The organism is Flavobacterium panacis (assembly GCF_024649945.1).
GTDB lineage: Bacteria > Bacteroidota > Bacteroidia > Flavobacteriales > Flavobacteriaceae > Flavobacterium > Flavobacterium panacis.
Genome location: NZ_JANKMS010000008.1, coordinates 57672 through 288357 on the forward strand (window position 1 = coordinate 57672; position 230686 = coordinate 288357).

The 230686-nt window shown below is 32.9% G+C and carries 210 protein-coding genes, 3 tRNA genes and 1 pseudogene (2 of these 214 only partly in view); 110 read left to right on the top strand and 104 right to left on the bottom strand.

Annotated features, from left to right (window positions below):
• Positions 1 to 928, bottom strand: partial view of a TlpA family protein disulfide reductase gene (locus tag NQQ59_RS16920; protein WP_144216021.1) — the 5' portion only. It extends 68 nt beyond the left edge of the window; the window shows 928 of its 996 coding nt (coding positions 1-928); its start codon is at positions 926 to 928; its stop codon lies off the left edge, out of view.
• 157 nt (positions 929 to 1085) lie between these two features.
• Between NQQ59_RS16920 and aspS the strand changes: the two genes are divergently transcribed.
• The 18 genes from aspS (at position 1086) to NQQ59_RS17010 (ending at position 20830) form a co-directional block, all read left to right on the top strand.
• On the top strand, positions 1086 to 2837 hold the full coding sequence (gene aspS / locus NQQ59_RS16925; protein ID WP_144216023.1) for an aspartate--tRNA ligase: 1752 nt from the start codon (positions 1086 to 1088) through the stop codon (positions 2835 to 2837).
• Between the two features lie 307 nt (positions 2838 to 3144).
• A complete protein-coding gene (locus NQQ59_RS16930) occupies positions 3145 to 3339 on the top strand; it encodes a cold-shock protein (RefSeq protein ID WP_007137066.1) in 195 nt (64 codons plus the stop codon).
• Positions 3340 to 3581: 242 nt separating this feature from the next.
• Complete coding sequence (locus tag NQQ59_RS16935) at positions 3582 to 3947, top strand: NADH-quinone oxidoreductase subunit A (protein WP_144216025.1); 366 nt, start codon at positions 3582 to 3584, stop codon at positions 3945 to 3947.
• Positions 3948 to 4094: 147 nt separating this feature from the next.
• On the top strand, positions 4095 to 4643 hold the full coding sequence (locus tag NQQ59_RS16940; RefSeq protein WP_111378918.1) for an NADH-quinone oxidoreductase subunit B: 549 nt from the start codon (positions 4095 to 4097) through the stop codon (positions 4641 to 4643).
• A gap of 1 nt (position 4644) precedes the next feature.
• The gene (locus NQQ59_RS16945; protein ID WP_144216027.1) at positions 4645 to 5166 is read left to right on the top strand and encodes an NADH-quinone oxidoreductase subunit C; all 522 of its coding nucleotides are present in this window, start codon (positions 4645 to 4647) and stop codon (positions 5164 to 5166) included.
• A 21-nt stretch (positions 5167 to 5187) separates the two neighbouring features.
• Positions 5188 to 6426, top strand: coding sequence for an NADH-quinone oxidoreductase subunit D (locus tag NQQ59_RS16950; RefSeq protein WP_144216029.1), 1239 nt, complete (start codon positions 5188 to 5190; stop codon positions 6424 to 6426).
• Between the two features lie 190 nt (positions 6427 to 6616).
• On the top strand, positions 6617 to 7147 hold the full coding sequence (locus tag NQQ59_RS16955; protein WP_113677156.1) for a complex I 24 kDa subunit family protein: 531 nt from the start codon (positions 6617 to 6619) through the stop codon (positions 7145 to 7147).
• Between the two features lies 1 nt (position 7148).
• A complete protein-coding gene (gene nuoF, locus NQQ59_RS16960) occupies positions 7149 to 8519 on the top strand; it encodes an NADH-quinone oxidoreductase subunit NuoF (protein WP_012023323.1) in 1371 nt (456 codons plus the stop codon).
• 91 nt (positions 8520 to 8610) lie between these two features.
• Positions 8611 to 9639, top strand: a complete 1029-nt coding sequence (locus NQQ59_RS16965; protein WP_144216031.1) for a 2Fe-2S iron-sulfur cluster-binding protein — start codon at positions 8611 to 8613, stop codon at positions 9637 to 9639.
• Positions 9640 to 9645: 6 nt separating this feature from the next.
• A complete protein-coding gene (gene nuoH / locus NQQ59_RS16970; protein WP_144216033.1) occupies positions 9646 to 10698 on the top strand; it encodes an NADH-quinone oxidoreductase subunit NuoH in 1053 nt (350 codons plus the stop codon).
• A 158-nt stretch (positions 10699 to 10856) separates the two neighbouring features.
• On the top strand, positions 10857 to 11402 hold the full coding sequence (locus tag NQQ59_RS16975; RefSeq protein WP_144216035.1) for a NuoI/complex I 23 kDa subunit family protein: 546 nt from the start codon (positions 10857 to 10859) through the stop codon (positions 11400 to 11402).
• Positions 11403 to 11942, top strand: coding sequence for an NADH-quinone oxidoreductase subunit J family protein (locus NQQ59_RS16980; RefSeq protein ID WP_111286269.1), 540 nt, complete (start codon positions 11403 to 11405; stop codon positions 11940 to 11942).
• Positions 11942 to 12262, top strand: a complete 321-nt coding sequence (nuoK, locus tag NQQ59_RS16985; protein ID WP_008466103.1) for an NADH-quinone oxidoreductase subunit NuoK — start codon at positions 11942 to 11944, stop codon at positions 12260 to 12262. Before NQQ59_RS16980 ends, nuoK begins: the two co-directional genes overlap by 1 nt.
• 6 nt (positions 12263 to 12268) lie before the next feature.
• A complete protein-coding gene (gene nuoL / locus NQQ59_RS16990) occupies positions 12269 to 14152 on the top strand; it encodes an NADH-quinone oxidoreductase subunit L (RefSeq protein ID WP_144216037.1) in 1884 nt (627 codons plus the stop codon).
• Between the two features lie 10 nt (positions 14153 to 14162).
• Complete coding sequence (locus NQQ59_RS16995; protein ID WP_144216039.1) at positions 14163 to 15602, top strand: complex I subunit 4 family protein; 1440 nt, start codon at positions 14163 to 14165, stop codon at positions 15600 to 15602.
• A 63-nt stretch (positions 15603 to 15665) separates the two neighbouring features.
• Positions 15666 to 17057: an NADH-quinone oxidoreductase subunit N gene (locus tag NQQ59_RS17000; RefSeq protein WP_144216041.1), complete on the top strand. Its 1392-nt coding sequence runs from the start codon at positions 15666 to 15668 to the stop codon at positions 17055 to 17057.
• 161 nt (positions 17058 to 17218) lie between these two features.
• Positions 17219 to 17992, top strand: coding sequence for a Bax inhibitor-1/YccA family protein (locus tag NQQ59_RS17005; protein WP_144216043.1), 774 nt, complete (start codon positions 17219 to 17221; stop codon positions 17990 to 17992).
• A 363-nt stretch (positions 17993 to 18355) separates the two neighbouring features.
• Entirely contained in the window at positions 18356 to 20830 is a 2475-nt protein-coding gene (locus NQQ59_RS17010; RefSeq protein WP_144216045.1) for a pectate lyase family protein, read from the top strand.
• 38 nt (positions 20831 to 20868) lie between these two features.
• On the opposite strand, the gene NQQ59_RS17015 is transcribed toward NQQ59_RS17010, so the two are convergent.
• The 5 genes from NQQ59_RS17015 to amaB form a co-directional block, all read right to left on the bottom strand.
• Positions 20869 to 21270, bottom strand: coding sequence for a hypothetical protein (locus tag NQQ59_RS17015; protein ID WP_144216047.1), 402 nt, complete (start codon positions 21268 to 21270; stop codon positions 20869 to 20871).
• Positions 21254 to 21817 carry a LemA family protein gene (locus NQQ59_RS17020; RefSeq protein WP_144216049.1) on the bottom strand — a complete coding sequence of 188 codons (564 nt, stop codon included), beginning with the start codon at positions 21815 to 21817 and terminating at the stop codon, positions 21254 to 21256. Before NQQ59_RS17020 ends, NQQ59_RS17015 begins: the two co-directional genes overlap by 17 nt.
• Positions 21818 to 21823: 6 nt before the next feature.
• Positions 21824 to 22867, bottom strand: coding sequence for a hypothetical protein (locus NQQ59_RS17025; protein WP_144216051.1), 1044 nt, complete (start codon positions 22865 to 22867; stop codon positions 21824 to 21826).
• Positions 22868 to 22884: 17 nt separating this feature from the next.
• Positions 22885 to 23697 carry a leucine-rich repeat domain-containing protein gene (locus NQQ59_RS17030; RefSeq protein WP_144216053.1) on the bottom strand — a complete coding sequence of 271 codons (813 nt, stop codon included), beginning with the start codon at positions 23695 to 23697 and terminating at the stop codon, positions 22885 to 22887.
• A 129-nt stretch (positions 23698 to 23826) separates the two neighbouring features.
• Positions 23827 to 25380, bottom strand: a complete 1554-nt coding sequence (gene amaB / locus NQQ59_RS17035; RefSeq protein WP_144216056.1) for an L-piperidine-6-carboxylate dehydrogenase — start codon at positions 25378 to 25380, stop codon at positions 23827 to 23829.
• A 180-nt stretch (positions 25381 to 25560) separates the two neighbouring features.
• Between amaB and NQQ59_RS17040 the strand changes: the two genes are divergently transcribed.
• Positions 25561 to 26517, top strand: coding sequence for an MBL fold metallo-hydrolase (locus tag NQQ59_RS17040; protein WP_144216058.1), 957 nt, complete (start codon positions 25561 to 25563; stop codon positions 26515 to 26517).
• 55 nt (positions 26518 to 26572) lie between these two features.
• Positions 26573 to 26860, top strand: coding sequence for a type II toxin-antitoxin system RelE/ParE family toxin (locus NQQ59_RS17045; RefSeq protein WP_144216060.1), 288 nt, complete (start codon positions 26573 to 26575; stop codon positions 26858 to 26860).
• On the opposite strand, the gene NQQ59_RS17050 is transcribed toward NQQ59_RS17045, so the two are convergent.
• From NQQ59_RS17050 to NQQ59_RS17060, 3 genes are all read right to left on the bottom strand, one after another.
• Positions 26853 to 27176: a hypothetical protein gene (locus NQQ59_RS17050; RefSeq protein ID WP_257698398.1), complete on the bottom strand. Its 324-nt coding sequence runs from the start codon at positions 27174 to 27176 to the stop codon at positions 26853 to 26855. The genes NQQ59_RS17045 and NQQ59_RS17050 overlap by 8 nt on opposite strands.
• 130 nt (positions 27177 to 27306) lie before the next feature.
• Positions 27307 to 27846, bottom strand: coding sequence for a 3-hydroxyanthranilate 3,4-dioxygenase (locus tag NQQ59_RS17055; RefSeq protein ID WP_144216062.1), 540 nt, complete (start codon positions 27844 to 27846; stop codon positions 27307 to 27309).
• 170 nt (positions 27847 to 28016) lie between these two features.
• On the bottom strand, positions 28017 to 29114 hold the full coding sequence (locus tag NQQ59_RS17060) for an endonuclease/exonuclease/phosphatase family protein (RefSeq protein WP_144216064.1): 1098 nt from the start codon (positions 29112 to 29114) through the stop codon (positions 28017 to 28019).
• A 137-nt stretch (positions 29115 to 29251) separates the two neighbouring features.
• On the opposite strand from NQQ59_RS17060, the gene NQQ59_RS17065 reads away from it, so the two are divergent.
• The 5 genes from NQQ59_RS17065 (at position 29252) to NQQ59_RS17085 (ending at position 34673) form a co-directional block, all read left to right on the top strand.
• A complete protein-coding gene (locus NQQ59_RS17065; RefSeq protein WP_144216066.1) occupies positions 29252 to 30340 on the top strand; it encodes a serine hydrolase domain-containing protein in 1089 nt (362 codons plus the stop codon).
• A 149-nt stretch (positions 30341 to 30489) separates the two neighbouring features.
• On the top strand, positions 30490 to 31389 hold the full coding sequence (locus tag NQQ59_RS17070) for a S66 peptidase family protein (RefSeq protein WP_144216068.1): 900 nt from the start codon (positions 30490 to 30492) through the stop codon (positions 31387 to 31389).
• A gap of 171 nt (positions 31390 to 31560) precedes the next feature.
• Positions 31561 to 31932 carry a YraN family protein gene (locus NQQ59_RS17075; protein WP_144216070.1) on the top strand — a complete coding sequence of 124 codons (372 nt, stop codon included), beginning with the start codon at positions 31561 to 31563 and terminating at the stop codon, positions 31930 to 31932.
• A gap of 116 nt (positions 31933 to 32048) precedes the next feature.
• Positions 32049 to 32705, top strand: a complete 657-nt coding sequence (locus NQQ59_RS17080) for a hypothetical protein (protein WP_008466087.1) — start codon at positions 32049 to 32051, stop codon at positions 32703 to 32705.
• Positions 32706 to 33350: 645 nt separating this feature from the next.
• On the top strand, positions 33351 to 34673 hold the full coding sequence (locus tag NQQ59_RS17085) for a hypothetical protein (protein ID WP_144216072.1): 1323 nt from the start codon (positions 33351 to 33353) through the stop codon (positions 34671 to 34673).
• A 55-nt stretch (positions 34674 to 34728) separates the two neighbouring features.
• Here the strand turns inward: NQQ59_RS17085 and NQQ59_RS17090 are convergent, their stop codons facing one another.
• From NQQ59_RS17090 to NQQ59_RS17105, 4 genes are all read right to left on the bottom strand, one after another.
• A complete protein-coding gene (locus NQQ59_RS17090) occupies positions 34729 to 35283 on the bottom strand; it encodes a DUF5683 domain-containing protein (protein WP_144216075.1) in 555 nt (184 codons plus the stop codon).
• 103 nt (positions 35284 to 35386) lie between these two features.
• Positions 35387 to 36262 carry a hypothetical protein gene (locus tag NQQ59_RS17095; RefSeq protein WP_257698399.1) on the bottom strand — a complete coding sequence of 292 codons (876 nt, stop codon included), beginning with the start codon at positions 36260 to 36262 and terminating at the stop codon, positions 35387 to 35389.
• Positions 36263 to 36278: 16 nt separating this feature from the next.
• Entirely contained in the window at positions 36279 to 39644 is a 3366-nt protein-coding gene (gene mfd / locus NQQ59_RS17100) for a transcription-repair coupling factor (RefSeq protein ID WP_144216079.1), read from the bottom strand.
• Complete coding sequence (locus tag NQQ59_RS17105; protein ID WP_144216081.1) at positions 39637 to 40263, bottom strand: hypothetical protein; 627 nt, start codon at positions 40261 to 40263, stop codon at positions 39637 to 39639. Before NQQ59_RS17105 ends, mfd begins: the two co-directional genes overlap by 8 nt.
• Positions 40264 to 40571: 308 nt before the next feature.
• Here NQQ59_RS17105 and NQQ59_RS17110 point away from each other — a divergent pair, with 308 nt between their 5' ends.
• A complete protein-coding gene (locus NQQ59_RS17110) occupies positions 40572 to 41510 on the top strand; it encodes an L-threonine 3-dehydrogenase (RefSeq protein ID WP_144216083.1) in 939 nt (312 codons plus the stop codon).
• A gap of 553 nt (positions 41511 to 42063) precedes the next feature.
• Here the strand turns inward: NQQ59_RS17110 and NQQ59_RS17115 are convergent.
• Complete coding sequence (locus tag NQQ59_RS17115; RefSeq protein WP_144216085.1) at positions 42064 to 43944, bottom strand: M1 family metallopeptidase; 1881 nt, start codon at positions 43942 to 43944, stop codon at positions 42064 to 42066.
• Between the two features lie 64 nt (positions 43945 to 44008).
• Complete coding sequence (locus tag NQQ59_RS17120) at positions 44009 to 45646, bottom strand: S8 family peptidase (RefSeq protein ID WP_144216087.1); 1638 nt, start codon at positions 45644 to 45646, stop codon at positions 44009 to 44011.
• A gap of 301 nt (positions 45647 to 45947) precedes the next feature.
• On the opposite strand from NQQ59_RS17120, the gene NQQ59_RS17125 reads away from it, so the two are divergent.
• The 4 genes from NQQ59_RS17125 to NQQ59_RS17140 all read left to right on the top strand — a co-directional run bounded on the left by NQQ59_RS17125 (position 45948) and on the right by NQQ59_RS17140 (position 59116).
• Positions 45948 to 50489: a T9SS type A sorting domain-containing protein gene (locus NQQ59_RS17125; RefSeq protein WP_144216089.1), complete on the top strand. Its 4542-nt coding sequence runs from the start codon at positions 45948 to 45950 to the stop codon at positions 50487 to 50489.
• Between the two features lie 2 nt (positions 50490 to 50491).
• On the top strand, positions 50492 to 51190 hold the full coding sequence (locus tag NQQ59_RS17130) for a glycoside hydrolase family 78 protein (RefSeq protein ID WP_144216091.1): 699 nt from the start codon (positions 50492 to 50494) through the stop codon (positions 51188 to 51190).
• Between the two features lie 171 nt (positions 51191 to 51361).
• Positions 51362 to 55618 (top strand): leucine-rich repeat domain-containing protein, encoded by a 4257-nt coding sequence (locus NQQ59_RS17135; protein ID WP_257698400.1) that lies wholly within the window; start codon positions 51362 to 51364, stop codon positions 55616 to 55618.
• A 444-nt stretch (positions 55619 to 56062) separates the two neighbouring features.
• A complete protein-coding gene (locus tag NQQ59_RS17140) occupies positions 56063 to 59116 on the top strand; it encodes a T9SS type A sorting domain-containing protein (RefSeq protein WP_186296597.1) in 3054 nt (1017 codons plus the stop codon).
• A gap of 82 nt (positions 59117 to 59198) precedes the next feature.
• Here the strand turns inward: NQQ59_RS17140 and NQQ59_RS17145 are convergent, their stop codons facing one another.
• Both NQQ59_RS17145 and NQQ59_RS17150 read right to left on the bottom strand, forming a co-directional pair.
• Entirely contained in the window at positions 59199 to 60056 is an 858-nt protein-coding gene (locus tag NQQ59_RS17145) for an MBL fold metallo-hydrolase (RefSeq protein WP_144216096.1), read from the bottom strand.
• A 77-nt stretch (positions 60057 to 60133) separates the two neighbouring features.
• Entirely contained in the window at positions 60134 to 61054 is a 921-nt protein-coding gene (locus NQQ59_RS17150; protein WP_144216098.1) for a hypothetical protein, read from the bottom strand.
• 334 nt (positions 61055 to 61388) lie between these two features.
• Between NQQ59_RS17150 and NQQ59_RS17155 the strand changes: the two genes are divergently transcribed.
• The 7 genes from NQQ59_RS17155 (at position 61389) to sufD (ending at position 65867) form a co-directional block, all read left to right on the top strand.
• A complete protein-coding gene (locus tag NQQ59_RS17155; protein ID WP_012023267.1) occupies positions 61389 to 61718 on the top strand; it encodes a HesB/IscA family protein in 330 nt (109 codons plus the stop codon).
• Positions 61719 to 61801: 83 nt separating this feature from the next.
• The gene (sufB, locus tag NQQ59_RS17160) at positions 61802 to 63250 is read left to right on the top strand and encodes a Fe-S cluster assembly protein SufB (RefSeq protein WP_144216100.1); all 1449 of its coding nucleotides are present in this window, start codon (positions 61802 to 61804) and stop codon (positions 63248 to 63250) included.
• Positions 63251 to 63265: 15 nt separating this feature from the next.
• Positions 63266 to 63463, top strand: a complete 198-nt coding sequence (locus NQQ59_RS17165; RefSeq protein ID WP_144216102.1) for a DUF2683 family protein — start codon at positions 63266 to 63268, stop codon at positions 63461 to 63463.
• Positions 63454 to 63576 (top strand): type II toxin-antitoxin system RelE/ParE family toxin, encoded by a 123-nt coding sequence (locus NQQ59_RS17170; protein ID WP_257698401.1) that lies wholly within the window; start codon positions 63454 to 63456, stop codon positions 63574 to 63576. The genes NQQ59_RS17165 and NQQ59_RS17170 overlap by 10 nt, the downstream gene beginning before the upstream one ends.
• 3 nt (positions 63577 to 63579) lie before the next feature.
• Positions 63580 to 63726 carry a Txe/YoeB family addiction module toxin gene (locus tag NQQ59_RS17175; RefSeq protein ID WP_257698410.1) on the top strand — a complete coding sequence of 49 codons (147 nt, stop codon included), beginning with the start codon at positions 63580 to 63582 and terminating at the stop codon, positions 63724 to 63726.
• A gap of 12 nt (positions 63727 to 63738) precedes the next feature.
• The gene (sufC, locus tag NQQ59_RS17180) at positions 63739 to 64485 is read left to right on the top strand and encodes a Fe-S cluster assembly ATPase SufC (RefSeq protein WP_057121683.1); all 747 of its coding nucleotides are present in this window, start codon (positions 63739 to 63741) and stop codon (positions 64483 to 64485) included.
• Positions 64486 to 64550: 65 nt separating this feature from the next.
• Complete coding sequence (gene sufD, locus NQQ59_RS17185) at positions 64551 to 65867, top strand: Fe-S cluster assembly protein SufD (RefSeq protein ID WP_144216103.1); 1317 nt, start codon at positions 64551 to 64553, stop codon at positions 65865 to 65867.
• Positions 65868 to 65989: 122 nt separating this feature from the next.
• Here sufD and NQQ59_RS17190 read toward each other — a convergent pair whose 3' ends face one another.
• Complete coding sequence (locus NQQ59_RS17190) at positions 65990 to 67339, bottom strand: serine hydrolase domain-containing protein (RefSeq protein ID WP_144216105.1); 1350 nt, start codon at positions 67337 to 67339, stop codon at positions 65990 to 65992.
• Between the two features lie 219 nt (positions 67340 to 67558).
• Here NQQ59_RS17190 and NQQ59_RS17195 point away from each other — a divergent pair, with 219 nt between their 5' ends.
• From NQQ59_RS17195 to NQQ59_RS17220, 6 genes are all read left to right on the top strand, one after another.
• Positions 67559 to 68773 carry an aminotransferase class V-fold PLP-dependent enzyme gene (locus NQQ59_RS17195; RefSeq protein ID WP_144216107.1) on the top strand — a complete coding sequence of 405 codons (1215 nt, stop codon included), beginning with the start codon at positions 67559 to 67561 and terminating at the stop codon, positions 68771 to 68773.
• Between the two features lie 11 nt (positions 68774 to 68784).
• Positions 68785 to 69210, top strand: coding sequence for a hypothetical protein (locus NQQ59_RS17200; protein WP_144216109.1), 426 nt, complete (start codon positions 68785 to 68787; stop codon positions 69208 to 69210).
• Positions 69211 to 69212: 2 nt separating this feature from the next.
• Positions 69213 to 69638 carry a SufE family protein gene (locus tag NQQ59_RS17205; RefSeq protein ID WP_012023259.1) on the top strand — a complete coding sequence of 142 codons (426 nt, stop codon included), beginning with the start codon at positions 69213 to 69215 and terminating at the stop codon, positions 69636 to 69638.
• 145 nt (positions 69639 to 69783) lie between these two features.
• Positions 69784 to 70107 carry an SUF system Fe-S cluster assembly protein gene (locus tag NQQ59_RS17210; protein WP_012023258.1) on the top strand — a complete coding sequence of 108 codons (324 nt, stop codon included), beginning with the start codon at positions 69784 to 69786 and terminating at the stop codon, positions 70105 to 70107.
• Between the two features lie 132 nt (positions 70108 to 70239).
• Positions 70240 to 70749, top strand: a complete 510-nt coding sequence (locus tag NQQ59_RS17215) for a DUF2480 family protein (protein ID WP_073413414.1) — start codon at positions 70240 to 70242, stop codon at positions 70747 to 70749.
• A gap of 77 nt (positions 70750 to 70826) precedes the next feature.
• Complete coding sequence (locus NQQ59_RS17220; protein WP_144216111.1) at positions 70827 to 71777, top strand: DUF3078 domain-containing protein; 951 nt, start codon at positions 70827 to 70829, stop codon at positions 71775 to 71777.
• A gap of 68 nt (positions 71778 to 71845) precedes the next feature.
• Here NQQ59_RS17220 and NQQ59_RS17225 read toward each other — a convergent pair whose 3' ends face one another.
• Positions 71846 to 72973: a hypothetical protein gene (locus tag NQQ59_RS17225; protein WP_144216113.1), complete on the bottom strand. Its 1128-nt coding sequence runs from the start codon at positions 72971 to 72973 to the stop codon at positions 71846 to 71848.
• Positions 72974 to 73110: 137 nt separating this feature from the next.
• On the opposite strand from NQQ59_RS17225, the gene NQQ59_RS17230 reads away from it, so the two are divergent.
• Entirely contained in the window at positions 73111 to 74382 is a 1272-nt protein-coding gene (locus NQQ59_RS17230; protein ID WP_144216115.1) for a hypothetical protein, read from the top strand.
• A 75-nt stretch (positions 74383 to 74457) separates the two neighbouring features.
• Here NQQ59_RS17230 and hflX read toward each other — a convergent pair whose 3' ends face one another.
• From hflX to NQQ59_RS17300, 14 genes are all read right to left on the bottom strand, one after another.
• Complete coding sequence (hflX, locus tag NQQ59_RS17235; protein WP_144216117.1) at positions 74458 to 75687, bottom strand: GTPase HflX; 1230 nt, start codon at positions 75685 to 75687, stop codon at positions 74458 to 74460.
• 168 nt (positions 75688 to 75855) lie between these two features.
• Entirely contained in the window at positions 75856 to 76713 is an 858-nt protein-coding gene (locus NQQ59_RS17240; protein ID WP_144216119.1) for a hypothetical protein, read from the bottom strand.
• Positions 76714 to 76849: 136 nt separating this feature from the next.
• Positions 76850 to 78199, bottom strand: coding sequence for a DUF5689 domain-containing protein (locus tag NQQ59_RS17245; RefSeq protein WP_144216121.1), 1350 nt, complete (start codon positions 78197 to 78199; stop codon positions 76850 to 76852).
• A 17-nt stretch (positions 78200 to 78216) separates the two neighbouring features.
• The gene (locus tag NQQ59_RS17250; RefSeq protein WP_144216123.1) at positions 78217 to 81036 is read right to left on the bottom strand and encodes a carboxypeptidase-like regulatory domain-containing protein; all 2820 of its coding nucleotides are present in this window, start codon (positions 81034 to 81036) and stop codon (positions 78217 to 78219) included.
• 203 nt (positions 81037 to 81239) lie between these two features.
• A complete protein-coding gene (locus NQQ59_RS17255; protein WP_144216125.1) occupies positions 81240 to 82460 on the bottom strand; it encodes an MFS transporter in 1221 nt (406 codons plus the stop codon).
• A gap of 303 nt (positions 82461 to 82763) precedes the next feature.
• A complete protein-coding gene (locus NQQ59_RS17260; protein WP_144216127.1) occupies positions 82764 to 83807 on the bottom strand; it encodes a Gfo/Idh/MocA family oxidoreductase in 1044 nt (347 codons plus the stop codon).
• A 104-nt stretch (positions 83808 to 83911) separates the two neighbouring features.
• Positions 83912 to 84982 carry an NADH:flavin oxidoreductase/NADH oxidase gene (locus NQQ59_RS17265; protein WP_144216129.1) on the bottom strand — a complete coding sequence of 357 codons (1071 nt, stop codon included), beginning with the start codon at positions 84980 to 84982 and terminating at the stop codon, positions 83912 to 83914.
• Between the two features lie 502 nt (positions 84983 to 85484).
• Positions 85485 to 86117 carry an ATP-binding cassette domain-containing protein gene (locus NQQ59_RS17270; RefSeq protein WP_144216131.1) on the bottom strand — a complete coding sequence of 211 codons (633 nt, stop codon included), beginning with the start codon at positions 86115 to 86117 and terminating at the stop codon, positions 85485 to 85487.
• Positions 86098 to 87012 carry a hypothetical protein gene (locus NQQ59_RS17275; protein WP_144216133.1) on the bottom strand — a complete coding sequence of 305 codons (915 nt, stop codon included), beginning with the start codon at positions 87010 to 87012 and terminating at the stop codon, positions 86098 to 86100. Before NQQ59_RS17275 ends, NQQ59_RS17270 begins: the two co-directional genes overlap by 20 nt.
• 113 nt (positions 87013 to 87125) lie before the next feature.
• Positions 87126 to 89276 carry a peptidase domain-containing ABC transporter gene (locus NQQ59_RS17280; protein ID WP_144216135.1) on the bottom strand — a complete coding sequence of 717 codons (2151 nt, stop codon included), beginning with the start codon at positions 89274 to 89276 and terminating at the stop codon, positions 87126 to 87128.
• Positions 89276 to 90295 carry an HlyD family secretion protein gene (locus NQQ59_RS17285; RefSeq protein ID WP_257698402.1) on the bottom strand — a complete coding sequence of 340 codons (1020 nt, stop codon included), beginning with the start codon at positions 90293 to 90295 and terminating at the stop codon, positions 89276 to 89278. Before NQQ59_RS17285 ends, NQQ59_RS17280 begins: the two co-directional genes overlap by 1 nt.
• A gap of 654 nt (positions 90296 to 90949) precedes the next feature.
• On the bottom strand, positions 90950 to 91081 hold the full coding sequence (locus tag NQQ59_RS17290; protein ID WP_186296598.1) for a class IIb bacteriocin, lactobin A/cerein 7B family: 132 nt from the start codon (positions 91079 to 91081) through the stop codon (positions 90950 to 90952).
• 61 nt (positions 91082 to 91142) lie between these two features.
• On the bottom strand, positions 91143 to 91283 hold the full coding sequence (locus NQQ59_RS17295; protein ID WP_144216141.1) for a class IIb bacteriocin, lactobin A/cerein 7B family: 141 nt from the start codon (positions 91281 to 91283) through the stop codon (positions 91143 to 91145).
• Positions 91284 to 91349: 66 nt separating this feature from the next.
• Complete coding sequence (locus NQQ59_RS17300) at positions 91350 to 91670, bottom strand: hypothetical protein (protein ID WP_144216143.1); 321 nt, start codon at positions 91668 to 91670, stop codon at positions 91350 to 91352.
• 318 nt (positions 91671 to 91988) lie between these two features.
• Between NQQ59_RS17300 and rseP the strand changes: the two genes are divergently transcribed.
• The 3 genes from rseP to NQQ59_RS17315 all read left to right on the top strand — a co-directional run bounded on the left by rseP (position 91989) and on the right by NQQ59_RS17315 (position 93603).
• Positions 91989 to 93332, top strand: a complete 1344-nt coding sequence (gene rseP, locus NQQ59_RS17305; RefSeq protein WP_144216145.1) for an RIP metalloprotease RseP — start codon at positions 91989 to 91991, stop codon at positions 93330 to 93332.
• Positions 93333 to 93416: 84 nt separating this feature from the next.
• Positions 93417 to 93490: transfer RNA gene (locus NQQ59_RS17310), tRNA-Asn, on the top strand.
• Between the two features lie 39 nt (positions 93491 to 93529).
• Positions 93530 to 93603, top strand: a tRNA-Asn gene (locus NQQ59_RS17315).
• Positions 93604 to 93981: 378 nt separating this feature from the next.
• Here the strand turns inward: NQQ59_RS17315 and NQQ59_RS17320 are convergent.
• Together NQQ59_RS17320 and NQQ59_RS17325 are read right to left on the bottom strand one after the other, a co-directional pair.
• Positions 93982 to 94647, bottom strand: a complete 666-nt coding sequence (locus NQQ59_RS17320; RefSeq protein ID WP_144216147.1) for a hypothetical protein — start codon at positions 94645 to 94647, stop codon at positions 93982 to 93984.
• Between the two features lie 263 nt (positions 94648 to 94910).
• Positions 94911 to 96107 carry a C1 family peptidase gene (locus NQQ59_RS17325; RefSeq protein WP_144216149.1) on the bottom strand — a complete coding sequence of 399 codons (1197 nt, stop codon included), beginning with the start codon at positions 96105 to 96107 and terminating at the stop codon, positions 94911 to 94913.
• Positions 96108 to 96339: 232 nt separating this feature from the next.
• Between NQQ59_RS17325 and NQQ59_RS17330 the strand changes: the two genes are divergently transcribed.
• Both NQQ59_RS17330 and NQQ59_RS17335 read left to right on the top strand, forming a co-directional pair.
• The gene (locus NQQ59_RS17330) at positions 96340 to 97137 is read left to right on the top strand and encodes an AraC family transcriptional regulator (RefSeq protein ID WP_144216151.1); all 798 of its coding nucleotides are present in this window, start codon (positions 96340 to 96342) and stop codon (positions 97135 to 97137) included.
• A gap of 78 nt (positions 97138 to 97215) precedes the next feature.
• Positions 97216 to 98079, top strand: coding sequence for a CPBP family intramembrane glutamic endopeptidase (locus NQQ59_RS17335; protein WP_144216153.1), 864 nt, complete (start codon positions 97216 to 97218; stop codon positions 98077 to 98079).
• A gap of 103 nt (positions 98080 to 98182) precedes the next feature.
• On the opposite strand, the gene NQQ59_RS17340 is transcribed toward NQQ59_RS17335, so the two are convergent.
• The 14 genes from NQQ59_RS17340 to NQQ59_RS17405 form a co-directional block, all read right to left on the bottom strand.
• Positions 98183 to 99334, bottom strand: a complete 1152-nt coding sequence (locus NQQ59_RS17340; RefSeq protein WP_144216155.1) for a BamA/TamA family outer membrane protein — start codon at positions 99332 to 99334, stop codon at positions 98183 to 98185.
• 50 nt (positions 99335 to 99384) lie between these two features.
• Positions 99385 to 100350: a SphA family protein gene (locus NQQ59_RS17345; protein WP_144216157.1), complete on the bottom strand. Its 966-nt coding sequence runs from the start codon at positions 100348 to 100350 to the stop codon at positions 99385 to 99387.
• Between the two features lie 75 nt (positions 100351 to 100425).
• Positions 100426 to 101601 (bottom strand): helix-turn-helix domain-containing protein, encoded by a 1176-nt coding sequence (locus NQQ59_RS17350; RefSeq protein ID WP_144216159.1) that lies wholly within the window; start codon positions 101599 to 101601, stop codon positions 100426 to 100428.
• A gap of 121 nt (positions 101602 to 101722) precedes the next feature.
• Positions 101723 to 102301 (bottom strand): DUF4136 domain-containing protein, encoded by a 579-nt coding sequence (locus tag NQQ59_RS17355; protein ID WP_144216161.1) that lies wholly within the window; start codon positions 102299 to 102301, stop codon positions 101723 to 101725.
• 365 nt (positions 102302 to 102666) lie between these two features.
• The gene (locus tag NQQ59_RS17360; protein WP_257698403.1) at positions 102667 to 104070 is read right to left on the bottom strand and encodes a DUF2252 domain-containing protein; all 1404 of its coding nucleotides are present in this window, start codon (positions 104068 to 104070) and stop codon (positions 102667 to 102669) included.
• A gap of 29 nt (positions 104071 to 104099) precedes the next feature.
• Positions 104100 to 105569 carry a DUF1254 domain-containing protein gene (locus NQQ59_RS17365; RefSeq protein WP_186296599.1) on the bottom strand — a complete coding sequence of 490 codons (1470 nt, stop codon included), beginning with the start codon at positions 105567 to 105569 and terminating at the stop codon, positions 104100 to 104102.
• A 37-nt stretch (positions 105570 to 105606) separates the two neighbouring features.
• The gene (locus NQQ59_RS17370; protein ID WP_144216165.1) at positions 105607 to 106428 is read right to left on the bottom strand and encodes a hypothetical protein; all 822 of its coding nucleotides are present in this window, start codon (positions 106426 to 106428) and stop codon (positions 105607 to 105609) included.
• Positions 106429 to 106533: 105 nt separating this feature from the next.
• Positions 106534 to 107550, bottom strand: a complete 1017-nt coding sequence (locus NQQ59_RS17375) for an HAD family hydrolase (protein ID WP_144216167.1) — start codon at positions 107548 to 107550, stop codon at positions 106534 to 106536.
• Positions 107551 to 107611: 61 nt separating this feature from the next.
• Positions 107612 to 109282: an arylsulfatase gene (locus tag NQQ59_RS17380; RefSeq protein ID WP_144216168.1), complete on the bottom strand. Its 1671-nt coding sequence runs from the start codon at positions 109280 to 109282 to the stop codon at positions 107612 to 107614.
• A gap of 603 nt (positions 109283 to 109885) precedes the next feature.
• Positions 109886 to 111319 (bottom strand): pyruvate kinase, encoded by a 1434-nt coding sequence (gene pyk / locus NQQ59_RS17385; protein ID WP_144216170.1) that lies wholly within the window; start codon positions 111317 to 111319, stop codon positions 109886 to 109888.
• Between the two features lie 5 nt (positions 111320 to 111324).
• The gene (locus tag NQQ59_RS17390) at positions 111325 to 111813 is read right to left on the bottom strand and encodes an IPExxxVDY family protein (RefSeq protein ID WP_144216172.1); all 489 of its coding nucleotides are present in this window, start codon (positions 111811 to 111813) and stop codon (positions 111325 to 111327) included.
• A 125-nt stretch (positions 111814 to 111938) separates the two neighbouring features.
• Positions 111939 to 112679, bottom strand: a complete 741-nt coding sequence (gene rnc, locus NQQ59_RS17395; RefSeq protein WP_144216174.1) for a ribonuclease III — start codon at positions 112677 to 112679, stop codon at positions 111939 to 111941.
• Positions 112680 to 112689: 10 nt separating this feature from the next.
• Entirely contained in the window at positions 112690 to 113943 is a 1254-nt protein-coding gene (gene fabF / locus NQQ59_RS17400) for a beta-ketoacyl-ACP synthase II (RefSeq protein ID WP_144216176.1), read from the bottom strand.
• A 235-nt stretch (positions 113944 to 114178) separates the two neighbouring features.
• Complete coding sequence (locus tag NQQ59_RS17405) at positions 114179 to 114415, bottom strand: acyl carrier protein (RefSeq protein ID WP_007137004.1); 237 nt, start codon at positions 114413 to 114415, stop codon at positions 114179 to 114181.
• A 175-nt stretch (positions 114416 to 114590) separates the two neighbouring features.
• On the opposite strand from NQQ59_RS17405, the gene purN reads away from it, so the two are divergent.
• Complete coding sequence (gene purN / locus NQQ59_RS17410) at positions 114591 to 115151, top strand: phosphoribosylglycinamide formyltransferase (RefSeq protein WP_144216178.1); 561 nt, start codon at positions 114591 to 114593, stop codon at positions 115149 to 115151.
• 87 nt (positions 115152 to 115238) lie between these two features.
• Positions 115239 to 115715 (top strand): ribonuclease HI, encoded by a 477-nt coding sequence (rnhA, locus tag NQQ59_RS17415; protein ID WP_144216180.1) that lies wholly within the window; start codon positions 115239 to 115241, stop codon positions 115713 to 115715.
• Positions 115716 to 115765: 50 nt separating this feature from the next.
• Here the strand turns inward: rnhA and NQQ59_RS17420 are convergent, their stop codons facing one another.
• Positions 115766 to 116119, bottom strand: coding sequence for a DUF6249 domain-containing protein (locus tag NQQ59_RS17420; RefSeq protein WP_144216182.1), 354 nt, complete (start codon positions 116117 to 116119; stop codon positions 115766 to 115768).
• 288 nt (positions 116120 to 116407) lie between these two features.
• On the opposite strand from NQQ59_RS17420, the gene NQQ59_RS17425 reads away from it, so the two are divergent.
• The 4 genes from NQQ59_RS17425 to NQQ59_RS17440 all read left to right on the top strand — a co-directional run bounded on the left by NQQ59_RS17425 (position 116408) and on the right by NQQ59_RS17440 (position 120495).
• A complete protein-coding gene (locus tag NQQ59_RS17425) occupies positions 116408 to 116995 on the top strand; it encodes an RNA polymerase sigma factor (RefSeq protein WP_144216184.1) in 588 nt (195 codons plus the stop codon).
• Positions 116979 to 117383 carry a hypothetical protein gene (locus NQQ59_RS17430; RefSeq protein ID WP_144216186.1) on the top strand — a complete coding sequence of 135 codons (405 nt, stop codon included), beginning with the start codon at positions 116979 to 116981 and terminating at the stop codon, positions 117381 to 117383. The genes NQQ59_RS17425 and NQQ59_RS17430 overlap by 17 nt, the downstream gene beginning before the upstream one ends.
• Before the next feature lie 207 nt (positions 117384 to 117590).
• Positions 117591 to 118514, top strand: coding sequence for a PfkB family carbohydrate kinase (locus NQQ59_RS17435; protein WP_144216188.1), 924 nt, complete (start codon positions 117591 to 117593; stop codon positions 118512 to 118514).
• 82 nt (positions 118515 to 118596) lie between these two features.
• Positions 118597 to 120495 carry an amidophosphoribosyltransferase gene (locus tag NQQ59_RS17440; protein WP_144216190.1) on the top strand — a complete coding sequence of 633 codons (1899 nt, stop codon included), beginning with the start codon at positions 118597 to 118599 and terminating at the stop codon, positions 120493 to 120495.
• A 1081-nt stretch (positions 120496 to 121576) separates the two neighbouring features.
• On the opposite strand, the gene NQQ59_RS17445 is transcribed toward NQQ59_RS17440, so the two are convergent.
• From NQQ59_RS17445 to NQQ59_RS17460, 4 genes are all read right to left on the bottom strand, one after another.
• A complete protein-coding gene (locus NQQ59_RS17445) occupies positions 121577 to 122188 on the bottom strand; it encodes a superoxide dismutase (RefSeq protein WP_144216192.1) in 612 nt (203 codons plus the stop codon).
• Positions 122189 to 122327: 139 nt separating this feature from the next.
• Positions 122328 to 122954 carry an aminoacyl-tRNA hydrolase gene (gene pth, locus NQQ59_RS17450; RefSeq protein WP_144216194.1) on the bottom strand — a complete coding sequence of 209 codons (627 nt, stop codon included), beginning with the start codon at positions 122952 to 122954 and terminating at the stop codon, positions 122328 to 122330.
• 214 nt (positions 122955 to 123168) lie between these two features.
• Positions 123169 to 123780, bottom strand: coding sequence for a 50S ribosomal protein L25/general stress protein Ctc (locus NQQ59_RS17455; RefSeq protein WP_144216196.1), 612 nt, complete (start codon positions 123778 to 123780; stop codon positions 123169 to 123171).
• A 123-nt stretch (positions 123781 to 123903) separates the two neighbouring features.
• Positions 123904 to 124845 carry a ribose-phosphate pyrophosphokinase gene (locus NQQ59_RS17460; protein WP_008465976.1) on the bottom strand — a complete coding sequence of 314 codons (942 nt, stop codon included), beginning with the start codon at positions 124843 to 124845 and terminating at the stop codon, positions 123904 to 123906.
• A 289-nt stretch (positions 124846 to 125134) separates the two neighbouring features.
• Between NQQ59_RS17460 and NQQ59_RS17465 the strand changes: the two genes are divergently transcribed.
• A tRNA-Leu gene (locus NQQ59_RS17465) sits at positions 125135 to 125214 on the top strand.
• A gap of 49 nt (positions 125215 to 125263) precedes the next feature.
• Here NQQ59_RS17465 and NQQ59_RS17470 read toward each other — a convergent pair.
• From NQQ59_RS17470 to NQQ59_RS17510, 9 genes are all read right to left on the bottom strand, one after another.
• Positions 125264 to 125404, bottom strand: coding sequence for a hypothetical protein (locus NQQ59_RS17470; protein WP_186296600.1), 141 nt, complete (start codon positions 125402 to 125404; stop codon positions 125264 to 125266).
• A gap of 99 nt (positions 125405 to 125503) precedes the next feature.
• Positions 125504 to 125974, bottom strand: coding sequence for an OsmC family protein (locus NQQ59_RS17475; protein WP_144216198.1), 471 nt, complete (start codon positions 125972 to 125974; stop codon positions 125504 to 125506).
• A gap of 27 nt (positions 125975 to 126001) precedes the next feature.
• The gene (locus NQQ59_RS17480; RefSeq protein WP_144216200.1) at positions 126002 to 126880 is read right to left on the bottom strand and encodes a leucine-rich repeat domain-containing protein; all 879 of its coding nucleotides are present in this window, start codon (positions 126878 to 126880) and stop codon (positions 126002 to 126004) included.
• Between the two features lie 135 nt (positions 126881 to 127015).
• Positions 127016 to 128200 carry an aldose epimerase family protein gene (locus tag NQQ59_RS17485; RefSeq protein ID WP_144216202.1) on the bottom strand — a complete coding sequence of 395 codons (1185 nt, stop codon included), beginning with the start codon at positions 128198 to 128200 and terminating at the stop codon, positions 127016 to 127018.
• A gap of 234 nt (positions 128201 to 128434) precedes the next feature.
• A complete protein-coding gene (gene araA, locus NQQ59_RS17490; protein ID WP_144216204.1) occupies positions 128435 to 129943 on the bottom strand; it encodes an L-arabinose isomerase in 1509 nt (502 codons plus the stop codon).
• Between the two features lie 137 nt (positions 129944 to 130080).
• The gene (locus NQQ59_RS17495; RefSeq protein ID WP_144216206.1) at positions 130081 to 130782 is read right to left on the bottom strand and encodes an L-ribulose-5-phosphate 4-epimerase; all 702 of its coding nucleotides are present in this window, start codon (positions 130780 to 130782) and stop codon (positions 130081 to 130083) included.
• The gene (locus NQQ59_RS17500) at positions 130766 to 132457 is read right to left on the bottom strand and encodes a ribulokinase (RefSeq protein WP_144216208.1); all 1692 of its coding nucleotides are present in this window, start codon (positions 132455 to 132457) and stop codon (positions 130766 to 130768) included. Before NQQ59_RS17500 ends, NQQ59_RS17495 begins: the two co-directional genes overlap by 17 nt.
• Positions 132458 to 132717: 260 nt before the next feature.
• Positions 132718 to 134709 (bottom strand): glycoside hydrolase family 127 protein, encoded by a 1992-nt coding sequence (locus NQQ59_RS17505; protein ID WP_222104884.1) that lies wholly within the window; start codon positions 134707 to 134709, stop codon positions 132718 to 132720.
• Positions 134710 to 134715: 6 nt separating this feature from the next.
• Positions 134716 to 136260, bottom strand: coding sequence for an alpha-N-arabinofuranosidase (locus tag NQQ59_RS17510; protein WP_144216212.1), 1545 nt, complete (start codon positions 136258 to 136260; stop codon positions 134716 to 134718).
• 506 nt (positions 136261 to 136766) lie between these two features.
• On the opposite strand from NQQ59_RS17510, the gene NQQ59_RS17515 reads away from it, so the two are divergent.
• Positions 136767 to 137456 carry an NUDIX hydrolase gene (locus tag NQQ59_RS17515; RefSeq protein ID WP_144216214.1) on the top strand — a complete coding sequence of 230 codons (690 nt, stop codon included), beginning with the start codon at positions 136767 to 136769 and terminating at the stop codon, positions 137454 to 137456.
• 64 nt (positions 137457 to 137520) lie between these two features.
• Here NQQ59_RS17515 and NQQ59_RS17520 read toward each other — a convergent pair whose 3' ends face one another.
• Positions 137521 to 138519 carry a GntR family transcriptional regulator gene (locus NQQ59_RS17520; RefSeq protein ID WP_144216216.1) on the bottom strand — a complete coding sequence of 333 codons (999 nt, stop codon included), beginning with the start codon at positions 138517 to 138519 and terminating at the stop codon, positions 137521 to 137523.
• Positions 138520 to 138621: 102 nt separating this feature from the next.
• Here NQQ59_RS17520 and NQQ59_RS17525 point away from each other — a divergent pair, with 102 nt between their 5' ends.
• The 5 genes from NQQ59_RS17525 (at position 138622) to NQQ59_RS17545 (ending at position 145089) form a co-directional block, all read left to right on the top strand.
• Positions 138622 to 139674 carry an aldose epimerase family protein gene (locus NQQ59_RS17525; protein ID WP_144216217.1) on the top strand — a complete coding sequence of 351 codons (1053 nt, stop codon included), beginning with the start codon at positions 138622 to 138624 and terminating at the stop codon, positions 139672 to 139674.
• Between the two features lie 190 nt (positions 139675 to 139864).
• The gene (gene galK, locus NQQ59_RS17530) at positions 139865 to 141025 is read left to right on the top strand and encodes a galactokinase (RefSeq protein WP_144216219.1); all 1161 of its coding nucleotides are present in this window, start codon (positions 139865 to 139867) and stop codon (positions 141023 to 141025) included.
• A gap of 18 nt (positions 141026 to 141043) precedes the next feature.
• Positions 141044 to 142102 carry a UDP-glucose--hexose-1-phosphate uridylyltransferase gene (locus NQQ59_RS17535; protein WP_144216221.1) on the top strand — a complete coding sequence of 353 codons (1059 nt, stop codon included), beginning with the start codon at positions 141044 to 141046 and terminating at the stop codon, positions 142100 to 142102.
• A 252-nt stretch (positions 142103 to 142354) separates the two neighbouring features.
• Positions 142355 to 144040 (top strand): sodium/sugar symporter, encoded by a 1686-nt coding sequence (locus NQQ59_RS17540; RefSeq protein ID WP_144216223.1) that lies wholly within the window; start codon positions 142355 to 142357, stop codon positions 144038 to 144040.
• Between the two features lie 269 nt (positions 144041 to 144309).
• Positions 144310 to 145089: an SDR family oxidoreductase gene (locus NQQ59_RS17545; protein WP_144216225.1), complete on the top strand. Its 780-nt coding sequence runs from the start codon at positions 144310 to 144312 to the stop codon at positions 145087 to 145089.
• Between the two features lie 99 nt (positions 145090 to 145188).
• On the opposite strand, the gene NQQ59_RS17550 is transcribed toward NQQ59_RS17545, so the two are convergent.
• The gene (locus NQQ59_RS17550; protein WP_144216227.1) at positions 145189 to 146058 is read right to left on the bottom strand and encodes an AraC family transcriptional regulator; all 870 of its coding nucleotides are present in this window, start codon (positions 146056 to 146058) and stop codon (positions 145189 to 145191) included.
• Between the two features lie 149 nt (positions 146059 to 146207).
• On the opposite strand from NQQ59_RS17550, the gene NQQ59_RS17555 reads away from it, so the two are divergent.
• The 5 genes from NQQ59_RS17555 to NQQ59_RS17575 all read left to right on the top strand — a co-directional run bounded on the left by NQQ59_RS17555 (position 146208) and on the right by NQQ59_RS17575 (position 150861).
• Positions 146208 to 147863 (top strand): UxaA family hydrolase, encoded by a 1656-nt coding sequence (locus NQQ59_RS17555; protein ID WP_144216229.1) that lies wholly within the window; start codon positions 146208 to 146210, stop codon positions 147861 to 147863.
• Between the two features lie 39 nt (positions 147864 to 147902).
• Entirely contained in the window at positions 147903 to 148667 is a 765-nt protein-coding gene (locus NQQ59_RS17560) for an SDR family NAD(P)-dependent oxidoreductase (RefSeq protein WP_144216231.1), read from the top strand.
• A gap of 229 nt (positions 148668 to 148896) precedes the next feature.
• Positions 148897 to 149751 (top strand): fumarylacetoacetate hydrolase family protein, encoded by an 855-nt coding sequence (locus NQQ59_RS17565; RefSeq protein WP_144216233.1) that lies wholly within the window; start codon positions 148897 to 148899, stop codon positions 149749 to 149751.
• Positions 149752 to 149761: 10 nt separating this feature from the next.
• The gene (locus NQQ59_RS17570) at positions 149762 to 150097 is read left to right on the top strand and encodes an L-rhamnose mutarotase (RefSeq protein WP_144216235.1); all 336 of its coding nucleotides are present in this window, start codon (positions 149762 to 149764) and stop codon (positions 150095 to 150097) included.
• Positions 150098 to 150258: 161 nt separating this feature from the next.
• Entirely contained in the window at positions 150259 to 150861 is a 603-nt protein-coding gene (locus NQQ59_RS17575; protein ID WP_144216237.1) for a hypothetical protein, read from the top strand.
• A gap of 17 nt (positions 150862 to 150878) precedes the next feature.
• On the opposite strand, the gene NQQ59_RS17580 is transcribed toward NQQ59_RS17575, so the two are convergent.
• Positions 150879 to 152132: an NAD(P)/FAD-dependent oxidoreductase gene (locus NQQ59_RS17580; protein WP_144216239.1), complete on the bottom strand. Its 1254-nt coding sequence runs from the start codon at positions 152130 to 152132 to the stop codon at positions 150879 to 150881.
• Positions 152133 to 152233: 101 nt separating this feature from the next.
• Here NQQ59_RS17580 and NQQ59_RS17585 point away from each other — a divergent pair, with 101 nt between their 5' ends.
• The 34 genes from NQQ59_RS17585 to dusB all read left to right on the top strand — a co-directional run bounded on the left by NQQ59_RS17585 (position 152234) and on the right by dusB (position 185467).
• Complete coding sequence (locus NQQ59_RS17585) at positions 152234 to 153754, top strand: HAL/PAL/TAL family ammonia-lyase (protein WP_144216241.1); 1521 nt, start codon at positions 152234 to 152236, stop codon at positions 153752 to 153754.
• A gap of 232 nt (positions 153755 to 153986) precedes the next feature.
• Positions 153987 to 155213 carry a WG repeat-containing protein gene (locus NQQ59_RS17590; RefSeq protein WP_144216243.1) on the top strand — a complete coding sequence of 409 codons (1227 nt, stop codon included), beginning with the start codon at positions 153987 to 153989 and terminating at the stop codon, positions 155211 to 155213.
• 9 nt (positions 155214 to 155222) lie between these two features.
• Positions 155223 to 155954 carry a 3-oxoacyl-ACP reductase FabG gene (gene fabG / locus NQQ59_RS17595; protein ID WP_144216245.1) on the top strand — a complete coding sequence of 244 codons (732 nt, stop codon included), beginning with the start codon at positions 155223 to 155225 and terminating at the stop codon, positions 155952 to 155954.
• A 214-nt stretch (positions 155955 to 156168) separates the two neighbouring features.
• Positions 156169 to 157404 carry a beta-ketoacyl-[acyl-carrier-protein] synthase family protein gene (locus tag NQQ59_RS17600; protein ID WP_144216247.1) on the top strand — a complete coding sequence of 412 codons (1236 nt, stop codon included), beginning with the start codon at positions 156169 to 156171 and terminating at the stop codon, positions 157402 to 157404.
• Entirely contained in the window at positions 157397 to 157651 is a 255-nt protein-coding gene (locus NQQ59_RS17605; RefSeq protein ID WP_095952768.1) for an acyl carrier protein, read from the top strand. The genes NQQ59_RS17600 and NQQ59_RS17605 overlap by 8 nt, the downstream gene beginning before the upstream one ends.
• Positions 157652 to 158530: an LpxL/LpxP family acyltransferase gene (locus tag NQQ59_RS17610; RefSeq protein ID WP_144216249.1), complete on the top strand. Its 879-nt coding sequence runs from the start codon at positions 157652 to 157654 to the stop codon at positions 158528 to 158530.
• A 203-nt stretch (positions 158531 to 158733) separates the two neighbouring features.
• Positions 158734 to 159636, top strand: coding sequence for an NADPH-dependent FMN reductase family protein (locus NQQ59_RS17615; protein ID WP_144216251.1), 903 nt, complete (start codon positions 158734 to 158736; stop codon positions 159634 to 159636).
• Positions 159637 to 159653: 17 nt separating this feature from the next.
• Positions 159654 to 160787 carry a beta-ketoacyl-ACP synthase III gene (locus NQQ59_RS17620; protein ID WP_144216253.1) on the top strand — a complete coding sequence of 378 codons (1134 nt, stop codon included), beginning with the start codon at positions 159654 to 159656 and terminating at the stop codon, positions 160785 to 160787.
• Positions 160787 to 161218 (top strand): hypothetical protein, encoded by a 432-nt coding sequence (locus NQQ59_RS17625; protein ID WP_144216256.1) that lies wholly within the window; start codon positions 160787 to 160789, stop codon positions 161216 to 161218. Before NQQ59_RS17620 ends, NQQ59_RS17625 begins: the two co-directional genes overlap by 1 nt.
• A 7-nt stretch (positions 161219 to 161225) precedes the next feature.
• Positions 161226 to 161690 (top strand): ABC transporter permease, encoded by a 465-nt coding sequence (locus NQQ59_RS17630; protein WP_144216258.1) that lies wholly within the window; start codon positions 161226 to 161228, stop codon positions 161688 to 161690.
• Entirely contained in the window at positions 161690 to 162007 is a 318-nt protein-coding gene (locus NQQ59_RS17635) for a hypothetical protein (RefSeq protein WP_144216260.1), read from the top strand. Before NQQ59_RS17630 ends, NQQ59_RS17635 begins: the two co-directional genes overlap by 1 nt.
• 9 nt (positions 162008 to 162016) lie before the next feature.
• Entirely contained in the window at positions 162017 to 162421 is a 405-nt protein-coding gene (locus NQQ59_RS17640; RefSeq protein ID WP_144216262.1) for a hypothetical protein, read from the top strand.
• Complete coding sequence (locus NQQ59_RS17645) at positions 162422 to 163420, top strand: BtrH N-terminal domain-containing protein (protein ID WP_144216264.1); 999 nt, start codon at positions 162422 to 162424, stop codon at positions 163418 to 163420. It begins immediately after the preceding gene.
• Between the two features lie 63 nt (positions 163421 to 163483).
• Complete coding sequence (locus NQQ59_RS17650) at positions 163484 to 164182, top strand: ABC transporter ATP-binding protein (protein WP_186296601.1); 699 nt, start codon at positions 163484 to 163486, stop codon at positions 164180 to 164182.
• The gene (locus NQQ59_RS17655) at positions 164172 to 165455 is read left to right on the top strand and encodes an ABC transporter permease (protein WP_186296602.1); all 1284 of its coding nucleotides are present in this window, start codon (positions 164172 to 164174) and stop codon (positions 165453 to 165455) included. The genes NQQ59_RS17650 and NQQ59_RS17655 overlap by 11 nt, the downstream gene beginning before the upstream one ends.
• Positions 165430 to 165879 carry an acyl-CoA thioesterase gene (locus NQQ59_RS17660; protein WP_144216268.1) on the top strand — a complete coding sequence of 150 codons (450 nt, stop codon included), beginning with the start codon at positions 165430 to 165432 and terminating at the stop codon, positions 165877 to 165879. The genes NQQ59_RS17655 and NQQ59_RS17660 overlap by 26 nt, the downstream gene beginning before the upstream one ends.
• A 267-nt stretch (positions 165880 to 166146) precedes the next feature.
• Positions 166147 to 167289: a beta-ketoacyl synthase N-terminal-like domain-containing protein gene (locus tag NQQ59_RS17665; RefSeq protein WP_144216270.1), complete on the top strand. Its 1143-nt coding sequence runs from the start codon at positions 166147 to 166149 to the stop codon at positions 167287 to 167289.
• Between the two features lie 62 nt (positions 167290 to 167351).
• On the top strand, positions 167352 to 167966 hold the full coding sequence (locus NQQ59_RS17670) for a 3-oxoacyl-ACP synthase (RefSeq protein ID WP_144216272.1): 615 nt from the start codon (positions 167352 to 167354) through the stop codon (positions 167964 to 167966).
• A 2-nt stretch (positions 167967 to 167968) separates the two neighbouring features.
• A complete protein-coding gene (locus NQQ59_RS17675; protein ID WP_068841663.1) occupies positions 167969 to 168226 on the top strand; it encodes a phosphopantetheine-binding protein in 258 nt (85 codons plus the stop codon).
• A gap of 176 nt (positions 168227 to 168402) precedes the next feature.
• Positions 168403 to 169599: a beta-ketoacyl-[acyl-carrier-protein] synthase family protein gene (locus tag NQQ59_RS17680; protein ID WP_144216274.1), complete on the top strand. Its 1197-nt coding sequence runs from the start codon at positions 168403 to 168405 to the stop codon at positions 169597 to 169599.
• Positions 169599 to 170660, top strand: a complete 1062-nt coding sequence (locus NQQ59_RS17685) for a beta-ketoacyl synthase N-terminal-like domain-containing protein (protein WP_144216276.1) — start codon at positions 169599 to 169601, stop codon at positions 170658 to 170660. The genes NQQ59_RS17680 and NQQ59_RS17685 overlap by 1 nt, the downstream gene beginning before the upstream one ends.
• A complete protein-coding gene (locus tag NQQ59_RS17690; protein WP_144216278.1) occupies positions 170657 to 171433 on the top strand; it encodes a polysaccharide deacetylase family protein in 777 nt (258 codons plus the stop codon). Before NQQ59_RS17685 ends, NQQ59_RS17690 begins: the two co-directional genes overlap by 4 nt.
• Positions 171423 to 172055, top strand: coding sequence for an outer membrane lipoprotein carrier protein LolA (locus NQQ59_RS17695; protein ID WP_144216280.1), 633 nt, complete (start codon positions 171423 to 171425; stop codon positions 172053 to 172055). Before NQQ59_RS17690 ends, NQQ59_RS17695 begins: the two co-directional genes overlap by 11 nt.
• A complete protein-coding gene (locus NQQ59_RS17700) occupies positions 172021 to 172656 on the top strand; it encodes a hypothetical protein (RefSeq protein WP_144216282.1) in 636 nt (211 codons plus the stop codon). The genes NQQ59_RS17695 and NQQ59_RS17700 overlap by 35 nt, the downstream gene beginning before the upstream one ends.
• Before the next feature lie 37 nt (positions 172657 to 172693).
• Complete coding sequence (locus NQQ59_RS17705; RefSeq protein ID WP_144216284.1) at positions 172694 to 173287, top strand: porin family protein; 594 nt, start codon at positions 172694 to 172696, stop codon at positions 173285 to 173287.
• A 6-nt stretch (positions 173288 to 173293) separates the two neighbouring features.
• The gene (locus NQQ59_RS17710; RefSeq protein ID WP_144216286.1) at positions 173294 to 173905 is read left to right on the top strand and encodes an outer membrane beta-barrel protein; all 612 of its coding nucleotides are present in this window, start codon (positions 173294 to 173296) and stop codon (positions 173903 to 173905) included.
• Positions 173906 to 173910: 5 nt separating this feature from the next.
• Positions 173911 to 174282: a 3-hydroxyacyl-ACP dehydratase gene (locus NQQ59_RS17715; protein ID WP_144216288.1), complete on the top strand. Its 372-nt coding sequence runs from the start codon at positions 173911 to 173913 to the stop codon at positions 174280 to 174282.
• Between the two features lie 2 nt (positions 174283 to 174284).
• Entirely contained in the window at positions 174285 to 174770 is a 486-nt protein-coding gene (locus NQQ59_RS17720; protein WP_144216290.1) for a hypothetical protein, read from the top strand.
• Between the two features lie 16 nt (positions 174771 to 174786).
• Complete coding sequence (locus tag NQQ59_RS17725) at positions 174787 to 175962, top strand: DUF2062 domain-containing protein (RefSeq protein ID WP_257698404.1); 1176 nt, start codon at positions 174787 to 174789, stop codon at positions 175960 to 175962.
• 212 nt (positions 175963 to 176174) lie between these two features.
• On the top strand, positions 176175 to 179849 hold the full coding sequence (locus NQQ59_RS17730) for a 1-acyl-sn-glycerol-3-phosphate acyltransferase (RefSeq protein ID WP_144216292.1): 3675 nt from the start codon (positions 176175 to 176177) through the stop codon (positions 179847 to 179849).
• Positions 179849 to 181366, top strand: a complete 1518-nt coding sequence (locus tag NQQ59_RS17735; RefSeq protein WP_144216294.1) for a phytoene desaturase family protein — start codon at positions 179849 to 179851, stop codon at positions 181364 to 181366. The genes NQQ59_RS17730 and NQQ59_RS17735 overlap by 1 nt, the downstream gene beginning before the upstream one ends.
• A gap of 7 nt (positions 181367 to 181373) precedes the next feature.
• Positions 181374 to 183038: a C45 family autoproteolytic acyltransferase/hydolase gene (locus tag NQQ59_RS17740; protein ID WP_144216296.1), complete on the top strand. Its 1665-nt coding sequence runs from the start codon at positions 181374 to 181376 to the stop codon at positions 183036 to 183038.
• Entirely contained in the window at positions 183035 to 184324 is a 1290-nt protein-coding gene (locus tag NQQ59_RS17745) for a phenylacetate--CoA ligase family protein (protein WP_144216298.1), read from the top strand. Before NQQ59_RS17740 ends, NQQ59_RS17745 begins: the two co-directional genes overlap by 4 nt.
• 150 nt (positions 184325 to 184474) lie before the next feature.
• Positions 184475 to 185467: a tRNA dihydrouridine synthase DusB gene (dusB, locus tag NQQ59_RS17750; RefSeq protein WP_144216300.1), complete on the top strand. Its 993-nt coding sequence runs from the start codon at positions 184475 to 184477 to the stop codon at positions 185465 to 185467.
• Positions 185468 to 185504: 37 nt separating this feature from the next.
• On the opposite strand, the gene NQQ59_RS17755 is transcribed toward dusB, so the two are convergent.
• The 5 genes from NQQ59_RS17755 to rbfA form a co-directional block, all read right to left on the bottom strand.
• Entirely contained in the window at positions 185505 to 185783 is a 279-nt protein-coding gene (locus NQQ59_RS17755) for a Txe/YoeB family addiction module toxin (RefSeq protein WP_144216302.1), read from the bottom strand.
• Positions 185784 to 185789: 6 nt separating this feature from the next.
• Positions 185790 to 186047, bottom strand: coding sequence for a type II toxin-antitoxin system Phd/YefM family antitoxin (locus tag NQQ59_RS17760; RefSeq protein WP_144216304.1), 258 nt, complete (start codon positions 186045 to 186047; stop codon positions 185790 to 185792).
• 117 nt (positions 186048 to 186164) lie between these two features.
• Complete coding sequence (locus NQQ59_RS17765; RefSeq protein ID WP_144216306.1) at positions 186165 to 187592, bottom strand: MATE family efflux transporter; 1428 nt, start codon at positions 187590 to 187592, stop codon at positions 186165 to 186167.
• A 164-nt stretch (positions 187593 to 187756) separates the two neighbouring features.
• Positions 187757 to 188956 carry an ABC transporter permease gene (locus NQQ59_RS17770; protein WP_144216308.1) on the bottom strand — a complete coding sequence of 400 codons (1200 nt, stop codon included), beginning with the start codon at positions 188954 to 188956 and terminating at the stop codon, positions 187757 to 187759.
• A gap of 1 nt (position 188957) precedes the next feature.
• On the bottom strand, positions 188958 to 189350 hold the full coding sequence (gene rbfA, locus NQQ59_RS17775; RefSeq protein ID WP_144216310.1) for a 30S ribosome-binding factor RbfA: 393 nt from the start codon (positions 189348 to 189350) through the stop codon (positions 188958 to 188960).
• Between the two features lie 124 nt (positions 189351 to 189474).
• Here rbfA and NQQ59_RS17780 point away from each other — a divergent pair, with 124 nt between their 5' ends.
• Positions 189475 to 189894 carry a CBS domain-containing protein gene (locus NQQ59_RS17780; protein ID WP_144216312.1) on the top strand — a complete coding sequence of 140 codons (420 nt, stop codon included), beginning with the start codon at positions 189475 to 189477 and terminating at the stop codon, positions 189892 to 189894.
• Between the two features lie 37 nt (positions 189895 to 189931).
• Here NQQ59_RS17780 and NQQ59_RS17785 read toward each other — a convergent pair whose 3' ends face one another.
• The 25 genes from NQQ59_RS17785 to NQQ59_RS17905 form a co-directional block, all read right to left on the bottom strand.
• Positions 189932 to 191185, bottom strand: a complete 1254-nt coding sequence (locus NQQ59_RS17785) for a murein hydrolase activator EnvC family protein (RefSeq protein WP_144216314.1) — start codon at positions 191183 to 191185, stop codon at positions 189932 to 189934.
• A 23-nt stretch (positions 191186 to 191208) separates the two neighbouring features.
• The gene (locus NQQ59_RS17790; protein WP_144216316.1) at positions 191209 to 191988 is read right to left on the bottom strand and encodes a DUF4292 domain-containing protein; all 780 of its coding nucleotides are present in this window, start codon (positions 191986 to 191988) and stop codon (positions 191209 to 191211) included.
• Between the two features lie 13 nt (positions 191989 to 192001).
• A complete protein-coding gene (locus NQQ59_RS17795; RefSeq protein ID WP_144216318.1) occupies positions 192002 to 193354 on the bottom strand; it encodes a tetratricopeptide repeat protein in 1353 nt (450 codons plus the stop codon).
• Positions 193355 to 193395: 41 nt separating this feature from the next.
• Positions 193396 to 194412 (bottom strand): sugar phosphate nucleotidyltransferase, encoded by a 1017-nt coding sequence (locus NQQ59_RS17800; RefSeq protein ID WP_144216320.1) that lies wholly within the window; start codon positions 194410 to 194412, stop codon positions 193396 to 193398.
• A gap of 87 nt (positions 194413 to 194499) precedes the next feature.
• Positions 194500 to 194934 carry a dUTP diphosphatase gene (dut, locus tag NQQ59_RS17805; protein ID WP_144216322.1) on the bottom strand — a complete coding sequence of 145 codons (435 nt, stop codon included), beginning with the start codon at positions 194932 to 194934 and terminating at the stop codon, positions 194500 to 194502.
• Between the two features lie 28 nt (positions 194935 to 194962).
• Positions 194963 to 196423, bottom strand: a complete 1461-nt coding sequence (locus tag NQQ59_RS17810; protein ID WP_257698411.1) for a lipopolysaccharide biosynthesis protein — start codon at positions 196421 to 196423, stop codon at positions 194963 to 194965.
• Positions 196424 to 196519: 96 nt separating this feature from the next.
• Entirely contained in the window at positions 196520 to 196966 is a 447-nt protein-coding gene (locus NQQ59_RS17815) for a GNAT family N-acetyltransferase (RefSeq protein WP_144216324.1), read from the bottom strand.
• A 571-nt stretch (positions 196967 to 197537) separates the two neighbouring features.
• On the bottom strand, positions 197538 to 199067 hold the full coding sequence (locus tag NQQ59_RS17820; RefSeq protein WP_144216326.1) for an AAA family ATPase: 1530 nt from the start codon (positions 199065 to 199067) through the stop codon (positions 197538 to 197540).
• A gap of 8 nt (positions 199068 to 199075) precedes the next feature.
• Complete coding sequence (locus NQQ59_RS17825; RefSeq protein WP_144216328.1) at positions 199076 to 199906, bottom strand: ATP-binding cassette domain-containing protein; 831 nt, start codon at positions 199904 to 199906, stop codon at positions 199076 to 199078.
• Between the two features lie 2 nt (positions 199907 to 199908).
• Positions 199909 to 200679, bottom strand: a complete 771-nt coding sequence (locus tag NQQ59_RS17830; protein ID WP_144216330.1) for an ABC transporter permease — start codon at positions 200677 to 200679, stop codon at positions 199909 to 199911.
• A 44-nt stretch (positions 200680 to 200723) separates the two neighbouring features.
• Positions 200724 to 202538, bottom strand: coding sequence for an OmpA family protein (locus NQQ59_RS17835; protein ID WP_144216333.1), 1815 nt, complete (start codon positions 202536 to 202538; stop codon positions 200724 to 200726).
• 28 nt (positions 202539 to 202566) lie between these two features.
• Entirely contained in the window at positions 202567 to 203688 is a 1122-nt protein-coding gene (locus NQQ59_RS17840) for a hypothetical protein (RefSeq protein ID WP_144216335.1), read from the bottom strand.
• Between the two features lie 3 nt (positions 203689 to 203691).
• Entirely contained in the window at positions 203692 to 204366 is a 675-nt protein-coding gene (locus tag NQQ59_RS17845) for a hypothetical protein (RefSeq protein WP_144221540.1), read from the bottom strand.
• A gap of 372 nt (positions 204367 to 204738) precedes the next feature.
• Positions 204739 to 205599, bottom strand: a complete 861-nt coding sequence (gene atpG, locus NQQ59_RS17850; RefSeq protein ID WP_144216339.1) for an ATP synthase F1 subunit gamma — start codon at positions 205597 to 205599, stop codon at positions 204739 to 204741.
• A gap of 90 nt (positions 205600 to 205689) precedes the next feature.
• Positions 205690 to 207267 carry a F0F1 ATP synthase subunit alpha gene (atpA, locus tag NQQ59_RS17855; protein WP_109191248.1) on the bottom strand — a complete coding sequence of 526 codons (1578 nt, stop codon included), beginning with the start codon at positions 207265 to 207267 and terminating at the stop codon, positions 205690 to 205692.
• A 38-nt stretch (positions 207268 to 207305) separates the two neighbouring features.
• Positions 207306 to 207839, bottom strand: coding sequence for an ATP synthase F1 subunit delta (gene atpH, locus NQQ59_RS17860; protein ID WP_144216341.1), 534 nt, complete (start codon positions 207837 to 207839; stop codon positions 207306 to 207308).
• Positions 207840 to 207843: 4 nt separating this feature from the next.
• On the bottom strand, positions 207844 to 208344 hold the full coding sequence (locus NQQ59_RS17865; RefSeq protein ID WP_144216343.1) for a F0F1 ATP synthase subunit B: 501 nt from the start codon (positions 208342 to 208344) through the stop codon (positions 207844 to 207846).
• Between the two features lie 90 nt (positions 208345 to 208434).
• The gene (gene atpE, locus NQQ59_RS17870) at positions 208435 to 208632 is read right to left on the bottom strand and encodes an ATP synthase F0 subunit C (RefSeq protein ID WP_008465835.1); all 198 of its coding nucleotides are present in this window, start codon (positions 208630 to 208632) and stop codon (positions 208435 to 208437) included.
• 32 nt (positions 208633 to 208664) lie between these two features.
• Positions 208665 to 209843 (bottom strand): F0F1 ATP synthase subunit A, encoded by a 1179-nt coding sequence (gene atpB, locus NQQ59_RS17875; RefSeq protein WP_144216345.1) that lies wholly within the window; start codon positions 209841 to 209843, stop codon positions 208665 to 208667.
• Positions 209844 to 209961: 118 nt separating this feature from the next.
• Entirely contained in the window at positions 209962 to 210354 is a 393-nt protein-coding gene (locus NQQ59_RS17880; protein ID WP_144216347.1) for a hypothetical protein, read from the bottom strand.
• A gap of 58 nt (positions 210355 to 210412) precedes the next feature.
• Positions 210413 to 210640: an AtpZ/AtpI family protein gene (locus tag NQQ59_RS17885; protein ID WP_144216349.1), complete on the bottom strand. Its 228-nt coding sequence runs from the start codon at positions 210638 to 210640 to the stop codon at positions 210413 to 210415.
• Entirely contained in the window at positions 210621 to 211019 is a 399-nt protein-coding gene (locus tag NQQ59_RS17890; protein WP_144216351.1) for a bactofilin family protein, read from the bottom strand. The genes NQQ59_RS17885 and NQQ59_RS17890 overlap by 20 nt, the downstream gene beginning before the upstream one ends.
• Before the next feature lie 2 nt (positions 211020 to 211021).
• Positions 211022 to 213640, bottom strand: coding sequence for a type IX secretion system periplasmic lipoprotein PorW/SprE (gene porW, locus NQQ59_RS17895; RefSeq protein WP_144216353.1), 2619 nt, complete (start codon positions 213638 to 213640; stop codon positions 211022 to 211024).
• Between the two features lie 87 nt (positions 213641 to 213727).
• On the bottom strand, positions 213728 to 214423 hold the full coding sequence (locus NQQ59_RS17900) for an ABC transporter ATP-binding protein (RefSeq protein ID WP_144216355.1): 696 nt from the start codon (positions 214421 to 214423) through the stop codon (positions 213728 to 213730).
• A 69-nt stretch (positions 214424 to 214492) separates the two neighbouring features.
• On the bottom strand, positions 214493 to 215962 hold the full coding sequence (locus tag NQQ59_RS17905) for a DUF5687 family protein (RefSeq protein WP_144216357.1): 1470 nt from the start codon (positions 215960 to 215962) through the stop codon (positions 214493 to 214495).
• Positions 215963 to 216090: 128 nt separating this feature from the next.
• Between NQQ59_RS17905 and NQQ59_RS17910 the strand changes: the two genes are divergently transcribed.
• The 3 genes from NQQ59_RS17910 (at position 216091) to NQQ59_RS17920 (ending at position 218160) form a co-directional block, all read left to right on the top strand.
• Positions 216091 to 217143, top strand: coding sequence for a 2Fe-2S iron-sulfur cluster-binding protein (locus tag NQQ59_RS17910; protein WP_144216360.1), 1053 nt, complete (start codon positions 216091 to 216093; stop codon positions 217141 to 217143).
• 131 nt (positions 217144 to 217274) lie between these two features.
• Positions 217275 to 217583, top strand: coding sequence for a hypothetical protein (locus NQQ59_RS17915; RefSeq protein WP_144216362.1), 309 nt, complete (start codon positions 217275 to 217277; stop codon positions 217581 to 217583).
• Positions 217584 to 217815: 232 nt separating this feature from the next.
• Positions 217816 to 218160: a hypothetical protein gene (locus NQQ59_RS17920; protein WP_257698405.1), complete on the top strand. Its 345-nt coding sequence runs from the start codon at positions 217816 to 217818 to the stop codon at positions 218158 to 218160.
• Between the two features lie 45 nt (positions 218161 to 218205).
• Here NQQ59_RS17920 and NQQ59_RS17925 read toward each other — a convergent pair whose 3' ends face one another.
• Both NQQ59_RS17925 and NQQ59_RS17930 read right to left on the bottom strand, forming a co-directional pair.
• On the bottom strand, positions 218206 to 219216 hold the full coding sequence (locus NQQ59_RS17925) for a glycosyltransferase family 9 protein (protein ID WP_144216366.1): 1011 nt from the start codon (positions 219214 to 219216) through the stop codon (positions 218206 to 218208).
• A 43-nt stretch (positions 219217 to 219259) separates the two neighbouring features.
• Positions 219260 to 219865 carry a DUF4254 domain-containing protein gene (locus tag NQQ59_RS17930; RefSeq protein WP_144216368.1) on the bottom strand — a complete coding sequence of 202 codons (606 nt, stop codon included), beginning with the start codon at positions 219863 to 219865 and terminating at the stop codon, positions 219260 to 219262.
• 111 nt (positions 219866 to 219976) lie between these two features.
• Here NQQ59_RS17930 and upp point away from each other — a divergent pair, with 111 nt between their 5' ends.
• A complete protein-coding gene (upp, locus tag NQQ59_RS17935; RefSeq protein ID WP_144216370.1) occupies positions 219977 to 220630 on the top strand; it encodes a uracil phosphoribosyltransferase in 654 nt (217 codons plus the stop codon).
• On the opposite strand, the gene NQQ59_RS17940 is transcribed toward upp, so the two are convergent.
• Entirely contained in the window at positions 220625 to 221554 is a 930-nt protein-coding gene (locus NQQ59_RS17940) for a DUF6427 family protein (RefSeq protein ID WP_144216372.1), read from the bottom strand. The two genes, upp and NQQ59_RS17940, sit on opposite strands and share 6 nt — an antisense overlap.
• Positions 221555 to 221694: 140 nt before the next feature.
• On the opposite strand from NQQ59_RS17940, the gene NQQ59_RS17945 reads away from it, so the two are divergent.
• The gene (locus NQQ59_RS17945; protein ID WP_144216374.1) at positions 221695 to 221925 is read left to right on the top strand and encodes a DUF6341 family protein; all 231 of its coding nucleotides are present in this window, start codon (positions 221695 to 221697) and stop codon (positions 221923 to 221925) included.
• Positions 221926 to 221968: 43 nt separating this feature from the next.
• Here NQQ59_RS17945 and purD read toward each other — a convergent pair whose 3' ends face one another.
• Positions 221969 to 223243 (bottom strand): phosphoribosylamine--glycine ligase, encoded by a 1275-nt coding sequence (gene purD / locus NQQ59_RS17950; RefSeq protein ID WP_144216376.1) that lies wholly within the window; start codon positions 223241 to 223243, stop codon positions 221969 to 221971.
• Positions 223244 to 223378: 135 nt separating this feature from the next.
• Here purD and NQQ59_RS17955 point away from each other — a divergent pair, with 135 nt between their 5' ends.
• Positions 223379 to 224689, top strand: a complete 1311-nt coding sequence (locus NQQ59_RS17955; RefSeq protein WP_144221543.1) for a phenylacetate--CoA ligase family protein — start codon at positions 223379 to 223381, stop codon at positions 224687 to 224689.
• A gap of 114 nt (positions 224690 to 224803) precedes the next feature.
• Positions 224804 to 225259, top strand: a pseudogene (locus tag NQQ59_RS17960) (ORF6N domain-containing protein).
• 65 nt (positions 225260 to 225324) lie between these two features.
• On the opposite strand, the gene NQQ59_RS17965 reads toward NQQ59_RS17960, so the two are convergent.
• The 3 genes from NQQ59_RS17965 to NQQ59_RS17975 form a co-directional block, all read right to left on the bottom strand.
• The gene (locus NQQ59_RS17965) at positions 225325 to 226092 is read right to left on the bottom strand and encodes a glycosyltransferase family 2 protein (protein ID WP_144216378.1); all 768 of its coding nucleotides are present in this window, start codon (positions 226090 to 226092) and stop codon (positions 225325 to 225327) included.
• Positions 226092 to 227459 (bottom strand): undecaprenyl-phosphate glucose phosphotransferase, encoded by a 1368-nt coding sequence (locus NQQ59_RS17970; RefSeq protein ID WP_144221545.1) that lies wholly within the window; start codon positions 227457 to 227459, stop codon positions 226092 to 226094. Before NQQ59_RS17970 ends, NQQ59_RS17965 begins: the two co-directional genes overlap by 1 nt.
• A 64-nt stretch (positions 227460 to 227523) precedes the next feature.
• Entirely contained in the window at positions 227524 to 228507 is a 984-nt protein-coding gene (locus tag NQQ59_RS17975) for a UDP-glucuronic acid decarboxylase family protein (protein WP_144216382.1), read from the bottom strand.
• Between the two features lie 191 nt (positions 228508 to 228698).
• On the opposite strand from NQQ59_RS17975, the gene NQQ59_RS17980 reads away from it, so the two are divergent.
• Complete coding sequence (locus NQQ59_RS17980; protein ID WP_257698406.1) at positions 228699 to 229790, top strand: glycosyltransferase; 1092 nt, start codon at positions 228699 to 228701, stop codon at positions 229788 to 229790.
• Here NQQ59_RS17980 and NQQ59_RS17985 read toward each other — a convergent pair.
• On the bottom strand, positions 229726 to 230686 hold the 3' portion of the coding sequence (locus NQQ59_RS17985; RefSeq protein ID WP_257698407.1) for an O-antigen ligase family protein. 278 nt of this gene lie beyond the right edge of the window; 961 of the gene's 1239 nt are visible here — the last part of the coding sequence; its start codon lies beyond the right edge, outside the window; its stop codon occupies positions 229726 to 229728. The genes NQQ59_RS17980 and NQQ59_RS17985 overlap by 65 nt on opposite strands.

The window sequence follows — 230686 nt, forward strand, 5'->3', positions numbered from 1 at the left end:
CAACATTTCCTTGTGGATCGATTAAGATAAATCTCGGAATTCCAGTTACACCATAATTCACTACAAATTCAGACTCCCAATCTTTATCAGCAAAAAGCTGCGTTCCGCCAAGATGTTTATCGGTTACAAATTTTTTCCATTTTTCGTTGTCTTTCATTTTATCGATAGAAATACTCACAAACTCGATGTTTTTTCCATGATACTTCTCTTCCATTTTTTGAAGATATGGAATTTCAGCTCGACAAGGTGCACACCATGTTGCCCAAAGGTCAATGTAAACATATTTCCCTTTTAAGTCAGTTAATTTTGTTTTACCACCTTTAAAGTTTTCATAATCAAAACCAGGAGAAGCTTTTCCTACCATTTTATTAGCATTTGCCGCTCTGTTATATTCCTCAGAAGCATATTGATGAAAACTTTCAAAGCTTGCTTTTAATGCTGTTTTAAATTCTGGATCAAAATCTCCTTTTTCAAGTCTTTCCGTATCTGCTTTTAATTTACCATCCAATAAAGCCGTAAATTCGCCAGCTTCTTTCTTAAAAGCATCATTTTGAAAACTTTCATCTTTTAAGGCTTGTTGTGCTAAAAAGTTACTTTCGTTTACACCTTTACCTTTATATATAATCGTTTCATCAAACTCTTTAGCATTCATAGTCAGATTAACTTCAGAATTTGGTTTTAAATACAAATTAGAAGACTCTGTTCCGTCAGAAAACATGTAAAATCCCTTTGGAGCATCAAAAGTTGTAGCAAAAACACCTTTTTTATCAATTGGAATTACCTGCTTAAAATTATTTCTTCCTTTAATGACTAAAGTATCACTGTTTCTATTTTCAATTTTAGCCGTGAACTTAACCGTATTCTTACTTTGACCTATAACATTCAAAGCGTTAAAAATTACCAGACCAGCAACAAAAAGTTTCTTCATGGGTATCAATATTTGTTTTTTAGTGAGTCAAAACTAAAGAATTAAAGCTTCGAAATTTTAGAATTAACAATTTATTTGAAATTATTCTGCATCAACTTATGACTTTACTATATTATCTTGAATTTTGTATTTACTTTTGCAATCTAAAATTTTGATTATGTATAGAAGTCATAATTGTGGCGAATTAAACGCTTCAAATATTAATACCGAAGTTACTCTTGCTGGATGGGTACAAAATTCTAATGATAAAGGATTCTTAAATTGGGTTAACTTACGAGATCGTTATGGAATTACTCAATTATTATTTGACAAAGACCGTTCGGATAAAAACATCTTTGAATTAGCGAAAACTCTTGGTCGTGAATTTGTAATTCAGGTTAAAGGAACTGTAATTGAGCGTGAAGCTAAAAACAAAAACCTTCCAACTGGCGAAATTGAAATTTTAGTTACGGAATTGAATATTTTGAATAGCGCTATAACACCTCCTTTTACTATCGAAGACAAAACGGATGGTGGAGAAGACATCAGAATGAAATACCGTTATTTGGATATCAGAAGAAATCCAGTAAAAAACAGTTTGTTATTCCGTCACAAAGTAGCGATGGAAGTTCGTAAATATTTATCTGATTTAGATTTCTGCGAAGTTGAAACTCCTTATCTAATCAAATCTACTCCAGAAGGAGCTAGAGATTTCGTTGTACCAAGTCGTATGAACGAAGGACAATTTTATGCTTTACCACAATCTCCACAAACTTTCAAACAATTATTGATGGTTGGTGGAATGGATAAATATTTCCAAATCGTAAAATGTTTCCGTGACGAAGATTTACGTGCAGACCGTCAGCCTGAGTTTACACAAATTGACTGCGAAATGGCATTTGTGGAGCAAGAAGACATTTTAAATGTTTTTGAAGGACTGACAAGACATTTATTAAAAGAAATTAAAGGTATTGAAGTAGAGAAATTCCCGAGAATTACTTACGACTATGCTATGAAAACATACGGAAACGACAAACCGGACATTCGTTTCGGAATGAAGTTTGGCGAATTAAACGAATTTGCACAACACAAAGAATTCCCTGTATTCAATGCAGCAGAATTAGTTGTCGGAATCGCAGTTCCAGGAGCTGGAAATTATACCCGTAAAGAAATCGACGGATTAATTGACTGGGTAAAACGTCCTCAAGTTGGTGCATCTGGAATGGTTTATGTAAAATGCAACGAAGATGGAACATACAAATCATCTGTAGATAAATTCTACGATCAAGATGATTTGGCAAAATGGGCAAAAGCAACAGAAGCAAATCCTGGAGATATGATTTTTGTTCTTTCTGGACCTGCTAACAAAACACGTGCACAACTTTCTGCTTTACGTATGGAATTAGCAACTCGTTTAGGATTGCGTAATCCAGAAGTATTTGCGCCACTTTGGGTTATAGATTTCCCATTATTGGAACTTGACGAAGAAAGCGGTCGTTATCATGCCATGCACCACCCATTTACTTCTCCAAAACCAGAAGATATGGCATTGTTAGAAACAGAACCAGGAAAAGTTCGTGCAAACGCATACGATATGGTTTTAAACGGAAACGAAATTGGAGGTGGATCTATTCGTATTCACGATAAAGCGACACAACAATTAATGTTCAAATATTTAGGTTTTACCGAAGAAGAAGCAAAAGCACAATTCGGATTCTTGATGGACGCTTTCCAATTTGGAGCACCACCTCATGGAGGACTTGCATTTGGTCTTGACAGACTTGTAGCGATCTTAGGAGGACAAGAAACCATTAGAGATTTTATCGCATTCCCTAAAAACAATTCAGGGCGCGATGTTATGATTGATGCTCCAGCAGCAATCGATGATGCTCAATTGAAAGAATTACACATTAAAATTGACGCTATTTAAGATATAAAACTTAAAAAAAGTATAAAAAAGCGACTGAAAAATTTCAGTCGCTTTTTTTATGTCAAAAAATGAAGAAATAATCTTAAAATATTAATTTTTCGCAATATGAAATTCCTACAAATTGACTTTTTTAATATTCTTACAATTAATGATTCTCAAATTATCGTATTTCATATGAAATTTGACGCAATAAACCACGTAAAAACACTGGAAATCAATAATTTTTACAAAAAATTAACACGTACATGTCTTTTGTATGATTTTATATGTTACATTTGCTTTATTATAAATTATTATTACAATTACAATGCGTACAGGTACAGTAAAATTTTTCAATGAATCTAAAGGTTATGGATTCATTACAGACGAAGAAACAGGAAAGGATATCTTCGTTCACGCTTCAGGAATTAACGCGGAAGAATTACGCGAAGGTGACCGTGTAAGCTATGAAGAAGAAGAAGGAAGAAAAGGGAAAGTTGCTGCTAAAGTAGCAGTAATCTAAGAAAAATATAGCAATTTATTTTTTTTGCCTCTGAATGGTCTTAAAAGACGTCTCGAAGTATCGGGACGTTTTTTTTTGCTCAAATCTTAAAAAAATATTAAAATTTTGAAATGTTATTTATAATCAATAAAAATTAGGTATAAACGCCGTTTCGCACCCTACTTAAAACCTTTTTTAGCTTGTGTTTTACAGAGTTCCAAGTTATCTTTGTGGCTCATTTTTTAAGTAAAAAATCGAAGCTTATGCAATCTGATCAATACAGTTACATTCCTATTTTAATGCAGTTTATTCTAGCTGTTGGTTTTGTGGTAGGAACAATCATTATTTCTGGAAAATTAGGACCAAGTAGATCCTCTGAAGTTAAAGATAAAAACTTCGAATGTGGTATCGAATCTGTTGGTAACGCACGTATTCCGTTTTCTGTAAAATACTTCCTTGTTGCCATTTTGTTCGTATTATTCGACGTAGAGGTTATTTTCCTTTATCCTTGGGCAGTAAACTTCAAAGACTTAGGAATCGAGGGAATGTTAAAAATGATAGTTTTCATGTCTTTGCTTTTAGTTGGTTTCTTTTACATCATCAAAAAGAAAGCATTAGAGTGGGAATAAATGATTTTAGGTTTTAGATTGTAGATTTTAGATTATCTCTTATCTCGATTTAAAATTTGAACTCAAATTAAAGTACTGATTTAAAAAATTGATTTTTCTTTTTATGATTTCAAAATCTAAAAGTTAAAATCAGAAATCTAAAATAAAATGAGCGATTCAAAAGTAAATATGGTTGCGCCGCCAGAAGGAGTTACTGGTGAAGGTTTCTTCGCTACAAAACTTAGTGATGTTGTTGGTTTAGCAAGAGCTAACTCATTATGGCCGCTTCCTTTCGCGACTTCATGCTGTGGTATCGAATTCATGGCAACAATGGCTTCTCACTACGATTTAGCTCGATTTGGTTCTGAGCGTGTGAGTTTCTCTCCAAGACAAGCCGATATGTTATTAGTAATGGGAACTATTTCTAAAAAAATGGCTCCTATTTTAAGACAAGTTTACGAGCAAATGTCAGAACCTCGCTGGGTAATTGCTGTTGGAGCTTGTGCTTCTTCAGGAGGAGTTTTTGATACGTACTCTGTTCTTCAAGGAATTGACAAAGTAATTCCAGTTGACGTTTATGTACCAGGATGCCCACCAAGACCAGAACAAATTGTTGATGGAGTTATGAGACTTCAGGACTTAGTGAAAAGCGAATCTGTGAGACGAAGAAGCTCACCAGAATACCAAGAATTATTAGCTTCATATAATATCTCATAAGATGGCCTTAGAAAATACCCAAATTCAAGACAAACTTGTAGAAACATTCAGTAACGATGTTTTTAACTTTCAACAAGAGAGAGATATTTTTTCTTTAGAAGCTTCGGCTGATAAAATCACACCGTTGATTCTTTTCCTTAAAAACGATCCAGAATTACGTTTTCATTTCTTAACAGATTTGTGCGGTATTCATTATCCAGATAACGAAACAGAACGTCAGTTTGCAGTTGTTTATCATTTACACAACTGGTACGAAAACAAAAGATTAAAAATCAAAGTTTTCTTAAATGGCGAAAAACCAGAAGTAAAATCGATTTCAAATATTTTCTTGTCTTCGAACTGGATGGAAAGAGAAACTTTTGATTTCTACGGGATTGACTTTAAAGGACATCCTCAATTGAAACGTATTTTAAATATGGACGAAATGCAGTCTCACCCAATGAGAAAAGAATTCCCAATGGAAGACAGCGGAAGAACAGATAAGGATGACCGATTCTTCGGAAGAACAACAACAAATTGCTAAAAAATAATTCAACATTATAAAATGTCAGAACTATTATTACCACCAGAGCATCGTTATGCTAAAATAATTAAGGAGAGACTAAACGACGACGGAAGCGAACTTTCTGTACTGAATTTAGGTCCGACTCACCCTGCAACGCACGGTATTTTCCAAAATATCTTGTTGATGGATGGTGAAAAAATTCTTGAGGCTGAACCAACTATTGGTTACATCCACAGAGCATTCGAAAAAATTGCCGAAAATCGTCCTTTTTATCAAATTACACCGCTTACAGACCGTATGAACTATTGTTCATCTCCTATTAATAATATGGGATGGTGGATGACGGTTGAAAAACTATTAGGTATTGAAGTTCCGAAAAGAGCTCAGTATTTAAGAGTTATCGTTATGGAGTTGGCTCGTATTACGGATCACATTATCTGTAACGGAATCTTAGGTGTAGATACTGGTGCGTATACTGGTTTCTTATACGTTTTTCAATTTAGAGAAAAAATCTACGAAATCTACGAAGAAATTTGTGGAGCTCGTTTGACTACAAATATGGGAAGAATCGGTGGTTTTGAAAGAGACTGGTCTCCAGAAGTTTTCAAAAAACTAGATAAATTCCTTGAAGAATTCCCACCAGTTTGGCAAGAATTCCAAAACTTATTCGAGAGAAACAGAATTTTCTTGGATAGAACTGTAAACGTAGGTGGTATTACTGCTGAAAAAGCAATGGCTTACGGATTTACAGGTCCAAACTTACGTGCTGCTGGCGTTGATTACGACGTACGTGTTGCACAACCTTACTCTTCTTACGAAGATTTCGATTTTATTGTTCCTGTTGGAAAATCAGGAGACACTTACGATCGTTTCTGTGTTCGTAACGCTGAAGTTTGGGAAAGTTTAAGCATTATTCGTCAGGCTTTAGAAAAAATGCCTGCAGGAAACGAATATCACGCTGAAGTTCCAGATTACTACCTTCCTCCAAAAGAAGATGTTTACACTTCTATGGAATCTTTAATTTATCACTTTAAGATCGTAATGGGAGAAGTTCCTGTACCAGTTGCAGAAATCTATCACCCAGTAGAAGGAGGAAATGGAGAACTAGGTTTTTATTTAGTAACAGACGGAAGTAGAACTCCATATAGATTACATTTCAGAAGACCATGCTTTATTTATTATCAAGCATTCCCAGAAATGATTAAAGGTGCCATGCTTTCTGATGCAATTATCATTCTTTCAAGTTTGAACGTTATTGCAGGAGAATTAGACGCCTAACAGATTTTAGAATTTAGATTTTAGATTGCTGATTGAGGATTCAGATTTTAGAATTTAGATTTAAAAATTATAATTACGAATTGAAAAATTCAGATTGAAGAATCTAAAACTTAAACAATGATTGAAGAATCATAGATTATAGATAAAGATTGAAAAATCAGAAATCTAAAATCAGAAATCTAAAATTAAAATGGAACGTAAACATTACAAACAAGAAATAAACATGACTGAGGCATTGATGAACCGCATCAATGAATTGATCAGTCATTATCCTGAGGGCAAACAAAAATCGGCTTTATTGCCTGTTTTGCACGAAGTTCAGGATGCGCATAACAACTGGCTTAGTACTGAATTGCAAGATAAAGTTGCCGAGATTCTTCAGATCAAACCAATCGAGGTTTATGAAGTGGTTACTTTCTATACAATGTTCAACCAAAAGCCAATTGGTAAGTACATGTTTGAGTTTTGTCAAACTTCTTGTTGTTGTTTAAGAGGTGCCGAAGATTTAATGGATTACACTTCTGAAAAACTAGGCATTAAAATGGGAGAAACAACTCCAGACGGAATGTTTACCATTGCTGGTGTAGAATGTTTAGGTGCTTGCGGATACGCTCCGATGATGCAGTTGGGAGATTTCTACAAAGAAAAACTGACAGAAGAGAAAATCGATCAGATTATTGCTGATTGTAGAGATGATAAAATAATATTACACGATAAATAAGATGTCACAAAAAATATTATTAGATAAAATCAATGTTCCTGGAATTAAAACCTACGAAGTGTATCGCCAAAATGGTGGTTATGCTTCTGTAGAAAAAGCTTTAAAAACTCTTACTCCAGATGAAGTTACTGAAGAAGTAAAAAAATCAGGATTACGTGGCCGTGGTGGAGCTGGTTTCCCTGCGGGAATGAAATGGAGCTTTATTGACAAAAAATCAGGAAGACCAAGACACTTAGTTTGTAACGCCGACGAATCGGAGCCTGGAACATTTAAAGATCGTTTCTTGATGGAATATATTCCTCACTTATTGATCGAAGGAATGATTACTTCAAGCTACGCTTTGGGTGCTAACCTATCGTATATCTACATTCGTGGAGAATATATGTGGGTTTTCAAAATATTAGAAAGAGCAATCGCCGAAGCAAAAGCTGCAGGTTGGTTAGGAAAAAATATATTAGGATCAGGTTATGACTTAGAACTTCACGTACACTGTGGAGCTGGAGCCTATATCTGTGGAGAAGAAACAGCATTAATCGAATCATTGGAAGGTAAAAGAGGAAATCCTCGTATTAAACCACCTTTCCCAGCGGTTTCTGGTCTTTGGGCAAATCCAACTGTGGTAAACAATGTTGAAACAATTGCGACTGTGCCTTGGATTGTAAACAATTCTGGTGATGATTATGCTAAAATTGGAATTGGACGTTCTACTGGAACTAAATTAATTTCTGCTTCAGGACACATCAAAAATCCTGGTGTCTACGAAATTGAATTAGGTTTAAGTGTAGACGAATTCATGAATTCTGACGAATATTTAGGAGGAATGTCTTCAAGCAGACCTTTGAAAGCATTTGTTCCTGGAGGTTCTTCTGTGCCAATTTTACCAGCTGAATTAATTTTCAAAACAGCAAACGGTGAGGATAGATTAATGACTTACGAATCTCTTAGTGATGGTGGTTTTGCTACTGGATCTATGTTAGGTTCTGGAGGATTTATCGTTTATAATGACACAGCTTGTGTGGTAAGAAACACTTGGAACTTTGCTCGTTTCTATCACCACGAATCTTGCGGACAATGTACTCCTTGCCGTGAAGGAACTGGATGGTTGGAAAAAATCTTATGGAGAATCGAAAACGGTCAAGGCCGTGAAGAAGATATCGAATTATTGTGGAGCATTCAAAGTAAAATTGAAGGTAATACAATCTGTCCTCTTGGTGACGCCGCTTCTTGGCCAGTAGCTGCAGCAATTCGTCACTTTAGAGATGAATTCGAATATCACGTTCGTTTCCCAGAAAAAATTAAAAATAGAGATCACTTTGTTGCCGAGCCTTTCTCACAAGTTAAGCATTTAGTTGGCGGTAAAGTAATCGTATAAAAATATATAGAGAAAGTTATAAAGTTAAAAATATTAAAAGGACAGCAACTCTTTTGAATATTCCGACTTTCAACATTCAAATCAATAAGAGATGAAAGTAACCATAGACGGTCAAAGTATAGACGTAGAACCAGGAACAACGATCCTGCAGGCTGCACGTATGATTGGTGGAGATTTAGTTCCGCCAGCCATGTGCTATTACTCAAAATTAAAAGGCAGCGGCGGTAAATGTCGTTGTTGTTTAGTTGAAGTTTCTAAAGGTAGTGAAGCTGACCCACGACCAATGCCAAAATTAATGGCATCTTGTGTAACAGGATGTATGGATGGTATGGAAGTAAACAGTAAATCGTCTGCAAGAGTAACTGAAGCTCGTAAATCTGTAACAGAATTTTTATTAATCAATCACCCACTAGACTGTCCTATTTGCGATCAGGCTGGAGAATGTGATTTACAGAATTTAAGTTTTGAGCACGGAAATCCGAAATCACGTTACATTGAAGAAAAGAGAACATTTGAACCAGAAGATATTGGTCCAAATATTCAACTTCACATGAACCGTTGTATTTTATGTCAAAGATGTGTACAAGTTGCAGATCAATTGACAGACAACAGAGTTCACGGAGTATTAGATCGTGGAGATCACGCTAATATTTCAACTGGTATTTCTAAAGCTATTGACAATGAGTTCTCTGGAAACATGATTGATGTTTGTCCTGTTGGAGCTTTGACTGATAAAACTTTCCGTTTTAAATCAAGAGTTTGGTTCAACAAACCTTATAATGCACACAGAGAGTGTACAACTCCAGGATGTTGTGGTAAAACTACAGTTTGGATGTTTGGTGGAGAAATTCAGCGTGTAACTGGTCGTAAAGATGAGTACCATGAAGTTGAAGAATTCATTTGCAACAGCTGTCGTTTTGATCACAAAGACGTGAAGGACTGGGTAATTGAAGGACCAAGAGAATTTGAAAAAGACTCTGTAATCAACCAAAATAATTACACTCAAAAATTAGAGAAAGTTACCATCGATACTGAAAAGAATATCCTTTTAGGTAGAGATATTGACCGTAAAAAAATTAGTATGGCAGCAATTCCATTACCTAATAATGATCAAAAATAGTAAGAAATGGAAAGTGCATTTATTATAGAAAAAAGTGTTGTTATTGTAGTCGTTTTTGCGGTTACGATGATTATGGCAATGTATTCTACTTGGGCAGAGCGTAAAGTTGCTGCTTTCTTGCAAGATCGTGTTGGACCAAACCGTGCTGGATGGGGAGGTTTATTACAACCACTTGCAGATGGTATGAAATTATTCTCTAAAGAAGAGTTTTTCCCAAATACACCAAATAAATTTTTATTCGTAGTTGGACCGGCAATTGCAATGAGTACTGCTTTAATGACTAGTGCTGTAATTCCGTGGGGAGATCGTTTACACCTTTTTGGTAGAGACATTATTCTTCAGGCTACAGATGTAAATATTGCTTTATTATACATTTTTGGAGTTCTTTCTGTTGGAGTTTACGGTATCATGATTGGTGGATGGGCTTCTAACAACAAGTTCTCTTTAATGGGAGCTATTCGTGCTGCTTCTCAAATGGTTTCTTACGAAGTTGCAATGGGATTATCAATAATCGCTTTATTGATGATGACTGGAACAATGAGTTTAAAAGAAATCTCATTACAGCAACAAGGAATGAACTGGAATGTTTTTTATCAGCCATTATCATTCTTAATTTTCTTAATCTGTTCATTTGCAGAAACAAACAGAACACCTTTCGATTTAGCAGAATGTGAAAACGAGTTAATTGGAGGTTACCATACAGAATATTCATCAATGAAAATGGGATTCTATTTATTTGCTGAATATGCGAGTATGTTTATCTCTTCAACTATTATTTCTGTTTTATTCTTTGGTGGATACAACTACCCAGGAATGCAATGGATGGTAGAAAATGTAGGTGTAAATGCAGCTAACTTATTAGGAATTGCAGCATTGTTTGCAAAAATATGTTTCTTCATATTCTTTTATATGTGGGTACGTTGGACGATTCCAAGATTTAGATATGACCAATTAATGCACTTAGGTTGGAGAATTTTAATTCCACTTTCGATCATTAATATCATGATTACGGGTGTTGTTATTTTAAGACACGAAATCTTAGCCGCTTTAGGATTCTAAGAAACCGTAATGCCCTAGCCCTGATAGAAGCGGCATCCTTTTGTGGTGGGGTTCACCACAAAAGATATAGCGGATAGCAGGATTAAGCTTCAAATAAAAAACAAATAGATTTTAATTTGATTGATTCAGATTGTAAATCATAAACTATAATAGTAAAAATGTCAATAGAAACTATATCATTATCGGGTAGAAAAAAGGTGGTGTCAAATAAAGACATGTCTTTTGTTGAACGATTGTATCTTGTGGCGATTGTAAAAGGTTTGGTTATTACCGTAAAACACCTTTTTAGAAAAAAAGTTACCATTCATTATCCTGAGCAGGTTCGTGAAATGAGTCCGGTTTACCGTGGTCAACACATGTTGAAACGTGATGAGCAAGGCCGTGAAAACTGTACTGCTTGTGGATTATGTGCTTTATCTTGTCCTGCAGAAGCAATCACTATGAAAGCTGCTGAACGTAAAGCTGACGAAAAACACTTATACAGAGAAGAGAAATACGCTGAAATCTACGAAATCAATATGCTTCGTTGTATTTTCTGCGGTTTATGTGAAGAAGCTTGTCCAAAAGACGCTATTTACTTAACAACTTCAAAAGTATTAGTTCCTGCTAGCTACAACAGAGAAGATTTCATTTTCGGGAAAGATAAATTAGTAATGCCTTTAGAAATGGCTATGAAAAACGCTCAACTTAATAACGCTAACTAAATGATACATATTCCTGATTTTGCACACGCAACAACTGTTCAAATTATCTTTTGCTTTTTAGCGTTTATTACCGTTATTACTGCTTTCTTGACTATTTTCAGCAGAAACCCGATTCATAGTGCCATCTATTTGGTAATTTGTTTCTTCTCAATTGCTGGTCATTATTTACTATTAAATTCTCAATTCTTAGCTGTTGTTCATATAATAGTCTACTCCGGAGCTATTATGATTTTGTTCCTGTTTACCATCATGTTAATGAACTTGAACGAACAACGAGAAGTTCACCGTCCTAGAATTACACGTTTAGGAGCTATTGTTTCTTTCTGTTTAATATTGATTGTTTTAATTACAATCTTTATCAACTCGAAACCAATTGTGGGTGAATACGATTCTACTGGAGAAGATTTCCAATCAATTAAAGTTTTAGGTAAAATTTTATTGGACGAATATATGGTTCCTTTCGAATTTGCTTCGATCTTACTTTTGGTTGCTATGATTGGAACAGTTCTATTGTCTAAAAAAGAAAAATTAAATAAATAATGGGTAATATATTAAATCAAATAGGTATTGAAAACTACATCTTTTTGAGTGTTGTACTTTTCTGTATTGGTATTTTTGGTGTATTGTACAGACGAAATGCTATTATCGTTTTCATGTCTATCGAAATTATGTTGAATGCGGTAAACCTTTTATTTGTTGCTTTTTCAACTTATCATCAAGATGCGCAAGGACAAGTTTTTGTGTTCTTCTCGATGGCGGTTGCTGCAGCCGAAGTTGCGGTAGGATTGGCCATTTTAGTTTCTATCTTTAGAAATATCGGATCAATTAGTATCGATAATTTAAAAAATTTAAAAGGATAATCAGAAATGGATACCAATTTAGCTTTAATTTTAGTTTTAACTCCTTTACTAGGATTTCTAGTAAATGTCTTTTTTGGAAAAAGCTTAGGAAAAACAGTTTCTGGTGCAATCGGAACTATTGCCGTAGCGATTTCTTTTGTAGTTTCTCTTTTACTTTTTAATCAAATAACTTCAACTGGAAAAGGAATTGAAGTTACTTTATTTGATTGGATTCAAATTAGCAACTTAAAAATCAATCTTGGATTTTTATTAGATCAATTATCTGTTCTTTGGTTACTTTTCGTAACTGGAATTGGATCTTTGATTCACTTATACTCTATCAGTTACATGCACGATGATGAGAATATGCACAAGTTTTTTGCGTATTTAAATCTATTCGTATTCTTTATGATTACGCTTGTAATTGGAAGTAACTTATTAGTTCTTTTCATTGGATGGGAAGGAGTTGGACTTTGTTCTTACCTATTAATTGGATTCTGGCATAAAAACCAAGATTACAATGATGCTGCGAAAAAAGCTTTCATCATGAACAGAATTGGAGATTTAGGTTTATTAATCGGAATGTTCATCATCGGATCGATGTTCTCTACATTAGATTATGCAACTTTAAAAACTGCAATTGCTGGAGCTTCTAACTTAAACTTACCATTACTTTCTTTAGCGGCTTTATGTTTATTTATTGGAGCTTGTGGTAAATCGGCTCAAATTCCGCTATATACTTGGTTACCTGATGCGATGGCTGGACCAACTCCTGTTTCCGCATTAATTCACGCGGCTACGATGGTAACTGCAGGTATCTTTATGGTTACAAGATTAAACTTTGTTTTTGACTTAGCTCATGATGTTCAAAATGTAATTGCAATTATTGGAGCTATCACTTCATTAGTAGCTGCTACAATTGGATTAGTGCAAACGGACATCAAAAAAGTATTGGCTTACTCTACAGTTTCACAATTAGGATTAATGTTTTTAGCATTAGGATTTGGAGCTTATGAAGTAGCTGTTTTTCACGTAATCACTCACGCTTTCTTTAAAGCTTGTTTATTCTTAGGTTCAGGATCTGTAATTCATGGATTACACGGAGAACAGGATATGCGTAACATGGGAGGTTTGCGTAAAGCAATGCCAATCACTTTCTGGACAATGTTGATTTCTTCATTGGCAATTTCTGGAGTTCCATTCTTCTCTGGATTCTTTTCTAAAGACGAAATCTTATTGACAGCTTTCCACCACAGTATTCCATTATACGTTGTTGGATCGGTTGCTTCTATCATGACAGCTTTCTATATGTTCCGTTTAATGTTCTTAACTTTCTTCAAAGAATTTAGAGGAACTGAAGAGCAAAAACATCATTTACACGAAAGTGGTTCATTAATCACTATTCCACTTATCATCTTAGCAATTTTAGCAACTTTTGGTGGATTAATTAGTTTACCTGGAAATAGCTGGTTGAATCATTACTTAGCTCCTCTTTTCACAAAAGTAGCTGGCGAAGAACACCATTTAGGTGCAACTGAATACACTTTAATGAGTGTTGCAGTTCTTGGTGGATTATTAGGAATTTTAATTGCTTACGTAAAATACTTTAAACAAGATAATGTTCCAGAATCTGATGAAAACATTACTGGTTTAAGCAAAGTGTTATACAACAAATATTATGTAGACGAAGTTTACGATGCTGTATTTGTTCAGCCAATTAATAGTTTATCTAAATTCTTTAGAGACTATATCGAGACAGGATTATCTGCGCTTGTTTTTGGATTAGGTAAGATAGCAAGCGAAATTGCTTTCCAAGGAAAAAAATTACAAACCGGAAGTATAGGATTATATCTATTTGTATTTGTTTTAGGACTTTGTGCAATTGTTTCCTATATATTTTTAGCTCAATAATATTATAACTATGAACGTTTCTACTATATTAATTATACTTTTAATTGGTGCATTTGCCACTTATTTTTCTGGTGACAAACTAGCTTCAAAAGTTGCTTTACTATTTAGTTTAGCTGCTTTAGGATGTTCAATTGTATTATTGAATAATTATAATGCTGGTGAAAATATCAGCGTAATCAGCAACTGGATTACTCAGCCTAAAATTTCTTTCGCTTTAAATGCTGACGGACTTGGGCTTGCAATGGTTTTATTAACTGCGGCTTTAACTCCGATTATTATATTTTCTTCTTTCGGAAATGAATATAACAATGCAAAAGGTTTTTATGCTTTGATCTTATTTATGGCTTTTGCCATGACAGGAACTTTCTTAGCTTCTGATGGTCTTTTGTATTACATTTTCTGGGAGTTAGCACTTATTCCAATCTACTTTATTGCGTTAATTTGGGGTAATGGCGATGCTGAAGAACGCAGAAAAGCAGTGGTTAAATTCTTTATTTACACACTTGCTGGTTCGTTATTCATGTTAACTGCTTTCATTTACTTATACCAAAAAGCAGGTTCTTTCTTAATTGAAGATTTATATAAATTAGAATTATCTGCTTGCGAGCAATTCTGGATTTTCTTGGCTTTCTTCTTAGCTTATGCTATCAAAATTCCAATTATTCCTTTCCATACTTGGCAGGCAAACGTGTACCAAAAAGCACCAACTGTCGGAACAATGCTTTTATCTGGTATCATGCTAAAAATGGGATTGTATAGTGTACTTCGTTGGCAATTGCCACTTGCACCAATCGCTGCAAAAGAATACCTATATATCTTTATTGGTTTAGGAATTGCTGGTGTTATCTACGGTTCAATTGTAGCTTTGAGACAAAAAGATTTAAAGAAATTATTAGCTTATTCTTCTCTTGCTCACGTTGGATTAATCGCTGCAGGATCTTATACTTTAACTCTTGACGGTTTAAGAGGTGCTGTTCTGCAAATGATTGCTCACGGTTTTGTTGTAGTGGGATTATTCTTTGCTGCTGAAGTAATTTTCAGAAGATTTGAAACTAGAGAAATTGAAGCCTTAGGTGGTATTCGTACACAAGCTCCAAAATTCACATCAATGTTTTTAATCTTAGTATTAGCTTCTGTTGCTTTACCAAGTACCTTTAACTTTGTTGGTGAGTTTACAGTATTATACAGTTTATCTCAAATCCATATTTGGTTTGCAATTCTTGGTGGAACAACTATCATTCTAGGAGCTTACTATATGTTAAGAATGTTCCAACATGTAATGTTAGGAGAAACTAATTCTAAAACATTTGCAGATGTTACAGTTAATGAAGGAATTTCATTTGCGGTAATTATTGCTGTTTTATTATTCTTTGGTTTCTATCCAAAACCAATTACAGATTTGATTACACCAAGCTTGGAAACTATTTTACAAGTTATCAATAAGAACTAATATTTTAAACAAAAAATAAATTAGGATTACAGTTAAATGAAATCCTAAATCAAAAAGATAAAAATGAATACATTAATAGCTATAACAGGATTGGGTATTTTCTGCCTATTGTTTGAGATTCTTAATTTAAGAAAAGCCATCGTTCCTATTACCATTTTAGGTTTAATAGGTGTTTTGGCACTTAATTACTGTGAATTTGGAACAGAACAAAGTTATTACAACAATATGATAGCAGTGAGCAAGTTTTCTACAGCTTTTTCATCACTGTTTATTGTCTTGACTATTTTCCTTGTAGCATTAAGTCACAATTTTTACCAAAATCATCCAACGAAAATTTCAGATTATGTAGCTATTAAAATCTTCTTACTAGCTGGAGCTGTAGCAATGGTTTCATTTGGAAACTTAGCCATGTTCTTTTTAGGAATTGAAATTTTATCTATTGCATTATATGTATTAGCGGCGAGCGATCGTTTGAATATAAAAAGTAACGAAGCCGGAATGAAATATTTCTTAATGGGATCTTTCGCTTCTGGAATTATCCTTTTCGGAATCTGTTTAATTTACGGTGCCATGGGAAGTTTCGATATCAGCGATATTCACGAAACAGCACTTTCTGCAGAGTTACCAATCTGGTTTCCAATCGGAATGATTTTAATGATTGTTGGAATGTTATTTAAAGTTGCTGCAGTTCCTTTCCACTTCTGGGCTCCAGACGTTTATGAAGGTTCACCAGCTTTAACAACAGCTTTAATGAGTACGTTGGCAAAAGTTGTAGCAATTGCAACTTTATTTAAATTGGTTTCAGGAATGAACTTAATTGCTTCTTTAGAAAACCAAGATCTTCTACATACTTTCGAAATTATTGTTGTAATTATTTCAATTGCTTCTATGTCTGTTGGTAATATTATGGCATTAAGACAAGTAAACGTAAAACGTATGCTTGCATTTTCTGGAATCTCTCATGCAGGTTTCATGTTAATGACATTATTAACTGTTTCTGCATCAGCTGGTGTTTTATTATACTACACTGCTGCTTATGCATTATCTGGTATTGCTGCTTTCAGTGTAATCTTATATGTATGCAGAGATCGTGATAACGAAGACATTACAAACTTCCACGGTTTAGGAAAAACAAATCCGTTATTGGCTGCTGTTCTTACAGCTTCATTATTGTCAATGGCTGGGATTCCAATTTTCTCTGGATTCTTTGCTAAGTTGTTTTTATTCAATCAAACAATTCAAGCAGGATACATTGGTTTAGTAATTGTTGCTGTAATCAACTCTATCATTAGTGTTGGATACTATTTCAAACTAATTATTGCAATGTATTCTAAAGAACCAAATCAGGAAAGAACAGGAAAACCTTTTCTTATTTACGCTACAGCTGTTGTATCAATTGCTTTAAATATTGCATTAGGTTTATTTCCATCATTAGTTTTAGACTTATTGAAATAAGATAATTTCTTAAATTAAAATAATAGAAAATCCATCAAATTTAGCTTTGATGGATTTTTTTTATAGAAATAAAGAAGAGAAATTCATGTTAAAAATTTCTTCTATACAATTGCACTTCAAAAAATCTCCATATATTTGAGTTCAATTAAATGTATTAAATTATGAACTTTAATTCAAAAAATCCATTTTTAAACAGTAAGCGTTTTTCATCTAATGCTGAACCAAGAACTGAAGTACACCAAGCTCAGATTATTGATTACAATCAAGAAATGACGGTGTCTGGAACAATTAACAAAACAGCAATCTTATTCCTAATTTTATGCGGTGCTGCTATGGTAACATGGTGGATGGCTTTTAATGGAATGAATCCAATGCTTCCTACAATTGGAGGTGCAATTATTGGTTTTATTTTGGTAATCGTTTCAGCTTTTAAACCTCAGGCTTCACCATATTTAGCACCAGGATATGCTCTTTTTGAAGGTTTATTTATAGGAGGAATTTCTGCAATATTTGAATTAAAATTTCCAGGAATTGTAATTAATGCCGTTGGAGCAACTCTTGTTACTTTCTTAGTTTGTCTTGGTTTATATAAATTTAGAATCGTTAAAGTTACAGAACAATTCAAATCTGTTGTTGTCGCTGCAACGCTAGCAATTGCAACTTATTATTTAATCTCTTGGATTGTTTCAATGTTTGCTTCAAGTTATGTTCCTGTTCATTACGGAAATTCTATGATGAGTATTGGAATCAGCGTTTTTGTGATCATCATTGCTGCTCTTAACCTTTTCTTAGATTTTGATTTAATTGAAAAAGGAGCAAGTGAAAGAATGCCAAAATTTATGGAATGGTATGGAGCAATGGGATTAATGATTACTTTAGTTTGGTTATACATCGAATTCTTAAGACTTTTATCAAAACTATATAGTAGAGACTAATTGTCCTAAATATAAAATTGAAGCCCTTTTGAGTAAAATCAAAAGGGCTTTTTTTTATGCTTTTTTTTAAATTTTCTACTAAATAATTTCTAAGAAATTATACCAAATAAATTCAATAACTGAAACAAAAAGCCCTTGGGCCTCCCTGTTTTATTGGCATGTAATAAATTACATTAAAAATGCAATTTATTACATATTCCATAATTAAATACATATATTTTTACACTATAAATTTATTTATGTTAAAAATAATGAGAATGTAAAAAATTTACATAAATTCGTGTAATCGATTACAATAAATCTTAAAAACCACAATTAGGAAACCACAAAAAACCACTTATTAACTTTCTAACTTAAACAACAATGAAAAAAAAATTACTCATTCTAAGCTTTTTTTGCATAGCCCTGCAAACATGGGCGCAACAAATTACCGAAGCCAAAGGCTGGCTTGAATCTGCTTTTGTACAATGGACACCTGTTTCTGGTGCAGATAGTTATAATGTATATTATACAGGAGGAGGGCAAACAAACAAAAAGATTGATAATGAATTAATCCGTAATTATGGATCTTACTTTCGCGCTGACGTACCTGGACTTGCATCAGGAAATTATACGATTACCATTAAACCCGTTACAGCCGGAACAGAAGCAACAGGATCTACAACCTCTAGTTTAACCGTATTGTCACATGATCGAAGCGGTTTTGCTTTTGCCAACTCCCGCATACCCGGTGCTTATAAAGCCAATGGAACTCCAAAAGATAATGCCGTTATAATCTACATTACCCAGCAAACCAAAAACACAATCTCATTAAATGTTACTGGTGCAACTTCAAATCCATGCATTGGATTACAAACTATCTTGGACGGATTTAAAAAAGGAAGTGATACCAGACCACTAATTATCCGTATGATTGGCCAGATTACTGATTTATCTTATATGTTAAATGGAGATTTAGTTATTGAAAATAAAAAAAATGCTAATGCCTACATTACACTAGAAGGAATAGGAAATGATGCTACAGCTGACGGATGGGGAATAAGAGTTAAAAATGCTTCTAATATTGAAATTAGAAACATCGGAATCATGAATTGCGACAGCGACGAAGCCGACAATATCGGATTGCAACAAGACAATGATTACGTTTGGGTTCATAATTGTGATTTCTTTTATGGAAAACCAGGGAAAGATGCTGACCAGATTAAAGGAGATGGCGCATTGGACTGTAAAAAATCAACTTACGTAACTTTTTCATACAATCATTTTTGGGATTCTGGAAAGTGTAATCTCTTGGGATTAAGCGAAGCAACAACTGAAGGTTTATACATCACCTATCATCATAATTGGTACGATCACTCCGATTCTAGACATCCTCGAGTTCGTTATTATTCTGCGCATGTTTACAACAATTATTATGATGGAAATTCAAAATATGGTGTTGGTTCAACTCTTGGATCATCTGTTTTTGTTGAAGCAAATTATTTTAGAAACTGTAAATACCCAATGCTAACTTCTATGCAAGGAACGGATATTTTTTATGGTACTGGTGGAACATTCTCAAGTGAAGACGGCGGAACAATAAAAGCTTTTAACAATGTAATAAGCGGACAAACTCGCTTTGTTGCCTATGATCCTTCAACTTATCCTGTTGAATTTGATGCCTATGTTACTACTTCCAGAGACGAAACGATTAGCAACACAATTAAATCGAAAAAAGGTGCAAAAACGTATAATAATTTTGACACAAATTCAAGCGTCATGTATGCTTATACACCAGATAGTCCTGAAATAGCAAAAACAAATGTAACGCAATATGCTGGCCGTATTTCTGGAGGCGATTTTCAATGGACATTTAATAATGCTACAGACGATACTTCAGATGCCGTAAATACAGCTCTTCAAACCAAATTATTAAGTTATCAAACAAGTTTAGTTAATGTCCAGGGCGAAACTCCAGCTACACAAAATTGGCAAACTTTAACAACCGAAACAGATAACAATCAAACAGTAAACACTGGCACCGCAATAGAACCAATGATTTTTACTTGGGGCGGAGATGCTACAAATGCTACTGTAACAGGATTACCAGCTTCAGGCATAAGCTTTGTAAAAAACACTACAGATAAAACCATCACAATATCAGGAACTCCAACCGCCAATGTATCTTTTTCAATTGCTACTAGCGGAACAAGCGGATCTGCTGCAAATGCTACTGGAACGATAACTGTAGAAGGTACGCCAACGACACCGCCAGGAGACCAAATACACAATTTTACTCTATCTGGTACAAATAGTCAATTTTATACTATTAGTGGAAATTTAGCCACCAATAAAGGAACTGTAACTTATGACGGATTAACTCTTACACAGTGTTTAAAACTTGAAACAGCAACTAACATTACCTTTACCACAACACAGACAAGTACACTAACACTTGTATTTGTTGAAGCTGCAGGAACAGCCAAAATTGATGGCACAAATTATAGTGCTACAGCAGGAATTATAACAGTAAGTCTTGCTGCAGGCTCCCATAGTATTGCTAAAAAAGACACCGCAAATCTCTTTTATATGAAAACAACGTATAGCGGAACTTTAAAAGTAGATCAACACGCTGAAGTGCAACAATTACTTCTTTATCCAAATCCAGTTGCAAATCAGATGCATATTTCTAGTGACAATGTCCAAAAAGTTGAAATCTATAATATGCTGGGAACTTTAGTAAAAACCGTTGAGAAAAATACAGAATCAATTGATATTAGTCATTTATCTTCTGGTCAATACATCGTTAAAATAAAAACAGACAACGGCAGTTTTACGAGAAAAATTATGAAAAAATAACCTCAATTCCTTTTTCTAAAAAGTACAAACACTATACTTTATCTATTCCTATTTCTAAATTCTTGTTGTTCACTCATCTTATTAAATTCTTTGAAAAAACTTTTAATCGTTTCTAGATTAAATATTACAAACAAAAGCATTCCGAGGAAAATAGCAATCCAGCTGTACACCATTTTTACTCCCGAAACCTCTGAAGCAACTACATAAAAAACAATTGTTGGAAATATCGCCACCAATAGGGTCAAACCTAATGTTAACATTAAAGGATTAATAAAAAAACTATTCACTGAATTTAAACCTATCTTTCGAAGAATTATAGCCATAATCAATAACCCAACAATTCCAAAAACTATAGTGCCAAAACCATAAATCAGCACCCGATCACTTAACGCATTAATTTCATGTTCGTAACCAAAAAAAGTATTAAAACTGAATTCCATCGTATTTCTTTTCTTCTGGTTTTACATCAAATAATGACTGCGTTTTATAACCCATCATTTTCGCTAAAATAAAATTAGGAAACTCCTCGATTCCAACATTATATAAGTTTATACTATCATTAAAAAATTCTCTTCGATCTGCGATTTTATCTTCCATTTGGGAAACTCTTTTTTGCAATTCAAGAAAATTACTATTAGATGAAAGTGTTGGATAATTTTCTGAAACTGCAAATAAGCTTTTCATTGATTTCGAAAATTCATTCGCATTCTCTATTTTTTCTTCTACCGTTTTAGCATTTAAAAAATCGGTTCTCAATTTGGTTAAATTCGTCAGCATTGCTGTTTCATGCTCCATAAATTTAGAAGCGACTTTTACTAATTCAGGAACTTCTTCTGCTCTCTGCATCAAAATAACATCAATATTTCTAAAAGCTTTTTCATAGTTATTCTTTAAGGCAACCAGCTTATTGTAAATTCTGATAAAAAAATTAAAGAATATAAAAATCAGAAGGATTCCGGCAATTAATGCAATGGTTTGAATGGTCATAATTTCTTAATTTAAAATAATATAAAGGAGTAATAGCGAAATGAAAAATAATGTTGCTAAAAACGAATTCAATAACGGTTTATATTTATTTCTGAACGAAATACTTCTTGGAATTGCAATACCAAATACATTATCAGAACTTCCTTTCTGGATAATTGTATTTCCGTTATCTGATGTTGCATTTCCTATCAAAAGCATATAATCGTTAGGTTGTAAATAGGTTTCGCTGTATCTCATTTTTCCTCCTGCTTGTTTGTCAACACGATCAAAATAAAACTCTAATCCTTCGCCATCAACTATTACAGATCCTGTTTCGTCTTTGATTTTAAACTTTCCTGTTTTACATTCTGTAAAAACGGTACTGTAAGTTGTTCTTCCATCATCATCACGAGGGCTTTCTTTTTCAATTTTATAAAAATATCCAATACACGGTTTACTGAAATAAGGCGAAACAATAGGCTCGATTTGTTCTAAATCACCTTCAATTTCAACCTGTCCCATTGCAATCGAATTTACTTTAGAAGTCGGCAAAATAGACTGCAAACGCATAAATTTGCTTTTATTACTCGGAAAAAAAATATTCTTAATTAGAATAAAACCAGGAATAAGTAAAAAAAGAAGTTTCAGGTTTTCTGTCTTAACAAGTAGAATAAATGTCCCGAAGATTCCCGCAAAAACAAAAAGTCCCATTATTTTTTGAATAAATGTCGTTTTAGGAATATTATGTTTACGATTGAATTTTTCTCTTTCTAATTTTTCCTCTTTACTACTTCTAATACCAGAAAAAATCATTCCGGTGATACCAAAGAAAAAAACAGACACAAATAGAAGCAACAGAACCAGAATTGGAAACCTGTCATCAATCACAAAACCAACACTAATTAGCAAAGGACATACAACAAAAAAGAGCCAATTGGGAAATTTTAAATTGAATAATCCGCCAAAAATTATGGTCAAAAACAAAGCAATCCCCATACTAAAAAGCATCAAAAAGATTACCATACCAACATCTGCTCTGCTTTGATCTAAAAACTCTAAAAATTCATTCATATATTAAAAATTCTTTATTAGAAAACAATTTCAATTTCTTTAGAAAGCAATCTTCTAATTCTATTTTTCTCCTGATCCGAAATTGGATTATTTCTCAAATCTATTCCAATAAGAAACTGTAATTTATTAATTTCATTCGGTATTTCACTAATCTCATTATTACTCAAAGTAAGGAACTTCAAATTTCTGAACTTTAAAATTTCTTCTGGAAAAACCTTAAGTTTAGTATCTGCCAAATCTAATTCTATTACAGATTCTGGTTTTAGTTTTGCTTTTTCCAGATCGTAAAATGTTGTTTTTTCTTTCTTCTTCTCTTCTTTATTTCGATTTAAAAGACCTATTCCTGCCAGAATAAGCCCAGCTATAAAAAAGATACACAAAAAAGCGGGCCACACTGGATCTCCTTGTTTTTCGGTTGTAAAAAGTCTCTGGTAAACATAAAAGATCATTCCAAAAAATAAGACTAAAAACAAACCTAGAAATATCAGACCTATCAAATATTTTAGAATTGTAAAAATGAATTTCTTTACACTGGTTGTGTTTTTCGCTAATAGAAAATAAGCAACTAAACCTAGCAACAAAACCCAAAAAACGATCAATCCAATTTTAGCTGTTGCATTTCCGTTTTCAATGATTGAAAAAGTAAAAAAGGTAGGAAACATCAAGACAAACCAAATTAAAAGCCCCGTAAATCCGACTGCTAAACAGCCTATTTTTTCTCCTTTTTTAGAAGATCTGAGCCACAAATAAGCCAACAAGAAAGACAAAAGAAGGACTCCTATAAATCCGTATCCAAAAGGTGTAAGTCCAGCTAAAAAAATTAAAGTCATTGGTATTTACGTATCAATTAAAGTCTTGGCAAATAGAAATTAAAAATAAAAATACTACAAATTACCGCATAAAAAAACCGCTTTTTCAGAAATTGAAAAAGCGGTTTATAGATTTTAGAACTCTAAGTTTTATAAGTCAAATTTAATTCCTTGTGCCAAAGGAAGATTCGTCGTGTAATTAATTGTGTTGGTCTGACGTCGCATATAAATTTTCCAAGCATCAGATCCTGATTCACGTCCCCCTCCGGTTTCTTTTTCTCCCCCAAAAGCACCTCCAATTTCTGCTCCTGAAGTTCCAATATTTACGTTTGCAATTCCACAATCAGAACCTGTTGCAGATAAGAATCTTTCAGCTTCACGTAAGTTATTCGTCATAATTGCAGACGACAATCCTTGGGCAACACCATTTTGAATTTCAATTGCATTTTCAACTTCACCAGAATATTTAATTAAATATAAAACTGGAGCAAAAGTTTCGTATTGTACAATTTCAAAAGAATTTTCAGCCTCGGCAATTGCTGGTTTAACATAACAACCACTTTCGTAACCTTGTCCAGAAAGCACGCCTCCTTCAACCAAAATTTTTCCGCCTTCAGCAACCACTTTATTCAAAGCTGCAGCATACATCTCAACTGCGTGAACATCAATTAGTGGTCCAACATGATTGTTTTCATCAAGCGGATTTCCGATTCGTAATTGTTTGTAAGCTGCCACTAAAGCATCTTTTACTTTATCATAAATACTTTCGTGAATGATCAGTCTTCGAGTTGAAGTACATCTTTGCCCAGCTGTTCCAACAGCTCCAAAAACAGCTCCTATAACAGTCATTTTTATATCTGCATCTGGAGTAACAATAATGGCATTGTTCCCTCCTAATTCTAATAATGATTTCCCTAATCTTCCTGCTACTTTTTGAGCTACAATTTTACCCATTCTAGTTGAACCAGTCGCTGAAATAAGCGGAATACGAGTATCTGCAGTTAATAATTCTCCTATTTTGTAATCTCCATTTAGTAGACAAGAAATTCCTTCCGGAAGATTGTTTTCTTTAATAACCTGAGCAATTATGTTCTGGCAAGCAATACCACAAAGAGGTGTTTTTTCTGAAGGTTTCCAAACACAAACATCTCCAGAAATCCATGCTAAAGCAGTGTTCCAAGACCAAACCGCAACTGGGAAATTAAATGCCGAAATAATTCCGACAATTCCAAGCGGATGATATTGCTCATACATACGATGTCCCGGTCTTTCAGAATGCATTGTCAAACCATGTAATTGTCGAGATAAACCAACGGCAAAATCACAGATATCAATCATTTCCTGAACTTCTCCGTAACCTTCCTGCAATGATTTTCCCATTTCATAAGAAACCAATTTTCCTAAAGCTTCTTTATTTTGTCTCAATTTCTCTCCAAACTGACGCACAATTTCACCACGCTGTGGTGCAGGAATCAATCTGAAAGTTTTAAAGGCTTCTGCAGCTGTTTGAATTGCTTTCTCATAATCTTCTGCAGTTGACATTTTTACCGAAGCAATTAATTTTCCATCAACTGGTGAGTAACTTTCTAGAATTTCTCCAGAAGAAAAGTTATTTACTCCTGTTGATGTTCCTTCGTTTATCGTTTTGATGCCCAATTTTTCCAGAGCTTCCTTCATTCCAAATTGTGATGCTATTGTTGTCATTGTAACTTTTTTAGTTAAAATTGTTATGTTTTTATGTAAAGATATTATTTTAGAATTAATTTCTGAATGAAGTTAATTTATAAATAGACGTAAATTTAAGTTTATTTAATGCTTTTAATGAAAATCAAACCTGATTTATTCCGTTTATTTGATGAAATTTGCATTCTCAAATAAAAAATTATGAAATTTTTCAATTCGCTTTTACTTTGTTTTCTTTTGCTTTCTTTGAATGTCTTTTCTCAAAAAGAAAAAACTTCTTTTCAGGTAGTTCCTTTAGGAGTTATGGGCGGAATTGACGAAAAAAATCTTTCAGCTTATTTAATAGCTCCATCCAATACAAATGATTTTATTTCACTTGATGCTGGAACTATAAATGCTGGAATTGAAAAGGCAATCGAAAAGAAAACTTTTAAAGTTTCTACAAACGAAGTTTTAAAAAAATACATCAAAGGATATTTGATTTCGCACGCACATTTAGATCATGTTTCCGGTTTAATAATTAATTCTCCTGCAGATTCTTCAAAAACGGTTTATGCTACTAGCAAATGCATGGAAATGATGGAAAACCATTATTTTAACGATCAGACTTGGGCAAATTTTGGGGATGAAGGTCCTGGTTTTCATATCAAAAAATACCATTTTCAAACTTTAGATTTGGCAAAAGAAACTCTTTTGACCAATGCCAAAATGACGGTTAAAGCATTTCCTTTAAGCCATGTTAATCCGTTTGAAAGTACCGCTTTCTTAATTAAAAACGATAATGATTATGCTTTATACTTAGGTGATACAGGTCCAGATGAAGTAGAAAAAAGCAATAATCTTCGTGATTTATGGACTGCAGTTGCGCCATTAGTTAAAGAAGGACAATTAAAAGTAATTTTTATTGAAGTTTCTTTTCCAAACGAACAGCCTGACAAGTTTCTATTTGGACATTTAACTCCAAATTATTTGATGAAAGAGCTTCATGTTTTGGAAGATTTGGCTGGAAAAGGTTCTTTAGAAAACTTCAAAATCATTATTACGCATTTAAAACCGCCTGCAAAAAATATTGCTAAAATTAAAGAGCAATTAAAAAATCAAAATGATTTAAAGCTGAAGATTATTTATCCTGAGCAGGGGAAGAAGATTGAATTATAATCAAATATTTGTAAGTTATTTTTTTATGTTTTAGCCAAGTAATTAAATTTAAGTAATGGGAATTATTTGGTCAAAGAGAGCTAATTATACTTTTTACAATATTCGAAATTATCTTGAACACTTTTGGTCTCCAACAGTAGCTCAAAAATTTATCAAAGATGTTTTACATATCATTGCACTTTTAGAAATAAACCCTATGCTTGGTAAATACAATTCAGATTTAATATGTCGAGAGATACTAATTTTAAAACATATCTCACTGTATTATAGAATCCAGAAAGATAAAATAGAGTTGATTACCTTCTTCAACAATCGCCAAAAGCCAATAAAAATGTTTATATAAGGTTTTTACTTTTTAATTCAGCCAACATTTGTTCATGTGTTATAAAATCTCCATTTTCTAAATCACGTTTTCCTTGCTCAATGTCAGCTTTTAATTCAAGCATAAAATTTTCTTCTGGAGAAAGGATTTTAGCAATTGAAAGAACTTCATCTGGAGTAAATGTTTGCGTTTTTAATTTACGATAGAATGTAGGACTAGGAATTCCTATTTTCTCAATGATATAGTTCTTTTTAAAAGGTGATTTATTTATCAAATCTTCAATATCATTAACTATGTTTTTATAAGCGATAATTTCTCGTATCATAATTGAAGTCATTTTATATCATTTATGATACAAATATAGATAAAAATTAAGACTAAAAGTTAAATTGAATGAAAATTCATCCAAAATAAAACCCGACAGGTTTTAAAAATCTGTCGGGTTTCAAAATATTTAAGAAGATAAACTATTTCTTAGCCACAAATCTCGGATCTGTTTTCATTACAGTCCCACATTTATCGCAAGTTCTTAGTTCTTCTGAGTTGTAAAAATGTTCGAAATGAGGAAGAAAATCTTTCTCGATATTATGAAGTTCAAAATACACTTCATACAATTTATGATTGCAGTTATCACAATGCCAAAGCAATCCATCTGTATAACCAAGTCCGGCACGTTTTCTTTCGATTACTAAACCAATTGATCCTTCTGAGCGAACAGGCGAATGCGGCACTTTAGCAGGATGAAGATACATATCTCCTGCATTTAGTTCCATTTCCTTGCGCTGACCATCTTCCTGAATCACTACTTTTATGCTTCCTTCTAACTGATAAAAAAGTTCTTCTGTTTCATTATAATGATAATCTTTTCGAGCGTTTGGTCCTGCTACAATCATTACGATATAATCTCCGGAATCAACATACAGATTTTTATTTCCAACTGGTGGTTTTAGTAATTGTCGGTTTTCTTCAATCCATTGCGTAAGATTGAAAGGTTTTGCTATAGCCATTTTTTTAATACTAAATTTTGAAAAGCTAAGTTAGTGAAAAGTTTTTAGTCTCAGTCTCAGTTTACAGTCTCAGAAAAACTGAAAACCGAGACTGAAAACCGAGACTGAAAACTGAGACTGAATACTGAGACTGAATACTGAGACTGAATACTGAGACTGCGACTGAATACTTACCTAAACTCTTTTATCAGATAAATATAAACCGGAAAGTGATCGCTGAAGCCAGCTTCCGATAATGTATTTCGTAACGGATAACCTTTGTATGCTCCAGAAGTCTGAACAAGATAAGGTTTATTAAAAATTCCAGCTTTCCAAAAACTAAAAGTAGAGAAATCAGATTTTGTTAAAGATTCAGTTATTATAATCTGATCGAAAATGCTCCAGGAATCCCGAAAAGCAATCGTTCCCATTCCTTTATTGGCTAATTCTTCAAACGGATTAAAAACACCAAATTCTGCAACTTCAGCTTTTTTCCCTTTTGTACCTAAGGCTATTTTCATACTCTTATTTAGTGGACCATCATTGAAATCTCCCATTGTCATTACTTTTGCAGCAGGATTAATCTGTTGTAACGAATCAATAATTTTTCGATTTAATTTTCCGGCCGCTTCCCGAAACGAAGTCGTTGCCTTTTCGCCTCCAGATCGAGATGGCCAGTGGTTCACAATAATATGAATTTCTTCATTTTCAAGAAAACCGGAAACCAAAAGTTGATCTCTCGTAAAAACGCGATTATTATTCTCTTTTTTAACTTCAACTTCGTCATCTAAAACTTCCAAATCTTCCTCTTTTTTCTGAGTATTCTTTTTATAAATAATTAAAGGAATATTAGAAAATGACGTTGGTCTAAAATATTTTTTCTGGTAAAGCAAAGCCACATCAATACCACGTTTATCCGGCGAATCAAAATGAATAATTCCAAAATCGAATTGCTGTAGTTTAGGTTCTTTTATCAAATCTTCTAAAACTTCTCTGTTTTCAACTTCAGCACAACCTAATAAAACTGGAGCATTAGAATTTTCAGGTGTTCCAATTTCAGAAATTACCTTTGCTAGATTTTGTAATTTTTGTTCGTATTTTTCTTTTGTCCAATGCTGCACTCCATTTGGAGTCCATTCATCATCATTTGTAAAAGAATCGTCTACGGTGTCATATAAATTCTCAAAATTGTAAAATGCAATGGTATGTATTTGGTATTTTTTTGACTGTGCATTGACCATTGTACAGCAAAAAAGAAGAAAATAAAAAAGTGAAGTTAAATGGCGCATAATTGTTTTCAATTAAAAAAAATCAATTTATAAAAAACAATTTAAACTGTAAGAATTTTCTAAATATTTATTTGTTGTTTTTGTTTTTTAAATTTATATTCTCACGTATCTTGCGACTTCAATTTCTGTTCTAAAAAATGAAAAAACTCCTATCTGTCTGCAGTTTACTTTTGATCTTTATCTCTTCTTATTCTCAACAAACCAGTCAATTTATTGATAGTATAAGAATAAAACATACTATTCCTGAAATTGCCTATGCGGTCGTTTCTTCTGATTCTGTTTTAGAAATAAATGCTTTAGGGTATAAGAAAATCAATAGTCAATTAAAGGCCGAATTATCAGACCGATTTCGTTTGGGCTCTCTCACCAAAACTATTACAAGTTATTTAGCAGCTAAAATGGTTAAAGAAGGAAAGCTAAAATGGGAAACCAAATTTTTTGATTTATATCCTGAATTAAAAGCAAAAAGTAATCCTGCTTATTACAACTTTACGCTAAGAGATTTTATAACTTTTAGAGCACCTATTCCGACTTGGTCTTATGGAAATGAAACGCCAACTCGAAAAGAAATTAAAGGAAATGATGCTGAACAACGTTACGAGTTTATCAAATGGTTTTTCAAACAAAATAATACTTTTTCTGAAAAGCAAGATGTTTACTGGTCTAATCCCAGTTATGTTGCAGCCGGACTTATGTTGGAAAAGGCAACAGGGAAAACCTATGAAATCTTAGTACAGGAATTAGGAAAAAGTTTAAATATTGAATTTGAATTTGGCCAACCCAACTTAAAAGACAAAAATCAAACTTGGGGACACGATGAAGATCTAACTCCAGAAAAACCGGCTTTAAATTATAAATTAAACTGGCTTTCATCAGCAGGAAATATCAATGTAACTTTACCTGATTATTGCAAATTTATTCAAATGCAACTTCAAGGGCTGCAGGGAAAATCAAAACTGTTTACTCAGGAAGAATTTAATTATATGCATTTTGGTCTTTCGGAATTTTCGTTTGGTTGGTATTCAAAACTTAACAAAAATAATGAGCAACAATATTCATTTCACAATGGAAATCCGGGAACATTTTTAACCAAAGTGTATATTTGTAAAGCCGTCAACAAAGCTTTTATTCTTTTTGCTAATGTTCAGTCTGAAAAAGCTGACGAAGGATTAATTTTAATTTTAAAAGAATTAGAAACTAAATATGGATGTGCTCCGTTTTATTAAAAACCGGAATTAAATAATGTATAATTTTAAGCAAAAAAGAAAAAATGAACATCAAGAGCTTTAAATACTTTCAAAAACACTTTTCTATTTATAAAGTCGCATTCCTTATTTTTGCTTTTCAATCATTCACTTGTCAATCTCAACAAAATATGATAACACCACCTTATTTACAAAAAGGAGATACTGTTGCTCTTTTGGCTACAGCCAGAAAAAATATAGACGATAATTTAAAACCAACCATAGATTTATTGCACAGCTGGGGTTTAGAAGCCGTTGTTGGATCAACAATCGGATTGGATTATCATCAATTGGCAGGAACAGACGAGCAAAGAGCTGCCGATTTTCAAAAACAAATGGACAATCCAAATATCAAAGCGATTTGGTGTGTTCGTGGAGGTTATGGAACGGTTAGAATGTTGGATTTATTAGATTTTACTAAATTCAAACAACATCCAAAATGGGTTATCGGATTTAGCGATGTAACTGTTCTCCACAATCATTTGAATACAATGGGTTATAAATCCTTACACGGAATTATGCCTGTAACAGTTCCAAGAGCAACTCCAGATGCTGTAAGTTCATTAAAAGCAAGCTTGTTTGGTGATCCTGTTTCTTATTCTATTAGTCCAACTCCTATGAATCGTTTTGGAAGTGCAACTGGAGAATTAGTTGGCGGTAATTTATCGATCTTATATAGTTTATTAGGTTCTCCGTCTGCAATTGACTGTCGTGATAAAATATTATTTATTGAAGATTTAGATGAATACCTGTATCATATTGATCGTATGATGATGAATTTGAAACGAAATGGATGCATCGAGAATCTAAAAGGAATTATCATTGGCGGCATGACAAGCATGAAAGACAATGAAGTTCCGTGGGGTAAAAATGCTTTAGAGATTATTGATGATGTTACCAAAAAATACAACATTCCAGTAATTTTCAATTTCCCAGCAGGTCATATTAGAGACAACAGAGCTTTAATTATGGGAAATACCGTTTCTATGGAAGTTACTGCAACGGGAAGCACCGTTACTTTTAAAAGATAAAACTGCTCTATTCCTTATTTAAGGAAATCCAACAATACCACATAAAAATATCGCAAGACGCGAAGTCGCAAAGTATAGTTAAAACTTTGCAACTTCGCGTCTTTTCGTGCAATAATTAATTTAAATAAAATCGAAGATTCACACTGAAAACTGTGACTGTAAACTAAAAAAATGGCAGAACATAATGACTTAGGAAAATTAGGAGAAGATCTTGCTGTGGCACATCTTGAAGAAAATGGATATTTAATTCTAGAACGCAACTTTGTTATTCAAAAGGCCGAAATAGATATAATTGCCAAAAAAGATTCCATTTTAGCAATTGTTGAAGTTAAAACGCGTTCGAGTTTAGATTTTGGTTCTCCGCAAGATTTTGTAAAACAAAAAAAGATTCAGTTACTCATTAAAGCAGTAAATGCCTACATAAACGATAGGGAAAAGGATTTTGAAGAGGATTTAGAAGTCCGTTTTGACATCATTGCGGTCCATAAAAACGGCGAATCATTTGCAATTGAACATCTTACCGATGCATTTTATCACTTTTAACATAATTTTTTATTGTTATAATTGTAACAATTTGTTTTTTTATTTATATTTGCAGAGATTTATAACATCGCAATGTTAAATTAACAACCAACCGAATACAAAAAAAAAAAAGAATTATGAAAACTGTGTCTTCTATTGTAGAAAACTACATTAAAACAAAACCATTTCTACTGAACGCCCTCTCGCTCGGAATTATTAACCTGACTTCACTTTCGCGAAATATTATGACCGAATTAGAAAGTGAGTTTGGGAAAGAAGTAAAACAAGGAGCTGTTGTAATGTCTTTGAAACGACTTACAGAAGAACTAGATTTTAAATTGAATCACAAAATCAATAAAGTAATTAAGAACATTGGTGAAATTACTGTTCGCTCTGAGCTTACAGATTACACTTTCGCAGCTTCTGAAACTGTTTTAAACAAACAAGCCGATTTAATTTCGGACATTAATGCTTTATCTGATATTTTTTATACCTCATCTCGTGGTGTAAACGAAACCAATATCGTTGTCAGCAGCAGTGTAAATCATTTAGTTGAAAAACACTTTATGAGAGAAAAATTAATCCAGAAATTGGATAATTTAGCTTCAATTACTGTAAAATTACCAAAAGAGAACATTGTTGTTCCTGGTATTTATTACTTCATTTTCCAACGTTTGGCTTGGGAAGGAATTATCATTAATGAGGTAATTTCTACTTCAAATGAATTTACAATTTTAGTTGGAGAAGATCAAGTTGATGTTGCTTTTAAAGTAATTAAAGACCTGAAAAACTAATTAAAAAATCAACATTTAAGAATCAAATTAGAGTTTTTATACCACAAAAATCCTTTTGTCTTCTAGTAAGATAAAAGGATTTTTCTTTTTAAACTCAAGCCTTAAGACCAACTTTCAGATAAGAATATTCTCAAAATTCAAATTTTAAAGTAAATTTTATTTTTCTAAAGCGTCAATATGACACTTACTTTAGAAATGGGACTTTACGGCACATTTTACGTCATTACTTTAAAACATAGCCTAAAAATCCGAATTAAGTTTTTTTATATATAATTTGTTGCGAATAATATTTTTATATATTTGCTAAAGAGTCTGATGATCAATAATACATTTTGATAATCAAGACGAGTTAATTCCAAAGTCAATTATAAAAACTCGCAAAAAAGAAAACACTTAAATTGATAGACAGTTTTTCAACTTCACTATAAAATTATCTAACCAAAACCACAATAATGCCATTAAAAATCACTCTTCGGAGTGATTTTTTTTTGACTTCTTCTTAAAAACTATTTTGGCTTAAAAAAGCTAATAACACAAAGGAAATTTTCTTTCGTTTTTTACATAAAAATAATCTGCAAATGAGGTTTCCCGTATTGATTTCATCATATAATTCCATTTTTTTGCAATCAATTTTAATCCCAAAAAATGAATAAAAAATTACTTTTACTTAGCCTTCTATTAGTTGTAGGATTATTTGTTTCCTGCTCTAGTGACGATTCAACTGAAAAGCCTGTTATTCCAGTAATTAAAGAGCCGTTGCCAATTACCATTAGCGAACTTACTTCTGATTTTTTAATAGTTGGTCAGAATTTAGAAATTAAAGGAATAAACTTAGCCAATAAAGATTATCCAACAGTAGTATTGTTAAATGATACAGAGCAAGTTATTGCTAAAGAAGTTACAGAAACCAAAATTGTACTTCCAATCACAGATGCAATAAAAGTGGGTACTAATTCGGTAAGAATTCAAATTAATAAAACACTAAGTGCTCGTGCAAATTTCTTTGTAATGAAAAAAGGGTGGAATAAATTGAATGGTTTAGGGACTTATGATGTTTTAACTTCTAATGTGTTTGACGACAGTAATTCTGTTTTCTCTTTTGCAGACAGTGACACACGTGATTTTGGTTTTTGGGGCTTTCCTGCAAAATTACAAGGAACAGCAGAAGGTTTAACCAGAACTGCTGTTAAACAAAATGGTGGTAGTTATGGTGCCTTTAAAATGGTAAATGATAACATAGGCGTTCTAACAAGTACTAATGCCGCGACTTATTCAAATAGTGGTTTTGAAAACAGCAATTCAACAACTGTCGAGCCTTCTTTTAGTCCCGCAATTAACGGATTAAATATTGGTTATGCAGATCAAAATACAAGTATTGTAACTACATTCAGAGGAGGACAAATTTATACTGCTGATCATGGAGCTACAGTTATTAAAAGCGAACCTCTAAAGTGGACAGCAAGAGGGAATTATTACAGAGCTTCAATCACAACTTTTAAAAAATCCTCAAACGGCAAATTCTATCAGTTAGGAATAATAAATGATTATGCAAAAGAAGGTTCTAATAAACATCGTAACGTAGTTTTAGAATCTGCAACAGGATACAGTGACTGGAACGTGATTGATACCATTTCTAAAGCAAACCTAAACATATCTTACATCTATAAATTCTTAAACATCAATACTATTTTGACTATAGATCCGACAAACAAAACTTTGGTCGCTTCTACTGATATGTTAAAAACTTGGAATGTAATTAAAACTGATGTTAAGAATATATTTCTAAGAACAGAAACGCAATGGTATATTGTTTCAGGTGATAAAATTTACGTAACAAAAGATTCTGGAACAACATGGGAACTTGAACTTGAGTTGCCCGCTGATTCGTCTGTAAATGAAATTTCTTTCTCAAAAACAAAAATTATTGTTTCAGGAAATAAAGGTTTGCATTATCTAAAATTGGAATAGTTTCGTACAAACTAAAAAACAAAAGGCGCATGATAACTCATGCGCCTTTTGTTTTCTAAAATGAATAATTGAGGGCAAATCCAAAATTATTACTTAGTGTAATATCATTTTTTATGACAGTCGGTTTAAACGCTAATTTATCGTCTACATTAAATTGTGATAAAGCAGCGTCAATATTAGCATCAATGATATTTAGGACATAGAAACCAACCATAAACAAGGCTGATAAATCACGGTTTCTTTGAAATCCCTTCTGAATACGAATCAACCTGTCATCATCTAATCCGGCCAAGCTTGAGTTAGCGTTTGCGTTTCCAGCAAGTCTGCTTTTATATTCGTCCCGATACAAATGATAATTTTTCTGATTGTCAATGTATAAATAAGTGCTCGTTCCGATTGCACCGTAAACCAAAGGAACTTTCCAGTATTTTTTATTGTAAACTTGCCCCAGACCTGGTACAATTGCCGAGAAAAATGATGCTTTTGCTGGTCTGAGCGGATCAATTGCTTCTGATGTCAGTGTATCTTTTAAAATAATTTTAGGTTTTTCTTGTGCGAAAATTGAAGTTAATCCAAAAAATAAAAATAGTAGAACGAGGTGATTCTGCATAAAAGTTGGCTTTGAAAATTTTGGTTCAAAGAAAACTTTTTAGTTCTAAGATTTTTCTTAAATAAAAGATAAATAAAACTTAATTATGAATACGGTCGTAAATTTAAAAGTATTCGAAGACTTTTTCGTCAGAAGTTAAAGAGTGATTTTTACCATCTTCATAAATATAACGGATCTGACTTACCGGAAAGTTTTGTGCATTATAAATTAGTTGGTCTTTTACATAAGTTAACCCGTGCATTTTTATTGCAACTAAATTATTTGGAGAGAAGTCTCTAAGCGAATTTGTTGATTCTGTATAAATTAAATAATATAGGCTTTTATTCAGCTTTTCATAACTGTAGTATAATGGATTTCTTTTATCATCATATTGATACTCTGTAACTGAATCTCCTCCACTTGTTGTTTTTATGACATTACCTCTTTCATCATAAGTAAATTCAGTAAACGGGTAAAATTCATTGCCATCACTATCAACGAAACCTTTTGTTCTTACTGCTTTCAAAATTCTTCCCGTCGCATCGGTATCAAATTCGGTAACAAGTGTTGTCGGCACATCAAAACGCTTTTCGTAATAGCTTGTAACTTTGACTTTATTTTTTCCGTATTCTAATAATGCATAGTCATTTGTGTTTACATTCGTTTGTTTTACCAAACGATTTTCTTTATCGTAGGAATAAGAATAAGTATACACTGGAGAAAATACTGTTGAATTAAATATCTGCCTTAGTAGTTTTCCGTCGGCATCGTACTCATATTGATAACGATTATATTGAAGTGGAGTCCAATTAAAAGTTGCTTCTACTAAAAATCCATTTTCGTATTTATAAGTTTCTACATAACTTTGTTTTGAAACTTTTACCGATTTCAATAAATGTTTGCTAAAATCCTGATTCTCCAAATTACTAGAATCTTCGGAACTGCAACCTAAAATAGTAGTAATTATAAGTATGTAAACTAATTTGATTTTTTCCTTCATATAAAAATAATTGCCGCTATTCCTCAAACAACTCCATCAATTCCAATGCTCGTTTTATCGACTTCACATTTTCAAAAGTCAATAATAAGCGTAATCCGTTTACGGTTTGTTTTTCTTTCATTTTGCAAAGGTTGCTGTGTTTTTGAACAAAGTTTAAAACGTTTCTGAACTTCACAGACTGATAATAATCTGATTGTTGATCTGAAACGAAATAACCAATCATTTTGCCTTGCTTCAAGACTAATTTTTCGATTCCGACTTTCGTTGCAATCCATTTAATTCTGATGCTGTTTAATAACGCAACAGCAGGTTTTGGTAGTGGTCCGAAACGGTCAACTAGTTTTTTCTCAAATTCCTGTAAACCGGCTTCGTCTTTTATCGCACCTAATTCGTTGTATAAAACCAAACGTTCTGAAACGTTATTGATATATTCATCTGGAAATAACAATTCGAAATCGGCATCGATTTGAATGTCTTTTACGTATTCTTTTGTATCGATGTCGTTTTCTTCAGGATATAAATCTTTGAATTCGTTTTCCTTCAATTCTTCAATCGCTTCATTCATGATTTTTTGGTACGTATCAAAACCAATTTCATTAATGAAACCGCTTTGTTCTCCACCTAATAAATCTCCTGCTCCACGAATCTCCAAGTCTTTCATGGCAATATTGAAACCGCTTCCCAACTCGCTGAATTGCTCCAATGCCTGAATACGTTTTCTCGCATCTTCTGTCATGGATGAATACGGTGGACAGATGAAATAACAAAATGCTTTTTTATTGCTTCGCCCAACGCGCCCACGCATTTGATGCAGATCTGATAATCCAAAATTATTGGCGTTGTTGATGAAAATCGTGTTGGCATTCGGAACGTCCAATCCGCTTTCGATGATTGTTGTGGCAACCAAAACATCAAAATCTCCGTTCATGAAACCTAACATCAATTCTTCGAGCTTCGCACCGTCCATTTGTCCGTGTCCAATTCCAACTCTTGCATTTGGAACCAAGCGCTGAATCATTCCAGCAATTTCTTTAATATTTTCAATTCGGTTATTGATAAAGAAAACCTGTCCGTTTCTTTGAATTTCATACGAAATCGCATCGCGAATAATTTCTTCATTAAAACCAACTACATTTGTTTCAATCGGATAACGATTTGGCGGAGGCGTTGTAATTACCGATAAATCTCGCGCTGCCATTAACGAAAACTGAAGCGTTCTCGGAATTGGCGTTGCTGTTAACGTCAATGTATCGACATTTGCAGCAATGGTTTTGAGTTTATCTTTTACGTTTACACCAAATTTTTGTTCCTCATCGACAATCAATAAACCAAGATCTTTAAAAACCACATTTTTGTTTACCAATTGATGCGTTCCAATTACGATATCTAGTTTCCCTTCGGCTAAATCTTTTAACGTCTGCGTTTTTTGTTTCGCAGTTCTAAATCGGTTTAAATAACCAATTGAAACCGGCATATCTTTTAAACGTTCAGAGAAAGTTCTGTAATGCTGATAGGCCAAAATTGTCGTCGGAACTAAAACTGCCACTTGTTTGCTATTATCAACCGCTTTAAAAGCTGCACGAATCGCAACTTCCGTTTTTCCGAAACCAACGTCACCACATACCAAACGATCCATTGGGCGATCGCTTTCCATATCGGCTTTTACTTCTGCCGTCGATTTCATTTGGTCTGGTGTATCTTCGTAAATAAAAGAACTTTCCAATTCGTTTTGAAGATAACTGTCTGGCGCAAACTGAAAACCTTTTTCCAAACGACGTTTCGCATACAACTGGATTAAGTTGAATGCAATATGTTTGACACGCGCTTTGGTTTTCTGTTTTAAAACCTTCCAAGCGTTTGAGCCAAGTTTATAAATTTTCGGAGGTGTTCCGTCTTTTCCGTTGTATTTTGAGATTTTATGAAGCGAGTGAATACTCACATACACAATATCATTATCGGCGTAAACCAATTTTATGGCTTCCTGCGTTTTGCCTTCCACCTGAATTTTCTGTAAGCCGCCAAACTTCCCAATTCCGTGATCTATGTGCGTTACATAATCGCCAACAGAAAGTGCAGTTAGTTCTTTTAAAGTGATATTCTGCTTTTTAGAATACCCATTTTTGATGTTGAATTTATGATAACGCTCAAAAATCTGATGATCGGTATACGCCGTTATCTGATTTTCTTCGTCAATAAAACCTTGATACAAAGGCAGTACAACAGTATTGTATTGTTTTCTAATATTCTCTGAATTAGCTTCATCCAAAGATTCAAAAATATCATGAAAACGTTTTGCCTGCGTTTCATTTGAACAGAACAAATAATTTTTATAGCCGTTAAAATGATTGTCACTCAGATTGTTCAACAACAAATCAAACTGTTTGTTGAATGATGGCTGAGGCTGAATATGAAATTCGAATTTTTTAGTTGTTTTAAAGATTGGTTTTGAAGCCAATTCTACAATCGAAAAATCCAGTGCGCGCTTGATAAACGAAGCTTGATTTAAAAACAATTGCTCTGGCTCGGCATGTTTTATTTCTTTCGAAAGTTTTTCAAAAGCCTCTTCTGCTCTCGCAAATTGTTTGTCTAACTGACTAAAAAGTCCGTCTGTATTTTGAATGAAAAGAACTGTTTTTTCGGCAATATAATCCAGAAAGCTTTCTCTGTTTTCTTGAAACAACTTGTTCTCAACATTCGGAATTATAGTAATTTTTTTGTGTGTTTCAACAGATAATTGTGTTTCGACATCAAAACTTCTGATACTGTCTACTTCATTTCCAAAAAACTCAATTCTGTATGGATGATCGTTTGAAAAAGAAAAGACATCGACAATTCCTCCACGAACTGAAAATTCTCCCGGTTCTGTAATAAAATCAACTCTTTTAAATTCGTATTCAAACAAAACTTCGTTGATAAAATCGATCGAAATTTTATCGTTTAAAGCAACTTTTAAAGTGTTTTTATCTAATTCTCTTCTCGTCACCACTTTTTCGAAAATGGCTTCGGGATAAGTTACAATTATTGCTGGTTTTTTTCGCGAATTGATTCGGTTTAAAACCTCAGCGCGAAGCAGTACATTGGCGTTGTCGGTTTCTTCAATTTGATACGGACGACGAAAAGAAGCAGGGTAAAACAAAACATCCTGTTCGCCAATCATTTGTTCCAAATCGTTTAAATAGTAAGCGGCTTCTTCTTTGTTATCTAAAATAATCAAAAAAGGCAGCTCGTTTTTTTTAAAAACAGAACGAATAATAAAGGAAACCGAAGATCCCAGTAAACCGCTAAGGTTCATTTTTATCTGATTTCCTTCCAGTAAACTTTTAGCAATCTGCTCTGCTTTTGGCAAATTGTCATAGATGGTATATAGGGCGTTTTTACTCAACTTTTGGTGCGTTTTGATCTAATGGTTGTATGGGAACCTGTGGCGCAGCCGAATTCGGAATTGCACGTGTGGTATCTAACATTCTTAAGAAATCTTCTTCTCCTTGTTCTTTTGGTATTTTGGCTTTTTCGACAATTTTATCCATTTGTCTTTCCAGTGAAATCAGTTCTTTATTGATTTCCTGAACCAGAAAAACTACTTTATCATCTGGAATTTGATTTAAATGAATAAATAAATCCAGCATTTTAATTTTAGTAATCAAAATAGAAATACGACTTCTAATTTGAGGCTGATTGAAATCTGTTGGAATATTATTGTTTAAAGCCATGGCTTTCTTAGAAATCGCAGCCGATTTTTTCTGAAATGCTCCAATAGTTTTTCTTGGTTTATCGCCAATCTCTTTTATAAACTCACGCCACTCTGTCCATGAATTTAATTGTGATTCTGATATTTCGTTGATCGGCTCGTTAAGAAACGTCCAGCCTTTGTTTATATTATTAAAAATAGCTTCTTTCTTTTTTGCTTCTTTTGCATTTTCTGCACGTCGTTTTTCATCTTCATTTTGGCAAGAAAACAATACAAATGTTAAAAGCAGAAAAAGAGATATTTTATATTTCATTTAGTAAAATGTTAGACGGCAAAGTTACAAAGTAAATTTACAATTACGAATTCTGTTTTTTGCTAAAGATTCTATAAATCATCGTTATTTTTTTATCATTTAAAAAGCCAGATAAGAGGATTTTTTTCGTTTTTATTTTCTTTAGAATACACTTCAATACTGAAAATAAAAAGGCACAAAGGCACACCCTTGCAAAAGAGAATAATCCAATAAACAAACTTTTTAATTATTGAATCTATAATTTATGATTCTAAAAAGCATTAGTAATTGCGAAAACGTTATATTTGTGTCTCTAAAAATCATTCGAAATGAATCCTAAAATATTAATCATTGGTGCCTGTGGTCAGATTGGAACAGAGCTGACACAAAAACTGCGTAAATTATACGGAACCGAAAATGTTATCGCTTCTGATATTCGAAAATTAAATACTGATGTTGTTAATTCGGGACCTTTTGAAGTCGTCAATGCTTTAGATTTTAACCAGATTGAACATTTGGTTGAAGTGCATCAAATTACAGATGTTTACTTGATGGCTGCGCTTTTATCTGCTACGGCTGAAAAGAACCCTGCTTTTGCTTGGGATTTAAATATGAATTCTCTTTTTCATGTTTTAAATTTAGCGAAAGCAAAAAAGATTCAGAAGATTTTTTGGCCATCCAGTATCGCCGTTTTCGGACCAACAACTCCTAAAGAAAACACGCCACAATATACGGTAATGGAACCTTCGACAGTTTACGGAATTAGCAAACAAGCTGGAGAAAGATGGTGCGAATATTACCATAATATTTACGGTGTTGATGTACGCAGTATCCGTTATCCAGGCTTAATCAGCTGGTCTACTCCTCCAGGCGGCGGAACTACAGATTATGCAGTTGATATTTTTTACAAAGCTATTGCTGATAAAAAATACGAGTGCTTTTTATCATCTGAAACCAAAATGCCAATGATGTACATGGATGATGCAATTGATGCCACTATCAATATTATGAAAGCTCCGGTTGAAGAAATCAAGATTCATTCTTCTTATAATTTGGCTGCAATGAGTTTTACGCCAACTGAAATTGCTGCTGAAATCAAAAAACATATTCCTGAATTTGAAATTACTTATAATCCAGATTTCCGTCAGAAAATTGCGGACAGCTGGCCGGCAAGTATTGATGACAGCGCTGCAAGAGAAGACTGGAACTGGAATCATAAATTTGATTTGGAAACTATGACAAAAGATATGATTGAGCATTTGAGTTAAATTCTTTTCTGCACAATCTAATTATCATATTTGAATTGCCTCCAGCTTTAGCTGGAGGTTTTTTTTGTGATAAATGATAGGGCTTTAGCCTAACTGTGAAAGTTAGGCTAAAGCCCTTTTTTTGTCATTTCGACCGAAGGGAGAAATCACACACGGAATTCTACAAAGACTGGAGATTTGCGTTGTGGAGTTTCTTGTGCGATTTCTCCCTTCGGTCGAAATGACAAAACTGGCGCGAGAAGTTCTAAATCTCAATCTCTAAAAGAAGCCAATTGTTTGTATCTAGCCCCGATGGAGGCGGTATCCTTGCTGGCCCGACGTCGGGCAACAGCGAGATATAGCCGAGAGCGGGAAACCTTGTTTACTAAAATGCCTTTTGTGTTGCTCCTGATTATTAAATAAACCTTAATTGCCTTCAGATGAAAACAAAAAAGGGTTTTAGCCTAACTTTCACAGTTAGGCTAAAGCCCCTATACATTTATAACAAAAAAAACCTCCAGCTAAAGCTGGAGGCAATTGAATTTTATGCTAAAAAAGCAAAGTTATTTAAAGCTTATTTCACTTCAAAAACATTATTTGCTTGTTTTACATCAGCCATTAATCCGCTTGGATCGATAGTGATTTTTTTGATTGACGTTTTGTTTTTGTCAATTGTAAAACTATAGTTTTGTTGTGCCCAAGCCCAATCTTCCAGAACTGTTCTTTTTTGATTTGGGTTTGGATTTGGTTTAATGAAATTCATCATTCTTAACGGAATGTAGAACGTTTCAGAAGTTCCGTCTGTGTAATCTACTTTTAAATCGATTGGCATTGGCATTCTTCCAATTCTTTCTAAAGAGATTGTTGTTTTTCCTGCATTGTCAGCCACATCTTTGATTCCGTAATCAATTGTATTGGTTGTTTGCGCCCAATCTGTCAAATACCAGTCTAACTCAGCTCCAGAAACTCTTTCAGCTGTTCTCTTGATATCGTTTGGTGTTGGATGTTTGAATTTAAAATCGTTGAAATATCTTTTTAAAGTCGCATCAACATTGTCTTTTCCAATTACATATTCTAGCTGAGAAAGGAAAATACTTCCTTTAACATAAGATGAAATACTATACGGACGGTTTTCATCATAACGATCTCCGTGAGTAGTTTGTGGCTGCTCTTTACCAGAATTTACTAAGCTGTAGTAAGCATTGTAATTTCCTTTGAATGGATTGACTTCTTTTTTATCTCCTTTTAGTTCATTCAAAGCACTGTCTTCGATGTAAGTTGTAAAACCTTCGTCCATCCAAGGGTGTTTTGATTCGTTTGAAGCTAAAATATGCTGGAACCAAGAGTGTCCTAATTCGTGCGTTGCAGTTCCAAGAATTCCTTCAAGAGTTCCGTTTCCTAGCATTAAAGTACACATTGCGTACTCCATTCCTCCGTCGCCACCTTGAATAAATGAATATTGTTTGTATGGATATTGTCCAACTCTATTGTTGTAATAATCCATAACTTTTACCATTAAAGGCTCTAGCTGTTTCCAGTTTTCTGCTACTTTAGGAGTATTTTTGTAGAAGAAATGCAAATCGACATCGTTTGGTCCTTTTACAATATCATGTGCATAATCTTTGTCGGCTGCCCAAGTAAAATCGTGAACGTTTGGCGCAATAAAATGCCACGTTAATGTTTTTGCTTTTTTAGGATAAACTACTGTTACACCTGCATCTTCATAACCGTGTCCGATAGCATTTTTGTCTTGTAAATATCCAGAACCTCCAATTGTATATTCTTTGTCGATTGTGATTTTTACATCAAAATTACCCCAAACACCGTGAAATTCTCTCGCAATGTATGGATCTGCATGCCAGCCTTCGAAATCAAATTCGGCTAATTTTGGATACCATTGTGACATTGAAAGTTCGATTCCTTCGGAATTATTTCTTCCAGAACGACGAACCTGAACTGGAACCTGTCCGTCAAAATCTAAAGTGAAAGTTGTTTTAGAATTTGGTAAAATTGGTTTAGCCAAAGTCACTTCCAAAATGGTTCCAGAAACTCTAGTTTGAGCAACAGCACCATCTTGTTTGAAGTTTGTAATTTTTAAATATCCAATTTCATTTGGTTTTAAAGTTTCGATACGGCTTTGTTTTACATCTTTCCCATCAGCGCCTTTTACTTTATTTACCATTCTTCCATCAGGATCTTTAATAAAATGTAGACGTGCATCCATTTCGCTTCCCGGTTGAAAAGCGTTTGGAAATAAATGATAAAATACCTTTTTTAAAGTATCAGGAGAATTATTGGTATAAACCAATTCCTGTTTTCCTTTGTACTGATAGTTTTTTACATCCATCGAAACCTCCATTTTATAGTCAGCGTGTTGCTGCCAATACGGAGCGCTTTGTGCAAAAGCCGAGCTAAACCCCAAGCTTAAGAAAGAAAGTAAAATAATTTTTCGCATGTTGATATGTAATAGAAAATGGAAGAGCGCGAACTCTTCCATTAGATTAATAGTGTATTATTTTTTATTTTTTTGACATCTTTTCTGCCATCAATAAAGCATTATAAGCATTTACCATTTTTGCTGTTTTTGATGATTCTACAGAAGAAACTGCTGGTGCTTTTTCGCCTGGATTTTCACTTTTTCCTAAAACAACTTTAGAAGGAAGTGCCACTCCTGAATCCATCAAAATCTTTTTAACCTGAGCCGCTTTTAATTTTGGGTAATACGAACGAATTAACGTCGCTACACCAGCCGCGTTTGGAGATGCCATTGAAGTTCCTTGCAAATATTTGTATTTGTTGTTTGGAACTGTTGCATAAATTTCTTCACCTGGAGCAAAAACGTCAACGTTAATTTTTCCGAAGTTTGAAAATGATGCAATTACATTTTCTCCATATTCTTTATTGATTGCTCCAATTGTGATTACGTTATCTGCAAATTCTTTTACGTTGTCTTCTGAGTCATTTGGATAATTGATGTTTTTTGTTTCATCAATATTATAACCATCATTACCAGCAGCGTGAACAATTAAAACGTCTTTTTTAGCAGCATATTTAATCGCATCGTAAACCCATTGTTTGTGCGGAGAAAAACTTTTTCCGAAACTTCCGTTAATTACTTTTGCTCCATTATCTACTGCGTAACGAATTGCCAAAGCGATATCTTTATCATACTCATCACCGTCTGGTACAGCTCTCACAGTTAAAATCTCAACATTTGGTGATGCTACTCCATCTCCTCCTAAATTATTACCACGAATTTGAGCAATAATTCCAGCCACGTGAGTTCCGTGAAGTGCTTTTTCTTTGTCTGGACCAAATACTACATTATTTCCATAATTAGTATCTTTAATATCTTCTGGATTATCACCTACGATTTTTCTACCGTCAAAATCTTTATTCAAATTGTAGTTTAACTGATCGTAAACTTGTTCTTTATATTCACCGAAATCTGCTTCAGGATCAAAAGTTGGTCCAGCATTTGTGAAAATTTGAGTCATTACAGCTTTACTTCTAGCCACTTTTGGATCTGTTGAAGTAATTGCCTTTAAATCTTCAATTTTATAATCTGATTTATTCAGTTCTTTTTTGATTGTATTATGAACATCAAGTAAAAAATCTACTTGTTCTTTGTCTTTAAGAGCTTCTTCATATTTCTCAGTATATTGAGCCAAAGCTTCTTTGTACTGAGCAGAACCGTCATCGCCTTTTTTAACGATACGTGTCATTTCAAGGTTTTCATTAACGGCATTTCCTAAGAAATTCCATCCGTGAATATCGTCAATAAAACCGTTTTTATCATCATCAATTCCGTTTCCTGGAATTTCTTTAGTGTTCGTCCAGATCATTCCTTGAAGATCTTCGTGCTCGATATCTACACCAGAATCTACAATACCTACAATAACTTTTTGTCCTTTTTTACCTTGCAGTAATTCAGTTAAAGCTCTGTCTACACTCATTCCCGGGATAGAATCTTTTACTAAATCTAAATGACTCCATCTTTTTAATTCATTTTCACTAACTGGTGCTTTTTTCACCACTGTCAAAGGAGCAACAACTGGTTGTTTTGGTGCTGCTTTTTGTGCCTGCAAACTTGCGCTGCAACCTGCTAAAACAAGTAGTGCGAAAGCGGATAATTTAATAGGTTTTATATGACTCATCTATCTATAAATATGTGTAAGTTAAAATATGGGTCTAAATTATGCTTTTTTGTTACAAAATACTAACCATTAACAATGTGTTATGAAATTTTAATCAAAAGTAGTCCTGACGACATACAATATAAACAACTAAAACACAAACCCTTACAACTAAACATACCATAAAACAAGACTTCCTGAAGATCCTACATTTTTATACTAAGTATATGATAAACAATAAATAACACCTCTTTACGGCTTCCCGTAAGGAATCTTCATATTTATGCCTTAAAATTGCGCGAGCTAATCCTAAATCTATTCTATGAAGACAAAACTACTCTTGTTGCTTTTATTAGCAAATTTTTCTATTTATGCGCAAACCAACTTAGTTCCAAATGGGAATTTTGAGACTTGGAATTCGTCATCTAAACCAGATAACTGGTATCAGTATTTTAGCGGTTATATTTCTAAAAGTACTGTTGCCCAAAATGGCTCATCAAGTGTCAATATGATGGTTGCCAGCGGAACTTTTAACTTTATTAATAGTGAATATTTTCCGGTAACTGCCGGTAAAACTTATAAAGTAACATTATACCACAAACTTGCTAAAGGAACATTTTCTTCTATTGATTTTAGCATATATCATAAACCAGGTACGTTTAAAGAAGAAATAACTAAAAAATCTGATGTTACTTTCTCTACTACAGAATGGCGAAAAATTGAATTTGATTATACGCCAACAGTAAGCGAAAATATCGAAGTTGATATCTGGACTTATGGAAGTCTAAATTCTGAAATTTTAGTTGACAATGTTTCTGTTGTAGACGTTAACGAAGTACCTGTTCAATATACCCAAATTCCTGATGCCGAATTTGAAAATTATTTGGCTTACTTGGGGTATGACAAAGACGGCATTAATGGAAAAGTACTCACAAGTAACATTTCTTCAATAAAAACTCTAGAAGTTTCTTACAGTGCTCGAAAAATTACAAACTTAACTGGTATCGAAGATTTTACTGCCTTAGAAAGTTTAATTTATAGAGGAAACACGGGCAAGATTTCTGCTTTGGATGTTTCTAAAAACACGAAACTTAAAACTTTGGATGTCAGCTCCAATTTATTAACAGCCTTGAACATTTCTAACAACCTAGAATTAGAAACTTTAATAGTTGACAGTAATAAGATAACAGATCTAGATGTAACCCAAAATACCAAACTTAAAGTACTTAAATTTGAATCTAATCAGTTAAGTGCTATTTCTGTCTCAAACAATAAAGAGCTGACTACTTTTAACTCTTACTACAATAATAAAATTGCCAGTTTAGATTTGTCTCAGAATGTATTACTTACAGATTTAAACTGTGCATCCAATCAATTAACAACACTGGAAATTTCTAAAAACACACTGCTAAAAAGTTTATATTGTGATGGTAATAAACTAACCGTATTAAATATTTCTAAAAATACACTGCTAGAAACTCTAAGAACGGCTACTAATAATCTAACAGCATTAGATATCACTAATCAGCCTAATTTAAAGATATTTCAATGTTATAGAAATAAAATTACAAGTTTAGATCTATCTAAAAATACATTGTTAACGAGCATTGCTTGTTACAATAATGAATTAACAGAATTAAATACTTCTAAAAATCCTGAACTTACTAGTATAGATGCTCTGTCTAACAAAATAACAACTTTAGATTTTACTCAAAATACAAAATTACACAGCGCTTATTTACACTATAACAGTTTAACTAAGATTGATGTATCTAAAAACCTTGCACTTAAGAATCTTACGGTTAATAATAATCCAATAGCAGTAATAGACTTAACAAACACTATCAATTTAGAGTACTTTAGCGGAAGTAAGACAGGTATAAAAAGTTTAGACCTTACTAAAAATGCCGCTTTAATTACTTTGAGCCTGGAAGAAACCAAAATTGAAAGTTTGGATTTATCAAAGAATACAAAACTAACTGATGCATCCCTTTCCTCTAACAGATCTTTGTATGATCTTAATTTAAAAAATGGAAACAATACCGTATTAAACGTTTCCTTATTAAACGATTTATCTTTGAACTGCGTTCTTGTAGACAATAAATCTAATGCAGATTCTAAATGGTCTGCAAAAAAAGACAGCTGGACTAGATTTTCTGAAGACTGCAGGCCTTACACAGCTATTCCTGATCCCAATTTTGAAGATAAATTAATTGCTTTAAATATTGATCTTGACGGAAAAAATGGTCAGGTTTTAACGGCAAACATTGCTCAAATCAAAACTCTTGATGTATCAGCAAGTTCTATTGCAAACTTAACTGGAATTGAAGATTTTGCTAGTTTAGAAACCTTAAACTGTAAAGACAATCAGTTATTGTTCTTAGATTTATCTAAGAACACTGCTTTAACTTCTCTAAATGCTTCAAACAATAAACTGGTAAGTTTAGATTTGAAAAATGGAAAGAACACACTGCTTAACAAAAACACTTCCACTTTTACAGGAAATGCTAATTTAAAATGCATACAAGTTGATGACGAAAATTATGCTAATACAAACTGGGTCGCTTTAAAAGATGCATCGGCAAATTACAACACACTTTGTAATGCTTTTGTTTCTATTCCTGATGCTAATTTTGAAAACAAATTAATCGCTTTAGGAATTGACCTTGACGGGAAAAATGGAAGAGTGTTAACTTCAAACATTGCTTCTGTTACAACTCTAGATGTTTCTGCAAGTTCGATCTCAAACTTAACTGGAATTGAAGGATTTGTTTCTTTAAAACAATTGAATATTTCTTCCAATAATTTAAAAGCGGTTGATTTAAATAAAAACGTTTCATTGACAACATTAAACGCTAAATCAAACCAATTATTAAATTTAGATTTATCCAAAAATACTGCTTTAATAGAAGTAGATTGTTCAGCAAATAATTTATTTAGCTTGAACCTAAAAAATGGAAACAATGCTAAAATGCAAAACATGGTTGCTGGAAATTTTAAAAGCAATCCAAATTTAACCTGCATTCAGGTTGATGATAAAGCTTATTCAGATGCGAACTGGGCAAATGCAAAAGAAACTGCTGCTTCGTACAATACAACTTGCGACAACAATGCTTTTACCGTAATTCCAGATGCGGTTTTTGAAAGCAGATTAATTGAACTTGGGATTGACAAAGACGGTGTTAACGGAGGTGTTTTAACCTCTAGTATTTCTTCAATAAAAGAATTGAATATCTATCTTCCACAAGGTTCATTAAATCCAACCATAAAAGATTTAACAGGAATACAAGGTTTTAAAGCATTAGAAAAACTAAGTATTGATAATAATCAATTAAGAGAATTAGATTTAAGCTCAAACACCGCCATTAAAGAAGTAACTTGCAGAAACAATCGATTGACCACTGTCAACCTTTCTAAAAATACGCAGCTTAGCAAATTGGATTGTTCGAACAACTTTTTAACTAAATTAGATTTTTCTAATAATCCGGCATTGTATCAAGTTGATTGTTGGGAAAATAGTTTAACTTCTCTTGATTTTTCAAACAGCCCTAATTTTTATTATTTGGCTGCTCAAAATAATAAGTTAACTAGTTTAAATTTCAGTAAAAACCCAAGCTTAAATTACTTGAATTGCGGCAATAATTTATTGCCAAATTTAGATTTGTCCAACAATAAATATGTAATGTATTTATTTTGTTCAAGCAATAAATTTAAAACGTTAGATGTTACAAAAGTTTCTTCATTATCTCAATTTGGGTGTGATGATAATCAACTAACGACTATTGATGTTTCTCAAAATAAGTCGCTTTCTCATTTCTCTTGCAGTAAAAACCAGCTGACATCTTTAGAGCTGACAGGTACTACTAATTTATGGACATTAAATTGTTCAGAGAATAAATTAACGACTTTAAATCTTTCTAAAAACAAAAAATTAGGTGCGGTAAATTGCAGTTGGAACAATCTTACGAGTGTAAACATAAAAAATGGTAACAACGAAGCTGGGTTTACTCAATTTTTAGGAAATGATAGTTCTATAAATTTTAAAAACAATCCTAATTTGACTTGTATTCAGGTTGATGATATCACTTTTGCTACTACAAAAATGGCGACAAACAAAGACGCAACAGCATCTTACAACACGAACTGCGGTATTTCTATAGTTTTACCAGCCGATAATTTTACTGTTGAAACAAAAGGAGAATCTTGCCAAGGACAAAACAATGGAGAAATTAACCTGACAGCAAAAGGATCTTACACATATGAAGCTTTATTAAACGGAAAAACATATCCATTGAACAATAACAACCTGAAAATTGATGGTTTAGCTCCAGGAGAATATACTATTTCTGTTATAATTGCCGACGAAAATTTTGAACAGCTTTTTAATTTTACAATTCAAAAAGCAGCAACTACTACTGGAAAATCGACAGTAAGCTCTAAGAGTGTAAATGTTGAAATTACAGAAGGAACTGCGCCTTTTACAGTATTCATTGATGGAGCCGAACAATTTCAGACTACCGATACCAATTTTAGTGTAGAACTTAATAAAGCTGGATTAGTTGAAGTTGCAACAGCTAAAGCTTGTGAAGGTATTTTTGCTAAAAAAGTAACTTCTTACGAAATAGGCTCAGTACTTTCAGCTTATCCGAATCCGACTTCTGGAATTATTGAAATTGAAATTCCTAGTACGAAAACTGAAGTAGCTATCGAGCTTTACAATTTTGGAGGTCAATTGGTTTCAAAAGGAATTTATAATACTGAAAGCGGAAGAGCTCTTTTAGATCTACAAAATCTGCCATCAGGAATTTACGCAGCTAAAATCAATTTAGAAACTCCAGAATACATTAAAATTATAAAAAAATAAAAATGAGAAATTCTATATATCTTTCAATTGCTTGTTTAATACTAACAGCCTGTGGTGGTGGAAGCGATGATCCAGAATCTGCTCCAGTTGTTAACACAGCTCCATCTGTACCCACATTAAGACTTCCTGCTGATAATAAATTATGTTTAGATAACAATGTTTCTTTTGAATGGAACGCTTCTAAAGACGACCAAAAAGATGCAATTGTTTATCAGATTCAAATTGCTAAAGACAATTCTTTTGCGCAAATCGTTAAAACTTTAGACAATTCGTCTCCTGCAACAAGCAGTTTAGCTTTAGACAAAAACACCGCTTATTATTGGAGAGTAAAAGCTACAGATGCCAAAGGTTTATCGAGTGAATATTCATCTACATTTAAATTTTATACTGCTGGAGCTGCTGTTGTAAATCATCTGCCATTTGCTCCAGAATTGGTGCAGCCTGTAATAAATGCTACTATAAATCCTGGTACTGCGACTCTAAAATGGAGCGCTTCGGATGTGGATACAGAAGATGTTTTAACTTATGATGTTTATTTTGGAACTGCTAATCCTCCTACAGTAAAAGCAGCTGAAAATGCAACCAGCACATCATTAAATGTTACGCTAGAAGCAACAAAACAATACTATTGGAAAGTTGTTGTAAAAGACAATAAAGGCGGCGAAACTGTTGGTCAGGTTTGGAAATTCAAAACTAACTAAACACTTAGAATTAAAATTTGTTACACTAAACTCCTATTTTCAAAATTCACGAAAATGGGAGTTTTTTATTTAAAAAACACATTATATCAATTATTTTTTTAGTACGTCTTTCCGTAATAAAACTCAGAATAGTTATTGTATTATTGTAACGCCAAAATGATAAACTAGCCTATGAAAACAAAACTACTTTTTCTGCTATTATTAGCAAATTTTATTGTTCAAGCTCAAAATCTACCATCATACTTGTCTACAAATGGACTGTTATTTTATTATCCATTTAACGGAAATACAATTGATGCAAGCGGAAACAATATTAATCCATATCCACAAAACCTTACTTTAACTACTGATCGATTTGGGAATACTAATTCGGCTTGTTCCTTTAATGGAACTAGCAGTAGTATGAGTGCTTATCTAGCCAATCATCCACAAAACAATAATTCTAGAACCATTACAGGATGGTTTAAAGCCAGTACTCCTGTTAAGTCTTCAGAATTTGACTTTTGTTTGATCAATTATGGAAGTGAGGCAGATTCATTTACGATAAGTTTATATCTAAAAGGTTATTTAAATGTTTTGTTTGGTGGTCAGCTTATCTCTTCTCAAAAAAACTATTTTAATAACAAATGGACCTTTTTTGCAATGACATTTGATGACAACACTGATATTTTTTCATTGTATATCAACGGTGTTCTTGAATTAACTGAAAAAATCAATTCATTTCCAAAAGGATTTTCTGGTATTTGTACCATTGGAAAAAACAATCAGAATAATTATTTTGAAGGTGATTTGGATGATCTGGGACTTTGGAACAGAGTTTTGAGTGCAGAAGAAATCTCAATTTTATACAGCTCTTCAAAACCAATTGCTTATACTTCTATTCCAGATGTTAATTTTGAGAAAAAACTAATAGCATTAGGTCTTGATTCGGGGCCGATTGATGGAAAAGTGCTAACAGAAAATATTGCTTCTATTGGAATTCTTGATCTTTCATCATCAAATATTACTGATTTAACCGGAATTGAAGACTTTACTTCCTTAACTTATTTATACTTTCAGTCGAACAACATAACCAGTGCTGACCTTTCAAAAAATGCAAAACTTATTGTAGTGAATGGACAAAATAATCAATTGTCATCAATTAATCTTTCAGGAAATAGTAGCCTAAGGGAGATTTATGTTGATCGTAATAAGTTAACAAGTCTTGAAGTTTACACATGTACATCGCTGACACATTTAAGCTGTACAACCAATCAAATAACGTCTATTAATCTCGCTGAAAATAAAAATTTAACGAATATTTATTTAGATCAAAACAAGCTGACTAATCTAAATCTTTACAAAAATACACTTTTAAAAACGCTTTGGTGTGGCGAAAATCAATTGAGTTCGATTACACTTCCTCCTGAAAGCAATAATCTGGAAGTATTGTATCTGAATGCAAATAACTTTACAGTTCTTGATATTTCAAGATATACAAGCTTAAAACAATTTGTTTGTTCTACAAACAAGTTAACCAGCATAAATATTAGTAAAAATACTGCTTTGACTTTTTTACATTGTCAGGAAAATAATTTAACTACTCTTGACATTTCAAAAAACAAAGAGATAAACAGTTTGTATTGTTTTGACAATCAATTAAAAACTTTAGATGTTTCTCAACAAAAAGCTTTAACCACTTTATGGTGTCATTCTAATCAACTGACAAATCTCGATCTTTCTCAAAATCCAGTGTTAAGTACTTTAACTTGTGACAAAAATAAATTAACAACACTGAACGTAAAAAATGGTAACAATGCCAATTTGAATATTTTCAATTCCGGATTTAAAAATAATCCTGATTTAACATGTATTCAGGTTGATGATGTGAATTTTGCCAATACAAACTGGGCTACAAAAAAAGAGGCTATCGCAAGTTTTGATACAAATTGTACATCAGGATACACCTTAATCCCTGACGTTAATTTTGAAAAAGCTTTAATTGAAAAGGGAATTGATTCAGGAGTTCCAGACGGAAAAGTTCTCACCTCAAAAGTGTCTTCTGTAACTGATTTATTTATTAGTTCAAAATCAATTACTAATTTATCAGGAATCGAAGACTTTACTTCTTTAATAAATTTAGATTGCGATAATAATCAATTGACCAACATAAACGTTTCTAAAAATACCTCATTAAATTTTTTGTCTGTCGGAAACAATCAAATCAAAAGCCTAGATGTTTCTAAAAATATTGCTTTAGTAGACTTGTATTTCCACGAGAACCAAATTACGAGTATAGATGTCTCTAAAAACACCAATTTAAGGATGTTGTATTTTACCAAAAATGCTATAACAACTTTAGATGTTTCTAAAAATACAGCTTTGACGCATTTATATTGCAATTCTAACCTATTAAAAGTTTTGGATATTTCTCAAAATACTGTTTTAACAAATTTATTTTGCGATCATAATCTATTGACGGATTTAAATGTTTCTAAGAATATATATCTAGATGGTCTTTTTTGTAACAGCAACCAAATTAGAAACTTAGATGTTTCTAAAAATACTTTCTTGGTAAGATTGGAATGTGACACCAATCAACTGACAAGTTTAAATGTTTCAAAAAACACTTTACTTGGTGGATTAAACTGTAATTCTAACGCAATAATCAATCTTGATCTTTCTAAAAATCCCGCTCTAAATTATCTAAGATGTGCCTCTAACAAATTAGAAACTCTTAACTTAAAAAATGGCAATAATGCTAATTTTACAAGGATGGATAATAATTTGAAAGACAATCCAAACTTAACTTGTATTCAGGTTGACAATGTTAGTTTTTCAAATACAAATTGGTCAATAGCAAAAGACAATACAGCTTCTTTTAGTACTTCATGCGGATATCCTGATATTACTTATACTTTAATTCCTGACGCAAAATTTGAACAAAAATTAATTGCATTGGGAATTGACAGCGGTACTTCTGACGGAAAAGTTTTAACATCAAAAATCTCCAATCTCTCTTCATTAAATGTAGCGGAAAGCAATATTTCTGATTTAACAGGAATTGAAGATTTTGTGGCTTTAAAAACTTTAGATGTTTCTAATAATTCATTGACTAAATTAGATGTTTCCCAAAACATTTCATTGGTTGAATTAACTTGTAGAATCAACAAATTAGATTCTTTAAATGTGTCGAAAAATCTTTTACTAAAAAAGTTGATTGCTGATAACAACAACATGTCTAAAGTAACTATTTATAAAAATATGGCTTTAGAAACAGCACACCTTGGATTTAATAAACTTACTTCTTTAGAATTGGGAGTCCAACCTTCATTAACGCAGTTAACATTAGAATCTAATAGAATCAAAGTAATTGATGTTTCAAGAAATACGTCATTGGTTTATTTCATTTGTAACAATAACCTGTTAACAAACTTGGATGTTTCTAAAAACACTTCTTTGAAATATTTCATTTGCGACGGTAATAACTTATCATCTCTGAATTTAAAAAACGGAAAAAACACTTTATTAGATAATATTATTAATTTAAAAAACAATCCCAATTTGACTTGTATACAAGTTGATGATGTTGCGTATTCAAATAAAAACTGGGCCAACGCTATAGATGCTACAGCTTCTTTTAATACTAATTGTGAGATAAAATATGTATCTGTACCTGATAGTAGTTTTGAACAAAAATTAGTAGATCTGGGAATTGATACAGATGGTGTAAATGGAAAAATCACAATCGGAAACATCAGTTCTATTACAACTTTAGATCTTTCAAATAGTAACATTAAAGATTTAAGCGGGATAGAATATTTTACTTCATTGAAAACTTTGGATATCAGCAATAATCAATTAACCAAATTAGATTTGAGTAAAAATAGTGAATTAGAAATATTAGACGCTTCTTCAAACAAACTTACAACATTAGATATATCAAAAAACACTAAGCTTAAAGTTGTATATGTAGTTAATAATCCTTTGGTTTTATTAAACCTGAAAAATGGAAACAATGCTAACTTTATTCTGCCATCAAATACTGGCAGAAAATCAGCTTCAGGATTATATACTTCTTTCTTAGGTCTTACAACCCTAAGCTGTATACAAGTTGATGATGAGAATTATTCAAATACAAATTGGTCAAGTATCAAAGAATCAACTACCATTTATGCCAATACTTGTAAAAGTCTAAGTGTTGATGAATCTACTTTTAACCAAGCGATACTTTATCCTATTCCAACAAAAGGAGAAATAAACATTACTAACGTTTTTATAGAAAAAGCAACAGTTTATAATTCATTAGGACAATTGGTAAAATCGTTTATTTTAAATTCTGCAAATACAGATCATACAATTAATTTGTCTGGTTTGCCAAAAGGAGTTTACTATGTTTACTTGATTAACGGAGATGCGGCTTCGGCGAAAAAAGTTATAGTTGAATAATCACAATGAGTTAAATTAAAAAATCCCATTTTCAATATTTAGAAAGTAGGATTTTTTATGCTTACATTTTTCTCATTAAAGGTTTTCTTCGCAAGTAAAAACTTCTTTCGAACACCTTTTCGGTATGTTCAAGGTTTATAATCTAATTGTGTCGATCATGTTCCAAAAACAAATAATGATTTTGATCTGCCTGCCATATTCAAAAATTTTGATTTTTCAGGCATTGTCAATAATGTTCTTATATCATAAACCTAATTCGTTTGAAAAACCAAAATCAGAATTTGGTCTTTCAATAAATACAATTGAACGTTTCATACGTTTTTTGTATTTGCTTAAAATACAATGTAAATAAATACTTACATTTGTGATTCGGTTTTTAAATTTTAAATGCTTTATTCTTATTTTTTTTACAAAAAATTATTTACAATATTTCAAAAATCAAATATGAAAACAAAACTACTCTTCTTGCTATTACTAGCAAATTTCTCGATTTATGCACAAACCAATTTAGTTCCAAATGGGGAATTTGAAAAGTGGACAAGCCCCACAGTATTGCTCGATTGGACAACTCAAAACAATGTTACACAAAACACTACAGAGTATTGGGAAGGATTTAATAGCGCGAAATTATCTTTTACAAGCAGTGCTTCGATTCCAAAAATTACAACACAAGTTCCTTTAAAAGCTGGAATTACTTATGTTGTTAAATTCAAATACAAATATTTAAGCAGCAATTATAACAGTTCCCATCCAATTGTCTTAAACATTAGTAAAAACGGAAGTTCTACAACACTTTCTAATAGTATCTTTGCTAAAGACAATAACTGGACAACAGTTGAAACTACTTTTACACCAGATCAAAATTTATCTTATGATTTAAGTATTTCTTTAAATACTATTGACAACATCGGATTTAACGCAAATATCGATCATGTACAGGTTTATGCTAAAGGAACAGAGCAATATACCCTTATTCCTGATTTGAATTTTGAAAAAAGCTTGATAGCTCTTGGTATCGACTCAGGTACAACAGACGGAAAAGTTTTAACATCTAACATTTCTACACTAACTTCTTTGAATATATCTGGAAATGGTAATGATCTCATTAAAGACTTAACTGGAATTGAAGATTTCAAGGCGTTAACATTACTAATTTGTCAATATCAACGATTGACGACTTTAAATCTAACTAAAAATACCGCTTTAGTTATTTTAAATTGCCAGAACAACTTACTGACAAGTTTGAATATTTCTAAAAATCCAGCTTTAACTACTATTATTTGTAATAATAATAGCCTAACCAATCTTGATATTTCTGAAAAATTAGGCTTGACCAATTTACAATGTGGATCTAATAAATTAACAAGTCTTGATATTTCAAAAAATACTGCCTTAATCACTTTAAAGTGTGAAAAAAACTTACTAACAAGTATTGATGTTACAAAACATACTGCATTAATCACTTTAGATTGTTCAAAGAACTTACTAACAAATCTGGATGCTTCAAAAAACACAGCTTTGACATCTTTATATTGTCAAGACAACTCTCTAACCAGTGTAAATATAAAAAATGGAAACAATAAGGCTTTTTACTGGAATTTTATTCATCATTTAAGCTTTTATGGGAATAAAGATTTGAAATGTATCACCGTAGATGATCCGGTCTATTCAAGTAAAAATTGGGCGGGAAACAGAGAATATGAGTCTACATTTGCTTTAGCTTGTGATGGGCAGTACACCGCTATCCCCGATCCAAATTTTGAACAACATATTATAGATCTAGGGCTAGATTCAGGTAAACTCGATGGAAAAGTACTAACAGCAAACATTTCTACCCTGAAGACTTTATCTGTATTTGCAAGAAATATCTCGGATCTGACAGGAATTGAGGATTTTACTGCATTAACTTCCTTATCTTGTAATAGTAATAAGTTGTCTTCGTTAGATATTTCAAAAAATATTGCTTTAACAGAATTACGTTGCTCAGATAATCCTCAATTAAGTTCTCTGAATGTTTCTAACAATGTTAATTTAAACTATTTATATTGTGATAATTTAAACCTAAAAACTTTAAACCTAAAGAATAATTTGAAACTGATTGAACTCAAATGCAGCAACAATTATTTGACCTCTTTAGAAATTCCTCATAATCCTGATTTTACTTATCTCGATTGTTCTTTTAATCGATTATCAAATCTGGATGTTTCTAAAAATTTTAAACTCAATTATCTTGATTGTTCATATAATAAAATAATTGCTCTTGATCTTTCAGAAAATTATTTATTAACTACTCTTAGATGTAGCAAAAACAATCTATTTAACCTGAATTTGAGAAGTGGAAACAACGTAATAATGAAGATCCACAACCTTGGTAGCAATCCTAATTTAAAATGCATCAGCGTCGACAAGGAAACTGTCAATAACTCTCTTTGGGAGACTTCTAAAGATCCAAAAGCTTCTTACTATAATGGAGTTTGTTCTGAAAATATTCCTTATACTCTTATCCCTGATCCTTCTTTTGAAGAAAAATTAATAGCATTAGGAATTGATACCGATGGTAAGAATGGAAAAGTACTTACTTCTAACATTGTTTATGTCGAAACCTTAGATGTTGCTTCTAGCAATATTTCAAATTTAAAAGGAATTGAAGATTTTACATCTCTAACTTACTTAGATTGCGGTTCAAATAAAATTAACTCACCCGATTTTTCAGAAAATATCCTCTTAACCACTTTATATTACTCCAAGAATTCTGCAAAAACTTTAAATCTGTCTAAGAATGAATTTTTAACTTTTTTAGATTGCAACACAAATGAATTAACCCGCCTCGATCTCTCTACAAATAGAGCTTTGACATATTTAAATTTGAGTAAAAACTCTTTTACTACTTTTGATGTTACCAAAAATACAGCTTTGCAAACTTTCAATTGTACAAATAATAAATTGACAAATTTGGATGTAGCAAAAAATCTTTCTTTAACCACCTTTTATTGCAACGACAATTTATTAGAAGGTTTAGATATTTCTAAAAATACTGCCATCAATACATTTAACTGTTATAATAATAAGATGACGAATTTGAATTTAAAAAATGGAAATAACAAAAATTTTAATCTGACTGATTCTAATTTTACAAACAATCCTCTCCTTACTTGCATAAACGTAGACGACGAAAATTATTCAAATAAAAATTGGTCGGGTAAAAAAGATGCGAAAGCAGTTTATTCTTCAAATTGTACCGCTTTAGGTGTTGAAGATTCTGTTTTTGATAAAGCGGTAGTGTATCCGAATCCTACAAAGGGTGAAGTAAACATCAATAATATTACTTTAGAAAAAGCAACTGTTTATAACGCATTAGGACAATTGGTAAAAACATTTGTTTTTGATAATGGTGAGACCAATAATACTATTGATTTAGCTGGTTTGCCAAAAGGTGTTTATTATGTCTATTTAATTAATGGAGATGCCGCTTCTGCGAAAAAAATAATTGTAGAATAAACAAAAAACACAATTTAGTTCAATTAAAAAATCCCATTTTCAAAACCGAAAATGGGATTTTTTATATGATTTCTTTTTTCGTTTAAAAAATTTCTTCGCAAGTAAAAACCTCTTTTAAGCGAACACCTTTTTCAGTATGCTCAACGGTTATAATCTGATTGTGTGCATCATGTTCCAAGAACAAATAATGATTTTGATCTGCCGCTGCGTTTAAAAATTTTGATTTTTCAGGCATGGTCAGCAAAGGTCTTGTATCATATCCCATAACATATGGAAGTGGAATATGTCCAGCTGTAGCCAATAAATCGGCACAAAAAACAATGGTTTTATCTTGGTATTTGATATACGGAATCATTTGTTTTTCGGTATGGCCGTCAACGTAATAGATGTCAAAATTTAGTTCTTTCGAAAAACCAAAATCAGATTCTGGTCTTTCAGCAAAATTCAGTTGCCCGCTTTCTTGCATGGGCAAAATATTCTCAGACAAAAAAGAAGCTTTTTCTCTGGCATTTGGTTTTGTCGCCCATTCCCAATGATTTTCATTGGTCCAGAATTTTGCATTTTTAAAAGCGGGTTCATAACCCGTTTTATCCGAATTCCATTGAACACTCCCACCACAATGATCAAAATGCAGATGTGTCATAAAAACATCTGTAATATCATCTCGATGAAAACCATATTTTGCTAGTGATTTATCTAAAGAATGTGAACCCCAAAGGGAATAATAACCAAAGAATTTCTCAGATTGTTTATCGCCCATTCCGGTATCTATTAAAATTAAACGATTGCCGTCTTCAATTAATAGGCAACGCGCAGCAATATCAATAAGATTATTGGCATCGGCAGGATTGGTTTTATTCCAAATCGTTTTAGGAACAACGCCAAACATGGCACCTCCATCTAACTTAAAATTTCCGGATTCTATTGGGTAAAGTTTCATGAGAATGATTTTCTAAAAAAACAAAGCTAGAAAATTCAAACTCCTTTTGCTAAAATTTAAGGTTAAAAACTTTCAGATTATTCTAATGTAATCGAAGTACTTCCCATTATTTCCTGTTTATCAAAATAATTCACAAAATAAGTTCCCTTCTTAAACTTATCTGCATTTAAAATTCCGTAAGCGTTTAAAGATTTCCCCTGAAAATCCGTACTAACGATAAAACTGTAAACCAAAGCCTTATCATTCCCAAATTCAATTAGTTTATTGTCTCCCAAAACAGTGTTCTTTTGATCTAAAACCTGAACATAAAAAACTCTTTTACCCGTTTTGGCAACACCATTTCCATTGACTGTAAAACTAACTTTAAGTTTTTTTGTGTTCTTTGCTTTCGTTGTTTCCAATTCTGTCCCTGAACTTTTTTCACGAAGTGCAATCACTTTAAAGGTGCTCAAATAAAGTTTTGATGCATCTTTCAAAGTAGACTCTAATTTCTTTTGTTTTAAAATTAAAGTATCATTTTCAGCCTTTTGTTTGTACATAACCACATTTTGGCTTTCAATTTCAGTCAGTAGGTTTTTATTCTGAGATTTTAGTTTTTTAATCTCCATCATTTTATTCTCTAATGACAATTTTGAATCTGAAAGCTGTGACCTAAACACCTTAAGCTGAGCCAATGATGGATTTTGAGAAGCCTGAATAATCTCCATCAAGTTTTGAACATTCTTACGTTCTAGTTCCAACTGCTCAGAAAGTGCTGTTTTTTCCTGAATCGCAACATCATAAGCTGCTTTTAATGTAATCAATGAATCTAAGATGTTTTTTTGATCACTTGTTTCTTTATTTTCAGTCGAGATTTCTTTAGCAATACTTTCTTTTTTAATCTCATTTTCATTCTCATTCATCTCACTGCTAAAAACCAATACCGAAGCACCTACTCCTAAAACAAAAATTAATGCAAACAAGGGTTTAAACCACTTAATATTATTTTGTTTTTTCATAATTACTCACAATTTTTCGCAAAATTACCAATTAAATATTCCTGAGAATGAGTATAAATACTTGTTTTTTAACATTTAGGAGCGATATTTGCAATTTCAAAGAGACAAAAAATATTTTTTTCTAATTTTCAGTCTCTTTTTCAGGTTTGCTTTTATTAAAATAAGTAATATCTATTTTAACATTTGTTATAATAATGTGAACCGTTATGGAAAAAGGTTTTTAAGTCGTATCTTTGCAGACAATTTCTATTTAACATTGAAAACTAGCGTTTTAAATCTGTACTAAATTCAGTACAGAATCAAAATGCTCATTAAAAACAAACATCTAAGAACAATGATAAAAGTTTCAGATACTGCCAAAAAGAAAATCATCGACTTGATGACTGATGATGGTTTTGACGCCGCAAGCGACTACGTAAGAGTAGGTGTGAAAAGCGGTGGATGCTCTGGTTTGTCTTACGATTTAAAATTTGACAAAACCAAAGGAGAAGACGACAAAATATTCGTTGACAACGATATACAAATTGCTGTTGAGAAAAAATCATTCCTTTATTTAGCCGGAACAATTTTAGAATTCTCTGGAGGATTAAACGGAAAAGGATTTGTTTTCAATAATCCTAACGCAAGCAGAACTTGCGGATGTGGAGAATCATTTTCTTTATAGTCAAAAACTAAAAGTCAAAGGCCTTAAAAACCTTTGACTTCAAATTTGGACTTTAAAATTTTAAGACAACATTAAAAAATATAATGAGCAAATACACCGAAGACGATTTAAAAATCGAACTGGAAACTAAAGAATATGAGTACGGATTTTATACCAATATAGAATCTGAGACTTTTCCTATTGGCTTAAACGAAGAGATTGTAAGAGCTATTTCGCTTAAAAAAGAAGAACCTGAATGGATGACTGAATGGCGTATCGAAGCTTTCCGCGCTTGGAAAGAAATGATCGAGCCAGAATGGGCAAACGTAAATTACGAAAAACCAGACTTTCAGGCCATATCCTATTATTCAGCTCCAAAAACGGTAGATCCTAATAAAACTTTGGACGATGTAGATCCAGAATTATTAGAGATGTACAAAAAGTTAGGAATCTCTGTAGACGAACAGAAAAAAATGAACAATATCGCTATGGATATCGTAGTCGATTCTGTTTCTGTTGCTACCACTTTCAAGAAAACTTTAGCAGAAAAAGGAATTATTTTCTGTCCAATTTCTGAAGCAATCAAAGAACATCCAGAATTAGTTAAAAAATATTTAGGTACTGTTGTTCCTCAGAAAGATAACTTTTATGCTGCGCTAAACTCAGCTGTTTTCTCTGACGGAAGTTTCTGTTATATTCCAAAAGGCGTAAAATGTCCGATGGAACTTTCAACGTATTTCAGAATCAACCAAGCAGGAACTGGACAATTCGAAAGAACGCTGGTGATTGCTGATGAAGGAAGTTACGTTTCTTATCTTGAAGGATGTACAGCGCCAAGTCGTGACGAAAATCAATTACACGCTGCTGTAGTGGAACTAATCGCTTTGGATGATGCCGAAATTAAATATTCAACAGTTCAAAACTGGTTCCCTGGAAATAAAGAAGGAAAAGGTGGAGTTTACAACTTTGTAACGAAAAGAGGTTTATGCGAAACTAACGCTAAAATTTCTTGGACACAAGTTGAAACAGGTTCTGCTGTAACTTGGAAATATCCTTCTTGTGTATTGAAAGGAGATAATTCAGTAGGAGAATTTTATTCTATTGCTGTAACAAATAATTTCCAACAAGCAGATACTGGAACAAAAATGATCCATTTAGGTAAAAACACTAAATCGACTATTATTTCTAAAGGTATTTCAGCTGGAAAATCACAAAATAGCTACCGTGGTTTAGTGCAAATCTCTCCAAGAGCAGAGAATGCAAGAAACTTTTCGCAATGTGACTCGTTATTAATGGGTAACAATTGTGGTGCGCATACTTTCCCTTACATCGAAAGTAAAAATCCATCTGCAAAAATCGAGCACGAAGCAACTACAAGTAAAATTGGAGAAGACCAAGTATTTTATTGCAACCAAAGAGGTATTCCAACTGAAAAAGCGATTGCCTTAATTGTAAACGGTTTCAGTAAAGATGTCTTGAACAAACTTCCAATGGAATTTGCTGTTGAAGCTCAAAAATTATTAGAGATTTCTTTAGAAGGTTCTGTAGGATAATTTAAATCAAAAATTATGGATCTAATCTTGAAAAATGTAAAGAAAAAAGATTTTCCGGTTTTAAAATCACTGGCAAAATCTCTTGGTTTTGAAATTATTGAAGAGAAAGAAAAGCCATATAATCCTGAATTTGTAAAAGAGATTTTGGATGCCGAACAAAGTATAAAAGATGGTAAAGGAGTTAAAATAAAAACAGAAGATTTGTGGAAGTAATTTATTCTGAAAAAGCGCAAAAAGACAGAGAGTTTTGGAAAAAATCTGGAAATAAAGCGATCATGAATAAAATTACTGCCTTGATTCAAGACATACAACTTCATCCATATTAAGGTATCGGAAAACCTGAACCTTTAAAATATGAATTATCTGGAAAATGGTCTAGAGGAATAAACCAAGAGCATCGGATAATTTACAGAGTAACTGAAGAAGATACAATCGAAATATTAGATATCCTTTCATTGAAAGGACATTATGAATAAACAAAGAAAACAATGTTATCAATAAAAAACCTTCACGCCGCGATTGGTGATAAAGAAATCCTTAAGGGAATTAATATAGAAGTTAAAGCTGGAGAAGTTCACGCGATAATGGGACCAAACGGTTCTGGAAAAAGTACACTTTCTGCTGTTATTGCAGGAAACGAAAACTACGAAGTTACAGACGGAGAGGTAATTCTTGACGGAGAAGATCTTGCTGATTTAGCTCCAGAAGAAAGAGCACACAAAGGTGTTTTCCTTTCTTTTCAATATCCGGTAGAAATTCCTGGAGTTAGTGTAACTAACTTTATGAAAACTGCTATCAACGAAACTCGTAAAGCAAACGGACAGGAAGAAATGCCTGCAAACGAAATGCTGAAAGTGATTCGTGAGAAATCTGAATTGTTAGAAATCGACCGTAAATTTTTATCTCGTTCTTTAAATGAAGGTTTTTCTGGAGGAGAGAAAAAAAGAAACGAGATTTTCCAAATGGCAATGTTAGAGCCAAAATTGGCTATTCTTGACGAAACCGATTCTGGCCTTGACATCGATGCTTTAAGAATTGTTGCAAATGGTGTAAACAAATTAAAAAGCGAGAAAAACGCAATTATCGTAATTACACACTACCAACGTTTATTAGATTATATCGTTCCAGATTTCGTTCACGTTCTTTACAACGGAAGAATCGTAAAATCAGGCGGAAAAGAATTGGCTTACGAGCTTGAGGAAAAAGGATACGATTGGATTAAAGCAGAAAACTAGTTTACAGTTACAGTTTACAGTTTATCAAACTCATAACTTATAACTCATAACTTATAACTAAAGAAATGGATTTAAAAGAAAAATTAGTATCGTCTTTTATGGCTTTTGAAGAGCGTGTTGATGTGCATTCAGACTTGCATGACATCCGTACAAATGCTATAAAAAACTTCGAAAATAAAGGCTTCCCAACCAAAAAGGAAGAAGCTTGGAAATACACATCGCTAAATGCCATCTTAAAAAATGACTTTACGGTTTTTCCAAAGCAGGAAAGTGCAATCGAATTCAATCAGGTAAAAAAATACTTTTTACACGAAATTGACACCTATAAATTAGTTTTTATTGATGGTGTTTTCAGTTCGCATTTGTCTTCTACAACACACGACGGAATCGATGTTTGCTTGATGTCTTCTGCATTAACCAAACCAAAATATAAAATGGTTATTGATACTTACTTTAATCAAATTGCAAGTAAAGATGATAGTTTGACTTCATTGAATACTGCTTTTGCGATTGAAGGTGCTTTTATCAATATTCCAAAGAAAAAAGTGGCAGACAAACCAATTGAGATCATGTATTTCTCAACTGGGAATGAAGCAGCATTAATGGTTCAGCCAAGAAATTTGGTTATTGTGGGTGAAAATTCACATGTTCAAATTATAGAGCGTCACCAAAGTTTGAACGAAAATCCAGTTTTAACAAATTCTGTTACGGAGATTTTCGCTCAAAAACGTGCGATTGTTGATTATTACAAAATTCAAAACGACAATAGCGAAGCAAACTTAGTTGACAACACTTACGTTTCTCAACAACAAGAAAGCCACGCTTCTGTTCATACTTTCTCATTCGGAGGAAACCTTACTCGTAACAACTTAAACTTTTACCATTTTGGAGAAAGATTGACAAGTACGCTGAACGGAATTTCTATTTTGAATGACAAACAACACGTTGATCATTATACATTGGTAAACCACGCACAACCAAACTGCGAAAGTTTCCAAGATTATAAAGGAATTTTCTCTGATCGTTCGACAGGAGTTTTCAACGGAAAAGTTTTGGTTGAGAAAGAAGCTCAAAAAACAAATGCTTTTCAAAAAAGCAACAACATTTTATTGAGCGATAAAGCTACAATCAATGCAAAACCGCAATTGGAGATTTTTGCTGATGACGTAAAATGTTCTCACGGATGTACGGTTGGACAGCTTGATGAAACAGCAATGTTCTACATGCAGTCTCGCGGAATCCCGAAAAAAGAAGCTAAAGCTTTATTGATGTACGCATTCTCAAATGCCGTAATCGAAAGCATTAAAATACCAGAATTAAAACAAAGAATTACTAAAATCATTGCCATGAAATTGGGCGTGAATTTAGGATTTGATTTGTAGTCGAGGTTTTACCGCAAAGACACAAAGGTTACGCAAAGTTCGCAAGGTTTTTTATTAAGACTTTGCGAACTTTGCGTTTTTTACTTAGCTCCCGATAGCTATCGGGATTGCGGTTAAAAATTTTATTTCCCTACAGAAGCAATCACTTCTTTCAAAAACCCATTAAAATCAAATCCCGGTTCTTCTTCTCGCACTCCCATTCTCACGATCACCATATCTTTTGATGGGATAATCGCTACCATTTGACCTTGGTAACCACTGCAGTAAAACATATCACGAGGAACATCTGGGAATTTTCCGCCTGCGTTTAACCAAAATTGAGCCCCATATTTTCCTTCAGAAGTATTGGTTGGAGTTGCCGTGTATTTTACCCAGCTTTCGTCAAGAATTTGTTCGCCATTCCAATTTCCTTTATGCAGATATAATAATCCAAATTTCGACCAGTCGCGTGGTGTTGCCCATCCGTAAGATGATCCAACAAAAGTTCCGCTCATGTCTTGTTCTACAATCATCGAATTCATTCCGATTTTGTCGATTACGGCGCTGTACCAAAAATCAAGATATTCTTGTTGCGTCTTGAATTGTCTTCTTAAAATCAGAGACAATAAATTGGTTGTTCCTGAAGAATAATTCCAATGTGTATTGGGCTTGAATTGTGCTGGTTTCTCTAATTGTACTTTTCCCATATCTTCGGCCTGGAAAAGCATTTTTGTAGCATCGCAGATTGTGCTGTAATTCTCTTCCCATTCTAAACCAGAATTCATGTGAAGCAAATCGTTTAGCGTAATATTTTTACGTTCATCATTTTTCCATTCTGCAACTGGGGCAGGTTTGTAAATATCGATTTTTCCTTGTTTTGCCAAAACGCCAAAAGCAGAACTTGTGATACTTTTTGTCATCGACCAACCTAAAATTTTACTGTCTTTGTTAAATCCTGTATCGTATTTTTCAGCGATTAAATGATCCTTATATAAAACTACAACGGCACGGGTTCTTTTTATTCTTCCGCCAGTTTTATCAAAAGCATTGTCAGCCGCTTTCTTTAATTTTGAATAATCAACATTTGAAAATGAAGTGTCTTTTGGTTCTTTATTTCCATACGGAAAAGGAAGATTGTTTTCTAGTTTCGTTCTTTTTGGAAGTAAATACGGTTTCGAAACATCAAAATCATCATTAATCAAAGTTGCTCCAAGACCTTCACGGTAAATCGCTTTTCTCTCCTTCAATCCATAAACCGAAGCAACTGCAAATTTTCCAGCGTCATCAATTGAGTTTTTCGCCAAATCAATCATTTTAATATCATTGTCGGTTTTCTCAATTAAATCTAATGGACGATTATCCAAAAAATGTCCAGATGCAACACTTTTAGCTGAAAAACCAGAAATCAAATCGAGCTTCGGATAAGTCGTAAATCCGAAATATAAAAAAGCAAGAACCAAAACAAGCAGAAGTACTTTTAGAAATTTTTTCATAATGATTAGATATTTTTACTGCAATATAAATAATTTATGTTCACGATTTTAAGCATCAAATTAGAAAACTGTTTCAGATAATTCAGAAAACCGAATTGATTTTTACGGAATCAGCATTTACGGCTTCAAACAATGGCATCATAAAAGGAAATTATAGAATTGCTGTATAAACAAATTTAGTTTTAGTACTTTTGTAAATAGATTTTTTCTAAATAAGACATGCTAGATATTCAAAAAATAAGAGCTGATTTCCCAATACTTTCTCAAACTGTAAACGGAAAGCCATTAGTATATTTCGACAACGGAGCTACTTCGCAAAAACCACAAGTTGTAATTGATGCCGAAGTAAAATATTATCAAGAAATCAACGCCAATATTCACCGTGGCGTTCACACTTTAAGCCAGTTAGCAACTGATGCTTACGAGATTGCTCGTGGAAAAGTAAAAGACCACATCAATGCAAAACATGCTCACGAAGTCCTTTTTACATCAGGAACTACACATGGAATTAACTTAGTTGCAAACGGCTTTGCTTCTATTTTAAAACCTGGCGATGAAGTGGTTGTTTCTTCTTTGGAACATCACAGCAACATTGTGCCTTGGCAAATGTTATGCGAGAAAACTGGAGCGATTTTAAAAGTTATTCCTATCAATGACAACGGAGAATTGATCATGGAAGAATTTGATAAACTGCTTTCAGATAAAACTAAAATCGTTACTGTAAATCATATTTCAAACGCATTGGGAATCATTAACCCAATCAAATACATAATTGACAAAGCTCACGCTGTCGGTTCTGCTGTTTTAATTGACGGTGCGCAAGCAGTTCCGCATTTAAAACCAGATGTTCAGGAATTAGATTGTGATTTTTATGCTTTTTCAGGTCATAAAATGTGCGGTCCAACCGGAACTGGAATTCTTTACGGAAAAGAAGCTTGGTTAAACAAACTTCCTCCTTATCAAGGTGGTGGCGAAATGATCAAAGAAGTTACTTTCGAGAAAACAACTTATGCCGATCTTCCGCATAAATTTGAAGCTGGAACTCCAAATATCGCAGGCGGAATTGTATTAGGAACTGCAATTGATTACTTAAACGAAGTTGGTTTCGAAAATATTCAACAATACGAACACGAACTTTTAGAGCACGCTACAAAACGTTTATCTGAAATTGAAGGCATCAGAATCTACGGAACTGGAAAAAATAAAGCTTCTGTAGTTTCGTTTAATATTGATGGAATTCATCCGTATGATGTTGGTTCTATTATAGATAAATTAGGAATTGCAGTTAGAACAGGACATCATTGTGCACAACCCATCATGAATTTCTTCTGTATTCCTGGAACAATTCGTGCTTCGTTTTCTTTCTACAACACAAAAGAAGAAATTGACGCAATGGTTGAAGCTGTGAAAAAAGCACAGATCATGTTAAGCTAAAAACGAAACGTATGAGAATACTATCATTATTGCTTGTAACGCTTTTTATTGCAACAGGATGCTGCAGTCAAAAAAAGGTAGATATGAAATCGACTCAAATTGAATACTCTGCAATGTCTAGAGGATATTACAAAAGTATTGTTGTTGAAGACAAAACGGTTTCGGTTATTAAAGAGCGTAATGCTGAGGCTGCAAAAAGCAATATTGATGATGCAAAATGGAACGAGATTGTTGCTGCTTATTCAAAAGTAAATTTAGAAAGTCTTTCCTCTTTAAAGGCTCCGACTGACAAACGTACTTATGATGGTGCAGCAATTGGAAATTTAAAAATAGTAAAAGACGGAAAAACCTATGAAACTCCAGGTTTCGACAATGGTTTTCCACCAAAAGAAATCGAAAAACTAGTAAATTTATTAGTTGATTTTTCTAAAGAATAATTATGACGATAAAAGAAATACAAGACGAGATAATAGACGAATTTTCAATGTTCGATGACTGGATGCAGCGTTATGAGTATATCATCGAACTAGGAAAAAGTCTTCCGTTAATCAAAGAAGAATACAAAACTGATGATAATTTGATCAAAGGTTGTCAGTCAAAAGTTTGGTTACAAGGAGAACAAAACGACGATAAAATTGTGTTTACTGCGGATAGCGATGCTATTTTAACTAAAGGAATAATCGCGATTTTAATTCGTGCTTTCTCAAATCAAAAAGCAAAAGATATTCTGGAAGCTGACACAGATTTTATTGACGAAATCGGATTAAAAGAACATTTATCTGCGACACGTGCCAACGGTTTGGTTTCGATGATTAAAAACATCAAAATGTACGCTTTGGCTTTTGATGCAAAAAACAAAAATTAAAATTATTAAACCATTAAGGCATTAAGTTTCATAAAGCTTTGAGCTTAATTTTCTTAGAAATTAAAAGAGAATTAAGCATATAGCTAAGCACGCAAGCAAAACTTAATTCTCTTAATCTCTTAATGGTAAAAAACTAAATACAAAAATGGAACAAGAAATAGACACAAACGAATTAGGAGAATCAATCGTAAGAGTTTTAAAAGGCATTTACGATCCTGAGATTCCTGTAGATATTTACGAATTAGGATTAATTTACGACGTAATGGTAAACACAGATTACGAAGTAAAAATCCTTATGACATTGACTTCTCCAAACTGCCCAGTTGCAGAAAGTTTGCCAAGAGAAGTGGAAGAAAAAGTAAAAACAATCGAAAACATCAAAGATGTAGACGTTGAGATTACTTTCGATCCGCCTTGGAGCAAAGATTTAATGAGCGAAGAAGCGAAATTAGAATTAGGAATGCTTTAAAAAGTTTTCAGTTTTCAATCGCAGTGTTCAGTACTGCAACTGGAAAAGAAAAAAAATATAAATACTTTAAGTACAGTTTTCAGTCACAGTTAAATACTGAGACTGAAAACCGCGACTGAAAACTTAAAAAAAATGGAAGAAATCATCAATAAAGTTGCCAATAGCGCCTTAGAAGTTTTTGATTTAGAGGATTATTATCCAAAAGGAATGCGTGTGCAAATTGACATTTCGCAGTGGCTTTTGGAAGGATTTTTATTGAAAGAAAAAGACTTTAGAGAACATCTTAAAAATCACGACTGGTCGCAATATCAAGATCAATATGTAGCCGTACATTGCAGTACAGATGCTATTATTCCCGCATGGGCTTTAATCTTGGTTAGCGTTCATTTGGCTCCTTTTGCTAAAAAAGTAGTCAACGGAACCATCGAAGATTTAGATGCAAGTCTTTACGAAGAAATCTTAAGTAAAATCGATTATTCTGCTTATCAAGGTAAACCTGTAATTGTAAAAGGTTGCTCCAGAAAACCAGTTCCGATGCGTGCTTACATTTTGGCAACAAACTACTTACAGCCGTTTGCAAGAAGCATCATGTATGGCGAAGCATGTTCTGCTGTTCCTTTGTACAAAGAATCTAAGAAATAACCTGCAATTACAAACAATTTATCCCTTGGTTTTCCGTTGGTTTTAGTATATTTGATAATACACTTAAACTAAATACCATGAGAAAGATCCTCTTATTACTCTTCGTTTTAGCAAATCTTACTTTCACTCAAGCTCAAAATACTGAAAAAGAACTAGCTCAAAATACCGAAAAGGCAGTAAAAAAAATTAATGACACTATTGAAAAAGAAGGCTGGAAAGCAAAAGGAACCGTATCACTTTTACTAAATCAATCGAGCTTTAACAACTGGATTGCTGGTGGTGAGGACAGTTTCTCAGGAACATTAGGAATCAATTACGATTTCAACTATAAAAAAGACGATGTAACTTGGGATAATAAAGTTTTGGCATCTTATGGTTTATTACAAACTAAAAACACTGATTTTAGCAAAAAAACCGATGACCGCTTAGAATTCAATTCTATTCTTGGTAAACGAGCTTTTGGCGAATGGTACTACTCTTTCTTTCTGAATTTCAGAACTCAGTTTACAACGGGTTACGTTTATGGTAAAGATGCAAACGGAAAAGAAATTAGAACCGAAAACACCAAATTTATGTCACCAGGATATCTAACAACAGGTCCTGGTATTTATTGGTCTAAAGATGAAAATCTGAAAGTAAACTTTGCGCCACTGACTTCAAAATTTACTTTTGTTGACAATGCCTACACTTCAGGTCTTGATCAAAATACAGGACTGCCTTATGTTGATGGTTCTTATTTTGGTGTAGATGCTAATAAATCGATGCGTTATGAGCTTGGTTTTTATGCTTCTGTATATTACAAATTAGCCATTATGACTAACGTAACTGCAGAAAATACACTGAATTTATATTCTAATTATTTAGAAGATCCACAAAACGTAGACATCAATTATTCATTGAACATCATTATGAAAGTAAACAAATTCCTTTCTGCTAATTTAGCTTTCCAAGCTATTTATGATGATAATGCTTTTAAAGGTCTTCAGACTAGAGAAGTATTTGGTTTAGGAGTGAATTTCGGTTTTTAATCCTTAAAAATATAAAAAGGGCTGTTCAGTATTTTATTGAACAGCCCTTTTTTATTTTGAATCAACAATTACAATGACGGATTGTGTCTTGTTCTTATTTGTGCAGCATCAAATTTTTCAATTAATTTTTTTGCACTTGAAATCAAATCTTTTCCATCTCCTTTGTCATAATCATTTGCAATTAAACCTTCACCTTCTTTTATTGTTTTTTCAGGCTGATCTAAGTACAAGTAGATTTTACCTAAATTGTAATAAGCTGAATATCTAATTTTTCTACTTCCTTTATTATCTTCTTTGTATTTTGTTTTTAAAGACTCAAAATACTCAATCAAAGGTTCTAGATCGGCTGCTAACTTATCAATTGGTTGATCTGCTTTCATAGTAGCAAACTGTGTTTTAACAGCTTCAATTGCTTCTTTTTGTATCGCTCCTTCTTCTTCTTTAGAATCCATGATCCATAATTGTTCTTGAAAACTAATTGGTCTGAATCCATAGTTATAATTCAACTGAGTATTAGCCGAACTAATTGCCTTATCAACATATTCTCTTAATCTCTTATCAAAATTTACTCCTCTGTTTTTTGCATTTTCTTTTTCAAGAAATCCTTGACTGGAATTTTCAGGAGACTTGTATACATAAGCATCAGAAAAATTGAATTTCAAAGTATTTCCAGTTGGTGCGTCATTTGCCGGAGCTTCCTGGTTGGTGCTTTTCAAAAATCTATTAGCTGGTTTTGCTGGCGCTTCAACTGGTGCTGCTGCCACTGCTTTTGCTACCGCTGGTGCATTAACAATTGCATATCCTTTACCTCTATAAGTGGTAACAAGAGTATACATATTGTACGATTTAATTACTTTTCCATCTTTATCTTTCTCTTCTACTTTTCTGGTTTCTACCGTTGTACCTTCTTCGTAGAAATCTGCTAAATTAAGATCTACAGTAAGATCAGCATTCCCTTCAACTTTTTTCCATCCATAAATGTTAAGTTGATTGTTTAAAACTCTTGCGCTTGGAAACAAGTTCGAAATTGGTCCATCTGTAATAATATTTGTCGCATAAGTTCTCTGCTCTAACGGAACAATCGTCTTTGGAAGCTCCTGATAACTGACATTAAAATAATAGCGATCTAAATCTACCTTTTGGGCAAAAGATACATAAGAACAAAATAAAAGACCTAGTAGGGTAATTTTCTTCATAGTTAATTTGAGTTTATAATTGGGTTTATTTTAAGAAAACATTGATTTTTTTTTATTAGAATTTTGTTTACAAAAATATAATTATTTTAATTCAAAAATATTATTTTTAGCGCCTCAACAATAAACATTTTATTTACATGACTCAAATCAAATCTACATTGCTGTGTCTGTTGTTTTCTGTAGCAATAATTGCTCAAAAAACAGATACTGAAACTAAAAAATTCACTATTCCTGTTCCAAAATCGGAGTATTTTAATGCTATCAAAAAATACAATATCGTTATTCAGGGTATTGATAAATGGAACAGATCAAGAGATTTTCTTCCAAATGAAACCTTTCAAAAGGACATCACTCTTGACAAATACAAAAATGACAAGCAAATTGATTCTATCAATCCTGATTTAAAGATTTTGGTGGGTTACAATCCTTCAAAATATCTAGCTGATGCAACAGGACGCCCAAGTGTGAGTGGAGATCTTCATTTTTTAATTTTAGGTAAAAACAATGAAATTATCACAATGGCTAATGTTAATCGAACAATTCCATTAGACAGAGTTAAAGGACGTACACAGGAAACTGAAATGGCAAATGCTTTATGCCAACAAGCTTACGATTTATTAGACGGATATTTGATCACAAAAAACGAAGTTGAATTAACATTCAATTATGGAGTTTTCGAAAAATGTGAAGCTTTTCCTGAATTAGTAGAATTTAATACTAAAACTCAAGAATTACTGACTAAGCTTCAGGCATTATCATTTGAAGACAAGTACTTAGATGATATGGAAACTTACTACAAAGGTTTTACGGGAAAAACATTTGGAAAAATTAAAGACAAAGACCTTAATAAAATTATCTATTTGAATTTAAGTTTAATCGAAATCTTTAAAGTTAATTTACCAAAAGCAGAAGAATATTTAGCTGTAGCTAAAGAAGGAGCTGGACTTTTGAGTATGTGGCCAGATAATGCTAAAAAGAATCTTCAAATTTTAGGATTTATTAATCAAAATGAATTCAAGCACAAAATAGAAACTATAACTTCTAGAACTGCGTACGCTGTTATATTATCAGGAACTGCATACTACAAAAAGAAAGTTTTTACAGGAACTTTTGAATTCACAAGATTCAAACCAGCTTCAAGTGGCGGTGGCAGCATTGTTAGTCTGGATTCTTACTCTCCAGCTATCGCAATTTATGAAGGTACTGACAAAGCGGGTTATGTTTGGCCAAACGGTAATCAGTTTAGCGTGAAAACTACTGATGGAAAAGAAATCTCTTTTAAGAAATACAGAGGAGAACTTATCATGGTAGAAAAAATTGCAGATGGAACTTTCAAACCTTACGAAAGCGAATCTGATGATGTCTACACTTCTCCAGACGGTGAAAAATTAGAATTGAAAAAAGCATAATTTTCCATTCAAATACAAATAAAAAAAATCCCAAAATTTAATTTTTGGGATTTTTTCGCTTTATAAAATAGTCGTTTATTCTTCGTCTTTTTCTACCGCATCCTTATAATCTGGATACAAGAAATTGTTGTAAGGAAAACGTGTAATATGAATCTGTCGAACCGCTTCATATACTGTTTCTCTAAACTCTTCAAAATTCTCTTTATTTCTTGCCGAAATAAACAAGGCATTGTTTTCTCCAACATTACTCATCCAGGTTTGTTTCCATTCGTCAAGTGTGTAATGTTTACGAGTTCTTTCGGTAATCAAATCATCTTCGTCAATAATAAGATGACGGTAAGCATCGATTTTATTAAAAACCATAATAGTTGGTTTGTCGTTGCTTTTTATTTCCTGCAAAGTCTTGTTTACAGATTCAATATGATCTTCAAAATCTGGGTGCGAAATATCTACAACGTGTAAAAGTAAATCTGCCTCGCGAACCTCATCTAATGTACTTTTGAAAGAATCTACCAATTGCGTTGGTAATTTTCTAATAAAACCAACCGTATCAGAAAGTAAAAAAGGCAGGTTTTTGATTACCACTTTTCGAACTGTTGTATCCAGAGTTGCAAACAATTTGTTCTCAACAAAAACATCACTTTTCCCGATTGCATTCATCAAAGTTGATTTTCCAACGTTTGTGTAACCAACCAAAGCCACACGAACCATTGCACCGCGATTACTACGCTGAATGCTCATTTGCTTGTCAATCGTTTTGATTTTATCTTTAAGCAACGAAATTCGATCACGTACAATACGTCTATCTGTTTCAATCTCTGTTTCTCCAGGACCACGCATACCAATACCTCCTTTTTGACGCTCAAGGTGCGTCCATAAACCAGAAAGTCTTGGTAATAAATATTGACACTGCGCCAACTCTACCTGAGTTCTTGCGTATGAAGTTTCGGCTCTCTGAGCAAAAATATCCAGAATTAAGTTGGTTCTATCTAAGATTTTACAATCAATAATTCTTGAAATATTTTTTTGCTGAGAAGGTGTTAACTCATCGTCAAAGATTACGGTTGATATTTTATTTTCTTTTACAAAAAGATTAATGTCATCTATTTTTCCTGTACCCACAAAAGTTTTCGGATTTGGGCGTTCCATCTTTTGCGAAAAGCGTTTAATAACCTCACCACCAGCGGTAAAAGTTAAAAACTCTAATTCGTCTAAATATTCATTTAGTTTCTCTTCACTTTGATTTTGAGTAACAATACCAACAATTACTGTTCTCTCAAAATTTATAACTTCTTTTTCTAACATAGTCTTGAATAAGCTGCAAATTTAATGATTTGTAAGCTACAATCAATTATACAATTTGGTTTTTAAATTTATATCTGAATGTTCTTCAAAAAATCATAAAAAAAATGGAATTCTGCCAAGTTTACCTCAACAAAATTCCACCTCTGAATGGGTCTTATTTAAAAACGCTTATTCGTAAATAAACGTTTTTTCTGTTTTTACAATTCCATTTTCTTCAATTTGAGAGCATGAAATTGGAAAGTTTAATTTGTTGTATTTGTATTTTCTGCTTACTGCAACTAAAGCTGTTGAAGATGGACTGAAATTCATTTCATTATTATAAGAGATTGCTTCAAAAGCAAATTCTTCTTCGTGATATGAAATCATTGGTACAATTACTTTGTAATTATCACCAAACAGACTTTGAACAATCAATTGATCTGCCGATTTTTTATCATCGTAAGTAAAGGTTTTTGAAATTTTATCTCCAACTAATCCTTTGTGTTTGGACACATTATCGTTTACATAAACGTATTCTAATTTTCCAATAATCGCTTTGTTTCTATCGCGCGAAGTACGTCTTACAATGATTCCATTTTCCACAAGATATTCAATATCATCTACTAAATTCTGGTGATTAGTGCTCTTTTTTGTTGTTACTTTTACTCGAGCACCTTCATACATAAACGAAACTGTTTTTGTAATGTAATTTGGTCCTTCCTGATATTTCTTTACAAATTTGGTAATGTTGTTATCAGCGTTGTAGGTATAATTTATAACTTCTTTCCAGTCACTTCCAATTTTATCTTTTACGGTCATATCCAACAAACCATTTTTGTTGTAATAAAAGTGCTGCACTACGTCTGAAGTTGTAATTGTTTGAAGTTTACCCTCTTTAAAGACCATTGTTTTATTTACAATTTCACCGTCTTTAGAGTTTTGATAATTTGTTTTTACAATGTTGATCTGCTTTAGTCTAACATTATCTTGACTATGCATCAAGAATGGAAACACCATCAGTATGATGGCAATAAAGTAGGTTTTCATGTGATATTTGTATTGATTTGGGATGACCAAAATACAAAATTCAATTAAATTTTAAGGATTAGAAGTACAAAAACTACAAACTTTTCAATAAAATGATAAAAACCAACAGATTAATTTACGTTTTAAAGATTCAATTTCACTTTTCTCCAAATATCTTAATATCATCAACCATAAAAGCGCCGTTTAATGTTTTGTCTTTTCCAGAACCGATGTATTTAAATCCTATGGATATATTTCCTGAATATGCCGAAAGATCAATTCCGCCCGAACTTATAAATTGACGGGAAGGAGTAGAAAGCGATGGAACTTTTGCTTCGAGTTTTGTCCATTTTGCTTTGGTTACGCTTGAACCGTCAAAATTGGTTGAGACGTAAACTTCCAGCGTATTTAATGGCGAGTCCAATTTTAAATCATGTTGTGCACTTCTAAAAGAAAGCACCACGTTTTTGTACCCACTTAAGTTTATTTTTGGAGTAACAAGCCAAGCAATATTTTCGGCAGCTGTTGTGCTTGTGGTATTAAACTCCGCATAACCATTGCCAGAATACACCATGCTTTTCCATAGTTTTGCAGCCTTTTCTACAATATTACTCCAACCAGGAAGTGCAAAATTGACATTGTTTGTAACTGACTGAAAATCTTCTGAAAAGAACGGAGTGTTTCTTTTCCCATTCATGACAACATCACTTTCAGATCGAATCATTAATTGATAATCGGATCCGAATTTGGTTAAAACTCCGCGAACTTTTCCGCTTCCCTCAGGAACAAAATGATCTGCGAATTTTGCATAACTGCTCGATCTAAAAATAACCTGATTTCCTGTTTTATCTCTCAGATACCAATTTGTAGAACCGCCAACATTATTAGATTCTTCAAAATAGTGACGCCCTAAAGCAGCTTCAGTAAATTCTACATCATTTAATTCTATTAAAGTGTTCAATTTACTGTCATTGAGTGCTTCTTCTATGGAAAGTGACTGTACTAACAAATTTTCGTCAATTATGGTACACGAAGCATTGAGGACATTTTTATATTCATTTTGAGAAATTCTTCCAATAGTTGGATCTCCAGAATTACTTACATACAAACTCCCAATTCTTAAACCTCCATAATACAAATCTGTAAACTGATTTTTAAGTTTGACATAAACTTTATTTCCTGGTCGATAATCAATATAAGTATTTGAAGCATCAATCGGAACACTAAAACCAATTGCAGGTATATTAGGTTTTGCTTCTGTTTGAAAGGAAATTGTTTTGAAAAAATTTCCTTCTTCATCGCTTGAAACCACATAAGCTTCAATTATATCATCGTACAAATATTGTTTAGCGACATTACCTGAAAGCTCCTGCACTTTTTCAACGGTTTTGTTTACTACTAAATCAGGTTGAGTACAGATTAATTTTGGTGTTTCAGTTTCATTATTACAACTGCTAATTCCTATTAGTACAACTACAAGAAATGAATTTAAAAATGTGTTTTTCATGACAATTCAATTTTGATTTATAAACCAATTGTGAGATTTAAAAAATAAGTTCTACCGTATCCGTAATAATATTTTGAACCAAATGATGGAGTTCCGCTTGAAACATCCTGATTTAAGACTCTAAAATTGGCATTCCTTGCTTGTTCAAATCCGCCAGTTTTATAGATTGTATTCATAACATTATTTATGCTTGCAAAAAGTCCGATGTATCTTTTATGGATTCGCCAAGATTTTCCTCCATTAATATTCAGCAATGTTACAGGAGCAAACTGTTCTTGTTTTAAAAGTTCATTTCCTCTCTCAGAAGTGGCTTCTGGAAACGGAAAAGAATTTGCAGGATTGATATAGAATTGAGAGGTTCTGGAAATAGGTGAAACATCAATATAGTTTTCCGCCAAATAATTGATATTAGCACCAATCCACCAAAATTTAGAATCACGATATTCCAAGCCAAAAGAATAAGCCTTTTGAGGAGTTCCGGGCTGTTTGTAATTTTTAAGATAGGCTTGTCCAAAATCAAAAGTAGTAGCTTTGTTATCTTTTGATAGATTTGCATCATTTGTAATCATCACATTCGGATTACTGTTGTATACATAATTTCCCCACGCGACAGCTAAAGTCGTTTTTAACGTTGATGTAATTTGATAGTCACAACTTAGTTCTGCGCCAGTATTTTTCTTGTCTAAATGTGTAAGGGTCTGACTCACGAAAGCATCTGTCGCATCATAACCAGCTCCATTATCAAAAATTCCTTCGGCATAGAAAAAGGAAATTTTAGACGTATTTTTAATCAATGCATAATAAGCCGTTAGTCGCAATTTTAGCTTAGACGAACGGTAAACATAATTAGCATCGGCACTGGAAATATTTTCGCTTTCAATCCCGTCTACTATCGAATTATTTAATCTTGAATTTGAGAATGTATTCCGAAGTGACGGCGCTCTTGTCAAATGCGCCGCATTAAAAAACAACAATTGTTTTCCTGAAATTTTATAAGTGAACCCGCCCTTAAAACCAAAATTTTCAAAATTTACTTTTTGGCTCTTTCCTAAAGAAGTAGTAGGATAAAGTCCGTTTTGATACAATCCTTCTCTCTGATAATCCGACATAGAATACGATTGTGCCAAATAAAATTCTGTCTTGTTATAGCTAAATTTGAATTGTGTAAAAGCATCTAAAGTATTGGCCAGAAAATTATAATTGTATCCATAAGTATCTCCTTTTTGCACTTTTCTATCTGGATGCAACAAATCGGATTGCGATAAGTTTCCTTTGTAAAATGGATCAATATCTTCGAAATATTCTCCGCCTAAAAGATCCAATAAATATTGAAAATTATGGGATTTTAATTTCTTAAGAGTAAAACCTCCATCAAAAGAAATAGTAGGCGTAATCTGTATGTTCAAAGTTGAGTTTACCACAAAAGTCTTGTCATCTGTTCTATCTTCATACAAAACATAATGGCTTTTTGAGGCTTCGTAACCATTTTCAGTTGGTTTTTGATTGGCAAAATACATGGAATTCCAATCTATTTGAGAATGGGTCAAAAAAGCCGTTTTATTTTTCTCAGCATTTTCATAATCTGGTGTAAAATCACCTGAAAATTCTCCCTGATCTTTCGCATAAAGCGAACTAAAATAACTCGGCATTTTTCTATAATAAACCGGATCAGGACTATCTGCATTTTGATAATCAATGTTGCTGTTTCCTACTTTTCCAAATTGATACGAAACACTCGAATTCAGATTTGCTTTGTCATTAATTTTTAAATAATGATTGAGCATCAATAAAGGTTCTTGAACATTTTTAGTTCTTGCATTCCGTTTTTTTCCATTCTGAAATCCCCAATACGAATTGTACTTTTCGCCCATCAGATTGGTAACTTCGCTTGTATTTGCCGAATTTTTTCCACGTGAATTTGGAGTATAAAATCCTGTGAAATTCAATGAGTTTTTATTGTTTAATTTCTTTTCAACACTAATAAAAAAAGAATCTGCGTCAAAATTGGTTCCTTCAAAATAACCTTCATTGGCCCATCTTTTTCCTGCAGAAATCACATAAGCCCAACCAGAAGAATTCATTCCCGAAGCTTCAGTAGCCACTGCGCGCCAACTATAAGATGCATTACTGCCAGAAAATGTAAGTGACATTCCTTTTCTATATAATGAAGCTCTTGTAGAAATTTGCTGTGTTCCTAAAATTCCGCCAAAAGTATAATTGGAAACAGCTGTACCAATTGAAAATTCCTGATTTCGAAGCACATTATTCAAACCTCCCCAGTTGTTCCATTGTGGTCTGCCATCGTAGATTTTATTCATGGTCATTCCATTGAGCATCATGGTTCCGTTTTCACTGTCTAAACCTCGAACTCTGAAACGGGCTTGCCCCCAATTGAATGCTGCAGTTTTCATAAACGCATCTCTTGAAGATTGCAACATACCTGATGTCATTTCTGAAGAACTGTTATCGTCAGAAAAATCATTGTCTGATAGAGTGATTAATGCAGCGGGAACTTCATCTGAATAAGTGTCTTCTAATTGTAAAATTCCAAGATCTATATTTTGTCCTGAATTGGATTTTACTTTCAAAAGAAAATCTTTATACCCTTGACTTCTCAGCAAAAGTAAATCTTCTTTTTGGGGAAATATATGAAGTTCAAATTTCCCTGTTTTTGATGTGAGTTGCATCACAGCGGTATTCTGTATGGTTACCACTACATTTTCCAGCGGATTTTGCGTTCGGGCATCAATAACAATTCCTGAAACCGTAATTTCTTTTTGTGAAAAACCAAAATTAAAAAACCATACAATAAAGAAGACTGTGTATTTTTTTACCATCAAAAAGCCAATTTACTTTGAAAATTAGTTTTGGATTCTAATCCTTAATTCAAAAGATAAAATTGGTTTTTGGAAAGAGAGTTTTACTTTAAGCAGCTCAACTCTATATTCAAAAATAAACAAAATATTTAATTATAGGTAAATTCTTTCAAATTTATTTTAATCTAATGTGAAGTTATGAAAAGTGTTAATACAAAATAGATTTAAGCAGAAGTTCTAATTTTAGAAACCATAAAAGCAATCAGAACTCCAAAAATTCCGATAAAAGCAAAAGAAAATTGCAATCCGAAACTTTGTGCAATATGTCCAATTACTGGAGGTCCCATCAAAAAACCTAAGAAACTAACACTTGAAACGATCGTTAAGGCTTCTCCTGGTGGCACTGTTGGATTTTTTCCTGCAATGCTATAAACAGTAGGAACAATAGTTGCAACTCCTAAACCAACAAACATAAAAGCAATCGTACATGGAATAATATAAGGAAGAAAAACAGCGGTAAAAAGTCCTGCTGAAATCATCACACCACTGATTTGCATGACGCGTTCACGTCCAAATTTATTGATTAATCCGTCTCCTAAAAATCTTCCGCTGGCCATCATAATCATAAAAGAAGTATAACCTAAAACTACTAAAGGTCCTGGCGCTTTCACGATATCTTTAAAGAAAACTCCGCTCCAATCAAACATTACTCCTTCACTTGCCATACTGCAAAATCCGATAACTCCCAACCAAAGCAAAGCCGAATCTGGTTTTACAAATAGTTTTTTTCCTTCTGGTTTTGCTTTTGCTTTTTCTTTAGCTCTCACCAAAAATTTGAAATTAAGCGCCACCATAATCAAAACGATTCCTGCCACAATCATAAAATGATGCAACGGACTTAATTTTAAAGCCAGCATTCCTAAACCTACCAATGCTCCTGTGAATCCTGCAAAACTCCACATTCCGTGAAAAGACGACATGATTGTTTTTTTGAATAAAACTTCGGTATAAACGCCTTGTGTATTTACAGCGATATTGGCAAGATTTCCGAAAACACCAAACAAAAATAATCCGAGAGATAATTGCAATGATGTTGTTGCGAGACCTAAATTAATTAAGCAGAAAACGTACATTATTAAAGAGAAAATCAAAATACGATGGCTTCCAAATTTGGTGACCATTTTTCCTGAAAACGGCATAACAATAAGCTGCCCAACCGGAAGTGCAAAAAGTATTGAACCCAAGTCTCCTTCGGTTAAATGCAATGCAGTTTTTATATCTGGAATTCTGCTGGCCCATGTGGCAAAACTTAATCCCATTCCGAAATAAAACATTCCAACGGCTAATCGAATTCGGTTTAAATAAGAAGCTTTTGCCTCTCTAAATACTTTTTTGATTTTTCCTTTGGTTTGAAAAAGCGCTAACGGGTTAAAATTTATCAGCATATTGAATTTTTATAGAATGTTGATCAAAAATACTAAAAACGCGTGGTAAAGTACATAAAGCTTAAAGTTATACACAACATACAACGTTATTGTTTATAAATTGAAAGGTTATTATTTCAAATCTTCTTATTAAAATTACAATTTTTAGGCTTTCGTAGAATCACCTGCTTCATTTTTTTATTGAAACAAAAAAGGGACTATCTCAAAGTCAAGAGCGTCCCTTTTTTTATGGATTTCTTTGTTCCGTAGGAATGTTGATATCTCAGATTGCTTAAATCAGACATTCCTACGGAATGATACTTCTTATGATATGATGATCACTTTTTGCTGTGCGTTACTTGCAATTGCCGCTTCTATAATCTGCATGACTTTTACCCCTTCATCTGCTGTAACAGGTTCTTTGGTATGGTTTGCAATCGAATCGTAAACGCCGTCGAAGAAACTGAAATAATTTCCCTGAAGCGTTGGGATTTTTTCTCTAACAATTTTACCATCAATTTCGGTATGTAGAAGTCCTTGTAACGCTTCATCTTCTGTTCCCCAAGAATCTAGATTTGGTTTCTTACCTACTTTCAAATCATCTTCCTGAACATCACCACGAGGTTTTAGGAAAGAACCTTTTTTGCCATGAACCACATACGCTGGATTGGCTTCTCTCACAAAAAATCCTGCTTTTAAACGGACTCTGAAATTCGAATAAAACAAAGTTAAATCGATCCAATCGTCTACAACAGAATTTTCTCTGGTTACACGAATGTCTCCAAAAACTGATTTTGGACACCCGAATAAGCTTACTGCCTGATCGATAATATGCGGACCTAAATCTTTTAAAACTCCTGCTCCATCGTTTGCCGTTTCTTTATGCACCTTTGGACTCAATAATGGATTGTATCTGTCAAAATGAAATTCAGCTTCGACTAAATCACCCAAAACGCCTTCGTCTATAACCTTCTTAACGGTTTTAAAATCACTATCCCATCTTCTGTTTTGAAAAACGGCTAGTTTCACTCCTTTGTCTTTTGCGATCTTTGCCAACTCTTTTGCTTCGGCAACTGTTGTGGTAAAAGCCTTTTCTACAACTGCATGTTTTCCTGCCAAAAGTACTTTTTTAGCATATTCGTAATGCGTTCCAACTGGAGTGTTTACAATCACTAAATCGACATCATCGTTTAATAATTCGTCTAGCGAAGCGTAACTCTTTACGTATGGATAATCTTCCTGAATTAATTTTTTGCTTCTTTCCCAAGAACCTAATAATTCAAATCCTTCATGAATGTCTAAAAACGGAGCGTGAAAAACTTTCCCCGACATTCCGTATGATAATAATGCTGTTTTTATCTTTTGCATTGGTATAGTTTTTTTGTTTGCCACGAATTGCACAAATTTCCACGAATTAAAATTTTTATATGTATTGATTTGTGTTAATTCGTGCAATTCGTGGCAAAAACATTTTAAAGTTTAGCTCTTTCGTATTGTTTTGGCCATTGAATATCGTCGTTTAGTTCTTTGGCGAAATCTAAAGGCAAGTTCGGATTTCTCAATGATTCTCTGGCGAATAAAATTAAATCGGCTTGGTTATTATTTAGAATTTCTTCTGCTTGTTGGGCTTCTGTAATTAATCCGACTGCGCCTGTTGCGATGTTCGCTTCTTGTTTTACTTTTTCTGCAAAAGGAACCTGATAACCTGGACCTAATGTGATTTTTTGATGTGAAACCAATCCGCCTGACGAAACATCGATTAAATCTACTCCTTTTTCTTTTAATATTTTAGAAAGCTGAACAGATTCTTCTGGATTCCATCCGTTTTCTGCCCAATCTGTTGCTGAGATTCTAACGATTAAAGGAAGATCCGAAGGCCATTCTGTTTGAACGGCTTCTACAATTTCTAAGGTAAAACGAATTCTATTTTCGAAACTTCCTCCATATTCATCGGTTCTAACATTCGTTAAAGGCGACAAAAATTGATGTAATAAATAACCATGAGCGGCATGAATTTCTAAAACCTGATATCCTGCTTCAACTACTCTTTTGGTAGCCGATTTAAAATCGGAAATCACTTTTTGAATTCCGTTTTTGTCTAAAGCTTCTGGCAGAAATGGTTCGCCTTCATGATACGGAATCGCACTTGGTGCAACGGTCTGCCATCCGCCTTGAGCGAAATCTAATTTTTTATTTCCCAACCAAGGAGAAGAAACACTGGCTTTTCTTCCGGCATGAGCCAATTGAATTCCTGGAATCGAATTTTGAGAAACAATAAAGGCGTTGATTTGTTTTAATTTTTCGATATGCTCATCTTTCCAGATTCCAAGATCTGAAGGAGAAATTCTGGCTTCTGGAGAAACCGCAGTGGCTTCCTGAATAATCAATCCTGCACCACCAGTAGCGCGACTTCCTAAATGAACGAGATGCCAATCGTTTGCAAATCCGTCAATTGCAGAATACTGGCACATGGGCGAGATAGCAATTCTATTTTTTAATGTGATTTTTTTTATGGTGAGAGGAGAAAATAATTTCGTTGCCATATGTTGTAACTTTTAGTGTTTTGTACTGTCTTAAAATGACAATATTTTTTAGAAAAGTAAAGTTACGGCATCTTGGTAAATAGAGAAATCGAAATGTTTATTAATTAACAAACATTTAAATTAAAAGCTGCTTATTCTCTTGATTTAAATAAAGGAAAATTATTTCATCTATTTTTTACTACTCAGATTTTTAACAGCAATCGCATAGACGGCTAAGGTTAACATTAACCCATTAGAAACTCCAATTAAAAAAGAACAAATATGATTTTCAGGATATCTTCTTACTATTAAAACAAGTATCAATAGCAATAACAAAACAAAAAATGGAATAATCTTTTTTTTCATAACAGAATTACTTTTATTTATATAACAACAAAATCAATCTTTTGTTAGAATAAAATTAGTGTCTAATTCTTAAACAAGAATCTTCAATAAGTTTTAAATCTATCAGAATAAGATATTTCCCTTAATACAAATAAATCACAACTTGTTTTTTGAAGTACTAACTAAAAAGCCTTTTCTCTATTTCTAAAAACTCATTCCTTTCAAATTCACTTACCTTTTTATCCTTCAACAGAAAAATACTATCACAATCTTTATAAAGGATTTCCAAAATATGAGACGAAATTAAAACAATACTGGTTTTCGAAAGTTCCCGAATGTAGTTCATTAACAAATAGTTCGATTCTAAATCTAATCCATTAAAAGGTTCATCTAAAATATAGATTAAAAAGTCTTTCTGAAAAACGGCATTCAGGTAGGTTTTCTTTTTCATTCCTGTAGAAAATTCACGAATTAACTGGTTTTCCGGAACTTCAAAAATTTCATTAAAAACAAACGTCTTCAGATCTAATAAATGGGCATAAAAATCGTAAAACTCATTAGCAGTAAGTTCGTCATAAATTGGAGGTTCGGTTGGAACCCAGCCAGCATTTTGCAACAGTAACTTTTCATCATTTAGAAAAGAATTCCCTTTATAACCCTCAAGTCCTAAAATACATTTAAAAAGCGTTGTTTTTCCGTGACCATTTTTACCAATAACACCATAAATTCCAGGCTTTTCAATATGGATTTCAATATCTTCTAATATCAATTTACTGCCGTATTTCTTTTGATCAATTTGAATCTTCAGCATATTTAATGGCATTTAAGTTTTTAATTGCTTTTTTGTACATAAAAGGTAATGCTAATAATGGAGCTCCAAACAAATAAAAGAGTGATGAAACAAAGATTGTAAAAACGATTTGATGAATTAAAGGATTATCGAAATACATATATTTCAAAATGACATTCAGAACTGGCGGAATAAAAACAATGCCTAATAAAAATAGTTTTCCCCATTGCTGAAAACAACACATTATTATGAAAATTGGAATTACAATGCAAAATGTATTCAAGACTGCATTCTTTAACTGAAACAATAAGTATTTTTCAGCTCTAAACGGATTTCGCTTTATTTCTTCCGTTTTTTCTGTTTCAAAAGAAGGCACACAACCTATTGCTGCGAGGACCAGCATTACAAAGTAAATAAGATTATCGTTTTTGTATTCTGTAGCAATATAGATCAAGATCGCTAAAAATGGAAAAACATAAATCAACTTATATTTTCTAAAAGAAATATGCCAATAGACATTAAACAAATGGAAAGGATAACGAATTGTTTTAAAATTAGATTTTGGAAGATTTATCAAAAGGATATTAAAAATCAAAACTCCTGCAATGAGTAAATACTTTTCTTTGAACAATAAAACCAAATGAAAGGGCAGTGAATAAATAAGATATTCAAAGAGCAAAATCAGTTTGTAGTTTCTATTCAATCGCAAGATTTCGATATCTGTCCTTTGCAAACGGTACCCTGCAACATCAAGAAAAAAGAGTAAAATATAATTTTGGAAATACTCGTAATTTTTATAAACCAAAAATGCAGTCACCAAATACATTAGTATAATTAAAAATATAGCAATACTATCTCCTTTGGAAACTAACTTTCTAAAACGAACCTTAAACAGATATTGCAGAATTGTAATCAATATTTTTTGGCAAAAGAGTTGTTATAGTATGTTTGTAACATAATTAGTCAATACGTTACTAATAAAAATAAGCTTTATTTAATTAGTAAATAAAATATACCTTTTTGTTGCTGTTAAACCAAACTTTGTTTACTCCACAAATTATAATATTCTGCTTTTTGTTCTAATAAAGCAAAATGATTTCCTGATTCTACAATTGCTCCATTTTTCATTACCAAAATTGTATCGGCATTTGCTATTGTACTCAAACGATGAGCTATAACTATAATCGTTCTTCCTTGTAATTTAAAATCATCTATGACTTCTTTTACTATTTTTTCAGAATTAGTATCTAACGAAGCAGTAGCTTCATCCATTAATAAAATTTCAGGATTTTTATAAAGTGCTCTCGCAATTGCAATTCTTTGTTTTTGTCCTCCTGATAGCATTGCTCCATTTTCACCAATTTGAGTTTCAAAACCATTTGGCAATTTTTCAACAAACTCATAAATCCCGAGCTGTTTTGAAAGTTCTAAAATTCTTTGAATATTAGGAAAAGACTCTCCTAAAGCAATATTTTCTATAATATTCCCAGAAAACAAATTAAGCTGCTGGGGAATAACCCCAACTACTTCTCTTAAACTCTTATAATGAACAAACTGAAGATCAAAATCTCCTATATTAATTTTACCTTCTTTTATTGGATAAAGGTTTTGCAATAATGAAATTAAAGTAGTTTTTCCGCTTCCGCTTTCTCCTACAATAGCTGTTGTTTGATTTTTCTTGAATACAGCATTAAAATTCTTAAAAACTTCAACTCGAGATCCATATCGAAAAGAAACATTTTCAAATTTTATGTCTCGTAAATTTTCTTTAGTCAACGCTATCTTATTTTCCGTTTCTTCTCTTTCTAAATCCATGATTTCAAAAAGTCTGTCTGCAGCAATTAATGCATTTTGAGCTGTTTTGTTCATGTTTATTAAAGAAGCTACGGGTGAAGTAAAATATCCTATAAGAGCATAAAATGAAAACAACTCTCCTGGTGTAATTGTCCTTTCTATCACATAACCCGCTCCAACCCACATTAAAACAACTGTAAATATAGATGCCAAAAATTGTGTTGAAGAACTCGCAAAAATTGTGTTCAAACCTGACTTATAAGTTGTAAACAAAAGCTTTACAAACTTATTTTCTGTTTTCAGGTTTGAGAATTCCTCAATTCCAAATTCTTTTACTGTTCTTACATGAGTAATACTTTCAACCAATTGTGTTTGCAGTTCTGCTGCATTCTCCATAATGTTTCGTTCTACTTTTTTATTGAATTTATTCAGAGTAAAATAAATCAAAGCATAAAACGGAATGACAAGGAGAATTATCAAAGCGAGTTTCCAATAATACGTGAACATTAGGGCAAATGAAAAAAACACAATAAAAACATTTACAATCATTTCAATTGCAACTTCATTAATAAAAGAGCGAATTTTTACTGCATCATTTATTCTTGATATAATTTCACCGATCTGCATGGTATCAAAAAAACGCTGAGGAAGATGCAGTAAATGTTTATAGTAGCCCAAAATTAATTTAGCATCTATCAGCTGTCCAGTTTTCATCACAAAAATGCTCTTTTGAGAGCCAATATAAACTTGTAATAAAATAATGGTAACCATCGTAATACTTAATAAATTGAGCAAGTTTTTATTGCCATCTACCAAAACGTAATCAGTTATTTTTTGTATGTATATTGACATTGCCAAACCTAAAACAGTATATAAAATTGCTCCTATTAAAGCCTGAATTAGTATTGTTTTATGTGGTTGAATTAAACTCCAAAATCGTTTAACGGCTGATGTTTTTTCGTTTACCGTTTTAAAATCTTCATTTGGCGCAAAAAGAATTAAAACTCCAGACCATGTTTTTTGAAATTCCTCCAAATTATAAACTTCCATTTTACCAAAACCTGGGGCCATCACTGTGATTTTAGTTTTTTCAACTTTGTAAATAACTACGTAATGATGTAATTGCTCTTTGGTTATAATATGCGCAATTGCTGGAAGCGGAATTTTATTTAAAGAATCTAAACCGCCTTTGACTCCTTTGGCAGTAAAGCCCATCTTTTCTGCGGCTTCAATTATTCCTAAAACATTGGTACCTCGCTTATCTGTATGGGCAAACTGACGAATTCTCGCTATAGGAAGATTAACTTTGAAATGATTCCCGATAGAAACCAGACAAGCAGCACCACAATCTTTAATATCATGCTGTTTAATTTTTATTGAAGCCATTATTTCATTTGTTTTGGATTTAGCCAATTATCTACTTTGTCAAATAACAAATCAAATAAGCTTCTGCGTGTTATGATGTATCTTGTAGTTAAAGTCATTCCTTTTGAAACATCTGTTTTGTAACCAGATTTTAGTTTTAAAGTCTTAGAATCTAAAGAACAGCGAACTTTAAAAAAATTCTGTTCACCTTGAATTGTAATGTTTTGATCAATATCAATCACTTTTCCTTGCAATAATCCCCATTGATTGTAATTGAAGGCATCTAACTGAAACTTTACTTTTTGATTTTTCTTAATCACCCCAATATCGTTTGGAGAAACAATATTTTCTACAATAAGATGATCTGATGAAGAAATTGTTGCGATTGGTTGGGATGCGTTTACAAAAGAACCTTTTTGAATACCTGAAAAACTTTCGATTGTTCCAGAAATTGGCGCTAAAACGACATAATTATTAGATTCAACATTTATTTTCAAAACTGTTCCGTTTAGGTTTTTCAATTGATCTTCTAAATCTCTTTTCTGATTTTCCCATGTTGCCCTCTGCTGGCTTACAAAACTTTGTAGTGCTTGTTTTGCTGCTAGTAATTCATGTTCAATTTTTTCAAATTCAGCTTTAGCAATAATATCTTTTTCAAACAATATTTTATTTCGGTCAAAGTTTATTTGTGCTCGAGAAATTTTGCTCTGTAATTCGTTTTTACCTGATTGAAATTTGAGTAAATCTTCACGTGCAACGGTTGTCAATAAGCTAGAAGTCTTGTTTAACAAAAGATTTGAAATATCTTTTAGTAAAACAGAAGTTGAAGCTGATAATTTACCTTGTGTCATTTTATCGCTTTCCAGATTTTCTGTAGCAATTTTCAAAAGTGTATCTCCTTTTATTACAAAAGCATTATTTCTTAATGCTATTGTGGTAATTCTGCCACTTACCATTGCCGAAATGGGAACATTATCTGTTTTACTGCGAATAACGCCACGGCTTTGACTGCTGATATCAACTTTAATAACTGGTAACAACGTTAGAAACGTAAGAACAACCAAAAGAATTATCAGGTAAATTGAGAAACTCTTTGTTTTATTTTTTGAGATGAGATTTTCGAGAGTGTTAATAGGGTCTGAAGTGAAATTCATTTTATAAATAGATAGAATATTCTCTTCCAATTAGTAAATCAAGGAAGAGAATATCAAAACAAAATAATTTTGGATTTAAAATGATACTGGAATATTTATAATAATTCAATCATTTTTTTAATGCTACTTTTTCAATATTAATCATAAAAAAGACTACTCCTAGTGTCTCTAAAATGCCTAATGAAAACGAATAAAAATGATTTTCGGGGTATTTTCGCAAAATTATTAAAATGGCAATATACACTACACCTACAAGAAATAGAAATGCTTTTTTCATGGTTTTTCCTTTAATAAACAAATTATTAAACATGATAAATATTTAATAAGATTAATGTGTAAAATAAAAAAATGCTTCTCCAACAATTCTACCAATAAAGTATAACAGAAAAATCGAAATTAAAAACACATAAACCATAGTTAAAAATAAATTGTCTTTTGTTCCTAGAAAAATTTTATATACGAAATTATTCTTCATTGAAAATAAATTTTTTATTATTTAAAAAAAACCAAACCTAAATAAATAGGTCTGGTTTTAAAATATTAGTGAGTTGCATAATACAATGCTTCCCCACAAGCTCGTCCAGCTCCATAGATAGCTCCACAGATAGCTATACCTCCTAATATCATTGGCAAGAATCCGCCTTCAACCTCTTGAACCTCTTCTTGAGTCAATTCAACTACTTCACATTTAACTATTTCCATAATTTAAAATTTTCAACATTAATTAGCAACATTAATTAGCTGCCGCATTATATCCATTATATACTCCAAGTGCAAAAACTGCTAAGGCATAAAACAATGGCCCAAATCCACCTTCCACTTCTTCTGATTCCTGAACATTAAGCTCAACTAAATTCAATTCTTCTAAATTCATAACTTTAAAAATTTAAATGGTTAATTAATAAATCCAACAAAATTCATTTTCTCGAGAACTATTTTGTTAGAGCAAACTTATTATAGTTCCGTCCAATAAGCTTGGACGGAAATAAGAACCTCCAAAAATTTCTCTTGTTTCATCATCTTTAATTATTTTGAGAGAATAATTAAAAATTAATTCAAAAGGACTTGTATAGTAAAAGCTCTCTCTTTTTTTACAATATTTCACAGGTGCATCCAACTCTTTTATTACTTCCAACTCATTATAAAGCTGGCTTCTGCTAACAGATAATTTTCTAGCAAACACTTCTGGAGTTCCTGTTTTTTCAGAAATAATCAATTTGTGCATTTTTATAATCCTTTTAATTTGTCTCATAAAGTTCATGACATGAAGTTTAAAAATTAATAATCATTTGATGGTTTTCATTTTCTTTTTTACTATTTAATAATTGTCATGTTTTTGTGGAATTATGAAATTAAAATGGAAATATTAAATAAATAATCTCAATATGTTTTAAATGTATCAGAATAAGACATTGTAACATTATGATGCTATGAAGTACTAATAGTTAAGGACAGAAAATTTGTTTAAAAAACTAATATAATTATTAACAAACATTTAAAAGCTTAAACACTATCTTGCGCCTTGAATTAAAATAGAAAACGCTACTTTTGTGCGTTAAATACGAATTAAAAATAAAAAATGGATATAGTTATCAAACTCTCTCAATTTCTATTGAGTTTATCTTTACTTATTATTCTTCATGAATTAGGGCATTTTATCCCTGCAAAATTATTTAAAACAAGAGTCGAAAAATTTTATTTGTTTTTTGATGTTAAATACTCTCTTTTCAAAAAGAAAATCGGAGAAACAGAATACGGTATTGGATGGTTGCCACTTGGAGGTTATGTGAAAATCTCTGGAATGATTGACGAAAGTATGGACAAAGAGCAGATGGCTCAAGAGCCTCAACCTTGGGAGTTTCGTACTAAACCGGCTTGGCAACGTTTGATTATTATGCTTGGTGGTGTTACCGTAAACTTTATCCTGGCTTTTATTATCTATATAGGAATGGCATTTGCCTACGGAGATACTTATATTGCAAACGCTGACTTAAAAGACGGTGTTCTGATTGAAAATCCGGTTATGATTAAGGCTGGTTTTCAAACGGGTGACAAAATTATTTCTATTGATGGTAAAGCTGTAGAAAATTTTGACAAAGACATGAATATAAATATCATCATGGCGAAAGAAGTTTTGGTTGAAAGAAACGGACAACAGCAAACACTAAAAATGCCAACTGATTTTATAGACCAGCTTTCTAAAACGGAAAAAGGGCTTCTAGTTGATATTCGTAGACCTTTTGCAATTAGTCAGATTGCAGAAGATTCTCCAAACCAAAATTTAAAACCAAAAGATTTGATTCTTTCTCTTAATGGACAAAAAATTAAATATTTTGATGAAGCAAAAGCAGTTTTAGAAGTAAATAAAGGAAAAACGATTCCAGCAGTTGTTTTGCGTGATCTAAAAGAAACGCCTCTTACTTTAAAAGTTACTAACGAAGGTAAACTTGGTGTTGTTTCTGGCGGTTTAGACATGAAATCATTAGAGAAACTAGGATACTATAAAATCAGTACAAAAGAATATGGTTTCTTCGAATCTATTCCGGTTGGTCTTCAAAAAGGAAAAGATCAGTTAGTAAGCTACGGAAAACAATTGAAAATGATTTTTAATCCAGAAACTAAAGCGTATAAACAAGTTGGTGGTTTTGCTGCGATTTTCAATATTTTTCCTACTTCTTGGAGCTGGGAAGTTTTCTGGTCCATCACCGCTTTATTGTCAATTATGCTTGGAGTTATGAATTTATTGCCAATTCCGGCACTTGATGGTGGTCACGTAATGTTTTTATTGTATGAAATAATTTCTGGTAAAAAACCAAGCGATAAATTCTTAGAGAATGCGCAAATAGTTGGTTTTGTATTACTTATTTCACTACTACTGTTTGCTAACGGTAACGACATTTATAAGGCGATTGTAGGCAAGTAAAAAAAAGTGAAAAAAAAGAGTGAAAATGTTGTTTAGAAACAAAAAATAGTTTTATATTTGCACTCGCTAAAAAGAGCAACAACTTCCTCCTTAGCTCAGTTGGTTAGAGCATCTGACTGTTAATCAGAGGGTCCTTGGTTCGAGCCCAAGAGGGGGAGCAACTTTTTTTTAGCAAACATATTTACCTTTAAGGTGATTCCTCCTTAGCTCAGTTGGTTAGAGCATCTGACTGTTAATCAGAGGGTCCTTGGTTCGAGCCCAAGAGGGGGAGCTTAAAAAAAAGACGATCAAAATTGATCGTCTTTTTTTTTGGAAAAATTCCAAATCTGAAAATTCCAAATTCCATATTTAGGTACGAATTATTTAACCGCAAATTCCCCAATCTTGTCATTTCGACCGAAGAGAGAAATCACACTCGTATATCCGCACAGATTGTAAATGTACTTTATGGAGTTTCTTGTGTGATTTCTCTCTTCGGTCGAAATGACAAAAATAATCTTTACAACCTTAGAGACTTGCTCAGCATTGCGTCCCAATGGTTGAAACCATTGGAAATGTTCTAAAATAGAAACGCAAAGTTCGCAAAGCCTTAAAATAAAACTTTGCGAACTTTGCGCTTTTCTTTGTGTCTTTGCGGTTAAAAAAAAATCTATTTCACAACCAAAGTCTCACTTTTAAACCTTTTCATTAAAATTTCAGCCTTGTCTATTTGATTAATAGATTTCAAAGACTGTGCATATCTATAATAATAAATCACATCAGGATCTTTGACCAAATTGAACAATTGCTCATAATAACCTGCTGCAGTATTTAAGTTTCCTTCGAAGTAAAGTCGGTCTGCTACTTTTTGGAGCATTTCGGGGGTTTTATAGCCCTTTTCCAGTACTTTTTGATATGTATTTGTCACATCAACTTTAACGTAGTTTTCAGGCTCATTTTGAGCCGTAATATTCTCTTTGGCGGGCTCGGCAGAAACTGTCGCACTTTCGACCGAAACTTCGGGTTGGGTTATGCTTGCTGTTTTTTGCTTTCGCTTTACATATCTTGGAATTATTGTTCTTGTATTATTAGGCCCTAAATCGTTGGTGTAGATCATATCTAATTTTGTGACCTCGTACGTCGTTATTCTTCCTCCAAAAAGTTTGTTGATTCTTTCTTCTACGTAATAGGATTTAATCACGTAATCTTTGTTGGAAGCCAGATTATCGGTTAAGATGACCGTTTTTCCTTTTTCTGAAGAAGTCGAAAGCTGAGCAAAACAGTTGAGAGACAACAGTACGAGGAATGCGCTTAAAAACACTTTGAGGTCTTTCATAAATAGTTTAATAAAATTAATGGTTTGGTTAAAATTTTATTAAATATATCGCATTCAAACTGTTACACTTTTAAAATCTCTGTATATAACTTGAAAAAACGTTAAAATACCTTTTTTCTGTTAAGCCTTCCTGATTCGGGAAAAAGCTTCCTTTTTTAACTGTATGTTTTTAATGTATATTAAACTAACAGACGGCATCAGATAAAAAAAGCGCCGTAATCTTTGATTACGGCGCTTTCTATTTCTTTAAAACTCTAAGGTTATTAAACCCCTAATTTCTTAGCAATCTCAGCAGGAATTCCTCCTTTGTTTACTAGTAATGCAGTAGTTTTATATTTTACGAAGTTCTTAGTTACAAACAAGAAACCTTTGTAATCGTTTGTTTCTCCCCAAGAATTTTTTACGATATAATATTCTTTTCCAGTTTGGTCTTTTGCTAAACCAATAATGTGCATCCCGTGGTCGTCTGTAGTTGTGTAGTTATCAAACGCTGCTTGACGCATTTCTGGAGTAATTTCTGGTTCTGCTTTTGGTCCGTTAAACATGTCTGCTTTTTCTTCAGCCGTCATATCGTCGAATTTTTTAGTAGATACATACGCTACACCATTTTTCCAGCTGAAAGTTTTCTCACTAACATCTGTTGCCCAAGCTACTGTATATCCTTTTTTCAAAGCATTGTCGATAACATCTGTCATATCGTTCAATTTTACGTTGTAAACTTGATCTAATGACCAGTTGTCTGGCACCATCATCGTTGTTTTTTGGTAGTAAGGCGTGTCTGTAAAAGAAGACATTTCTACATACTCATCTGGATTAATTCCTACTACTTCTTTAGCAAAAGATTGAGGTGTGTAGTTTTTTCCTTTGTATGTAAAGTTTTCTGGTGCTTTTCCTAAATAAGAATCAATAACTGCCGTGTATGCTTTTTTCCAGTTTGGAGTTAATTCTCCGTTCGGGTTTTTAACAACTGCTGCCAAAACTCCTTCGATAAGAGCAGCCATTTCAGCAAATTTGTTTTTGTCTGTTCCGTAGTTTAAACCTGTATAAACTTCTCTTGGCACAGTTCCGTATTTTCTATACATATTAATTACATCGTGCAAAGCTCCACCATCACCTAAAGTAATTGCTCCGTGCATACGAACATAGTTTACACCTTTGTCAACATACACGTTTCTTGCAGAATAAATCTGAGACAACTCAACTGGCTGTTTTCCTAAACGAATCATTTCTGACTCTAAGAATGAGTTGGTTGAGTAACTCCAGCAAGTTCCAGATGATCCCTGAGATTTTACTGATGTTGTTCCTAAATTAATTACTTCTGTAAATTTGAAGTTCTCTTTACTTTTGTCGCTTGCGTTTAGTTTAAGTGAATTTACTAAAATGTCCTGCGCAAAACAGCCTGCTGTTCCAGCTAAAAATACTGAAGCTGCAAACACTGATTTGAATGAAAATGTATTCATAAGTTATGTTTAAGATTTAACAAAATTAGTCACTAATGTTTCTAATTTGTTACAAAACAATTAATTTTTTTGTAATTTATTGCTATTGTGCGGTTAATTTTTTCACAATCTTTTTATTAAGGTGTAAAAGATTACAAATTATGTAAAAGTATTGGTCATTTGCAATGCGACAATAAAGCTATTTAAATAAGCAGTAACTTGGTACCAGCTATTCCAAAAATGCCAACTCGAAATGTACGAACTTGAAAAAGAAAAATATTTAGGCAGTACCAAAAATATCTTTAATACAAATCAGGGAATTTCGATTGTTGAAACCGAATATCAAAATAAAGTTTACGAAGGATGGCATTCGCACAATAATGCACATATTACGCTTTTCCTAAAAGGAGGCACTACAGAGAAACGGAAAAACTTTAATGAAAACATTGGCCCAGGTTCTTTACTTTTTTATCATAGTGATGAACTGCATTTGAACCAAAATACACTTTTCCCATCCCGAAATATTAATCTCGAAATTGAAGAAGATTTACTGAAAGAGCTTCAACTTAATGAAGCTATGATTGAAAAATCGATTCAAAACAGCATGTTTACTAAATTTTTAATGCTGAAGATTTTTAAAGAAACACAAAGTGCTGATGTTTTTTCTAACGATAACATCAAAATGCTCTTCGCTCAGCTTTCTCAAAACAATAACTATTTAGAACGGTACGAAAAAAGTCCGTTTTGGGTAAAAAGTCTTCATGAATTATTAAATGATTGTTGGAATGAAAATCCGAATCTCAACGATCTTGCAGAAGTTTTACATTTAAATCCGATTACAATTTCAAAACATTTTCCGAAATATTTCGGATGCACTTTAGGCGAATACATGCGTAGAATAAAAATTAATCGTTCGCTTTCGCTAATACATTCCAGCTCCGAAAACCTAACTGAAATAGCAATGCAATGCGGTTTTTCAGACCAAAGTCATTTTATTAGGACTTTTAAAAATCAAACTGGTTTTTTACCTAAGCAGTTTCAAAAATTATAAAGGAGGCAAATTTCATTCTATTTTTTGATTTTGATGTGCGATACTTTTGCTTCATCTTAAATCATTAAACACTACCAAATGGAAACGCTTACCTTAAAACAGAAAACATTTAATTCTCCTGTAACCAAAATAATTCTTGCCTTACTTATTTTTATGTTCGTTGTTGTTATCGGGCAACAAATTGCTTCAAAATTACTTGCCTTAACGCCACTCGATAAAGACATTAGAAGTCTTTTAAAAGGGCTTTTTGTTTCGACAGCTTGTATTTTAAGCTACATTTTCTTCTTTAAAAAATATGACAAAAGAGGCATTACAGAATTTGCTGCAAAAGGTTTTCTGAGTAATATTATGATCGGAATCGCAATTGGTTTTGTCTTACAAGCGCTTACTATTTTTGTAATTTACCTTAACGGAAATTACAGCGTTATTGTGGTAAATCCGATTAGATTAATCTTAATTCCGTTTGCACTTATGTTTACGGTTGCGATTATCGAAGAAGTTTTGGTACGTGGTATTGTGTTCCGAATTATCGAAGAAAAATTAGGAAGTTATATTTCCCTGCTAATTTCATCTGTAATTTTTGGAGGTTTACATTTAATAAATCCGCATAGTGGTTTCCTTTCTTTATTGTGTATTACTATGGCAGGGCTTTTATTTGGTGTGGGTTTTATGTACAGTCGTAACTTATGGCTTCCGATTGCGATACATTTTGCATGGAACTTTACTCAATCTGGTATTTTTGGAGCCATTACATCTGGAAACGAAAAAACAAACAGCTTGTTAGAAGCTAAAATACAAGGTCCAGAATTAATTACCGGAGGAGCATTTGGCCCAGAAGGAAGTATTCAAGCGGTTGTTTTCTGTACTTTAGGCACTATATTAATATTGGTTCTATGCCATAAGAAAAACAAAATCGTTGCACCTTATTGGAAAAGAAAATAGCACCAATCAACTTTGTCAAAGTTTTAAACTTTGACAAAGTTCTCTCAAAACTGAGACTGAAAACCGAGACTGAGACTGGAAACTAAAAACTGAGACTAAAAAACTACCTCATCCAATTACTTCCAAAAACGATATAATACGCCCAATCTTCATTTCCTCTGGCAACATCAACTCCCATTCTGAGTTTAAATTTTCTGGCCATTAAATATCTAAAACCGGTTCCGTAACTGTAAACTACAGGTTTTGCAAAAGCTTTATCCCAATCGTTAAAGGCGCTTGCCAAACCGCCAAAGCCCATTACACTCCATCTCTTGTAAACATCCCATCTCAATTCGGCTTCGGTAACAATACTGGTTTTTCCCTGATAACGTGCCGCTGGAATTCCTCTTAAATTGATTCCAGGTCTTAAATAAAAAGGCGGACTCCCAAACGCCTGCTCTCCTTCTACCCTTAGTCCGCCAATTAATGTTTTAGCTAATGGATAATATCCGATTGCTGATAAATTAACGCGCCAGGCATCGTAGTCGCTTCCTATTGCGTTATCTGACCAAAAGAAATCCGATTGGATTCTAATTCCTTTATCTGGTGTAAATATATTGTCGCGGCCATCAAACTGAATGGCTCCTCCTAACTGACTCACAGTACTTTTTATATCTCCCGGTTTTACAAATGGTGGTGGAAGATTAAAATCGGGTAGGTTTATTTTTGAATTTAAAAACAGATATTGTGGCCCAGCGCTCCATTTTGCATTTCGAAACTGTTTTAACCATTGGGTATAAAAAATGGTGGATCTAAAATTGAGTTTAAATTCCTGATCAGGTAAATTCGGTAGATTATTTTCGTAGAAAGACAAATTCACATCGCCATAACCTGCGGCTACACGATACAATATTCTGGGTTTTATCAAAGTTGATGAACGAAATGCACCCGCCATCCAGCTTTTGTTTCCGGTATACATTCCGATTCCGCCCGTTATATCGGGATTTATAAAACGTTTTTTACCATTTTCATCTACTACCGGCGCATGTTTTTTTAGGAAGATCGGAACCAAAGCTCCTCCGATATTTCCTAAAGCCGGTTCGGTAATAATAGTTGGCACAACGATAAAACCATGTGCATAAATAATATAATCACTTAAATCGAAAGCGCCGTCCAAGGAATCCTTTACACTGATATGGTATTTCTGCGCACTTAAAATATTAAATGACAAAAGGGCTAAAAGCAAGAATAAGATATTTGTTTTTCTGTTTTTCATAAGAATCCGAATCTTTAGTTACCATTAAAATCTACCTTATTCCAAAAACATTATTTTTTCTTTAAACTAAAAACATGTGCCAAAGTGATGAAAAAAGTATTTCCCTGAAATCTATTGACCGCTCCAAATTCTGAAACCCATCTAAAACCAACTTGGGTCATACATCCAATATGAAGGTAATTCACCTCAGCACCAAGAGCTGCAACATGGTCTTTATCTGGCTCGACTATAAAATTGCCAACAGGAATTTTATCATCTGAAACTTTATATTGCAAATAATAAATGAGTCCGGCATTTACTATTGCTTTTGGAGCTGTTTTTTCGGCATTCATACAATAAAATGTTTTCCCTAAACCGCCTTCAATACTAAAAATATCACCCGTTTTTATGTCGGTATCTTTTTTCTTTCCGTTAATTTCATATGCCGCTAAAGCAGAAAAATGAAACGTTTTCTTATCATTAAAAAACAAGGTTGTTCCTGCTGAAATTTCATTCATAAACATTCCCAATCCACTGTTTTCGCTACCGCCTAATTCATACTTTCCGGTTGGAATGTACATTTGATAACTGAAAACAAAATCGGCCCTTTTATTATGCCAACCTAATTGAAGAGGTTGCAGAAACATATCGGTAAATGCAAAACTGCTTTTAGAATCAATATAACTTCCTTGGATCGTATTTGAAGCGCCTGCCAACAAAATGGATGCTCCGTAATTGGCTCCCAAAATTTTGAAATCGCTTACATAAGATGCTCCTGCACCTGTTATAAACATGGTTAAATCGGGATTGCCAACATTATCTCCGTCGCCGTTTCTTAAACAATTTGCGGTGTAGATATATGCCGGAACATATACGCTTAATGTGTTTTCTGGAGCTTGAGTTCCTGACTGAAGTCCCATGGCACCAAGAATATGTCCGCCTTTTAATTGTGCGTTGCTGTAAAATGAAATCAATGCAAACAGAACTACTAAAATTGATTGTCCTATTTTTTTCGAATTAGTATTTTTTGCTTTCATGCTGAAATGTTTTAAAATGAATTAAGACTTTACAACTAAGGCGAATAACTAAATTTTACGGAGAAGAGATAATATTTATTTAAAATAATAAGCACTTGTTCGATCCGGATTGATTCGAATCGTTTTGAAGTATTCTGAAGGAGATTTTCCGGTATGTTTTATAAAAGCTCTAAAACAGGTTGTACGAGATTTAAAACCAGAACCCCACGCCATTCCTTCTAGAGACAAATCTTTCCATTCGGGATCGTTTATTTTGTCTTTAAAATATTCTATTCTTTTAAGATTAATATAATCCTGAAAATGGAGTCCGAATTCAGAATTTATTAAGTTAGATAATAAATGAACTGAAATTCCAGTTTCGTCTGAAAGGTCTCGAATTACAAAATCTTTCTTGAGAAAAAGCTTTTGGGAATTTAAAACATAATCTAATTTTAAAAGATAGTCTTCCTTTTTTTCGCTCGTTAACTCATTTGTTACGGGAAGATTAGTTTTAATTTCTTTTGATTTTATTGAAATTGTATTATCGATTACAAAATCAAATGTTTCTTCTTCGTCATGAAAAATCTGAGGCCTGAAATAAAGCCAGCCAACAGTAAAAAACAAAACCGATGAGATTAAGAAATAACAGGATATATCGACAACGTCTATTTTTCTCAGAAGAAAATGATATACAAAAAGTGCCGAAAATAAAAACAGAATCATAAGGTTATAAACTCTAATCCAATTGATTACTTTACTTCTATGAAATTGGTTTCCTTTGAATTTTTTCAAATCATAGTTTAAAATCAACATGGTTTGAAAGAATACATAAAAAAGCCAAATCGTTAGGGTTAAAATAGAAAACGGATTTTTGATGATTGAACCTATATAATCAACAATTTTTAAATTGGTAAAACTTCCTATATATACAAAAAGTGTCAGAGCAAAATAGATTCCAAAAGGGATAAAATGTATCCAGTCGTATTTTTTGTTTTTATTGTCTGGTGACAAAATATTTCTAACATACAAGAAAGAACATGGCGCTGCTAAAAAAATAAACGATTTTGTAATAGTAAATAAATCTGGGAATTCTTTAAATATATTGGCCGACAGATAAAAATTATAAATACTCACTACAGCAAGGCTCAATAAAAACATTCCTAAAAAGAAACTTTTTGAATAGTTTTTTCTAGAAAAAAGAACCATAAACGAAGTAGCAAGACCTGCAATCGTTGCAATAAAAAAGAAAAGTGAAAGTAGTATATCGATCATTTTTTTAAGCTTAAATTAGTTCATTATTATTCTTAAAAATAGAGTGCGAAAAAGGGCTTCAATGCAAAGCATTGTACCTGTCTAAATGTAGACAAGTACAAAAGCTTCATCATTAACTAAATTATTTTTTAGCCAAACCTGGAGGAAAACCTGCCAGAATTTTTTTGATAGAACTGTTGATAAATTCCTCAGGATTATCTGGTTTACTGTCGATTTCGGCATTTCCAATTCCCTGCCAAAGTAGTTTTTGCGTTTTGGTTGATACAATATCAATGACCAATGAACCGTCTACATAATCGTAACTATTGAATGTTGTATTGGCGCCGCCCATCATGGCTCCGCCACCCCAATATCCATAAGGACGATACATTCCTCCGTATCCATAAAAATCTGTATTAGCACTTACAGACGTTTTATTTTTTAAGATTGATACGGCATTTACTTTTAAATCCGGATTGTCTGATTCAGTAAATCCTTTAGCTAGCATTTCGTTTCGAATAGCTTTTGTTACACGGTCGACATTTAACTGATTAACCTGACCCTGCTGCGCTTTTAAGTCATAAACCGCGAAGGTTTTGTATTCGCCAAAATTGGCAGAATGGTCGTAATCTGTTGTGACTTTTACAGTTGGAGAGCAGCTGTAAATTAAACCCACTAACAACAATGGGATGATACGAAGATTTGTTCTTTTAATATTCATGTTGTAGTATTTAAATTAATAATTAAATCAGTTTAACTCGAATCTATTAAAATCTAAAAAATCTTGGATGAAGAGGGCAGAGAATATTAAATAGTAATTTCTAAAACACAAACGATTACTAAACAGGCAGTTAGAACACTTTCAAAGATAAATTATTTTATTTAATTAACGCGATTAAATAAATAAAATCTTACTTCTTTTTACCTTCTCTTCATATTAATTTAAAGATTTGAAAATTATTTACCTCGTACGACTACGTCACCATCCTATTCGTTTTGAAATAGATTGATGACAGACGTTATTACAGTTCATTAAAAACAAAATATTTCTTCTCTTACTTTTCAATATTATTCATTAACAAAGAATTAGATTTCGGCTGCTACAGGCAGTTTTCCGTGTTTTATCGCTTCTAACATTTTATTATAATCCGATTCGTTTTGATCGCCATATAAAATGGAAAATTGAGAAATCGCGTCAGCAAATTCATCTGTATCTCCAATATATCCTGAAATTATCGAAGGATCTCCCGAACGTGCATGAGCTCTTGCAAGTGCCCATCCGCAAGCTTTGGCATAATCTGCCATATTTTTGGGTTTCATAACTTCGAGAATTGGTTTTATTTTCGCATCTCTAAGTTGTCGAATGTAAAAGAACTTATTGTTGCTGTCGTTTGTCCAGCCCAGAAACAGATCTGATGCTGACTGCATAAGCTTTTGTCCCATAATAATACGTTCGCCCTGATGTGTGTATTTGCCTTTAATTTTTACATTTTCTTCTAGCACGCTTTTTCTCGCTTCTTTAAACTGTAAAAAAATAGGTTCTCCAGTTGCAGACATTAATAAGCTAATACCACAAAGAGTTCCAACACTTCCTACACCAACCACTTTTATGACTACATCATGAATCATGTATCTGCTTAATAAAACCTGTTTATCTTCTGAAAGTGACTCCACATATCTTTTATGGATTATTTCGCCTTCTTTGGCAATTTGCTTTTCAAGTTCTCCACTAGGATGAAATATTAAAGGTGGATCGTCTTTGATACGTGCTCTGGCTCCATCAAAATAAGTCATCTTTGCAAATTCCTTTTCATGAGCTGTATATTCTGATGCTTTTTTTATTCTCTTTTGATCAAATTCCTTCAACTCTTTGTCGTGACCTAATTCAATCAGCTCTGCAAAATCAATATCTGCATACCAAATTTGAAGCGCCGATAATTTACTGTAATCCAACATATGTCGTTTGTAACTGTCGGCAACATGCCAAGCAAATTGTTTACAGTTTTTATTGGAGAATTTTCTCCATTGTCCTGCAATTACAAAACTTGCTGCTAATCTTTTTACATCCCATTCCCAAGGTCCCGGAAAAGTTTCATCAAAATCATTTATATCAAAAACCAATTTACGTTCAGGTGTTGCAAAACCTCCAAAATTCATTAGGTGACAATCGCCGCAAAGCTGAAGGTTTATTCCCGAAACAGGAGTATGAGCTAAATCTGCTGCCATAATAGCGGCAGCTCCTCTATAAAATGAAAAAGGCGATTCCATCATTCTTCTGTATCGAATCGGCAAGAGACTTTCAACTCTTCCAACACTTGTTTGAATCAAAATAGCAACAGGATCTTTTCGGTTTTTAAAAGAATTCCATTCCTGATGTGAGGCTAAAGGCGTTTTCTTTCTGATTGACATACCTTTTTCATAGCGTTCTGCTTTTGACGCTATCGGATCAAAAAAAATTTCATCTGTATGTTTGGATTTGTCAGTCATCATTTAAATTTTAGCACACAAATTTGGTAAATCTATTTAACCTCTTTTACATCATCCATTTTCCAGCTTTTATTGAAATAAGCTTCTGTGGGTCCGTAAAAACGCATATAAACAAACCAATGTTTCCCCGGAATAGTCTGAACCCAGTTTTTCTCTTTTCCGGCTGGAGCTTTTGGTCCAAAATATAAATCAACCGATCCATCAGTGTTTTTTATAAGATCTTTACGTGAAGACAAATCAGCATTTTTCTGCTTATTATCAATCAGACAGCGTGTTGCAATATCATATACCGAAATCGACCAGAAATTAACTGCCGGTGGATTTGCTGGAACATTCAACGTGTAATTCTTAGCTCCGTCAAGCCAGTTTCCTTGGTTGTCTGTATAAGTTCCTAGATACGCCTGACCAACATTTGGTGTTTTCGAAATCATAGCTTTAGAATAGGTGACTGCTTCGTAGAAATAAGCTGCTCTTTCAAAGAACTCATCATAATTGTCTGCTCGCTGCGATGGATCTTTCATCAGCAATACATAATCCCAATTTTTGTTCGGCCAGTGTTTTACATCCTTAAAACGTTTACTAAAAGAATTTACCATTGCCATTTGCTGTCCTTTCTCTGCTGCAGCAATTAATATTTTCTTCTGACGTTCGTCTGGCGCAAAAGGTTTTCCTTTTTCTATTCCTAAATTTTTAAGCCAAGACATAAAAAAACGATCTCTTTCTTCTACTGGTTCTTCTTGTAAAATGGCATGAAGACGTTCCCAATAGGTAATTCCTGTTGGTTGAATACCATACCATTTTTTCCCGACAGGCGGACTAATTACTTTTGTCGGCACTGGATTGGCACGTTTAGCATAAGGATAAATTTTTACCTGTTTTAATAATGTTTCTGTCATTTTAGGATCAGGATCTAAAGCTCTAAAACCGAAAAAATTGTTTACCGTATTGCATCGTACAATAAAATAGCCATCTGCTTTAAAGTCTTTTATTGTTGGAGGAACTAAAACATATTTACCACCTTTTCCTTTATCTGGTCCCATTTCCCCTATTGTCTCTTGTTCGCGTTGCCAAAAATCGGCTAAACCTCCAGCAGTATGTCCTGCAGGCATTTCGATTACTGTCGGACCATTTGCAGCAAGATCAATAAAAGTGATGATATAAGGCGTCGTTGCATTTCCTGTCAGAATTCCTAAACGATCATTGTAGGTGTTATACAAAACCAGATCATTACTGGTTGCATTAAAAGTTGTATACTGAATATGCTGCCATTCGGCGAAAACCATAAGAGGTAATCCCCATAAATAACACTGGGTCGCCTGTTGAAAATCCATCTCATCAAATAATGTCGAAACAGATTCTTTTGAAGGCAGTTCACCATCCATTTTCACTGTACTTTCATTGTTTGAAACTGCTTTGTTTTCAGCAACAACAGCCTCTTTTTTACATCCAATATTTAATAGTAAAGAAACAATTCCAAAAAAAATTATATATCTCTTTTTCATAAGCTATATTCATTAAACTCGTTCTTATTAGACCTTTTTATGAACCTGGAAATACAAATGCAATGACAGCTCTTAAGCCCCAATCTGGTCTTATAGATTCATGACCTACAATTGGAATCAACGGCTGTACAGAAAACTGGACAACCTGATCTCCGAATTTTGTTATTCCGCCCATTGTAGGATTTAGAGAAATTAATGTTGTATTTCCTTCCCAATTTTGAGTAATCTCAGCATTCACACCCCAAGATGCTCCGCTTTTATAGCTGTGAGATAAAAATATCTGCGTATAAAAACTATTGAAATCTGCTCGATCATTAGCTCCAACGACAGACCAGATTTGATTCGCTATGAAACCTACTGAAAGTCCTTTTCCCTGATGCATAACTAAAACACTGGGACCAACTCCAAATTTTTCTGTTCCGAGAAATTTTTCTGTGGCTGTTGGAACCAAAAATGCAGGTCCAATTCCGTAAATAAGTTTTTTACTTTTAGGAGCAAAAAATGCGGTTACAGTAGCATCACTCAAACCAAATTCGTGTGTATTCAATCCAGTAATATTTCTTTGATCAACAACCGGAAGAATATAACGCGTGATCAAATTGAGATTATCACTTAATTTGAAAGGAACAACTGGCTGTATATTAATAGTATATTTAACGCCATTATAAGGGCCAATACCATAATTTAAATTATTCTGTAATGGAACACTGATTAAGCTCGCCACAGGGTTTGCTAATTTATCTGCCAATTCTTGAGCACTGTTTCCCGGCTTTTCTGCTGCTTCCTGCGCATAAAAGCTAAAGCCTGAAAATGAAAACATTGTAAACAAAAGGAACCTGGTGATGTTATATAGTTTCATAGGTTTTTCATTTAAAAATTTATCATTAGACATTTTAAAATCAAAATGAAACAACCAACCAATAAAGTTGTTTCACTTTAATTTTAACTAACTAACTCAACCTAATTAATGATCTGAAAAAACTTTTTTCCAGTCTTTCTTCATGTCAATAACATGCCATTTGTTTTTTGCAGCGGCATTTAATGAAGCATTATCTTTTTCCTGATAACTAAATTCTCTTATCGAATCGTTATGATTTACCAACAATTGAAAGGATGGATATTTATTTCCCTGCGAATATGTTAGCATGGCAATATCTCCCGCACCGCCTTCGTTTCCACAGGCAAAAACTGGACGCTGACCGATATGCAACTGTATACTAACCGGTTTTCCTTCTTTATCATTAAAATGATTTAAAGCAGCTTCTCTTTCTACTACATTTTTAGCTCCATCATATTTATATTTGAAAGAAGTACCGACTACCTGATTTTTTGGAATTCCGTAAAAATCCTGAGCTATTCCTCTCACCACTTCTATAGTTCCGCCTGTAACGATAAAAGTTTTAAATCCGTTGGCACGGAGATAATTTAGCAGTTCTAATTGAGGTTGATAGCGTATTTGTTTTAGAGAAACATTTTTACCCGGATATTGGGCATCTTTATAAAACGCTGCAACCGATGCTTCAAACTCATCTTCGGTCATTCCGGTATGTGTTGCAGCAACGAGTTCTATCAATGCCTTATCACCTCCTTTTTCAAAGAACGTTTTATCTTTTTCAATTACAGCTTTAAAAGGTTGTTTTTTAGCTAATTCAGGTTTAGCTTCAACCATTTTTTTTACTCTGTAAAAAGCAAAAAGTTCTTGTACGTAGGGTTTTTCAGCCCATAAAGTACCGTCATTATCAAAAGTCGCAATTCTGTATTCTTCTGGAATAAAGTCAGGACTTCCTTTTTTGGTTACTTTTTCTACGTAAGCAATAATGTCACTTTTTAAAGTTCCATCATTCCAGCTCGGTAACGGATCACCGCTTATATTAGTTTCGGTTTGTTTAGTATCTGTTGTCGGAGTAGTCGACGTATCAGATTTTTTACAAGAAAGAAAAAACAAAACTACAAACGGTAAAAAAAGTATTCTTTTACTCATGGTATTTCATTTTTTAAGAAAGAGATCCAGACTCTTCAATCTGAATCTCTTCTTTGATTATTTATTTTTTCTTTTTCGAAGCTGCCACTTCTTCTTCTACTTTTGGTAAAATATTCTTTTCAACATATTGCTGTGTTTTAATACTTTGCAAGGTTTGATTAAGTATTGTTGTTGGATTAAAACTTGGCGGGAATGAACGTGGTGGATATGCTTTAAATGATTCTGCAAAAACAAATACATCATTCATTGCACCGTAAACACCACCAACATGATCTATCAACCAATCCCAATAAGTGTTAGAGGTAAAATCGGCTCTTTCATATGGATCCTGATACAAATTGAATATTTTTTGCAAACGAAGTTCCGTAAAAGGCTCTGCCCAAACTCCCATTGTTCCTGCTAAACGTTGTTCTGCAAAAACAAATTTATAATCACCTTTACGCATACCAACTAACAGTCCATCATCATCAGAATAAAAGAATTTCTCTCTATGACTTTTTCCTCCTTTTAATAAATCTGTCTGATCAAACCCATCTAAATGTACTTTATAGGTTTTACCGTTGGCATTATAGCCTTTCAATAATTTATTAATGATATCAGGTTCTCCAGCTGCAGTTGCAAAAGTTGGAATCCAATCGTTATGGCTCATTAACTCTGTAGTTATCGTTCCTGGTTTAATTACGCCTGGCCAACGTACAATACAAGGAACACGAAAAGCACCTTCCCAGTTTGTATTTTTCTCAGAACGGAAAGAAGTCATAGCTCCATCTGGCCATGTGTTCATGTGAGGTCCATTATCTGTAGAATAAACCACAATGGTATTGTCTGCAATTCCTAGATCGTCAAGTGTTTTTAAAATACTTCCAATAGTTTCATCATGTTCGATCATACCATCAATGTATTCACTATCTCCATGTTTGTAACGCCCTCTATGTTCTGCTCTTACGTGCGTACGAAGGTGCATACGAGTAGCATTAAACCAACAGAAAAATGGTTTTCCTGCAGCGTTTTGTCTCTTGATAAAATCAATTGCAGCAGCGGAAGTCTCATCATCTACTGTTTCCATTCTTTTTTTAGTAAGCGCTCCAGTATCTTCAATTTTTTGTTTTCCGACTCTTCCAAAACGAGGATCAGTAGTAGCATCATCTACATTTGTAGCTGTACATTTTAATACTCCTCTTGGTCCAAATTTTTTCAAATATTCTGGTTCTTTTGGATAATCTGGCAATTCTGGTTCTTCTTCAGCATTTAAATGGTACAAATTCCCAAAGAATTCATCAAAACCATTTACTGTTGGCAAACTTTCATTACGGTCACCAACGTGGTTTTTACCAAATTGTCCTGTTGCATAACCCAAACTTTTCATGATTCCTCCTATTGAAGGATCCAACTGGCTCATTCCCATTGGAGCTCCTGGAAAACCTACTTTTGTAAGTCCAGTACGAATACCATGCTGACCTGTTAAAAAGGCTGCACGTCCTGCAGTACAGCTTTGTTCTCCATAATAATGTAGGAAACGCATTCCTTCATTAGCTAAACGATCAATATTGGGTGTCGTATATCCCATAAGTCCATCACTATAAGCACTAATATTAGTAATTCCAATGTCATCACCCCAAAGTACCAGAATATTTGGCTTTTTTTGTGCCGTAACAGAAACTCCAGAAAAAAATAGTAACACTAATACCGTCAAGGTATTCGTAAATCCGCATTTTAGTTTGATTTGTTTCATGATAAAAAAATTCGTTAATGATTCTTGTTATGTATGAGTTGTATTAAATCCAAAAAACAAATGGGAAATAGGTAAGCTTAAAAAGATGCTCGATTTGGAGTGTCGTCTTTTGATGTGTTTCAAATTCTTTTTAAATTAAAATCTGAAACAAAAAAATTTTAACTTTTTCTTAAGCTTCTCAAAATTAACTAATAAAAGAGCGAACAATTGTGTTTATTCGGCACGAGCTTGTTTCATTTTATAAAATGAAACAACAAAATTTGAGGATTTGCAACATCATGTTGCATTTTTTAAAATGAAACAGTCTTAAATGTAAGAAAATTAAGCACTTATGCTTTTTGGATTGTTTTCGAAAAACGGAATTGAAAATTGAAATAATATATTTTTTGAATAGTTACTTCCAAAAAATATAGTAAAATGAAACATGATTTTGATCTTTTCAAGATAAACAACGATCAAATTATCAAGATGTTGGCTTATAGCAGCAACAAGAACAGACGGAATTTTTCATTATGAAGGCAAAAAGTAGAATTCCGAAAGAGTTATTAAACAAAAAAGCCACTTAAAAAAATTAAGTGGCTTTTTTGAATTTATTAAAAAATGTTAGTCGATTTGAGAAACTCTCATCGTATTAACCATTCCTTTATCTTTGATTGGCATTGCAGCAAGATTAATCAAGTAATCTCCTTTTTGTGCATATCCTTTTTCAACAGCAATTTGATTTACATCTGTTACAGTATCATCTGTACTTTCTTCATTATCATAGTAGAAAGATTTAACTCCCCATAATAAATTCAATTGTGTTAAGATTCTTCTGTTTGAAGTAAATACTAAAATATGAGCTGAAGATGGTCTCCAAGCCGAAATTTGGAAAGCAGTATAACCGCTATTTGTTAAAGTACAAATTGCTTTAGCTTCGATTTCATTTGCTAATAAAGCAGCTTGGTGGCAAACAGTTTTAGTAACAAAACGGTTTGTTTTGATCTGTGGCGTATTTTGTGGAACCTGAATAAGTGGTGAATTCTCAACAGCCTCACAAATTTGTGCCATTCTTTGAATTACTTGTACTGGGTAATTTCCAGTTGCAGTTTCTCCAGACAACATTACAGCATCTGCACCATCCATTACTGAGTTAGCAACGTCATTTACTTCTGCTCTTGTTGGAGTTAAACTTGTAATCATTGTTTCCATCATTTGTGTAGCAACGATAACTGGGATTCTAGCCGTTTTAGCTCTTCTGATCAAGTCTTTTTGAACTAATGGTACTTCGTGAGCAGGAAGTTCAACACCAAGATCTCCACGAGCAACCATTAAACCATCGCAATATGCTACAATTTTATCCATGTTCTCTAGAGCTTCTGGCATTTCAATTTTAGCAATAATTGGAATTTTTACATCTGAATGCTTCGCGATTAATTCTTGTAAATCTTGTAAATCGCGTGGCGTTTTCACGAACGAAAGTGCGATCCAGTCTACTTTTTGCTCAATTGCGAAAATCGCATCAGCAATATCTTTTTCTGTTAAAGCTGGTAAAGAGATTTTAGTGTTTGGAAGATTAACTCCTTTTTTAGATTTTAATTCTCCACCTTGAATAACTTTAGCAACAACTTCTGATTTTTTATCTGTAGAAACAATTTCAAAAATAAGTTTACCGTCATCAAGCAAAATACGCTCTCCAACATTAACATCATTTGGGAAATTTTGATATTTCATGAATGCTTTTTTTGCATTTCCGATAATATCTTCTGCTGTTGTAAAAGTGATTTCATCACCATCATGTACAACAGTACCTTCTTCCATTACTCCAACTCTAAGTTTTGGTCCTTGCAAATCTCCAAGAATTGCTGTTGTATAACCAAACTCTTCGTTTAAGCCTCTAATAATATCGATTTTTTCTTTTACTCCTTCGTAATCTGCATGCGAAAAATTGATTCTAAACACATTAACACCTGCTTCGATCATATCTTTAATGATCTCTCTTGTACTACAAGCGGGGCCAAGTGTAGCAACAATTTTGGTTTTCTTGTTTGTTAGCATTTTTTTTAAAAAATTAGATTGTTTTTTGATTTTATATTGTCCGTATCGACAGCATAAATAGCTGCAATACTTTCTATTGTTTTTAATTTTTGTTGAATTTCTGAAAAATTAAGCGCCTCTTCGCTATTATCAATTTTCAGGAAAAAATCGACTTTTTTAAATTCAGGAAGTAAATGAATTGTTGTCGAAACCTCACTTGTTTCATTAGAAAACAAATTCTGAAAATCATTTGTACTCACAGAAATGATTTCATTTTTATTCTGAATTAAATTCCAGGAAACAGCTTTTTCTTCATCATAATAATAGAATCTCGAAAAATTTGCTTCACCTTCCTTAGTTTGAGCATGGATCTCGTTTTTGCTCTTACTTAAGTTTATCGGAAGGTTTTTATTTATAAAATAGGCTAATCTGTAATCTTCTAATGAAGTATGAATTGCCATTAAATAATAATCAATCTCGTCAAATTCGTCTAAATCCAATCTATGAATAGCCATGTCTTGAAAAATCAAGTTGTAAATATACTATTTCTAAACGGAGCTTCAACAGTTATGACATGGTTGTTTTGTTAAATTATAAACGAAAACGTTATAGCATTGTGATACTTACAACATTTTTGTAACTATTTCTTGTCAATTTTTTCTTGAAAAGCAAAATAGGCTCTTTGCGAAGCTTTTTCTTCTGCTTTCTTTTTTGAAGTTGCTCGCGCTCTTGCCACAACTTTATCATCAATACTCAATTTGACACCAAAAAGGCGTTGTCCGTCTATACCATTATCTTCAAAAATGTCATAATGAAAAACTCTTTTTTCTTTTTGACACCATTCGATAACCAAACTTTTATAACTTATTACTTTTCCTTCCAGTCGAGCAATATCAACGTAAGGAGTAACTACTCTTTTTTGAATGAATCGCTCACAGAAAGAATATCCCTTATCCAGATAAATTGCGCCAATTAAAGATTCGAAAATATTACCATGAATATTTTCTCCAAAATGCTGAATCGGCACTTTGCTCTCTACAAACTGTACCAGATTTAAATCTTTACCCAATTCGTTCAAATGTTCTCGGCTTACAATTTTTGAACGCATTTTGGTTAAATAACCTTCGTCACCATTTGGAGCTTTATTAAATAAATGTGCAGCAATTACGGCACTTAACATCGCATCTCCTAAAAATTCTAAACGTTCATAATTGATAGGATGACCATTTTGATCTAGTTTATTAGAAGAACGATGCGTGAAAGCTCTTCTATAAAAATCAATATCTGTAGGTGGAAATCCAAGAATTTTCTGAATAGTGTCAAAAAAAATCCCGTCTTCTAGAGAACGGGATTTAGAAAATATTTTTTTGATAATATTCATATACAGAAAATTAATCAGCTAGTTTTTTAAACAATACACAAGCATTGTGTCCACCAAAACCAAATGTATTACTCATAGCAACATTTACCTCTCTTTTTTGAGGTTTGTTTAAAGTCAGGTTTAAAGATGGATCAATTTTTTCGTCAACAACTGTATGGTTAATCGTTGGAGGAACAATTCCGTGTTGCATTGCCAAGATAGAAGCAATTGCTTCAATAGCTCCAGCAGCACCAAGTAAGTGTCCTGTCATTGATTTTGTTGAATTGATGTTGATGTTTTTAGCATGATCTCCAAAAACAGCACTAATTGCTTTTAACTCAGCAACATCTCCTAATGGAGTAGAAGTTCCGTGAGTATTGATATGATCAACCTGATCAGGTGTCATACCAGCGTCTCTTAATGTGTTTTCCATTACTGCAATAACTCCAATTCCTTCCGGATGTGGCGCTGTTAAATGGTAAGCATCAGATGACATTCCACCACCACCAACTTCGCAATAGATTTTTGCTCCTCTGGCTTTAGCATGTTCGTAATCTTCAAGAACTAAAGCTCCTGCTCCTTCTCCTAAAACGAAACCATCTCTGGTTGCATCAAAAGGTCTTGAAGCTGTTTCAGGGCTTTCATTTCTTGTAGATAAAGCGTGCATTGAACTAAAACCTCCCATACCAGCAATTGTAACTGCTGCTTCAGAACCTCCAGAAACAATAACATCACACATACCTAAACGGATGTAGTTGAAAGCATCGATTAATGCATTTGCAGAAGATGCACACGCAGAAACCGTAGTATAATTTGGTCCCATATACCCATTACGCATAGAAATATGCGCAGGAGCGATATCGGCAATCATTTTAGGGATAAAGAAAGGATTGAACTTTGGAGTTCCATCACCTTTTGCATAATACAATACTTCTTCTTGGAAAGTTTCTAAACCTCCAATTCCTGCTCCCCAGATAACACCAACTCTTTGTTTGTTTACATTATCATTTGTAATTCCAGCATCTTTAATAGCTTCATCACTGGCAGCAACAGCGTATTGTGCAAATTTATCTAATCGACGAGATTCCTTGCGATCCATGTAATCTTCAATATTGAAGTTTTTCACTTCGCAGGCAAATTTCGTTTTGTGCTTCTCTGTATCATAATATGTGATCGGAGCGGCTCCGCTAACTCCATTCACAAGTGCATCCCAATATTCTTGGATATTATTCCCAATAGGAGTAAGTGCACCTAATCCTGTTACAACAACTCGCCTTAATGCCATAAATATGTATTTTGTACTTTAAACAAATAAAACCCACGCTTTCTTAACTTGTTGTTACTTAAGAGCCATGGGAATTACAATAAAATATATCTTTTTGATTGAAAACCAATCTAATTTTAAAATTTAAAAAAATAATAACACCCGACTCTTAAAAATTGCAAAAATCAAAAAGCAAATTCCAACTGGAATTTGGAATTTCAAAAATTGGGACTTTTAGAAATCGGGTGTGGTATTATTATTTTTTAGCTTCTTCGATATAAGAAATAGCTTGACCAACAGTAGCAATGTTTTCTGCTTGATCGTCTGGAATTTGAATATCAAATTCTTTTTCGAATTCCATAATAAGCTCAACAGTGTCTAATGAGTCAGCTCCTAAATCATTAGTGAAGCTTGCTTCTGTTACAACTTCGTTTTCGTCAACACCTAATTTGTCTACGATAATCGCTTTTACTCTTGATGCAATGTCTGACATAATCTTTAATTTTAGAATTTAATTTGTTGGCAAAAATAAAAAACTTTATTTTAAAACAACTATTTAGTTTATAAATGTGACACTAATTTATAAAATTAATTTCAAGAAAGCCGTTTGAAAGCTATTTATTTTCGTTTTTTATTCCGTTTTTTGCATTCTAAAAATAAATTATATCATGAAAAAAATTATCGTTTTTGCCTCAGGATCAGGAACTAACGCAGAAAACATTATAAAATATTTTTCGAATACCGAAATTGCAAAGGTCGTTTCGGTTTTTACAAATAATGCTTCTGCAAAAGTTATTGACAGAGCAAAAAATCATCAAATTCCAGTCGAAATCTTCTCAAAAAACGAACTTTTAGAGCGAAATGTATTACATAAAATACAAGAAATCGACCCGGATATGATCGTCCTTGCCGGCTTTTTATTAAAATTCCCAGAAAACATAATTGAACAATATCCAAACAAAATAATTAATATACATCCTGCGCTTTTACCTAACTATGGAGGCAAAGGAATGTACGGAATGCACATACACAGGGCTATTGTCAATAATAAGGAAAAAGAAACGGGAATTTCTATTCATTATGTAAACGAACATTATGATGAAGGTGGTATCATTTTTCAGGCAAATGTGGCACTAACTGACGAAGATACTCCAGAAACAGTAGCCGAAAAGATTCATGAATTAGAACAAAAACATTTCCCTGAGATTATTCATAGATTGTTACAGTAAAATATCAAACCCAATAAATCAATTAAAAATCAATTTTAGATTAATCGGAGCAATCTAAAGTCTAAAAAATCTGAAATCCAAAATTAAATGTCTCACGAAGTACATATATATACAGACGGCGCTGCAAAAGGAAATCCGGGAAATGGCGGTTATGGCGTGGTAATGGAATTGGTTGGTACTCCATATAAAAAAGAATTCTACGAAGGTTTTCGTCTCACTACTAATAATAGAATGGAACTTTTGGCGGTAATTGTTGGTCTGGAAAAACTCAAAAATCCAAACATGAAAGTGCTTGTTGTTTCCGATTCTAAATATGTCGTTGATTCCGTTGAAAAAAAATGGGTTTTCGGCTGGGAGAAAAAAGGATACAAGGATAAAAAAAATCCGGATTTATGGAAACGTTTTTTAATTGCCTATCGAAAACACCAAGTTAATTTTAAATGGATAAAAGGTCATAATAACCATCCGCAAAACGAACGCTGTGATCAATTGGCCGTTATGGCATCAATGCAGCCGAAATTATCCGTTGATGTTTATTACGAAACTATCGGTTCTAAAGAATAAAAAAACGCATCAAATAATTGATGCGTTTTTTGTACCAGCTTATATTTTACTTATTCTTTTTCTTTATCCAAATCTTTTGCAGTTCCAAAACCTGTCAAAAGGCCAATTCCCGCCATTATAAAAATAATTGAAGGATAAACCGCATCATCATTAAGAGAGGTATAAGTTGTAATTAATAATGCTAGAAAAATCCCAACACCACATCCTATCAATAAGAAAGCCAGATTGACTACAAAGATTTTCCATGCTGGAACTCTATTTGATTTCCCCTGAAGAAAAATACTTGCATCTACTCCTTTCTCAATAAGCGCCAGACGCTCTCTGTTTCGTGTTGAATAAATTAAATAAACAATCCCGAAGATCATTAAGAAAAAGCTAATTGGAATTAAAATTTTGTCATCCATGATATTTTACGTTTTTAATTGATTGATATACCCATATGACGACGCTTCTAAAATTGAGGTTACAACTTTTAGAAAAAAAATTCAATTTTTAAATCCAAAATCCCAAAACTAACTGATAATCAATTAATTTTGATTTTAAATTATTCTGCGCTAAAACTTTGACAAAGTTAAACTTCTATACTTTATTATATATAAAGATTGAAATTTAGAATTTCATCAGCATTGGAATTTGGAATTTATTTTTCAAATTTCTGTAACCTAAACAAACAACTTGTCGTCCTATATAATATGAGTACACTAAATGATCAACATTATATCGATAAAATCTTGCAGGGCGACACCAATTCGTTTGCCGTTCTTGTAGATCGTTATAAAGACATGATCTTTACTTTGGCTCTAAAAATGGTAAAAAACCGAGAAGAAGCAGAAGAAGTTGCGCAAGACACTTTTATAAAGATTTACAGTTCGTTGACGAAATTTAAAGGAGAATCTAAATTTTCGACATGGATCTATAAAATTGCTTACAATACTTGTCTTGATCGTTTAAAGAAAAGCAAAAAAGAAGATTTAAATATTTCGATTGATGAATTTTCTTCACATTTAATAAAAACCATGGACAATGCTTTGAGTGCTTTAGAAGAAAAAGAGCGAAAGCAAACCATTCAAAAATGTTTAAATTTATTACCCAGTGATGAAAATTTTCTTTTAACCTTATTTTATTTTGATGATCAAAATTTAGAAGAAATTGGAAAAATCATGAATATTTCGGCCAATAATGCGAAAGTAAAATTATTTAGGAGCCGACAAAAATTAGCTGTAATTTTGAGACAGCAGTTAGAACCAGAAATAATAGAATGTTATGAAAGAGAGCGATAAAAATATAGAACAACTTATTGATAAAATAATGGCTGAAGAAAAACTGCAGTCACCATCAATAGATTTCACTTCAAAAATTATGGCTAATGTTCAAATTTTAGAAGAGAAAAAATTAAAAACCTACAAACCTTTAATTTCTAAACCAATCTGGATTTCGATTGGAATCGCTGTAGCCTTATTAGTCATTTATGTTTCTCTTTTTTCTGTTTCGGAAAACGATATCAAATTGGATGAAATTGGAAAATTATATTCAAACAAAGTTTCAACAGCATTTTCAGGAATTCATTTTTCTAAAAATATCTTCTATGCGATTTTGATTTTGCCAATTATGATTTTGGTACAAGTTGGAATTTTGAAGAATTATTTTGATAAGAAGTACGAACTGTAAAATAATCGCAATTTTTTTTCAAAAAATTTGCACTTTAAATCTGAAAAACATATTTTAAACCTTACAAAAAATCAGTTTTAACCAATTCATTTACAATAGTTTTACTTCGAAATCGTTGTCATTTTTTTAAGAAAAATTTGAGAACCTAAACCATTGCAAGATTGTAACTTATGAAGTATCTTTGCACCCTAATTCGAAATTCATAAAATGAATAAACTATTGATTGTTGGAACAGTTGCTTTCGACGCGATTGAAACTCCTTTCGGAAAAACAGATAAAATTTTAGGTGGTGCTGCAACCTACATCGGATTATCAGCGTCATTTTTCAACTTGCAATCAGCTATTGTTTCTGTAGTTGGCGACGATTTTCCTCAAGAACATTTAGATTTATTGACTTCAAAAAATATTGATATCTCTGGTATCGAAATTGTAAAAGGAGGAAAAACCTTTTTCTGGAGCGGTTTATACCACAATGACCTAAATTCTAGAGACACTTTAGTTACTGAATTGAACGTTTTAGCTGATTTTCAGCCGAAAGTTCCTCAAAACTACAAAGATGCTGATGTGGTAATGTTAGGAAACTTACACCCATTAGTACAAAGCAGTGTTTTAGATCAAATGGAGAAAAAACCAAAATTAGTAGTTTTAGACACTATGAACTTTTGGATGGACTGCGCTCTTCCAGAATTATTAGACGTTATTAAACGTGTAGATGTTATTACAATCAATGACGAAGAAGCAAGACAACTTTCTGGTGAATATTCATTAGTAAAAGCAGCTGCTAAAATCCAGGAATTGGGACCAAAATATGTGGTGATCAAAAAAGGAGAACACGGAGCACTTTTATTCCACAACAGAGAAGTATTCTTTGCACCAGCTTTACCATTAGAAGATGTTTTTGATCCAACTGGAGCAGGAGACACTTTTGCGGGCGGTTTCTCTGGATTCATTGCGCAAAGCGAAAACATTTCGTTTAACAACATGAAAAACGCAATTATTTACGGTTCAAATTTAGCTTCGTTCTGCGTAGAGAAATTTGGAACCGAAAGGATGGAAACATTAAGCAAGGCCGAGGTGGCGATTCGATTACAGCAATTTAAGTCGTTAACTCAGTTTGACATAGAAATATAATGCCTAAGAGCCTCGATAAAACGGGGCTTTTTTATTACGTTAATACACACAACTTACAACAACACACAAAATACAAAAAACAATGAGCGACGCTTTAAAACACGAATGTGGGATAGCTTTAGTTAGACTACTTAAACCGCTTGAATATTATAAAGAAAAATACGGAACTGCTTTCTACGGAATTCAGAAAATGTATTTAATGATGGAAAAACAGCACAACCGCGGACAAGACGGAGCTGGTTTTGCAAGCATTAAATTGGATGTTGAACCTGGACAACGTTACATCAGCAGAGTTCGTTCAAATCATTCACAACCTATCCAAGACGTTTTCAAACAAATCAATGAGCGTGTTAGTGAAGAGCTAAAAGCCAATCCAGAACTTGGTGACGACATGAAAGAATTAAAAGCAAACATCCCTTATGTTGGAGAATTGTTTTTAGGTCACGTTCGTTATGGAACTTTTGGAAAAAACAGTATTGAAAGCGTTCATCCATTTTTACGTCAAAGTAACTGGATGCACCGTAATTTGATTTTGGCAGGGAACTTTAACATGACGAATGTTAAAGAGCTTTTTGAAAATCTTGTTGAATTGGGTCAGCACCCAAAAGAAATGGCGGATACGGTTACGGTAATGGAAAAAATTGGTCACTTCTTAGATAAAGAAGTTATGCAATTGTACCAAGACTGTAAAGCTGAAGGTTACTCAAAAAGAGATGCTTCGCCAGTAATTGCAGAGCGTTTGGATATTGCTAAAATCTTAGCCCGTTCTGCTAAAAACTTAGACGGAGGTTACGCAATGGCTGGTTTATTAGGACATGGTGATGCTTTTGTTTTTAGAGATCCTGCAGGAATTCGTCCAGCTTATTTTTATCAAGATGACGAAGTAGTGGTTGTAGCTTCTGAAAGACCAGTTATTCAGACAGTTTTCAACGTTCCTTTTGAAAGTGTTCAAGAAATTGATCCTGGAAATGCTTTGATTATCAAGAAAAACGGTAAAGTTACCATGAATCAGATCTTGGAGCCAACGGTTAAAAAAGCTTGTTCATTTGAAAGAATTTATTTCTCAAGAGGAAGTGATGCTGAAATCTATCAAGAGCGTAAAGATTTAGGAAAATTAATTTTACCTGCTGTTCTTAAAGCAATTGACAGTGATACAGACAACACGGTTTTCTCTTATATCCCGAATACAGCAGAAACTTCATTTTATGGTTTAGTTGAAGCTGCTCAGGATTTCTTAAATCAGAGAAAAAACAATTATATTTTAGAAAATAGAAATACACTAACTGCAGATACACTTCAGGAACTTTTAGCTGTAAAAATACGTACAGAGAAAGTTGCCATAAAAGATGCTAAACTTAGAACTTTTATTACCGAAGACAGCAGCCGTGACGACTTAGTAGCTCACGTTTACGATGTTACATATGGTGTAATCAAACCAGAAGATAACTTAGTAATTATTGATGATAGTATTGTTCGTGGTACTACATTGAAAATGAGTATCATTAAAATGATGGATCGTTTAAATCCAAAACGTATAGTTATTGTTTCATCTGCACCACAAATCCGTTATCCAGATTGTTACGGAATCGATATGGCAAAACTAGAAGGTTTAGTTGCTTTTAGAGCAGCACTTGCTTTATTAAAAGAAAGAAACCTTTACCATATTGTAGATGAAGTTTATGCTAAATGTAAAGCTCAAGAAAATTTCGCAGATAAAGATGTTGTAAACTATGTAACAGAAATTTACAGCCAATTTACACCAGACGAAATCTCAGACAAAATAGCAGAAATGTTAAGCTCTCCGGAAATCAATGCTGAAGTGAAAATTATTTTCCAAACTGTGGAAGACCTTCATAAAGCTTGTCCTAAAAATTTAGGTGACTGGTACTTCACTGGAGATTACCCAACTCCTGGTGGAAATCGAGTTGTAAATCGTGCATTTATGAATTTTTACGAAGGAAAAGACGCCAGAGCTTATTAAAAAAGTATTAACAAAAGGTTAATTTGTGCATTTCATCGGTTTTTTTTGCCGTTCATCCTATTTCTTTGGTGAAATTGAAAAGCAATGATACTTTTGAAATACCATAACATTAGTAGGTTAAGTTTATGGTAGATTTGGGGCAAAAAGGGTGGAAGCAATTCCACCTTTTTTATTTTCTATAACCTCAAACATTTCTAAAACAATCCATTATATTCTCTTAATCGGATATACTTACCTTTCACCTGAAATTTTTCTTTTAAAAAAATATCTGCCTTACTTTTACTAAACCATAACATTAGTAGGTTAAGTTTATGGTAGATTTGGGGCAAAAAAGGTGGAAGAGATTCCACCTTTTTTATTTTATTTTCTTTTTAAGAAAATAGAATATAGAAGAAAGAAAGAAATAGACAAACTCTAGAAATAAAAAAGACGAGAATCTTTCGGAACTTCTCTTTTCTCTATATTTTATACTCTATTTTCTATTTTCAGAATCCCTATTCTACGCTCTATTTTCCTTTAAAAGGACGCGATAGTTAATTATATTCCATTTATCGGATATACTGACTTTTCATCCGAAATGTTTTTTCTACAATAAACACTACCCTACCTTTACTAAACCATAACATTAGTAGGTTAAGTTTATGGTAGATTTGGGGCAAAAAAGGTGGAAGAGATTCCACCTTTTTTATTTTATTTTCTTTTTAAGAGAACAATATAGAAGAAAGAAAATCTTCTTATTTCACAATCTCGATGCTACACTCTTAAAGCATTTCCTTAACATTTTTTCCTTTAACAGGACACAATAATGAATTACATTCCATTTATCCGATATACTGACTTTTCATCCGAAATGTTTTTTCTATAATACACACTGCCGTACTTTTACTAAACCATAACATTAGTAGGTTAAGTTTATGGTAGATTTGGGGCAAAAAAGGTGGAAGAGATTCCACCTTTTTTATTTTCTTTTTTTTAAAGAGAATAGAATATAGACGAAAGAAAATAGATAAACTCTAAAACAAAAAAAAAGACGAACACCTTTCGGCACTCGTCTTTTCTCTATGTACTTTACTCTATTTTCTTATTTATCTAAAGCAAATCTTCTTGCAACTTCTGTCCAGTTAATAACACTGAAGAAAGCTTCAATATAATCTGGTCTTCTGTTTTGGTAGTTTAAGTAGTAAGCGTGTTCCCAAACATCCATTCCTAAGATTGGAGTTCCACCGTTACCAGCAACTTCTGGCATTAATGGATTATCTTGATTTGGAGTACCTACAACTTCTAATTTTCCTCCTTTTTGAACTGTTAACCAAGCCCATCCAGAACCGAATTGTGTAGCTCCAGCTTTAGCAAATTTTGCTTTAAATTCTTCGAAAGATCCAAAAGAAGACTCAATTGCAGCTAATAAATCACCTGTTGGCAATCCTCCTCCGTTTGGAGACATTACAGTCCAGAATAAATTGTGGTTGTAAAAACCTCCACCATTGTTACGAACTGCGGCGTTAGATTTATCTAAATTGATTAAGATATTTTCGATTGTTTTTCCTTCTAAATCTGTTCCAGCGATTGCTGCATTAAGATTTGTAGTATAAGCATTGTGATGCTTTGTATGGTGGATTTCCATTGTACGTGCATCAATATGTGGTTCTAATGCATCGTATGCATAAGGTAATTGTGGTAATTCAAAAGCCATGATATTCTAATTTTTATGGTTTATAATAATTTATCCCAAATTTAGACATTTAACTTTGGAATTGAAAATACTATTTCGTTATAATTGAATTTAATTAACTGATAATTTACATTTTTATCACATAAACAACTGAAAATCTTCATTTTCCGTTAAACGTAGTCATTGTATTTTCCAAACCGGCTGTTCCAAAAGTTTTAATTATCTCTGCAGATGTTTCTAAACGTTCTGGTAGTTTTGCCTCTTCTTCTGCATTCCACTCACCTAACACATAATCTATCTGCTGCCCTTTTTTAAATTGGTCACTGATACCAAACCTATATCGTGTATAGTTTTGTGTATTCAAAACTAAATTAATGTTTTTAAGTCCGTTATGCCCGCCGTCGCTTCCTTTTGGTTTAATTCGGATCGTACCAAAAGACAGATTTAAATCATCTGTAATGACTAAAATATTTTCTAACGGAATATTTTCTTTATCCATCCAATATTTTACGGCTTTACCGCTAAGATTCATGTAAGTGTTTGGCTTTAAAAGAAAAAAAGTTCTTCCTTTAAATTTATATTCTGCTAACGATCCCAATTTTACGGTTTCAAATGAAAGCCCTTCTTTTTTAGCCAAGAAGTCCAAAACTTTAAATCCGATATTGTGTCTGGTGTTTACGTATTCAGCTCCGATATTTCCTAATCCGACGATTAAATATTTCTTCATGTTATCTATGTTCTCTTCTTTTGGTGTTGATGAAAACAGTTTTGTTATCCATTTTATCATTTGGCAAAAGTAAGGTTAATTGGGGAATTAGAAAATGTGTCAATTAGATAATTTCCCACTGGTTGCTATTTAACCGCAAAGTTCGCAAAGGTTTTGCGTTCAGAAAATCACCAAGAACTTCAAAACCTTAGAACCTTAGTACCTCAGCATCTTAGATCCTCAAAAAAAAGCCCCAATCGAAAGATTGAGGCTTTTTGTATAGTTTGAAAAAAAATTATTTTTTCTTTCCTTTTGCTGGAGCTTTTGCAGCTTTTGCAGCCTCTTGAGCAGCTTTCATAGCAGCACGAGAGATTCTTACCTGAGCAACAACTGTGTTGTCTGGGTGCATAACTTTGTACTCTGGTTTTCCAACTTTAGTAACGTATAATTTGTTACCCATTTCAAGTGGAGTGATGTCAGCTTCAACGAAATCAGGAAGATTTGCTGGTAAAGCTTTAACTTTTAATTTACGTTGGTTCAAACGTAAAACACCTCCCGCAAGAACACCTTTAGATGTACCAACGATTTTCACAGGAACTTCCATTGTGATTTCTTTATCATCAAATAATTGGAAGAAGTCAATGTGTAAAATTTTGTCAGATACTGGGTGAACTTGGATATCTTGCAAAATTGCATTGAATGATTTTCCTTTTCCAAGCTCGATCACAACTGTGTGAGCGTTTGGAGTGTAAACCAAGTTTTTGAATGCAGTAACGTCTGCTGAGAAGTGTACTGCCTGGTTTCCTCCGTATAAAACGCAAGGTACCTGTCCAGCATTACGTAAGGCTTTAGTTGACACTTTACCCACGCTTTCTCTTTCTGATCCTTTAATTGTAATCGATTTCATTGTAAAAAAAATATAGTTATTAATATAAATATTCTATTTTGCTAAAAGCTTTAGACCATAGGTTTTAGGCTTTTTTAAATGAGAAACAAGGCTTACGGCTTAAAGCCTAAAGCGTATTGCTTTCTACATTATGAATTTTCCACTGATGGAATTATTGTGGTGAACCATCTGCATTACCTCAGCAAATAAAGGCGCACAGCTTACCACTTTTATTTTCTTTGATTCTCTTTTTAACGGAATAGAATCTGTTACGATTAATTCTGTTAGTTTTGAGTTTTCAATTTTCTCATACGCACCACCTGATAAAATAGCGTGTGTACAAATTGCTCTTACGCTTAGCGCTCCTTTTTCGATCATAAGGTCTGCCGCTTTCGCTAAAGTCCCTCCTGTATCGATCATGTCATCTACTAAGATTACGTTACGACCTTTTACTTCACCAATAAGCTCCATAGTGTCGATAACGTTGGCTGCTTTTCTTTGTTTGTAACAGATTACTACATCTGATTCTAAAAACTTAGAGTAAGCATATGCTCTTTTTGAACCTCCCATATCTGGAGATGCAATTGTCAAATTTTCTAAATTCAAACTTTCTACGTATGGTAAAAAGATGGTAGATGCAAATAAATGATCTACTGGTTTTTCAAAGAATCCTTGAATTTGGTCTGCATGCAAATCCATAGTCATGATTCTTGTTGCTCCTGCAGCAGTTAATAGGTTCGCTACTAACTTTGCTCCAATTGGAACTCTTGGCTTGTCTTTTCTATCCTGTCTTGCCCAACCAAAATAAGGCATAACAGCTGTAATATGTCTTGCTGATGCACGTTTTGCCGCATCAATCATTAACAACAATTCCATCAGATTATCTGCACTTGGAAAAGTTGAACATACGATAAATACTCGTAAACCTCTAATTGATTCTTCGTAAGATGGCTGAAATTCTCCATCGCTATACGTTGACATCGTTACTTTTCCTAACGGAATTCCGTAGTCTTTTGCAATTTTTTCTGCAAGATAAACACTTTGTGAACAAGCAAAAATTTTAGCTTCTGGTTCTAGGTGCGACATTATAATGTGTTGTTTTATTCCGTTACATTTTTTTTACAATACGCCTTTATCTTTTCAGATAAAGTTGAGTCGCATAAATGCCTCGGATGTAGTTAGTTGTGTGTGCTTCGTTTTAACGAGGTGCAAATTTATAAAATTTATTGGACACTGAAAGCAAAAATTTAAGTATTTTTAGTAGTTGGTTTAAAATTATTTTTTACATTTGCACCGTGTTAAAGGAATGACGCCATTTATGACTTCATTCTATTGCGTTAAAATAATCAATTTTGATTGTTTTTTCGTCTGCTAAGCCCGGATGGCGGAATTGGTAGACGCGCTGGTCTCAAACACCTGTGGGAAACCGTGCCGGTTCGACTCCGGCTCCGGGTACTTAAAAACCTCTTCTTAAACAGAAGAGGTTTTTTTTTTACATTCAAAACTAATCCTTTGGTTTATGAATATGAGGTTTTAATTTAGGATGTTTCGGCTGATTTTCCGGTGTAACACGTCTTCTTTCGTCCGGTGTTCCATCTGGTGTGTTAGGTTTTGGCCCTGGCTTAATTGCTTCAATTGTTTCCATAATTGATTTTTTAAGTTCAAAATTATTTTTATGAGACTATCTCTAATCCACAAATAACTTTAACATTTACCTTAAAATATTACGGAAAACCATAACCTTTTATATTTTTAAAACCTCACAACTCGCATTATGCAAAACTGGGAAATTGCACGAATTGGCAATAAAACATAACTGATTTGCTTTTTGATGTAGTTCTAAAGCTAACTCAACCTTATCTGGATTTACAATTGTAACTTTTGGATTTAATCGAACTTCCGTAAATCGTCCGCTTCCATCTGGATTTACTTCTAAGGTCGCTTCTGCATTATCTAAATAATTAATAACCTCTATTCCGTTTTGAGAGCAGACATATAAATAAGACATCATGTGACACGATACCAAACTGCTCAACAATAAATCTTCTGGATTACATAATGCTGGATCACCCTTAAAGGCTTTTGCTGCTGAAATATCTAAAACTGGTTTTCCTTCAATTTGAATTTGATGAGTTTTGCTGTAGAATCTTTTTACTGATTCTTCTTGATTTTGTTTAGAAGTCCAGTTTAATTTTGCTTTGAATAGATGTTTCATTTAGATATTTTTCAAGTTCTATTTTCTTTAATAAATAAAAGTTGTATTCGGCATTTTAGCTTCAAACTTTGAAATTATTCTTTTATCAATTTTATTGCCATCCAGAGTAATCGATTTTAATTTTTTCATTTCAAGCAATATATCTGGAAGATTGGTTAACTCATTTTCATACAAATTCAGTTCTTCCAAATTATTAAGTAATGAGATTTCATTAGGAAGTTCTTTAATATGATTAACACTTAAATGAATTGTTTTAAGTTTTTTACATTTAGAAAGTGCTAAAATGATATTTTTAACATCAATTTTATCTTGTCTAATATATCCAAATGTTTCAAGATTAATTATTTTTTCGAATTGAATATTCAAATTCTTAATTTGATTATTTCCTAGATTTAATTGCTTAAGATTTTTAAACTTATGGATCTTTGACAAATTAGCTGAAAAATCAAATTCAAACATACTTGTCATATTAAGTTCTTCAATTTCATCGTTATTTTGGTAAAATGATTCTGGAAATGTTTTAATATCATTCCACCAAACATCTAGTACTTTTAAGTTTTTAAGAGTCGTTACCTCATTCGGAAATATTTTAAAATCATTCATTCCGATATTTAAAATTTGTAACTTTTTTAATTGGCTTATACCATTTAAATCAGACAAAGAATTTTCTGAAACATTTAGTTCTTGAAGATTTGAAAGCTCAAATACAATTTCAGGCAATTTTTTGAAACCCTTTTTTGACAGATCTAGACGGTAAACTTCATCCAAATCTTTTGGTAAACTATCTAAATTATTATAGCTCTTTAAGTCGTTAATTTGATCTAATGAGAATTGTTTTAGCTCTTGTTTTTTTGAACAAGATAACAAAGTAAAAAGTAGAAAAATTGAAACATAATAATTTTTCATATAAAAAGCTTTTGGTTCTTTACAATTAATCAAATGTAAAAAAATAACTGTTCCTTTTTTCAAACAAAAAACCTCGAAAGCATATCACTTTCGAGGTTTTTTAAAGAACTAAACTAATTAACAAATTCTAAAAAATTATTTTTTTACTGAAAACTTAAAGGTAGTTTTCGTTTTGTAATTTTCTCCTGGGTTTAAAACCGTTGTTGGGAAATTTTTCTGGTTTGGAGAATCTGGATAATGTTCTGTTTCCAGACATAATGCCGTTCTGTGTCCAAAAGTTCCTCCGTTTGGCATTGGTAAAGTTCCGTCAAGGAAGTTTCCAGAGTAGAACTGAATTCCAGGTTCGTCTGTTGTCATTTCCATAACTCTTCCGCTTGCTGCGTGGTATACTTTTGCAATGATTGTTTTTCCTTTTTCAGGATTGTTCAATACCCAGCAGTGATCGTAACCTTTTCCTCTTTCTAACTGCTCGTTTTTAGCATTGATATCTTTTCCAATTAATTTAGGAGTTCTGAAATCGAAAGGAGTGCCAGCAACATCATCTAATTTTCCTGTTGGAATCAAAGTAGCATCTACTGGAACTAATTTATCTGCATTTAAAGTCAATTCGTGATCTAAGATTGTTTTTGTGAAATCTCCAGATAAGTTGAAATAAGAATGTTGTGTCAAGTTAACAACCGTTTTTTTGTCTGTCGTTGCTTCGTAAAGCACTTCTAACTGATTGTCATTTGTCAATGTATAGGTTACAATAACCTTTAGGTTTCCTGGATAACCTTCTTCCATATCTTTACTTAAGTAAGATAATTTTAAAGAAGCTGTATCGCCAGATTTAACCTCATCTGCTTTCCAAACCACATTGAAATATCCTTGTGGCCCACCATGCAAAGCATTTGGTGCATTGTTGATTGCCAATTGATATTCTTTTCCGTCAAGCGAAAATTTACCTTTTGCAATTCGGTTTCCGTATCTTCCGATTAAAGCTCCAAAAAATGGATTTTCTTTTTCGTATTGCGCCAAATTACTGAATCCGATTACTACATTTTCAGAAACACCTGCTTTATTAGGCACTTTTAAATCTGTAATTCTTCCACCAAAAGTGATGATGTCAACCTCCATCCCATTTTGGTTTTTCAGTTTATAGCTTTCTACTTTTTCGCCTTTAGCAGTAGTTCCGTATTCTGATTTGTCGATTGTAACTAAATCTTTTCCTTCAGTTGCAACTTTTTCTGTATCGGCTTTTTTATCGCCTTTACACTGAACTGAAACTGCAGCCAAACTTAAAAGGCCGATTCCGAAAACACAACGTTTTAATGCATTCATAAATGATATTTTTTTGGTTTGTGAAATGTTAGATGTTAAAAGTTATTTTCTAATATTTGGACGCGGATAAAACTGATTCGCTTTCGCGAAGACGCGGATTTACACTGATTTTTTAATTATATAAATCCGTTTTTATCTGCGCTTTTGCGAAAGCAAATCTGTTTTATCTGCGTGAAAGTTAAAAGTAATAAAAAAACTTTGAACCTTTGTTCCTTTGAACCTTTGCTCCTTTAATTACAATCCGTGTTGGAATAAGTGGAAGTAAGCTTCGTTCGCATTGATTTTATCTTTAAACTCTCTTACAGTTGTTTTTTCATCAATAACCAATAATTCGATTCCTGCGATATCTGCGAAATCTTCCATATATTCTGTTGTGATCGATTGGCTGTAAACCGTGTGGTGTGCTCCTCCAGCTAAAATCCAAGCTGTTGCAGCCACTTCTAAATTTGGTTTACAATCCCAAAGAACTCTCGCAACCGGAAGTTTTGGTAATTCTGCCATTGGTTTAACTGCTTCCACTTCGTTCACGATTAAACGGAAACGAGTTCCCATATCCACCAAAGAAACGTTGATTGCGTCACCTGCAGGAGAATTGAACACCAAACGAGCTGGATCTTCTTTTCCTCCAATTCCTAATGGATGCACTTCACAAGAAGGTTTTCCGTCAGCGATTGATGGACAGATTTCCAACATGTGAGAACCTAAAACATATGATTTTTGTGGTGTAAAGTGATAAGTGTAATCTTCCATGAAAGAAGTTCCGCCTTCTAAACCAACACACATTACTTTTAAAGCTCTTACCATTGCAGCAGTTTTCCAGTCTCCTTCACCACCAAAACCATAACCATCGGCCATTAATCTTTGTGTTGCGATTCCTGGTAATTGTTTCCAAACTCCAAGGTTTTCAAATGTATCTGTAAAAGCGCCAAATCCTCCTTCTTCAAGGAAAGCCCTTAATCCTAATTCGATTTTTGCTGCTTCAACTAATGAACTTCTTTGAGCACCGCCTTCTTTTAAAGAATCAGTTAAGTTATAAGAAGACTCATAAACTGCTAATAAATCAGCTAATTGTTTGTCTGTTACTTTCTCAATATGTTTGGTAACGTCTGAAGAATCGTATCCGTTTACAGACATTCCGAAACGAATTTGAGCTTCAACTTTGTCTCCTTCTGTAACGGCAACTTCACGCATATTGTCACCAATACGAGCTACTTTTAAGTTTTGAAGTTCGTCCCATCCTAAGACAACTCTTGACCAAATTCCTAATTGTTTTTGAACTCTTTGGTCTTCCCAATGTCCAACTACAACTTTACGTTTTTTACGTAAACGAGACATCATAAAACCGAATTCACGATCTCCATGAGCTGATTGGTTTAAGTTCATGAAATCCATATCGATGCTTCCCCACGGAATTTCAGCGTTGTATTGAGTATGTAAGTGGCATAATGGTTTTTTAAGGATATTTAAGCCACCAATCCACATTTTTGCTGGTGAGAAAGTGTGCATCCAAGCAATAATTCCGATACAGTTTTTCTCAGAATTCGCAGCCAAACAAACATCTAAAATTTGCGATGGAGATTTTACCACATCTTTATAAACCACTTTTACTGGAATTGAAGATGAAGCATCTAATCCTTTTGCCATTATCTGAGAATGTTCTGCTACTTTTCTAAGTGTTTCTTCACCGTATAATTCTTGGCTTCCTACTACAAACCATACTTCTTTTTGAGAAATGTCTATCATTTTGTTATTTTTTGTTTCAAGTTTCAGGTTTCACGTTATTAGAATCTGAAAATCTTAAATTGTTATGTTTACTATTTTATTCTTGGTTTAATGTTTCAGATTTCAATCCAAAATCTAAAATCTACACTCTAAAATCACTATTGTCCGTAGTACGAATCTTTTCCGTGTTTACGGTTGTAATGTTTTTTTATTAATGAATCTTTTAATCTTGGTGCGTTTGGGTTGATTTGTAAAGTCAGGTATGCCATTTCTGCCACAACTTCTAAAACTTTACTGTTGTAAACCGCTTTCGCAGCATTTTTTCCCCATGCAAACGGACCGTGATTTCCAATTAAAATCATTTCTACTTCTTCATAAGAAAGATTTTTTTCTTTGAAGCAATCCAAAATCTGAATTCCAGTATTATGCTCGTAGTTTCCTTCAATTAGATGATCTGCCATCGGGGGCGCACACGGAATATCAGCTGTTAAGTGATCGGCGTGTGTTGTTCCGAAAATTGGAATATCTTGCTGTGATTGTGCCCAAGCCACAGAATATGTTGCATGTGTATGCGCTACTCCTCCAATATTCGGCCAGTTTTTGTACAAATAAGCATGCGTTTTGGTGTCTGAAGACGGGCGCATGGTTCCTTCGATAACATTATTATCAAAATCGACAATTACGATATCTTCAGGTTTTAAATCTTCGTAAGGAACACCACTTGGTTTAATAGCAAAAACACCATTTTTTCTGTCCACGGCACTTACGTTCCCGAAAGTGTACACCACCAAATTCAATGCATTTAACTGCATGTTGGCTTCATAACATTCTTGTTTTAAATCTTTATAAAGAGAACTCATTTTGAGAAATTTTAATAGTTGGATCTGCAAAAGCACTTAATTGTTCGTAAGCTAAAAGCAATTTGTGATATGCTTCTACTTTGTCAGTTTGAGGGAAATATTCTCCGTCAAAATCACTTCCGATTTTTTGACTTGCTTCGATTACGTTTGGATAAATTCCAGCTGCAACTGCTGCATAAATTGCTGCACCTAAAGCAGGAGTTTGATCTGAAGCTGCAACTTTAATTGGCTTGTTTAAAACGTTAGCCAAAGTCTGCATAATGAAAGGCGATTTACGAGCCACACCACCGATTCCGATAACGCTGTCGATTTTTACACCTTCTTCTTCAAAACGGTCCACAATTTTCTTCGCTCCAAAACAGATTGCGTTTACCAAAGCTTTGAAAATATGAGGTGCTTTTGTTCCTAAAGATAAATTTGAAATCGCACTTTTTACTTCCTGATTTGCATCTGGAGTTCTTCGTCCGTTGATCCAATCTAAAGCAATTGGTAGACTTTCTGAAACTGGGATTTTCTCCGCTTCTTTCGTTAATTCAACAATTAATTTATCGCTGAATTCTTCTCTTAATTGTTCTTTTTGAGCATCATTTAAAGTTGATGAAGAAGCTAATAAATGTTCTGTCGGCCACATTAGCAATTCTTTGTACCAAGCCAATAAATCACCGAAAGCAGATTGTCCTGCTTCTAGACCAATAAATCCTGGAATTACAGATCCATCAACTTGACCGCAGATACCGCGAACCGTTTTTGTTCCAACTTCTTCATAAGAACCAACTAGAATATCACAAGTTGAAGTTCCCATAACACGAACTAAAGTATTTTCTTCGATTTTAGCTCCAACTGCACCAGAATGCGCGTCGAAAGTTCCAACAGCCACAACGGTTTCTGTAGAAAGTCCTAAACGATCTGCCCATTCTTGGCTTAGTTTTCCAGCAACTAAATCTGAAGTGTATGTTTCATCATATAAATTGCCACGTAAAGTCGCTAAATACGGATGTAATTTTTCTAAGAATTCAACTGGCGGTAATCCGTTCCAGTCTGCGTGCCACATGGCTTTGTGACCCGCTGCGCAACGGCTTCTTTTGAATGTTTTTAAGTCTTTATCTTCGATCAATAAATACGTCATTAAATCGCAGTGCTCCATCCAAGTGTGTGCTGCATTTCTAACTGCTTCGTCTTGTCTTGCAATGTGAAGGATTTTTGCCCAAAACCATTCAGAAGAATAAATTCCTCCAACGTATTTTGTCACGTCTTCTCCGCCCCAGCTTACTGCCAGTTCGTTGATTTCGTTTGCTTCGTTTATTGAAGTATGATCTTTCCATAAAACCATCATCGCATTTGGGTTTTCTTCAAAACCTTTTGTCAATGCTAATGGCGTTCCGTCTGCTGTAACCGGAACTGGTGAAGATCCTGTTGTATCAATACAAATTCCGCGAACCAATGAAGGATCAACTTTACTTTCTTTTACAACATTTTGAATCGTAGTTTCCAATCCTTCGATATGATCCAAAGGATGTTGGCGAAATTGGTTTATAGAGGCGTCACAATATTGCTTGTTTTTCCATCTTTTGTAATGAGAAACATTCGATGCCAGCTCCTGCCCATTTTCTGTGTCAATAAGCACCGCACGAACAGAATCTGTTCCGTAGTCCAATCCTATTACATAATTTTTCATTCGTATTTTATTTTAAATATTGACAAATATAGAGATAAATATTTTATAAGTGTACAAAAAACACTTAATTGAAATTGCATAATTAATTTTTGCTATAAATGCATTAAAACAGCATTTTAGCCTTCAAACAAAAAATAAATGTTAATAATACATTTACAACACTGCGATTATTTCAACTTAATTAGCAAATTGTCATAAAACAAGCTGCAAAATCATCGTGTATTTCTTGTTTTTTTTCTGTTTAATATTGTTTCGAAATTCTAATTCCCTTTATAATCCAGCCAGACTTTCATTTTTCCAACTCCGCGATTTGACCAAGAATAATATGGAATTGCTTTCAATTTTGAATTTTCAATCACATTTACTCCCTGCAATAAATTCGCTTCTTTTTTTACTTTGAAAGTATCTGAAGATGTCACATCAATTTTATCGAAATTGGTTTTGTTATCCATTTCTTCAACCGCATAAACTAATGGTCCATATTCTAAAGAAACTTTGTTTGCATTGGTTACCACTTTTGGATTTGTTACCACTTCCTGAACTTCCATTGGAAGATTCAAATTGATTTTATCTCCTTTTTTCCAGTTTCTTGTAATAGTGAAATATCCATTTTCTGGCTGAATTGCTAGAATTTCTCCATTTAAGTTGATTGTTGCTTTTTGATCTGAAGCTTTTTTATAACTGTACAAATCACCTGGTAAAACCTCGTTTCTAGCCCAACCCGGAACACGAAGTTTAATCGTGAATTTACTTTCCTTCTTTGGATTAACCGAAATGGCAATTTTCCCATTCCATGGATATGAAGTTTGTTGTGAAATCTGTAAATCTGCTTTTCCTAATTGAAAAGAAGCATTGTTAGAAGCATATAAATTCACATACAAAACATCATTTGTTTTGGAATAAATCAGTCCTGGAATTGAAGGGATAAAACGAATCAAATTCGTCGGACAGCAAGAACAATCAAACCATCCTTGACGTGTACAAGAACCGCGATTTGATTTGTAAACACCATCTGCTTCTAAGGCATTTGGGTAGAAAAATTGTTTTCCGTCAAGCGAAATACCTGAAATTAATCCGTTGTACATGGTTCTTTCGATAACATCAAAATATTTTGAAGTTCCGTACAAATTATGCAATCTATGATTCCAATACACATCACCAATTGCTGCACAAGTTTCATTATAAGCCGTTAGATTTGGTAGTTCATAATTTACTCCAAATGCTTCTCCGTCGTGTCTTGATCCGATTCCGCCTGTGATGTACATTTTTTTGTTGACCATGTTTTCCCACAGATTGTTTACGGCGTTTTCATAACCTTTGTCTTTCATTAAAGCCGCAATATCTGTCATTCCTGCATACATGTAAACCGCTCTTACGGCATGACCAACAGCTTCTTTTTGTTCCAAAATCGGGGTATGATCCTGTGCATATTCTCCATACAATTTATGATTTTTTGGATTTCCTCGATTGTCTAAATAGTATTTCGCCAGATTCAAATACTCTTTTTTCCCTGTAATTTGATACAATTTCAACAATCCGGTTTCTACAATCTGATGCCCTGGGACACCTTTTACCTGTCCTGGATTATCTCCAAAAGTTCGAACCAGCATATCAGCCGCTTTTATAGCAATTTCAAGAAAATTAGTTTTTCCTGTCGCTTCGTAGTGCACAACTGCAGCTTCAATTAAATGTCCAGGATTGTATAATTCATGACTAATTTGCAAAGATTCCCAACGTTTTCCTTCAATAACCGGAACCCAGGTTGCTGGCGGTTTTGCTGGATTTATAGTTCTCCAAGTCGTAATATATCCGTCTGGTTCCTGACCGATTTTTACAATTGCAATCATCGAATCCAAAACTCTTTCCAATTTCGGATTTGGTGCACTGATTAAAGTATTCGATGCTCCTTCAATAATCTTATAAACATCGGTATCATCAAAAGGCATATCTCCTCTTGTTGTTCCTGTCTTTTGTTTTCCTGCAATTAAAAAGTTCTCGAAACGGCCTTCTTCATCACATTTTTTAATAGCGTAATCGATGGTAACTTCTTGTACTCTTTTTATAATTGGCAACCAAAAAGAATCGGTCAGTTTTACATTTTGAATGTTTACAGGTTCGATTTCATATCCTGCTTTTAGAGCAGAAGTTTTATCATTGGACAATACTTCTTTATTTTTGGTTTCTTTACAGGAAACCAAAATCAAAGTCAACAAAAAAGTACCTACTAAGTAAAATTTATATTTTTTCATCATTTTGAATTATTTTCCTTCCAAAACCAAAACAGAGTAAGGTGGCAATATTATTTCAAGTTTTCCTTTTTTGTTCTCAAAACCTTTAAAAGCAACAGGAACAATTTTATTCGGATTTTCGAAAGAGTTATAATCCTGTAATTTTGAAGCTGTAATAATGCTTCCAGTAAAGTTTTTTACGCCAAGATCTTTTACATCAATTTCGATTTTGTTCTTATTTACTGCATCAACGTTTACCAATGAAATATGAATCGCACCGTTTTGATCTTTTGATACAGAAGCCGAAACTGCTGGAATACTTTGTCCATCGTAAGTATAGAGAGGCGATTTAAAATCGACCGGTAGTAATTTAGCATCTTGGTGCACGCTATACATTTTCATTACATGATAGGTTGGTGTTGTGATCATTTTGGCTTTGTCTGTTAAGATTACCGCTTGAAGTACATTAACACACTGCGCTAAATTAGCCATGCGAACACGATCTGCGTGATTATTGAAAATATTCAATGTCGCTCCAGCTAAAACAGCATCTCTCATTGTATTCTGTTGATATAAAAACCCCGGATTTGTACCTTTTTGCACTTCATACCAACCTCCCCATTCGTCAACTATCATGGCTACTTTTTTCTCAGGATCATATTTATCCATAATAGCCGCGTGCTTGGTTACCAATTCTTCCATTTTTAAAGCAGATTTCATGGTCTCGAAATATTGCTTTTCGCTAAAATCAACATCAGAACCTTTTTTGTCCCAATTGATTACAGCATAATGATGAACGCCTAATCCGCCCAACATATTTCTTGGAATATTTTTCATTAAAACTTCTGTCCAGTTATAATCTGCACTATTAGATCCTGACGCAATTCTTGTAATTCCTCCAGTATTACTCCAATCTGACATGAAAGTCGCAAATTTTCGGTATTCATTGGCATAATACTCTGCCGTCATGTTTCCTCCGCATCCCCAGGCTTCATTTCCAATTCCCCAATATTTTACTTTCCAGGGCTCTGTTCTTCCATTTTTTCTGCGAAGATCACTCATCGGACTTTTTCCAGCGAAATTGGTGTACTGAACCCAATCTGCTAATTCCTGCACTGTTCCGCTTCCAACATTTCCAGATAAATAAGGCTCTGCTCCTAATAATTCACACATATTTAAAAAATCATGTGTCCCGAAACTATTATCTTCTGTAACACCTCCCCACCATTGGTTTACAATTGTAGGTCGTTGTTCTTTTGGACCAATTCCATCTTTCCAATGATAGGTATCCGCAAAACAGCCACCTGGCCATCTTAAATTTGGAATTTTTAAATCTTTTAAGGCTTTTATAATATCGTTTCGAACTCCTTGTGTGTTTGGAATTTTTGAAGTATCCCCAACAAAAAAACCTCCATAAATACAGTGTCCTAAATGTTCTGCAAAATGCCCGTAAATATTTCTGTTTATGGTTGGAGCCGAAGCATCATTTTTTATGGCAATTGTTACGGATTCTTTCTGTGCCAATATTGTTTGAAAACAGCATGCAGCAAACAATATGAGAAATGGTTTTTTCATAGTTTTTGGTTTTTGAGAACCTAAAAAAATACGGTGGTTTCATATTTTTAAAGGATTTTGGTTTTTTTAGTTTAATAAGTGTCTGTTTGACATTTGTAAATTTAAATAAAAAAAAGTCACTTAAAAAAATAAAAATCTCAGAACAACTGGTTGCAAAAAACAAATTCCATAATTTAGCCTATAAAACTGGCAGAAACAAAGGGCTCGCTAAAGATTTACGAAAAATTTATCATTTTTAAAAATCTACAAAAAGCCTATTTTTTTAACGTTTTGTAACAATCTCTTCAAATTTTAGATTTCAAAAAAGCGAAATAATAGTCCTCAGTTTAATTCTCTTTTAAAAATGTTTCTACCTTTGACTCGTGATTTTGAGGTACATCAAAGAAAAAATCACCCTTAAAAAACAAACATTATTGTTACAGTTTTAACATAAGTGTAAAAACTACATTAACAAATTATGAAACCTTTTAGGAAGTTTATATATTTACAATCCAAATTAATTATATATGTTAAACAACTATAGCTCTGCTGATAAAGTTTTACTGGCAGTGGACTGCATCATTTTTGGATTTGATCATGAAGGTCTGAAAATACTTTTGATTCAAAGGGATTTTGAACCTGAGAAAGGAAAATGGTCTTTGATTGGAGGTTTTTTAAAACGTGATGAAGTTTTAGATACTGCGGCCACCAGAATATTAAATACCTACACAGGTCTAAACGATATTTATATGGAGCAATTGTATGCTTACAGCGAAATTGATCGTGACCCAGTAGAAAGAACCATTTCGGTTTCGTATTTTGCTTTAATTAATATCGAAAACCACAATGCCGAACTGATTCAGAATTACCATGCAGAATGGTTTCCTATCAACGATGCACCAAACTTAATTTTTGACCATAACGAAATGGTTGACAATGCAATTAAGAGACTTCGATACAAAACTTCTATTAAACCAATTGGTTTTGAACTGCTTCCGGAAAAATTTACGATGCGTCAGCTTTTAGAATTATACGAAGCTATTTTGAGCAAAGAATTGGATAAAAGAAATTTCATCAGTAAAATTAATTCTTTAGAAATCTTAAATAAACTGGACGAAAAAGACATGCAGTCTTCTCGAAAAGGCTCTTATTTATACACTTTTAATAAAGAGAAATACGAAGAAAAATTATTGAATAATTTTGTATTGAATTTATAAAACTTATTCTTTCTCTCGCAGATTTAGCTGATCCTTTATCGAAAAAAATCTGCGAGAGAAAAATTTATAAAGAATTTCGCAAGATAAGCGCTGATTTGTTTTCAATCTGCTCTTTTGTTCCTTTCAAAACCATATCGGCTAAAATTTTTCCCATCAATTCAAAATTGGTAGAAATCGTCGTAATTCCGTTTGCTGCAATTTTCTTCAAAGCTGTTTCATTATAGGAAATAATTCCGAAGTCCTCACCCAATTTCAAATTTCTGTTAATGGCATTTTCTATCACCAAAAGCAGATCACGATCATGTGGAATAATATACAAATCTCCTAAAGCAATGGACTGATTACTGAAGTCGGAAATAATTTCATAATCAAAACTGTATTCTTTACAAAAAGCTTCAAAACCAATTTTCATTCCCGGCGGTTCTCTGAAACCAGGGAAAATCAAAATCAGTTTCTTGTATTTTGATAATCGTGATTTTCCTTTCATCAAGCCTTCATAAATATCTTTTTGGTGATTCTGATAAATTGCAGGAAACATTTTTAACTCCAAATTGGTCTGATCCAAAATAATTACATCGTTTACTGGTAGGGTTTTTATAGAATCAACGATATCGTTTAAGTTCGTCGGCATGATAATGTATTTCGTGTAATTTCCGTTGCTGTCATTTATCAGTTTTTTGAAAACCTGAACATTAAAATGATGAAAGAAAATATCAACCTGAACATTTTTTCCGATGTTTTTTAAAAACGAATTATAAATATCTTCCTTAAAAATATTCAATTCATCAAAAAGCAGGAAAACCTTCTGAGTTATAGTGATTTCAACACTTTTTACATAATACCCTTTACCTGGAATAGCATAAATAATCCCTCTTTTCTTCAATTCATCATAAGCCAAAAGCACTGTATCGCGAGACAAAGAAAACGCCAGACACACTTTATTTACAGAAGGAAGACGATCTCCTTTTATCAATTTTCCTAGTTCAATCGCTTTTTCTATTGAAAGAATTATCTGCTTATATTTTGGAAGACCAATGTTGTTTTGAATTGAAATGATGTTCATAATAAAGTCATTTTGACTATTAATTTTTAAAAACTGGTAGGTACTGGTATGCAAAAATAATAAATGTTTCTATTTTTGGATTTCATTTTTGGTAAAAATTATATGGAAATAAAACACATATCACATTTAAAAGACACTCATAATTGCAAATTGTTTGGTGTAATGCCTAATAAAGAAGAAATATATTCTTTTGAATTGGTAAACAAAAACGGAATGAAAGTTCAAATTATCAATTATGGTGCAACAGTGACTTCAATCCAAATTCCGGTAAACGGAAAATTGACTGATGTTGTTTTGGGTTTTGATAATCTGGAAGCTTATTTAGAATCTTATAATTTGCCAAGTGCTCCTTATTTTGGAACTACTGTTGGTCGTTATGCGGGACGTATTCACAATGCTACCTTTAGCCTTAATGATAAAAAATTTCAGCTAGACGGAAATAATAACGGAAACACACTTCACGGTGGTGTTATGGGATTTGGAAGAAAAGCCTGGAGCGTAGTTAATGCTATTTCTGGCGAAAATCCATCTATTACTTTTGGTCTTCTGAGCGAACATTTAGACGAAAATTTCCCAGGCGAAATGACGGTTTATCTGACTTATACACTTACCGAAGAAAATGAATTAAAATTAGAATATAAAGCAACTTCAACAGAAGATACTGTTATTAATCTAACACATCATAGTTATTTTAACCTTGATGGTCATGATGCTAATGTTTTAGAACAACAGATGTTTATCAAATCGGATAAAATGCTGGAAACAAATTCAGATAATATTCCAACCGGTAATTATACTGACTTAAGCAATCATGATTTTGATTTTAGAGCACCTAAAAATTGTCCGTTTCCTATCGACAATTCTTTTGTTGTAAATTCTAAAACTGAAATTGTAGCCCAATTAATCAGTTTAAAAAACAAACTGAAAATGAATGTTTATACCGATCAACCAAGTGTACATATATATGTAGGCGGAAATTGTTTCGGAAAATTAAAAGGAAAAGAAAATGTAGATTACAATGCGCAAAGCGGAATTTGTTTTGAAACTCAAAATTTCCCTGACGCTCCAAATCAAGCTCATTTTCCAAATGCAGTTTTGAGAAAAGGAGAAGAATACGCTCAAAAAACAGTTTACAAATTTGAAAGTTTAAATTAATTCAATAGCTGTCGGATGAAATAAATAAAATCTAATTGAATCTGCTAAAATCTTTTAAAAATCTGCGTGAAATAATTTTGTCTACAGATTTTTTCACGCAGATTTACACAGATTAAAGCTGATTTCCGCTGATTTAAATTAATAAGTAGATAATAATAAAATTCCAAAACCACAATATACTAACTATATAATGAATGATATTTTAATACAGAATACCGTTGCTTTTTTTGAGAAATCTTTTGGATCTTCTCCTCAAAAAACGGTTCTTTCTCCAGGTAGAATCAATATTATCGGAGAACATGTTGACTACAATGACGGTTACGTTTTACCTGCAGCAATTGACAAAGTAATTTGTTTTGCTTTTGAAAAAAACAACACGAAAACTTCTAAAATAATCGCTATCGATTTAAATGAAGAATTTGAAATCGATTTGACTCAGGAAGTTAAACTTAGTGATGTTGTTTGGACAAATTACATTCGCGGCGTAATCAAACAATTACAAGATAACGGATTTACTTTTGAAGGTTTCAACTGTGTTTTCAGCAGTAATATTCCGGTTGGTTCGGGATTATCCTCTTCTGCAGCTTTAGAATGCGGAATGATTTTCGGAATCAAATCTCTTTTTGATTTAAAAATTGAGAAAGTAGATATTTCTTTATTAGGACAAAAAGCAGAACATTGGGTTGGAATCAACTGCGGAATTATGGATCAGTTTTCGAGTGTTCACGGTCTTGAAAACAAAGTAATCAAATTAGACTGCAATACTTTAGATTTTGAATATCACAATGCCGACTTCAAAGATTATTCGCTGATTTTGTTTGATTCTAATGTAAAACATTCACTTTTTACATCAGAATATAATACCAGAAGAATCGAATGCGAAGAAGGTTTAGCTATCATAAAAAGCCATTTTCCTGAAGTAAAAAGTTTTAGAGACGCTACAGAAGAACAGGTTTTAAGTCTGAAAGACAAAATGACCGAAAAAGTTTTCGCAAGAGTTCATTTTGTCGTAAAAGAAATCAATCGTGTTATTAAAGCCTGCGAAGCTTTAGATCAAGGAAACATTGAACTTTTGGGCGAATTACTTTTTGAAACACATTACGGTTTATCTCAGGAATATGAAGTAAGTTGTGAAGAATTAGATATGCTTGTTGATACCGCAAAAGAAGACAATGCCATCGTAGGTTCACGACTTATGGGTGGCGGTTTCGGAGGCTGTACCATCAATTTAGTTAAAAAAGGACATGAAAATGAGGTTAAAAGTAAGTTTTCGAAACTTTATTTAGATACATTTGGAATTGAATTAAAATTCTATGATGTAAAAATCTCAAACGGAACAACACTACTTTAAAAACCACAACACGCTACAATGAAAAATTTTGACATTAATGAAGATCCGCACAGACGCTTCAATCCATTAATTAATGAATGGGTTTTAGTTTCACCTCATCGTGCAAAACGCCCTTGGCAGGGACAAAACGAAACAATCTCAACAGAAGAACTTCCAAAATACGACCCGACCTGTTATTTATGTCCAGGAAATGTTCGTGCCAACGGAGTAAATAATCCTGCATACGAAAACAGTTTTGTTTTTGAGAATGATTTTGCTGCTATGAAACAGGAGGAAATTATTTTTGAAGACGATATTAAACATACTTTTTTTAAAGCTAAACCAGAACAAGGAATTTCAAGAGTTGTATGCTTTTCGCCAAGACACGATTTGACTTTACCTGAAATGGAAATTGCAGATATCGAAAATATCATTAAAACTTGGCAGAAAGAATATACCGATTTAGGAAATATTAAATTCATCAACCACGTTCAGATTTTCGAAAATAAAGGAAGTGTAATGGGATGCAGCAACCCGCACCCACACGGACAAATCTGGGCTCAGTCTTCGTTGCCTACTCAGGTTGAAAAAACACAAAACAGCTTAAAATCATATTACGATAAAAACAAAAAAACCTTATTAGAAGATTATGTTCAGGCCGAATTAAAAGTCGGAGATCGTATTGTAATTGAGAATGATCATTTTGTAGCATTGGTTCCGTTTTGGGCAATCTGGCCATACGAAACAATGATTGTAAGCAAAAGAGCCGTAAATAAAATCACCAATTTTACAGCTGAAGAAAGTAGTGCTTTTGCTAAAATTTTAAAACAGCTAACAACAAAATACGATAATTTATTTAATACTTCATTCCCGTATTCTTCAGGAATTCATCAGTCTCCAACCGATGGATTAGAACATCCGGAATGGCATTTTCATATGCATTTTTATCCGCCGTTGTTAAGATCGGCAACTGTAAAGAAATTTATGGTCGGGTACGAAATGTTAGGCGAATCGCAACGTGATATTACACCTGAAAAAAGCGCTGAGATTTTGAGACAACTTTCAGAGGTACATTATAAAAGTCTGGTAAAAGCTTAATCACTCTTGTAAGAAAGAAGCTCAAAAGTTGAAAATTTAACACAATTATCCATTAATAAATGTAAAAAACACATTTGCTGATAGTTGTTTTATAAATTTTTATTTTACATTTGGCTTCCACTTTTATTTTCATAAAAAAATAACAGAAATAAAACACATCTTGCATTTTTAAGAAGATTAAGCAATATTAAAACAGATTTAAAACCCAATAAACAAACAACCTTATAATAATTATTTAAAATACTACTAACAATGAACCAAAACCTCGCTTTCGCAGACTATGCGGTTTTTATTATCTACTTTATCGTAGTCTCTGTCTACGGTTACACCGTTTATCGCAAACGTAAACAAGACGAACAAGATGCTAAAGCTTACTTTTTGGCTGAAGGAAATTTAACCTGGTGGGCAATCGGGGCTTCTCTTATTGCTTCTAATATCTCGGCAGAACAATTCATTGGAATGAGCGGTGAAGGTTTCTTCTTAGGAATCGCTGTTGCTGCCTACGAATGGCTTGCTGCTATTGCTCTTATTATTGTAGCTGTATGGTTTATTCCTGTTTATCTTAAGAACAAGATCTACACGATGCCACAATTCTTAAAGACACGTTACAACGAATCTACTGCTCTTATTATGGCGGTTTTCTGGTTGTTTTTGTATGTTTTTGTGAACCTGACTTCTATTTTATATTTAGGAGCTGTTGCCATCAACGGTCTTGCGGGAGGAGAATATCTTCACGCTATTATGATTGGATTAGCTGTTTTTGCTTTGTTTATTTCTCTTGGAGGAATGAAAGTTGTAGCTTACACAGACGTTATTCAGGTTGCCGTATTGATCATTGGAGGTTTGGTGACTTCTTATATCGCTCTTACAACGGTTGGACAATACTTCGGTGTGGGTGAAAATGCAATTGCAGGTTTCAAAGTTTTGATGAAAGAAGCTCCTGAGCATTTCAAAATGATTATCCCAAAACCAACTGCAGCATCTTCTCAACTTGAAATCGATAAATATTTGACTTTCCCTGGGTTGTTATCTTATGCTGCCGGTATCTGGATCATCAACTTGAACTACTGGGGATGTAACCAATACATTACGCAAAGAGCACTTGGAGCAGATTTACAAACAGCTCGTACAGGAATCTTGTTTGCTGGTATGTTGAAATTATTAATGCCATTAATCGTAATGCTTCCTGGTATTGCTGCTTACGTTTTATATACAAACGGACATTTACCTCAATTGGTTGGAGGAAAAGACGGAGCTTATTCTGCTGTATTGACCTTCCTTCCAACTGGACTGAAAGGACTTTCTGTTGCGGCTTTGACTGCTGCAATCGTAGCATCTTTGGCTGGAAAAGTAAACAGTATTTCTACAATTTACACATTAGACGTTCATAAAAAATACATCCAGAAAGAAGCGGGTGAAAAACAACAGGTAAACATCGGACGTCTTGCTGTATTTGTTGCCATGCTTTTAGCAGTTTTATTTACATGGAACGACATCTTAGGAATCGGTGGTGTTGGTGGATTCACCTACATCCAGAAATACACAGGATTCATCAGCCCTGGAGTTTTTGCTATGTTCTTCCTGGGTATGTTCTGGAAAAGAACTACTGGAACAGCTGCAATCGTTGGGGTAATCTTAGGATTCTTATTATCTGTTTTATTCAACGAATATGCTCCGGCTTTATTTGGAAACGATACACTTTTATATACAGCTTACAATAATGGAAAAGGAGCTTTCGAAATTCCTTTCCACATCTGTATGGGATTATCATTCTTGTTTACAATGATTGCTATGATTCTGATCAGTTTCGCTGGACCAAAAGTAAACCCTAAAGCATTCGAGACTGAGCCTGGAATGTTTAAAGTACAACCGCAAACAACTGTCCTTATAGTAATTACGCTATTGATCATTGTTGCGCTTTATGTTAAGTTCTGGTAATAAATTATCAGTTCAATTCTCTCTTTTTACAGCTGTTGTTTGTCATGAACAACAGCTGTAAATTTTTAAAGAGTAATTGTCATTGTTTTTTTTCACTAATTTTCACTAATTTATTTTTTATTATAATTGCAAAATTTGTGGAAATTCGTGTAATTCGTGGCAACATTTTTACTCTTGCAGATTTAAGAAATTTAGTTTTTTTTTATCCTATCTAATCCTATAATCTGTGGCAAAAAAATTAAAAAGTATTTAAATTAAAATAAAAAATCATGCAGTTATCATTAACCCAAAAAATCATTATCGTTACGGGAGGTGCAAAAGGAATTGGTTTAGGAATCGTTAAGGTTCTAGCCGAAGAAAATGCAATTCCGTTTATCGTTGGACGTAACGAAAATGATAACATCAAAGCCGTAGAAGAATTAAAAGCCATTGGAAAAGAAGCACATCAAGTTGCCGCTGACCTAACAAAACCTGAAGACTGCAAAAAAGCTGTTGAAGCCATAATCGCCAAATTCGGAAGAATTGACGGATTGGTAAACAATGCCGGAGTTAACGACGGTGTTGGTTTAGAAAACGGAAATTATGAAGATTTCGCTGCTTCACTTCACAAAAATTTAGTGCATTATTATTTAATGGCGCAGCACGCTCTTCCATATTTGAAAGAATCGAAAGGAGCAATTGTTAACATTGGTTCTAAAACTGCCGAAACAGGACAAGGCGGAACTTCAGCTTACGCCGCTTCAAACGGAGGAAGAAATGCCTTAACCAGAGAATGGGCAGTTGAATTATTAAAATACAGCATTCGTGTAAACGCAGTAATTGTAGCAGAATGTTACACACCTCTTTACGAAACGTGGATTAATACTTTCGAAAATAAAGAAGAAAAACTAGCGGCAATCACTAAAAATATTCCACTAGAAAACAGAATGACAACCGCAGAAGAAATTGCGAATATGGTGGTTTTCTTATTGTCTGAAAAATCAAGTCATACAACTGGACAGATTATTTATGTAGATGGTGGTTACACACATTTAGATCGATCTATTTAATATTTTTTTTTGCCACGAATTACACTAATTTCTCGAATTTCTTTTTCCTATTACTAATTAAAAAATTAGTGGAAATTCGTGTAATTCGTGGCAACTTTTTTAATTTATTCCTGCACTATTCTTAAACTCTGAAGGCGTAATTCCTTTAAACTTTTTGAAAAGTTTATTAAAATTGGATGCTGTTTTATAACCGCAATCATACGCGATTTCAGACATACTTTTATCCGTTTCTAAAAGCAATTTACAAGCATTTGAAATTCTAATTTCATGCAGATAATCCACAAAATTCTTTTTTGTTTTTACTCTAAACATTCTACAGAAAGAAGTTCGTGTCATATTTGCGACAGCGGCAATTTCTTCTAAGGAAATATTCTTTTTGTAATTTTTATTCACATATTGAAAAACTTCCGAAAGCCGATCCATTTTTGAATCTTTCTGCATCAAAGAATAAATTTCGTCATTAATATAAATCTTATCCTGACTATCCGAAAGAATCGATAAGATTTCAAAAAGTCCGACAATTACTTCGAAATCTTTTTTAGAAACTAATTTCTCTAGTTTTTTCGCAATCTGCCTATTCGTTTTTCCAATAATTGAAATCCCTTTTCCTGCCTGAAAAAAGAGTTCGTTGATTTTCTGAGTTTCTTTTAATTCATAAAAAGTGGGTCCGAAAATATCTTTATGAAAATATACGACTATCGAATTAGCTTTTAAATCTTCAATTCCTTGATAATATTTTTCGTCATTCAGCCAAACGTGCGGAATATCAGAACCTAAAAAAACCATATCTCCTGGCTCAAATGGCATTACCGAATTTCCAATAATTCGTTTGCCAAAACTCTCTTTCACATACACCAATTCCAATTCTGGATGCGAATGAAACGGCGCCTGAAAAAACGGTTCAATACGGTTCAGTACCGAAACTCTTGAGTTGAGATAAGACGTTATTTTAGTTTGTTCCAATTTCATATTGCAAAGATAATTAAAGATTACACACGGATAATATTGGACTAATAACAAAAGGCTAAAAAAACTAATTTTATTTTTCGTTTACTGCCCAAATTTTATTGAAAATAAAGCGCTTAACGACAACACAAAAAAGAAAAAAACAAAAAACAATGCTGGAGAATACGACTAAAAAACTAGTGGTAAAACTACATCCGGACGATAATGTTCTGGTAGCTTTAACCGACTTACCAAAAGGAGAAACCATTCTTTTTGAAAACGAAACTTACGTTTTACAAGACCTCATCAAAGCCAAACACAAATTCTACATGCAAGACATGAAGCAGGGAGAAGAAGTAAATATGTACGGTGTTTTGGTTGGAAAAGTGCAAAATGATATTGTGAAAGGAAGTTTAATGACAACCGAAAACCTAAAACACGCAGCAGATCCTTACGCTTACAGAAATGCCTCGTACGAGTGGAATGCACCAGATGTTTCTAAGTTTGCAAACCGAACGTTTAAAGGTTACAAACGAAAAGACGGAAGAGTTGGAACAGCAAATTACTGGCTTTTTATTCCGACTGTTTTTTGTGAAAACAGAAATCTTGATGTGATCAAAGAAGCTCTACACAAGCAATTGGGTTATGCGGTAACAGACAAATACAATCAATTTACGCACGAATTACTGGAAGGTTATTTGAACGGAAATGATATTAACGACATTAATATTGAATTGAATCCGACGCCAAAAAACAAACGTGTTTTTGAAAATGTGGACGGAATTAAATTCTTAAATCACCAAGGCGGTTGCGGCGGAACGCGTCAAGATGCTTCTACTTTGAGCGCTTTATTGGCTTCTTACGCCAATCATCCAAACGTTGGCGGTATCACTCTTTTAAGTTTAGGATGTCAGCATTTACAAGTTCAGGATTTTGTAAATGATGTAAAAAGACAAAATCCAGACTTTGATAAACCGTTGTTTATTTTTGAACAACAGCAAACAGAAAGCGAAGAAGTTCTGATTACAAATGCCATCAAAAAAACTTTTGAAGGTTTAATCGAAATCAACCAATACGAAAGAACAGATGCTCCTTTGAGCGATTTATGTATTGGCGTAAAATGTGGCGGAAGCGACGGTTTCAGCGGTGTTTCTGCAAATCCTGCTGTGGGTTATACTTCAGATTTGGTCGTTGCTTTAGGCGGAAAAATTCTTTTAGCAGAATTCCCAGAATTATGCGGAGCTGAGCAAAATTTAATCGACAGATGTATTACAGAAGATAACGCAAAAAAATTCATCGATTTAATGGAGTCTTATGATGAATTGGCTCATAAAGTTGGTTCAGGTTTCCATATGAATCCTTCTCCTGGAAACATCAAAGACGGTTTAATTACAGACGCTATCAAAAGCGCGGGAGCGGCCAAAAAAGGTGGAACTTCTCCTGTAGTTGATGTTTTAGATTATACCGAATTGGTTACAAAACCAGGTTTAAGTTTGGTTTGTACACCAGGAAATGACGTAGAAGCAACAACGGGAAAAGCGGCTTCTGGAGCAACTTTGATTTTGTTTACAACAGGTTTAGGAACTCCAACTGGAAATCCAGTTTGTCCTGTAATTAAAGTGGCTACAAATTCTGTTTTAGCAACGAGAATGAAAGATATTATCGATATTGACTGCGGACCAATTATTAGTGGTGAAAAATCTATTGAAGAAATGGGTGAGGAAATTTTAGAATATTGCATCAAAGCGGCAAGCGGCGAAATTATTCCGAAAGCAGTACAATTAAACCAAGATGATTTTATTCCATGGAAACGTGGTGTATCTTTGTAAACGACTCAATTAAAAAATAACTATAAAAATTTATATCAAATGTTTTCATTACAAAATAAAAAAGCAATTATCACAGGCGGTGGAAGCGGAATTGGAAGAGCGATTTCTGTTTTATTTGCTAAGCAAGGAGCTGAAGTTCATATTTTAGAATTGACTGAAGAAAGTGCAAAAGAAACGGTTGAAGAAATCAAATCGGCTGGAGGAAGTGTTTTTGCTCACGCTTGCGACGTTTCAAACCACGAACAAGTAAATGCAACTTTCCAGAAAATCGGAAATATCAATATTTTGGTAAACAACGCTGGAATTGCTCACGTTGGAAAAGTTGATACGACTTCTGAATCTGATTTTGACAGAATTATGAACGTAAACGTAAAAGGTGTTTACAACTGTCTTCACGCTTCGATTCCGGCTTTAAGAGGTTCTGGCGGAGGTGTAATTTTGAACTTGGCTTCGATTGCTTGCTGGGTTGGAATTCCTGATCGTTTTGCTTATTCTACTGCAAAAGGAGCGGTTATGGCGATGACTTTATCGGTTGCAAAAGATTATTTGAATGATAAAATCAGATGTAATTCTATTTCTCCTGCGAGAGTTCACACGCCTTTCGTAGACGGATTTATTTCTAAAAATTATCCAGGGAAAGAAGAAGAAATCTTCGAAAAATTATCTCAATCACAGCCAATCGGCCGTATGGGAAAACCTGACGAAATCGCAACTTTAGCTTTATTCTTATGCAGCAATGAGTCTTCTTTCATCACAGGTTCTGATTATCCAATTGATGGAGGTTTTATTAAATTGAACAACTAAAAAATATTTTTGCCACGAATTTCACCAATTTCCACAAATTATAATTCGTGAAATTCATGACGAAAAAAATTAAGCCACAGATTAAAGGATTAAAATGATTTAAAAAAATCTGCTAAAATCTGCGTGAAACAAAAAGATTAAAAACCACAAATTCCACAAATTAACACAAATTAAAATTCGAGTAAATTGGTGTAATTCGTGGCAAAAAAATATTAAAAAATAAAAGATTATGAAACTTATTAGATTTGGAGAAGAAGGAAAAGAAAAACCAGGAGTTTTACTAAATGATAAAAGATATGATGTTTCGTCTATCGTAACAGATTACAACGAAGCTTTTTTTGAAAATGACGGATTAAAAAAACTAGAAGAAGCTTTAAAAAATAATCCTGCTCTTCCAGAAGTAAGCGATTCTGTTCGTTTAGGTTCGCCTGTTGCGCGTCCTTCAAAAATTATCTGCATCGGATTAAACTATGTAGATCACTGCGAAGAAACTGGCGCTGCAATTCCAGAAGAACCAATCATCTTCTTTAAATCTACAACTTCTTTGTGTGGACCAAATGATAATTTAATCATTCCTAAAAACAGTGAAAAAACAGATTGGGAAGTAGAATTGGCATTTGTTGTAGGTAAAAAAGCAAGCTATGTTTCTGAAGAAGATGCACCAAACTACATCGCTGGATATTGTTTATTGAACGATTATAGTGAAAGAGCTTTCCAAATCGAGCGTGGTGGACAATGGGCAAAAGGAAAAGGTTCTGATACCTTCGCTCCTCTTGGACCAATTATGGCAACTCCAGACGAAGTTGGCGACGTAAACAATCTAAAAATGTGGTTGACTGTAAACGGAAAAACATTCCAAAACAGTAATACTTCAAACTTGATTTTCAAAATTCCGTTTTTAGTGCATTATTTAAGTCAGTTTATGACATTGCTTCCTGGCGACGTAATCAGTACAGGAACGCCTCCTGGAGTTGGTCTTGGAATTAAACCAGATCCAATTTACATTAAGGCGGGCGACGTAATCGAATTAGGAATTGAAGGTTTAGGTACAAGCAAACAAACTGCTGTAGCTTATCAAGGATAAATTTTAGATTATGGCAACACAAAAATTCTGTCTGGCTTTAGACTTAAAAGATGACGCAAATTTAATTGCAGAATACAAAGAATTGCATGAAAACGTTTGGCCTGAAATTAAAAAAAGCATTCAAGATGCTGGAATTTTAGTTCTGGATATTTACTGCACAGGAAATAGACTTTTTATGATTATCGAAGGCGATGAAAATTTCTCTTTTGAGAAAAAAGACAAAGCCGACGCTGCAAACGAAAAAGTTCAGGAATGGGAAACTTTAATGTGGAAATTCCAACAAGCGCTTCCTTGGGCAAAACCGGGACAAAAATGGATTTTAATGGATAAAATATTTGAATTGTAATATTCATTCTTATTTCTAAAAATAAAAAAGAGGATTTCTAAACGGAATCCTCTTTTTGTTTTTAAATGAAATAATAATTTTATTTTAACACGTAATACGTTGTTATTTAGTGTTTTTAATTAATTTTAAATCATAAAAAATTAACCTCAATTAATCAACAAATGAAAAAACTAATTATTGCATGCCTTTTATTATCTGGAGCTGCATTTGCTCAGGATATGGATGTTGTTCAGGGAAATTTTGACTTTCTAAAAGACCAAAAAGAAGTGAATGTTATTTTTGATTATAGTGATTTTACTATGATGAAAGAAAAAATGCCCGAAGCACAATACGTTCAAGAACATAAAGCTGATTTAGATAAGAAAGCAAAAGGAAACGGTAATATCTGGGAGAAAAAATGGATTGCTGCAAGAGAAAATATCTGGACGCCTAAATTTTTAGAAATCGCTAATATCGTTTTAACAAAAGAGAAAAAAGATTTAAATTTTCAGGAAGGATTAAAAACACCGTACACATTGATCGTGAAAACGGTTTGGCTTTTTCCTGGTTGGGATGCAGGAATTATGAAGCAGCCTGCAAAAGTTACTACCAATCTTAAATTTGTTGACTCCAATAATAAATCAAATGTTTTTTTGGAAATTACTAGCGACGAAGCTCCCGGAGATCAATGGGGAAGTAATTTCAGCAACGAATCTAGACTTGGTGAAGGTTATGCAAAAACAGCAAAATCGATGTCTAAATTGATTATAAAGAAAATGAAATAAAAAAGAAAAAGCCCTGATTATTCAGGGCTTTGTTCTTCTTTCTGCATATTTAATAAATACGCCATATTTTTAATTACGTGATCGTGTTTCTTGACAAACGAGTTTTCTTCATCCCAGACATAACCTGCTAAAACAGCACATATTTTTTCTTTCACATCTGGATTTTCAGGCTGATGGAAAAATAAAGTCTGAAGATTTCCTGTGTACCATTCTTGTACATAAGTGGTGAAAACAGCAATTCCGCGTTTCATGTATTGCGTAAATTCTACTTCCCAATCAACAGGAATTCCTTGAGATTCTTTCAAATATAATTTGGCTGCCAGCATTCCAGATTCAGTTGCAAAAGCTACACCTGAAGAAAAAACTGGATCCAAGAATTCTGAACTGTTTCCTGTTAAAGCAAAACCATCGCCATACATTCTTTTTACGGCTCTTGAATAGTTTTCTAATTTAACTGGCTCAAACAAAAACTCTGTTCCTTTAAATCTCTTGATATAATAATCCGATTTTTGGATGGCATTTCGCAACGCCTCCGCATTATCTTTATTTTCAGAAAGCGAATTAATAAAATCTGTTGGTCCCACAACTCCTAAACTTGTATTTCCATTTGAAAATGGAATTACCCAAAGCCAAACTTCGGTTTCCAAAATATCAAAAGAAATCTGCCTTCCTTCTTCTCCTTCTTCTCTATTTATATCTTTAACGTGCGTAAAAATAGAAGAATGCGGATCTAATTTTGAAGGTGTATCCAAATCTAACAATCTTGGTAAAACACGTCCGTATCCACTTGAGTCAATAATAAAGTTGGCGTGAATTTCTTTTAAATTCCCAGCTGCATCTTTTACAATCGTTTTTGATTTTTTTCCTTCAAAAGAAACTTCCAGAACTTCTGTTTCAAATTCCAAATCAATTCCTTTTCGAACCACTTCTTGTGCCATAGTGTTGTCAAAATCAGCTCTCGGAACTTGCCAAGTCCAATCCCAGCCTTCTCCAAATTTTTTACTGAAATCAAAAACACAGATTTCTTCACCTCTGATAAAACGAGCTCCTAATTTTTTTTCGAAGTTCATTGCATCAAGAGCTTCAAACAATTCTGCTTCAGCAAAATGATCCATAACACGCGGAATAAGGCTCTCGCCCACTACAAGTCTCGGAAACTTCGTTTTTTCTACAACTTTAACCTTTACGTTGTTTTTAAAAAGGTACGACGCCGAAACACATCCAGACGGTCCTGCACCAATCACTAAAACATCAACAAACTCCTTTGTCATATTAGAATTATTATCATTAATTAACCTACATTTGCCATCATCAAAATAACTACATTTATTTTGATAAATAAAATTAAATTAGCGCAACCAAAATCGATTTGATGAATACAATAAATGAATATTTAAGTTTAGCAGAATTTGAAGCCATAATCTTTGGAAAAAACAAAGTTGTTATAAGCGATGTGGTTTTAAATCGAGTAAACGAAAGTTTTAATTTCTTGAAAGAATTCTCAGGAAACAAAGTAATCTACGGAGTAAATACTGGCTTTGGTCCAATGGCTCAATACAGAATTAAAGAGTCTGATCAAATTCAACTGCAATATAATTTAATTAGAAGCCACTCTTCAGGAACTGGAAAACCTTTAAACCCTGAATGTGCAAAAGCGGCAATTCTGGCACGATTAAATACACTTTCTTTAGGAAATTCAGGTGTTCATTCTTCTGTTATTCATTTAATGGCAGAATTAATCAATAGAGATATTACGCCTTTAATTTTTGAACATGGTGGTGTTGGTGCAAGTGGCGACTTAGTACAATTATCACATTTAGCTTTAGTTTTAATTGGTGAAGGGGAAGTTTTTTATAAAGGTGAAAGACGTCCAACTCCAGAAGTTTTCGAAATTGAAGGTTTAAAACCAATTCAAGTAGAAATTAGAGAAGGTTTGGCCTTAATCAACGGAACTTCTGTAATGACAGGAATTGGAGTGGTAAATGTGCATTATGCTTCAAAATTATTAGATTGGTCATTGAAAGCTTCTTGTGCCATTAACGAATTGGTTCAAGCTTATGATGATCATTTTTCTGAAGAATTAAATCAAACTAAACGTCATAAAGGACAACAAGAAGTAGCTGAAAGAATGAGAAAAAATCTTTCTGACAGTACGTTGATCCGTAAAAGAGAAGATCACTTATATTCTGGTGAAAATACAGAAGAAATCTTCAAAGAAAAAGTTCAAGAATATTATTCTTTAAGATGTGTTCCTCAAATTTTGGGACCAGTTTTAGAAACCATTAATAATGTAGCTTCTATTTTAGAAGACGAATTTAACTCTGCAAACGATAATCCAATTATTGACGTTAAAAATAAACACGTTTATCACGGAGGAAATTTCCACGGAGATTATATTTCGTTAGAAATGGATAAACTGAAAATCGTTATTACTAAATTAACGATGCTAGCAGAACGTCAATTGAATTATTTATTGAATTCAAAGATCAACGAAATTTTGCCTCCATTCGTCAACTTAGGAACATTAGGATTTAATTTCGGAATGCAGGGAGTTCAATTTGTTGCTACTTCAACAACTGCAGAAAATCAGATGCTATCAAATCCAATGTACGTACACAGTATTCCAAACAACAATGACAATCAAGACATTGTAAGTATGGGAACAAATGCTGCGGTAATTACATCAAAAGTGATTGAAAATTCGTTTGAGGTTTTAGCAATCGAGTTAATTACAATTGTTCAGGCAATTGATTATTTAGGTCAAAAAGATAAAATTTCGTCTGTTACTAAAAAATGGTACGACGATGTTAGAAACATAATTCCAGAATTTAAAGAGGATCATGTAATGTATCCTTTTGTACAAAAAGTAAAAGATTATTTGATAAATAGTTAAAAATGTTTATTTTAACTATTAGGATAAATTAAAAAAAAACATTTAACACATAGAGACATAGTTTTGGAAGTGCAGAAAAAGGCATTTCACTTTGCATTAACAAACATAGCTATGTGTTAGAAACTAGTTTCTTTTTAAAATCTGCTATTTATCAAAAATAAATCTATGTTTCTATGTGTTGAAAAGAACTAAACCCAACGGGTTTATAATATTAATATTGAATCTTAAAATCATGAAAAAGTCACTTGTATTTTTATTGCTAAGCTGCATTCAATTCGTTAATAGTCAAGAATTAGCATTAGTTAAGAAAAATTCCAAAATTGGATATCTTTCTAAAGACGGATCTTTCAAAATCGAACCTCAATACAAATCGGCCAGAAGTTTTTCCGAAGGTTTGGCTGCTGTTGAAAATGGTGGAAAATGGGGATTTATCGACACAAAAGGAACTTGGGTAATTCCAGCCGATTTTAAAGATGCCAAAGATTTTAACAACGGAATTGCGGTTGTACAAAAAGATAAAGAATGGGTTTATATTAATACAAAAGGTGAAATACAAAAAGCACCCGCTACAGATAAAGTATTTGATTTTAATGATGGGGTTGCTTTTATCAGACAAAACAACAAAGTGGGATTGATCAACAATAAAATGGTTGTTGTTTTAGAACCAAAATACGATCAAATCAAATCTTTTGAGAATGGTTATGCCAGAGTTGAATTGAACAAAAACTGGGGAATCATCAATACGCAAGGAAAAGAAATGATTGAACCAGCTTATGCTGAAATCGGAAACTATTTCAAAAACACAACTTGGGCTAGAAAAGAAAAAACTTTCGGTCTAGTGATCGGTGGAAAATTTACTCCTGTTGATGGCGCAGAAAAAATCTGGGATTTTGAAACTCAGGATTTGACTTATGCTAAAAAGAATGGAAAAATTGGTTACATTGATTTAAAAGGAAATTGGGTAATTCTTCCTATTTATGATAAGGGAAAAGCTTTCTGTAAAAACCTGGCTCCTGTTTTAGTTGGAAAAAAATGGGGATTCATTAATCCAGAAGGAAAATTTGTAATCGAACCAACTTACAACGATGCAGAAGTTTTTAGTACAAACGGTCTGGCGCCAATTAAAGAAAGTAACTGGGGATTCATTAATGAATCAGGAAAATTGGTAATTCCAACACAATACGGAATCACTACAAATGCTATTATCGCGATGTTTACGCAACAAGATAAAGGATTTATTGATGGCGTTGCGAGAGTAAAAAATGAAGGAAAATGGGGATTTCTTAAACCAGACGGAACAGTTTTAGCCAACCAATGGTTTGAAAATGCTGAGTTATTTTCAAAATCAGAGAAACCTCAACCTGCTGCAGCTCCAGCCGAAGCCCCAAAACAAGAAACAAAAACAACCAAACCAGCTGCTAAATCGGCAACGAAAACAGCAGTTAAGAAAAAGAAATAAATTTCACTTATGAAATGTGTATTAGTAACAGGCGGTTCTAGAGGAATCGGAAGTGCTATCTGCAAAAAATTAGCCGTAGAATCTGATTATCATATTCTGATTAATTATCATTCGAATAAAACAGCTGCCGAAGAAACATTACAAGAAATACAAAAATTAGGTGCAACAGGAGAAATTTTAGGTTTTGATGTTGCCGATTTTGATCAAGTACAAAACGTTCTTACACAATGGCAGGAAGAAAATCCTGAAAAATTAGTAGAAGCAATTGTAAACAACGCAGGAATTACAAAAGATGGTCTTTTTATGTGGATGACACCACAAGACTGGAACAGTGTGATGAATACAAGTACGAACGGTTTTTTTAATGTAACACAGTTTTTCATTCAGAAAATGCTTCGCAATAAATATGGCCGAATTGTAAATGTGGTTTCTGTTTCTGGAGTAAAAGGAACTGCTGGTCAAACTAATTATTCGGCTGCAAAAGGTGCAATTGTAGCAGCAACCAAAGCTTTGGCTCAAGAAGTTGCAAAACGAAATATTACTGTAAATGCAGTAGCTCCAGGTTTTATCAAAACGGATATGACAAGCGAATTGGACGAAAAAGAATTACTGAAACTTATTCCGGTAAACCGTTTTGGCGAAGCCGAAGAAGTCGCAGATTTGGTAAGCTTTTTGATTTCTAAAAAAGCAAGTTATATCACAGGTGAAATTATAAACATAAACGGAGGAATTTATTCTTAAGAATTTCTCCAATGTTTGCAAGGTTCGTTTTAAGTTTTTTCCTTGACGCGGAAAATTGCTCGCAAAGTCGCAGAGGCGCTAAGTTTTTATTAAACAAACTGAAGAAAAAAGAAAGAAACTTTGCGCCTTTGTGCCTTTGTGGCAAGATTAAAAAAATTGTGCCTTTTGATTAAAAAATTACACTTTAAGGATTAAAAAATTACTTTGAAAGACGATGAATAGAAGAGTTGTAATTACTGGAATGGGAATTTATTCTTGTATCGGAACTTCTTTAGACGAAGTAAAAGATTCGCTATACGAAGGAAAATCTGGTATTCAGTTTGATTCTGAACGTAAAGAATTTGGTTTTCAATCAGCCTTGACAGGAATGGTTCCGAAAGCTGATCTTAAAAATTTATTGACTAGAAGACAACGTATGAGCATTGGTGAAGAAACCGAATATGCTTATATGGCTACTATAGAAGCATTGAAAAATGCAAATATCGACGATGCTTTTTTTGATGAGCATGAAGTGGGTATCATGTATGGAAATGACTCCGTTTCTAAAGCAATCATTGACGCTACAGATATTGTTCGAGAGAAAAAAGACACCGCTCTTATTGGTTCTGGCGCAATTTTTAAATCGATGAATTCTACGGTGACAATGAATCTTTCGACGATTTTTAAACTTCGCGGTATTAATTTAACAGTCAGTGCAGCTTGTGCGAGTGGTTCACATTCTATAGGTTTGGCTTATTTTTTAATTAAAAGCGGTTTTCAAGATATTGTAATTACTGGCGGAGCTCAGGAAATCAACAAATACGCCATGAGCAGTTTTGACGGCTTAGGTGTTTTTTCTAACCGAGAAGGCGATCCAACAAAAGCTTCAAGACCTTTTGATGCAGATCGTGACGGATTAATTCCGAGTGGTGGAGGTGCCACTTTAATCTTAGAAAGTTACGAATCTGCTATTGCTCGTGGTGCCAATATTATTGCAGAAATCGGTGGTTACGGTTTTTCATCAAACGGCGGGCATATTTCAACTCCAAACGTTGAAGGGCCTGCAACAGCAATGACGCGCGCCTTGGATGATGCCAAATTAAACGCTTCAGATATTGAATATATAAATGCGCATGCAACCTCAACTCCGGTTGGTGATGCCAACGAAGCCAAAGCTATTTTTGAAGTCTTTGGCGAAAAAAATCCTCCTGTGAGTTCTACAAAATCAATGACAGGTCACGAATGCTGGATGGCAGGAGCCAGCGAAATAATCTATTCTATCTTAATGATGCAGCACAATTTTATTGCGCCAAACATCAATTTAGAAAACCCTGATGAAGATGCTTCAAAATTAAATTTAGTTAAAACTACGTTAAACAAAAAATTTGACATATTTTTGTCCAATTCTTTCGGGTTCGGAGGAACCAACTCTGCGTTGGTGGTTAAAAAGTTTAAATTAAACGATGAATAAAGAAGAGATTATAGCAAGAATAAACGGTTTTTTAGTTGATGAATTTGAAGTAGACAATGACGACATTGAACCAAATGCTAATTTGAAAGATACACTTGGGTTAGATAGTCTGGATTATGTAGACTTGGTTGTTTCAATTGAAGCTAACTTTGGTGTAAAACTAGTTGAAGCAGATTTTGTTGGAATTTCTGATTTTCAAAGTTTTTACGACCTAATCGAAACTAAAATCAAAGCCAAATCAGCTTAAATGAGTCAATGGGATGGCAAATCCAAAGGAACTGTTTTAGGTTATAGAATATTCGTTTTCTTAATTCAGAAAGCGGGTGTCAAAGCCGCTTATGTCTTACTTTACTTTGTTGCTTCTTATTATTTTTTATTTCTAAGAAAAAGCAACAAAGCTATTTTTTATTATTTTAAAGAAAGACTTCAATACTCCTATTTCAAATCAAAAAAAATGGTTTTCAAGAGTTATTATACTTTTGGACAAACTATTATTGATAAGGTTTCGATTTCTGCTGGAATGCGAAATAAATTCACTTATGAATTTGACGGAATCGAAACACTCAAAAAATTATTAGCAGAAAAAAAAGGTGGTGTATTAATTAGTGCACATGTTGGTAATTTTGAAATTGCCGAACATTTTTTGGGAGATATTGATCTTAATTTTCAAATCAATCTTGTTACTACAGATTTAGAACATTCTGCCATTAAAAATTATCTGGAAAGTGTTTCTCAAAAACCAACTGTAAAATTTATTATCATCAAAGAAGATTTGTCTCATATTTTTGAGATTAACGCTGCTTTGGCCAATAACGAATTAATTTGTTTTACTGGTGATCGTTATTTTGAAGGAACAAAATCTTTAACGGAAAACTTTTTAGGTAAAGAAGCCAACTTCCCGGCAGGTCCATTTTTAATTGCTTCACGATTAAAAGTTCCAGTAGTCTTTGTTTATGTAATGAAAGAACCAAATCTTCATTATCATTTATACGCCAGAGAAGCTGAAGTAAAACATCGTGACGAAAAAGGGCTTTTAAAAGAATATGTGAAAAGCGTAGAAAGCATTCTACAGAAATATCCTTTGCAATGGTTCAATTATTTTGATTTTTGGAACGATATTAAGTGATATTTTTTTGCCTCAAATTGCACGAATTTTCACTAATTCCATTTTTTAAGAAAATACTACAGTTAAAACAGAATAAAATTTAGAAATTCGCGGTTATCATTAATAAATTCGCGGAAATTTGCGCAATTCGTGGCAGACAAAAACATAAAAGTACTTTAAATAAATTTACTTATTTTTGCTGACCACCAAAGCCAGAAACCTAAATGAAAAATGTTCTCATAGTCTATTATTCTCAGTCTGGACAACTAGAATCTATTGCACGAAACATTGCAAAACCATTTCTAAATTCAGATGAAATAAAATTGACTTTTCACGAAATACAATTAGAAAAGCCATTTCCTTTTCCTTGGAATAAAGACTCCTTTTTTGATGCTTTCCCAGAATCTTTTTTACAGATTCCGACTGCTTTAAAACCTGTTCCTGAGGAGATTTTAAATACAAAATTTGACTTGATTCTTTTTCATTATCAAGTTTGGTATTTATCGCCTTCTATACCAATTAATTCGTTTTTGAAAAGTGAAGATGGGAAGAAAATTTTGAATAATACGCCTGTAATCACCATCAGCGGTTCCAGAAACATGTGGATTATGGCTCAGGAAAAAATCAAAGTTTTATTGAAAGAAGCAAATGCAAATTTGGTTGGAAATGTAGCTTTGGTAGATCGCGTTGGAAATTTAATCAGTGTGATCACAATTGTAGAATGGATGTTCTCGGGAGTTAAGAAAAAATACTTAGGTATTTTTCCACTTCCAGGAGTTTCAGATAAAGACATACAAGAATCAAGTCAGTTTGGAGAAATTATGCTGGATTCTTTTAACAAGAATAATTTAACCGATTTACAACCAAAATTAGTAAATGCGGGAGCTGTAAAAATAAGTTCGTATTTAGTGACTGTAGACAAAACGGCGAATAAAATTTTTAATAAATGGTCAAATATCATTTATAAAAATGAAAAAAAGCGAAAACAGCTACTTAAAGTATTTAATGTTTATTTATTCCTTGCGATATGGTTAATTTCACCAATAGTGTATATATTGCACCTTATTACCTATCCGCTTAAGTTAAAAACTATAAAAAAGGAAACTCAATATTATCAGGGAGTTTAGAAGACGAAATTTAGATTATGTTTGAAGTATATATTACAAAAGCTGCAAAATATTTGCCAAACGAAGCTGTTTCTAACGATGAAATGGAAGCCTATTTAGGTCTTATCAATGATACTGCTTCAAAAGCAAGACGTATTATTTTGCGCAACAATAAAATTACAAGCCGATATTATGCAGTTGATAAAGACGGAAAAAGCACTCACAGCAATGCTGAATTGACGAGAAATGCTATTTTGCCATTATTCGACGAAAATTTTACGCCTCAAGATGTAGAAGTACTTTCATGCGGAACCTCAACTCCGGATATCTTTTTGCCTTCTCATGCTGCAATGGTTCATGGTTTATTAAAAAATAAATCGCTAGAATTAAACTCTTCAACAGGAGTTTGTTGTGCCGGAATGAATTCTTTAAAATTTGGTTTTCTTTCTGTTAGATCTGGAAATTCAAATAATGCAATCTGCACAGGATCTGAAAAAGTTTCAACTTGGCTAAATGCTCAAAAATACAATCACGAAGCGGAAAACTTAAAAAATCTGGAAGAACAGCCAATCATTGCTTTCAAAAAAGACTTCTTAAGATGGATGCTTTCTGATGGTGCTGGTGCCTTTTTATTAGAAAATAAACCAAGAGGCCCAATCTCCCTTAAAATAGAATGGATGGAAGCTTTTTCGTATGCTTACGAATTAGAAACTTGCATGTACGCGGGAGGAGATAAATTAGAAAATGGAGAAATCAAAGGCTGGAGCGATTATGCACCAGAACAATGGTTAAATGAATCTGTTTTCTCAATCAAACAAGACGTAAAATTATTAGATGAATTTATCCTGTCAAAAGGTGCAGAAAGCATGAAAGACGCTATGGATAAAAACAACATCAAATCTGAAGATATTCAATATTTCATTCCTCACGTTTCTTCAAACTTCTTTGTGGAAGGATTAAAGAAAGGACTAAACGAAAAAGGAATTGGAATGAGTGACGAAAAATGGTTCATGAATCTTTCTAGAGTGGGTAACGTAGGTTCTGCCTCTATCTATTTGGCTTTAGAAGAATTGATGAATTCTGGGAATTTGAAAAAAGGTGATCACATTCTTTTATCTGTTCCAGAAAGTGGAAGATTTTCTTTCGCGTATGCGTATTTAACAGTTTGCTAATGGAAACAATGGCGCTTTTAGAAAAAGAAACGGTCGAAAATTTACTGCCTCAAAAGTTTCCTTTTGTGATGGTCGATGCTATGCATTCTTATACGGAAACTTCTTTGGTTTCGGGTTTAAAAATTCAAAGTGAGAATATTTTTACTGTTGAAAATACATTTCTAGAAGCAGGTTTAATAGAACATATGGCGCAATCTGTGGCATTGCATACAGGATATCAGTTTTTTCTAAAAAATGAAATTGCACCAACAGGCTACATCGGATCTATTAAGGAAATTGAAATTAAAAAGCTTCCACAACTAAACGACAAAATTCAGTCTGAAGTTACGATTTTACAAGAATTTGCTGGAATCACTCTAGTAGATATTGTTACTTTTTTAAATAATGAAGAAATTGCCAGAGGGCAAATGAAAACCGTTTTGGCAAAATAAATCAATAATGAAAACTACTTCTGCTGTCGACATACAAAATTATCTACCACACCGAGCACCAATGCTTATGGTGGATTTGATTTTGAATATAGATTCAGGTTTTGTAGAAACCATTTTTCTTATTGAAGAAAACAATATTTTCGTTCAAAATAATGTTTTTATTGAAGCAGGTTTAATAGAAAATACAGCACAGACTTGTTCGGCAATTGTTGGAAAAAAGTACTTTTTTGACGATAACGGACTTGAAAATGAAAACGTAAATGTAATTGGATTTATCAGTGCTTTAAAAAATGTAAAAATTCATGCACTGCCAAAAGTTGGTGATACGATTGTAACTAAAGCCGACCTTGTTTCTAAATTTACTGGAGACGATTACACTTTATGCACGATGAGCTGCAAAAGCTTACTCGAAGACCAGATACTCTTAGAATGCGAAATTAACTTGTTCATTCAGAAAACAATTTCGGTGTAATGAATTTAAAAAAAATCATTTTACATTTAGCAATCCGCATCGGGATTTTAGTTCTCTTACTTACAGCTGTTTTCTTATTTTGGCATTTCACTTATGATCCTCATAAATATTGCGACGAAACCGGACACAGACATGTAGACGGAGGATTAGGATTATTCATCATTGGATTTTTAATAACCCAGATGTTTTATATCGGAATGCTGATCGAAATGATTTATTTGTTTGTGAAAAAAAAGAAAGTTCTGGCTTTCGCAAACCTCGGATTTTTAATAATTAGTTTAAGTATAGCTGGAGTCTGTACGTTTCTAATGAATTAAATTAGCAAAATGGAAAAAGATAAAGTACCTCAAGACCAAAGTAACTTAACGAAAAACAACGTAAAAGAGCTTTTATACGCAACCGACGAAAACGGTAATTATACTACAACCTTAAGTACCGGTTGGGAGCCAAAAACAATTGCACTTTCCAATTCTATTGACGAAATAAACGAAAGAATTGCCGATGCCAAACAACAAGTTTTAGATGGCGAAGTAAGTCCAATTGTGTATTTTATGGAAGTCAATAAAATGGATCTTACGATTTTATCCAGCTATGTAGGATTCTGGAAATGGCGTGTAAAAAGACATTTTAAACCGAGTGTTTTTGCAACTTTAAGTGATAAAATTCTGCAGAAATACGCGGATACTTTTGAAGTATCAATCGAAGAATTAAAAAACAGCATTACCAAATAAATGGAATTAACTTTCACACATCATCAGTCTGCTCATTGCGAGAATGGAGTAGCGTCAAATCTGCTAAAAAATAGCGGACTAAACATCAGCGAACCGATGGTTTTTGGTATTGGCTCAGGATTATTTTTTGTATATCTGCCTTTCATAAAAGTGAATTATGCACCCGCAATTAGTTATAGAACTTTGCCAGGACAGATTTTCAATAAAGTTGCCAATCGTTTACATTTAAAAATAAAAAGACAAAAATTTTCTTCTATATCAAATGCAAATAAAGCTTTAGACGAAAATTTAAAAAATAATATTCCAACAGGATTACAGGTTGGAGTTTACAATTTAAGTTATTTTCCAGACGAATATCGTTTTCATTTCAATGCACACAATTTAGTTGTTTACGGAAAAACCGAAACCGAATATTTAGTGAGCGATCCTGTTATGGAAACCGTTACGACTTTAACTTACGAAGACATGAATAAAGTACGTTTTGCCAAAGGCGCTTTTGCGCCTCGAGGCCAAATGTACTATCCGATTCAGATTCCAAAAGACGTTGACTTAAAAAGCGCCATCATTAAAGGAATTAAAAATACATGCCGAGATATGTTGGCACCAATGCCAATTGTTGGTGTTCGCGGTATCAAATTTGTTTCGAAGCAAATTAGAAAATGGCCAATAAAACACGGAACTAAAAAAGCCAATCATTACTTGGCGCAAATGGTTCGTATGCAAGAAGAAATTGGAACTGGAGGCGGTGGTTTCCGTTTTATTTATGCCGCATTTTTACAGGAAGCTTCGGTTATTTTGGGTAACGAAGAACTAAAAGAACTTTCTAAAGAAATGACAAAAATTGGAGATTCATGGCGTGATTTTGCTGTTGAAGCTTCAAGAATTTACAAAAACAGAAGTGCTAAAGAAGATGCTTACAATACTATTGCCGATGAACTTTTGGACATTGCCAATAGAGAAGAAATCTTTTTCAAAAAACTAAAAAAAGCAATCAGCTAAAATCATATTTTGCAGTCTATCATTCAAATAGAATCCCTTTCGAAAAAGTACAAAAATGCAGAAATGTATTCTTTGAACAATGTTTCGCTAAACATAAATGAAGGTCAGATTTTTGGTTTACTTGGACCTAACGGCGCTGGAAAAACCACTTTAATTTCCATGCTTTGCGGATTGGTAAAACCAACTTCAGGACATTTTACAATTGATGGTTTAGATTATCAGCATCATTCCTCAAAAATTAAAAAAATTATAGGCGTTGTTCCTCAAGAATATGCTTTGTATCCGACTTTGACTGCTAGAGAAAATCTGCTTTATTTTGGAAGTATGTATGGTTTAAAAGGTTCTGATTTAAAAGACAAAGTGATTGAAGCTTTAGATCTTTTAGGTTTATTGAAATTTGCCGATAAACAAGTTCAAACTTTTTCTGGCGGAATGAAACGTCGTGTGAACCTGATTGCGGGAATTCTGCATAAACCAAAAGTTTTGTTTTTGGATGAACCAACTGTTGGTGTTGATGTACATTCTAAAACGGCCATCATCGATTATTTGAAAGTTTTAAACCAAAACGGAACAACCATTATTTATACATCGCATCATTTGGCTGAAGCCGAAGATTTCTGTACGCAAATCGCCATTTTAGATCAGGGACAGATTTATGCGCAGGCAACTCCATCAGCATTGATTGAAGAAACAAAAGATGCTCGAAATCTTGAAGATGTTTTTATTTCATTAACTGGTAAAGCGTTGAGAGATGGTATATAAAATTTGGATGTCGGTAGTAAAAGAATTCCTTTTGCTAAAAAGAGATTTAGGCGGATTGATTATTTTATTCATCATGCCTTTGGTTTTGGTCATTGCCGTAACCTTAATTCAAGACAGTACTTTTAAAGCAGTAACCGATTCTAAAATTCAAATTCTTTTAGTCGATAAAGACAAAGGATCTGTTTCGAAAACTGTTTTTGAAAATTTAGAAAAAAGCAGCTATTTTACTGTTGTAACACAAATTGACAATCAACCGATTACCGAAGAAATTGCCAGAGAAAATGTGTACAAAGGAAAATTCCAATTGGCAATTGTAATTCCAGAAAATCTAAGTTCTGATTTACAAGCAAAAGTGGATCAGAATGTAGAGAAAATCGTCAGTAATTTAGGTTTGACTGATAGTACTGTAACTGCAGAACCTCAGCGTGTTATTAAAGAAAAAGAAGTAAAACTATATTTTGATCCAGCCGTTCAAATGAGTTTCAAAAATGCGGTGATGAGTTCGATCGACAAAATGATTTCGCAGATTGAAACCAAATCGATTTATTCGACTTTCCAAAAACAATTAGGAGAAGACACAATCGATTTTGAGCAAAAAAGTTTTATTTCTTTTAAAGAAATAATTCCGAGAATCAACAACAAAGAAGTTCGTCCGAATTCCGTTCAACACAACGTTCCGGCTTGGACACTTTTTGCTATCTTTTTTATTGTGATTCCGTTATCAATCAATATTGTAAAAGAAAAATCACAAGGAACTTTTGTTCGATTAAGAACCAATCCTGTTTCCAATTTAATTGTGATTATTGGAAAAACCATTACTTACTCGATCATTTGTATGATTCAGTTTTATATGATGGTTGCCGTTGCCGTTTTCTTATTTCCATCCATCGGACTGCCTTCTTTAAATATCGAAGGACATTTCTTTTTGACCAGTGTTGTGGCCTTATTTTCAGGTTTTGCAGCAATCGGCTTCGGAATTTTATTAGGAACTGTTGCAAGCACGCAAGAACAATCTGCTCCTTTTGGTGCCACAAGTGTGATCATTTTGGCTGCAATTGGAGGCGTTTGGGTTCCTGTTTTCGCCATGCCAAAAGTCATGCAGTATATAGCAAAATCTTCTCCAATGAACTGGGGATTAGAAGCTTTTTATGACGTGTTGCTTCGCAGCGTTTCTTTCGTCGAAATCATTCCAAAAATAAGTTTGTTATTTTTGTTTTTCATTATTACAACTTCCATCGCATTATTTTATGATAAAAAGAAAAGAGCAGTTTAACGAGGCTACAGACTTGACCGTTTCACACGAAATCAGAATTCGTTTTAACGAAACAGATCCGCTTGGAATTGTTTGGCACGGAAACTATATCACGTATTTTGAAGATGGACGCGAAGCATTTGGACGTGAACACGGACTTACCTATTTGGATATTGCCGCTACGGGTTACACGACGCCAATCGTAAAATCGACTTGCGAACATAAATTGTCTTTGCGTTATGGTGATGTGGTTACAATTGAAACAACGGTTGTTGACACGCCAGCTGCCAAAATGATTTACCGTTTTAAAATTATTGATGATAAAGGAGAAGTGGCTTGCACGGGAGAGACTGTTCAGGTTTTTTTAGATAATGAAGGGAATTTAATGCTGACGAATCCTCCTTTTTATGAGGAATGGAAAAGGAAAGTTGGTCTATTGAAATAGTTTTTTAGCCACGAATTACACAAATTTTCACAAATTAAAAATCAGTGTAAATCTGCTAGATCTGCGAGCAAAAAAATTAAACACATAGAATCATAGAATTTAAAAGTCAATAAAAAGACGTAAATAAAATCTAGATTTTACACATAGCTATGTTTGTTTAAATAAATGAAATGCCTTTTTTAAGTAAACAAAAACTATGTTTCTATGTGTTAAAATAAATATACCTACAAGGTTTTGAAAACCTTACAGGAGAAATCGAGAAATAAAATGATAAGAGAAATATACATTACCGAAACGAATTGTATCACGCCTTTAGGTTTTGATGTGGAATCGAACATCGAAGCGATTCTTCGTGGCGATTCTGGAATTCAGCTCCATAACGATGTTTCTTTGATGCCGAATTCATTTTATGCGTCGATTATCAACAATGAAAAAATAAACAGCGCTTTTGCAAAAATCAGCGCTGAGACAAAATATTCCCGTTTAGAAAAAATGATGATTTTGGCTTTAGAACCGATTATCAGAAATTCTAAAGTCGAATTAAACTCAAAAACTGCTTTTATACTTTCTACCACAAAAGGAAATGTAACGGCTTTACAACACAATTCTGAGGAAAGCTTTAACAACGCACATTTAGATGTTTTGGCAAAAAATATTGCTGATTTCTTCGGATTTCAAACACAGCCAATTGTAGTTTCAAATGCTTGTGTTTCTGGAATTTTAGCCGTTTCTGTTGCCAAAAGAATGATTAAGTCCGAGCTTTATGATAACATTTTTGTTGTGGCTGGTGATGAAGTTTCAGAATTTGTTTTGTCTGGTTTTAATGCTTTTCAAGCGATGAGCGAACTGCCCTGCAAACCCTATTCTAAAAACAGAACAGGCGTAAGTTTAGGCGAAGCAACTGCAGCCGTTTTGGTTTCGGCGGAAGCCAAAAACGCCAAAATAAAAGTAATTGGCGACAGTTCGATAAACGATGCGAATCATATTTCAGGTCCATCAAGAACAGGTGAAGGTTTGTTTAGAAGTATTCAGAATGCATTGAAAGAAGCTCAAATTGAAGCAACCAAATTAGATTATATTTCAGCACACGGAACAGCAACACCTTATAACGACGAAATGGAAGCGATTGCTTTAAATCGTTTGGATTTAAAAAACGTTCCCATTAATAGTTTAAAAGGATTTTATGGTCATACATTAGGTGCTTCTGGATTATTGGAAACGGTTATCGCGATAGAATCTGCCAATCAAAATACGCTTTTTGAATCTAAAGGTTTTGATGAAATTGGTGTAAGCGAATCTATTAATGTAATTGAGAAAAACGAAGAAAAGAATATTGAATATTTCCTAAAAACAGCTTCTGGTTTTGGAGGTTGTAATACAGCTGTGGTTTTTGAAAAAGTGAAACACTAATTACACAAATTTTCACGAAATAATCGGTGTCAATTCGTGAAATTCGTGTTTAAATTAAAAAAATGACAAACAAAACCAACATACAATCCTACATCAAAATTGAAAACAACGAAATTGTTCTCAATGGAACTTCTGTATTCAAAATTGAACCAACCGATTTTGCAGATTTCGCCAAACAAGCGTATCGTAATTTTGAAATGCAGTATCCAAAATTTTTCAAAATGGATGCTTTGAGCAAACTGGCTTTTTTAGGATCAGAACTGCTTTTGAGTCCGATTACCTCAACAAAAGAGGAAAATAATATCGCTTTGGTTTTGGCCAATAAATCATCAAGTTTAGATACCGATGTAAAATATCAGGAATCCATTTCAGACAAAGAAAATTATTTTCCGAGTCCGGCGGTTTTTGTTTATACGCTACCAAATATTTGTTTGGGCGAAATAAGTATCCGTCATCAGCTAAAAAGTGAGAATTCTTTCTTTATATTTGACACCTTTAACACCGAATTTATGTCCAATTATTCTAATATTCTTCTGAATACGAATAAGGCAGATGTAGTTTTATGCGGTTGGGTAGAATTTTTTAATGACAGTTATAAAGCCTTTCTTTGTACCATTAGTAGAACAGAAAGCACAGAATATAAAAACGAAACTATCAATACATTATACAATAAATAATCATGGAAGCATTAAAAGAAGAATTAAAAAACAAAATCATAACTACTTTAAACCTTGAAGATATCGCAGTTGAAGACATTGCAGATAACGATCCTTTGTTTGGAGACGGTTTAGGTTTAGACTCAATTGATGCACTTGAATTGATCGTGATTTTAGATAAAGATTACGGAATTAAATTAGTTGACCCGAAAGAAGGAAAAACAATTTTCCAATCTATCGAAACTATGGCAGCATATATCAGCGCAAATAGAACGAAGTAATTTGCATAAACTTTGTCAAAGAGTTGCTATTTAAAAAAGCTTAAAAAACTTTGCGACTCTGCGACTTTGCGAAATTAAATTACAAGCTTCTTTCACTTAACTGTGAGAAATTTGCTCGCAAAGACGCGAAGACGCAAAGTTTAATCTAAAATCTAAAATCATAAATCTAAAATTAGATGAAGGGTGTTGCTATAACGGGAATGGGAATTATTTCTGCGATTGGTAATTCGGTTGAGGAAAATTATCTTTCGTTGATCGAAAATAAAATCGGTGTTTCTCGCATTCAAAATATTTCGACGGTTCATGCAGATGTGATCAAAGTTGGCGAAATCAAAAAAACCAACGAAGAACTGATCAATGAACTGCAGTTAAACGAGAATAATAATTTCTCCAGAACCGCTATGATTGGTACTTTGGCAGCAAAACAAGCTGTTGAAAATGCCGGCATTACTGCTATCAATGAATTTAGAACTGGACTTATTTCGGCTACAAGCGTGGGCGGAATGGACATGACAGAGAAACATTATTACGATTATTTCGAAAAACCAGAATTGGTTAAATATATTACCTGCCATGACGGTGGTGATGTTGCCGAAAAAATTGCGGAAGAATTAGGTTTAAAAGGAATGGTAACAACCATTAGTACCGCTTGTTCATCTGCAGCCAATTCAATTATGCTGGGCGCAAGATTAATCAAAACAGGAAAATTAGATCGCGTAATTGTAGGTGGAGCCGATGCTTTGGCAAAATTCACCATCAACGGATTTAAAACTTTGATGATTTTATCTGACGATTACAACAAACCTTTCGACAATAATAGAAAAGGATTAAATCTTGGAGAAGCTGCAGCTTTTCTAGTTTTAGAATCAGATGAAGTTGTTGCCAAACAAAACAAAAAAGTACTGGCAAGAGTTTCGGGTTACGGAAATGCAAATGACGCTTACCACCAAACGGCCTCTTCAGAAAATGGAGACGGTGCTTATTTGGCAATGAAAAAAGCATTTGAAGTTTCAGGCTTAAAACCTTCTGAAATTGATTATATCAACGTACACGGAACCGCAACGCCAAACAATGATTTATCTGAAGGAAGAGCTTTAAAACGAATTTACGAAGACGAAAAAGTTCCAGATTTCAGTTCTACAAAACCTTTTACGGGGCACACTTTAGCAGCCGCTGCTGCAATTGAAGCTGTTTACAGTGTTTTGGCCATTCAAAACAATGTGGTGTATCCAAATTTGAATTTTGAAACTCAAATGGAAGAATTTGATTTGACACCACAAACTGTTGCAAAAAATAAAACTATCGAACATGTTTTATCGAATTCTTTCGGATTTGGAGGAAACTGTTCAACCCTTATATTTTCAAAAAGCTAATGAAGAAAACATATATAAATGGAGTAGGCTGTATTTCGACTCAAAAAACATTTGATACTGTTTTTTTGGAAGAAGCTGTTATAAATCATGACCAAAATGTACTGGCAATAGTACCGCCAGCTTACAAAGAATATATTTCGCCTGCTGCAAGCCGTAGAATGGCAAAAGGTGTAAAAAACGGAATTGTTGCTTCGACTTTAGCCATGAAAGATGCAAACATTGAGAATGTCGATGCGATTATTACCGGAACTGGTTTAGGTTGTATTGAAGATTCTGAAAAATTCCTGAAAAGTATTTTAGATAATAAAGAAGAGTTCTTGACTCCAACTTCTTTTATCCAATCGACTCACAATACCGTTGGTGCGCAAATTGCGCTTTTACAGCAATGCAAAGGTTACAATTTCACTTACGTGAATGGCGCAGTTTCTTTTGAATCGGCACTTTTGGATGCGAAAATGCAGATTGAAGAAGACGAAGCAAATTCAATTTTAGTTGGCGGTGTTGATGAAAATGGCGATTATACTACTGCCCTTTTCAAATTAAATGGAAGAATCAAAAAAGATAATTCGGCTCCTTACGATGTTTTAACTTCTACTACAAGTGGTGCCGTTTATGGAGAAGGTGCTAGTTTTTTTGTTTTAGAAAATGAAAGAAAAGACAACACATACGCCGAACTTTTGGATGTTGCTATTGTCAATACTTTAGAAGAAAATGAAGTTGAAGCAGAAATTGTATCTTTTCTAAAATCAAATAATTTAGAAATTTCAGATATTGATGCTTTGGTTTTAGGTTTTGACGGAAATGTCAATTTTGAAAATTATTATAGAAATCTGACTGAAAATGCTTTTGCTCAAACGCCTGTTTTATATTACAAACATTTAAGCGGAGAATATGATACAGCTTCGGCATTTGCTTTCTGGATGGCTTCTAAAATTTTGAAAACGCAAGAAATTCCAGAAATTACAAAAGTAAATTCGGTTGCAAAACCAGCTTACAAAACTATTTTATTGTACAATCAATTAAGTGGCAAAAATCATAGTTTTACGTTACTTTCAAAATGATAACGCATAAAAACATCTCGATATTTTTTATCCTTTTATTGCTTTTAATGTTTCTTGGAAACTTTTTGATGCCAATAAATATAGGGTTGTATTTGGCTGTAATTTTTCTTTGGCTTGGAATAAATGCTTTGGGTTCTTCTAGAATTTCATCCAATTACCATGTAAAAGCCTTTTGCCATAATCCTTTAGAAAAAGAAAAAAAAATAGCGCTTACTTTTGATGATGGTCCGAGCATTTATACTTTGGAAGTTTTAGAACTTTTAAAAAAATACAATGTCAAAGCGACTTTTTTCTGCATTGGAAAAAATATCGAAACACATCCTGAAATTATTCAAAAAGTAATTTCTGAAGGACATTTGGTTGGAAATCATTCGTATTCACATTCTAAATTTTTTGATTTTTATAATGCCAAAAGAATAACCGAAGAACTTCAGAAAACAGATCAGCTTCTGGAGAAATTCACTTCCAAAAAAATAAACTTTTTTCGTCCGCCTTACGGAGTTACAACGCCGTCGATTCGAAGAGCTTTGAAAATCACTGGACACAAAGTCATTGGATGGAATATTCGTTCGCTTGACGGAGGAACTACAGATGTGGAATCAATTTTGAATCGAATTAAAAAACGCGTTTCTCCCGGCGGAATCGTACTTTTGCATGATACAGGAAAACATTCTGTGTTAGTCTTGGAACAGTTTTTGCAATTTTTACAGCAAAATAATTATCAAGTCGTTTCAATTGAAGAACTTTTGAATCTTAAAGCTTATGCGAACTAAAATATTTTTATTCTTATTTTTTACCGTTTTAAATTTCAGTTTATCTGCGCAAGAACAAAAAATGACTGCAGCAGAAATTGCACAATTTAAAGAAGACGTCAATGTAGTGGCAAAAAAAATCAAAACATTAAGTACTGATTTTGTTCAGTACAAACATTTGGATTTTTTATCGAAAGACATTGAAACTTCGGGAAAAATGATTTTTAAAGAACCTTCACTTCTGCAATGGCAATATAAAAAACCATACAATTACAGCATTACTTTCAAAAACGGAAAAATCCTGATTAATGATGAAGGAAAGAAAAGTGCTGTTGATATTGGAAACAGTAAAATCTTTGCCCGCATCAACAAATTAATTGTGGGAAGTGTAAGCGGTAATATGTTTGACGATAAAGAATTTACGATTTCCTATTTTAAACTAAAAGGACAAAATCTAGCTAAGTTTCTTCCGAAAGATGCGACGCTGAAAAAATACATCAAACAGATTGAACTGACTTTTGACAAAGAAGAAGCAACTGTGGTTCAGGTAAAATTATTAGAATCATCTGAAGATTATACACGAATTGTACTCAAAAATAAAGTGATCAATGCAAAAATCGACGATTCAGTTTTTACTAATTAATTGTCTTCTGGCAATTGTTTTAGTTTCTTGTGGCTCAGTCACAAAAAACTATACATCTAAAAAATTAGACAAAACGGCTGTAGAAGTTCCGTACTTTTCCGATTCAAAAACCGATTATGTTTACAAAACCAATATCAGTGTTTACGGAAATGAATTGTCGGGAATTTTCATTGCCAAGAAAATAAATGATACGACACATCGAATTGTTTTTACAACAGAATTCGGCAACAAATTAATGGATTTTGAAATTTCGGAAAACGATTTTAAAGTCAATTCGATTGTTTCAGAATTGGATCGAAAAATATTGATTAATACTTTAAAAGAAGATTTCAGACTTCTTCTAAAAAAACAATATTTGATTCAGGAAGAATTTGAAAATGAATCGGCAGACATTTACAAATCGAAAGATGGCAAACGAGACAATTATATTTTCATCTCCAAAAAAGAGCAAAAATTAGAAAAGATCGTTCACGCGTCTAAAACAAAAGAAAAATTTACACTGCTTTTCAGTTCAGAAAACAATATTTTTGCTGAAAAGATTCAGATAATTCATCAGAATATTAAATTAAAAATTGAACTGAATTATTTCAAATCAGAATAGAAAATTAAACTAACCATAAACTTTAAATCAATTAGAAATGAGAAAATTTATTGTAATTGCATTTGTTTTATTCATCGGAATAAAATCAGAAGCGCAGGTAAGAGTAAGTCCAGGACTTAGAGGAGGTTTGAACGTCTCAACATTAACCAATATTGATGACAATAATTCTAAAACCGATTTTTATGTTGGTGGATTAGTGGATATCAGATTCAATAAATTTTTCTCTTTACAGCCAGAGATTACGTATTCTAGACAAGGTGATGAAGGAAGAGAATATTTCAACAATGGCAGTTATCGTTATGTAAATTACGAGCTAAATTATATAACGTTTGGAGCGGTTGCTAAATTTAACTTTAATGGTGGAGGTTTTCACCTGTTGGCAGGTCCGTCTTTAGATTTTAAAGTTGGTGATAATTACATCAATTCTAAACCGGAAGATTTAGATTTAGCAATAGTTGGAGGTATTGGTTATACACTTCCAAACGGTCTTACATTTGAAGCGAGAATTAAACAAGGATTGGTTGATATTTATGGCTATGATTATTACAATAACGACGGATATTACACTGATGACGCCATTTTAAATCAGGTTTTTCAAATTGGTATCAGTTATAAGTTTAAGACAAAATAAAAAAACATGAATAGAAGAATATTACTTTTTATTGCTGTTTTTTTTGCAGTTTTAAATCTAAAAGCCCAAATGAGTGTTAAACCCGGTTTAAGAGGTGGATTTAGTTTTTCTACGATTTCTGAAATGCATGCCGATTATAAAACTGATTTTTATGCGGGTGGTTTTGCCGAAATTAAAATCACAAAACTTTATGCGCTACAACCGGAGATTAATTACACTAGACAAGGTTCTAATAATGTAGCCCGAAATTATTTTGATGAAAATACTCAAACGAATAGAACAGAACATTTAGATCTTGAAATAAACTATTTGTCAATTTCTGTGATCAACAAGTTTACGCTTCCGCAAGGAATTCAGTTTCAGGCGGGGCCAACTTTAGATGTTCTGTTAAATGATAATCTGGCAGTTAGAAAAGCACAAAATGATCTTGGTCTGGTTTTAGGAGTTGCTTATGCACTTCCTTCGGGATTGACATTTGAAGCTCGATTTAAGAAAGGTCTGCTTGATGTTTTGAGTAGTGATTATTATCAAAACGACTCCAATAATTATTATTTGTTTGGAGATTATAATACAAATATTAATTTTCAGTTGGGAGTTTCCTATTCATTTGGAAAATAAAAATTATGATTTTAAAAGATTTTTACAAAATACTATCGGAAGAGAAAATCTCCGATTCAAAATATAATGTTACGATTTTAGTCAATGAAAAACATGAGGTTTTTAAAGGACATTTCCCTGGAAATCCAATTATGCCTGGTGTTTGCATGATTCAGATTATCAAAGAACTTACAGAATCTATTACTAAAAGTTCCTTGATGATTCAGTCTTTGGCAAATGTAAAATTCATGGCGCTTATTAATCCAGAAGTTAATCCAGAATTACGTTTGGAACTTGATATTACAACTACTGAAGACGGTTTGGTAAAAGTGAAAAACACGACTTACTTTAACGACACGACTGCTCTTAAACTGAGCAATGTGTACAAAAAAATATAATTATGAAATTACTACTGACCTTACTTTTATGGGTAAATTTTGTGGGAGCACCTGATCTAGCTTCTATTCGAAAAGTTTATCCAGACGTGGCAAAATCAGAAGCAAATGCTAAAGAGTTTGTAGCAAAACTTGCTGGCATTTCTCATAATGATGATAAAATTTTAGTGGCTTACAAAGCGGCTTCTATTCTGGTAGATTCTAAGTTTGAGAAAAAATTAGGTGAAAAAATTGAGCGTTTTAAAGAAGGTGCTAAACTTCTTGAAGCCACCATAAAAAGCGATCCAAGTAATATCGAAATGAGAATGATCAGACTGAGCGTTCAGGAAGATGTTCCAGGTATTACGGGTTACAAGAAAAATATCAAAGAAGATAAAAAATTCATTACAACGTATTATGCAGCGCAAGGTGCAGCTTTGAAAGAATATCTTAAAGACTTCGTTTTACAATCTAAAAGTTTCTCTGAAAAAGAGAAGCAATTTGTAAAGTAAGCTCAAAAAAAATCTCATGAAATCACAGCAGGAATTGCTTAATTCGATCAACTTTTGCGTTATTGTACCTACGTATAATAATGAAAAAACACTGAAAAAAGTACTGGATTCTATTTTAGATTTCACCTCAAATGTTATTATTGTAAATGATGGTGCGACCGATTCTACAAGCGAAATTTTAAAACAATTTTCGCAGCTCACGCAAATTCATCATCCTAAAAATTTAGGAAAAGGCCGTGCGCTTCGTAATGGATTTAGAAAAGCTTTGGAATTGAATTTTGAATACGCCATCACAATCGATTCTGACGGACAGCATTTTGCATCTGATATTCCTGTTTTCTTAGAAGCCATTCAAGAAGAACCAAATACGCTGTTGATTGGAAGCCGAAATATGACTCAGGAAAATGTTCCCAAAAAGAGCAGTTTCGGAAACAAGTTTTCTAATTTCTGGTTCAAGTTTGAAACTGGGATCAAGTTAGACGACACACAATCTGGGTTTAGATTATATCCGCTTAGATTGTTGCCAAAAAGTTTTTATACCAATAAATTCGAATTTGAAATTGAAGTGATTGTTCGTGCCGCTTGGAAAGGAATTGTTGTTAAAAATATTCCTATTCAGGTTTTGTATGATCCTGCTGAAAGGGTTTCGCATTTTCGTCCATTTCAAGATTTTACACGAATTAGTATTTTAAATACAGTTTTGGTAACCAACGCATTGTTATACATTAAGCCTCGAGATTTCTTTAGAAAAGCAAAAAAAAAAGGCTTTAAAAAATTCTTCCTTGAAGATATTTTAGAAAGTTCTGATTCTAATTTTAAAAAATCGGCAGCTATTGCTTTGGGAATTTTTATTGGACTTTCGCCTTTCTGGGGATTTCAAACTATCTTGCTTTTTACGCTTGCAGCTTTATTCAGGCTCAATAAAGTCATTGCTTTTTTGACATCCAATGTAAGTTTCCCGCCATTCATTCCGCTTATCATATATGGTTCTTTAAAAATTGGAAGCGTTTTTGTTTCTAGCGATGCGCCATTAATTTTAGATAGTTCAATGACGTTTGACGATATTCAAAAAAATGCAGCTCAATATATCGTCGGAAGTCTTATTTTAGCATCCGTTTCAGCATTAACGGTTGGTTTAATAAGTTATTTGCTTTTAACGGCTTTTAGTTCTAAAGACAAACCAAATATTTAAAAAAATTGCCACAGATTAAATGATTTACATAGATTTTTTTGCCACAAATTTCACGAATTTTCACGAATTAATTTTTGATTGTCGAATCTTATAGAGTAAATAAAAATCATTTTTAATCTTATCATCTGTGGCAAGAGACAATTTCATGTTTTTGTAATAATTAATTCGTGAAAATTCGTGAAATTCGTGGCTGAAAAACTTAACCAAAAATCATGCACCAATACTTCTACGCCATTCATTTGTTTGTAAACCGAAGAAAATCTTTATCGGTTCTTTTGGCTGTTTTGATGCTTCTCGTTTTTGGATTTTTTGCGTCAAGATTAAAGTTTGAAGAAGATATTACCAAACTTATTCCGACAAACGATAAAACCGATGTTACAGCAAAAGTTTTAAAACAACTTAATTTTGCCGATAAAACAACCGTAATTTTCAAACTTGAAAAAAATGGATCTGCTGAAGATTTGAAAGAAATGGCAACTGCTTTTTCAGACAGTGTTTCAAAATCCTGCAAACCTTATGTAACAGGAATTCAAGGAAAAATTGACGAAGAAAATATTCAGGAAACTATTGATTTTGTTTACAATAATCTGCCTCTTTTTTTGGATGATCATGATTATAAAAACATAGAACAAAAACTGCAAAAAGACAGTATTGCAGCAACCGTTCAAGGAAATTACAAATCGATTATTTCTCCATCTGGATTCATCACCAAAGATTTTATCCTGCAAGACCCGTTTGGGATTTCGTTTATCGCCTTAAAAAAATTACAACAATTAAATATTGGTGACGATTTTACATTGGAAAATGGTTTTGTAATGACGAAGGACAAAAAGAAATTACTGCTTTTTATCACTTCTAATATTCCATCGAGCGAAACAGAAAAAAACACCCTTTTTGCCGAAAAACTTAAATCGATTCAAGAAAATTTAAATCAACAATTTAAAGATAAAACTTCCATCAGTTATTTTGGTTCAGCTTTGATTGCTGTTGCGAATGCGAATCAGATTAAAAGCGACATTATTCTAACAACATCAATCGCGATGTTTACTTTAATGTCGATTCTGATTTTATTCTACCGAAAAGTTTTAATTCCGCTGATTATTTTTCTTCCAACGGTTTTTGGCGGTTTGTTCGCGGTTGCATTTTTATATTTCGTGAGAGAACAAATTTCAGCAATTTCATTAGGAATTGGTTCTATTTTATTGGGAATCACGATTGATTATTCTATTCATATTCTTACACATTACAAGCATAATAGCGATGTCAAAACATTGTACAAAGACATTACAATGCCTGTAATTATGAGTAGCTCTACAACTGCGGTTGCATTTTTATGTCTGCTTTTTGTAAAATCGGATGCGCTGAATGATCTCGGAATTTTTGCTGCTGTAATTGTTATGGCAACTGGAGTTTTCTCGCTTTTGATTGTGCCTCATTTATATCATCCTAAAGAAAATCCATCAGAACATAAAAAAAATGTGATCGATAAAATGGCGCATTTTTCTTTTCATAACAATAAAATCTTAATCGGACTTTGCGTTATCATTACCATAATTTGCTGTTTTACGTATAATGATGTTGGTTTCAATAACGACTTATCACAGCTGAATTTTATTCCGAAAGAAATTAAAGCTGCCGAAAAACAATTGGAAGAAAGTACCAGTTTAACTTCCAAAACCATTTATGTGGCTTCGTACGGAAAAACGATGGAAGAAGCTTTACAACATAACAGCAAGCTTTTTGGAGATTTGTCAAAAGAAAAACAACAAAACAAAATTCTAAACTTTAGTTCTGTTGGAGGAATTGTACTTTCCAAGGCAGCACAACTTCAAAAAATTGAGAAATGGAATTCATTTTGGACTTCACAGAAAAAACAATTCGTTAAATCAGAATTAATTACTGAAGGAGCTAAACTTGGTTTCAAACCCACCACTTACAATCTATTTTTTGATCATTTAAATTTTGATTTCAAACCAATTTCGGCAGACGATTATTTAAAAATTAAAGCGTTACAACTACAAGAATTCATCACAGAAAAAAATGGTTTTTATACCGTTTCGACTTTGGTAAAAGTTGCGCCGGAACAACGTGATGCTTTTGTAAAATCGGCTTCTAAAAAAGAAAACGTAATTGCAATCGATCGTCAGCAAATGAACGAAACGTTTTTCAGCACTTTAAAAACCGATTTTAATTCGCTTGTCAATTATTCTTTTGTTGCTGTCGTTTTAATTTTATTTTTCTTTTTCCGAAGAATCGAATTGGTTATTATCAGCTGTATTCCAATTGCTTTAACGGGAATTGTAACAGCTGGAATTATGGGGATTTTTGGCATTCAAATGAATATTTTCAGTATGATTGTCTGCACTTTGATTTTTGGTCACGGAGTCGATTTCAGCATTTTTATGACCAGCGCTTTACAAAAAGAATACACAAACGGCGTTAACGAAATTGCTATTTACAGAACCTCAATTATCTTGGCGGTTATCACAACAATTTTGGGAATCGGTGCCATGATTTTTGCTAAACATCCAGCCTTGACTTCTATTTCTGCTGTTTCGTTAATTGGAGTTTTTGCGGCGTTAATTATAACTTTCATTTTCTATCCGATTTTATTCAAACTGTTTTTGTCGAATCGACCGAAAAAAGGAAATCCGCCTTTTCAATTGCGCACTTTTATTCACGGTGTAATTTCGTTTGCTTATTATGGTTTGGGCGGAATCGTAATGTCTATTTTCAGTTTTACCCTAATGCCGATTTTGCCTTTTAGTAAAAAAGCAAAGATGAAAGCTTTCCGATATGTTGTTTCAAAATTCATGAAATCGGTATTGTATTCAAATCCTTTTATTCGCAAAAAAGTCGTTAATAATTATAATGAAACGTTTGAAAAACCAGCGGTAATTATTGCCAATCATTCTTCGTTTTTAGACATTTTGGCAATCGGAATGCTGAGTCCGAAAATCATTTTTCTGGTAAGTGACTGGGTTTACAACTCTCCTATTTTTGGCGGTGTTGTTAGAAAAGCCGGTTTTTATCCTGTTTCTGAAGGATTGGAAGGTGGTGTTGAACATTTGCGTAAAAAAGTAAACGAAGGATATTCGTTAATGGTTTTCCCAGAAGGAACACGTTCCGAAAGTAATGTTGTGAAACGATTCCACAAAGGTGCTTTTTTCCTTGCCGAAGAATTCAATCTAGACATTATTCCTGTTGTTATTCATGGAGCTTCAGAACTGATTCCAAAAGGAGATTTTGTCATTCATCACGGAAAATTAACGGTTACGATTTTAGAAAGAATTGCTCCTGAAAATCTTTCATTCGGAAAAAATTATACCGATCGAACCAAACAAATAAGTGCTTACTTCAAAGCAGAACATCGTAAAATTCGGGAACAGCTTGAAGGTTCAGATTATTTTAAAACTATGCTGATTAACAGCTACGATTATAAAGAAATCGAAATTGGAAACAGTGTCAAAAAAGATTTAAAACAAAATCTAGAAACGTATTACAACCTAAACAAACACATTGAACCAAAAGCAAAAATCCTTCATTTAGGAAATGATTACGGACAATTGGATGTTTTATTAGCTTTACAGGAACCACAACGAAAAATAGTTTCTTTTATTTCTGACGAAGAAAAATTGCTGGTTGCCAAAACCAATTATATCGTATCCAAAAGAAAGATATTGTATTTGGATCAATTGGAATCTACAACAGAAAATCAATATGATGTTCTTTTGATTTCGGATGAAAGTTTTGAAACTGCAATTGAAAAAGTAATTCCAAACGTTTCTTCTATAATTTTAGTGAATTGTTCTCGTTTAAAAAATCAGTTAAAGGATTTTGAAATTATTTCTGAAGAAAATGCTTTAATCGTTTTAAAGAAAAAATAATGAAAAAACAATACGATGTAGTCATAATTGGCAGCGGTTTAGGCGGATTGGTTTCTGCTGTTATTCTGGCAAAAGAAGGTTACAGCGTTTGTGTGCTCGAAAAGAACAATCAATATGGCGGTAATCTGCAGACTTTCGTAAGAGATAAAACCATTTTTGATACCGGAATTCATTATATCGGAGGTTTAGGCGAAGGCCAGAATCTCCATCAATATTTCAAATATATTGGCATAATGGATCATTTGAATCTGAAAAAATTGGATGAAAATGGTTTTGATATTATTTCTTTTGATGACGATAAAACCGAATATCCACATGCGCAGGGTTTCGAAAATTTCATTGAAAAACTAACTCAATATTTTCCAGACGAAAAAGAAAATCTCGAAAAGTATTGCCAGAAAATAAAAGCGGTTTGCAAAACATTTCCGCTTTACAATCTAGAATCTGAAGGAAAATATGACGATGAAATTCTAACGCTTAACGCAAAAGAAACGATTGATTCTTTTACAGAAAACGAAAAATTAAAAGCAGTTCTTTCAGGTTCCAATTTTCTTTATGCTGGTATAGCTGAAAAATCGCCTTTTTATGTTCACGCGCTTGTGGTCAATTCGTACATTGAAAGTTCTTGGAGATGTATCAATGGCGGAAGCCAGATAACGAAACAACTTTTAAAACAACTGAAAAATTACGGTAGCGAATTCTTCAAACATAAAGAAGTTACCAAAATTGAAGTTGAAAATCATAAAGTGAATTCGGTTAAAATGAAAGACGGAACAGCAGTTTCTGGAACGTATTTTATTTCGAACATTGAACCGAAAACGACTTTGAAAATGGTAGGTCAGGAAAATTTCAGAAAACCCTTTTTCAACAGAATTCAGGATCTGGAAAGTGTCCTTTCAGCTTTTAGTTTGTACATTGTTTTTAAACCCAAAACTTTCAAATACATCAATCACAATTATTATCATTTTAAAAGTGCCAATGATGTTTGGACAGCTTATGAATACGACGAAAATTCATGGCCAAAAACTTTTATGGCTTCCATGAATCCGTCAAAAAAAGACGAAGAATGGGCAGACGGAATGACGTTTTTAACCTACATGAAATATGAAGATGTTAAAGCTTGGGAAGATACATTTAATACCACTTTTGAAGAAAATGAAAGAGGGGAAAGTTATGACGAATTCAAAGCTAAAAAAGCAACCAAGTTTCTAGAAGAAATCGAGAAAAAATTTCCAGGAATAAAGGATTGTATCAAATCGGTTCACACTTCTACTCCACTTTCTTATCGTGATTACATTGGCGGAGACGGCGGCAATATGTACGGATATGTTAAAGATTCAAATAATCCGATGAAAACTATGATTCCGACTAAAACTAAGGTAGAAAATCTTTATCTTACAGGCCAAAGTATTAACATGCATGGTGTCTTGGGAGTTACAGTTGGAGCGGTCATAACGTGCTCAGAAATTGTAGGAAAGGAATATCTGCTGGAAAAAATTAAAAAAGCATCTGAATAGTTTTATTATGAAAAACCGAATTCTTTATCTTTTCCTTATCGGTTTTTTAAGCTTGCTGACTTCCTGCGGTACATCAAAATCACAACATCATAAACCAGATTTAACGGCTTATAATAATACAAAACCTGTTGTTACAAAAGTTTCAGACAGCATTTTTATCTCTGGAAAAAATTCACTTTTAAAAAACAAACAAGGTCTTTGGGAATTATATACTCAAGGCGATCCTCTCGAAATTGGTTTAACAACTGGCGCTTTAACCGATTCGCTTTTGCAAAAGCAGCAACGTATTTTTTTCTCTAAAATAACCGATTTTGTTCCATCAAAATTTCAGCAGAAAATACTTCGTCAATTTTTAAAATGGTTCAATCGCAAATTATATTTGAATGTTCCAGACGAATATCAAACCGAGATTTACGGCGTTTCGCAATATACTTCAACTGAATTTGATAACATAGCACCACAATATCAGCGTGGTTTGTATTTGCATGCTGCGCACGACATTGGACATGCATTACAGGATTTAGCTTTGGTTGGCTGTTCCTCTTTTGCTGCTTGGAACGAAAAATCAGAAGATGGAAATTTAATCTTGGCGCGTAACTTTGATTTTTATGTAAATGATGCTTTCGCAGAAAATAAAATAGCCGCTTTTATAAAACCAAAAGAAGGACATCCGTTTATGATGGTAACTTGGCCGGGAATGATTGGTGCAGTTTCTGGAATGAATCTCGAAGGTTTAACCATTACAATAAATGCTTCAAAATCTAAAATTCCGCTTGTTGCAAAAACTCCGATTTCGATTTTAACTCGCGAAATTTTACAGTACGCCAAAAATCTAGATGAAGCCATTGCTATTGCAAAAAAAAGAAAAGTATTTGTTTCTGAATCGATTATGGTTGGAAGTGCCAATGATAACAAAGCCATTTTAATTGAAGTTTCTCCAAACAAAATGGATGTTTACGATGTTCCAAACAGTGATCAATTAATTTGTTCGAATCATTTTCAAGGCGAAGCTTTCAAAGATGATAAAAGAAATCAAGAACAAATTGTCAACAGCCATTCGGAATATCGATATGAAAGAATGCAGGAATTGCTCTCTGAAAATCCAAAAGTAAATCCTGAAATTGCTTCGGAAATTCTTCGAAATAAAGACGGTTTAAAAAATGAAGCTTTGGGTTTTGGAAACGAAAAAGCACTAAATCAGCTTTTGGCGCATCACGGAATTATCTTTAAACCAAAAGAAAAATTAGTTTGGGTTTCGGCAAATCCGTTTCAATTAGGCGAATTTGTTTGTTATGATTTGAATTCGATTTTTAATGAAAACCGAAATGAAACAAAATCATTTCAAAAAGAAAACTTGAATATTGCCAAAGATCCTTTCTTGAAAACCGCTGCTTTTCAGAATTTTAAAAAATTTAAAATTCAAGATCATAAAATAGACTTGATTTTAGAAAAGAAAGAAACCGTTTCTCCTGAGTTTTTTCAGAATTATCAAGCATTAAACCCTGATTATTGGGTTGTATATTATAAGACAGGATTGTACTTTTACCAAAAAAAGGAATTTCTTCAGGCAAAGCTGAATTTTGAAAAAGCTTTAACGTATGAAATTACAACGGCTCCTGAAAAAGAAGAAATTGAAAAATATTTAAAAAAAGTCAAAAGAAAATTAAAATGATTCCAGCAATAGAAAAAGATTCTTTAGAAGAAATTAAAATTTTTCAAGAACAAAAATTAGTTGAACTTTTAGAATATATTAGCGAGAATTCTCCGTTTTACAAAAGACTTTTTGCTGGACAAAATATTGATATTTCGAAAGTTAAAACTCTGGAAGATTTACAATTTTTACCTGTTACCACAAAAGAAGATTTACAACAATATAACGATGATTTTTTATGTGTTCCGCAACATAAAATTATCGATTACGCTACAACATCTGGAACTTTAGGAGATCCCGTAACTTTTGGTTTAACCGATTCTGATTTGGATCGATTGGCTTACAATGAAGCAATTTCTTTCGCTTGCGCTGGAATTGCAGAAGGCGATGTGGTACAATTAATGACGACAATCGACCGAAAATTTATGGCTGGTTTGGCTTATTTTCTTGGTTTAAGAAAATTGAAAGTTGGCGTTATTCGCGTTGGCGCAGGAATTCCGGAAATGCAGTGGGATTCGATTTTGAAATACAATCCGAGTTATTTGATTACGGTTCCTTCTTTCCTTTTGAAATTAATTGAATACGCCGAAATTCACGGAATTGATTATAACAATTCGAGCATAAAAGGGGCAATTTGTATTGGAGAATCTTTGAGAGAACAGGATTTCTCCATGAATATTCTATCGAAAAAAATCACCGATAAATGGAACATCAAGTTGTTTTCGACTTATGCTTCAACAGAAATGAGTACCGCTTTTACAGAATGTGAACATGGAAAAGGCGGACATCATCATCCGGAATTAATCATTGTTGAAGTTCTCGACGAAGACAATATGCCGGTTAAAAACGGTGAAACAGGCGAACTGACTTTTACTACTTTAGGAATTGAAGCGATGCCTTTATTGCGTTTTAAAACGGGAGATATTGTGCAATTTCATGACGAACCTTGTGAATGTGGCAGAAATACTTTGCGTGTTGGGCCAGTTGTCGGTCGTAAAAAACAAATGATCAAGTACAAAGGAACAACATTGTATCCGCCAGCGATGAATGATGTTTTGAGCAGTTTTGATAATATTGAAAATCATTTAATCGAAATTTCAACTAACGATTTAGGTACAGATGAAATCTTGATTAAAATTGCGGTGAAAAATCAATCTCCAGAATTTCTTCAGGAAATAAAAGATCACTTTAGAGCAAAATTGAGAGTGACCCCAAAAATAGAATTTGTTCCAAAAGAGATTCTAAACCCTATAGTTTTCAATCCAATGAGTCGAAAACCAATTAGATTTTTTGATTATAGAACTTAATTTTAAGTTGCTAAGATACTGAGATTCTGAGACTCTAAGTTTTTCTTTTTAAATATCAATCAAGGATAAAAACTCAGAACCTTAGCATCTTAGAAGCTTAGAATCTTTTTAATTGAACTAAATGTTGTAATTTTGCAAAAAATTATGAAGATGGTCAAGATTGGCAACATAGAATTACCCGAATTTCCTTTATTACTCGCACCGATGGAAGATGTTAGTGATCCGCCGTTTCGCAGATTATGCAAAACGCATGGCGCTGACATGATGTACTCTGAATTTATTTCATCGGAAGGATTGATTCGTGATGCTATAAAAAGTAGAATGAAGCTGGATATTTTTGATTACGAACGTCCTGTTGGAATCCAGATTTTTGGTGGTGATGAGGAAGCAATGGAAATGTCTTCTAAAATTGTTTCAACTGTAAAACCAGATTTAGTGGATATCAATTTTGGATGTCCGGTAAAAAAAGTCGTTTGCAGAGGTGCTGGTGCTGGAGTTTTAAAAGATGTTGATTTGATGGTTCGTTTGACACAAGCGGTTATCAAAGGGACTGATTTGCCTGTTACTGTAAAAACACGTTTAGGTTGGGATGAAAACTCGATCAATATTGATGAAGTTGCTGAAAGACTTCAGGATATTGGTGTTCAAGCTTTGACGATTCACGCGAGAACTCGTGCTCAAATGTACAAAGGTCACTCTGACTGGTCGCACATCGCACGTGTAAAAAACAATCCAAGAATTACGATGCCAATTTTCGGAAACGGTGATATCGATAGTCCAGAAAAAGCATTACAATATAAAAACGAATACGGAATTGACGGAATCATGATTGGTCGTGCTGCGATTGGTTATCCGTGGATTTTTAACGAAATAAAACACTATTTCAAAACGGGAGAACACTTACCAGCTCCAACGGTTATTGATCGTGTTGAAGCCGCTAGAAATCATTTGCAATGGTCAATGGATTGGAAAGGCGAACGTTTGGGAATTGTAGAAATGCGCCGTCATTACACCAATTATTTTAAAGGAATTCATTCGTTTAAAGAATTCAAACAAAAATTAGTTACCACCGATGCTCCTGAAGATTTATTCGCTATTATGAAAGAAATCGAACAGGTTTACGCTGGATATGAGTTTGTTTAAAACATAAAAAAAAGACCTTCAATATTGAAGGTCTTTTTTATTTATCATCATAATGAAATCGACATTGTAATATAATACATTTTTGATCAATTCCCTTTGTTCCTGATACTTTATAAACTAATCTATGTTCTCCATTAATTCTTCTTGACCAAAAACTTTTTAAATCATGTCTTAACGGCTCTGGTTTTCCAATTCCTCTAAAAGGATTTTCTCGAACCGATTTTATTAATTCTTTTATTTTTAATACTGTGTCGGTATCGTTTTCAATCCAATACTCAAAATCTTCCCATCCATTTTTTGTAAAACAAATATCCATATCTAATTACAATTCATCTATATTGTAAGATGTCAATTTTCCGTTTTCCAATTGTTCAATAGATTCAGAAAGTCTTGTTCTATTTGCTTTAGTTGATAGTAAATGTTGTGTTTCTAATATCGAATTATATTCTTTCATTGAAATTATTACAACTGCATCTTCCTCAGAATTTCTGGGAACCACAATTATTTCTGATGATTCCGATACTTCATCAAAATAATTTTTTATGTTTTTTCTTAGTGTAGATATGGTGATTGCCTTCATGTTTTAGTACTTTAAATTGTACGTTCAAATGTACAATATTTTACAGTTTCAAATATCTATTTGTAAAATATTTAACTTTAAACAAAAACGACCTAACTGGAGGTCATTTTATTTTTATTAAACCTGAACTCTCTTCCATTTTCCTCTTTTATAGAAAAAGATTCCCGCTAAAGTAATGGCTGTTTCAGCAACTGGAATAGCTATAAAAACTCCTGTTGGTCCCATATTAAAATGTTTTGCCAATACATAAGCTAATGGAATTTGGAACAGCCAAAATCCGAAGAAATTAATTCCAGTTGGTGTCCATGTGTCTCCTGCTCCATTAAACGTATTAATCAAAACCATTCCGATTCCGTAAAAAATAAATCCGATACTCATGATTTGCAATGCTTCAATTGCAACAGTTTTTACTTGTTCGTCATTCGTAAAAAATGAAATAATAAATTGTCCAAAACCTAAAGTAATAATCATAATCGTAGCCATGAAAATCACATTGTATCTCGCTGTTGTATAAACTGATTTTTCGGCGCGTTCTATTTGTTTGGCTCCTAAATTTTGTCCGACCAAAGTTGCAGCAGCATTACTCAATCCCCAAGCTGGAAGAATGAAAAACATCATAATTCTTAATGCGGTTTGATAACCCGCCGAACCGTGATCCCCTCCTGTTGTGGCAACTAATTGCGCTAGGAAAATCCAACTGCAAGATGCAATTACAAATTGCAAAATTCCTGGAGCAGCTATTTTTACTAAAGCTCTTATTTGTATAAAGTCTGGAGCGAAGTACGAAATCTTGATTTTTAAAACTCCATTTCCAAAGAACAAATGATACACTTGATATAAAACTCCAATGGTTCTTCCGATTGTAGTTGCCAAAGCAGCGCCAATTAATCCAAAAGCTGGAACTGGCCCGAAACCGTTAATTAAAACTGGACATAAAATGATATTGCAAATATTCGCGATCCAAAGACTTTTCATGGCTATTGCAGCATTTCCTGCTCCACGGAAAATTCCGTTAATCAAGAATAAAAGCATAATGCACAAACTAGAACCAATCATAATTTGTGTAAATCGGAAACCGTGTTCGGCTGATTCTACTGAGGACCCCATTAAAATCAGAATATCTTTTGCATAAATAATTCCGAAAATACTCATTAAACTATTAATGGCAAAAGCTACAATAATGGCTTGCATTCCTGCTTTTGCAGCAGCGACAGGATCTTTTTCTCCTATTCGTCTTGCTACAACTGCGGTGGCGGCCATGCTCATTCCGATGGCGAGTGAATAAATAACGGTTAATACAGATTCTGTTAAACCAACGGTTTGAATAGCAAAACTGCTATGTTCCAAATGTCCTACAAAATACAAGTCGACCAATGCAAAAACCGATTCCATCATCATTTCTAAAACCATCGGAATGGCTAATAGAATTACGGCTTTTTTTATACTTCCAGAAGTATAATCAAATGATTCGTCGCCATTTAAGGCTTGTTTTAGAGTAGTGAAAATTTTAGAAAATAAACTTTTCTTTATAGATGTTTCTGTCATGATATTTTAGGATAAATAAAAAAATGGCTCAGATGTAAATCTGAACTAAAAAGTAAAACGTAGGTATCCTAATTATTCTAAAAAATAAAGTAGGATTAGGCAGAAACAATCATATGCTGTAGTTATTTAAGACGGTAAATATAATAATATTTTTTAGGAAGATATTAATCCAATAATTTTTTGCTTACACGACTGCTTGCAATTAAAGAAGCTGTAAAACCAAGTGTAACGATAGTTGTCATTACAATTAGAACATTTTCTAATGAAAAAACAACTGGATAAGCCAATGTTGGTGTAATCATTATTAGTTCATATTGCTGTTGTAAAATCACCAATATAATTCCTAAAGCAAGTCCGATTAAACCACCAAAAAAACTTAATAAAGTACCTTGAAGCAAAAATATCCTTCTTAGATAACCGACCTCTGCTCCTAGATTAAAAAGGGTTTTAAGATTTCCTTTTTTTTCTAAAATCATCATAATTAACGCTCCAACCAAATTAAAAAGTGCAACAATAATGACTAAAGTAAAAATGAGATACACAACAATATTTTCGGTGTTAAGCATTTTATATAAAGACTCGTTTAACTGCGCTCTGTTTTTTAAAGTAATCTTGTTTTTAAAAATAGAATTAAGTTGCTTTTTAACTGCATTTTCGTCTGCGTTATCTTTTAACTTGAATTCGATTCCAGAAATTTGATTTGGTTTGTACATTAATAATTCTTGAGCCAGGCCTAAATCTGCAAATACATATTTAGAATCTAACTCTTCACTAATAGAATAAGTTCCGACAGGCAGAACATCTGTTTTATTAAAAGCTTCTTCCGGATTTTCTATTGCGCCTTTACCTGGTTTTGGAGCAAAAACCTGTAACGGATTTTCAAAATCCAGAATTCCCATCGAGAAATTTTGTGTCAATCCATAACCTATTACAACCTGAAAACTATCCGGCTTAAGCCACTGGCCATTAAAAAGCTTTTTCTTAATATCGTTCACAACTGCATAAGAACTGTCAACACCTTTCAAGTAAGTAACTTGTTGTTTGTCTTTAAATAAAAACAAAACACGTTCTTCTATAATCTTAGTGTAAGAAGCAACACCGTCAATTTTCTTAATTTGACTTTCCTGATCTGGCGTAATTAAAAATGACTTTCCGTATGTATTAGTCAATTTTAAATCGGGATCGATTTCGTTGGTAAACGAAAGGCTAAAAACTTTTAAACCGCTAAAGACCGATAAAACCACAAACAAAGCCATCGTACCAACAATGATTCCCATGCTGGCAATTCGATTAATAATATTGATAGCATTATTTTTACTACTGCTAAAAATATAACGTTTGGCTATGTATAAAGGGAAATTCAAATTACGACTTTCTTCTTTTTTCTAAAAGGTCACGATTTTCTATTGGGTTTTCTTTTCCTGCAAGTGCATTGTCGATTTTCTCAATATAATCAAGAGAATCATCAATAAAGAATACCAGATTTGGAACACGACGTAACTGCAAACGAACACGTTGCGACAAATCATGTTTAATTAATGTTGTATTTGTTTTTATTGCCTCTAAAGTTTCTTTGGCTTTCTCTTGTGGAAAAATACTTAAATATACCGTTGCTACAGACAAATCTGTAGTTACACTTACTTTGGATACTGAAATCACCAAATTAGTGATTCCGTTTTTTCTCACTTCACCTTGCAAGATGTCAACCAGATCTTTCTGAAGGACACCGCCTATTTTTTTCTGTCTATTTGTTTCCATTGTGCAAAAATACTAAATTTTAGTGGTTTTATCTGTTCTTTTTAATGGTTTAAAGCCTGATAAAAATCATAATTATTGAGAGAATTATTTTACATCTTTAATGTAAATTTAAAACTAATCTATCATGAAAAAAAGAGAACCAATTAGTCATATCATGACTAAAACTGTAGTGACTGTAAATCAAAATGACGATTTAAGAAAAGTAATTGAAAAATTAAAATCAAATTCTATTCGTCATCTTCCTGTTGTGAATGGCAAAGAAGTAGTTGGAATAATTAGCCGTACCGATATCAACCGTTTAACTTTTAGTACATTGTTTGATGGACAAGAAGGTGTTGACGAAGCTATTTTAGACATGTTGACTATTCCGCAAATAATGACTTCGCACCCTAAAACACTTCCTTCAGATACTATCATCAAAGATCTTGCAACAACTTTTGCTAAGGAAGATTTTCATGCATTACCGGTTGTAGATAATGGAGAATTGAAAGGGATTGTAACAACTACAGATGTTATCAAATATTTTCTGGAACAATATGCTTAAAATAAAAAGGGAGCTCTAATAGGGCTCCCTTAATTTTTTATCTGCTTTGCAGCCATCCTTCCGGATTGTTATTTGAAGTATTTTGAAGAATCAAGAATTTTATAATTGTTTTTCCTGTATCTCCACTTGTTCTTACCCTTCCAATATTCTGCTTAATCGTCACTTTATCTCCTTGACTAACAGAAACGGAACTCAAATTTTGATATACCGTAAAGAAATCTCCATGCTGAATTACAACTGCTTTGTTTACTGGAGAAAGAACGATAACTTTTGAAACTTCTCCTGCAAATACCGCTCTCGCACTAGCACCATCTTCAGTTGTGATTTCAACTCCTGAATTGTGTACCGTAATTGAAGGATGTAAAGGGTGCGGCTGATCTCCATATCCAAGAGAAATAAATCCTTTTTCTACTGGCCAAGGTAATCTTCCTCTGTTCGCTTTAAAATCTGCTGCTAAGATTTTATCTTCTGGTGTCAGTGCAATTTTAGAAGAAGAAACTGGTGCTTTTGCTTCGCTTGAACCAGGATTTGCTTTGGCTCTTTCTGCAGCTGCTTTTCTATTAGCTTCGGCAATCGCTTCACGAATTAAACGATCGATTTGTTTGTCAATACGTTTTGATTCATTTTGTTTGGATCGAATATCTGCAGCAATTTTGTTTTTATCCTTTTTTAAAGAATTAACTAATTTCTGCTGCTCTTTTTTCTCTGCTTCAAGCGTAACTTTTTCCTTTTGGTTTTCAACAATAATTTTCTTTTTCGCCTGTCTTTGTCCGTCCAGTTTTGCATTAAAATCAACTAATTGAGCTGTTTTTGATTGAATCTCAAGACCTTGATTTTTTCTAAAATTAGTATACTGCTTTAAATATTGAGCTCTTTTATAAGCTTGCAAAAAACTTTCAGAAGATAAAATGAACATCGCACGACTTTGCTCAGAACGGCTTTTATAAGATTTTAAAATCATCTCCGCATAATCTTCTTTTAAAACTTTTAGTTCTTTTTTAAGTTTATTAACCTGAACCTGATTAATATACATATCATTACTAATCAGTTTTTCCTGTTTTGCTGTAGTATTGATTAATTTCTCTTTAAGTTTGATTTTATTTGCCTGAATTAAATATTCATTCACAGCAGATTTCTCTTTTTTTCGAACAGATTGAAGCATCTTTTCGTTGTCTCTGATTTCCTGCTGAATTTGAGCTTTACGCTGCTCCAGTTTTTCTTGCTGAGAATCCTGTGCCCACACAAAAGTAGTGGCACAAATTAAAACTAGACTTAGGAGAAATTTTGGCATGTTTCTATTTTTATTTTGCAAATTTACTGAATTGTAACTTTTTTATATCCACTTGGAACGCTGTAAGGAAAAGAAAGTTCTTCGTTAAATGAAATATTATTGTAATTCAGATTAATACTTGTTTTGCCTTTTGGCTGAACAGCATTAATTTCTATACTTGTTGGAAGTGTTCCCTGATTGAAAACTTTACTGTCAGAATAAGCAATTTGTAAATTTCTATTTTCTGATGGCTGAGAGATTTCTTCTTTTTGAATTAAATATTTTTCTGCATCTAAGAAGAATGTTTTCTTCAAATCAGCCTCTTTTTCTTCATCCAGTCTAAAAAGATTTTCTACAATTGTCTGCGTATATTTTCCTTTTCTTAAATCATCAAAAGCTTCTCCAATCAAAAGGTTTTGCACTTTATTATAATCTAAATCAGTTCCAAGCCATTTACTTAAACTTGTAAAATCTCCCTCATAATAAGTACTATTTATTTTTTCGTAATAACTTACTGCAGAAGGCGTTATTAATGCTTTTGCCATTGTGATTCCCAAGAAACGTACGCTAATTAAAATTTGTTTGTCTTTTTCGATTCTAATTTCAGCAGTAACATTCTGGCTTTGTTTTGCATCTACGTATTTTGCACTCGCTTTAATGTATAAAGTTGAAAAATCTAATTTATTCTCATAATGTTTTTCAATTACTTTTTTGTCTTCTTTTGGCGCAACAACCTGACTTGTATTACCTTGTACCGCTACTGCTTTCGTTTTACAGGAAACTACTGCAACAGACAATACCAGTATAGCTATATATTTTTTCATCTGAATTTCTCTTTTACTTTTTCTTTTTTAATAATTCATTTGCCTTCAAAAAGTATTCCTCTTTTTTCTTGGCATCGCCCAATCCATTATATGCTTCTCCTAATTGAATATTAAAATTTGATTCTAATTTTATATCATCAACAACATAATCAAGACCCATTTCCAGAACGGTTTTTGCATTTTTAAATTGTTTTTGCTGATTACTTCCTAATCCGGCATAGTAATAAAACTGAGCCTGACTTGGATAAACTTCTATCAACATCATTGCTCTTTTGGTCATTGGCTCAAATTGTTTGACCTGAGAGTAAGCTTCTAAAAGTAACATATTGGTTTCAAGATCTGTATCTAAATTGGCGCTTAAATCTTTTTCATAATATTTAATCGCATTTTCAAACTGACCTTTACTATGGTAGAATTTTCCAATTTCTTTGGCAACATCAACCTCTTTATCGTTATCAAAATAAGCAATCGCTTTTTCTAAATCTGGTGCGTATTGTGGATTTTTATTTGTATAGATCAAAAACTCATTTAAGGTTCTATGCTTAATTTTTGAATCAATTTTTGAACTTGCCAAAATTGTATTCATTGATTTTATTGCTTTATCTGCTTGATTCGAATCCAAATAAGTTTTAAATAAACTAACCTGTCCCCATTCTGAATTTGGAATTTCTTTGGCTAATTGTTTTGCTACTTCCAATGATTTCTCATTTTCGTTATTCTTTGAATACAAGAAAATAAGATTTAAATAATTTGATTCTTCTTTAGGATCTTTTTTTATCTGCTGAATCAAATTATCAATTTCTGCATTTTGATATTTTCCTTGTGATAAAATCTGCTGCTTATAAATTTCACGATCAGACGATTTTCCGAACTTATCGTTCATTTCATTAATCGCTGTTAATGCTTTATCGTACTGATTGGTAATCATGTATAACGAAATCAGATCATCTTTATATTCTTCGTCAAAAACAATTATTTTCTGAATCGTTTCAATTGCCAACGGATAGTTTTTTGTCTCGTAACTTACATCATAAATTCCGAGCCAAAACCATTTATTTTTAGGATCTAGCTGTGTTGCTTTTTCAAAATTATCTTGTGCATTTCGATAATCTTTAAGTGCCAGATAATTTTTCCCTAATTCAAAATAAGCCACTGCGTCATTGGGTTTTAGTTTAACACATTTCTCCAATGACACAATAGCTTTATCGTAATTTTCAATTCCTTTTTGTTTCAATGATTCATAAAATGAGTCTTGATATTCGTCTGTTGCCATAGCAATATCTTCGGGCTCCGTCTGTGCGAAAGCCGAAAAAGATGTGCTGAATAAAGCAAAAAACAAAACTGCTAAAACTCTTTTTTTGATCATCTTATATTTTAAACAAAATTTGAAACTTTTTAAATTTTAATCTATTCCAAAACTGAATAATCACCAATACTTACGCTGGTAAATTTACCATCATAACTTACATGATTTCCAATCATTGCGTTATCTAAGTTAGCATTTTTAATTTTAGAAAACGTCTGAATTAAACTGTTTTTAATAGTACTGTCTGTTAAATGACATCCCTTTCCAACAGAAACATTTGGGCCAATTGTTGTATTTTTCAAGACTACATTTTCACCAACGTAACAAGGAGGAATAATTGTCGAATTTTCTAAAGTCACACCATAATCTACTAAGTGTTCTCCGTCATTATGAAGAAAACCTAGCATTCTAGAATTTGTTTCTACAGTGACATCTTTATTTCCACAGTCCATCCATTCGTCAACACTTCCAGTTTTGAAAACTTTTCCGTTTGCCATCATTGCTTTGATACCGTCATTAATCTGATATTCGCCACCATTCTGAATATTATTGTCTAAAACATTTTGAAGTTCATTTCTTAAAACTCCAACTTCTTTAAAATAATAAATTCCGATAACCGCTAAATCGCTTACAAATTCTTTTGGTTTCTCAACCAACTCTATAATTTCGTTATTCTGATTTAGTTTTACAACACCAAAAGCTTCTGGTTGATCAACTTGTTTTACCCAGATTACAGCATCTGCTTCTGGATCTAATTCAAAATCTGCTCTAATTAAAGTATCAGCATAAGCAATTACAGCTGGTCCAGACAATGATTCTTTGGCACACATAATTGCATGGCCAGTTCCTAAAGGCTGATCCTGACGGTAGATTGAAGCTTTAGCTCCTAATCCTTTTGCTAAATCTTGTAAACTTGTTACAACATCATCTCCAAAGAAAGCTTCATCTCCTAAAATAAAGGCCACTTCTTCAATAGGTTCTTTTAATATTTTAGCAATATCTTCAACTAAACGATGCACAATTGACTTTCCTGCAACAGGAATTAATGGTTTTGGAACAGTTAATGTATGAGGCCTCAATCTTGATCCACGGCCTGCCATTGGCACAATTATCTTCATTTCTTTATTTGATTTTTATAGGAAGATTCTAAAAAATCTTCATTGGGTTTGGTCTTTCTTTTTTTTGTTTCTGCTACTTACAGAAATTTATTTTACTCCAGTGCTTCCAAAGCCTCCTTCACCTCTTGATGTTTCAGAAAGTGTTTCAACTTCAATCCATTCTGCTCTTTCGTGTTTTGCAATAATCAGCTGTGCGATTCTTTCTCCATTTTCAATTACAAAATCCTCGTTAGATAAATTTACTAAAATTACACCTATTTCTCCTCTGTAATCTGCATCAACGGTACCTGGCGAATTTAAAACCGTTACTCCTTTTTTAGCTGCCAATCCGCTTCTTGGTCTTACCTGTGCTTCGTAGCCAATAGGAAGTTCAATAAAAAGTCCAGTTTTTACAATCGCTCTTTCTAAAGGTTTTAACGTAATTGGTTCCAAAATATTGGCACGCAAGTCCATTCCTGCAGAAGCAATTGTTTCGTAATTTGGTAAATCGTGCTGCGATTTATTGATAATTTGAATTTTCATTTTTAAATATAAAGTTTTTAACTCTGGCTTATTTTCGTTTCATTATTCCCTTTATAGTATCTTTTTCAAAATGGTAAACCAGATACATAAAAGCTAGAAGAAGCGGAATTCCAACATAATATTTTTCTCTAAATCCGTAAAAAGAAATAATCGAAAATAATATCGAAACGCCTAAATAAGCACCAATTTTGTTCATGTCATAAGGAATCGGATAGTATTTATTCCCTAAAATATAAGAAATAAGCATCATACTTCCGTAAGCAGAGATGGTCGCAATTGCAGAACCATAATAACTGTATTTCGGAATTAAAAAATAATTTAAAAGTAAAGTTACAATTGCACCTACAATAGAAATATAAGCTCCGATTTTTGTTTTGTCTGTCAATTTATACCAAACCGATAAGTTGTTGTAAATTCCCAAAAAGAAATTTGCCAAAATAATTAACGGTACCACTTTCATGGCTTCCCAATATGATTTGTTATCTAATAATAAATATTTCAAGACATCAGCAAAAACGATAACACCTAATAAAATCAGGGATCCAAGTATCACAAAATATTTTGTAATTACGGCATAAGTCTGTGGAGCGTTTTCATTTTTTGCATGGCTAAAAAAGAAAGGTTCAATTCCTAATCTGAAAGCTGTTGCAAACAGAACCATAAATAATCCTAATTTGTAACAAGCGGAATAAGCTCCAACTTCAGATTTTGCTAAATTTTCAGGAAGCAAATAACCTAAAAGAATTTTATCAAAATGTTCGTTTACTGCGAAAGCCAAACCTGCAACCAAAATTGGAAGTCCATACTTCATCATTCTCTTCCAAAGTTCCATATCGAATTTTCGTCCAAGCGAAAGATAATTAGGCGAAAGCACAATAAATGTGGCTAAACTTGCTAATAAATTGGCAATAAAAATATAGGCAACCTGGAAGTTTTCTACATATAAATTATCCCAAATCGAATTAGGATTTGCATCTGCTAATTTTGGTAAATACATTAAGAAGAAAATATTCAGTAATAGGTTTATCACCACATTTCCAATTTTAATAGCCGCATAAACCATTGGCCTTTGGTTGGCTCTTAATTTAGAAAACGGAATTAACACCAAAGCATCTAAAACTAAAATCCAAACCGTATACGTAATATATTGAACATCGACTTCTGCAAGGTTTGCCAAAGTATTTCTGAAAATCAGAGCAACAAAAAGAAAAATAATGGAAGTCCAAAAAATGGAAATGGTAGAAGTTGCAATTACATTTTTCTTGTCGTCTTCGGCACTATAGAATCTAAAAAATGCTGTTTCCATTCCATAAGAAAGTACCACGTTAAAGAAAACCATCCAGGACAATACAATTGAAACTTCCCCATATTCAGCAGTTGGCAAAATTCCTGTATATAATCTCACTAATAAAAAACTCAGCATTCTCGGTAAAACTGTTGCCAGTCCGTAAATTGCCGTTTGCTTGAATAGATTTTTATATAATCCCAAAATATAATTGTAATAATGTTTGTAAGGCAAAAATAACCATTTCTTTTGTTTAATGGTATTTTTGTTGATGCAATAAAGAAAAGTTCTTTTTGTTTTTTAGACAGTCATTTTATTTTCGTCTAAGATTTTTACGAAATGAAATCCTCTTGGGGCATAACCTTGATTATAGTAAAATCGATGTGCATCAAAATTTCCAGTAAAAGCATCCAGAACAATACTACTACAATTTAATTCAATTGCTTTTTTCTCTATATAGTCTGTAAGCATTTTTCCAATTCCTTTTGATCGAAATTCTGGATTAACAACAAAATTATCAATCTCAAGATATTTTCCCGTCCATAATTTAGTCCCCGACCAGCAACCTGTTAAACCTAGACATACCTCATTTTCAAAAACTGCAATTTGAGTATAATTATGAGGTATCATTTCTAAAAGATAAGTTTCGTATTTCTCGAGGCTTAACTTTGGATACAAATGTTTTATCAATTCTATTTCTGCAGACATTTCTTGGAGTGTGGTCAACTCCTTTATATATAGATTCATAGACTTTTTTACTCTTAATATAATGAAAAATACCGAACAATTTAGTTAACAGTTATATAATTAACACCTAAGAACATGTGAAATATATAAATTATGACAGAAAATTATGTAACAATTTTTAACGAGTCTCTTACTAAATTTGTTTCACAGGGATTGAGAAAGCTAAATACAACCCTTATAAAAAAGGAAGCACTGGGACTAATAAAGCTTGTTTGTTCCCATAAAAGACAAAGCATAAAAGGGATTGAAGTTAGCTAAAATGTAACCCTTATAAAAAAACTAAGCACTGGGACTGATAAAGCTTGTTTGTTCCCATAAAAGACAAAGCACAGGGATTGATTCTGCTGAAATGTAACCCTTAAAAAAACAGAGCCGTGGGACTAATAAAGCTAGTTTGTTCCCAAAAAAGACAAAGCACACAGAGTCAATCTGTCTATTTTTATAAAATGGTAGTGATTCTCAATTTAATACAATTTGAGAATCACCATTTTATAAACATTATTTTTAAAAAAGAATAAAACTTCCAGAATAAAGAAAAGCCAGCATTAGCTGGCTTTTTCTTTTTGTATAATTATTTATTATTATGGATCTCAAAATTAACTTGTTGCTCTGTTTCTTTTGGTTCAGGAATATCTTCTTCCGCAAGGAGTTTTAAGGTTTTATTGGTTACTTTTTTCAGTTTCACAATTCTATTTGCTTGATTTTGAATACATTTTTCAAATAAATTTCTAACCACTCTCGCATTCCCAAAACTTTCATTTTTACTTTCATATAATAATTCAAAAGTATCCATCAGTTTTTCTTTTGCATCTTCCGAAATAATAAAATCAGATTTTGCACAAAATGATTCAAAAATTTGAAGCATTTCTTTCGGAGTAAAATGACTAAAATAAAAGTATCTATTAAAACGAGAGCGTAATCCCGGATTAGATTCTATGAAAATCTGCATCAGATCTGTGTATCCAGCAACCACAACCGCCAAATCTTCACGATGATCTTCCATTCTTTTCAATAATGTATTTACTGCTTCAGCACCATAATCGTTACCAAATGTATTTTGAGTTAAGGTGTATGCCTCATCAATAAATAGCACTCCTCCTAGACTAGATTCTACTGCATTATTTACCTTTGTAGCAGTTTGTCCAACATAACCTGCTATTAATCCCTCTCGATCAGTTTCATACATTTGTCCTTTAGATAAAAATCCTAAATGTTTGAAGATTCTGCTCAAAAGTCTTGCGACAGAAGTTTTTCCTGTTCCTGGAGGACCAGAGAAAACAGTATGAAGAGTAATGTCTACATTTTTTAATCCTTGTTCGGAGCGCTTTTTTTGTATTTCTAATAAATTGATAAGTTCTGAAACATCTTTTTTAACATCTTCTAAACCAATCAATTCATTTAATTCTTTTAGTCCTTTTTCCAGAGTATCTTCTTCCGAAAGATTGTCTATTTCTTTTTTATCTGTTTTTGACTTACTTAAATCTAAACCTAAATAATCGCTAAAAACTGTTGAATTCTCAAACTTATTATCAAATGCCAAATAGATGAAATTTTGATATTTAATTAGAATTTGCTGTAAATGAACGTTCTTTTTTTCAGATAAGGATTTCAAAAGCACGCATTGATTCTCCTTCTGATCTGAGAATAGGATTTTATTCTCGTTTTTTATTTTGATCAGATGATTTTTGAAGTTTTCTGTAAAAATTAATTGATTCAATTCGTTTACAGAATTTTCATCTGCAAAATGTTGGTTGCGTAATGCATCATAATAATACGCTAAAACAAATTCTTGTTTTTCACTTTTTTCTTCTTGTTCTTTTTCGTAAAAATCAATAATGTCTGAAAGAAAAAAATGTTCTGCTTTTAGTAATAATCCTTTTGAAAAAACAGGATTTACTTTCTGATTTATGGTCTCAATAAAATCTGCATCCTGATTTAAGGCACTGCAAACTTCCAGAATTTGCTTGGTTTCTTTTTGCAGTTCTATAATAAATGAAGCCGTAAAAACGGCTTCATTTGCAGAAATGTTTGTTTTTAAATATTTTTTCAGGGACAAAAATGATTCTTCTAAAATCGATATTGGATTGTTTCTCTTTGACATATTCTAATTTAAGAAATCATCATTTGATGTATAATTTCTTTTGATAATTTTAAATGTTCATCACAGTATTCTCTCCAGGCTAATCCCATTTCTCTTAAATCATACTTAGCAACAATTGTAGCATAAGATTGTTTTTTATCGTCAATTGTTGGATATCCAATAACATATATAACTTGTGCTAATTCTAGAGCAAGTTCAATATCGTGTGTTGAGAAAATAACGGTATTAAATTCGGATGAGTTTCCTAACAACTCAAAAGCTTTTTTAACTTCTTGTATGTTTCCTACATCCAATCCTGAAAAAGGCTCATCTAAAACAATAAATTGATCCGATGAAAATAATTGCTCTATAATGGCTGTCCTTTGTCTTTGACCACCAGATAGTTCATTTGGATATTTGTCTGAACAGTCTTTCAATCCCCATTCTTCCAAATATTGCTTAATCTTTTGTTCTTTTTCGTCATTTGAAAGCTTTGTTTTTCTTAAAGAAAATTTAAGAGCCTGATAGACTGTTTTATGTCTGAACAAAGTATACTTTTGATCTACAAAACCAATATCTCCTTCTTTGACATATTTGGCTGTATTTGGTGTATTATTTTCAAAATCCTTAATTAAAATTTTTCCTGATGTAGCAGTAACCAAACCTGTAAGTGCTTTAAAAAAAGTAGATTTTCCTCGCCCCGACCTTCCTACAAAGGCAATTACCTGTCCTGTGCAGTCACTTTCGTCTCGAACAACATCTTTTTCTATGATATTTATATCCTTAATGATAATATTATCATCATAGGCAACACTCAAATTTTCTACATATAATAGCGTCTCTTTATATTCGTGCTTCATGATTATATTTTTGAATATCTAAATATTGTTTTTCTTAAAAAATTGATTCCGCTGTCTAATCCAAGTCCTATAAGTAAAATGATTATCTGAAGCGCAATTATACGTCCGGTATTCATGAATTTATCTGAATTTTTAATTAAAAAACCTAAACCTCCTGAAGCCACAACAATAGATTCTACAGTTACTAACATCATCCAGGTAATGGCCAGATTTTGTCTGATTACATCAATTACATAATCTATTCGTCCTAAAACGATAACTTGCCAAAGTACTTCCCATCGTGTACATTTCAGCATTTTGGCATGATCAAATTCTTCTTGAGGAATATCTTTAACCACAGCGATTAATGATGTTGTCAAAAAAGTAGTCAAGAAAATTACCAAAATCCATATCTGCATCATTCGGGCTTCATGAATGACCATTGTAATATAGAATGATAATCCTGTAAAGGGCAAAAATCTAAATTTGGTTACAAATTCAGATATTGATTTTAATAAAGGAATAGGCCATAAATAAGCAAACAACAATGAAATTAAGGTTGCCAGAAAAATAGAGATAAAACACAATTTTAGAGAATTGAAAATATGCACTACCAAACCTTCTCTATACAATTCGGCAAAACCTGTAAAAACCTGACTTGGCGATGGAAAAAGATGTTTTTGTCCTGATGTTGAAACGAACCAGATCAGAATCAAAAGCAATAACCAAACTATTATAATTGTTGTTTTGGAAGTCTTTGAAATTTTTTCAAAAGGAATAAAATATTTTTTCATATTTATAGAAGAAGGCCATCAAAAGACAGCCTTCTATATTTAATTTATTTTAAGAACGTGATAACTACTCTTCTATTTAATGCTTTTCCTGAAGCAGAATCATTATCTGCAATTGGATCGCTTTGTCCTTTTCCATCAACCATTTGAAAACGATTTGCCGGAATGCCTTTTTGTTTTAAATAATTTACAACTGCTTGAGCTCTGCTTTTTGATAAGGCTAAATTTGAATCTGGATTTCCAACATTATCAGTGTGTCCTACCACAGTAAGTTTGGTATTTTCTGCCTGAACCAAAAGGTTGTAGATTCTTTCTATTTCTTTAATTGATGAATTGGAAATTTCGGCGCTTCCTGTATTAAAGTTAATTTTCCATTCTCCCGAAGCGACTACTTCAGTAGCGTTATTACTATAATCTGCTTTATCTGCAGATGTAGATTCAATATCATTAATATTTTTTAGAAAAAATAAATTTACTGCTTCATCATAACTAACTGGAACACCAACATTTTCATTAAATCCAAATGGGTTTAATTCTGTTAAATACCCTGATACCTGATTATAAACTGATTTATATCTGTTTACTCCATCAGATAAACCAAAATATTGCATTGCATCTGCATAATTAAACACTTTAGAACCTCCCATATTGTAAGTTAAACCATTCTTGGTTTCCTGTTGACCTTTGAACATTTTGTACCAATATTCAGGAGTTTCTATTTGATATGTATCAGCAACTGCCTGTGAGGCTCTTACCTTCCAATCTTCATAATTTTTCATCTGATTTGATGCTGTAAGAGCAGATTTCAGAATATTTGAAACAATTTCAGGATTCTTTTGAGCCCATTCTTTTACTCCAATCACTACAGTTGGCATTTGATTATTAAACTCTTTTGTAGAAACTATATCTACAAAACCTGAAAGTTTGTCAAAAACAGTTTTATCTCCTGGTGTCCAAGTTGCACATCCATCAATTTTTCTATTAACTGACTTTCCTGTTAACTTACCATTTTGAACTTCTTTTAAGGTAACTGTCCATCCTGTTGTTTGCGATTTTATAAGTTCCTCCGCAGATTTAATATAGTCGTCATTTTCAGACGGATAAATATTTACTGCTTCTGCATCATAAGTTGAAGGGTCAGGATTTACTTTTAGTCCATTAGCAAAACAATAATTTACTGTCGTTACCCAGTCACCATCTCCAAGAACTGCAGATATAACAGATCCTTTCATCGATTTTGGGTCAGATTTCCAATTTGGCGGTCCAATTAATTTATCCTCTCCATTACTCATTCCAACAACTCCCATAACTTGTACATGGTACTTATCTTTACCATATTTTTCATTGAGTGATTTTTGCATTGAACTAATATAAAATGGCGCTCCATCACCCATCATCATAATAGCAAAAGCACTTTTATTCGAAGATGGATAATCTTCTCCTTTATCAAATTCTTCAATAAATTTCATTTGCATGTTTCTCAATTCAGAAAGCCAGTCTTGACGAATAATTTCAAGATTAACTCCATTTTTTTCCATTAAAGAACCTTTTGTTGTTTTTGGTCCTCCATTCGAAACAATAATTCCAGATTGAGCATTCCAAGCATAAGCTGCAATTCTAACTAAAGGTTTATTGTTTACTGCTGTAGAAATATCTTTGGATGGAAGTGCTATTTTTTCAGCATTCGTTACATTATTAACATCCATCTGGTTAAGATCGATTCCGCTTAATTGTTTTGAAACTGCCGTTTTAATTCCTGGAGACAAATAATAAATTCCACCTAAAATACCTCCCACCGCAACAATCACAATTAACAACTCTGAAAATGTAGTTAACTTTGCCGTTCTTAAAATTTTTCCCATTACATACTAAAGTTTAATTATTTATTATTTAAAAAATATCACCAAAACCACCACTAGATAATTTATCTTCTTTGGTCATTTTATAATTTTGTCCAGAATACTTTATAGAATCTGGTATTGTATTATTTCCAGTTTTAATTTCGTCAGCAAGCAAATCCAAACGAGAATATAATTCGTCATTATCAACTGAGTATTTAGAAGTCAAAGCATCAATGTCTATCAAGTTTTCAGATGTTTTGGCAATATCTTGAGCAATTGTTGAAGTCACAACCTCTAAAGCATATTCTAATTCCCAATCTTTAGTAAACATCATAGCACTTTTTGCGCTTTCTGTTGCTTCTCTTGCATTTCTGGCAAATTCATATTCTTTTTGAAGCATTTTTACTGTCGCATCAAAATCTGCAATTTTAATGTCAATAGCTGTACCTGCCAAAGTAAGCTTACGATCCATTTTACCCAGCACATTAGCACGAACTCCGTATTTTTGAATAAAACTTTTGCTTTGCTCATATTGTGTCGAAATTCTCTGAGACTCACTTAATTTCTTTGCTAATTCACTTTGCAAAGCCACATACTCATCTGTATCTTTTGCTCCAATTCCATTAACTTTAACAATTTCGTCCATAGCCGATTTAATTTTTTCGGTCTGGCGCTGTAAACTCAAAACATCATTCTGAAAAGATTTAGCTTCTTTTTCAGATTTATTTGCTTCGATCTCCATGTCATTTTTAAGACCTTTTAGTTTTGCTTTTGTATTTTTAAAAACTTCGCGATTTTTAATCATTTTTTGCTTTTGCTCTTCCAATTCACTAAATGGATCACTTTGTATCAAAGCTTTATGAATTCTTTTTGTGGCAAAACGAAGAGCCTTCATAATAACCGGTCTCATCATGATCAAAAAAACCAGAAAAACACCTGTTGCAGATAATGCTATCGCCTGCCCAAGCATTGTAAACAATGGCGGAATGATATAAGTCCATACTAAATAACCTCCTGCTCCAAGTAAACCAATTGCTAATGCTGCGAATAAATATTTCTCACCACTTTTTAGATTAGCAGTTTTTAAGGCGATTTCACCTTTCGATTCGTCAAAATGTTTTAGTATTGGTAGTGATAAAAGTGTACTTTTTTCCTGTTCGTACTTATCCATGTTTTATAAAAATTGATTAATTCCTGTAACTACAGTATTTATTGATGATAAAATTTTTTGTTTTGCTATATCATTAGCTTCAATTTTTTGCTGAATTTCTAAAAGTTCTTTTTCATTTTTAGGATCAATTTTTTGAAGTTCTGCCTTTTTTGATTCTAAATCCTTTTGCATTTCAACAATTTTGCTTTCTAATTCTTCAACACTTTTAGAAAGATTATATTTATCTTGAGTTATAGTAGTATCTAATTCTTTTTTTTTATTTTTACCAATAACATTATATTTTTCATAAACCTTTTCTATTTCTGTTATATAGAAATTAGACTTTTCTAACAGTAGCTCTTTTGTCAAATCAGAGTTAATAGATTTCCCCATTGTAAAGGCCATTTGATAACTTTGCGAATTACTAATACCAACCGCTAAGACAGATTTATACATTTCAAAAAAGTCAAATCCAGGCTCATTGAGTGAATCAAATCCTTTTTCATAAATTTCCAAAACCTCATTCAAAAAAGGATTTTCAGACAAATTCGTATTATTATATTCCAATTGAGATGGAAATGTAGTAACGGGAGTTATTTTTTCTTTTGAATCATTTTCTTTTGATTTTGTTGACTGACTCCCTTCAGTTTCTTCTTCATTTATAAAGAGTTTTTTCCAATTAAAATTTTCTGATGCCATCTTTACTTTCTTTTTTCATTTTTTAGATATTAAAATTGAAATGAATTTCTATGAGGGCAAAAATATACTTTTTAATTCTTTATATAAAGTTTTTCTTTCAAATTAAATATATATTTACTTCTTTTTACTACAAATTAAAAAATAAATAAAAGAATTGAGGAAATGGATACTGTTACTTATGAAGTCTACGAAATCTGCTAAGCGAAAAAAAAGTAAAATATCAGTATGATATATTAGGAAGAAATAAAAAATATATCATGAGTCAAAATTATAGATAGGACTAGTAGTGTATTATTTATTCTATGTAAATAATTGCAAAAAAAAAGCCGGTATAAATACCGGCTTTTTTACTATAATATTGTAATGAATTAACTATCCATTTAAAGCTTCTGCTCCACCAACGATTTCTAAAATCTCACTTGTAATAGCAGCTTGACGAGCTTTATTGTAAGTAAGTTTCAATTGGTTTCTTAATTCAGTTGCGTTATCTGTTGCTTTATGCATTGCGGTCATACGCGCTCCATGCTCAGAAGCAAATGAATCACGGATACCTTTGTACAATTGTGTTTTTAAAGACTTAGGAATTAAAGTCAAAACAATTTCTTCTTTTCCTGGTTCGAAAATATAATCTCCAGTAGAAGCTTTTGCATCAGATTTAATAGGTGCTAACGGTAAAAATTGTTCTGTTTGAACGATTTGTGTCGCAGCATTTTTAAATTGATTGTAAACTAATTCAATTCTATCGTATTCTCCAGATAAAAATTTCTCAGTCAAATTATCTGCAATTCCAGCAACATTTTCAAAAGTTAAATGATCAAAAATTGCATTATGATGACCGTGAACTTTATGTGTTTTGCTTAAAGCGTCATTTCCTTTTTTACCAATAGCAAAAACATCAACTTGCTTTCCAGCGTAAAACTCTGTACGGTTTTTAATCTCTTTAATAATATTTGAATTGAATGCACCACATAAACCTCTATTTGAAGTTATAGCTACAAGCAATACTTTTTTTACTTCACGTTGTGTAGTGTAATCTCCTCCTACTTCACCTTCAAGTGTTGCAGAAAGATCTTGCAATAACTCCGTTAATTTCTCGGCATAAGGACGCATTGCAGTGATTGCATCTTGTGCTTTCTTCAGCTTTGCAGCAGAAACCATTTTCATAGCCGATGTAATTTGCATCGTCGATGAAACGGAAGTAATTCTATTACGGATTTCCTTTAAATTTGCCATCTATTAATTAGAAAATGTGACAATTTGAAAATTAGATAATTAGAAAAATGTTATATCATTTTCTAATTATCTAATTAACGAATTATCTAATTAGTTATATTTTGCTGAGATTTCTTTTGCTGCTTTTTCGATAACATCTGTAATAGCGTCATCTAATTTACCAGCTTTCAACGCGTTAAGCGTATCTTTATGTTTACTGTTTAAGTAAGCTAAGAAATCAGCTTCAAATTCTTTTACTTTTTCTACAGGAACGTTTCTTAATAAGTTTTTAGAACCAGCGTAGATAATAGCTACTTGGTTTTCAACTGTATAAGGATCATTTAAACCTTGTTTCAAGATCTCAACGTTTCTTTTACCTTTTTCAATTACGTTTAAAGTAACAGAATCTAAGTCAGAACCAAATTTAGCGAAAGCTTCTAATTCACGGAATTGAGCTTGGTCTAATTTTAAAGTTCCAGAAACTTTCTTCATAGATTTAATTTGAGCATTACCTCCAACACGAGATACAGAGATACCTACGTTGATAGCAGGACGAACCCCAGAGTTGAACAAATCTCCATCAAGGAAAATCTGACCATCTGTAATAGAGATTACGTTTGTTGGGATATATGCAGAAACGTCACCAGCTTGAGTTTCGATAATTGGTAAAGCAGTTAATGAACCACCACCTTTTACGATAGATTTGATAGAATCTGGTAAATCGTTCATGTTTTTAGCGATACCATCATCAGCGATTACTTTACAAGCACGCTCTAATAAACGAGAGTGTAAGTAGAAAACGTCTCCAGGGTAAGCCTCACGTCCCGGTGGTCTTCTTAATAAAAGAGAAACCTCACGGTAAGCAACAGCTTGTTTAGATAAATCGTCATAAACGATAAGAGCTGGACGACCTGAATCTCTAAAGTATTCTCCAATTGCAGCACCAGCGAATGGAGCATAAACTTGCATTGGAGCTGGGTCAGAAGCATTAGCAGCAACGATAACTGTATAAGCCATTGCTCCTTTTTCTTCTAACATTTTAGCGATTCCTGCTACAGTTGAAGCTTTTTGTCCAATTGCAACATATATACAGAATACAGGTTTTCCTGCATCGTAAAATTCTTTTTGATTTAAGATTGTATCGATACAAACAGTTGATTTACCTGTTTGACGGTCACCGATTACAAGCTCACGCTGTCCACGACCAACTGGGATCATAGCATCAACTGCTTTTACTCCTGTTTGTAATGGCTCAGTTACTGGCTGACGGAAGATAACACCAGGTGCTTTTCTTTCCAAAGGCATTTCGTATAAGTCTCCACCGATTGGTCCTTTTCCATCAATTGGAAAACCAAGAGTGTTAACAACACGTCCTACCATTTGCTCACCTACTTTAAGAGAAGCAATACGTTGAGTTCTTTTTGCAGTAGATCCTTCTTTAAGTCCTGTTGATGGTCCTAAAAGTACAACTCCCACATTATCCTCTTCAAGATTCAATACGATACCTTCCATACCGTTATCAAATTCTACTAACTCTCCATATTGTACATTAGATAGCCCGTAAACACGAGCAATACCGTCTCCAACTTGAAGTACTGTTCCTACTTCCTCTAGCGTAGCACCAGATTCAAAACCTTCTACTTGCTTTCTTAATATTGCTGAAATTTCAGCAGGTTTGATTTCCGCCATCTTAATTTATAATTTAGACACTTTTTGTGTTATAAAAACTAATTACTTAACTCTCTTTTTAATACTTGTAATCTATTTGCAACAGAAGCGTTGTATTGATTATCTCCTATTCTCAAAATAAATCCACCAATAATTGAAGGATCTACTATATTTTCAATTGTAATTTTTTTATCTGATAAAGTTGCAACTTTTGCTAAAACTTTAGCTTCTAAAGCAGCATCCATTGGAATTGCTGTAGTAACTTTCGCTACTTCAACACCATTATTTTCATCAAACAATTTGTTGTATTCTAATGCAATTGCTTTTAGAATTTCAAATCTTTTGTTTTCAAATAATAAATGGAATAATCCTTTTGTAACTCCATTTACATCTGCGAAAACTTCTAGAAGAGCACTTTCTTTAACTTCAACTTTAGTAGTTGGGTTTTCAATAAAAGTACTTAATTCTAAATTTGTTTCAATTGCATTTGCAATTGATTTCATATCGTTATTGACAGCTTCGGCAACACCTTTAGAGTTTGCTAAGTCTAGAATTGCTTTTGCATAACGAATTGCTGCTCTTGTACTTGCCATAATCTTAGTTTAACTTTACGTCACCTAACATTTTCTCAACTAATTTAGTTTGAGATTCTTTGTTAGATAATTCTTCTTTCAATAATTTTTCAGCGATACTTAATGATAAAGTAGAAACCTGAGCTTTTACTTCAGCCATTGCAGCATTTTTTTCGCTTTCGATAGCAGCTTTAGCTTGTTCGATCATTTTTTGACCAGCTTCTTGCGCTTCGTTTTTAGAATCAGCAATCATTTTCTCTTTCATTTCACGAGCTTCTTTCAACATCGCGTCACGTTCTGCACGAGCTTCATTCAAAATTCTTTGATTGTCAGCTTGTAAATTTTCCATTTCTCTTTTTGCATTTTCAGCAGAAAGCAATGCATTTTTAATACCTTCTTCTCTTGAAGTAATAGACTCCATAATTGGTTTCCAAGCAAATTTCACTAAAAGCAAAATTAATACTAACAAGATTAGAGCTTGCCAAAAGAATAAACCGAATGAAAAATCGTTAATTAACTTATCCATTTTATATAACTATATTAAATATTTAATTTCTCTTTTTAAAGTAACAACACCTTTAACCAACCGTTAAAGATGTTGCTATTTTTTTCTTTATTATTTTCCTAAGATTAAAGCAGCAAATGCTAAACCTTCTAATAAAGCAGCGATAATAATCATCGCAGTTTGGATTTTACCAGCAGCTTCTGGCTGACGAGCAATAGCGTCCATAGCAGATCCACCGATTTTACCTAAACCTAAACCTGCACCGATTACTACTAAACCAGCACCTACTAAAGTTGGAATTGTTCCCATAAGTATTTATATATATAAAATTAAACTTCTAATTAAATGATTGCATTTTCTTCTTCGTGTCCGTGACCATCATGGTGGTGATCCTGAACTGCCATACCAATAAACAATGATGATAACATTGTAAAGATAAATGCTTGTAAGAATGCAACTAAAACTTCAATTACAGAGATAAATAATGTCAATCCTAATGAGATTGGCAAATCTGCTGCTAAATTTTTACCCACAAAAATCATAGCGATCAAACTCATAATTACTACGTGACCTGCAGTGATGTTTGCGTACAAACGAATTAATAATGCGAATGGTTTTGTTAGTGTTCCTAAAATTTCAATTGGAGCTAAAATAATTTTCATTGGAACTGGTACTCCAGGCATCCAAAAGATGTGACCCCAATAATCTTTGTTTGCACTAAATTGTGTGATTAAGAAAGTAAATGCTGCTAAACAAACTGTAATAGCAATATTTCCTGTAACATTAATTCCTAGAGGAGTCATTCCTAATAAGTTTAACAACCATACAAAGAAAAATACAGTTAATAGGTAACCCATATATTTACGGTATTTTTTCTCTCCAATATTAGGAACAGCAATTTCATCTCTAATGAAAATGATAAGTGGTTCTAAAACTCTACCAAATCCAGTTGGGATTGGTCCTTTTTTGTATGATTTTGCTAAACCAGTAAACATTAAGAATAATAATACTGATACGAAAAGCATTGAAACAACATTTTTAGTAATTGAAAAATCTAATGGTTTTTCATTTGTTGGATGACCGTGCTCATCGTGATTGATTGTTCCGGCTGCATCTGTTTTGTAAATTTTACCGTGAACTAATTTGTAATAGTTACCGTCAAATTCTGCAACTTCTTCTCCGTGGTGTAATTTTGAAGAAGAGAAAATTTTTAAACCACCATCAATTAAGATAACTGGTAATGAAAAACCATAGCTTTTATGTTCTTTCTCATCTTGAAAGAAAACAAAGTCATGAGAATCCTGTAAGTGGTGATCAATAAAAGCGTCCACTTTTGCTTTCGGATCAAGAGCAACATGCTCTGCTTCTTCGTGAGCATTATGTGAAACTACTTTCTCTTCGTGAATAGTTTCAGTTTGAACATGAGTCGAATCATTCTCTGGATTTGCAAAGCCCATAATAGGCAGAGAAGCTACAAAAGCTGCAAGAATAAAGCTGAGTGGTTTGTTTGAAATCACCATATCGTGGAAAATCTTATTTTTTTACGTTTCTAAAATTTGGTGCAAAGGTACATTTTTTATTAATATTCAAAAGGATATGAAAAATTATTTTTAAACCTTGTTTTAAAGAATTGTTATTTTAACGCTTTTCATTTAATAATCGGATAGTTAAAAGCGTCTGAAATAACAAAAACAGCACAAATGTTATAAAAAAACTAATTTTTTCAACATCAGTTTCTCCTGTTTTGTTTTTTAGAATTGGTTGAAGAACAAAATAAGCCATTAACATTTGCGTAAAAGTTCCAAATAAAAATGCCATTCCGACGATTTCAAAATTCTTCTTTTTTACTATTAATAATATAAGGTATAAGAAAGCAGAAATTCCGAAGAAAAATAAATACAGTATTTCTAAACTGTAGTGGAAGTTTTGATCATCGATTTCGAAAAAAAAGAAAATTGCTTTATGAAGAACATATGTTACTAAAGCAAGACAAAATAAATATAAAACTGGTTTGTAATTCTTTGAAAGCATTTGAAATAAATTTTGTGCAAAGATGCAATATTTATCTCAAGCGATTTTTATTTGTAAACTACTTTGTTTTATTAATGTCATTTACTTGTCGAATTACATTATACAATGCAATTCCAACACCAACTAATACAAAGATGGTGTTGTAATATACTTTGGGACTTGGATGATTTTCGTCTAGCCAGGTTCCGAAATAAGAAAATAGAAAAATAATTACTCCCATTTGAAAAGGAATATTAATAAAGGCTAACCATTTATTTCTTCTATTATTATTCGGCTCCTTTTCCATCTTCTAGCATTATAACCGGATTAGAATGTGCTAGCATTGTACAAGTTGCTGTAAAATCTGCTCCTGGTTCTATTGAAAGTTTTCCAACTGCTACTTCTCCCTGAATTTGTGCAGTCGATTTTATATTGAGGATTTCCAGAACTTTTATTTTTCCATGAAATACTCCTTCTATATCAGCATTGTTACAGATAATTTCTCCTTTGACCGATCCTTTGGCTCCTATTACAATTTTTCCTTGCGAAGTAAAATTTCCAATCAATTCTCCATCTAATCTAAAATCAGCTTTAGAGACTATGTCTCCAACTATTGATGTTCCTTCTACGATTCGGTTCGTTTTTCCAAATTGTTCTGTTCCGGTTTTTTTTACTTTTTCAAACATTATTATGGGGTTTTTGGGGTCATGTAGGCGTCCAGGTTCTTTTTAATTTGAACCACTTTATAATTATCGGTGGATATAACAACTGCAGGATGAGCAATTTTATACTTTTTATCATCTCTCAAAACTCCGGCAACATCCTGGGCATAAGCCTCAGATTTTAAACCATGAATAATTACAAAACTTTCCGTTTTATTGTATTTATCAAAAGATGTCGTCAAGCGTTCAAAATTTTCAACTAACAAAAATACTCTGATCGCTTCTTCAATTTGTTTGAGCGTTTTGGTATCTGTATTAGAAACTGCATATAAAATTTTCCAGCTCTTGTTGTCTGTCGTTGTAAAATTCAATTTTTCTAAAACCGGAACTTGTTTCTCCAGAAGTTCTCTTGCATTTTTCCCTTCCTCACTATTCGGATAATTGTCTGCTACATTTTCCAGACCTTTTTTATAAGCTTCTAAACCATTTACTTTTCCTAAAGTATTGGCTTTTAACAACTCATACTTTGAAACAATATCATCTCCAGAATATTGATTGATGAGATTATCAATATTATCTAAGACTTCATTAAATTTTTCTTCCTCAAAAAGTTTGTACCATTTTTGATATTCTTTGTCCGGACTTGAATTTGGATCTTCCGATTTATTGTTTAAAATCTGAGCATATCTTGAATCTGGATATTTAGATGAAATCTCCGCTTTTATAGCCTCTGCTTTTTGTGGATTTGTAATTTGATAAATCTTATACAAATTATACATCGAAGGCAATACCAGTTTTTCTTCAGGATTGTTACGTAGCAATTGTTCCAGTTTATCGCTGGCCAGATTATATTCTTTAAACTTCTCCTTATATATAAGTCCTAATTGGTAATAGGCAAAATTGCGTTCTTTACCAATACTGTCCATTGCTTTCTCAGATGTTGGAAGTTGTTTGGTATAAAATGCTACAGTATATTTTTCTACAACAACGGTATCTTTTAAAGCAATTGCAACATCTTGATTCGCAATACTATCATTAATTGCAATATCACTAGCCGATTTTACTCCTGCCAATCTCCAGTTTCCTCCCAATGTCCTATTTCCCCACATTTTTCTAAACTGCACTTTTCCATAAGCAACTGTCGTTGGATTATAAAAGTAAAATGTACTCGTTGCATCATTCCCTCCAGGAGGCATTCCTAATCCTCCTCCATCCAGTTCTGCAGGTTTACCTAAAGAATTTGGGTTTACAGCTCCGTTTCCAGAATTATCTGCTCGAGAATTTAAATCGATATTAGCTAATCGTTCTTTCTCTTTTTCTTCTAAAATGCGTTTTGCTTCGTCTTTCTTTTTTAGCTCTGCAATATAATTTTCGAAATAAATCTTCTTTTCAGTAGCTGGAAGATTGTATACCTTAATAATACTATCATTTCGTTTTGCAACTGCTTCGTATTTAATAACGTTATCAAGATTTTTTCTGTTTTTTTCTATGAAAGCATATTCCCTTGTTTTAGGATCCAATTTTACTAGAGTACTGTCATAATATTTTGCAGCCATTGTATAATTTGTATTTTTAAAATACATATTACCAATGTTTCTATATGCTGAAGCCATTAAATAAGGGTCTTTAGATTTTCTACCTAAAGATTTATTGTAAAATTTTAAAGCATTATCCTGATCTTTCTTTTTATCATAATAGACTCCCATTTCATAAAAAAGGAAATCATAATAAGGACGATTTTCACGATCGGTCACTAGTCTATTAAATGTTTTTAAAAAGATGGTATCATTATCCCTTCCGTAATCAAACAACTGTGCTTTTTTCGCGTAAGCGTGCATCATGTATTTACGATCTGCTTTTCGATTTAAATCAATTACTTGATCATAAAAGTAAATGGCACTGTCACGTTTTTCTTCTTCCTGATACATTTGCCCCAGAATAAAACGATATCTCGCACGTTCTTCATTTTTTCTGGTGAATTGTTCTGCGATTCTTAGTTTAGCAACGGCACTGTCTTTTTGTTCTAGGTTTAAAAAAGCTTCTGCTAAAAGAGCATTTGCATCTGCAAAAGTCTGTTTATCTAAATCTGTTTTTTTAAGTAAAAGTTTAATGTTTTTAAGAGCAATCGCATCGTTGCCCAATCGCATATTGGTTTTTTCACGCCAGATTTTAGCCGTGTAAATATTGTTACTTTCGGGATATTTGTACAAGATATAATTGAATGCTTCAATTGCAGGAATAAAGCGCTGATCATAATATCTTGCTTTTCCTAACATAAGATAAGCTTCATCAATCTGCCAGTTTCTTTCTCTTCCCCCAATATTCATGGAGTGTTTCTGAATCGCTTTTGTTGCTTTTGTTTCCGCACGTTCAAAATCAGGATTTTTAGCTTTTTCTCCTTCAGAAAAATTTTCATCAAACTGCATTTTTTCAATAGGCAGTAATTTCCAAAAATTGTCCTCATTATTGCCTTGAATAGATTGTAGACCTTTTTCTAAGCCAATTCCTCCGTTGTACAAAATATTATACTTTGTACCTACTGAGTGTGAAGTTCTAGACAAAAGAGTATTTTTTTTGGTAGAACAAGCTATCAAAAAGAATATGAAAACGAAAGTAAAACTATATTTAAGAGTATTCTTTTTCAATAGAAAAGAGTTTAAAACGATAACTACTAAAAATCAATTTTAGTATATTGACTTGTAAAAATACGCTTCTTTTTGTAATATAGAAATTTAAACTGCAAAAAACAATTCCAGTTCCTGCAAGGTCTCTTTTGAGGTTTGGATATCCTTTACAATTTCCCCTTTATTAAGCGCAACAATTCTATCACAAACTTCGACCGTGTGCTGTAAATCATGGCTTGATACCAAAACTGTTACATTTGGATTGTCGGCCAAATCTTTAATGATTTTTTTGAGTCTACTTACTGTTGTCGGATCCAGATTGGCAAATGGCTCGTCTAAAATTATGACTTCAGGATTTCCTATAAGTGTGGCAATAATTCCAACTTTTTTCTGATTTCCTTTAGATAAATCTCTTAAGTATTTTTTATTTTTTAAAATTTCTCCGTTAAAAAACTCTTCATTTTGTGCTAATAAAGCATCCACATCTGCTTTGTTCTGATTTCGAAGTTCTCCAATAAAATAAAAATATTCTTCGGGAGTTAAGTAACCAATCAGGAAACTCTCATCTAAAAATGAACCTGTAAAAGATTTCCAGTTTTCACTTGTATTAACCTGAATATTATGGTTTAAAATATTTCCTTTTGAAGGCTGAATTAAATCTAAAAGCAAACTGAAAAAAGTAGTTTTTCCTGCTCCGTTATTTCCTACCAATCCGAAACTTTGCCCTTTTGGAATTTCAAGATTTTCTATATTTAAAACTGTTGTATCGTTATATTTTTTTTGAAGTTGATTTACTTGTATCATGGTCATTTCAATTTTAAGTTTTTTGATTTTTGATTCATTCTCGAACTGTCACATTCTCTGACTATCAAATTAATTCTTTTGTTTATAAGCGCTTATAGTACTGTACTTTTCTATTTTGTATCTTTTTTCAATTAATGAAAACACTTTTTCTTTAAATACAAATCCGAGAACTCCGGCTCCAGCAACCAAAGCCAGTGCGATTGGTTTACTTCCAAAATGAAGTCCAAGCCAATACAGTAAAAGAGGTAAAACTATCTTAGGTAATGAAAGAAGCATCGCATTTACGTTAAAAGCTTTTTTATCTCCAAATGCTCCACCGGCATTACTTAAATCTATTGGTGTTTTGGTAAATGCGCCGCCTAAAAGAACTAAATGCGAATTAACTCCAATATTATAAATTGCGCCAACCACTATAGTCAGATAAACTTCCCATCCGAAAAAAAGATAAAATGAAGCCAGAATTGTCGATACAAAAGTTGCAATTACAATCAGCCACCATTTTGATGTGATGTAACCACGATACGGAATATTCTGAGTCATCATGAGCTGATAATACGAACTATCCCAGCTTGGTACAAATTGTCCGAAAACAAATAAAAAACCACCCGATACAAAAATTCCCGCAAAAATGTGCATTACTGGCTTATCATAAGCTTCAATACCTCCCGAAAAAAATAGTAAACCGTAAAACAAAAAGATAAAACTCATAAAAAGAGTCGTTTTTGATCTTTTGTTTCTTTTAATTAATCGAATGTCATTTTTAAGAAACGTTCCAACATTTCCAAACTGATTCAACCATGAAAGGTTTTCTGTAGAGGCAATATCTTCTTTTTGTGAAAGACCAGCATCCAGATATAAATTGTTTTTGAAATATTTAAATGTGAAAAGATATAACCCAATTAGGACTAAAATCGGAATTAAAAATAATCCATCTATATCGTAAAGACTTTGAAAGAACGGACTTGTAAAAACTGTTACATCAAACAGTTTGTAATATTGTGCTCCGCCAAGAGCAATAATTACAGCTACAAAAACAACGAATAACTTATCAATATTGCTTAAAATAATATTCAAAAAATTATTGATGTAAATAAAAGCCATCATGGCTAAATGCCAAAAAATTATCTCAACAACATCATATCCGTTCAAAATTAATACAACCGAAAATGGAATAAAAAACAAGGCGTGTACCCAATTGAAAAAAGATAAAACCGTTTTTCCCAAAGAAAAATGAACGATAGTATTTTTCTGAAACGGCAGTATCAATAAAGGTTTAATATTTAAAACTGGAATTGCCTGTAATAACAAACGTATCGCCAAATCAAACAGAAAATAATAAATTAAAAATCGGTTGATTGTTTGCAACGGCTCTAAATTCATTTTTTTAAGCACATAAAATGCTCCTACTCCCATTCCGATAAAAATTAATGAAAAATAGATCATTAGAAAACCTATTATAATTTTCATTGCCAGGTTTTTACCAAAAGATGCAGATCTTATAAACGCTTTCCATTCAAGGTAAATAAACTTCTTAATCATGGTTTATGGTTTTAGTATTTGTTTAGTAAGAGATCAAATGTAGGAAAACGTTACAAAAAAAGTTAAAAAAAATAATTTCGTGCCAATCATTTAACAGTGGTTTGCTACTTTTGCAGAAAAATTCTATCATGCCTTCATTCTTAAAACTAATAATAAAAGAGGTTAAACGCGAAACTGCAGATGCGGTTTCGATACTTTTTAATGTTCCCGAAGAACTAAAATCTGACTATAAATTTATAGCAGGTCAATATATAAATTTAAAACTAACACTTGACAATCAAGAAATTAGACGTGCTTATTCTATTTGTTCTGCACCAGATAGCGGTGAATTAAGAATTGCAGTTAAAGCGGTAAAAAATGGTCTTTTTTCTCAGTTTGCTAACACCAAACTAAAAGCAGGAGATGTTCTTGAAGTAGGTCAGCCAGAAGGTAAATTTACTTTTGAGCCAGATGCCGAAAGACAAAAAAACTATGCAGCTTTTGTAGCGGGAAGTGGTATAACGCCAGTTCTTTCTATCATAAAATCGGTTTTGAAAAATGAGCCAAAGAGTTCATTTGTATTGGTTTACGGAAACAGAACTCCTGAACAAACTATTTTTCATCAGGAATTGCATGATTTACAATTACAATATGTAGGAAGATTTTTTGTGCATTATGTATTTAGTCAAGCAAAAGCTGAAAACGCTTTGTTTGGAAGAATTGAAAAATCGGCTGTAAATTTTGTTTTAAACAACAAGCATAAAGAATTACAGTTTGATAAATTCTACTTATGTGGTCCAGAAGAAATGATCAATACTGTTTCTAATGTGTTGAAAGAGAAAAATGTAAAAGAATCAGCTATTAAATTTGAACTTTTTACGTCTTCTTCTGAAGAACATGAAATTCAGGGTTCTCAAGAAGGACATACAAAAATTACAGTTTTAGTAGACGATGAAGAAACGACATTTGAAATGTCTAAAAAACAAACCATTCTTGATGCTGCTCTAAAACAAGGTGTTGATGCTCCTTATTCTTGTCAGGGTGGAATCTGCAGCAGTTGTTTGGGACGTGTTACAAAAGGAAGCGCAGAAATGACAAAAAACTCTATTTTAACAGATAGTGAAATTGCCGAAGGTTTAATTTTAACTTGTCAGGCGCATCCAACATCAGAAACTATTTATGTTGATTACGACGACGTATAGTCTTTAAATTCAAAAAAATATAAAATCCAAATTCCAAACTTATTATTGGAATTTGGATTTTTTTTATTTGCATATTTGTCAAAGTTTGGAGTTTGGAACTTGAAGTTTTTAATATTGGAATTTAATCTATTATGAAATCAATTAGAGAAATATTTAGAAGCAATCAATCGCTTCTTGAAGAACCTGAAGTTATTCAGCTTGTCGATTATTGTTCGGAATTGCAAGATGAAATTGTGGAACTCAAATTTCAGAAAACAGATAACAAAGAACTTGCGATGCTCGATATGATCAAGGAAGTGATAAAAGGATGCAATGCCGTTGAAAGAGAGCAGATGGAACATGAACGTTATGGTTATGATGCTCCCAATTATCAAGAAACAATAGCAAATCTAAAAAGCTATATTTATAGTCGTTGTCGTGATGAAAAAATTTGGCTGTGATTGAAATAAAAGCAAAATTTTACTAAAATATTGCTGAATTTTTATTAAATTAGGGCTATGATTATGGCAATCTCAATCTCGTGGTTTTATGTAGTATTGTAGGCTAAATCAAATTTGTCAAACATTTAAAACATTAAATATCATGACAGCTCACGTACATCACTTTCATCTCTCTTTACTTGTTATGTTGATTGTAACTGCTTCTCTATGTGTTTTGGCGGTTATTATAAAAATGAAAAACAAAAAAGGTCCTAAGTTGCTCGAAAGAGAAAAATACAATTCAACTATGACTGAAAAAATGGTAGAAGTAAAAAAAACTGATTCTAATATCTTTAATATTTGGCCTTATGTAAGTAAACTAAAATCTGCCAAAGTTTTATCTAAAAAAATTAAAGATCACGACCTAATTTATAAAATTTACAGAGATTCATCAGAAAAATTTGAACATATTTTGTTGTCAACTGAAGACAAAAATAACTTTGTCAGCATTATAGTAAACAAAAAAAGAAAAAAAACAATAGGATATTCCTTCCTCGATTCTAATGAAAAATATGATTTAAGCAAAAATATTGCTTAACGATTAAAAAAAACTTCTCTATAAAGAGAAGTTTTTTTTGATATTTTATGAAAGTTGTTCTACAACTTTGTCAAAAACGTGTTGTGGTAAAATGGTCCTCATAGCATCCTCATAACCTTCAACTATTTTATTTCCGTAAACAGAAGTTGGTAGTTTTGGATATTGATTTCGGTCTGAAGTCAGTGCGTTTTCTAAACTTTGATTGAAAGGCAAAAATCCCGCGTATGGATGCGTTGCACCCCAAAGCGTAACTACTTTTACTCCCAACATTGCTGCAATGTGAGCATTTCCAGAATCCATAGAAAGCATGACATCAAGATTACTGATTAATTGTAATTCCTGCTGAAATTTAATTTTTCCAGCCATATTAATTACATTTTCAAAAGGTTGCACAAGAGAATCTAAAATTTCGATTTCTTTTTTTCCGCCTCCAAAAAGTAAAATTTTATTCGCTGGATTTTCTGCTAATTTCTCAATTACTTCTTTCATCAAATCTAAAGGATAAACTTTAGAATCATACTGTGCAAAAGGCGCAATTCCGATTAGTTTTGAATTTTGGTTTCCGATAATTTCCAAAATATCAGCACTTAAAACTGCTTTTTCAGGAAAATTTGGATTCGATAAATTTATAGGAAAACCCAATTGTTCAAACACTTTTGCATGTCTTTCGAACATGGTTGGCAGTTGTTTGAAAATCTTATTTTCTGTGCGAGTTAGTTCTTTTTTTCCTTCGCGACCTTTATCAACAGTTGCTCTTTTTTTTCCGCTTAAAGCGAAAAGCAAACTCACAACTTTAGAACGTAAGACATTATGAAGATCTGCAAAAGCATCAATCTTCAGTTGTTGCACATCTTTAAATAATCGAAAAAGCCCCGGAAATCCTTTGTGTCTTTCTTTTTCATCAAAAGCAAAAAACTCTAAATTCGGAATTCCATCAAAAAAAGGTTTGAAAAATGGACGGGAAATAACGGTTAGTTTTACCGTTGGATATTGTTTTACAAAAGCTCGTAAAACAGGAACCGTCATGGCGACATCTCCCATTGCGGATAGTCTCATGACGGCTATATGTTTGATTTTGTTGTTGGACAACTCTGCCAAATTATTTTTTATTTTGATATAAAACAGGGTTCAATTCGTCGTCGTTGTACATTTTCATTTGTTTGTACACTTTCATGAATTTATCTCCATTTTCAATATCTGTCAATAATTCTTCAATTGCTGTAGATAAATCTGTTCTTTGTTCTAAAAGTACATTTAATTTTTCTTGACATTTATCTCTGTGCTCTTGTGAAGCTTCAGCGCGTGTAGCTTCTTCATGCATATGATAAATTTTTAAAGCCAAAATAGACAATCTGTCAAATGCCCAAGCCGGACTTTCAGAATTGATTTTTGCTCCGTCTTTTACTTTGATATCACTATATTTTTGCAAAAAGTAACTGTCAATATATTCTACCATATCAGTACGCTCTTGATTCGATGCATCAATTCTTCTTTTTAGAGTTAATGCTGCAACAGGATCAATCTGTGGATCACGGATAATATCTTCAAAATGCCATTGAACGGTATCAATCCAATTTTTAAGATATAACAAATGCTCAAACTTATCTTTTGGATAAGGATTATTGATCGGCTGGTCAACATTATCAAACTGGTGATAATCTTTGATACTTTGCTCGAAAACAGAATATGCTAATTTTGAAAACATGTATTTATTTTTTTAGAGTTACAAAGATACTTTTTATACTTTTATGCTACGAAAAAAAGGAATTATTTTTCGTTTTTATATCTTTATTCGTTAATAAATTAATATTTCATCATGAAAATTCATTATATATCTGAAAACAATAGCGTTCTAAATCATTTTCTAGGACAAATTAGAAATGTAAATGTACAGAACGACAGCATGCGTTTTAGAAGAAATATTGAACGCATTGGAGAAATTATGGCGTATGAATTAAGTAAAATTTTACCTTATAAAAATGTTGAAATTCAAACTCCACTTGGCATAAAAAAAACAACCGAAATAAATACAGATCTAGTTTTATGCCCAATTTTAAGAGCCGGATTACCTCTTCACAACGGGTTCTTGAATTACTTTGATCATGCAGAAAACAGCTTTGTTTCTGCTTGCAGACATCATCCAAACAATGATGATGAATTTGAAATTTTGGTTGAATATCAGGCAATTTCAAACTTAAACGATAAAACTGTTTTGCTTCTTGATCCGATGCTGGCTACTGGCCAATCAATTGTGGCTGTTCACCAAAAACTGATTGAAAATGCTGCTCCAACAGAATTTCATATTGTAGTTGTTATTGCGGCGCCAGAAGGAATTGCTCATTTAGAAAAAAATCTTCCTGAAAATTGTCATTTATGGGTTGCTTCTTTAGATGAAAAACTAAACGAGAAAAACTACATTATTCCAGGACTTGGAGACGCTGGCGATCTTGCTTACGGAAGTAAATTATAATTGAGAGAAAAAAGTAAATAAACTACAAACAATCAACACATAATAAACAATTTCGTTGTTTAATTTCTGTTGCATATATTCAACATGACTCGTTGCCATAATTGCTAGAGGTGCTATACTAAACAATAGTAAATCATTGCTTTTATCTGGTGAAATAATATAAACCAAAGCTGCTATAAAAAAGTATGCTACAATTTTTTTGTATGAAGAATGTACAATTTGTGGTCTGTTTGACAATGTCATTAACATTGAAGTAACGAAAAATAAGGTCACTGCAGTATAAATTGAAAGTGCAGCATTTTCGTAATTATTCTTAAAATAATCAATACTAAAATCGAGTTGAGCTCTTTCCTGAAAAAAAGCAACCACATCAATATTGAAAATTAAAGAAGTCATATAGAATAAAATTGCCACCGCTAAAAGTGCAATAAATGGCAAAACCCAGTTTCTATAATCGCGTGAAACGTGAAAAACTATTGATATATAAACCAATATCAAAAACAAAATACTCCAAAATTGAAATAAAGAAGCTACAAAAATCCAAAATGCGGCATCAAATATTTTTTCTTTAGAAGCTTTAAGAGATTGTAGTGAAATTAATCTTCGAAGCGCCAATAAAACAAAAAAGTTAGCATAAACAACATTTGCATTATTAAATATTGTAGGGAAAAATAAAAGAAACAACAAATAGAAAAGTATCGCATAACCGTTGTCTTTACTGAGTCCGTTCTTTTTTACGACAAAATTTATCATGAAAAATGAAGCCAAAATAAAAAGCAGCAAACTTACTTTTTGGAAAGCCAAAAAATAAGAAGTGACCCAAGATGGATCTTTAATTTGGAACGTAAAAAAGAAAACCAGTATTAAAATTACAACCAATGAATAATTTAATGGCGTAGATTTTTTAAAAACACTTGTTATCATAAGGATATTTTATACTTTTGTGGTTGTAAAGATAATATTTGTTTAAAAGGAAAAACCTAACAAGTTGAAAAAAGATTTGTCTAACCGAATTTTATCTTCAAGGTATTACACAACATAAATAACATATAATTTTAAAATTTATGAAAGCTTTTTTCGAAGGAATTCAATACTTATTCGTTAACATTTTGTTTGCTCCTCTTGACTTTTTACGTCATTTGGAATTAAAGACATGGTTTGGTGCAAACACTATTAACTGGATTTTCATGATCATCTGTGCATGTGCAATCGTTTACTGGATTAAACAATTACGCATTTTTGATGACGCTGGAACAGAAAACCAAGATACAACGGCTCATTCATTTTTAAAATAAAAAACCAAACCCTTTAATTAAAAAGGGCTGGTGAATTTATTTTTTAGATTAAATCGAAACCGATATCTTTTCTAAAATACATCTTATCAAAGCTTAGTTTATCTATGTTTTGGTAAGATTTTTTTATGGCCTCTTGGAAATTATCTCCGTATGATGTCACAGCAATTACACGTCCTCCATTAGTAACGACATTTTCGCCATCTAATTTTGTTCCCGCGTGAAAAACTATAGAATCTGTAATATTTTCTAAACCAGAAATTACTTTTCCTTTTTCGAAATCTTCTGGATATCCGCCAGAAACTACCATTACAGTTGTTGCGCTTCTTGGATCAACTTCTAAATTAAAGTCTCCTAATTTCTGGTCTGCAACAGACAAGAACAATTCAACTAAATCTGATTTCAATCTCGGAACCACAACTTCAGTTTCAGGATCACCCATTCTTACGTTGTACTCAATAACAATTGGTTCACCTTTTACATTGATTAAACCAATAAACACGAATCCTTTATATTCGATTCCGTCTTTTTGAAAACCTTCGATAGTTGGTTTTACAATGCGAGTTTCAATTTTTTCCATTAAAACTGCATCTACATAAGGAACTGGAGAAACTGCTCCCATTCCGCCTGTGTTTAAACCTGTATCTCCTTCACCGATTCTTTTGTAATCTTTTGCTGTCGGAAGAATTTTATAGCTTTTCCCGTCAGTTAAAACGAAACAGCTTAATTCGATTCCGTCCAAGAATTCTTCAATAACCACTTTTGAACTTGCTGTTCCGAATTTTGCATGAACCAACATGTTTCTTAATTCCGTTTTTGCTTCTTCAAGATCTTGAATAATCAAAACACCTTTTCCTGCCGCTAATCCGTCTGCTTTTAAAACATATGGCGGTTGCAATGTTTCTAGAAACTCACATCCTTTTTCAACCGTTTCAGCAGTAAAACTGTCATAAGCTGCTGTTGGAATGTTGTGTTTCATCAAGAATTCTTTTGCAAATTCTTTACTTCCTTCTAATTGTGCACCCAATTGAGATGGTCCAATAACTGGAATATTTTTTAAACTTTCGTCGTTTTTAAAATAATCGTAAATACCTTTTACCAACGGATCTTCAGGTCCTACAACTACTAAACTTATATTTTCTTTAAGTACTAAAGCTTTTACTGCTTCAAAATCTGTTGCAGAAATAGCAACGTTTTCAGCAATTGCAGCAGTTCCTGCATTTCCAGGTACTACAAAAAGTTTTTCGCAAAGCGGACTCTGTGTCATTTTCCATGCAAATGCATGTTCTCTTCCGCCTGATCCCAATAATAAAATTGTCATGGTGTTGTTGTATTTAGTTGTGGTGCAAAAATACTTGCTTTTGCACGTAAAAAATAATTAAATCTTTAAAAAGTTGTTGGTTCTTTAAGGTTAGTCATTCCTAAACCTTATTTTTGAAGAAATTTATTCCTTCTGATGTTTAAAATTTTCGACATAACATTATTCTTAAATGGTTTTCCGATTAAGAAAGCCAAAGCCGAATTGGATAAAATAATTACTGTTTCAGAAGATAATTATAGTGATTTTGTCGAGCAGAGAAAAAGAGAAATCGTTGATTTTCATCTAAAAAACAATACTTTTTACAAAAAATTAGCCAAAATCGATTTTTATGAAAACTGGTCCGATTTGCCTGTTTTAACTAAAAAAAATCTTCAAATACCTTTAGACAAGCGATTATCAAAAGGGTTTACTGCTAAAAATGTTTACACAAACAAAACTTCGGGTTCCAGCGGAGATCCTATGATTTTTGCAAAAGACAAGTTTTCGCACGCCATAACTTGGGCAGATTATATACGTCGTTTTTCGTGGTACAAAATAGATTTTAATTCCTCTTTGCAGGCTCGTTTTTATGGAATGCCGTTGACGTTTCTAGCAAACAAAAAACTACGTTTCAAAGATTTTTTAAGTCGTAGATACCGATTTAATATCTTCGATTTATCAGACAAAGGATTAGAAAAAATTACAGCACAATTTCAAAAAAAGAAGTTTGACTATATAAATGGTTATACTAGTAATATTGTTTTATTGGCAAAGTATTTACAGAAAAACAATAAAGTACTGGCTGAAATCTGTCCTTCATTAAAAGTTTGTGTTGTAACTTCAGAAATGCTTTTTGAAGAAGATCGAATTTTATTAGAAAAACAACTTGGCGTTCCTGTTGTCAACGAATATGGATCGTCTGAAATTGGTATTATTGCTTTTGAAAATCCTGAAGGAGAATGGCTTGTCAATTCTGAAACTCTTTTTGTAGAAATCTTAGACGAAAATAATCAGGCTGTTCCATACGGAACAGAAGGTCGAATTGTTATTACAAGTTTAGATAATAAAGCGCATCCTTTTATTAGATACGAAGTTGGTGATTATGGAATTTTAGACGAAAAAAGTACCTCAAAAAAACCGATCTTAAAAAAATTAATTGGCAGAACCAATGATGTTGCCATTTTACCAAGTGGTAAAAAATCTCCAGGAATGACTTTTTATTCTATTACCAAAAAACTATTTGGTGACGAAGGAAATGTCAAAGAATTTAAAATCATTCAAACCAAATTAGATGTTTTTGAAATAGAATACACCAGCGAACATGAATTAACTAATTCTGAAATAAGAAATATTGAAAGAGAATTTTCTAACTATTTAGAACCTGGTTTAAAATACGTGTTTATGCGAAAAGACAGTTTGGAACGCGGTAAAAGCGGCAAGCTAAAACAATTCAAATCTTATTTATAATATAAATAAAATCTTACATTTGTTTTTTTTAATTAAAAACTTATGGACGATCATTCTCTACTTTCTGAAGAAACAATTTCTAATAAAATATATTTTATTCGCGGACAAAAAGTGATGCTGGATCGTGATCTAGCTTTACTATATGGAATTGAAACTAAAGTTTTAAAACAATCTATTAAAAGAAATATTTCCAGATTTCCTTAAGATTTTATGTTTGAACTTAATAAATCAGAATTTGAAAATTGGAGGTCACAAATTGTGACCTCCAATTCTGACAAGATGGGTTTGCGTCATGCTCCGATGGCTTTCACCGAACACGGCGTTTTGATGCTTTCAAGCGTATTAAAAAGCGACAAAGCCATTCAAACCAATATTCAAATTATGAGAATTTTCACGAAAGTGAGACAAATGCTTTTGGATACAACTGAAATAAAAGTTGATATTCTTCAGATTCAGAAGAAGTTGGAGAATCATGATAAAAACATAGAATTGGTTTTTTCTTATTTGGATGAATTAACTGAGAAAAAAGAAAATCAAGAAGAAAGAGTAAAAATTGGATATAAAAAGTAATTCTTTTAAGGTCGCAAATTGTGACCTTGAAACTTGAAGTCACAATTTGTGACATCAAGATGAATTCAAATTTTCTTAATGTATTTTTGTTTTACAATCAACTGCGTGTATAAAAACCGAATCATCAACAAAACAGCAAACACAAAATTATACCCGTGAAATTGTCTATAAACTCCAAAATTGTGTTTAATTAATTTGAATTTTGAAGAAGATACAGAATCTTTTCTAATTCTATAAAAAGCCAAAGGTTCCGGAACTGGTTTCGCTGTTTTAATTTGTTTTAGAATCGTAAGCCAAATTCTCCAATCTTGGCGTTTTTGCGTAGTTTCCAGAATAATTTTTCCAAAATAATCTGCATCGTAAATCGCTGTCAAATTGCCTACGTAATTACAAAAAAATAATTGCTTATAAGTCAGTGGATTTGGCGATTCGACCCTTCGATTTAAATCATTTCCTTCTTCGTCAATAGAATCGTAAAAACTAAAAGTAAAATGTAAATTATTAGCTTTTAAAAACTGAATCTGCTTTTCTAATTTCTCCCGAAACCATAAATCATCGGCGTCTAAATAGGCAATATATTTTCCTGTGGCTTTTTCTAAAGCGGCGTTTCTGGCAAAACCATTTCCGCGATTTTCTGGTAGTTTAAAGAGTTTTATTCGACTGTCTTTTTGAGCAAATTCTTCAATTATAGCAACCGTTTTATCTGTTGAAGCGTCATCGACCAAAATCATTTCCCAATTGGTATACGTTTGATTTTGAACCGACTCAATTGTAGATCTAATGAACTTTTCAGTATTATAAGTTGGTATTAAAATAGATACTAAATCGTTCATTAATATGCTTTTTTATCGCCTTTGAAAATGTTAATTATCGTTTGCGAAATTATTTTTAGATCCAAGATTAAAGACCAGTTTTCGATATAAAAAACATCAAATTTTATTCTGTTTATCATATCTCTTTCTACAGTTATTTCTCCTCTAAAACCACTTACTTGTGCTAATCCGGTAATACCAGGCTTCACACAATGTCTGATCATGTATTTTTTTACTCTATTACCATATTCCTTATTTTGAGACCATAAATGCGGTCTTGGCCCTACAACCGACATATCTCCTAACAAAACATTGATAAATTGAGGCAGTTCATCTATACTGGTTTTTCGCATAAATCGACCTATTTTTGTAACACGCGGATCATTTTTTGACGCTTCTTTTTCTGTTGTTTTGTTAATGTACATGGAACGAAATTTATAACATACAAATTCATTTTCTTCCATCCCAGGTCTTCCTTGCCTAAAAAATACTGGCCCTTTTGACTCTAATTTTATTAAAATTGCCAATAGAGGAATTAACCATGACAACAAAAATACAATTACAAGTATAGAAAATATAATATCAAAAAAACGTTTTATAAATTTAATCGCCGGTTCGTTAAGCATGGTTTGTTTTAACGAAAGCACCGGAAAAAAATCATAATAATCTATTTTTAAATTTTTAGAAAAAATCTCCTTTGTATCTGGAATAAATTTTAGGGTTTTATTATTTTCATCTGCAAAATCAATCAGGTCTTTTAAGCTTTTATTTGAAACTTCACTCAAAGAACAATAAATTTCGTCAATTTCATTTTCTATCACAAATGGCTTTAAATCAACTAATTTACCAGTAATATTTGAATTAACTTTTTTATCTGAGAAATATCCCAAAAATCTGTATCCGTAGTCTTTTCTTGTTTCAAATAGATCTTTTAATCGAATGGCTTCAGGACTAAGCCCAATAATAACCGCACTTCTATAGTTACTGCCTGTTATAATTCTATATTCTTTTAGATAAAAAAACAAAGCAAATTTAAAAACGGTAACCAACACTAAAACGAGCGATATAAACAGTAAAATCTTTGATTCGTCAAAAATTGCTTGTCTTGAAAACGGAAAAAAAGCAATAATGGTTAAAAGAAACAAAATTGCTTGTTTTATGATTTTTGATACAATAACGATTGGTACCGTAAAACGATATATGCTGTAAAATTTAATTGAAAATGCAACAATTGCCCATGCTACATTTTGATATAAAATGAGTATCCAAACATTTGAAACCAGATTTTTAAAAGCAAAAAAACTGACTATCGAAATCACAAAAAGGTCGATTAAAATACTTATTGGCCGAATATATTTTGAATACCTTCCTGTGTGAAATTTGCTCATATAACTCCTGTACAATTTTTATTCTATATAAATATATACTTCAAAAACTGATTACTGATTACTGTTATTTAATATAGCTTGAAAAGTCCTTGTGCTCTTCCTTAGAAAGTTCTTCTTTAGAAAGTGATCTGAAATAATCATATGTTATTCTCATTCCTTCGGCTCGACTAACTTTTGCTTCCCAGCCAAGTAATTCTTTAGCTTTTGTAGTATCCGGCTGACGCTGCAATGGATCATTTACAGGTAATGGATGGTATATCACTTTTTGATTTGTTCCTGTAAGTTTTATGATTTCTTCAGCAAAATCTTTTATGGTAATCTCGTCTGGATTTCCAATATTTACTGGATATACATAATCAGAATGCAGTAATCTAAAAATACCTTCAACCTGATCATCAACATAACAAAATGAACGAGTTTGCATACCGTCTCCAAAAATAGTTAAATCTTCTCCGCGAAGTGCTTGACCGATAAATGCAGGAATTACTCGTCCGTCATTTAATCGCATTCTTGGACCGTAAGTATTAAAAATACGTACGATTCGAGTTTCTACTCCGTGAAAGGTATGATATGCCATTGTAATGGATTCCTGAAAACGTTTCGCTTCGTCGTAAACGCCTCTTGGCCCAATTGTATTTACGTTTCCATAGTATTCTTCAGTTTGCGGATGCACTAAAGGATCTCCATATACTTCTGAAGTAGATGCAATAAGAATCCTTGCTTTTTTAACTCGTGCCAAACCTAGTAAATTGTGAGTTCCTAACGATCCTACTTTTAAAGTCTGGATTGGAATTTTCAAATAATCTATAGGACTTGCTGGAGAAGCAAAATGCAAAATGTAATCTAATTCGCCTGGTATATGAACAAATTTTGTAATGTCGTGATGGTAAAATTCAAAATGCTCTAACTTGAATAAATGCTCAATATTTTTAAGATCTCCTGTAATCAAATTATCCATTCCGATAACAAAATAACCTTCCTTGATAAATCTGTCGCACAAATGTGATCCTAAAAAACCCGCTGCTCCGGTAATAAGTATTCTTTTCATAATGATTTTGTTGAACCTTTTTGTTTTTGGTAATCTATGTAAACTTGCACAAATGTAATAAAATATCTTACCTTTCAAATTGACTAAAAACTTAATGAATAAGAGAATTTGCATTTTTTATTCATTATTAAATCGCTTTATTCTATTTTTACGAAACTAAATTTTTGAATGCTTTGAAAGTTGTACATATTGTGGAAGCACTAGAAGGTGGTGTTTATACTTATTTTAAGGATTTGTCGGCTTTCTTTGGTGATGAAAAAAAAAGCGAAGCCATAGAAACTGCTATCATTTACAGCAGTAACAGAAATGGTGTAAGTTTACAAAAAGTTAATACTGAGTTTTCCAATAATGTTACCTTAATCAATCTCGATATGGTCCGAGAGATTTCATTCTTTCAGGATTATAGAGCTATTATCAAACTTCATAGAGAACTTAAAAAATTAAAACCAGATATTATTCATCTTCATTCTTCAAAAGCTGGAGTTTTAGGACGAATCGCTGCATTTTTCTTATTCAAAAAAGTCAAGTTGTTTTATACCCCACATGGCTATGCTTTTCTAAGAACCGATATATCAAAAAATACAAAAAAATTCTATTCTGGTATTGAAAAAAGTTTTCAACGCCTTTTTGGTGGAACTATAATTGCCTGCGGAGATACAGAATTTGAAATTGCAAAAAAAATTGGCCCTGCAGAACTAATTCGAAATGGAGTTGATATTGATGATATTCGTCAGCATTATTTGCCTCAAGAAAATACAAAACTAACAATCGGAATTTTAGGAAGAATAACTGCTGCAAGAAATCCCAAAATGTTCAATGATATCGCTCTGAGTTTTCCTCAGTTTAATTTTATCTGGATTGGTGACGGAGAATTAAATCATTTAATTACAGCACAAAATATCACAATTACGGGCTGGATTCTAGACAAAAAAATGGTTTTTGAACAAATGAATGCTATAGACATTTATCTTCAAACTTCTTTATGGGAAGGTCTGCCTATCGCTATTTTAGAAGCCATGGTTTTGGAAAAACCTGTAATTGCAACTAACATTATTGGAAATAAAGATATCGTTGTTCCAAACAAAACAGGATTTCTTTTTAATACAATTGATGAATTAGAAAACTATTTTGAGATTCTGAAAGACAATAAAACAAGAGCAGAATTAGGCAAAAATGGATTAAAAAGATGTTATCAATATTTTGATAAAAACAAAAATTTTAAGCAGCTTCTAGAACTTTATCAACGGTACATCTTTGCAGAAGCCAATAACTTGAAAAAATAGAAAACCAAAATCCGCTAAAGGCAATACCGTCAAATCGTAGCAGGAAATCATCTGTTATGTTTGAAGTGAAAAAAATGATAAAAAACGAAATGATAATAGCGTTTTTTAAATTAATTCCTAAATATCCAATAGTAAAAATATATAGTATTACTACTATCGGACCCAGAATTCCAAACTTGAGTAGAAAATCTAAAAACTGATTGTGTGTCGGGAATTCATATTTAGCCAAAAAATGCTGATTTGTTTCTTTGTAATATTTATTTAATTCTGGTTTTCCGTCTGAGGCACCAACGCCAAAAGGAAGATTTTTAATAGATAATTCCCATGCTGATTTCCAGATCGAAAGTCTGGTTGCCAGAGTATTAAAAGCATAAATTTCTGGATGATCAATTTCGTCTAGCTTCCCTACTTTATCCATATATGCAAAAGTAACGGTAGAGTATTTTTGTTTCATATAAGGATTCTTCTGTACAAAAAAGAATAAAATACTGCCTAACACAAATAGAAGTCCAATTAACATTAATGCAATTTTACCGAAGCTGATTTTTGATTTTATTTGGATAATAAAAACAACTGCAAAACCAATCAGAACATTTACTAATGCCATTCTTGTATTGACCAAAAGCACAAATAAAAAAGATAACAAGAACATTATAAAACGAAGAACTTTTAGTCTTATTTTCTCATTTTTCTGAAAACTGTCAAACACAAAATAAAATGCACAAACAGAAACAAAAGCTAAGTGCATATTTAGCGCTGGCGCATGAATACCAATGCTGTCTGCAAATTTATAACCCATTTCAAAAAGGTCAATTCTGTTTAAATATTTGCTTAATAAATCAGGGTAAATGATATAAAACCTTATAGCAAACAGCAGCATTAAAATGGTTGTTGAG

Coding starts and splice junctions, on each gene's coding strand:
- aspS (WP_144216023.1), top strand. CDS start 1,086: ATGTATAGAAGTCATAATTGTGGCGAATTAAACGCTTCAAATATTAAT.
- NQQ59_RS16930 (WP_007137066.1), top strand. CDS start 3,145: ATGCGTACAGGTACAGTAAAATTTTTCAATGAATCTAAAGGTTATGGA.
- NQQ59_RS16935 (WP_144216025.1), top strand. CDS start 3,582: ATGCAATCTGATCAATACAGTTACATTCCTATTTTAATGCAGTTTATT.
- NQQ59_RS16940 (WP_111378918.1), top strand. CDS start 4,095: ATGAGCGATTCAAAAGTAAATATGGTTGCGCCGCCAGAAGGAGTTACT.
- NQQ59_RS16945 (WP_144216027.1), top strand. CDS start 4,645: ATGGCCTTAGAAAATACCCAAATTCAAGACAAACTTGTAGAAACATTC.
- NQQ59_RS16950 (WP_144216029.1), top strand. CDS start 5,188: ATGTCAGAACTATTATTACCACCAGAGCATCGTTATGCTAAAATAATT.
- NQQ59_RS16955 (WP_113677156.1), top strand. CDS start 6,617: ATGGAACGTAAACATTACAAACAAGAAATAAACATGACTGAGGCATTG.
- nuoF (WP_012023323.1), top strand. CDS start 7,149: ATGTCACAAAAAATATTATTAGATAAAATCAATGTTCCTGGAATTAAA.
- NQQ59_RS16965 (WP_144216031.1), top strand. CDS start 8,611: ATGAAAGTAACCATAGACGGTCAAAGTATAGACGTAGAACCAGGAACA.
- nuoH (WP_144216033.1), top strand. CDS start 9,646: ATGGAAAGTGCATTTATTATAGAAAAAAGTGTTGTTATTGTAGTCGTT.
- NQQ59_RS16975 (WP_144216035.1), top strand. CDS start 10,857: ATGTCAATAGAAACTATATCATTATCGGGTAGAAAAAAGGTGGTGTCA.
- NQQ59_RS16980 (WP_111286269.1), top strand. CDS start 11,403: ATGATACATATTCCTGATTTTGCACACGCAACAACTGTTCAAATTATC.
- nuoK (WP_008466103.1), top strand. CDS start 11,942: ATGGGTAATATATTAAATCAAATAGGTATTGAAAACTACATCTTTTTG.
- nuoL (WP_144216037.1), top strand. CDS start 12,269: ATGGATACCAATTTAGCTTTAATTTTAGTTTTAACTCCTTTACTAGGA.
- NQQ59_RS16995 (WP_144216039.1), top strand. CDS start 14,163: ATGAACGTTTCTACTATATTAATTATACTTTTAATTGGTGCATTTGCC.
- NQQ59_RS17000 (WP_144216041.1), top strand. CDS start 15,666: ATGAATACATTAATAGCTATAACAGGATTGGGTATTTTCTGCCTATTG.
- NQQ59_RS17005 (WP_144216043.1), top strand. CDS start 17,219: ATGAACTTTAATTCAAAAAATCCATTTTTAAACAGTAAGCGTTTTTCA.
- NQQ59_RS17010 (WP_144216045.1), top strand. CDS start 18,356: ATGAAAAAAAAATTACTCATTCTAAGCTTTTTTTGCATAGCCCTGCAA.
- NQQ59_RS17015 (WP_144216047.1), bottom strand. CDS start 21,270: ATGGAATTCAGTTTTAATACTTTTTTTGGTTACGAACATGAAATTAAT.
- NQQ59_RS17020 (WP_144216049.1), bottom strand. CDS start 21,817: ATGACCATTCAAACCATTGCATTAATTGCCGGAATCCTTCTGATTTTT.
- NQQ59_RS17025 (WP_144216051.1), bottom strand. CDS start 22,867: ATGAATGAATTTTTAGAGTTTTTAGATCAAAGCAGAGCAGATGTTGGT.
- NQQ59_RS17030 (WP_144216053.1), bottom strand. CDS start 23,697: ATGACTTTAATTTTTTTAGCTGGACTTACACCTTTTGGATACGGATTT.
- amaB (WP_144216056.1), bottom strand. CDS start 25,380: ATGACAACAATAGCATCACAATTTGGAATGAAGGAAGCTCTGGAAAAA.
- NQQ59_RS17040 (WP_144216058.1), top strand. CDS start 25,561: ATGAAATTTTTCAATTCGCTTTTACTTTGTTTTCTTTTGCTTTCTTTG.
- NQQ59_RS17045 (WP_144216060.1), top strand. CDS start 26,573: ATGGGAATTATTTGGTCAAAGAGAGCTAATTATACTTTTTACAATATT.
- NQQ59_RS17050 (WP_257698398.1), bottom strand. CDS start 27,176: ATGACTTCAATTATGATACGAGAAATTATCGCTTATAAAAACATAGTT.
- NQQ59_RS17055 (WP_144216062.1), bottom strand. CDS start 27,846: ATGGCTATAGCAAAACCTTTCAATCTTACGCAATGGATTGAAGAAAAC.
- NQQ59_RS17060 (WP_144216064.1), bottom strand. CDS start 29,114: ATGCGCCATTTAACTTCACTTTTTTATTTTCTTCTTTTTTGCTGTACA.
- NQQ59_RS17065 (WP_144216066.1), top strand. CDS start 29,252: ATGAAAAAACTCCTATCTGTCTGCAGTTTACTTTTGATCTTTATCTCT.
- NQQ59_RS17070 (WP_144216068.1), top strand. CDS start 30,490: ATGATAACACCACCTTATTTACAAAAAGGAGATACTGTTGCTCTTTTG.
- NQQ59_RS17075 (WP_144216070.1), top strand. CDS start 31,561: ATGGCAGAACATAATGACTTAGGAAAATTAGGAGAAGATCTTGCTGTG.
- NQQ59_RS17080 (WP_008466087.1), top strand. CDS start 32,049: ATGAAAACTGTGTCTTCTATTGTAGAAAACTACATTAAAACAAAACCA.
- NQQ59_RS17085 (WP_144216072.1), top strand. CDS start 33,351: ATGAATAAAAAATTACTTTTACTTAGCCTTCTATTAGTTGTAGGATTA.
- NQQ59_RS17090 (WP_144216075.1), bottom strand. CDS start 35,283: ATGCAGAATCACCTCGTTCTACTATTTTTATTTTTTGGATTAACTTCA.
- NQQ59_RS17095 (WP_257698399.1), bottom strand. CDS start 36,262: ATGAAGGAAAAAATCAAATTAGTTTACATACTTATAATTACTACTATT.
- NQQ59_RS17105 (WP_144216081.1), bottom strand. CDS start 40,263: ATGAAATATAAAATATCTCTTTTTCTGCTTTTAACATTTGTATTGTTT.
- NQQ59_RS17110 (WP_144216083.1), top strand. CDS start 40,572: ATGAATCCTAAAATATTAATCATTGGTGCCTGTGGTCAGATTGGAACA.
- NQQ59_RS17115 (WP_144216085.1), bottom strand. CDS start 43,944: ATGCGAAAAATTATTTTACTTTCTTTCTTAAGCTTGGGGTTTAGCTCG.
- NQQ59_RS17120 (WP_144216087.1), bottom strand. CDS start 45,646: ATGAGTCATATAAAACCTATTAAATTATCCGCTTTCGCACTACTTGTT.
- NQQ59_RS17125 (WP_144216089.1), top strand. CDS start 45,948: ATGAAGACAAAACTACTCTTGTTGCTTTTATTAGCAAATTTTTCTATT.
- NQQ59_RS17130 (WP_144216091.1), top strand. CDS start 50,492: ATGAGAAATTCTATATATCTTTCAATTGCTTGTTTAATACTAACAGCC.
- NQQ59_RS17135 (WP_257698400.1), top strand. CDS start 51,362: ATGAAAACAAAACTACTTTTTCTGCTATTATTAGCAAATTTTATTGTT.
- NQQ59_RS17140 (WP_186296597.1), top strand. CDS start 56,063: ATGAAAACAAAACTACTCTTCTTGCTATTACTAGCAAATTTCTCGATT.
- NQQ59_RS17145 (WP_144216096.1), bottom strand. CDS start 60,056: ATGAAACTTTACCCAATAGAATCCGGAAATTTTAAGTTAGATGGAGGT.
- NQQ59_RS17150 (WP_144216098.1), bottom strand. CDS start 61,054: ATGAAAAAACAAAATAATATTAAGTGGTTTAAACCCTTGTTTGCATTA.
- NQQ59_RS17155 (WP_012023267.1), top strand. CDS start 61,389: ATGATAAAAGTTTCAGATACTGCCAAAAAGAAAATCATCGACTTGATG.
- sufB (WP_144216100.1), top strand. CDS start 61,802: ATGAGCAAATACACCGAAGACGATTTAAAAATCGAACTGGAAACTAAA.
- NQQ59_RS17165 (WP_144216102.1), top strand. CDS start 63,266: ATGGATCTAATCTTGAAAAATGTAAAGAAAAAAGATTTTCCGGTTTTA.
- sufC (WP_057121683.1), top strand. CDS start 63,739: ATGTTATCAATAAAAAACCTTCACGCCGCGATTGGTGATAAAGAAATC.
- sufD (WP_144216103.1), top strand. CDS start 64,551: ATGGATTTAAAAGAAAAATTAGTATCGTCTTTTATGGCTTTTGAAGAG.
- NQQ59_RS17190 (WP_144216105.1), bottom strand. CDS start 67,339: ATGAAAAAATTTCTAAAAGTACTTCTGCTTGTTTTGGTTCTTGCTTTT.
- NQQ59_RS17195 (WP_144216107.1), top strand. CDS start 67,559: ATGCTAGATATTCAAAAAATAAGAGCTGATTTCCCAATACTTTCTCAA.
- NQQ59_RS17200 (WP_144216109.1), top strand. CDS start 68,785: ATGAGAATACTATCATTATTGCTTGTAACGCTTTTTATTGCAACAGGA.
- NQQ59_RS17205 (WP_012023259.1), top strand. CDS start 69,213: ATGACGATAAAAGAAATACAAGACGAGATAATAGACGAATTTTCAATG.
- NQQ59_RS17210 (WP_012023258.1), top strand. CDS start 69,784: ATGGAACAAGAAATAGACACAAACGAATTAGGAGAATCAATCGTAAGA.
- NQQ59_RS17215 (WP_073413414.1), top strand. CDS start 70,240: ATGGAAGAAATCATCAATAAAGTTGCCAATAGCGCCTTAGAAGTTTTT.
- NQQ59_RS17220 (WP_144216111.1), top strand. CDS start 70,827: ATGAGAAAGATCCTCTTATTACTCTTCGTTTTAGCAAATCTTACTTTC.
- NQQ59_RS17225 (WP_144216113.1), bottom strand. CDS start 72,973: ATGAAGAAAATTACCCTACTAGGTCTTTTATTTTGTTCTTATGTATCT.
- NQQ59_RS17230 (WP_144216115.1), top strand. CDS start 73,111: ATGACTCAAATCAAATCTACATTGCTGTGTCTGTTGTTTTCTGTAGCA.
- hflX (WP_144216117.1), bottom strand. CDS start 75,687: ATGTTAGAAAAAGAAGTTATAAATTTTGAGAGAACAGTAATTGTTGGT.
- NQQ59_RS17240 (WP_144216119.1), bottom strand. CDS start 76,713: ATGAAAACCTACTTTATTGCCATCATACTGATGGTGTTTCCATTCTTG.
- NQQ59_RS17245 (WP_144216121.1), bottom strand. CDS start 78,199: ATGAAAAACACATTTTTAAATTCATTTCTTGTAGTTGTACTAATAGGA.
- NQQ59_RS17250 (WP_144216123.1), bottom strand. CDS start 81,036: ATGGTAAAAAAATACACAGTCTTCTTTATTGTATGGTTTTTTAATTTT.
- NQQ59_RS17255 (WP_144216125.1), bottom strand. CDS start 82,460: ATGCTGATAAATTTTAACCCGTTAGCGCTTTTTCAAACCAAAGGAAAA.
- NQQ59_RS17260 (WP_144216127.1), bottom strand. CDS start 83,807: ATGCAAAAGATAAAAACAGCATTATTATCATACGGAATGTCGGGGAAA.
- NQQ59_RS17265 (WP_144216129.1), bottom strand. CDS start 84,982: ATGGCAACGAAATTATTTTCTCCTCTCACCATAAAAAAAATCACATTA.
- NQQ59_RS17270 (WP_144216131.1), bottom strand. CDS start 86,117: ATGCTGAAGATTCAAATTGATCAAAAGAAATACGGCAGTAAATTGATA.
- NQQ59_RS17280 (WP_144216135.1), bottom strand. CDS start 89,276: ATGGCTTCAATAAAAATTAAACAGCATGATATTAAAGATTGTGGTGCT.
- NQQ59_RS17295 (WP_144216141.1), bottom strand. CDS start 91,283: ATGAATTTAGAAGAATTGAATTTAGTTGAGCTTAATGTTCAGGAATCA.
- NQQ59_RS17300 (WP_144216143.1), bottom strand. CDS start 91,670: ATGAACTTTATGAGACAAATTAAAAGGATTATAAAAATGCACAAATTG.
- rseP (WP_144216145.1), top strand. CDS start 91,989: ATGGATATAGTTATCAAACTCTCTCAATTTCTATTGAGTTTATCTTTA.
- NQQ59_RS17320 (WP_144216147.1), bottom strand. CDS start 94,647: ATGAAAGACCTCAAAGTGTTTTTAAGCGCATTCCTCGTACTGTTGTCT.
- NQQ59_RS17325 (WP_144216149.1), bottom strand. CDS start 96,107: ATGAATACATTTTCATTCAAATCAGTGTTTGCAGCTTCAGTATTTTTA.
- NQQ59_RS17330 (WP_144216151.1), top strand. CDS start 96,340: ATGTACGAACTTGAAAAAGAAAAATATTTAGGCAGTACCAAAAATATC.
- NQQ59_RS17335 (WP_144216153.1), top strand. CDS start 97,216: ATGGAAACGCTTACCTTAAAACAGAAAACATTTAATTCTCCTGTAACC.
- NQQ59_RS17340 (WP_144216155.1), bottom strand. CDS start 99,334: ATGAAAAACAGAAAAACAAATATCTTATTCTTGCTTTTAGCCCTTTTG.
- NQQ59_RS17345 (WP_144216157.1), bottom strand. CDS start 100,350: ATGAAAGCAAAAAATACTAATTCGAAAAAAATAGGACAATCAATTTTA.
- NQQ59_RS17350 (WP_144216159.1), bottom strand. CDS start 101,601: ATGATCGATATACTACTTTCACTTTTCTTTTTTATTGCAACGATTGCA.
- NQQ59_RS17355 (WP_144216161.1), bottom strand. CDS start 102,301: ATGAATATTAAAAGAACAAATCTTCGTATCATCCCATTGTTGTTAGTG.
- NQQ59_RS17360 (WP_257698403.1), bottom strand. CDS start 104,070: ATGATGACTGACAAATCCAAACATACAGATGAAATTTTTTTTGATCCG.
- NQQ59_RS17365 (WP_186296599.1), bottom strand. CDS start 105,569: ATGAAAAAGAGATATATAATTTTTTTTGGAATTGTTTCTTTACTATTA.
- NQQ59_RS17370 (WP_144216165.1), bottom strand. CDS start 106,428: ATGAAACTATATAACATCACCAGGTTCCTTTTGTTTACAATGTTTTCA.
- NQQ59_RS17375 (WP_144216167.1), bottom strand. CDS start 107,550: ATGAGTAAAAGAATACTTTTTTTACCGTTTGTAGTTTTGTTTTTTCTT.
- NQQ59_RS17380 (WP_144216168.1), bottom strand. CDS start 109,282: ATGAAACAAATCAAACTAAAATGCGGATTTACGAATACCTTGACGGTA.
- pyk (WP_144216170.1), bottom strand. CDS start 111,319: ATGCTAACAAACAAGAAAACCAAAATTGTTGCTACACTTGGCCCCGCT.
- NQQ59_RS17390 (WP_144216172.1), bottom strand. CDS start 111,813: ATGGCTATTCATAGATTGGATTTAGACGAATTTGACGAGATTGATTAT.
- rnc (WP_144216174.1), bottom strand. CDS start 112,679: ATGAATATTATCAAAAAAATATTTTCTAAATCCCGTTCTCTAGAAGAC.
- fabF (WP_144216176.1), bottom strand. CDS start 113,943: ATGGCATTAAGGCGAGTTGTTGTAACAGGATTAGGTGCACTTACTCCT.
- NQQ59_RS17405 (WP_007137004.1), bottom strand. CDS start 114,415: ATGTCAGACATTGCATCAAGAGTAAAAGCGATTATCGTAGACAAATTA.
- purN (WP_144216178.1), top strand. CDS start 114,591: ATGAAAAAAATTATCGTTTTTGCCTCAGGATCAGGAACTAACGCAGAA.
- rnhA (WP_144216180.1), top strand. CDS start 115,239: ATGTCTCACGAAGTACATATATATACAGACGGCGCTGCAAAAGGAAAT.
- NQQ59_RS17420 (WP_144216182.1), bottom strand. CDS start 116,119: ATGGATGACAAAATTTTAATTCCAATTAGCTTTTTCTTAATGATCTTC.
- NQQ59_RS17425 (WP_144216184.1), top strand. CDS start 116,408: ATGAGTACACTAAATGATCAACATTATATCGATAAAATCTTGCAGGGC.
- NQQ59_RS17430 (WP_144216186.1), top strand. CDS start 116,979: ATGAAAGAGAGCGATAAAAATATAGAACAACTTATTGATAAAATAATG.
- NQQ59_RS17435 (WP_144216188.1), top strand. CDS start 117,591: ATGAATAAACTATTGATTGTTGGAACAGTTGCTTTCGACGCGATTGAA.
- NQQ59_RS17440 (WP_144216190.1), top strand. CDS start 118,597: ATGAGCGACGCTTTAAAACACGAATGTGGGATAGCTTTAGTTAGACTA.
- NQQ59_RS17445 (WP_144216192.1), bottom strand. CDS start 122,188: ATGGCTTTTGAATTACCACAATTACCTTATGCATACGATGCATTAGAA.
- pth (WP_144216194.1), bottom strand. CDS start 122,954: ATGATAAAATGGATAACAAAACTGTTTTCATCAACACCAAAAGAAGAG.
- NQQ59_RS17455 (WP_144216196.1), bottom strand. CDS start 123,780: ATGAAATCGATTACAATTAAAGGATCAGAAAGAGAAAGCGTGGGTAAA.
- NQQ59_RS17460 (WP_008465976.1), bottom strand. CDS start 124,845: ATGTCGCACCTAGAACCAGAAGCTAAAATTTTTGCTTGTTCACAAAGT.
- NQQ59_RS17470 (WP_186296600.1), bottom strand. CDS start 125,404: ATGGAAACAATTGAAGCAATTAAGCCAGGGCCAAAACCTAACACACCA.
- NQQ59_RS17475 (WP_144216198.1), bottom strand. CDS start 125,974: ATGAAACATCTATTCAAAGCAAAATTAAACTGGACTTCTAAACAAAAT.
- NQQ59_RS17480 (WP_144216200.1), bottom strand. CDS start 126,880: ATGAAAAATTATTATGTTTCAATTTTTCTACTTTTTACTTTGTTATCT.
- NQQ59_RS17485 (WP_144216202.1), bottom strand. CDS start 128,200: ATGAATGCATTAAAACGTTGTGTTTTCGGAATCGGCCTTTTAAGTTTG.
- araA (WP_144216204.1), bottom strand. CDS start 129,943: ATGATAGACATTTCTCAAAAAGAAGTATGGTTTGTAGTAGGAAGCCAA.
- NQQ59_RS17495 (WP_144216206.1), bottom strand. CDS start 130,782: ATGAGTTCTCTTTATAAAGATTTAAAACAAGAATGTTATGAAGCCAAC.
- NQQ59_RS17500 (WP_144216208.1), bottom strand. CDS start 132,457: ATGAAAAATTATGTAATAGGATTGGACTACGGAACAGATTCTGTTCGT.
- NQQ59_RS17505 (WP_222104884.1), bottom strand. CDS start 134,709: ATGATGAAAAAATATAAATTTTACTTAGTAGGTACTTTTTTGTTGACT.
- NQQ59_RS17510 (WP_144216212.1), bottom strand. CDS start 136,260: ATGAAAAAACCATTTCTCATATTGTTTGCTGCATGCTGTTTTCAAACA.
- NQQ59_RS17515 (WP_144216214.1), top strand. CDS start 136,767: ATGTTAAACAACTATAGCTCTGCTGATAAAGTTTTACTGGCAGTGGAC.
- NQQ59_RS17520 (WP_144216216.1), bottom strand. CDS start 138,519: ATGAACATCATTTCAATTCAAAACAACATTGGTCTTCCAAAATATAAG.
- NQQ59_RS17525 (WP_144216217.1), top strand. CDS start 138,622: ATGGAAATAAAACACATATCACATTTAAAAGACACTCATAATTGCAAA.
- galK (WP_144216219.1), top strand. CDS start 139,865: ATGAATGATATTTTAATACAGAATACCGTTGCTTTTTTTGAGAAATCT.
- NQQ59_RS17535 (WP_144216221.1), top strand. CDS start 141,044: ATGAAAAATTTTGACATTAATGAAGATCCGCACAGACGCTTCAATCCA.
- NQQ59_RS17540 (WP_144216223.1), top strand. CDS start 142,355: ATGAACCAAAACCTCGCTTTCGCAGACTATGCGGTTTTTATTATCTAC.
- NQQ59_RS17545 (WP_144216225.1), top strand. CDS start 144,310: ATGCAGTTATCATTAACCCAAAAAATCATTATCGTTACGGGAGGTGCA.
- NQQ59_RS17550 (WP_144216227.1), bottom strand. CDS start 146,058: ATGAAATTGGAACAAACTAAAATAACGTCTTATCTCAACTCAAGAGTT.
- NQQ59_RS17555 (WP_144216229.1), top strand. CDS start 146,208: ATGCTGGAGAATACGACTAAAAAACTAGTGGTAAAACTACATCCGGAC.
- NQQ59_RS17560 (WP_144216231.1), top strand. CDS start 147,903: ATGTTTTCATTACAAAATAAAAAAGCAATTATCACAGGCGGTGGAAGC.
- NQQ59_RS17565 (WP_144216233.1), top strand. CDS start 148,897: ATGAAACTTATTAGATTTGGAGAAGAAGGAAAAGAAAAACCAGGAGTT.
- NQQ59_RS17570 (WP_144216235.1), top strand. CDS start 149,762: ATGGCAACACAAAAATTCTGTCTGGCTTTAGACTTAAAAGATGACGCA.
- NQQ59_RS17575 (WP_144216237.1), top strand. CDS start 150,259: ATGAAAAAACTAATTATTGCATGCCTTTTATTATCTGGAGCTGCATTT.
- NQQ59_RS17580 (WP_144216239.1), bottom strand. CDS start 152,132: ATGACAAAGGAGTTTGTTGATGTTTTAGTGATTGGTGCAGGACCGTCT.
- NQQ59_RS17585 (WP_144216241.1), top strand. CDS start 152,234: ATGAATACAATAAATGAATATTTAAGTTTAGCAGAATTTGAAGCCATA.
- NQQ59_RS17590 (WP_144216243.1), top strand. CDS start 153,987: ATGAAAAAGTCACTTGTATTTTTATTGCTAAGCTGCATTCAATTCGTT.
- fabG (WP_144216245.1), top strand. CDS start 155,223: ATGAAATGTGTATTAGTAACAGGCGGTTCTAGAGGAATCGGAAGTGCT.
- NQQ59_RS17600 (WP_144216247.1), top strand. CDS start 156,169: ATGAATAGAAGAGTTGTAATTACTGGAATGGGAATTTATTCTTGTATC.
- NQQ59_RS17605 (WP_095952768.1), top strand. CDS start 157,397: ATGAATAAAGAAGAGATTATAGCAAGAATAAACGGTTTTTTAGTTGAT.
- NQQ59_RS17610 (WP_144216249.1), top strand. CDS start 157,652: ATGAGTCAATGGGATGGCAAATCCAAAGGAACTGTTTTAGGTTATAGA.
- NQQ59_RS17615 (WP_144216251.1), top strand. CDS start 158,734: ATGAAAAATGTTCTCATAGTCTATTATTCTCAGTCTGGACAACTAGAA.
- NQQ59_RS17620 (WP_144216253.1), top strand. CDS start 159,654: ATGTTTGAAGTATATATTACAAAAGCTGCAAAATATTTGCCAAACGAA.
- NQQ59_RS17625 (WP_144216256.1), top strand. CDS start 160,787: ATGGAAACAATGGCGCTTTTAGAAAAAGAAACGGTCGAAAATTTACTG.
- NQQ59_RS17630 (WP_144216258.1), top strand. CDS start 161,226: ATGAAAACTACTTCTGCTGTCGACATACAAAATTATCTACCACACCGA.
- NQQ59_RS17635 (WP_144216260.1), top strand. CDS start 161,690: ATGAATTTAAAAAAAATCATTTTACATTTAGCAATCCGCATCGGGATT.
- NQQ59_RS17640 (WP_144216262.1), top strand. CDS start 162,017: ATGGAAAAAGATAAAGTACCTCAAGACCAAAGTAACTTAACGAAAAAC.
- NQQ59_RS17645 (WP_144216264.1), top strand. CDS start 162,422: ATGGAATTAACTTTCACACATCATCAGTCTGCTCATTGCGAGAATGGA.
- NQQ59_RS17650 (WP_186296601.1), top strand. CDS start 163,484: ATGTATTCTTTGAACAATGTTTCGCTAAACATAAATGAAGGTCAGATT.
- NQQ59_RS17655 (WP_186296602.1), top strand. CDS start 164,172: ATGGTATATAAAATTTGGATGTCGGTAGTAAAAGAATTCCTTTTGCTA.
- NQQ59_RS17660 (WP_144216268.1), top strand. CDS start 165,430: ATGATAAAAAGAAAAGAGCAGTTTAACGAGGCTACAGACTTGACCGTT.
- NQQ59_RS17665 (WP_144216270.1), top strand. CDS start 166,147: ATGATAAGAGAAATATACATTACCGAAACGAATTGTATCACGCCTTTA.
- NQQ59_RS17670 (WP_144216272.1), top strand. CDS start 167,352: ATGACAAACAAAACCAACATACAATCCTACATCAAAATTGAAAACAAC.
- NQQ59_RS17675 (WP_068841663.1), top strand. CDS start 167,969: ATGGAAGCATTAAAAGAAGAATTAAAAAACAAAATCATAACTACTTTA.
- NQQ59_RS17680 (WP_144216274.1), top strand. CDS start 168,403: ATGAAGGGTGTTGCTATAACGGGAATGGGAATTATTTCTGCGATTGGT.
- NQQ59_RS17685 (WP_144216276.1), top strand. CDS start 169,599: ATGAAGAAAACATATATAAATGGAGTAGGCTGTATTTCGACTCAAAAA.
- NQQ59_RS17690 (WP_144216278.1), top strand. CDS start 170,657: ATGATAACGCATAAAAACATCTCGATATTTTTTATCCTTTTATTGCTT.
- NQQ59_RS17695 (WP_144216280.1), top strand. CDS start 171,423: ATGCGAACTAAAATATTTTTATTCTTATTTTTTACCGTTTTAAATTTC.
- NQQ59_RS17700 (WP_144216282.1), top strand. CDS start 172,021: ATGCAAAAATCGACGATTCAGTTTTTACTAATTAATTGTCTTCTGGCA.
- NQQ59_RS17705 (WP_144216284.1), top strand. CDS start 172,694: ATGAGAAAATTTATTGTAATTGCATTTGTTTTATTCATCGGAATAAAA.
- NQQ59_RS17710 (WP_144216286.1), top strand. CDS start 173,294: ATGAATAGAAGAATATTACTTTTTATTGCTGTTTTTTTTGCAGTTTTA.
- NQQ59_RS17715 (WP_144216288.1), top strand. CDS start 173,911: ATGATTTTAAAAGATTTTTACAAAATACTATCGGAAGAGAAAATCTCC.
- NQQ59_RS17720 (WP_144216290.1), top strand. CDS start 174,285: ATGAAATTACTACTGACCTTACTTTTATGGGTAAATTTTGTGGGAGCA.
- NQQ59_RS17725 (WP_257698404.1), top strand. CDS start 174,787: ATGAAATCACAGCAGGAATTGCTTAATTCGATCAACTTTTGCGTTATT.
- NQQ59_RS17730 (WP_144216292.1), top strand. CDS start 176,175: ATGCACCAATACTTCTACGCCATTCATTTGTTTGTAAACCGAAGAAAA.
- NQQ59_RS17735 (WP_144216294.1), top strand. CDS start 179,849: ATGAAAAAACAATACGATGTAGTCATAATTGGCAGCGGTTTAGGCGGA.
- NQQ59_RS17740 (WP_144216296.1), top strand. CDS start 181,374: ATGAAAAACCGAATTCTTTATCTTTTCCTTATCGGTTTTTTAAGCTTG.
- NQQ59_RS17745 (WP_144216298.1), top strand. CDS start 183,035: ATGATTCCAGCAATAGAAAAAGATTCTTTAGAAGAAATTAAAATTTTT.
- dusB (WP_144216300.1), top strand. CDS start 184,475: ATGGTCAAGATTGGCAACATAGAATTACCCGAATTTCCTTTATTACTC.
- NQQ59_RS17755 (WP_144216302.1), bottom strand. CDS start 185,783: ATGGATATTTGTTTTACAAAAAATGGATGGGAAGATTTTGAGTATTGG.
- NQQ59_RS17760 (WP_144216304.1), bottom strand. CDS start 186,047: ATGAAGGCAATCACCATATCTACACTAAGAAAAAACATAAAAAATTAT.
- NQQ59_RS17765 (WP_144216306.1), bottom strand. CDS start 187,592: ATGACAGAAACATCTATAAAGAAAAGTTTATTTTCTAAAATTTTCACT.
- rbfA (WP_144216310.1), bottom strand. CDS start 189,350: ATGGAAACAAATAGACAGAAAAAAATAGGCGGTGTCCTTCAGAAAGAT.
- NQQ59_RS17780 (WP_144216312.1), top strand. CDS start 189,475: ATGAAAAAAAGAGAACCAATTAGTCATATCATGACTAAAACTGTAGTG.
- NQQ59_RS17785 (WP_144216314.1), bottom strand. CDS start 191,185: ATGCCAAAATTTCTCCTAAGTCTAGTTTTAATTTGTGCCACTACTTTT.
- NQQ59_RS17790 (WP_144216316.1), bottom strand. CDS start 191,988: ATGAAAAAATATATAGCTATACTGGTATTGTCTGTTGCAGTAGTTTCC.
- NQQ59_RS17795 (WP_144216318.1), bottom strand. CDS start 193,354: ATGATCAAAAAAAGAGTTTTAGCAGTTTTGTTTTTTGCTTTATTCAGC.
- NQQ59_RS17800 (WP_144216320.1), bottom strand. CDS start 194,412: ATGAAGATAATTGTGCCAATGGCAGGCCGTGGATCAAGATTGAGGCCT.
- dut (WP_144216322.1), bottom strand. CDS start 194,934: ATGAAAATTCAAATTATCAATAAATCGCAGCACGATTTACCAAATTAC.
- NQQ59_RS17815 (WP_144216324.1), bottom strand. CDS start 196,966: ATGAATCTATATATAAAGGAGTTGACCACACTCCAAGAAATGTCTGCA.
- NQQ59_RS17820 (WP_144216326.1), bottom strand. CDS start 199,067: ATGTCAAAGAGAAACAATCCAATATCGATTTTAGAAGAATCATTTTTG.
- NQQ59_RS17825 (WP_144216328.1), bottom strand. CDS start 199,906: ATGAAGCACGAATATAAAGAGACGCTATTATATGTAGAAAATTTGAGT.
- NQQ59_RS17830 (WP_144216330.1), bottom strand. CDS start 200,679: ATGAAAAAATATTTTATTCCTTTTGAAAAAATTTCAAAGACTTCCAAA.
- NQQ59_RS17835 (WP_144216333.1), bottom strand. CDS start 202,538: ATGGGAAAAATTTTAAGAACGGCAAAGTTAACTACATTTTCAGAGTTG.
- NQQ59_RS17840 (WP_144216335.1), bottom strand. CDS start 203,688: ATGGATAAGTACGAACAGGAAAAAAGTACACTTTTATCACTACCAATA.
- NQQ59_RS17845 (WP_144221540.1), bottom strand. CDS start 204,366: ATGGCATCAGAAAATTTTAATTGGAAAAAACTCTTTATAAATGAAGAA.
- atpG (WP_144216339.1), bottom strand. CDS start 205,599: ATGGCAAATTTAAAGGAAATCCGTAATAGAATTACTTCCGTTTCATCG.
- atpA (WP_109191248.1), bottom strand. CDS start 207,267: ATGGCGGAAATCAAACCTGCTGAAATTTCAGCAATATTAAGAAAGCAA.
- atpH (WP_144216341.1), bottom strand. CDS start 207,839: ATGGCAAGTACAAGAGCAGCAATTCGTTATGCAAAAGCAATTCTAGAC.
- NQQ59_RS17865 (WP_144216343.1), bottom strand. CDS start 208,344: ATGGATAAGTTAATTAACGATTTTTCATTCGGTTTATTCTTTTGGCAA.
- atpE (WP_008465835.1), bottom strand. CDS start 208,632: ATGGGAACAATTCCAACTTTAGTAGGTGCTGGTTTAGTAGTAATCGGT.
- atpB (WP_144216345.1), bottom strand. CDS start 209,843: ATGGTGATTTCAAACAAACCACTCAGCTTTATTCTTGCAGCTTTTGTA.
- NQQ59_RS17880 (WP_144216347.1), bottom strand. CDS start 210,354: ATGCTTTCAAAGAATTACAAACCAGTTTTATATTTATTTTGTCTTGCT.
- NQQ59_RS17885 (WP_144216349.1), bottom strand. CDS start 210,640: ATGGAAAAGGAGCCGAATAATAATAGAAGAAATAAATGGTTAGCCTTT.
- NQQ59_RS17890 (WP_144216351.1), bottom strand. CDS start 211,019: ATGTTTGAAAAAGTAAAAAAAACCGGAACAGAACAATTTGGAAAAACG.
- NQQ59_RS17900 (WP_144216355.1), bottom strand. CDS start 214,423: ATGATACAAGTAAATCAACTTCAAAAAAAATATAACGATACAACAGTT.
- NQQ59_RS17905 (WP_144216357.1), bottom strand. CDS start 215,962: ATGATTAAGAAGTTTATTTACCTTGAATGGAAAGCGTTTATAAGATCT.
- NQQ59_RS17910 (WP_144216360.1), top strand. CDS start 216,091: ATGCCTTCATTCTTAAAACTAATAATAAAAGAGGTTAAACGCGAAACT.
- NQQ59_RS17915 (WP_144216362.1), top strand. CDS start 217,275: ATGAAATCAATTAGAGAAATATTTAGAAGCAATCAATCGCTTCTTGAA.
- NQQ59_RS17920 (WP_257698405.1), top strand. CDS start 217,816: ATGAAAAACAAAAAAGGTCCTAAGTTGCTCGAAAGAGAAAAATACAAT.
- NQQ59_RS17925 (WP_144216366.1), bottom strand. CDS start 219,216: ATGAGACTATCCGCAATGGGAGATGTCGCCATGACGGTTCCTGTTTTA.
- NQQ59_RS17930 (WP_144216368.1), bottom strand. CDS start 219,865: ATGTTTTCAAAATTAGCATATTCTGTTTTCGAGCAAAGTATCAAAGAT.
- upp (WP_144216370.1), top strand. CDS start 219,977: ATGAAAATTCATTATATATCTGAAAACAATAGCGTTCTAAATCATTTT.
- NQQ59_RS17940 (WP_144216372.1), bottom strand. CDS start 221,554: ATGATAACAAGTGTTTTTAAAAAATCTACGCCATTAAATTATTCATTG.
- NQQ59_RS17945 (WP_144216374.1), top strand. CDS start 221,695: ATGAAAGCTTTTTTCGAAGGAATTCAATACTTATTCGTTAACATTTTG.
- purD (WP_144216376.1), bottom strand. CDS start 223,243: ATGACAATTTTATTATTGGGATCAGGCGGAAGAGAACATGCATTTGCA.
- NQQ59_RS17955 (WP_144221543.1), top strand. CDS start 223,379: ATGTTTAAAATTTTCGACATAACATTATTCTTAAATGGTTTTCCGATT.
- NQQ59_RS17965 (WP_144216378.1), bottom strand. CDS start 226,092: ATGAACGATTTAGTATCTATTTTAATACCAACTTATAATACTGAAAAG.
- NQQ59_RS17970 (WP_144221545.1), bottom strand. CDS start 227,459: ATGAGCAAATTTCACACAGGAAGGTATTCAAAATATATTCGGCCAATA.
- NQQ59_RS17975 (WP_144216382.1), bottom strand. CDS start 228,507: ATGAAAAGAATACTTATTACCGGAGCAGCGGGTTTTTTAGGATCACAT.